Raw genomic sequence first — 195,480 nt, 5'->3', positions numbered from 1 at the left:
CTTATGTGTAAATCAGGCGCGGCGCCCTGCCCATTATCGCCGCGGCCTGATTCAACATAAGGTCGGCATTATGCGCATTAGAATAGCAGAGGGCGAAAAGCAGCCCCCCAGCGTGAATCAGTCATACAACCAGCGACCAGACCTGGCAGACGCAATGAGCATACCTATCGTGAACTCCGGCACCTGAGGAATATCGTTTTTGCGAAACGGATTAAGCAAATGCTTTAGCGGTGGTTCTGGCGGATAGTATGTTGTGATCGAGAAATTCCCTTTATCTACATTGAATGTCGTAAAAAAATCATCCATCAATGCCAGTGCTTCATCATCTTCCAACCGTAAATCTGAATCCAAATCTGTTGACGGTGTCAGTTCTTTTTTCTTAAAGAGGTAAATTCCATCATGGCTTCTTACCAGTTCATAAATCCGCTGTTCAAGAGCATCACTTACCATATTTTATCGCTTCCTCTGGCAATACGGTTGTAATCCCTGCCTGTACGATATGCAATCTGCGACACGTCAGAGGCCAGAATAATCCATCCGACTGTTCAGCAAGGCCACCAAGTAAAATAATATCACCATCTGCAAGGCTGACTTCGGTTGTTACATCACGCTTGATAAGGGTTGGCGAGTTATTAACGCCGGTTTCAGTGGTCACAAGTTAGGTTCTGGACATCTGAACTTAGCCTTGAAAAAACCGTCAGCTGCCCGCATCACTGACCGGGCTGGAGCTGAATCCCCTTCGTGAAGGATGCTTTTATTAGTACTATTAAAGGTGCTATATTTAGTCATCAACCAGGAGGTAAATTATGGCATTTCAAATTTTAACGACTACTGCAGCAAGCATTACAGAACTGAAACGTGATCCAATGGGAACTTTCAATGCCGGAGATGGCGCTCCAGTTGCCATTCTTAACCGTAATGAACCGGCTTTCTACTGTGTGCCTCCGGCACTTTATGCTCATCTTATGGATATTCTTGAGGATGAAGAACTCGGTCGTATTATCGATGAGCGTGCGAATGAACGCGTCATTGAGGTCAACATTGATGACTTATAAGCTGGCATTTAACGAATCAGCACTAAAAGAGTGGAAAAAACTGGGTCATACCATACAGGAACAGTTTAAAAAAAAGCTAAGGGAACGGCTTGAAAACCCTCGGGTTCCGGCTTCTCAATTACATGGAAGAAAGGATCAGTACAAAATTAAGCTGCGTGGTGCAGGATACAGACTGGTGTACAGCGTCGAAGATGAAATTATCACGGTAACTGTCATTGGTGTTGGAAAGCGTGAAAATGATGCCGTCTACAAAGTGACACAACACAGAAGCTAATCACTCAGGAAATGCTCTCTTTCCCCGTCAAGCGATACGACAAACAGGCTCAGTTCTTTTATGTGACTGCACCTTGACATATGTCACGTATATGAAACTATGGCCTACGTTGTGTATGGTAGGCAGTCACACAGACGGCACGCCGGAGTCTGATTTTCAAAAACAAGTGAGGCTTGCTTTTGAAAACCTGAAAGCAACACTGACTGCAGCAGGATGCACATTCGATGACATAGTGGATGTCACCACATTCCATACCGATCCAGAGCAACAACTTAACGACGTTATGGCGGTGAAACAGGAGATATTTGCCCATCCCCCTTATCCTAACTGGACCGCTGTTGGCGTTACCTGGCTGGCCGGCTTTGATTTCGAAATAAAGGTTATTGCCCGAATCCCCTGATGCTTATTCTCGGTAAAACCGGTAGCATTATGTGTACCGGTTTTATTTTATTCATCCCTGCCCTTCATCCTGTATGATTAACATGCAATCACCAAACATATCGAACTGACATGACTGGATATCTTCTGAGGCATAGGCCTTCATGAGTAGATCAACCCCAGCAAAATGACCGGTTAACACCATATGCGTCGTTTTTGGCTGATGTAAGTTCGTTAGCAGGCAGTCAACCACTTTCAGTTGATAGCCTGGATGTATATAAAGTTCAGTCCAGCCAGAACTTGCTTTGAGGCAATTGTGCTCCCTCGAATACGCGGATTCCAGGCATCGTGTAACGGTAGTTCCTACGGCAAAAATACGTCCGCCATTTTGCTTCGCAGTATTAATGATATCCGCTGTTGCTTGCGGAACCTCGTAGTATTCTTCGTTGATAGTCACTTCCTCTACACATTTTGTTTGTATTTTTCTGTTGGACAACATTTCTGTTGATGCAACATGTAAAGTGATGAAGGATATTAACCCACCTTTATCTTTGATTTTTTGGATAAGATCCCAGGTAAAATGAATGCCGGCAGAAGGTATTTCCAAAGAACCATACTTTTTAGAAAAAACGGAACGGTAAGCATCTGGATATTTATAAAACAAGCTGGAGTCCACATACTCATCAAGACGCTCACCATGACTGGCCAAATAGCAAATTAAGGCCTCATGATTTTCCACGACGGCTCGGTACTGGCTCTCTTCGCTAAACTTTTGCTCTATCTTAATGGAAATTTCAGGGTTATCAACCAAATAGAAAACATCATTCGCGTTAAGCCTTTCTTTTAAAAGTCCGGAAATAATTACTCTATTATTTGGTAAAAATCCCTCTAAAACAATTTTAATTAACCTATTCTGTCTTGTTTTACAGATAAACATATGGTTTATTATAGTACTGTCGTTAAAACAGATTACATCACCTTCTTTGATATAATCTGTTACTTTACTAAAGTCTACCTTATGAATTTCCCCTTTACTCCGGTTGAGGACAAGCATTTTACACTTTTCCCTGTATGAATCATTGGCTATCCAATGAGGTCTGAGTGGGATAGTCATCTGATCGGTAATGCGAAAATCATATTTTTCGGTAAGCATATATTTACCCTTTGAAAAACCATTGATACGGCGATTGTTATATAGCCGTATTCTGCAGTATACGTTGGCCTTTCAAAGGGTGAAAATTAACTCGATAAATGTTGTTGTTATATTTACTTTGCTGGCTATTTAATCAATGTCAGATACCGATATTAAGCTGGACGATCGGATTTGACCGCCCTTTTCTTTTGCTTATTCCGGCATTGAAGCATCGCTATCCATTGCATCGGCAAACTTTTGCATTAACCGAACAAAGACATCAAGTTCCTCCTGAGGCCAGTCTTTAAAAATAACTTTGCCCATTTGCTCTCGAGCAGCGTCTATACGCTCCGTCATCGCCTTTCCTGTCCGGGAGATAACGGCCTCGCGTATACGACGATCGATGGCATTATGCTGCCGTATTATCAACCCCAGCTTCTCCAGTTTGGCGACCTGTCGGCTTACCGTCGTATAATCACGACCGGCACGTTCGGCTAACTCAACAACGCCAATCGGCCCTAAACGTTCGATACTAATAAGGATCGAAAATAGCGCACGATCGAGTTGAATCCCCGCCTCTGCAATTAATTTCTCATCATTACGAGGCCGGTTAAGCGCGCTCACCACGCGAATCAACGCACCGTGAAGCGCCTTCATTTGCTCGGAAATATGTGTATCTTGCACATTTTTATTTTCTGACATAGCATGTCTCCTCTTATGTGCATAATACACATATTGGAGAGACGATGACAAGATACACCACTACAGATGTACTGATCTGCGGCGCTGGCGTAACCGGGCTTACTTTAGCCATCGAACTGGCGCGTCACGGGGTCTCATTTCGCCTGATTGAGAAAAGAACGACGCCTTTTATCGGCTCCCGCGGTAAAGGTATTCAGCCGCGAACGCAAGAAATCTTCGAGGATCTTGGAATACTCAATAAAGTGGTCGCCGCCGGCGGGCTCTATCCCCGATTACGAACCTACCGTCACGACGGAAGCTATGTAGATTCAGATATTGCGCATCATACAAAACCGACCCACGCCGAACCCTACCATCTGCCATTGATGGTTCCACAGAACGTGACAGAAACGATTATGCGAGAGCAATTAAAAGCGTGGGGACATCGGGTGGAGTTCGGCTGCGAGTTACGACATTTTGCGCAAACCCCACGCACGGTCACCGCGTATGTTGCCGGGCCGGCTGGAGAAGAGGTCATCATCGCTCATTATTTGATAGGCGCGGATGGCGGCGGAAGCTTTGTCAGAAAGAAATTAGGCGTCAGCTTCCCCGGCCATACGTTGGGAATCCATGCGCTTGTGGCTGACGCTTCACTTTCCGGTCTGAACCGGGATGTATGGCACCATTTTAACGATGGCGATATGGCGCGGATGATAATGATTTGCCCTCTCGCCGGCACGCAGCTCTTTCAAATCCAGGCATTGTTGGCCCCGGACGACTCGCAGAATTTCTCAGCCGACGTGCTCACGGCTTTTCTTACTGAGCGAATCGGGCGGACGGATGTTCGCATCCATTCGATTCCCTGGGTATCGAAGTACCAGATGAATGCGCGCATAGCGGAACATTACCGTGTGGGTAAGGTTTTTTTAGCCGGTGATGCCGCTCATGTGCATCCGCCGACGGGTGGGCAAGGGTTAAATACCAGCATCCAGGATGCCTATAACCTGGGATGGAAAATGGCAGCCTCGCTGCGGGGCGCAGGAGAAGAGCTTCTCGATAGCTATGAACAGGAACGCCGCCCGGTAGCCGAATCACTGCTCCACCTTTCCACCCGATTACTTGACTCTCAAAAACAGGGCGGCATCAAACGAGAACGCGACGTTCAACAACTTGACATCCAGTATACCAACTCCCCCTTAGCCCACACGTTGCCCGAACGTCAGCATGGGTTACAAGCGGGAGAAAGAGCTCCGGATGCTCCTCTTTTGGGCGCTGGCGGCCAATCATTACGATTATTTCAGTTACTACAAGGTCCGGACTGGAATCTGTTGGCCTACGAAACCCACGGTAAGGTCATCGATGCGCGGCGAAATCTGCGTATTCATCACATTGGCGAGCAGGACGAGCTCATCGATACCCTGGGGCACTTCCGGGAGTCCTATCAACTGGCGCCGGGTCAATGCGTGCTGATCCGACCCGATGGCTATGTCGGCGCATTCTTTCACGGCAAACAGAGCAACGATATTGAAAATTATCTCTCTCGTTTTGCCATAGGGATTAAAGATGAATACTAATGTCTATGAGAACACCGACAGCGAAACTATCACCCCGCTCAACAAGCGGCGTATTTTGCCTGTTTTCCTGCTTGTCGGCCTTTACGCCGCCAGTACAGCGGCAGTGATGTCGGTACTGCCTTTTTATATCCGCGAGATGGGCGGTTCGCCGCTTATCATTGGAATCATCATCGCCACTGAGGCTTTTAGCCAATTTTGTGCAGCGCCCCTGATTGGCCACCTTTCCGATCGCGTTGGCCGCAAGCGAATACTGATTGTCACGCTGGCTATTGCGGCGATAAGTTTACTATTACTCGCCAACGCGCAATGTATCCTGTTTATCCTGCTCGCCCGCACGCTTTTTGGCATTAGCGCCGGGAATTTGTCAGCCGCCGCAGCTTATATTGCCGATTGTACGCACGTCAGAAATCGGCGCCAGGCAATCGGTATCCTCACAGGCTGCATTGGTTTAGGCGGTATTGTCGGGGCAGGCGTTTCAGGGTGGCTATCGCGTATCAGTCTGAGCGCGCCGATCTACGCCGCCTTTATACTTGTCCTTGGGTCTGCCCTGGTCGCGATTTGGGGGTTAAAAGACCCGTCCACAACATCACGTACCGCAGATAAAATAGCGGCGTTCTCTGCCCGCGCTATTTTAAAGATGCCAGTCCTTCGCGTCTTAATCATCGTAATGCTTTGTCATTTCTTCGCCTATGGCATGTACTCTTCACAATTACCTGTTTTTCTTTCTGACACCTTCATCTGGAATGGGCTTCCCTTTGGGCCAAAAGCGTTAAGCTACCTGTTAATGGCGGACGGGGTTATTAATATTTTCGTTCAGCTATTTCTGTTAGGTTGGGTGAGCCAATATTTTTCGGAGCGAAAGCTAATTATTCTAATCTTCGCCCTTCTTTGTACTGGATTTCTCACTGCGGGTATCGCCACGACCATACCAGTGCTTATTTTTGCTATCGTTTGTATTAGTATCGCTGATGCGCTAGCCAAACCCACTTATCTTGCCGCCTTGTCCGTCCATGTATCGCCTGCCCGACAAGGTATCGTCATCGGAACGGCGCAGGCATTAATCGCAATCGCTGATTTTATATCCCCCGTATTGGGCGGATTTGTCCTGGGTTATGCCCTGTATGGTGTCTGGATCGGTATAGCTATCTCTGTCGCCATTATTGGTCTGGTGACGGCAATGATTTACCTTTCAAAAAGTTCAGTGCTAATAGCGAAACCAGAAACAGAATAATGTGACAACGTCACAAGCATTATTACTCCCTTCTTCCCTTATTTATCAAAAGTATTGTACTTATATTGAATGTTTAAGAGGTATTTATGGAAATTATGCTGGTTGGCATTTGCCCTTGTAAAGCGCGGGGAAAGCATGAAAAAAATATATCTCGTTGTTATCGTACTGTTTTTTATTTCTACAAAAGTTTATACACTACTTCATAACAACATCTTCTTTTGTCGAAACAGCCCGGAGTGTGATTTGTCTCATGTTCTCCCCGACTACCGGGAGAAGATTTCAGGCACACCGCTAAAATATACCTTGATTAGTACAGCTCCATTAGCACAGGTGGTAGTCAGACACTATGAATTATTATCGCAACACTGGTCGCCAGATGACATGGTAACCCCTGCGCAATGGCGACATAACGTTGATATTTATATCCCTGAAACGGCAAAAGAGCACCATGCTTTGGTGGTTGTAAACAACGGAATTAATTATGATAAAGGCGTACAAATCACTGGTAAACCCGGTGATTTCCCCCAGGAAACACTGGCAAGCATCGCCCGTGAAACGAATACCATCGTAATATCAGTGAGTGATATACCTAACCAATATTTAACCTTTCAGGATGATAAAAAACCACTGAAAGAGGACGAGAGCGTTTCCCGAAGCTGGGCATTATTTATGGAAGCGCCGGAGCAACGTGAGTTAATGCCCTTAAATATTCCTATGGTCACTGCCCTATCGCAAGCGATGAGATTAGCAAAAAAGGAGTTAACGCAATGGAATATAAATTCCTTTATCATTACAGGTATTTCAAAGCGTGGGTGGACTACCTGGTTGTCAGCTATTGCCGATCCTGATGTTGAAGCAATTGTTCCCTTCGCCATTGATCTACTTGATATTGATGCTTCACTTGAGCATATTTATCAATCATACGGTGGAAATTGGCCCATTACATTCTACCCCTACTACCAGCAAGGCATAGATGAGAAAATAAAATCCCCCACATTTACCCAGCTAAGGCAAATAATAGATCCGTTAAGATATCTCAACACTATTTATCAACCCCGCCTTGCAATACCGAAATATATTATTAATGCAAGCGGCGATGATTTTTTCGTACCAGACAATACTCGCTTTTATTATAGCAAACTTCCTGGCGTAAAATCATTACGTATAGTGCCTAATATGAACCACTACTCAATTAACCAGTTCGCTGAAGAAAGCCTCGTTCCATTTATTAATAGGTTTCAAAGTAAAAAAACATTACCACAGTTGATCGGCCTTATTCACCACCATCTTCTTACGGTCTATTTCTCAGAAGCGCCGGTAAAAGTCGTTCGCTGGACAGCCAACAATCCAAATGCGCGTGATTTCCGTTATGCCTGTGGCATCCGCTATCAGCCGCTTACAATAGATATTCCCGCCAACAATAAGATCAGTATTACGTTAAATGAACCGAAGACAGGTTGGGAAGCTACCTATATCGAAGCCACTTTTAATGATGGCTATGTCGCCACGAGTCAGGTTTATATTACGCCCGATGAAAAATACCCCCAGACAGCACCACCTTCCGTTAACGCCGCATGTCAAACGTTACCGGGGCGTGGATTAGGGGAAAACGATATCCCCGATTGAATTTTCAAGTAATTGTCTGATTTTAAATAATTTTATCCATCACGCTTGCGATGGATAAAAATCCTCTGCGATAAATTTTTGTTATATTGATCACGTTCTAACCACAAGAGAGGTGATTTGAAAATAACCTTAAAATATTGTGGTCAGGCCGCTAGACCACAATAAGAGGATTAATCATGAAAAGAAAAACAATGGGATGGCTTATCGTTTTTCTTCTATTTATAGTTTACATGCTCAACTATATGGATCGTTCAGCATTGTCGATAACTGCCCCCTTGATCGAAAAGGAGTTAGGATTTAACGCCGCGGAGATGGGAATGATCTTCAGCGCATTTTTTATCGGATACGCCCTGTTTAATTTTATTGGTGGCTGGGCCAGCGATAAAGTTGGGCCAAAAACGGTTTTTCTCATCGCAGCGTTACTATGGTCTGTATTTTGTGGCTTAACTGGTTTAGTCACCGGATTGTGGACAATGCTTATCGTGCGCGTTCTTTTCGGTATGGCTGAAGGACCGGTCAGCGCTGCCGGAAATAAAATCATCAATAACTGGATTTCCCGAAAGGAGTCTGCCACGGCGATCGGAATTTTTAGCGCCGGTTCCCCGCTCGGCGGCGCGGTGTCCGGGCCGATAGTGGGCCTGTTGGCGTTATCCTTAGGCTGGCGCCCCGCATTTGGCATTATTTTCTTATTTGGCCTGGTCTGGGTACTACTGTGGTACTTTATCGTTAGCGATAAGCCAACAATGAGTAAACGCCTGGCGCCGGAAGAACGCATTGATTTTGAAAATCATGAGGATGTTATTTTATCTGATGATGGCCGGGCTACACCTTCACTCGGCTATTACATGAAACAACCAATGGTGTGGGCGACAACTCTGGCTTTTTTCAGCTACAACTATATTCTTTTTTTCTTCCTGACCTGGTTCCCAAGTTACCTGAACCATTCGTTACATCTCGATATTAAAGAAATTAGTATCGCCACGGTAATTCCCTGGGTCATCGGCGCCATTGGTATGGTGCTCGGCGGCGTCTGTTCTGATGTAATTTATCGGATTACCGGTAATGCTCTGCTCTCACGTCGACTTATTCTGGGCGTATGCCTGGCAGGCGCGGCGGTATGTGTTGCCGTTTCCGGTACCGTTAGCACTATTGGTAGCGCAATTACGCTCATGTCAGTTTCCCTCTTCCTGCTCTATTTAACGGGCCCAATTTATTGGGCGGTTATTCAGGATGTTGTTCATAAAGATAAGGTAGGGAGCGTCGGCGGAGCCATGCATGGCCTGGCTAATATATCTGGCATTATCGGTCCGCTTGTCACCGGTTTTATCGTTCAATTTAGCGGTAAATATGACTATGCGTTCTATCTGGCTGGTGCTATCGCTATCGTTTCAAGCCTGTTGGTCTTCGTGTTTGTAAAAAGTAAAGGATTCAAAGCCAATGAAAGTCAAAGCTGTGTTCATTAATAAGCCTGGTGAAGTTGAAACCCGCTGGGTAGATTATCCCCATAAGAAAGAAAATGAAGTATTAATTAAGGTTGATGCCGCAGGCATTTGCGGATCGGATATCGGGGCTTTTCGTGGAACGAACCCACTTGTTACTTACCCAAGAATTATCGGGCATGAAGTGACCGGAATTGTTCTTCAGGAAGGCACCGGAATGCCGGACAATATTAAAAAAGGCGACCGCGTGATTGTTGACCCCTATATTTATTGTGGTCACTGCTACCCTTGCTCTGTCGGCAGAACTAACTGTTGTGAAAATTTAAACGTCATTGGCGTGCATGTCGATGGCGCAATGCAGGAGGTGGTGACTCATCCCGCACATTTAATTCATAAAATACCAGATAACGTGCCTTCTGAAATGGCGCCGCTGGCAGAACCGCTGACCATCGCTCTGCACGCGCTGCACCGGGCAAACGTTAAGGCCGGGGAATATGTTGCCATCATCGGCGCGGGGGCCATTGGTCTTATGGCGGCATTAAGCGCGCGACATTACAAGGCAACGCCTATTCTGATCGATATTGTGGAAGAAAGGCTACGCTATGCGCAAAAGCTTGGCGTTCCTTATGTGCTGAACGCCGCTGACGATCAGGTTATCGACGCTATTAAAAATATCACCCACGGCACCATGGCGCAGGTCGTGATAGAAGCTTCCGGCGCAAATAGCGCTATTCGAAATACGCTTGATTTAGCATCGTTTGCTGGTCGTATTTCGTTTACCGGATGGCCAAAACAGGAAACGTCGCTGCCGACGAACCTGATCACCTATAAAGAACTGGATTTACGCGGCTCCCGCACCAGTGCCGGTGAATTTGATGAGGCATTACGTATGCTGTCTACGCTGGAGATTAATCCGCAAGATGTTGTCAGTAAGGTCGTCAATCTTGATGAGATCCCTGATGCAGTTAAAGAACTTGATCGCTATCCGGAGCGCTACTTAAAGATTAATGCTGTTTTCCATTGATTTACGTCGAGTTCTACCGCATGGCATGACCGCCATGCGGTGTTATTCATCGACAAACTTAGCCGCCGACAATCTTTCTCACATAGCGTAAATGTTCCAGCGATCCCTCATAGGCGCTGTCAGCATCAGACTGGCGCATCGCATCCACTATCGCTTTATGTTGTTTGTTGAGATTAAGTAAAACATTTCTGTCTCCAGACTGCTCATCAAGCCCGGCATAAGGGATATTAATCCGTTGTTCCCATAACATACGGGACATATCGAACAACACCCGGTTACGGCTGGCCTCAGAGATCGCAAGGTGAAATTCTTTATCCAGCGAGTAAAAGCCGTGGACGTTATTATCGTTAATGGCTTGATCCATACGATGATAAATCGCCTCTATTTGGTTGATGACGTCAACGTTATCGTTTTGTGCGGCTAAGCGCGCACAATGGCTATCGACCAGCTCGCGAGTAGAGAGAATTTCTTCGATGGTATAGTCGCTGGCAAGGTGTTTTTTATCTGAAACGATAACCCCATTACCGGACTGAATCACGATCCATCCGGAGATCTCCAGTACAATAAGGGCTTCTCGCAAGGAGGCGCGGCTCACGCCAAGCTGTTTTGCCAGTTCGCGTTCTGGCGGTAAAAAAGTTCCCGGGGGAAAAATATTATCATTGATCAGCTTAATGATGAGGTTGGCTATCTTCTGATAGAGCCTCTCCTGCCTGACCTCAGGTATAACCATGCGCCCTCCAATCCATATCCAGGGGATTTTGAATGGATTTAGCATACCATCCTGGCGCTGGTGATCGTGATAATTAATTACCGTGCATGATAAAGAGAAGCAACCGCCGGTAGTCTCCATTACCTTCGCTGAGACTACCGGGGAACCTAAACCGAGACGAGCGATTTATCCTTTAACGTTGATTTTCTCGAACACGGGCGCAGTCGCGTTCTTAAACTGAGAAAGAGACCAGGTTTTATAGTTGATATCATTGTAGCCGCGCACCATCATCTCACCGTGCGTTAAGTCAGATAGCGTTGTCCAGACCGTATATTCTGAGACCGGTTTGCGGGTGGCGTTGCCTTCCCCTTCACTCCCCATATAATCAACCGTAATATTTTTCGGACGATCGAAACGGCTCATAATATGCGCAAGCGTATTCATTGCATCGTGGGCGGATGTCGCTTGCGGCGCATATGTGGTGTAATAAACGCCGCGTATAAAACGGGAAACCGACGTATCGGACGATGGCAAGTCTGCAATAGCAATCCCGCTATCAGGCTGCATCACTTTTATCCCGCCCAGTGTGCCTGAAGAGCGGTCCACATTGGTTAATTGCGTATAGTTATTCAGATTTGTCAGATGCCAGGGGAATGCGGGACCATTTGTCATCACGCGAGTGGGATTGTCATAGACATGGAATTTGCCATTTTCCACTTCAACGACAATGCTTCCTCCTTTCTTGTCGTAAAACGCATAATGAAATGGCGATTTCAGATCGCCAAACCGATGCAGTTCCGGTGACCAGAATTTACCCTCTTTTATTGCCTGTTTTACCTCGCCGACAGTAGCAAAACGGGCCAGCGCCCATTCTCCCAACGAGGTGACAGGAATTGCCTGTTTATATTCATTCGCGGGCAATGGCGGCAACTGCGCATTCATGATCATGTTTTCACTAAATGACAATCCCGCGCTATTCATGCCTTCAAGTATGTCTCTGCTATCGCCATCAGTGATGGTGGAAGTAATGGCCAGTATCGGATATTTCGCCTGATAGCTCACTCCCTGACTGCCATCCGGCGTTTTTTTATCAAACTGTGTTCCCGCCGGATAATACGTTAACCATGAGGGTAAATCCTGCATATATTCCAGCGTACGTCCATGAAAAACATCGCCTTGTTTATCCTGAATAGCAAGGGTTGTGCAGGCCTGTGCAGCCAGGGCGTATGAAAACAGCGCCGGAGCGATAAATAACATTGCTTTACTTTTTTTCATCATGCTCTCCTTGTTTGTAAAATGGATTGGATGAATATATTAAATTAAACCTATCAATGGTTATGCAGCACGTAATTAATTGTGATCTTATTTTACAAGCTAATAAATTTAACTGACGGGTTTAAAGGAGAGTTAAACACAGCGAACTAATATGAAACGCGTTATCCGTGTGACCATTTAAAAAAATCCCATCATGTTATAAATAAATCTTATCAACATTAAGAGATACCTTCACAACGCTATATTTACTCCACATCACCAATAACATTAAATTAATTTATGTTTTTGAGGAATGTGAGTAGCACACATGTAATCGGTTGTTACGAATTAGAAACATAATTGCTACTAAAACACGTTGAGAAAGACAAGAAATGCAACATATGATGCCCACACTAACTATAGTGGTTTGGGATAAACGTTATGCAAACACAAGATACATTTTATCAAGTTATGCGTAGATACGGCGTGACAAGGCGTAGCTTCCTCAAGTTTTGCAGCCTTACCGCAACGTCTTTAGGCCTGAGCAGTTCAATGATTCCTCAGATAGCTTATGCCCTGGAGAATAAACCGCGTACGCCTGTGATATGGCTGCATGGTCTTGAATGTACCTGTTGTACCGAATCTTTCATTCGCTCTGCGCACCCGCTGGCAAAAGATGCCATTCTGTCGCTCATTTCCCTGGATTATGACGACACCATTATGGCCGCCGCAGGGCAACAAGCCGAGCAGGCGTTGGCGGATGTGATGCGCGAGTACAAAGGAAATTATATCGTTGCCGTGGAAGGTAACGCGCCGCTGAATGAAGATGGGATGTTTTGCATACTGGCTGGCGAGCCGTTCCTGGAGAAGTTAAAACGCGTCAGCGCGGATGCTAAAGCGATTATCGCCTGGGGGTCCTGCGCATCATGGGGCTGCGTGCAGGCAGCCCGTCCCAACCCAACTAAAGCCACGCCGGTTCACAAATTAATTACCGATAAACCCATTATTAAAGTGCCAGGCTGCCCGCCTATACCTGAAGTGATGTCCGCCGTTATCACCTATATGCTGGCATTTGATCGCATCCCTCCCCTTGATCGTCTTGGACGACCAAAAATGTTTTATGGCCAGCGAATTCATGACAAATGTTACCGACGCGCGCATTTCGATGCCGGTCAGTTTGTGGAAGCGTGGGATGACGAAGGCGCCAGAAAAGGGTATTGCCTGTACAAGATGGGCTGTAAAGGCCCGACCACCTATAACGCCTGTTCAACCGTTCGCTGGAATGATGGCGTGTCTTTTCCTATCCAGTCAGGTCATGGATGCCTCGGATGTTCGGAAGATGGATTCTGGGATTACGGTTCTTTTTACAGCCGGGCAACGGGCATTCCGCAAACCGGCATTGAGGCTACCGCCGATAAAATCGGACTGGGCGTTGCTGGCGTCGCGGGCGCTGCCGCCATCGCTCACGCCACGGTGAGCGCCATAAAACATGCCCGCAATAAAAACAACACGTCATCAGAAAACGCTCCGGAAGAGAAAAAATAATTATGGCATATCCTTATCAGACTCAGGGTTTTACGCTGGACAATAGCGGACGGCGAATTGTGGTCGATCCGGTTACTCGCATCGAAGGGCATATGCGTTGCGAAGTGAATATCGACAGTAATAATGTCATTACTAACGCCGTGTCGACCGGCACCATGTGGCGCGGCCTGGAGGTTATCCTGAAAGGTCGCGATCCGCGAGACGCCTGGGCATTCGTTGAACGCATTTGCGGCGTCTGCACCGGTACACACGCTCTGACCTCAATCCGTGCCGTAGAAAATGCGCTGGGAATCGCGATTCCGGACAACGCAAACTGTATCCGTAATATGATGCAGGCTACGCTACACGTTCACGATCACCTGGTGCATTTTTATCATCTGCACGCGCTGGACTGGGTCGATGTAGTTGCCGCCCTGAAAGCCGACCCGCATCAGACCTCCGCCATCGCGCAAAGCCTTTCCGCATGGCCGCTATCCTCGCCGGGATATTTCCGCGATTTGCAAAATCGACTGAAGCGGTTTATCGAGTCCGGTCAACTTGGCCCTTTCCGTAATGGCTACTGGGGACATCCGGCGATGAAACTTCCGCCGGAAGCCAATTTGCTGGCGGTCGCCCACTATCTTGAAGCGCTCGATTTTCAAAAAGAGATCGTAAAAATTCACACCGTTTTCGGTGGTAAAAACCCGCATCCTAACTGGCTGGTGGGCGGCGTTCCTTGCGCCATCAACCTTGACGAAACGGGCGCGGTCGGCGCAGTGAATATGGAACGCCTGAACCTTGTCAGTTCCATCATCCAAAAAGCTCGCCAGTTCTGCGAACAGGTTTATCTTCCGGACGTCTTGCTGATTGCCAGTTATTACAAAGACTGGGCAAAAATCGGCGGCGGGTTATCGAGCATGAACCTGCTGGCTTATGGCGAGTTTCCGGATAACCCTAACGATTATTCCGCCAGTAATCTTCTGCTTCCGCGTGGGGCTATCATTAACGGTCGTTTCGACGAAATTCATCCTGTCGATTTAACCGCCCCCGATGAGATTCAGGAGTTTGTCACTCACTCCTGGTATACCTATGGTAACGGCAATAACGATAAGGGCCTGCATCCTTGGGATGGTCTGACCGAACCGCAACTGGTCATGGGCGAACACTATAAAGGCACAAAAACCTTTATCGAACAGGTGGATGAGTCCGCTAAATATTCATGGATTAAATCGCCGCGCTGGAAGGGACATGCGATGGAGGTAGGTCCGCTGGCGCGTTATCTGATTGGATATCATCAAAATAAACCGGAATTTAAAGAACCCGTGGATCAACTGCTTAGTGTATTAAAGCTGCCTAAAGAAGCGCTCTTTTCTACATTAGGGCGTACTGCCGCGCGTGCGCTGGAATCCGTATGGGCAGGCAATACGCTGCAATATTTCTTCGATCGTCTGATGCGTAACCTCAAGTCCGGCGATACGGCGACGGCAAACGTCACGCTCTGGGAACCCGATACCTGGCCTACATCGACAAAAGGCGTTGGTTTCAGCGAGGCGCCGCGCGGCGCGCTGGGGCACTGGATAAAAATTGAAAATCAGAAAATCGACAGCTATCAGTGTGTGGTACCGACAACCTGGAATGCCGGGCCACGTGACGATAAAGGTCAAATTGGCGCGTACGAAGCGGCGTTAATGGGGACTAAACTCGCCGTTCCCGATCAACCATTGGAGATTTTACGTACTCTGCACAGCTTCGATCCCTGCCTGGCCTGCTCCACCCATGTTATTGATAATCATGGAGGGGAGCTGGTCAGGGTTCAGGTACGATGACGACGATTCGGAGGTCTCAATGCATCTCAAAGAAATAACCAGCCAGGGGTACTATATCTATGAAGCGCCGGTCCGTTTATGGCACTGGATCACGGCGTTATCCATTGTCGTCCTGGCTGTTACAGGATATTTCATTGGCCACCCCCTGCCATCGATTCAAGGTGAAGCGACCTTTATGTTTTGGATGGGCTGGATACGACTGATCCATTTTACCACGGCGTATATTTTTACTGTCGCGCTGCTGTTTCGTATTTACTGGGCATGTGTCGGCAATGAGTACGCCAGGGAGATGTTTCTGGTTCCGTTCTGGCGCCGCGCCTGGCGCAAAGGCGTTATCAGCGAAATCCGCTGGTATTTTTTCCTCGAAAAAGAGGCCCATCGTTACTATGGACATAATCCGGTAGCGGGACTGGCGGTAATGTTCTATTTCTGGATGTCCGTACTGATGGTGTGTAGCGGCTTTGCGCTCTATGGCGAAGGACTTGGAACAGACAGTTGGGCGTATCAATGGTTTGGCTGGATGATTCGCCTGACTGGCAACGATAGCCTCGCGCTGCATTTCTGGCACCGGCTGGGCATGTGGTTCATTATCGCCTTCGTCATTGCGCATGTTTATACCGCTATCCGTGAAGACATTATGAGCCGACAAAGCGTGATTTCCGTCATGATAAGCGGCTGGCGCTGGTTCAGGTGATAACAATGGCAGAAGTAACAATCTTAGGGCTTGGCAACCTGCTTTGGGCAGATGAAGGGTTTGGCGTCAGAGCGGCGGAAAAGCTGTTTGAACAGTATGCCGATAACGAGAAAGTTGACGTTGTTGATGGCGGTACGCAGGGGCTGGCACTGCTGCCCTGGCTGCAACAGACCGAAAAACTGTTAATCATGGATGCTATCGATTTTGGTATGGCGCCAGGTTCGCTGGCGATGTTTCGTGATGAACAGGTTCCCGCCTATCTGACGGCGAAAAAACTCAGTTTACATCAGACCAGTTTTTCTGAAGTGCTGGCATTGCTGCAATTAACCGGCGGCCAGTTATCGGAGATTGTGCTGATTGGCGTGCAGCCGGAATGTCTGGATGACTATGGCGGGAGTCTTACGCCGCAGGTAAAGGCGCAACTGATGCCTGCGGTCTGTCTCGCGCAGGAAGTGCTGGCGCAATGGGGTATCACCGCCTCTTCAGCGGCCTTGCCCACTGAAAGACTCAATCATTACAGCCTGTGTATGGAACGCTACGAAGATGAACGGCCAGATGCGCAAAGCGCTTGCCGGGTCGGCGATATTCGGGTGCTACAGAGAGAGAAATCATAATGTGTATCGGCGTTCCTGTGCAGGTTATTTCACCCGGTCAGTGGTTCGCCAAATGCCGCGACCGACACGGCGAGCTTATCGACGTTGATATTCGGCTTGTGGCTCCCCCCTTAGCAGGCGCATGGCTGCTGACATTTGGCGGCGCAGCACGACGAGAAATGGACGAAGCGGAAGCCGCTGAGGTACTGGCGGCGCTGGACTCGCTGGAACAGGCCATGCTCACGCAAAGCGATCCGCTGACCGGTTTTGCCGATTTATTGTCTCGCACGCCTGAATTACCGGAGCATTTAAAAAAATGACTATCTCACCCCAAAATTCTGTTTGTCCACTGGCGGATAAAGGCTTTCTGGTTACCGATGCGCAAACGCTCCCGTCGTTGATTAATGCGCATCCGACTGTGCTGGTTTTGCTGCAAAGCGACCCCAACAAACATCCGGAAGTCGCCGACAGTTGGGTCATCATCCCGGAGATCCTCAAGCAATTTCCGGCGACGTCTTATACCGCGGCATTTGCGGATAGCGAACAGAGTGAACTGATCGCCCGGGAGTATCGCATTCTGAAATATCCGGCGCTGCTTATCTTTCGCCAGCACCGTTTTGTCGGCAGTCTGGCGGGATTATATAGCTGGCAAGAATACTCTCAGCGGGTGGCCGCATTGCTGACCACACCGGGCTATCGTCAGGATATTCCCGTTATCACGCAATAGAATGAAAGGTAACACACGTGAATCATTCCAGAACTATTCCAGTCGTTAATATTGCCGGACCAGGCTCGCAGCCAGAAGAGGAAGACTTTAACTTTCTTCCTATCCCCGCCGGCATTAATCTCCCACTAACGCCGGTTTTACCGGAACAGGCGCTGCCCGCTGAGCTTCGTGTTGCCAGACACATCCTGACTACGCTTATTCGCGATATGGATAACCCGGTGGCAACGCTCCCCTTTCCCCTGAGCTATAAGCTGAATGCCACTGAGCAACAGAATAGCGGTTTGTTGGATCAACTGCTCGGCGAAGGTGAAATATCCGCCCGGGTACTATTACCCGATGGAAAAGAACAGCGTATTCAGGAGACGGTTTTTACGGGTGTCTGGCGTGTGCGTGAATATAACGCTGACCAGCAACGGGTTGCCGATGAAATCATCATTGGCCCGATCCCGGAGAGCATCTGGCAGACGCATCCGCAGCCGACGATTACGCCAGAATTGCCGCCACAACAGGCGGGACTGATGAATGGCGCCTTTATCGCGCATGAAATAGCCGAGCGCGTAAAACAGCCGGTAAAAGAGCCGCATATCATTAACTTAACGCTGTTGCCAGTAAACGATGCCGATCGCGAGTATCTGGAGCATTTTTTAGGCGAAGGCTGTAGCGCTATTTTTTCACGCGGATATGGTAAATGCCGGATTGTAAGCACGCATTTTCCCGGCGTATGGCGGGTCAACTATTTCAATGATATGAACACATTACTGCAAGATATGATTGAGATAGCGGACATTCCTGATATCGCCGTTGCAGGCATCGACGATATCGAAGATGCCTACGCGGGGCTAAAAAATACGTTGGAATGGTTGAAAGAATACCCGGTCACAGAAAATGAGCCAGTGGTGCGCATGGAGTGCAAAGTATGTTGGTGGGTTTACGACCCTGCGCTGGGCGATGATGTATGGCAAATTCCACCCGGCGTGCCCTTCAACCAGTTACCTGATTACTGGTGCTGTCCGGTTTGCGAAACCAGTAAGTCCGGGTTTATGGTGATCGATGAAGGTAATAATTCGTGCAAAGATTGACCGTCTATTCTCACCCGCTACGGATTATCTGGCAGGAGGCGCCGATCGGTCGTTTGTTACAGGGCGCAACGCCGGTATACGCGAAGACGCTTATTTCACGTTTGTTTACGTTGTGCGCTCAGGCACACAGCGCAACGGCGGCTTTACTGTTGTTTCCTGAAGAGAAGCCAGATATGCAGGCCGCACAACAAGAGCTGGCGCGAGAAACGCTCCGTCGCGCGTTGACCGACTGGCTCCCCCTGTTTAGCCACCGACAGGCAACCGCTGAAGAATGGGCGTTGTTACGTCGCGGAGAGTTATCCCCGCTGGCAAGCACAATCTTTTTTGACGATGATCCTCAGACCTGGCTTGCCGCTGGCGTAAAGGGCTGGGAAGCCTGGTTTTTGCAAGAACGTTCTGAAACCGCCCGCTGGCTGGCGGCAGTACAGAATATCATTACACCAACACTACCGATGGCGTCGTCCCCGGACCATACGTTAATAACCCCTGGTCCCCTGGATGTCTCGCCTCTGGCTATCGAATATCCGCTACTGTCAGCCTGTTGTCTTAGCGGAAAAACGACTGCGCTACGTCTGCTGGCCCGCTGCATTACGCTCGCCCGAAGTTTGAGCGCCCTTCCTACCCTGCGCTGGAATCGTTTTGATGATGGCGAATGGAAAATAGCGGTAGTGGAAACCGCGCGAGGATGGTTAGTTCATCAGGCCAGACTGACGACGTCAGGCAATATTCTTGATTACCGTATTATCTCGCCTACCACACGTCACGCCCAATCTGACGGCGTCATTGCTCGCGAACTGGCCACTATTCCACTCTCATTGTGGTCGCAACAGTTACAGGTAATTGATCCTTGTGTCGCCGTAAATATTGTTGAATGAAGGAGCTGGCCCATGCATGAATTAGCCCTGGCGCAAAATATTATCGAATTGCTGGAGGAACAGGCAGTAAATCACCAGTTCAGCAAGGTAAAGCAAGTCTGGCTGGAGATTGGCGTTATGGCCTGTGTTGAGGTGCCGGCGCTGCATTTTGGCCTGGACGTCGCCGCTCGTCATACCCTTGCTGACAATGCGCGTTTCCATATTACTATCGCACCGGCGCAAGGTTGGTGTCTGTCCTGTAATCAACCCTTCACCTCTCAAACATCCACACTCTGTTGCCCCTTTTGTCATTCAGGTAAAGTGCAGATAGATGACAGTAGCAGAATGCGCATTCGCGAGATCGAAGTCGAATAGTCAACGAATAGTCAATAAAAAAGGACGCCAGAAGCGTCCTGAAATAATAAAAGAATAAATTAACAATAATAAAGGTTAAGCAGTGACACAGTTTTGGGAAAAGGAGGGTATCCCTAAACTGTCTTAATCAGCAAGTTTTATCAAAACTCGTAGACTAAGCCGAGCGCCACGGTGTTGTCTGTATTAGGATTCGATGGGTTGCCATCTTTTAGCAGATTGATTTTGTAGTCAACATACGCGGACATATTTTTATTGAAGTAGTAATAGGAACCCACATCAATATATTTCACAAGGTCGAACGAACCCAGTCCATCAACATCATTGGCTCTGGATTGCAGGAACGCCAGTGATGGGCGTAAGCCATTATCAAATTGATATTGCCCTACCATTTCCCAGTTATCGGTTTTATGTGCAAAGCCGCCCAATGTATCGCCCATATAGGTCATATCATAAGTACGGGTATAGTTTGCCGCCAGGTAAATATTATTGGCATCATACTTCACGCCGCCAGTCCAGGCTTCAGCACGGTCGCCATTGTCGTATTTATCTTGCGTCATCTGGTCAAGCGTGCGTTTGGAACTGGTATAGGCTGCCCCCAGGCTCACCCCCATGCCCAAATCATATGTCGCTGATGCCCCGAAACCATCGCCATTCTGGTACGCGATACTTTTTCTGGCATTATTACTTAAAGGAGCGCCTTCTTTCGACAGGCCGTCATTTTTACCCTGATACTGCAACGCAATATTCAGACCATCAACCAGACCAAAGAAATCATTATTGCGATAAGTCAGAACGCCATTCGCGCGTCCGGTCATAAAATTATCGGAAGCTTCATACGAATCATTACCAAATTCAGGCAGTACGTCAGTCCATGAACCAATGTCGTATAACACGCCATAGTTACGACCATAATCAACAGACCCCATATCGGCAAATGCCAAACCAGCAAAACCGAGACGCGTCCAGCTTTGCGGGGAACCGCTGGAGTCACCATCTTCCGGACGATTGGCGTTGACCTGATACTCCCACTGTCCAAAACCGGTTAGTTGATCGGTAATTTGAGTCTCGCCTTTAATACCCATACGGATATAAGATTGATCGCCATCCGTACTATGATTACTGGAAAAATAATGCAGGCCGTCGACCTTGCCATACAAATCCAGTTTATTGCCATCCTTGTTATAGATTTCTGCTGCGTTGGCGGCTCCAGCCATCATTACGGCTGCGGCTACCGCAGATAACACCACTACTTTTTTCATTTTATATGCCTTATTTGTCTTATTTTTGGACTTTCCGCAAAGCCTGCTCGCGGAACTGTCCAGGACAATATCACTAACAATTACCGTGCGTTAAGTTTCAAAGTGTAATATTAGCTTGCTATGTATTAGTGATGTTAAAATGCAAGTTAAGCATGGCTACATTAATGATATGCCCTGTTTTCTGCTGTAATAACAAGGAGGTTACCCGTAGAGAACTGGCTTACGGTCGGGGATGCCAGGGCGAGAATGGCACTGAACACCAGGCTGACATTCGGTAAGACGGAATCATAATCAAGTCAGTTGAGGCCACAGCCCTTCTTATTTTTGTGTATAATTTGTTACGTTTACATTTATTTTTAAATTAGCGTTATGAAAATATCAGTACTACTGAAATAGCACTTCTTCGCTTCGTGTATTTTTACTATGGTTAATTATCACATAGCATAAACAGTCATTTGTGTATCACTATTCATAAGATTAACTATTTACCAGCGGTAATAAATACAAAACAAATCAAGGGACACAACAATGCTGAAACTCTAAATATTGATATTTTGAGTCATGCCGTTACAAACAAATACGATATTCTTAATTGCACTACTCCCTTTTCGGGGTAATTTTATAGAAGGATGTTTTTTATTGTTCGTGAGCCATGCTCCTTTAGTATAAAGGTGAACGTAACAGGAAAGATAAAGCGTCTCAAAAACAGACCATATGGGTATAACTATTATGCAAAAAACGTCACTATTGTTTTCGGCCGCCGCGATAACGTTAACTCTGATGGCGTCATCGGCATCAGCGGCAACGCCAACCGCCGCAGAAAATGAAGCTACGTCGACCGTTAAACAAGAAATTACAGAAGGCATTAACCGTTACCTTTATTCAATAGATAAGGCAGACCCAACGTTAGGCAAGCAGCTCTTTTATGTTTCACCAGAAACCAGTTTTATTCATCCACGCGGTCACGAACGCGGATGGTCGCAGATCGCTGAAAATTTTTATGGCACCACTATGGGTAAAACCTTCAGCAAACGCACATTAAAACTGGACGCTCCCCCGGCTATTCATGTGTATGGCAATGCCGCCGTTGCAGAGTTCGACTGGCATTTTACCGCGGTACGCCGTGATAATGGGCAGACTCAACACACGACAGGCCGCGAAAGCCAGGTGTGGGCGAAGATACCAAACACAGGATGGCGAATCGTTCATGTCCACTACTCCGGTCCAGCCAAAACCGGCGTTGGAGAAGGCTATTAAGCTTTGCTCTTCAGGTTATGGCGCAGATGAACATTCTGCGCCAGTTAAGACGATCTCAGGTCAGTTGATAGTGCTTATCCGGTATCCGTTTTGCCGGAATATCCCTTTCATCATTCATTTGCAGTAAATCGATTTCTATCGCATTGCATATCGCATCCAGCGGTAAATCATTATTTTCAGTACCGAACGGATCTTCCAACTCTTCCGCTAACGCATCCAGCGCGATAAACGTATAAGAAATAAGCACCGAAATAAACGGCGTCATATAGTGCAGATCAACCACCAGTGCAAATGGCAACATAATGCAGAAAAGATAAACCGTACGATGCAAAATTAACGTATAGGCAAAAGGCACCGGCGTGTTGGCGATGCGTTCACAGCCGGCCAACACTGACGACATATCATTTAAACGGTTGTTGAGGCTATGAAATAAAATATCGGAAAGCTTTCCGCTGCGGCGGCGAATCGCCAGCCACTCTCCCATCAGCAATAAGATACGATTAGCGGGCGAATGGGAAGCGACAACTTTCTGTAACGCGCCCTGGTTAAGATAGTTGCCCAAAACTTGCGTCTGAAGCTGTCGACGCAATGTCATACGCAAACAGTGGGCAAAAGCGATTTGTAACCGAACAAAATCCTCGATACCGCGTTCATCAGGTAAGGTTGTTTTCACCTCACGCAGTATTGAGCGTGAAGCGATCATCAACTGCCCCCACAAATGTCGCGCTTCGACGTAACGCGCATAACAGGCATTATTGCGAAACCCAAGAAAAATGGCGATAGCGACGCCCAGTATGCTAAACGGCGCAAGGGTAAACTTAATACCCAGCATTGTGTACCAGGGCAGCATGATAATAACGGCAATAGAAAGAAGAAAGTTAAGGAGCAGTCGTGAAAAGATTTTAGATAACACGGAACCATGCCAGACAAATATCAGGCGAATCCAGTGCTGTTGTGGTCTAACGATCATGATTATCTTCAGCAGGTAAAAAAGCACTGTCATTAAACGTGATCCAGATCAAGGTTGCAAGCTTCTGGTGATACACGGATCCCCTGCCTTGTAGAACATTTTTTTGCACAGTGCTGACAGGCGTTGAAAAAAAACAACCAAATGTATGTTGTAACTAAAAAGACACTTCAGCACATGAGATATATGACGGTCAACGGCTGCTATCAGTGGTATAGGGTGTTTTATCGGGGAAAGCGTCAGCAACGACGCGCTGCCCTACCGCTGATTCATTTGTATGACCAGCCAGTAATGGATAACGCTGACAATATACTGTTGCTGCGCTTCGCTCAGCGGTTCTCCCTGAGGAATCTGGTGCCATTTCGCCAGGCACCCGCGGCAGCAGGTTGCCGTCGCATGTTGCGCGATAAATACCGGATGGCCCCGCATCGGCGTTTGCTTACCATCATTCGCCGGGTGAACTGGCGCCAGTCGCTGGGCGATAAAATCGGCGGCGTGTTTATCAATCACCTCCGCGCCTTTATCCCAGCAATATTGTCTTTCTTTTATCCCGAGACGAAAACGCGAACGAAATGTCGATCGCGCCAGGCGGGCAAAGAGCGGTTCAAGCGCATTCATCAGTATACCGAACGTCCTAACGTTTGTGTTAATTGTTCAAGCGCGGCGATGCCTGCCAGAGAGTTTCCTGCAGGATCCAGCTCCGGACTCCAGACGGCAATCGCCATTTCATGCGGCACGATGGCGACAATACCGCCGCCCACGCCGGATTTAGCGGGCAATCCCACCCGCCAGGCAAACTCTCCGGCATTCTGATACATACCGCTGGTCGCCATTAGCGCATTAATCTGCCGGGCCTGCATGGGGGTAACTACCGGCTCGTCGAGATGAAACGCCTCGCCCTGATTCGCCAGAAAGACAAACGTCCTCGCCAGTTCCATGCAGCTCATTTTCAACGCACAGTAGTGAAAGTAATTTTGCAACACGGTAGGCACATCATGATGAAAATTACCGAATGATTTCATCAGCCAGGCAATAGCGGCGTTACGGGCGGAATGCTCAAATTCAGAGCGCGCGACCGTAGCGTCATACGTAATATCCGATACGCCGCAAAGCGCGCGCACAACTTCCAGCATCCGCTGACGCGGCGCGCTAAGCCGCCCTTGCAACATGTCGCATACCACCAGCGCGCCCGCATTGATAAATGGATTACGCGGGATGCCTTGTTCCATCTCTAACTGAACCAACGAATTGAACGGCGAGCCGGAAGGATCTTTTCCGACGCGCTGCCAGATCTCCTCTTCCGGATAATGACGCATCGCCACCACCAGACTAAGCACTTTCGAAATAGACTGAATAGAGAAGCGTTCGTGCGCATCGCCCGCCTGATAATGCTGCCCGTCCACGGTACAAATCGCTATCCCCAGCTTTGAACCCTCGACGGACGCTAATGCCGGAATATAGTCAGCGACTTTGCCCTGGCCAATGAGGGGGCGAACGCGCTGTAAAATCGTCTCTAAAATTGCATTATCCATGGCCCTGGCCACAACATGCTCCTTGCTCGCAGGTCTGAAAAGGCCTGCGAGTATAGCAGAGGGCGCCACGCGACGTCAGGGCGATTAGACGCGGTTCTTCCAGACGGTCTGCACATTACAAAATTCGTGTAAACCAAAGTGCGAAAGCTCACGACCGAAGCCGCTTTTCTTCACCCCGCCGAATGCCACACGCGCATCGCTGGCGCTGTACCCATTAATGAATACCCCGCCGCACTCAAGACGCGCCGCCATCTCCGCGGCCAGCGTATCGTCGGCGGTAAAGATCGTCGCCGACAGGCCAAACTCACTGTCATTCGCCAGCGCGAGGGCGTGCGCCGCATCTTTTGCAACGGTAATGGCGGCAACAGGCCCAAAAAGTTCCTGACGAAATGCCGTCATGTCAGGTGTGACATCCGCCAGAACGGTCGCGGCATAATAGTTGCCCTCCCCGGCGATTTTCTCGCCGCCCAACAGTAGCCGTGCACCTTCGGCGACGGAAGCCTGCACCTGTTGATGGAGTTCATCACGCAGATCAAAGCGCGCCATCGGCCCCAGGTCATTCTCTTCAACCAGAGGATCACCCATCTTTAATGCTGCGGCAGCCGCCACAAAACGATCGGTAAACGCCTGCGCAATGCCCTCTTCGACAATAAAACGTTTGGCGGCGGCGCAGACTTGTCCGGTGTTTTGATAGCGTCCTGCAACCGCGGCTTTTACCGCCAGTTCGAGATCGGCATCATTGAGTACAATAAACGGATCCGAGCCACCCAGTTCCAGTACGCACTTTTTCAGCGCCGCCCCAGCCTGAGCGCCAATCGCCGCGCCGGCGCGCACGCTACCGGTCACCGTCACCGCCGCGATTCGCGGATCGTTAATCATCTGACTCACGCCCTCATTATTGGCGTTCACCCATCCATAGACGCCAGCAGGAGTACCGGCTTCCGTCAAGATTCGGGCTATCATCTGCGCGCAACCCGTGACATTGGGCGCATGTTTTAACAAGTAGCTATTCCCCGCCAACAGTATCGGCACTGCCCCGCGTAACACCTGCCATAAAGGAAAATTCCACGGCATTATCGCCAGAATGACGCCCAGCGGACGGTATTCAATCACCGCCTGCTGATTTTCTACCAGCGTAGGCTCAGGATTCAGCATTGCCGGGCCATGTTCCGCATACCAGTCGCATAACGCGGCGGATTTCGTCACTTCCGCACGCGCCTGCTTTATGGGTTTACCCATTTCACGCGTAATACATTGCGCCATCTCTTCTGCATGAGCGCGAAGCGCCTGACCAATATCGCGTAATGTTTGCGCCCGTTGCGCTACCGATGTCAATTTCCACTTTTTGAAACCGCTCGCCGCCAGACTCAGCGCATGTTCAATCTCTTGCGCGTTAGCCCAGGGCATTGCCGCCAGCGTCTGGCCGGTCGCAGGATTCACGGATAACGCCTGTGTTGCAGTCATCATGGTCATGTTCTTTCTCTCGTTATCAGGGGAGTTGTACCATCATGACGCCCTTTACCGTTTCTGAAAAATGAATAATATTAACCAGACTATTCACGAATTGAGAAAACCATGGACCTGACGCAACTGGAAATGTTTAACGCTGTCGCTCTGACGGGCAGCATTACGCAGGCGGCGGCAAAAGTACACCGCGTTCCGTCCAACCTGACCACGCGTATCCGCCAGCTTGAAGCCGACCTGGGCGTCTCTCTGTTTATTCGCGAAAACCAGCGACTCAGGCTGTCACCAGCCGGGCATAACTTTTTACGTTACAGCCAGCAGATCCTGGCGCTGGTCGATGAAGCCCGCATGGTGGTTGCCGGAGAGGAACCGCAAGGACTGTTTTCACTCGGCGCGTTAGAAAGTACTGCCGCCGTACGTATCCCCGCGCTGCTGGCGGGTTATAACCAGCGTTACCCTAAAATTCAGTTCGCGTTAACGACCGGTCCTTCCGGCGCCATGCTGGATGGCGTGCTCGAGGGAAAGCTGAACGCCGCCTTTATTGATGGCCCGCTAATGCATCCGGGGCTGGAAGGTATACCGGCTTACCAGGAAGAGATGATGATCGTCGCGCCACACGGCCATTCCGTCGTTTCGCGGGCCAGCGAGGTGAATGGTTATAACATCTATGCTTTTCGCGCCAACTGTTCTTACCGACGGCATTTCGAAAGCTGGTTTCATGCCGATGGCGCGACCCCCGGTACGATTCACGAAATGGAGTCATATCATGGAATGTTGGCGTGCGTAATTGCCGGCGCAGGTATTGCGCTGATGCCAGCAAGTATGCTCAACAGTATGCCAGGACATCATCAGGTGGAAGCCTGGCCGTTGGCGGAGAAGTGGCGCTGGCTTAACACATGGCTAATGTGGCGGCGCGGGGCGATGACGCGCCAGCTTGAGGCCTTTATCGAGTTACTTAACGCCCAACTGGCGAGCGTCGACTGAAGACGAAACGGCCTGCGAAGTAAATGAGAAGCAGGTCACAAAATGATTGTCTTTTCGCCAGTAAACGTTTTAAGATCGCGGCCTCACCTTCTCGCAACTAACCCGAAATATTTTTATGACAATCAATCCAGTTTCCCGCAAGGTCGCGTGGCTACGGGTAGTTACGCTTGCTATTGCCGCTTTTATTTTCAATACCACAGAATTTGTGCCGGTTGGTTTGCTATCAGACATTGCTGAAAGCTTTCATATGCAAACCGCGCAGGTCGGCATCATGCTAACCATTTACGCCTGGGTAGTTGCCGTCATGTCGCTGCCTTTTATGCTTCTTACCAGTCAAATGGAACGCCGTAAGCTACTCATTTGTCTGTTTGTTTTGTTTATTGCCAGCCACGTGCTCTCCTTTCTGGCATGGAACTTTACCGTGCTGGTCATTAGCCGTATTGGTATCGCTTTCGCCCACGCTATTTTCTGGTCGATAACCGCCTCGCTGGCGATCCGCCTGGCCCCTGCCGGGAAACGCGCGCAGGCATTAAGTCTGATAGCGACCGGCACCGCGTTGGCCATGGTGCTTGGGCTGCCGATAGGTCGCGTTGTTGGTCAGTATTTTGGCTGGCGCACCACCTTTTTTGCCATCGGCATGGGCGCATTAATTACGCTGCTATGTCTGATTAAGCTTCTACCGAAATTGCCGAGCGAGCATTCCGGCTCACTAAAAAGTTTACCTTTGCTATTCCGACGCCCGGCGCTGATGAGCCTCTATGTACTGACCGTCGTTGTGGTGACTGCGCATTACACCGCTTATAGCTATATTGAACCGTTCGTTCAGAATGTCGCCGGGCTCAGTGCGAATTTTGCTACCGTCCTGTTACTGATCCTCGGCGGCGCCGGGATCATCGGCAGCCTCGTGTTTGGTAAACTGGGTAATCGCCATGCCTCGTCGCTCGTCAGTATCGCTATTGCCCTGCTGGTTGTCTGTCTGCTTCTGCTGCTGCCTGCGGCGGATAGCGAAGCGCATCTGGCCATACTGAGCATTTTCTGGGGCATCGCGATTATGGTGATAGGGCTCGGTATGCAGGTGAAAGTACTGGCGCTGGCCCCGGACGCGACCGATGTCGCAATGGCGCTATTTTCAGGCATCTTTAATATTGGTATTGGCGCTGGCGCGCTGGTAGGCAATCAGGTGAGTTTGCACTGGTCAATGTCGGCCATCGGCTATATTGGCGCTATACCTGCCTGTGCCGCGCTGGTATGGGCTGTGCTCATATTCCGCAAATGGCCAGTGACGCTGGAAGAACAACCGCATTAAGACATTCGTCTGCCGGGAACAGGTTTCCGGCAGACGAAAATGCGCCTTAGTGGTACGTTTTAATAATTTCCAACACGCCGTTGATAATAAATTGCACGCCCATACACACCAGCAGGAATCCCATTAAGCGGGAGATCGCTTCAATCCCCCCTTTACCCACCAGCCGCATAATAGCGCCAGAACTGCGTAAGCATCCCCACAGGATCACCGCCACGGCAAGAAAAATAATCGGCGGCGCGACCATAATGACCCAGTCGGGAAACTCGCCGCCATGACGCACCGTGGAAGCGGAACTGATGATCATTGCGATGGTCCCCGGTCCTGCGGTGCTTGGCATAGCCAGTGGAACAAACGCAATATTGGCCGTCGGTTCGTCTGCCAGCTCCTCCGATTTGCTTTTCGCTTCCGGCGACTCATGCGCCTTCTGCTGCGGGAAAAGCATTCTGAAGCCGATAAACGCCACGATTAACCCCCCGGCGATCCGTAGCCCTGGAATCGAAATACCGAAGGTGTTCATGACTAACTGCCCGGCATAGTACGCCACCATCATAATAGCGAAGACATAAACCGAAGCCATATAGGACTGCCGGTTGCGTTCCGCACTATTCATATTGCCCGCAAGGCCAAGAAACAGCGCCACGGTGGTTAGCGGATTGGCTAACGGGAGCAGTACGACCAGCCCCAATCCAATCGCTTTAAACAAATCCATCATAATACTATCTCTTACCCATCAGCGTTTCATGAACCGGAAGTATAAAGTGAAATTGCCCAGGCGCGCCATTTCGCCAGTGTGCAAATTAATATCCTCTACAACATATAACCTGTAATTATCAATTAGTTACAAGTTATCACAACACAATACTCCGGACGCCTTTTAGCAAATCGTGGCATCGGTCAATTCATTTAGTTGACTTATACTTGCCCGGGCAATAGTATCTGACGAAATTAATTACTTGCCGGGGCAACCATTTTGAAAAGCACCAGTGATCTGTTCAATGAAATCATTCCGCTGGGTCGCTTGATCTACATGGTAAATCAAAAAAAAGATCGCCTGTTAAATAACTATTTATCCCCGCTGGATATCACCGCAACACAGTTTAAAGTGCTGTGCTCGATACGCTGCGCGGGATGTATTACCCCGGTTGAACTTAAAAAAGTGCTGTCTGTCGATCTCGGCGCATTGACGCGGATGCTCGACCGCCTGCTGTGCAAAGGCTGGATCGAAAGACTGCCGAATCCTAATGACAAACGCGGCGTACTGGTGAAGCTAACGCCGGACGGCGCGGCAATTTGTGAGCAATGTCATCAACGACCAGGGCAAGACCTGCATCAGGAATTAACAAAAAACTTAACGGCGGACGAAGTGGCAACGCTTGAGTATTTGCTCAAGAAAATTCTGCCGTAGACAAAAAAGAGGTATGACGATGTCCAGACGCAACACTGACGCTATTACTATTCATAGCATTTTGGACTGGATCGAGGATAACCTGGAGTCGCCGCTCTCACTGGAAAAAGTGTCTGAGCGTTCAGGATATTCCAAATGGCACTTGCAACGGATGTTTAAAAAAGAGACCGGTCATTCATTAGGCCAATACATCCGCAGCCGTAAAATGACGGAAATCGCGCAAAAATTAAAAGAGAGCAACGAGCCCATTCTCTATCTGGCGGAACGCTATGGCTTTGAGTCACAGCAAACATTGACCCGGACGTTCAAAAACTATTTTGATGTGCCGCCACACAAATACCGGATCACCAATATGCATGGCGAATCACGGTATATGCTGCCGCTGAACCATGGCAACTACTAGTTTGTTTATGCGCCACGCGAAGAGCACCATGAAAATGCTGTTTCCCGCCCTGCCGGGTCTGTTACTTATCGCCTCCGGATATGGCATTGCAGAACAAACTTTGTTACCTGTGGCGCAAAATAGCCGCGATGTGATGCTGCTGCCCTGTGTGGGCGATCCGCCAAATGACCTTCACCCCGTGAGCGTGAACAGCGATAAGTCAGATGAATTAGGCGTGCCCTATTATAACGACCAACACCTTTAACCTCTTTGCCCCGTTTTGCGGGGCATTTTTTTAGTACCGTCTGGCGATGACAAGTCCGCCGCTATCACCTCGCGGTATGGTCTGAAATTAGCGTTTGTCTTCTTAGTAACATAATGCCTCATCCCCTGACGCGCGCAGTACGGCGCACACGAAATCCAAACACATTGATATAGAGTCCAGCCATAATCAGTACTGCGCCCGCAAGCTGCATCCCGGTCAACGTTTCCCCGAGTAACACCGCAGCGCTCGCCAGCCCGACTACCGGCACCAGCAATGATAACGGCGCCACGCGCCAGGTCTCATAGCGCCCCAGTAACGTGCCCCAGATGCCGTAGCCAAGTATAGTGGCGACAAAAGCCAGATAAAGCAGCGACAATATCGTCGTCATATCGATGGTAATAAGGCTTTGCGTAATGTGATCCGCCCCCTCCAGTAGCAGCGATGACAGCAGGAACGGCAGGATCGGGATCAGCGCGCTCCAGACCACCAGCGACATCACCGCCGGGCGCGGACTATGTTGCATAATTTTTTTATTAAAGATATTGCCGCAGGCCCAGCTAAATGCCGCCGCCAGAGTCAGCATAAATCCCGACATCGCTATATGTTGTCCGTTGAGACTGGCTTCAATCAATACCAGTACACCTATAATCGCCAGGGCGATCCCCGCCAACTGCTTACGTTGTAACCGCTCGCTAAAAACAAACGCCCCCAATGCCATGGTAAAAAAGGCCTGCGCCTGTAATACCAACGACGCCAGTCCTGCGGGCATACCAAACTTTATCGCGCAAAAGAGAAAGGCGAACTGCCCAAAGCTTATCGTTAGCCCATAGCCCAGCAACAGCGTAAGCGGGACTTTAGGCCGGGCGACAAAGAAAATTGCCGGAAACGCCACCAGTAAAAATCGTAATCCTGCCAGCAATAATGGCGGCATATGGTGCAGGCCTACTTTGATGACAACAAAATTGAGCCCCCATACGACAACCACCAGTAACGCCAAAAAACCGTCTTTACGCGACATCATCGGCCCCTGTCATTATTAAAATTTTGTAAAAAGGTAAGTTATCGGAAATCAGTGCGCCATAACAGGACTTTTCTTTTTACCGTGAGCATGGCATTGAACAACACACGATGGGCAAAATCCTGCGTTATGGTATGTTAAGACTACGCTATAGCGTATAGACATCATGCTTTTGCGGGCACGGTAGATTAAAACGTCCCGATACGTAACCTCCATTTCAGGCAGGAAAAATGAATCCAGGATTGAGACGTTCGACGTTGGCTCTACTCGCCTCATCGCTGTTATTGACAATTGGACGCGGCGCCACGCTCCCCTTTATGACCATCTATCTTAACCGTCAGTACGGTTTAGGCGTGGATCTGATTGGCTACGCGCTGACCAGCGCGTTAACGATTGGCGTCATTTTTAGTCTTGGCTTTGGGATTCTGGCGGACAAGTTTGATAAAAAGCGCTACATGTTACTCGCGATTATCGCCTTCGCCTGCGGATTTATCGCCATCCCAATGGTGCATAATGTCGTACTGGTTGTCCTGCTTTTTGCGCTTATTAACTGCGCCTATTCGGTTTTTTCTACCGTCCTGAAGGCCTGGTTCGCCGATAATCTCACCGCGACAACAAAAACACGGATTTTTTCGCTCAACTATACCGTACTCAATATCGGCTGGACGGTTGGCCCGCCGCTCGGCACGCTGCTGGTGATGCAAAGCATCAATTTACCCTTCTGGCTTGCCGCTATCTGTTCCGCATTTCCGCTGGTCTTTATTCAGGTATGGGTGACACGTTCGGTTGCCGCCAGCGAGGGGAAAAATGCCGCTATCTGGTCTCCCTCCGTTCTGCTGCGCGACAAAGCATTATTGTGGTTTACGCTTTCGGCATTTCTGGCCTCCTTTGTGGGGGGCGCCTTTGCGTCCTGTATTTCACAGTACGTTATGGTCGTTGCCGATAGCGGCTTCGCGGAAAAAGTGGTAGCCGTCGTCCTGCCGGTTAATGCGGTTATTGTGGTCAGTTTGCAATACGCCGTGGGCCGTCGACTTACCGCCGTCAATATTCGACCAATGATGACGACCGGCACCGTCTTTTTTATCGCTGGGCTCATCGGATTTATTTTTTCAGGCGACAATCTGTTTTTTTGGGGGCTTTCAGCGGCAGTATTCACGATTGGCGAAATTATTTATGCCCCCGGCGAATATATGTTAATTGACAACATTGCGCCTGCCGGGATGAAAGCCAGCTATTTTTCAGCGCAATCGCTGGGCTGGCTGGGTGCGGCGGTAAACCCGCTGGCCAGCGGCGTCATCCTGACGACACTTCCCGCCTGGTCGCTTTTCGTTGTCCTGATAATCGCCATTGTGTTCGCCTGGGCACTGATGTTAAAAGGAATGCGGATTACCCCTACGCAACAGGCTATCACCTGTTAATTATCTGCAGCCAGTGATGTGCGCAGTTTCTGGCGCACCGGGTTAACCCTATATATTGCAGGCTAATTATCTGCTGTCACTGCGGTAATTCAGGAATATTCCTGGGCGCTGACGAAAATATTCTAATGCTTTACCCTTCCAGTAAAATAAATACGCAATTCAGACTTTGCTTAAGTATAAATTAGTACTATAGTCTGTACGAGGTTTTTTAAAAAAGAGGATGCACGCTAAAATAAGGAGAAACGAGATGTTAGGCAGTATTAACCTTTTTATCGTTGTATTAGGAATTATTTTATTTTCCGGATTTCTGGCCGCCTGGTTCAGTCACAAATGGGATGATTAATGAACGGAGATAATCCCTCGCAGAGCCGGCCCCTTGCTGCATCGTTGCGCAAGGGGCCGCTTTTGTCTGGATGGCAGGCAAAAAAAAACCGCCGGTTCACCAGCGGTAAATGCTTGCATGGATAGATTTGTGTTTTGCTTATACGCTACCGGGCAAATTCTTGCGAGGATAACGGATCGCTAACGACTGTAGCACCGTCAATATCAATGAAGCTTAAACGATACGCAACCAGACCTGAATAAGACATTATGGGATCTTTTTGTCCCCCAGGCGCTTTTACAAGACCCATGGTATCAGGCCAGCCGCGTGCCTCGTATGGCTGACCTGGAGATTGCCGGTTAGCGCGCGTTATTTTTGCAGTCGGTTCACGCGAACAAGCGGTTCCTTCGCTTTCTTGTCCAGACTACCGTTAATGTTGATCATTTGATCCGGCTGAACTTCCCGCCCATCAAATACGGCGGAAGGAATTATCACGTTAATCTCGCCGGATTTATCACGAAATACATAGCGATCGTCGCCTTTATGATCAATAAGGTTGCCGCGCAGCGAAACGGTCGCGCCATCATGCAGGGTTTTTGCCTGTTCGATGGTCATTTTTTCTGCATCATCCGTACCGCGATAACCATCCTCAATAGCATGAGGCGGCGGCGGCGCCACGTCTTTTTTTAATCCCCCTTGATCATCCGCTAGCGCGTAAGGCATTATCAGCAAACTTAAAAATGCAGCCACCGGTAGTTTCATGCTCTCTCCTTAATAACGTCTATTTGACGTATTAAGTCTGGCCGCTATTTTTAGTTTTTACAAACATGAATTTACCCGCAGGATATTAAGCAATAAAATCAACCCATCCGGATTAATATGCAACCGATATCAGCGCCGGTGAGCACGAAAGCGTAACGGCGTAATAGTTAACTCGCCACATCGCTGAAGTCATATGCATCAACGTCTTGATAGCAATTCAGAATAATCGGCTTTATTTTTTGAGGATAATGGCCTTACGCATAATCAATGACAGTCATCGCCGCAGAAAAGTAAGCAAGTTATGCAACAGCGGGTTTGTTGGTAACTGGATAAAATAATCATTCACTGACAATGTCATAAAATAAATATGCCATACTTGAGAAGAACGAACATATTTCATTTGTCTCTGTAACGGAAAAATAAACGATGAGATTAGAACAGCACGATATTGTCACCCTTGATGAAGCCGAAACCATCGATAGCCTGACAAAAAAACTTGGTCATTTACTGGTTAACCAGAAACTCCGTCTGACCACTGCAGAATCCTGCACTGGCGGGAAACTGGCTTCAGCATTGTGCGCAGCAGAAGATACGCCCTCATTTTACGGTGTGGGTTATGTCACCTTTACTGATGAAGCCAAAGCAAAAATCTTACGCGTACAACGCCACAGTCTTGCCGAACATACCGCCGTCAGCGAAGCGGTCGTTACTGAAATGGCACAGGGCGCTAAGGATCAGGCTGAGGTCAATATCAGCATAGCGATCAGCGGCTATGGCGGTCCGGAAGGCGGCGAAGATGGCACGCCGGCGGGCACCGTTTGGTTTGCCTGGAATATTAACAATACAACTTTTACAAGCCGACAACATTTCAACGGAGATTGTCAGGAAGTATTGGAAAAATGCGTACGCTTCGCCCTCGCTGAATTGCTTTTTCTGTTAACGAAGAAAGCATAAAAAATAATTTCATCTGACCGGTCAGAATAACTCCCGGTCAGAATAAAAAAATGCGAGCCTATGGCCCGCATCGTATGCGCAATATTTCAGAATATATTTACGAAATATCAGGAGTAAAATTAATTGCCGGATTTCCGTCCGCCACTGTGGCTATTCTGGCCACCTTTTTTACCCGCTTCAGATGCACGCTGTGGGTCGTTTTTAAAGTTCCCACCGCTATGCTGACCGCCTTTACGACCTGCTTCTGAGGCTTTCTCTTTATCTTCTGCAAAATTACCGGAACCGCCGCGATGTTCTGCCATAATATAATCCTCATGATGATGTTGCGTTTTAAATATGATATGTCTTCTCATATCATGTGATACAGTTCTAAATCTAGTCGCCCTGTGCGCAGTGTCAAATTCATTTCTGCATTATTTACATAACGCCGATACATGGCGGAAAATATATTTTTTGAAAACATCAACAGCGAAGCGGTAATAAATCTTTGGCAATCAATCCACCACGGAAAAATAAGTAGAAAAATCCGAATGCACGCCCTTGTTATATTCAGACAATTTAACCCCATAAATTTAACTGGCTGTCATCAGAAGTGCAGGATTCATTTTCAGGCGGTTGTTCGACAGTGCCGAACAACCGTATCAGCTTAGCGATCGAGCCCACGATATTGTAACATGGGGTCAATATGCGGTTCATGTCCACGCCAGGCTGAATAAAGCGTTTCTAAATCAGTACTATTCCCCCGGGAAAGGATAGCATCACGAAAACGCTGCCCGTTTTCACGCGTCAGGCCGCCCTGCTCTACAAACCATTGATAACCGTCATCCGCTAACATTTGCGTCCACAGGTAGGCGTAGTATCCCGCTGCGTAGCCGCCGCCGAAGATATGGGCAAAATAACTGCTGCGATAGCGGGGCGGCACTGCCGGTAAATCAAGATGCTCGGCGGCCAGCGCCTGCTGCTCGAACTCAGCGACAGACTGCTCTGCTACGCTCTCCTCCAGCATATGCCAGCGCATATCCAGCAATGCGGCGCCGAGCAATTCAGTCATATCGTAACCTTTATTAAATAAACTCGCCTTGCGCATTCTTTCCTGTAAATCAGCAGGCATTTTTTCACCGCTGTCGACATGACGCGCGTAGCGTTCGAACACACGCGGATGGCTCGCCCAATGCTCATTAATCTGGGAGGGAAACTCAACAAAGTCGCGGGGCGTATTGGTACCTGAAAGCGTGGCATAGCGTTGGACGGCAAACAAACCATGTAGCGTATGACCAAACTCATGGAAGAGCGTAATAACGTCGTCCCAAAGCAGTAATGCAGGCTGCCCATCAACCGGTTTCTGATAGTTACAAACATTGTATATAACGGGCCGGGTTTCGTTGAGTGTGGATTGCTCGACAAAATTCCCCATCCACGCGCCGCCGCTTTTCGAGTCCCGCGCGAAGAAGTCGCCATAAAATAACGCCATGCCGACACCATCGGAATCGAAAATCTCCCACACCCGAACATCAGGGTGATACACCGGAATGTCAAAACGCTCGACGAAGGTGATGCCGAATAGCTGGTTGGCGGTCCAGAAAACCCCCTCTTGCAAGACCGTATTTAAGGCAAAATAGGGCTTCAGTTGCGCTTCATCTAACGCATATTTTTCCCGCCGTACCTGTTCGGCATAGAACATCCAGTCCCAGGCCTGAACGGTGTAGCCGCCCTGCTCACCCTCAATGACGTTCTGAATTTCCGCCTGTTCATTGAGTACGCGCTGACGCGCTGGCGGCACAATGCCACGCATAAAGCTCAGTGCGGCTTGCGGCGTTTTCGCCATCTGATCGGCCATTTTCCATGCGGCATAATTGGGGAAACCCAGCAGTTTTGCCTGACAGCGACGAATCTCTACCAGACGCTGAACGATAGCGCGGGTATCGTGGGCATCTCCTTTTTCCGCCCGAGTCCATGACGCTGCGAATAAATTTTCGCGGGTCTGGCGATCGCGCAGCGTAGCAAGCGCAGGCTGTTGCGTCGTATTAAGGAGCGGAATGAACCAGCGCTCCTCCAGGCCTTTTTCACGCGCCGCTTCAGCAGCGACGGTCATTTCTTCCGGGCTTAATCCTGCCAGGCAATGCGCGTCATCTACCGCCAGCCCGCCCGCTTTACTTGCCGCCAGCAGACGCTGATTAAACTGGCTCATTAAGGTCGCGGATTCAGTATTCAATACCTTCAGCCGCGCTTTATCCTCTTCGGCAAGCTGCGCGCCTGCCAACACAAAACGCTGATGGATCACATCGACCAACCGTAGCGACTCATCATCCAGCCCCAGTGAGTGACGCTGTTGCCAGACGGCATCCACGCGAGCGAATAACGCGCTATTCAGATAAATATCGTTGGAGAGCGCCGCCAGCTCGGCAGAAAAGGCCTCATCCAACCGCTGGAGTTCATCGTTAGTGTGCGCGGCCGTCATCGCGAAAAAAACGCTGGTGACGCGTGACAGAAGCGCCCCGCTTTGCTCCAGCGCCAGAAGCGTATTCGTAAAATCAGGGGCCGCCGGATGATTGACGATGGCCTCGATTTCCACGCGTTTTTGCCGCACGCCCTCATCAAAAGCAGGACGATAATGGCAATCTTTGATCCGATCAAAACGCGGTGCCTGATAAGGCAACATACTCTGGTCTAACAAAGGATTCGTCGACATTTTTCACTCCTGAAAATAGGTTGATCATAAGAGTAAGCTTCCCCCTATGCTGACCGCAACCGTGTTAACCAGGATTACCCTTTCATAAACGCCGCGTGCTATGGTAATACAACACAAAAAGCGTTGAGGAACTGTGTGATGATCGTTTTAGTAACTGGAGCAACCGCAGGGTTTGGCGAGTGCATTGCACGCCGTTTTGTTGAGAATGGACATAAAGTCATTGCCACGGGACGTCGTCATGAACGCCTGCAAGCGTTAAAAGATGAGCTTGGCGAGAACGTATTGACCGCCCAACTGGACGTGCGCAACCGCGCGGCCATCGAAGAGATGATGGCCTCTCTGCCTGCGCAGTGGCGCGATATTGATGTGCTGGTCAATAACGCCGGTCTGGCGCTGGGTCTTGAACCGGCGCATAAAGCCAGCGTAGAAGACTGGGAAACTATGATCGATACTAATAATAAAGGCTTAATTTATATGACCCGCGCCGTGCTGCCAGGAATGGTCGAACGTAATCGCGGTCATATCATTAACATCGGTTCAACCGCCGGCAGTTGGCCTTATGCTGGTGGCAACGTCTATGGCGCGACGAAAGCCTTTGTGCGCCAGTTTAGCCTGAATTTGCGCACGGATTTACACGGCACGGCGGTTCGCGTGACCGACATTGAACCGGGTCTGGTTGGCGGTACCGAGTTTTCCAGCGTCCGTTTCAAAGGCGACGATGAGAAAGCGGGTAAAACCTACGAAAATACCACCGCGCTCACGCCAGAAGACATTACCGAAGCGGTATGGTGGGTGGCCACACTCCCCGCGCATGTGAATATTAATACCGTTGAAATGATGCCTGTTACCCAATCCTTCGCAGGGCTCAGCGTCCACCGTAGCTAAGGGGTTATACCCGGTCTGCGGGCCGGGTAATCCCTGGCAAACGTATCTGCAACCAGAAACATGATCGGTATAGACCACCACGGAAAAGTGGTAGAGTATCCGGGTCAACCGCCTAAAAAGTAAGAATGAATGACCGTCGAAACGCAGCTTAACCCTACACAGCCTGTCAACCAGCAAATTTACCGTATTCTTCGGCGTGATATCGTGCATTGTCTGATCCCGCCTGGCACGCCGCTATCAGAAAAAGAGGTCTCAACCCGTTTTAACGTTTCGCGTCAACCGGTGCGCGAGGCTTTTATAAAGCTGGCGGAAAATGGGTTGATTCAGATCCGCCCTCAGCGCGGTAGTTATGTGAATAAGATTTCGCTTTCTCAGGTACAGAATGGCTGCTTTGTTCGGCAGGCGATCGAATGCGCGGTGGTCCGCCGTGCGGCGGCGATGATCACCGACAACCAGTGCTATCAACTGGCGCAAAACCTGCACCTGCAACATATTGCCATCGAGCGCAAACAGATTGATGATTTTTTCCAGCTTGATGACGATTTCCACCAAAAGCTGGCGCAGATCGCCGATTGCCAGTTAGCGTGGGATACCATTGAAAATATCAAAGCGACAATCGACCGGGTTCGCTATATGAGTCTGGATCATGTTTCTCCGCCGGAGATGTTGTTGCGCCAGCACCATGATATTTTCTCCGCGCTGGAAAATCGTGACGGCAATGCGGTTGAGAGCGCAATGACCCAGCATTTGCAGGAAATTAGCGAATCCGTCCAGCTTATCCGTCAGGAAAACAGCGGCTGGTTTAGCGAAGACTAACCCCCTTTAACGTCGGGGTGAGACGCCTTCTCCGCTTTCTCACCCTGCACATTCCCGCCTAAAAAGCCGTGAGCTTGATCAAAAACAAAAAAAATTCGCAACGATAAGCGTATTTATATGTCGCCCGTCATGCGGGGAAACCTGCGGGCTTTGGCTGTAAGTTTGAAAGGAGAAAACACCATGATGACATACGATCGTAACCGTAACGCAATCACTACCGGTAGCCGGGTCATGATAAGCGGCACGGGTCATACCGGGATTATTAAAGCCATTGAGAGCGAAGGTCTGGATGCAGGTCAAATTCGCCGCGGCAAAACGGTGATTGTCGAAGGTTGTGAAGGTAAATTCGCGCCGGTCGAACTGATTCGTCTTGGCATGAACTGATACCACTGGCCGCTAAGAACCGCCCCGGCCTTCCCGGTAGCATAATGCTACCGGGTCTCTGTTGCGCTACTTCAACCGCTCGGCATATTTTGCCACGCTCGCTTTCGCGCCATATGTCAGTAAACTGTCATAGGCTTCTTGCACTTTTTGCGTAAACCGCGCCGCCTGCGGCAAATCGTTGCCGAAAATTTCAGCCATTCCCAGCAGCGCCTTAACACGACTTGCGCCTTCTTCACTATTTGCCACGGCGCGCTGAATAACCGGCAATAGCGGATCGCTAATGTCGATCGCCTTGCCCTGTTCATCCACGCCGCCAACGTAACGCATCCACCCCGCCACGCCCAGTGCCAGCAAATCAAAATCGCTATGATTAGCAAGATGCCAGCGAACGGAGTCCAGCATACGCTGCGGAAGTTTCTGGCTACCATCCATCGCAATCTGCCAGGTACGATGACGCAGCGCCGGATTACAGTAACGCGCAATCAACTGATCGGCATACCGCTGTAAATCTACCCCCTGGACTTTCAGCGTGGGCGCCTGCTCGCGTAACATTAACTCCTGCGCGGTCAGACGATAGTTGTCGTCAGCCATGCAGTCATTAATATGCTGATAGCCGGCAAGATACCCCAGATAAGCCAGGAATGAATGACTGCCGTTAAGCATTCGCAGTTTCATCTCTTCAAACGGAACCACGTCGGCGACCAACGTCGCGCCCGCGTTTTCCCACTGCGGACGACCCGCCACAAACGTATCTTCTATCACCCACTGACGAAACGGTTCGCAGGCGACACCCGCCGGATCGCGCACGCCGGTCAGTTGTTCGATTTTATCCAGCGTCTCCGGCGTGACCGCAGGGACAATCCGGTCAACCATCGTTGACGGAAATGTCACGTTTTGCTCGATCCATATCGCCAGTTCCGCATCCACCGCCCGGGCGTAAGCCGTCACAACCTGACGCGTCACATGCCCATTTTCCGGCATGTTATCGCAGGACATCACGGTAAATGCCGGTAAGCCTGCGGCTTTACGACGCGCTAACGCTTCGACAATAATACCCGGTGCCGTTAGCGGTTGATGCGGATTTTGCAGGTCGGCGGCAATCATGGGATGTTCCAGCAGAAGTTGGCCCGTGGCTGGCGAATGACAATACCCTTTCTCGGTAATGGTCAGAGACACAATCGCTATTTGCGGTTCGCACATCGCCGCCAGCACACGTTCCAGACCATCAACCTGGACATGCAACGCCGCCTTGACGACGCCCACCACACGCGCCGTCCAGGCTTCCGCCGACATCTCCGCCACGGTATAGAGGTTATCCTGCTGCTTTAGATCGGCAATCTGCTGTTCGCCGCCAATAAGGTTAACCTCATAATAGCCCCAGTCGCTATGCTGCTCCGCAGCCAGAATATCTGTATAAACCCCCTGATGCGCGCGATGAAACGCGCCAAAACCGAGATGGACCATCCGCGCCGCCAGCGCCGCACGATCGTAATCAGGAAGCGTCGCCTTTGCCGATAAAAGCCTGTTTTGCATTTTATAACCTCTATATTCTGAAAGCGGAACAGTCGCAGAGTAACGCCTGCCCTGGTGCATTTGGATTTACGCTAATTAAACAAAAGTGACCGGACAGCATGGCCGAAACCGCATTAGCGTTCCGGCCATACCGTCGACACGATTTAACTCGTCTGGGTTGCGGAGTGGCGTAACTTCTCTGCCGCTGTCGCTTCCGCCGCATCCTCAGGCAAACTCAGGTCGCGATCTCTGACCTCCGGCATCAACAGCGCAGAAATCAGACCAATACACGAGTAGAGCACCAGCATAATTAAGATGGGCAGCCAGGAATCGGTCATGTTACAAAAGATTCCTGCGAGGACGGGGCCAAAACCGACCGCCACCAGCCCCCCTGCCTCTTTTGAAATCGCCATCCGGGTGAAGCGATTACGCGATCCGAAAATTTCCGCCATGGTAATGTTTTCCAGCGCAAATAATCCCAGCACGGCAAAGTTATGAATAACAATGAGCGCTGCCATAATAACGCCAGGGCTATACGTTTTATCTACCACAATAGACAGCATCGGCCAGGCGAGGATAATCGCGGAGATATTCAATATTATATACGGCAGCCGACGACCGTATTTATCGGACAACCACCCTAATAGTGGGATAGTGATAAAACCAATTACGGAACTTATCATTAACGCATCGGTTGGGATAGATTTGTTAAATAATAACGTCTGAACTAAATATCCGGCAAGGAAGGTTTGAATAAGCCCCGAATTCCCAGCTTGTCCAAAACGTAAACCGGTGGCCAGCCAGAAAGATTTGCTGGTAAACATCGCGCCCAATGTATTTTCTGACGCAGGCGTTAACGCTGGCGATTTTTCGCCTTCGCTTACTTTTTCGAATACCGGGCTTTCTTTCAGATTCATTCGCAGCCAGATCGCGAATATCATGACAACGACGCTCGCCAGGAAAGGAATACGCCATCCCCAGGCGATCAGTTGTTCGCGTTCAAGCGCAAAGAACATCACCGCCCAGATCGCCGTCGCGCTCAACGTACCGCAGTTGGTGCCCATCGCGACCAGCGAGGAAATGATGCCACGCTTTCCTTTCGGCGCATACTCGGCCAGCATGGTACCCGCGCCGGAAATTTCCGCCCCGGCGCCCAGCCCCTGTATAATTCGCAATGTCACCAGTAATACTGGCGCAAAAATACCGATTTGCGCATACGTCGGCAGTACGCCAATCAGCGTGGTGCAGATCCCCATCATGGTGATGGTAATAAACAATACTTTTTTTCGTCCGATGCGGTCGCCCATTTTACCAAAAACAAAGGCGCCGATAATTCTGGCTATATAACCTGCACCATAGGTGCCCATTGCCAGAATAAGCGCCATCGCGGCAGACTGTTCCGGGAAAAATATCTCATGGAAGACCAGAGCCGCGCCTAGTGAATATAACTGAAAATCCATAAATTCAAGCGCGGTGCCTAACCAGCCAGATACGGCAGCGCGCACTAAATCCTGAGTCGATCGTTCATGCTTTATTTGTGTCATATAGGCAATCTCTAAGAGGTAAGATGCGTACCACTTACTCGCAATTATTTATATTATTTCGCAAACGTGAGTAAGACTTTGCAGCATTGACGCTGGTCTTTCTCGAAAAGCTCAATCGCGTCGGTGACATGTTGATAATCAAATGTATGCGTTATCAGCTTATCCGGATCAATAAGCCCTTTATTCAGCCAGTCAATCACGACCGGGAATTTATTGGCATTAAGACGCGATGAATAAATAGCCAGCTCTTTTCCGGTAATACCCTGCTGTACAATCTCACACGGGTCGCTGGAAAATCCCATCAGGACAATGCGTGCCGCAGGCGATGCAAGGGTAATCGCCTCTTGCAGGATAGCGGGATGACAGGCGGCATCGACAATCAAGGTCGGTTTTAGCGCCTTCTGCTGTAGAAATTCCGCCAGTGAATGTTGACCATTATTGAGGGTCCAGTCAGCGCCGCTCTGCTTCGCCATTGCTAAACGCTCTTCAATGCGATCAACGACTATGACCGTTTTAACCTGATAAACCCCCTTCAGCGCCTGTACGGTCGTCAATCCCATCGGGCCTGCGCCATAGATAAGCGCCACGTCCTGCTCGGTTGGATTCACCTGCCCCGTCACATTTGCCGCAATGGTAAACGGCTCAACCATGACGGCATGATGATCTGCGATGTTGTCCGGTATGCGATGAGCATTACGGGCCGGCGCCACCGCATACTCGCTGAAACCGCCGTCACGATGCACGCCCAGCACCACCAGCGAGGTACACACATTGGGTTTACCGACTGAACAAGGGTAACAATGCCCGCAACTGATCACCGGATCGACGGATACCCGTTCTCCTATCCGGTCGTGATTGACGTTGTCGCCTACCGCGTCGATGACACCGAAAAATTCATGGCCTATGACACGGGGATATTTTGCAAAGGGATTATGTCCCCGATAAATATGACTGTCGGAACCGCAGATACCCGCCAGTTTCACTTTAATACGAACTTCACCCGGCGCAGGCTGAGGAAGCGCGCGCGTTTCGATAGTTAATGTATTCGGTTTTTCGATTACGATGCTTTTCATTTTTCGCTCCTTACCAGTTCCACAGTGTGCCGTCTTCCAGGCGGGCCACCGGCAAATAGGCTGGATCGTACGGATATTTCGCCGCCAGTTTTTCATCAAACTCAATGCCCAGTCCTGGCTTGTCGCCCGGATGCATATAGCCGCCCTCGAACGTCCAGTTATGCGGGAAAACCTCCAGCATCTGTTCGGAGTAGCCCATAAACTCCTGCACGCCAAAGTTAGGCACCCACAGGTCGAAATGTAATGCCGCGGCCATACAAACCGGCGACAGATCGGACGGCCCATGCGAACCGGTACGCACCTGGTAGAGCGAGGCAAAATCGGCAATGCGGCGCATCCCGGTAATACCACCGGCATGGGTAAGCGTGGTGCGGATATAGTCAATCAATTGCTCTTCAATGAGCTGTTTGCAATCCCAGATACTGTTAAAGACTTCGCCTACCGCAATCGGCGTGACCGTATGCTGGCGGATGAGGCGGAAGCACGCCTGATTTTCAGCCGGCGTCGGGTCTTCCATCCAGAACAAACGATAGTCTTCAATACATTTGCCAAAGCGGGCAGCCTCAATAGGCGTCAACCGGTGATGCATATCGTGCAGAAGATGTTCATTAAAACCGAACGTATTACGCACGGCGTCAAACAGCTTTGGCGTAAAATCGAGATACCTTTCCGTTGACCACAATTGTTCTTCCGGCCACTGGCCTTTTGTCGCGGGCTCATAGGCCAGCCCCTTGCCTTTCGCCATGCCGTAGGTGGTTTTCATCCCCGGAACGCCGCACTGCACGCGGATTGCTTTGAACCCTTGCTCTTTATGACGCGCGTAGTCTTCCAGCACATCGTCGATGGTGTGGCCTGTGGTATGGCAATACACCATGACGCCTTCACGCGAAGCGCCGCCGAGTAACTGATACAACGGCATATTGGCGGCTTTGGCTTTAATATCCCATAGCGCCATATCAACCGCGGAAATGGCGGACATGGTGACAGGGCCACGGCGCCAGTACGCGCCTTTGTAGAAGAACTGCCAGATATCTTCAATGCGGCGAGCATCCCGCCCGATAAGCTGTGGGCACAGGTGATCGGTAAGGTACGAGGCCACCGGGAGCTCGCGTCCGTTCAGGGTGGCATCCCCCAGACCGGTGATCCCGTCTTCCGTGGTTATCTTTAAGGTGACGAAGTTACGCCCTGGACACGTAACAAAAACTTCAGCCCCTACAATCTTCATTTTTATTCCTTACATCGCATTATGGGATGCAGGAAATTTACCCAACTGAGCTACTACCATACAAGTATATTAATGTAAAAAGCGCTGCCAGATCACAAAATGTTCTGGTCGCGCGGCAATGTTACGTACGTCCCCATCCGACGACGATAATCAGCATTCCACACAGCGCGATCAGCGCGCCGCACCAGTCATAAACCGTGAGCCGGACGCCATCGACAACACGTAACCACAGGAGCGCAGTACAGACATATACCCCACCGTAAGCCGCATAAACCCGCCCACTCGCCGCCGGATGCAAGGTCAAAAGCCAGACGAATAACGCAAGTGACGCGGCGGCGGGCAGAAGCCACCACACGCTGGCGCCGCGCTTAAGCCATAGCCAGGGAAGAAAACATCCAATGATTTCACAGAGGGCGGTGACAAAGAAAAGCAGAGTCGTCTTTAGCATGAGATTCATTTGGTTACGAAATGATAAGTGATAATACAACAGAATATCGTTACGGTTATCCGGCCATTCTTGTGTATATGCCAGGCATAAGGATTGGTGTAGAATTTACAGGTGGTTTACCGCTTTTTCCCCTCTAATGAAAGGATGTTGTGATGAACAATACGCTGAGCAAACGCCTGTGCCTGACGGCAATGCTTACGTTGGCGGCCGTTGTATATACTACTTCCGCATTCGCTGAAACCAGTAAACTGGTGATTGAATCGGGAGATAGCGCACAAAGTCGTCAGGAAGCGGCGATGGAAAAGGAACAATGGAACGACACTCGCAGTCTGCGTCAGAAAGTGAATACCCGCGCAGAAAAAGAGTGGGACAAAGCCGATGCCGCCTTTGATAACCGCGATAAATGCGAGCAAAGCGCCAACATCAACGCCTATTGGGAGCCCAATACGCTGCGGTGTCTGGATCGTCGTACAGGTCGCGTTATTACGCCCTAATGCAGGATAACTAAAAGGAAGTGTAAGGATACAGTATGACAAGTGACTACAAGGTCAGACTGCGCCCGCTTGAGCGTGAAGATTTACGATTTGTCCACCAGCTTGATAATAATGCCAGCGTTATGCGTTACTGGTTTGAAGAGCCGTATGAGGCTTTTGTCGAACTGTCGGATCTCTACGACAAACACATCCACGACCAAAGCGAACGGCGCTTTGTCGTCGAATGCGATGGTGAAAACGCTGGGCTGGTAGAACTGGTGGAAATTAACCATGTGCATCGGCGGGCGGAATTTCAGATTATTATTTCGCCGGAGTACCAGGGAAAAGGCCTGGCGTCACGCGCGGCCAAACTGGCGATGGATTACGGATTTACCGTACTCAATCTCTATAAATTGTATTTGATCGTCGATAAAGAGAATGAAAAAGCGATTCACATCTACCGTAAACTCGGGTTTAGAGTAGAAGGCGAGCTGATTCATGAGTTCTTCATTAACGGCGAATACCGTAACACCATCCGCATGTGTATCTTCCAGCAGCAGTATCTGGATGAACATAAAACGTCCGGTTCTACGCTCCTGAAACCCACCGCGCAGTAAACGTGGCGCAGTAGTCACGGAGAGTCGCACCGCGCCCGGTTTAGTAGTAATCGATACGATTTTTAATGGTGTAATGGTGGGACACTGCCGGCTTAACGCTCTCATCGACGATAACAAGCCGGCAGTCAACAGGGTTCGCGTACGCATCATATTCGCAGCTCTGTGTGACATTGCCAACCTGTCGATCATCCACCCGGCTGACTGCCGTATAGTCCAGCTTTTTACGCGGGTCCGCGGAGGGTTTTGCCGTCACAGAGAGCGTATTCTGCGAGTTTATGGTTGTCTTACCTAGCGGATAACCTTCGCTATCATAGCGGTACTCGACTTTCATCTCTTTGCCCGTCGCCGATACCACAAAACCGTTGTCGTCCGTTTCCCAGGTCACGCCCGCCGAAGGCAACGCCGCCAGCTGGCACTTCCCCTGTAACTGCACCTTTTTTTCCAGCGTCTGAGCATCCCGGTAATAATTGGCATCCAGCACGAGCGCCAGCCCCGTATTATTCTCCAGATCGTGTAACTCAAGCGTATCAAAACAGCCTTCCTGTGAAAGCGTACCGGTGACCTGCTTCGCCACTTCGCCATTCTCACTCATCAATGTCTGGCTGAAATCCTTTACCGGACCACGTAATGGATCAAAATCAAATTCGTTCGAAAAACTGGCCATTTCCGGCGTAAAAGACTCAAGGGATTTCGGGTTATCACAACCTGCCAGTATCATGCACAATAACGTCAGTAAAAGGGGTTTCTTCACGCGTGTCACCAGGATGAAAAGATATTTATCATCATATTAGCAAATACAGTTATTTACACGAAAAATGCTAAGCTTAGAACATCGTCATTAATCACAGGAGTTCATGATGAAAATCGCAACTGCAATAGCCGCTCTGGCGTTAGTTAGCGCCCCCTCGCTGGTGATGGCGGCACCGGGATCGTGCGAGAGAGTAAAAAGCGATATTGAACAACGTATCATCAATAACGGCGTGCCGGCGGATAATTTTACGCTCACTATCGTTCCTAACGACCAGGCCGATCAGCCCGACTCACAGGTGGTGGGCCATTGCGCGAACGACACGCATAAAATTCTTTATACCCGCACCAACAGCGGCAATGCGCCTGCCAATACCTCTCCCGCTCAGGACGGTTCATCCGCCGAACCGCAATAACCTCCTCCTGCCCTCCGGGTCCGGAGGGTAACGCTCTTTGACATGGATTAATAATCCTTACTCCCAAAGGGGTAAACTCATTACATCATTAGCATGTTAATAATTTCGTTATAGTTATCAATATATAGCGAAATAATAACGACAATGGAGTGAGTGATGCCCGGAGAAAAGCAACAAACAGGCGTTAGCCGCAGGACGTTAGTGAAATCAGCGGCGCTTGGCTCACTGGCGCTGGCTGCCGGAGGCGTATCTTTACCGTTTGGGATGCGTACCGCGGCCGCGGCGGCGCAGCAGGCCATGCGCAACGAAGAAGATAAAATCGTCTGGGGCGCCTGTTCGGTCAACTGCGGCAGTCGCTGCGCCCTGCGTCTGCATGTAAAAGATAATGAAGTCTGGTGGGTTGAAACTGATAATACTGGCGACGATGTCTACGGCAATCATCAGGTTCGCGCCTGTCTGCGGGGCCGTTCAATCCGTCGGCGCATTAACCATCCGGATCGCCTTAACTATCCCATGAAACGCGTTGGCCGCCGCGGCGAAGGCAAATTTGAACGCATTAGCTGGCAGGAAGCACTGGACACCATTAGCGCCAGCCTGAAAAAGACCGTAGAGACCTACGGCAATGAAGCCGTTTATATCCACTATTCATCCGGCATCGTAGGCGGCAACATAACCCGCTCGTCGCCTGCCGCCTCGCCGGTGAAGCGTTTGATGAACTGCTACGGCGGTTCGTTGAATCAATACGGCTCATACAGTACCGCGCAAATTTCTTGCGCCATGCCCTACACCTATGGCTCCAACGACGGCAATAGCACGTCTGATATCGAAAACAGTAAACTGGTGGTCATGTTCGGCAATAATCCGGCTGAAACACGCATGAGCGGCGGCGGCATTACCTGGTTTCTGGAGCAAGCGCGTGAACGCTCAAATGCGCGCATGATCGTGATAGATCCGCGCTATACCGATACCGCTGCCGGACGTGAAGACGAGTGGATACCGATTCGCCCCGGCACCGACGCCGCGCTGGTGGCAGGGATTGCCTGGGTATTGATTAACGAAAATCTCGTTGACCAGCCTTTTCTCGACAACTATTGCATCGGCTACGATGAAAAGACCCTTCCGGCTGACGCGCCCCCCAATGGCCATTATAAGGCTTATATTTTGGGCCAGGGCGAGGACGGTATCGCCAAAACGCCGCAGTGGGCGTCACACATTACCGGCATCCCCGCCGATCGGATTATCAAACTGGCGCGCGAGATAGGCAGCGTCAAGCCGGCCTACATCTGTCAGGGTTGGGGGCCGCAGCGTCAGGCGAACGGCGAACAAACCGCTCGCGCCATCGCCATGTTACCGATTCTGACCGGCAACGTCGGCATTCATGGCGGTAATAGCGGCGCACGCGAATCCACTTACACCATTACCATTGAACGTCTGCCGGTCCTGGAGAATCCCGTTAAAACCGCCATCTCCTGCTTTAGCTGGACGGACGCCATTGCGCGCGGCCCGGAAATGACCGCCCTGCGCGACGGCGTACGCGGCAAAGATAAGCTGGATGTTCCGATCAAATTTCTATGGAACTACGCTGGCAACACCCTGATTAATCAGCATTCGGATATTAATAAAACCCATGAAATTCTTCAGGATGAAGCGAAATGCGAAATGATTGTGGTCATCGACAACTTTATGACCTCTTCCGCGAAGTACGCCGATATTTTACTGCCGGATCTCATGACCGTCGAACAGGAAGATATCATCCCCAATGATTACGCCGGCAATATGGGATATCTGATTTTTATCCAACCGGCGACGACGCCTAAGTTCGAGCGCAAGCCCATCTACTGGGTACTCAGCGAAATCGCCAGACGCCTCGGCGACGATGTGTATCAGCGGTTTACCGAAGGCCGTACCCAGGCGCAATGGCTGCAATATCTGTACGCCAAAATGCAGGCAAGAGATCCGGCATTGCCCGCGTATGACGAGCTGAAAAAAATGGGCATCTATAAACGCAAAGATCCCAACGGCCATTTTGTCGCCTATAAAAAATTTCGTGAAGATCCGCAGGCCAATCCGTTAAAAACGCCGTCCGGTAAAATCGAAATCTACTCAAGCAAACTCGCTCACATCGCCAGTACCTGGGAGCTGGCGGAAGGCGACGTGATAAGCCCACTGCCGATTTATACCCCTACTTTTGAAGGATGGGACGATCCGAAACGGAGCACCTTCCCGCTACAGCTGTTTGGCTTTCACTATAAATCCCGTACCCATTCAAGCTACGGCAATATTGATGTTCTGCAGGCCGCCTGTCGCCAGGAGGTGTGGATAAATCCGCTCGATGCGCAAAAACGCGGTATCGCGAATGGCGATAAGGTTCGCGTCTTTAACGATCGTGGAGAGGTGCGTCTACCCGCCAAAGTCACGCCGCGTATTCTGCCCGGCGTCAGCGCGATGGGTCAGGGCGCATGGCATAATGCGGATATGGCTGGCGATAAAATTGACCACGGCGCCTGCATCAATACGCTCACGACGCTGCGTCCTTCCCCCCTGGCAAAAGGGAATCCTCAACATACAAATCTGGTGGAAATCGAAAAAATCTAAGCCGCCTGCTCCGGGACGTTTTTACGCGCCCGGGGCTCCCCGTTTTGCGAACACAACAACATTTAAAACTCTTTTTTGGATGAGCATAGTGAGCTGTTATGAAAATCACCAACCCTGAGGCATTAATGGCGGCCAGTATCAGCCGACGAAGCCTGGTGAAAACCTCCGCTATCGGTAGCCTTGCGCTTGCCAGTAGCGCTTTCACCCTTCCGTTCTCCCGCATCGCCCACGCCGCAGCAGACCTCGCATCTGGCAATGTGGCAGAAAAAGCGGTCTGGAGTTCATGTACCGTTAACTGCGGCAGCCGCTGTCTGCTACGCCTGCACGTAAAAGATGACACCGTATATTGGGTTGAATCAGATACCACGGGCAACGATGAATATGGCAACCATCAGGTACGCGCCTGCCTGCGCGGTCGTTCCATTCGTCGCCGGATGAACCACCCCGATCGCCTGAAATATCCGATGAAACGCGTTGGTAAACGTGGAGAAGGCAAATTCGAACGTATCAGTTGGGATGAAGCGTTGGATACCATCGGCGATAACCTGAAACGTATCCTCAAGGACTACGGCAACGAAGCGGTACATGTGCTTTACGGTACCGGCGTGGACGGCGGCAATATCACCAATTCTAACGTACCGTATCGCCTGATGAACGCCTGCGGCGGCTATCTCAGCCGTTACGGTAGCTACAGCACCGCCCAAATCAGCGCGGCCATGAGCTATATGTTCGGCGGCAACGACGGCAACAGTCCGGATGATATCGCCAATACAAAACTGGTGGTGATGTTTGGCAATAACCCCGCGGAAACACGTATGAGCGGCGGCGGCGTGACATACTATGTCGAACAGGCGCGCGAACGCTCCAACGCCCGGATGATCGTCATTGACCCGCGTTATAACGACACTGCCGCCGGCCGCGAAGACGAGTGGCTGCCGATTCGCCCAGGTACCGATGGCGCGCTGGCGGCGGCAATCAGCTGGGTGCTGATTACCGAAGATCTTATTGATAAACCGTTTCTGGATAAATACTGCATCGGCTACGACGAAACCACTCTGCCCGCCTCGGCCCCGCGTAACGCGCACTATAAAGCCTATATTTTGGGTCAGGGCGAAGACGGTATTGCTAAAACGCCGCAATGGGCCGCGCAGATTACCAGTATTCCGGCGGAAAAAATCATTCAACTGGCGCGGGAAATCGGCTCGGCGAAACCGGCTTACATTTGCCAGGGCTGGGGACCGCAACGCCACTCTAACGGGGAGCAGACCGCACGCGCAATCGCCATGTTGTCTGTACTCACCGGTAACGTCGGCATAAATGGCGGTAATTCCGGCGTGCGCGAAGGCACCTGGGATCTGGGCGTCGAATGGTTTTCTATGCTGGAGAACCCGGTAAAAACCCAGATTTCGGTCTTTACCTGGACCGACGCTATCGATCATGGCGCGGAAATGACCGCCACACGCGACGGCGTGCGGGGAAAAGACAAGCTCGACGTGCCGATCAAATTTTTGTGGTGCTACGCCAGTAATACGCTGATCAATCAGCATGGCGATATCGCCCACACCCACGAGGTGCTTCAGGACGACAGTAAATGTGAAATGATCGTCGGCATCGAGCACTTTATGACCGCGTCGGCAAAATATTGCGACATTCTGCTGCCTGATTTAATGCCGACCGAGCAGGAAGATCTGATTTCCCACGAATCCGCAGGCAATATGGGCTATGTCATTCTTGGTCAGCCCGCCACCTCGCCGAAATTTGAAAGAAAGCCCATTTACTGGACGCTCAGTGAAGTGGCTAAACGGCTTGGTCCGGACGTATACCAGACCTTCACAGAAGGCCGCACGCAGCATGAGTGGGTCAAATACCTGCACGCAAAAACCAAAGCGCGTAACCCGGAAATGCCGGATTACGAAGAGATGAAACAGACAGGGATTTTCAAGAAAAAATGCCCGGAGGAGCACTACGTCGCTTTCCGCGCCTTCCGCGAAGACCCTGCCGCCAACCCACTGAAAACGCCGTCCGGTAAAATCGAAATCTATTCCGAGCGTCTGGCAACCCTCGCCAACACGTGGGAGCTGAAGAAAGATGAGATTATCCATCCTTTACCCGCCTATACGCCAGGCTTTGACGGTTGGGACGATCCGCTTCGTCAGCGCTACCCGCTACAGCTAACCGGCTTCCACTATAAAGCGCGTACCCACTCCAGCTACGGCAATATCGACGTCCTGCAACAGGCATGTCCGCAGGAGATCTGGATCAACCCGATTGATGCGCAAGCGCGCGGCATTCAGCACGGCGACACCGTGCGGGTCTTTAACCAGAACGGACAGATGCTCATTCCGGCAAAAGTCACGCCGCGCATATTGCCTGGCGTCACCGCTATCGGCCAGGGCGCCTGGTTAAATGCCGACATGTTTGGCGACAAAGTCGATCGCGGCGGCTCCATTAACATTCTGACGTCGCACCGGCCTTCCCCACTGGCGAAAGGTAATCCGTCACACAGTAATCTTGTTCAGGTTGAAAAGGCGTAAGGAGTAACCCATGACAACCCAGTATGGATTTTTTATTGATTCCAGCCGTTGCACCGGTTGCAAAACCTGCGAACTGGCCTGCAAGGACTACAAAGATTTGACCCCGGATGTCAGCTTCCGCCGCATTTATGAGTATGCGGGTGGCGACTGGCAGGAAGATAACGGCGTCTGGCACCAGAACGTCTTTGCCTACTATCTCTCCATCTCCTGTAACCACTGCGAAGACCCGGCCTGTACCAAAGTCTGCCCGAGCGGCGCGATGCACAAGCGCGATGACGGTTTTGTGGTGGTGAACGAAGAGGTCTGTATCGGCTGCCGCTACTGCCACATGGCCTGCCCGTACGGCGCGCCGCAGTACAACGCGGCCAAAGGTCATATGACCAAGTGCGACGGCTGTTATGATCGCGTCGCCGACGGCAAAAAGCCTATCTGCGTCGAATCCTGTCCGCTGCGGGCGCTGGACTTTGGTCCTATCGACGAACTGCGCAAAAAACACGGTGAGCTGGCTGCCGTCGCGCCGCTGCCGCGCGCGCATTTCACGAAGCCGAATATTGTGATTAAACCCAACGCCAACAGCCGCCCGACCGGGGACACTACCGGTTATCTGGCCAATCCGAAGGAGGTATAAGATGGGAAGTGGATGGCATGAATGGCCGTTGATGATCTTCACGGTCTTTGGTCAGTGCGTGGTCGGCGCGTTAATCGTTAGCGGACTGGGCTGGCTGACGGCAAAAGACGATACCATCGCCCGTCAGCGCATCGTGCGCAGCATGTTTTTTCTGTGGCTGGTGATGGGAGTGGGATTCCTCGCGTCGATTATGCATCTCGGCTCGCCGATGCGTGCGTTTAACTCGCTTAACCGCGTAGGCGCTTCCGCACTGAGTAATGAAATCGCCGCAGGATCGGTGTTCTTTGCCGTAGGCGGCATCTGGTGGCTGGTGGCGGTACTCGGTAAAATGCCCCCGGCGCTGGGTAAAGTGTGGCTGCTGGTCAGTATGGCGCTCGGCGTTGCATTCATCTGGGCAATGACGCTCGTTTATCAGATAGATACCGTGCCAACCTGGTATAATGGCTACACCACGCTGGCCTTTTTCCTCACGGCATTCCTGTGCGGCCCGGTGTTTGCGGCGCTACTGCTACGCATCGCGCGCGTCCCATTTTGCAGCGTGACGTTTGCCAGTATTAGCGGCCTGGCGTTGGTGGTGTGCGTGGCGGTCATCGTACTACAAGGGCTGTCTCTCTCAACCATTCACAGTTCCGTGCAACAGGCCAGCCATCTCGCACCGGATTACGGTATGCTACAGGTCTGGCGCATTGTCTTGCTTGCTGCCGGATTAGGCTGCTGGCTATGTCCGCTAATCCGTCGCCGCGAACCGCATACCGTTGGTTTGCTGCTCGGTGTCGTGCTGGTGCTGGCAGGCGAAATTATTGGCCGCGGACTTTTTTATGGCCTGCATATGACCGTAGGTATGGCCGTCGCAGGTTAATTTATGCGTGCGGGGCGACCCGCACCTTTCGGGATTGTTTGAATGACCACTTTTTTACAACGTGATGATTTTGCAGTAACGGCGCGTGTTCTTGGCGCGTTGTTTTATTATTCGCCGGAAAGCCACGAAACCGCTCCTCTGGTTCAGGCGCTATTAACCGACGACTGGCAGGCGCAGTGGCCGCTTGATGCCGAGGCGCTTGCGCCTGTGGCGGCTATGTTTAAGACCCACAGCGAAGAGTCGTTGCCACAGGCCTGGCAGCGTCTGTTTATCGGCCCTTACGCTCTGCCGTCTCCGCCGTGGGGTTCCGTCTGGCTGGATCGTGAGAGCGTATTATTTGGCGATTCTACATTGGCGCTACGTCAGTGGATGCGCGAAAACGGGATTCAGTTTGAAATGCAACAAAACGAGCCAGAAGATCATTTTGGGTCGCTGTTGCTGCTGGCGGCCTGGCTTGCCGAGAACGACCGTCATCATGAATGCGAACAACTCCTGGCCTGGCATCTGTTTCCGTGGTCGTCCCGCTTTCTGGACGTATTTATCGATCATGCCGGGCATCCGTTTTATCAGGCGTTGGGGCAACTGGCGCGTCTGACTCTGGCGCAATGGCAAGCTCAACTCATTATTCCCGTCGCTGTAAAACCGTTATTCCGTTAATCCCCACAAAAGGCAGGATTTTACCTGCCTTTCCTCCCATTGCGGCCTATTTTTATCTACAAAAAAGTGACAACGTCACACCCCGTTTCTATTTTTAAGATAATTCTTTATCGTGAATGTTCACCCTAAGCCGCATAAGGGCAAAACAGAATTGTTAATAGATGTTTAACAGTGTTAAACATCACGCTCCGCTGGAATCCTTCCCAACCTGTTGCTATAGCTCAAAGCACCCTGCCGGAACATGGCATAACAACACGCGACTCTTAACGTCGCCATAACACATGCAAACAGGGAGACACACCGCAATGCACACCCTCACCCTAAAACGCGTACTTGGGTTCACTATCGTCATTCTGCTGTTACTGGCGCTGTTTATCTGGGGAATCGGTCTGGAGACGCTGAAAGCGCGTCAGGTCGATCTGCTGTATCTCGGACAACGGCATTTGATGCTGGTCTTTACGTCCATGTTTTTTGCTTTACTGGTCGGTATCCCGAGCGGGATTTTACTCAGCCGACCTGCGGCAAAAGGATTTGCTGAATATGTCATGCAAATCTTTAATGTTGGTAATACCTTGCCGCCACTGGCCGTCCTGGCCTTAGCGATGGTGATTATCGGGATCGGCGATACGCCCGCCATTGTCGCGCTATTTCTGGCCTCCCTTCTGCCTATCGTCCGCAATACCTATGCGGGCCTCTGTTCCGTTCCCGCCTCACTGATTGAAGCGGCGAACGGGATTGGGATGACAAAATGGCAGCGGCTTCGCCAGGTAGAGCTACCTAATGCGTGGCCAGTGATGCTGTCCGGTATTCGCATCGCGACCGCCATCAATGTCGGCACCGCGCCGCTGGCCTTTCTGATCGGCGCCAGCAGCTACGGCGAGCTGATTTTCCCGGGAATTTATCTCAACGATTTTCCGACGTTGATCCTCGGCGCAACGGCCACGGCGTTATTCGCGCTGATTCTTGACACTCTGCTTGCCTGGTTTGGGCGACGCCTTAGCCCTCATACCGTTTGAACGCATAAATAACAATAAGGAGCGTTAAATGAGATTCAAAAAACACCTGTTAGGATGGCTTGCCGCAACGCTGTTGTTCAGTAGCCAGACGCAGGCCGCGCCGCTGGTTCTCGCCACCAAAAGCTTTACCGAGCAGCATATTCTTTCCGCTATGACCGTTCAGTATTTGCAGAAGAAAGGCTTTCAGGTTCAGCCGCAAACCAATATCGCCGCGGTGATTTCACGTAATGCGATGGTGAATAAACAAATTGATATTACCTGGGAATACACCGGTACATCGCTGATTATTTTCAACCGTATCGATAAGCGCATGAGTCCACAGGAAACCTACGACACGGTAAAACGCCTGGATGCGAAGCTGGGCCTGGTATGGCTCAAACCGGCTGACATGAACAATACTTACGCGTTCGCGATGCAGCGCAAACGCGCCGAGTCGGAAAATATCACCACCATCTCGCAAATGGTGGCAAAAATCGAACAGGTCCGGCAGAACGATCCTGACCACAACTGGATGCTCGGCCTCGATCTGGAATTTGCCGGGCGCAGCGACGGAATGAAGCCCCTTCAGCAAGCCTACCAGATGCAGCTTGATCGCCCGCAAATACGACAGATGGACCCAGGGCTGGTCTATAACGCCGTTCGGGATGGGCTGGTTGACGCCGGGCTGGTCTATACCACCGACGGACGGGTGAAAGGGTTTGATCTGAAAGTGCTGGAAGATGATAAAGGCTTCTTCCCAAGTTACGCTGTCACGCCCGTGGTGCGTAAAGAGGTGCTGGAAGCCAATCCTGGCCTTGATGACGCCTTAAACACCCTTTCCGGCCTGCTCAATAACGATGTGATATCGACCCTAAACGCCCAGGTCGATATCGAGCATCGCACGCCGCAACAGGTAGCCCATCAATTTTTGCAGGACAAAGGTCTGCTGTAAGGAGCGCCTATGGATACGATACATTATATGCTGGATAACGCAGGCTATCTCGCCAGCCTTACCTTTCAGCATCTCTGGCTGGTCGCGCTGGCCGTCGGTCTGGCGATTATCATCGGCGTACCGTTAGGCGTTTTGATTGTACGCCACAAATGGCTGGCAACGCCGATATTGGGCGCCGCCACGCTACTTCTTACCATTCCGTCTATCGCGCTGTTTGGGTTAATGATCCCGCTCTTTTCGCTGATCGGACATGGTATTGGCGTTCTGCCCGCCGTGACGGCTGTTTTTCTCTACTCTTTACTGCCGATTGTCCGTAATACCCATACTGCGCTTGATAGTTTGCCGCCCGGTCTGCGTGAAGCGGGACGCGGCATCGGTATGACTTTCTGGCAACGGCTGCGCTGGGTCGAAATCCCAATGGCCCTACCGGTTATTTTCGGGGGTATCCGCACCGCGGTAGTGATGAATATCGGCGTGATGGCGATTGCCGCGGTGATCGGCGCCGGCGGTCTGGGGCTGCTACTGTTAAACGGCATTAGCGGCAGCGATATTCGCATGTTAATTGCCGGCGCGCTGATGATCTGTCTACTGGCAATTGTACTTGACTGGCTGTTGCATCGTCTGCAAGTCGTACTGACACCTAAGGGGATACGATAATGATAAAACTGGAAAATCTCACCAAACAATTTGTACAGAAAAAGGGTCAGCCGCTAAAAGCCGTCGACAACGTCAACCTGAACGTGCCGGAAGGCGAAATGTGCGTCTTACTCGGTCCCTCCGGCTGCGGCAAAACCACCACGTTAAAGATGATCAACCGGCTGATCGCGCCCAGCAGCGGTAATATTCTTATCAACGGCGAGAATACCAACGATATGGATACGGTAACGCTACGCCGCAATATTGGGTATGTTATCCAACAAATCGGCCTGTTTCCTAATATGACGATTGAAGAAAATATTACCGTTGTGCCGCGCATGTTGGGTTGGGACAAAGCGCGCTGCAAGCAACGCGCCGAAGAGTTGATGGACATGGTGGCGCTGGATGCCAGAAAATTTCTGCATCGCTATCCAAAGGAGATGTCCGGGGGACAGCAACAGCGTATTGGCGTGATCCGCGCTCTGGCCGCCGATCCGCCGGTACTGCTGATGGATGAGCCCTTCGGCGCGGTGGACCCCATTAACCGCGAAGTGATCCAGAACCAGTTTCTGGATATGCAGCGTAAGCTAAAAAAGACCGTGATGCTGGTCAGCCATGATATCGACGAAGCGCTAAAACTCGGCGACCGTATCGCCGTGTTCCGTCAGGGGCGAATTGTACAGTGCGCCAGTCCTGATGAACTGCTGGCCAAACCGGCTAACGAGTTTGTCGGGTCGTTTGTCGGTCAGGACAGAACGTTAAAGCGTTTGCTACTGGTCTCCGCAGGCGATGTTACCGACCAACAGCCAACCATTACCGCGCGGCCTTCCACGCCGTTAAGCGAGGCGTTCGGCATTATGGATGATCACGATATTCGCGCCATTACCGTCATTGACAACGACGGTAAGCCACTGGGATTTGTGAAGCGCCGGGAGGCGCGGAACGCCAGCGGAATCTGCGCCGATATCACCCATCCTTTCCGTATTACGGGCAAAGCGGAAGATAATCTGCGTATTGTGCTGTCCAGATTGTACGAAAGTAATACCAGCTGGATGCCGATCGTTGATGAAGACGGACGCTATAACGGTGAAATCTCTCAGGATTACATCGCCGACTATCTCAGCTCAGGCCGCACGCGTCGGGCGCTAAATATTCACGAAAACAGCTAACGTTGCCGCCGGATGGCCTCTCGCTATCCGGCAGTATCATTATTGTACGCAATATTATATCGCACATAGTGCTTTTGCGTCTGACGCCATTTCCCCGCAGAATAGGCTATCCTGAAACTCCCTGTTTACCCGCTCATGCATCGTTTACACGCTTACCCGGATCTGCGCGCGATGTTTCGTCGCCTGCTGATCGCTACGCTCATCGGTATTCTCGCGGCGCTGGCTGTCGCCGCTTTCCGTCATGCGATGCAATTGCTGGAGTGGATTTTCCTGAGTAATGACACTGGCAGTCTGGTGAATGCGGCTGAGGGGCTTTCGCCCTGGCGACGGCTGATTACGCCAGCGCTTGGCGGCCTGGCCGCTGGTCTGTTGCTGTGGGGGTGGCAAAAAATGAACCAACAGCGCCCCCATGCGCCCACTGACTATATGGAAGCATTGCAAACCGACGGGCAATTTGACGTTGGCGCCAGTCTGGTGAAATCGCTGGCCTCGCTGCTGGTCGTGGTCAGCGGCAGCGCAATTGGTCGCGAAGGCGCAATGATCCTCCTCGCCTCGCTGGCGGCATCCAGCTTTGCCAGACGCTTCACGCCGCGTGAGGAATGGAAATTATGGATCGCCAGCGGCGCCGCTGCGGGCATGGCGGGCGCTTACCATGCGCCGCTGGCGGGCAGCCTGTTTATCGCGGAAATCCTGTTCGGTACCTTAATGCTGGCTTCCCTCGGCCCGGTTGTCGTTTCCGCCGTCGTCGCCCTGCTAACCACCCATGTATTAAACGGTAGCGATTCACTACTCTATACCGTACATCTGACCGTTGATCTCCACGCGCGGGAGTACGTCATGATAGTCAGTACCGGTCTGGTCGCCGGTCTGTGCGGCCCATTGCTGATGTGGCTGATGACGGCCAGCCATAATAGTTTCTTACGCTTAAAATTGTCCCCGCCCTGGCAACTGGCGCTGGGCGGGCTTATTGTCGGATTACTGTCGTTACTCACGCCCACGGTATGGGGAAACGGCTATAGCGTCGTACAATCATTTTTGCTCTCTCCGCCGCTATTCTCGCTGATTGGCGGAATTTTTGTGTGCAAAATCCTGGCGGTGCTCGCCAGCAGCGGGTCTGGCGCGCCGGGCGGCGTCTTTACGCCAACATTATTTGTCGGATTATCAATTGGAATGTTTCTGGGTCGGATATGGGGATTCTGGCTGCCAGGCTCGGATGAAATAGCAATTTTATTGGGGCTGGCGGGTATGGCGACGCTACTGGCGGCGACAACCCATGCGCCGATAATGTCCACCCTGATGATTTGTGAAATGACCGGCGAGTATCAGTTACTCCCCGGTCTGCTGATTGCCTGTGTAGTCGCGTCAGTGCTCTCGCGAACGTTACGCCATGATTCTATCTACCGCCAGCACGCTGCCGAGCATTGATAAACGAATATACTGCCCCAGCTCACGCTGCTCGGCGCGCGGCAGGTACGGTAACTCGCCAATCAGCGGCGCTGGCAGTTTTTTCCCAAGCACATCAATAATTTCAGCATAATGCGCCAGCCCAGGATTGATACGATTCGCCACCCAACCAATTAATGGCAGTCCATCGTTAGCGACAGCTTGCGCAGTCAGTAGCGCATGATTAATGCACCCCTCCTGAATCCCTACCACCATCAATACCGGTAACTGTTCCTGTACCACCCATTCGGACAATGGACGTAAATCATTCATCAAACTACGCCAGCCGCCAGTACCCTCCACAACCACGTGGTCCACTTTATCGCTCAGACTCGCCAGACCGTTGGACAGCAAGGTGTAATTTATAGGACAGCTATGCGCGACGCTGCTTTCTTCTTCGCTTAACGCGATCGGATTAATCGCCTCATACGGCAACTCCAGCGAAGAGACGCTTTGCAATACCAGCGCGTCTTTGTTGCGCATCCCTTCTGCAGTCTCTTTGCTCCCTTTAGCGACAGGTTTATACCCTGCGACGCTCTTACCACCCGACGCTAACGCTTGTAGTAATGCGCGGGAAACCACCGTCTTCCCAACAGAAGTGTCTGTACCTGTAATAAAGAAACGCTTCAGCATCACTAACTCCACCGTTATGCTTCGAAAATATAAGCCAGGAAAATAATACAGTGGAGAAAGTCTAAGATATGGCAAGGGCAATCAGCTTGAGTTAGCGCAAATTTTTGTACAACAGTTAAAAAATGTTAACCCTGTAATAGACGAATCAACAAAGAGCCGTTATACATCGCGTCTTTTACCAACGCCGCCCCGGCCATCGTGCCCTGGTTGGTAAACTGCGTGCTTTCCACTACCGTATTCCTACTGTAGGCGGGCAGCGCCTGCTGACGGATACTGTCAGCAATGGCCGGAAAAAGGATATCAGCCGCTTTACTTAGCGGCGAACCAATAAGAATTTTTTGCGGATTAAATAAATTCACCATGATAGCCAGAATGCGTCCGACATGCGCGCCAACGCCGCTAATAATATCTTTTGCTAATAGATCTCCCTGCATCGCCGCCTGACACAGTGAATCTACCGTTAACGGCTGGCCGTGCAACATTGAACTCATCGACTGATTAAGCCGAAGCTGCGTAAGTTCCAGCACGCTATCGACGCTGGCTATGGTCTCCAGACAGCCATGATTACCGCAATAACAGCGCTTACCATAAGGATCGACCTGGGTATGCCCAATCTCTACCAGACTGCTACTGCCCGCATGAAGCAAATGACCGTCGGTGATAACGCCCGCCCCCACATTATGATCAATCACCACCTGGATAACGTCGCGCGCGCCGCGTGAGGCGCCAAAAAGCGCCTCTGCCATCGTCCAGGCGCTAATATCATGCTGGATGTAAACCGGTACGCCGGTGTGCCGCTCCAGCGCATCTCCCAAAGGCATCTCTTTGACATCTTCGTAATACGGCATCCGGTGCACAACGCCGTTTTCGGTATCGATAATGCCCGGTAACGTAATGGCAATGGAGGTCAGACGCTCCAGTTTCTGCTGATGGCGGGTAAAAAACCGATCAACGTGCGTAATAATTCGCTCAAGCAACGGCGTGGCTTCGTTTAACGGCAGCGCCAGACACTCTTCTACCACCAGTTTGCTGCTAAGATCGCGCAGCGCAAGGAAAATTTCGCCACGGCTAATACGAATAGATAAATAGTGCCAGGCTTCTGTTTCCACCATCAGCCCGACGGCGGGACGTCCACGACTGCCCGCCTCTTTAATTTCAAGTTCCTGAACCAAATGCGCTTCCAGCATTTCGCGAACAATTTTCGTAATACTGGCAGGCGCCAACTGCGCCAGACGAGACAGGTCAATTCGCGATACCGGTCCGAGCTGATCAATCAGGCGATACACTGCGCCAGCATTGGTCTGCTTAATTTGATCGATATGCCCAGGCTGACTATCAGCAACCACCGCTCACTCCCTTTATTTTCGCGCTCCGAAATAATCTGTGTGCTATGGTGAAACACTTCAATACTCGCCGTCAACTTTTTGCTTAGCCGTGTGATTAACTGCACATTTTCACCCTTTTAAAGCGTAATTAATCCCGTCGGGCAGCCAGTAATAGCAGTTGGCAAAACCGCTGTACGGCATGACTCTGTTCATGATGCTTTGGCCATACCAGCCACATTTCAGATACGGCGTCCTCTTCCGCCAGGGGAACCCAGCGCATCTCGCTCATCTGTACACGCTTAAAGGATGCCGGCAGAATCGAGACACCCAGCCCCGCCGCCACCAGACCGATAATGGTCATTGCCTCGCCAACCTCCTGCGTGATGGTCGGCGACAGGTTATAGCGCCGCATCAGGCCGAGAATATCGTCGTAGAGGCCCGTCCCGACATGCGGATCGAAAAAGACGAAAGGTTCTTCCGCCAGTTCTGTCAGACTGACGACCGGCTTTTGCGCCAGCCGATGTTCGCGCGGGATCATGGCCATAAGCGGCTCATGCAAAATCACCTCGCGATTAAGTGTGTCGGGCAGCGGCGTATTCCGCAGCAAGCCAATATCCAGTACGCCTTCGTTGAGCGGCGCGATTTGCTCACGCGTATTCATTTCACGCGTTTGCATATGCACTCCCGGATAGGACTGGCGGAACAGCGAAAAGGTATGCGATACCGCCCGAATAAAAGGCGCTGAAGACGTAAAGCCAATACGGATTTCACCCGCTTCGCCCTGATGCAACCGCTCGGCGCGAGCGGCGGCGTCGTTTACCAGACTCAGGATGTGTCGGCTATCCACCAGAAACTGTCGCCCGGCGGCGGTTAACGCTACGCTGCGGTTGGTCCGCGCCAGTAATCGCGCGCCGACCTGCTGCTCCAGAATTTGTATCTGCTGACTCAGTGGCGGCTGCGAGATATTGAGGCGCGCGGCGGCGCGACCAAAATGCAGCTCTTCTGCTACCGCCACAAAGTAACGTAAATGACGTAATTCGATATTCATATGTTTAACGTCTTATTTGAGACAATTAATATATTAGACAGAATATTTTGCTTTTTCTATGCTTTACATGTCAGTTATACCCGTCTCCTGTTGACGGAGATGTAAAGCAAGGATTTAACGTGAGTCGTACAACTATTCTCGATGACGCCACGGCGAGCGATATCGATGAACAACGCCATTCTCAGCCGGTTCAATTTATAAAACGCGGTACAGCACCTTTCATGCGCGTCACGCTGGCCCTTTTTTCCGCGGGTCTGGCGACTTTCGCGCTCCTTTATTGCGTTCAGCCTATATTACCGGTACTTTCCCAGGAGTTTGGCGTCTCCCCCGCCAGCAGCAGCGTTTCACTTTCTATTTCTACCGCCATGCTGGCTATCGGCTTACTTTTTACTGGCCCGCTTTCTGATGCGATAGGCCGTAAACCGGTGATGGTCACCGCCTTGTTATTAGCCTCCTGCTGCACATTGTTATCAACCATGATGACCAGCTGGCATGGTATTCTGATTATGCGTGCGCTGATCGGTCTATCGTTAAGCGGCGTCGCCGCGGTGGGAATGACCTACCTGAGCGAAGAAATCCATCCCAGCTTTGTCGCTTTCTCCATGGGGCTCTATATTAGCGGTAATTCCATCGGCGGGATGAGCGGGCGTTTATTAAGCGGCGTCATGACCGACTTTTTTAACTGGCGCATCGCGCTGGCGGCCATCGGATGCTTTGCGCTGGCGTCCGCGCTGATGTTCTGGAAGATTTTACCCGCCTCACAACATTTCCGTCCCACGTCGCTACGGCCTAAAACGCTATTTATTAATTTCCGTCTCCACTGGCGCGATCGGGGGTTACCTCTGCTGTTTGCGGAAGGCTTTTTACTGATGGGCGCATTCGTCACCCTGTTTAACTACATTGGCTATCGCCTGATGCTCTCCCCCTGGGAATTAAGCCAGGCCGTGGTCGGACTGTTATCCGTAGCCTATCTCACCGGCACATGGAGCTCGCCGAAAGCTGGCGCAATGACCTCACGCTATGGCCGGGGGCCGGTGATGCTGTTCTCTATCGCAGTAATGCTGGGCGGGCTTTTACTGACACTTTTTACCTCGCTTTGGCTGATTTTTGCCGGAATGCTGCTTTTTTCCGCCGGCTTTTTCGCCGCGCACTCCGTGGCCAGTAGTTGGATTGGCCCGCGTGCGCGCCGGGCGAAGGGACAGGCCTCGTCACTTTATCTTTTCAGCTATTATCTGGGGTCCAGTATCGCCGGGACGCTAGGCGGCGTATTCTGGCATAGTTACGGCTGGAACGGCGTAGGCGGTTTTATCGCGCTAATGCTGGTGCTGGCCATCCTGGTCGGGACGCGGTTACATCATCGTCTTCACGCCTGAAAAGAAATAATCCGGCGATAGCAACGTGCGCTATCGCCGGGCTGGTTTCACGCCACGACTCACTGTTTACCACAGACCTGTCAAGCTTGATACGCCCATGACTTCTCTGATTGCATCCAGCGCCAGAAGCGTAAATACCACCCAGATTATCGGATTCATATACGGTGTACTTGTTATTCTGGAGAGCGAATATTACCGACTCTGCGACCAAAAATAACGGCCGGTAACGTAAAGCTACCTATTATGGTGGGGGCTGACATCGCGTTACCGGGGGATTGTACATAGCGTTACATGCCGAAACCAATCACTCACGGAAGCCTTTTGATAACAGCGATATAGTCATTTCACCGGCCCCGCAGTGGGGTTGAATGAAAACCAAATCGAGGGTATCAAAATGAAAAAAGTATTAGCTCTGGTTGTTGCCGCTGCAATGGGTCTCTCTTCCGCAGCATTCGCGGCTGAGACTGCAACGCCTGCGAAAACCGCAACGCCTGCCAAAACAACCCAGACCCCCCAGCACCACAAAAAACAGCATAAAAAAACCGTTGAGCAAAAAGCGCAGGCGGCTAAAAAACACCAGAAAAAAGGTGGTAAAGCGCCAGCCAAAACCACGTCAAAACCAACTACTCAACCGGCTGCGTAAGTCGTAACATGCTGCGGCGCGCCCCCGCGCCCGTTTTTACGGCGCTAAATTGTTCTGGTTTAGCGCCGCCTTCCGGGAGGGCAAAAAAGTGTCTCGCTACCGCTTTGAGCTCATTCTTATCGTGCTTATTTTATGCGCCGTTATTGCCACGCATTTCTATCTTTCCTGAGTGTAGTTATCTGATTTTACTCCCACTTTCTTACCGTCACGTCTATAGTAGTACTGAGGGTTTGTTGTTAATAATCATAATTACCCACCAGAGTGTGATATGCATAAAACCATTGCTGTATTACTGGGCATAGTGTGTTTTTTACCGGTTATGGCGAAAGCCAGGGGGGCTGAAACAGACGCCACGGATGCCAGCGACGTCAAAACGCTTTTTTTTAACCATGACGATCGGGTGCCCGTCGCCGATCCTACCCAATCGCCGTGGGATGCCATCGGGCAACTAGAGACCGCCAGCGGTAATTTGTGTACGGCAACGCTTATCTCCCCGCATATCGCCCTGACAGCAGGTCACTGCCTGCTAACGCCACCGAAAGGAAAACCAGACAAGGCGGTTGCGCTGCGTTTTGTGGCGCGAAAAGGTGTATGGCGCTATGAAATCCACGGCATTGAAGGCCGCGTTGAACCGTCGCTGGGCCGACGTCTGAAAGCGGATGGCGATGGCTGGATTGTGCCGCCTGCCGCGGCAAGCTGGGATTTTGGTCTGGTAATATTGCGCTACCCACCTTCCGGTATCACGCCAGTGCCTTTATTTACCGGCGATAAAGCGGCGCTCACTGCGGCGTTGAAAGCCGCAGACCGAAAAGTCACGCAGTCCGGTTATCCGGAAGATCATCTGAATGCGCTCTATTCCCATCAGGATTGCGTCGTGACCGGCTGGGCGCAGAATGCCGTACTCTCACACCAGTGCGACACCTTACCTGGCGACAGCGGCTCGCCGCTCTTATTGCACACGGATAGCGGATGGCAGCTTATTGGCGTACAAAGCTCCGCCCCTGCGGCTAAAGATCGCTGGCGCGCCGATAACCGCGCCATATCCGTCACCGGCTTTCGCGATAAGCTGAAAGCTCTGGCGCAGGATTAATGCGGGAATCGCTGCCTGAATCGACAGGCAGCGATCGTCTCAGGCAAATTTGATCATGACCATTCCGGCGAGCAGCAATATCACGCCAACCCAGCCTTTGGGGTTTAAGCGCTGACCGAAGAGCACCCAGCCCGCCGCCAACGTGGCGGCAATACCAAAACCGCCCCATAATGCATACGCCACCGACAGGTCTATCCCTTTAACCGCCTGGGAAAGCGCGCTGAAGGCGGCCAGAACAGCGGCAAGCGATAAGATGCCATAGCATTTACGGCGAAAGCCGTCCGAAAATTTCAACAGTACGTTAGCCGCGATTTCCAGCATTATTGCCAGCCCAAGCCAGGCGCCGTGTATCCATTCAAATTGTTGCACGAGTCGCCTCCTTCACTGGTTTGCCGGGTTTACGTGTCCCTGATTTGATCAATACTATGCCGGCGACCAGCGTCAGCAAGCCGGCAATCTTCATGGTTGATAATGCTTCATCAAATAGCAGCACGCTAAAAATGGTAATAAATAAAATGCCGATCCCTTCCCATAAGGCATACGCTACACCCAGGGCAATCTTTTTTACCGCAAAAGAAAGAAATATATATGACAGCGTGATCATCACCAGCATTAAAATAAAACCCGCATTGCCATTACCCACGCTAGCCCATTTCATTGAGAGCGTGCCGGTAATTTCAGTCGCGATAGCCAGAGCTAATAAAATCCAGTAAAACATGACACTTCTCCTGCATGAGAATATACTCTTTCGAGTCTGCTGCACGCAGCAAACTAAAAAATAAAATCAGTTAGCACAGCGCGTTGCGCCAGCTCAGGTAGAAGTGAGAGACTAAAGTGCGTTACGCCAGTGCTGCTCGCCAATAAGCAGGAAAAAGGAGGTAGAGTGAAGATGCGTTTGCGTGGAGAAAAAAGCGCTGAACATATTGTCCATAATATTACAATTATCCGCAGTGTTGCTTCTCGTCATCGCGGATGATAATTGTCCTCGGTAGTTGAACACGCCTGATTTGTATCATAAGCCAGGAATTAACTCAAAATATTTTCACTTCTTTACCTGAAGTGTTTGATTTTAACCAGAACAGGTCGACCGACATCACATTATTATTCGAGTCGGCATCAGAAAACAGGGACTGATATGGCAAAACCGATCATCACGCTCAATGGTCTAAAAATCGTCATTATGCTGGGAATGCTGGTGGTTATTCTGAGCGGTATCCGCTTCGCCGCAGATATCATTGTTCCCTTTATTTTGGCGTTATTTATTGCAGTCGTTCTCAATCCCGTTGTACAACGGATGACCCGATGCCGAATTCCGCGCGTTATCGCCGTATCATTGCTCATTGTGATTATTGTTATGTTAATGGTACTGCTACTGGCCTATTTGGGGACATCATTAAATGAACTGGCTCGTACCCTACCACAATATCGCTCCTCATTGGTGATACCGTTGCAACGTATTGAACCGTGGTTACAGCGAGCAGGCATTGGCGTGTCGGTTGATGAGCTGGCGAAATATATCGATCCAAACGCCGCCATGACTCTGGTAACGAACCTGCTCACCCAGCTGTCCAATGCCATGTCGTCCATCTTTTTATTGTTATTGACCGTGGTATTTATGCTGCTGGAGGTTCCACAATTGCCTGAAAAACTGCAGCAGATGATGAGCCGTCCGGTAGAGGGCATGGCGGCAATTCAACGCGCGCTTGATAGCGTTTCCCATTATCTGGTGCTAAAAACAGCGATCAGTATCGTGACGGGGCTGGTCGCATGGGGAATGCTGGCCGCGCTGGATGTCCGCTTCGCCTTTGTCTGGGGACTACTGGCCTTCGCGCTGAACTATATTCCTAATATTGGATCGGTGCTCGCTGCCCTGCCGCCCATTATTCAGGTGCTGGTATTTAACGGGTTTTATGATGCGCTGCTGGTGCTGGCAGGCTATCTGCTGATTAATCTGGTCTTCGGCAATATCCTTGAGCCACGAATTATGGGACGTGGTTTAGGCCTTTCAACCTTAGTGGTATTTTTGTCGTTAATTTTCTGGGGCTGGCTATTAGGTCCGGTGGGTATGTTGCTCTCCGTTCCGTTAACCATCATTGTCAAAATCGCCCTCGAACAGACCACCGGAGGGCAAAGTATCGCCGTTCTGCTTAGCGATTTAAACAAAAGATAAAATGCAATATATACACCAAATCATTCAAGATGCATCGCGGCGGCAAGGGAAGAAATCCCCGGGAACATAGATAACGATGTGACCGGAGTTTCTGAGCGCAGCCAACAAAGAGGCAGCTTAAAGGATGAAGTGTATAAAAACGGCCTCCGAAGAGGCCGCCGCACGTTTAAAAGATTAAAGCGCTTTCAGAATTGCATCCACGCTGGCTTTGGCATCGCCAAACAGCATTTGCGTATTCTCTTTAAAGAACAGCGGGTTCTGCACACCAGCATAACCAGTATTCATTGAACGCTTAAAGACCACGACATTCTGTGCTTTCCACACTTCGAGAACCGGCATACCGGCGATCGGGCTGCGGGGATCGTCTTGCGCCGCCGGGTTCACCGTATCGTTCGCGCCAATCACCAGCACGGTATCGGTATCGGCGAAATCATCATTGATTTCGTCCATTTCCAGCACGATGTCATAAGGCACTTTCGCCTCCGCCAACAGCACGTTCATATGCCCCGGCAAGCGCCCCGCCACCGGATGAATGCCGAAACGCACGTTGATACCGCGCGCACGCAGTTTTTCGGTGATTTCCGCCACCGGATACTGCGCCTGCGCCACCGCCATCCCGTACCCCGGCGTAATAATGACGGAGTGGGAGTTTTTCAGCATCTCAGCGGTCTCTTCCGCCGTGATTTCGCGATGTTCGCCAGCTTCCTGATCGTCGCCTGTTGAGGAGCCGTCAGTACCGAACCCACCGGCAATAACGCTGATGAAAGAGCGGTTCATCGCTTTACACATAATGTAAGACAGGATCGCGCCTGACGAACCGACCAGCGCGCCGGTCACAATCAGCAAATCGTTGCTCAACATGAAGCCAGCCGCCGCGGCAGCCCAACCGGAATAGGAGTTCAGCATTGAAACAACCACCGGCATGTCCGCCCCGCCGATAGAGGCGACCAGATGCCAACCAAACGCCAGCGCGATAATGGTCATCAGCAGCAGCGCCAGAACCTGTAGACCCACGCTTTCGGTACGAACAAAAACCAGCAGCAACAGGAAAGAAACAACCAGCGCCGCCAGGTTCATTTTGTGACGGTTAGGCAACATCAACGGCTTAGAAGAAATTTTGCCGCGCAGTTTACCAAACGCTACGATCGATCCAGTGAAAGTGACTGCGCCAATAAAGATACCGAGGAAGACTTCGGTCAAATGGATATTCACCAGCACCGGCGCCAGACTGGCGTCATGGTACAGATAGCTGTTAAAGCCAACCAGTACCGCCGCCAGGCCCACGAAACTGTGCAGAATCGCGACCAGCTCCGGCATCTCGGTCATCTCAACTTTTTTCGCCATGCGGATGCCAATCGCGCCGCCAATAATCATGGCGACCAGAATCCATGCCACGTTGCCGGTATCCGGCCCGAAAATGGTCGCCAGCAACGCGATCGCCATCCCGGCAATACCGAAGTTATTCCCCTGGCGGGACGTTTCATGCTTTGAAAGCCCGGCAAGACTGAAAATAAACAGGATCGCGGCAACAATGTATGCAGCTGTAACTAATCCTCCAGACATGTGTTACCCCTTAGTTTTTCCGGAACATTTTCAGCATACGCTGAGTCACGGTGAAGCCACCGAAAATATTAATGCTGGCGATAAGCACCGCGATAAAGCTCAGGAAGCTGACCCAGCCGCCCTGACCAATTTGCAATAATGCCCCGACAACAATAATCCCTGAAATTGCGTTGGTCACCGACATTAATGGCGTATGAAGCGCATGAGACACGTTCCACACCACGTAATAACCAACCACGCAGGCGAGCGCAAACACGGTAAAATGGCCGAGGAACTCTTTTGGCGCGACATCGGCCAGCCAGCCAAAAAGAATGATCGCCAGCGCCATTAACGCATACTTCCGCCAGGGTGAAGCGGGCTTTTCCGGCTCTTTTGGCGCAGGTGCTGCTTTAGGCGCGGCCTGTGGCTGCGCGGAAACCTGGATTGGCGGCGCAGGCCAGGTAATGTCGCCGTCGCGAATCACCGTCACGCCACGGATCACAACATCGTCAAAATCCACGTCAATATTGCCGTCTTTCTCTTTGCACAGCAGCTTCAGCAGGTTAACCAGGTTGGTGCCATAAAGCTGGGATGACTGCGTCGGCAAACGCCCCGGTAAATCGGTGTAGCCAATCACTTTCACGCCATTGTCCGTCGTCACAACCTGATTGGCGACGGTATATTCGCAGTTACCGCCATTCTGCGCGGCCAGGTCGACAATCACGCTGCCGGCTTTCATAGAATCGACCATATCGCGGGTAATCAGCTTCGGCGCTGGTTTGCCCGGAATCAACGCGGTGGTAACAATGATGTCGACCTCTTTGGCCTGGGCGGCAAAGAGCGCCATTTCCGCTTTGATAAACGCCTCGGACATCACTTTGGCGTAACCATCGCCGCTACCGGCTTCCTCTTTAAAATCCAGTTCGAGGAACTCAGCCCCCATACTCTGGACCTGCTCTTTGACTTCAGGACGAGTGTCAAACGCGCGGACAATCGCCCCCAGGCTGTTTGCCGCGCCGATAGCCGCAAGACCGGCTACGCCCGCGCCAATCACCATCACCTTCGCCGGAGGCACTTTCCCGGCGGCAGTGATTTGCCCGGTAAAGAAGCGTCCAAATTCATGCGCGGCCTCTACAATGGCGCGATAACCCGCGATATTCGCCATTGAGCTTAACGCGTCGAGCGACTGCGCGCGGGAAATACGCGGCACGGAGTCCATCGCCATCACCGTAACCTTACGTTCGGCAAGTTTCTCCATTAACCCAGGATTTTGCGCAGGCCAGATAAAACTGACCAGCGTAGTCCCGGGGTTCAGTAAAGCGATTTCCTCTTCTTCAGGCGCATTAACCTTGAGAATAATTTCCGACTGCCAGATAGCATTGCCGTCTACAATATCCGCGCCAGCCTGCGCAAACGCTTTGTCGTCAAAACTTGCCAGTTGACCCGCCCCGCTTTCGATAGCGACGCTAAACCCCAGCTTCAGTAGCTGCTCTACCGTTTTCGGCGTCGCAGCGACACGGGTTTCATTGGGTAACCGCTCTTTTGGTATGCCAATTCGCATAAATGTTCCCTTCCATCGGTATTTTTGATGATGGTTTGTCAGTAAGCGCGAGAAGCGTACGCCTGCCCGCGTTTGAGGTAAATGTTACCCCTGCAGAATAAAACCGTTACAAACTCTCTATAACCTACTGAAAATAACGCCTGTGATCTAGCGCCAAAAAACAGAATTTTTTATCAAATTTGCAAAACATGAACGATTCAGCCACTAAGCAGCCATAATGCCTTGAAAATGGCCTGCGAGGGCTGATAATTCGCTCAAATTTGACAGCAAAACATCATTAAACCCCTGGCGCGATCAAGAAATTAACATTAAATTAACTTATTAAATCCATGCGCTTCATTAGCTTAGCCGCCCGGACGCCGTTTTTTTCGACATATCGGTAAATGTTATCATCAAAGATAGGATACATGACACGATGCGTGAAAAATCCCGCAGACATCCATATGGTTTAAATGCAATAATCAGCCACGTTTCTAGTCAATAACAATACCAGTACCTGGTTTGCGCAAGGCGAAGGATTATTTTTATGAAGCTTAAGAACACTCTCCTGGCGTCGGCACTGCTTTCTGCGGCTGCTTTTTCTGTCCATGCAGCAACAGAACTGACGCCGGAGCAAGCGGCTGCACTAAAACCTTATGACCGCATCGTTATTACCGGTCGTTTTAATGCTATTGGCGATGCGGTCTCCGCCGTGTCCCGCCGCGCAGATAAAGAAGGCGCAGCCTCCTTCTATGTTGTCGACACCTCGGAGTTCGGCAACAGTGGTAACTGGCGTGTTGTGGCGGACGTGTATAAAGCCGACGCGCCGAAAGCCGACGCGCCCAAAAATCGTGTCATTAATGGCATCGTGGAATTACCGAAAGACCAGGCCGTACAATTAGAACCGTATGACACCGTCACCGTTCAGGGCTTCTACCGCAGCCAGCCGGAAGTTAACGATGCCATTACGAAAGCGGCGAAACAGAAAGACGCATACGCTTTCTATATTGTTCGTCAGGTGGATGCGAATCAGGGCGGAAACCAGCGCATCACTGCATTTATCTATAAACAAGATGCGAAAAAACGCATCGTCCAGAGCCCGGACGCTATTCCGGCAGACTCTGAAGCTGGCCGCGCCGCGCTGGCTCAGGGCGGCGAAGCTGCGAAGAAAGTCGAAATTCCAGGCGTCGCTACGTCAGCCTCGCCGAGCGCCGAAGTAGGCCGTTTCTTCGAAACGCAATCCACCAAAGGCGGGCGTTACACTGTCACACTTCCGGATGGCACAAAAGTTGAGGAGCTGAATAAAGCGACGGCTGCGATGATGGTGCCTTTCGACAGCGTTAAGTTCACCGGCAACTACGGCAATATGACAGAAATCTCCTACCAGGTCGCCAAACGCGCGGCGAAGAAAGGCGCTAAGTATTATCATATTACGCGTCAGTGGCAGGAGCGCGGCAATAACATCACCATCAGCGCCGACCTCTATAAATAAGGCGCGCGTCGCCATCAGGCTTCTCGCCGGATGGCGGCATACCTGCCTTATCAGGCCTACACGATCGTTCAACGGCAGGCCTGATAAGCCACCATCAGGCACTTTCTCGCGGGATGCCAGTTCCGTCAAATATCGCGATGAATCTCACTTTTCGCTTTTTTGGCGATAAATCTTATCCAGGCCGTTGCATGCGGTCCCTTCTCTCCGTAAAATCCCGCGCCTTAGTGGCTTTCACCATTTTTATGCGTTTTGCCATAATAATTATTCTTCCAATTTCATTTTTATAGCTGGATACCAATGGAAAAAAAACTGGGACTGAGCGCGCTGACCGCGCTGGTTTTAAGCTCAATGCTTGGCGCAGGTGTTTTCAGTCTGCCCCAGAATATGGCCGCCGTTGCCAGTCCGGCTGCGTTGTTAATTGGCTGGGCCATTACCGGCGTGGGGATACTCTTACTAGCATTCGCCATGTTAATCCTCACACGCATTCGCTCCGAGCTTGACGGCGGTATCTTTACTTACGCCCGCGAAGGCTTCGGCGAACTGATTGGCTTTTGTTCTGCCTGGGGCTATTGGCTGTGCGCGGTCATCGCCAACGTATCCTATTTGGTTATCGTCTTTTCAGCGCTGAGTTTCTTTACCGATACGCCTGCGCTGCGTCTGTTTGGCGACGGTAATACCTGGCAGGCTATTGTCGGCGCTTCAGTCCTGCTCTGGATTGTCCATTTCCTCATCCTGCGCGGCGTACAAACGGCAGCCAGCATCAATCTGGTCGCGACTCTGGCGAAACTGTTACCGCTCGGCGCGTTTATTGTGCTGGCTATCATGATGTTCAAACTGGATACCTTCACACTGGACTTCACCGGTGTTGAGCTCGGTATTCCCGTATGGGAACAGGTCAAGAACACCATGCTTATTACGCTGTGGGTGTTTATTGGCGTTGAAGGCGCCGTCGTCGTCTCGGCCCGAGCGAAAAATAAACGCGATGTAGGCCGCGCCACGCTACTGGCGGTACTCGCAGCGCTGGGAATATATCTCCTGGTCACGCTGCTTTCTCTTGGCGTTCTTGCGCGTCCGGAACTGGCGGAGATGCGTAACCCGTCGATGGCCGGACTGATGGTAAAAATGATGGGGCCGTGGGGAGAAATTATTATTGCGGCGGGACTGATTGTGTCTGTCTGCGGGGCTTATCTAAGCTGGACTATCATGGCGGCGGAGGTGCCGTTTCTGGCGGCAGCCTATAAATCCTTCCCGGGCATCTTCGCGCGACAAAATGCGCAAGGCGCGCCTTCTGCGTCGTTATGGCTCACCAATATCTGTGTGCAAATCTGTCTGGTACTGATCTGGCTTACCGGTTCAGACTACAACACGCTATTGACGATTGCGTCAGAAATGATTCTGGTGCCCTACTTTCTGGTCGGCGCATTTCTGCTGAAGATTGCAACGCGTCCCCTCCATCGGGCGGTCGGTATCGGAGCCTGTATTTATGGCTTATGGTTATTATATGCGTCGGGTCCCATGCACCTGCTGCTGTCCGTCGTACTGTACGCGCCTGGATTACTGGTTTTCCTGTATGCGCGTCGAACGCACAAGCATGACAACGTATTAAATCGTCAGGAAGTCGTGCTGATTGGTTTATTGCTGGTCGCGGCGGTTCCGGCTACGTGGATGCTGGTGGGTTAACAACCTCCCCATCGTAATATCCGTATGTATTACGATGGGGAAACCACGGTCTGTGCCAATATTAATGCCATTTAATCCAGCAAAAAATCAGCAGCCACGCGCTTAGCCCCCAGCAGACCACCGCACCGCCAAGCGCGACGTGCAGGCGCATCACACCACTGAAATACCATAGCGTTGCAAGATAAATGAAATAAGGAATGATCGACCACATGCTAAAGACGATGGTGGTACGCATCGCGTCGATGCCCCGCTCGCTGGCCACGATATAGTGCGCGATAAGCGCAAACGTTGGAAACAGAGGAATTAATCCGGCGATATAATAATTTTTCGTTTTTGACAGCAGACCAATCAATACGACGACCAGCGCCCCCAGGGCAGCTTTAATCACGAGTCCCATTACCTTGCCTTAACACGCTAATAACAACAGCGTGTAGCATAACGGAACCGCTCTCGTTTAGAAAAGATTTATGGAAGGGAAAACAGAGGCGGTGTATGTTGGCGTTTTCTATTCTCCATTTATAATATGAACCGCATTGTATTTGTTGAAGACGACGCTGAAGTGGGTTCTCTCATTGCCGCTTATCTGGCGAAACATGATATTGATGTCATTGTTGAGCCGCGTGGTGACCGGGCGGAGGATCTTATCCTCACCACTCAGCCCGATCTGGTTTTACTGGATATTATGCTTCCAGGTAAAGATGGCATGACGATATGCCGCGATTTACGCCACCGCTGGCAAGGCCCGATTGTCCTGCTCACCTCGCTGGACAGTGATATGAATCATATTCTGGCGCTGGAGATGGGCGCCTGCGACTACATCCTCAAAACCACGCCTCCGGCCGTTTTGCTGGCGCGTCTGCGCTTACACCTGCGGCAAAGCGAACAAACGCAACAGGCAAAAAGTCTTCAGGAGAGCGCGCTTACGCCGCATAAAGCGCTGCGTTTTGGCGCGTTAACCATCGATCCCCTAAACCGGGCGGTCCAGCTCAACGGCGATTTCATATCGCTCTCCACCGCCGATTTTGAATTGCTCTGGGAATTGGCGACACACGCCGGACAAATTATGGATCGCGACGCGTTGCTAAAAACGCTGCGCGGCGTCAATTATGATGGTCTGGATCGCAGCGTGGATGTGGCGATTTCCCGCCTGCGTAAGAAACTGCTGGATAGCGCTGCTGAGCCCTATCGTATAAAGACCATTCGCAATAAAGGCTATCTTTTTGCCCCTCATGCCTGGGACGAAACGACGGGATAAGTTAGCTGCAGCTTTTACCTGCCTTTATCAAGTCATAGTGGCGATGCTCATCACCGCCACTGTTCAAAAAACAGACATTGTATACATGGATGCTATTTTTATTAGTCGGAACAGCCCCTTTATTACCGTTTTCTCTGCGTTGTGGTTCATGATTACGTCTTTTTCGCTCAAGAAAATTAAATTAAAAAAACTCGAAGCCAGTTCACAAAATTGATAACAGAATGTCTGCCCGCCGCTATATTGCCATCTTTTTTCGCAAATTGTGAAATAAAACAAATCACAACCATGAATATATAATAACAAATATATTCACCATAAATATATGCGTTTCCGATAGTAACTTTTGTATTAATTAATAACATATAAGAAAAGTTAGCATTTGCTGAAATAATATTATTCAGATTAGGATGCCTTTGATTCAACGAATCTGTAGAAGTTCAATCTTTTGCAAATAAGTTAAGTTTTTAAGGATAAAAAAATGAAAAGAAAAGTATTGGCACTTGTCATCCCGGCTCTGCTGGCTGCTGGCGCAGCACACGCCGCTGAAATTTATAACAAAGACGGCAACAAACTGGACCTTTACGGGAAAGTAGACGGCCTGCACTATTTCTCTGATGACTCTTCTAAAGATGGCGATCAGACCTATATGCGTTTCGGCTTTAAAGGCGAAACACAGATTAACGACCAACTGACCGGTTACGGCCAGTGGGAATATAACGTTCAGGCTAACACTACCGAAGGCGAAGGTGCTAATTCCTGGACTCGTCTGGCATTCGCCGGGCTGAAATTCGGCGACTACGGCTCATTCGACTATGGTCGTAACTACGGCGTCCTGTACGACGTGGAAGGCTGGACCGATATGCTGCCTGAGTTCGGCGGCGACTCCTATACTTACGCTGACAACTACATGACCGGTCGTGCTAACGGCGTGGCCACCTACCGTAACACTGATTTCTTCGGTCTGGTAGACGGTCTGAACTTCGCGTTGCAATATCAGGGTAAAAATGAAAGCCAAAGCGCTGACGATGTAAATATCGGTACCAATAACCGTAATAATGGCGACGATATTCGTTACGATAACGGTGATGGCTTCGGTATTTCTACTACCTATGATATTGGCATGGGCTTCAGCGCAGGCGCTGCGTATACCACTTCCGATCGTACTAATGAGCAAGTCAATGCTGGCGGCACGATTGCTGGCGGCGACAAAGCGGATGCATGGACAGCTGGCTTGAAATATGATGCCAACAACATCTATTTAGCGACTATGTATTCTGAAACCCGTAATATGACGCCTTATGGTAAAACGGACCCGGGTTATGCTGGCGGCGTAGCAAACAAAACGCAAAACTTCGAAGTTACAGCCCAATATCAATTTGATTTCGGTCTGCGCCCGGCGGTTTCTTTCCTGATGTCTAAAGGTAATGATCTGACCTATAACAACGTTAATGGCGATGATAAAGACCTGGTTAAATATGCTGATGTAGGTGCTACCTACTATTTCAACAAAAACTTCTCCACCTATGTTGATTATAAAATCAACCTGCTGGATGATGACGACCAGTTCTATAAAGATGCCGGTATCAGCACTGATGATATCGTCGCGCTGGGTATGGTTTACCAGTTCTAATTATTCATTAATTCTTCTCAAGCCCGCCGTTTCGGCGGGCTTTTCTTTTTTTATCACCACCGTTCTAAAAACAGAACGCACTGTTCCCTGGGCACAGATTGAACAATTCTTGTTCGCTCTCTATGGTTTGCTTATCGCCCGACAAAAGGAACATGCTAATGATCAGTCTCGTCCCGTCTCTGATTTCCAGAACCACTCTTCTCTTTCTGCTCACGGCCACAGGCGCAGCCACCGCCGCCCGCCCGGCAGCGGATATTATTTTGCATAACGGTAATATCATCACTCTGAATGATGCCCAGCCGCAGGCCAGCGCGCTGGCGATTTCCGGCTCGCGGATTGTGGCGATTGGCGATGATACGGCGACAAATGAATGGCGCGGCGACCATACCCGTACCATCGATTTACAGGGTAAAACCGTGATACCCGGTCTGACCGATACCCATATCCACGCCATTCGCGGCGGACAAACCTGGACATTCGAAACCTACTGGTACGACAGCCCTTCGCTTAAAGACGCGCTGGATAAATTACGCGCCGACGCGAACCGTCGTCCCCACGATCAATGGGTAGCCGTAGTGGGATCGTGGATACCGGCGCAATTTGCAGAAAACCGGGCGCCGACGGTAGCCGAATTGAGCCACGCCCTTCCCGATCATCCGGCTTATATTCAGTATCTTTACGACTATGCGTTAGTGAATCAGCGCGGTATAGACGTACTTGGCCTTAACGACACCCCTCCTCCTGATTTAGCGGGAATCCGCGTAGAGCGCGACGCAAAAGGTAGCGCCACGGGGAAATTATTTGGTGACATCGCCGCGTTTAACCAGCTTTTTGCCAGCATAAGTAGTAACGCCGATCGCGAGGGCGGTCTGCGACAATTTTTCGCTGATATGAACGCTCGCGGCGTGACCGGCATCATTGATCCCTCTGCCGGGCCTGCCGCCGCTTATGAGCCTTTATTTGCAATGCGAAACCAGGGGGATTTACCGCTGCGCGTGGGGTATCGCATTCCGGTACAGCCAGAAGCGAAAGGTCATGAAGCGCAGTGGTTCAGCAACCTGATGGCCTTTCGCCCGGCGCGTGCCGATGACGGGCAACTGGCTTTTCTTGGTCTGGGAGAAAGCCTGGTGGCCGGAATGAATGACGGCGTGCGGATGGCCCCAGGATTTTCTTCCTCAGAGCAGGATAAAACCGCGCTTCGCCAGGTCGCGACGTTTGCGGCAAAACGGGGAATACCGCTTGAGATCCACGCCTATACCGATGACAGCGCCGACGCGATATTGACGATTTTTGAGCAGGTAGCGCAGCAGTACGATCTGCGACCTCTCCGCTGGTCTATTGCGCATCTGAATACCGGTTCGCCACAGACGCTTGAGCGAATGCGTAAGCTGGGCCTGGCATACACTGTGCAAATGGGGCCTTACTTTGAGGGGCTTGCCATCCGTGACGCCAACCCACCCGGCGCGACGGACAATTCGCCGCCGGTTCGACTGGCGCTGGATAAAGGGCTTGTCGTGGCTGGCGGTACCGATTCGACGCGTATTGGCATTGCCGGTGTCTGGCACGCTATCGAATATCATATCACCGGTATAGCGTCAGGTGATTCCGTGCGTAAACCCGCCAGCGAGCGGCTCACGCGTCTGGAAGCGCTAGCGTTATATACACGTCATGCCGCCTGGCTCGCCTTTGCCGAACAACACCGGGGCCAGCTTAGCGTCGGAAAACAGGCCGATCTGGCGGTACTCAATCAGCCATTTATGACGATGCCGGAAGACAGAATTGATACCATTCGCGCTGTTTTGACGCTTGTCGATGGACGCATTGTTCACGAAAGTCCGGACCTTAACGCCGGACAATGAGGTTGTCAGTTGACGCAAAGCCTGCTTTTATAACCCACCAGCGGCGCTGACGGGAAATCTTTTCCGTCAGCGCGCGATAGAGCTAATGTATTAAGATCCGGTGGGCGTTGATGAAAAAGCTGTTTGTGCAGTTTTACCTTTTGCTGTTCGTCTGTTTTCTGGTCATGACCTTATTGGTCGGACTGGTGTACAAATTCACCGCCGAACGCGCGGGCAGGCAATCGCTCGACGATCTGATGAAAAGTTCGCTCTATCTGATGCGCAGCGAACTGCGGGAAATCCCGCCGCGTGAATGGGGGAAAACGTTAAAAGAGATGGACCTGAACCTCTCTTTCGATTTACGCGTTGAACCGCTAAATCACTATAAGCTTGATGCCGCCACCACGCAGCGACTGCGTGAAGGCGATATTGTCGCGCTTGACGATCAATACACCTTTATTCAACGTATCCCGCGCAGCCATTACGTCCTGGCGGTTGGCCCGGTTCCCTATCTCTATTTCCTGCATCAAATGCGACTGCTGGATATCGCCTTAATGGCGCTCATTGCCTTTTCTCTCGCCTTTCCTGTGTTTATCTGGATGCGCCCGCACTGGCAAGAAATGCTCAGGCTCGAATCCGCCGCGCAGCGCTTTGGCGAGGGTCATTTGACTGAACGCCTGCACTTCGATAATGGCTCCAGTTTCGAACGTCTGGGCGTCGCGTTCAACCAGATGGCGGATAATATTAATGCTCTGATCGCCAGTAAAAAACAGCTGATTGACGGTATCGCCCACGAACTTCGCACGCCGCTGGTACGTTTACGCTATCGGCTTGAAATGAGTGAAAATCTGACACCGCCTGAATCACAGGCGCTCAATCGCGATATTGGTCAACTGGAAGCGCTGATTGAAGAACTGCTCACCTATGCGCGCCTTGACCGACCGCAAAATGAACTGATGTTGACCGAACCCGACCTCCCCGCCTGGTTGCTCGCGCATTTGCAGGATGTGCAGAGCGTGAACCCGGAACGTGCCGTAAACCTTCTCACATCTGTAATTGGCGATTATGGCGCGCTTGATATGCGGTTAATGTCGCGAGTGCTGGATAACCTGCTGAATAATGCGTTGCGCTACAGTCGTACCACCGTTCAGGTCAGTCTGTTACTCGACGGCAGTCAGGCAACGCTGATAGTCGAAGATGACGGCCCCGGCATTGAAGCGGATGCGCGAGAGCGCGTATTTGAACCTTTTGTCAGACTCGACCCCAGTAGAGACCGGGCGACAGGCGGCTGCGGGCTTGGACTCGCCATCGTACACTCTATCGCCCTGGCGATGGGCGGTAGCGTCGTCTGTGACGAGAGCGAACTGGGCGGCGCAAAATTTAGCTTTCACTGGCCGGTCTGGCACGCGATGCCCGACATGACCGCTGCCTGACGTATTTTGCACGCTGGTTGAGCGGCGGGAACTGTGCTATACAGATAGTATGTTGTAACTAAAGTGAGTAATACCATGTCCCGCTACGATCTCGTTGAACGCCTGAATGGCACTTTTCGCCAGATAGAACAACACCTGGCGGCGCTGACGGATAATCTACAGCAGCATTCGCTACTTATCGCCCGTGTCTTTTCACTGCCGCAGGTGACCAAAGAGGCGGAACATGCGCCGCTGGATACTATCGAGGTAACGCAACATCTGGGGAAAGAGGCCGAAGCGCTGGCGCTACGTCACTATCGCCATTTGTTTATTCAACAGCAGTCCGAAAACCGCAGCAGTAAAGCCGCTGTCCGCCTGCCTGGCGTCTTATGCTATCAAGTGGATAATGCGACACAGTTAGATCTGGAAAATCAGATACAGCGCATTAACCAGTTGAAAACTACCTTCGAGCAGATGGTTACGGTAGAGTCCGGTCTTCCCTCAGCGGCACGTTTTGAGTGGGTGCATCGGCATCTACCCGGCTTAATTACGCTGAACGCTTACCGCACGCTGACGCTTATCAATAACCCCGCCACCATACGTTTCGGCTGGGCAAATAAACATATTATTAAAAATTTAAGCCGGGATGAGGTTCTGAGCCAGTTGAAAAAAAGCCTCGCGTCGCCGCGCAGCGTCCCGCCGTGGACGCGCGAACAATGGCAATTCAAGCTGGAACGGGAATATCAGGATATCGCTGCCTTACCGCAGCAGGCCCGACTCAAGATTAAGCGTCCGGTTAAAGTACAGCCGATCGCCCGCATCTGGTATAAAGGCCAGCAGAAACAGGTGCAACACGCCTGCCCCACGCCGATTATCGCATTAATCAACACGGACAACGGCGCTGGCGTACCGGATATTGGCGGGCTGGAAAACTATGACGCCGATAATATTCAGCACCGTTTTAAACCACAGGCGCAACCGCTGCGACTGATTATTCCGCGACTGCACCTGTATGTGGCGGATTAACGTCCCGGCGTCATACTGCCAACCATTAACTCCGGACGTACCCAGGCGTCGAACTCCTCGTCGCTAAGGTATCCTAATGCCACGGCTGAGGCTTTGAGCGTCAGCCCTTCTTTATGCGCCTTCTTCGCAATCTCCGCCGCTTTATCGTAACCGATGTGCGTATTCAGCGCAGTGACCAGCATCAGCGACTCATTCAGCAACTGCGTAATACGCTCGCGGTTTGGCTCGATTCCTGACGCACAGTGTTGATTGAAGCTCGCCATGCCATCGGCCAGCAGGCGCACCGTTTGCAGAAAATTATGGATAACCATCGGACGATAGACGTTGAGCTCAAAGTTGCCCGATGCGCCCCCCATATTGATGGCCACATCGTTACCCATTACCTGGCAACATAGCATCGTTACCGCTTCACACTGGGTCGGGTTCACTTTACCAGGCATAATGGAACTGCCTGGCTCATTTTCCGGGATAGCAATCTCGCCAATGCCGCAGCGCGGGCCGGACGCCAGCCAGCGAACATCGTTGGCGATTTTCATCAGCGAGGCCGCCAATCCTTTTAATGCGCCATGCGCCTGAACCAACGCGTCACAGGTCGCCAGCGCTTCGAATTTATTCGGGGCGGTAACAAATGGCGCTGCGGTAATCGTTGCCAGTTCCTCGGCCACGCGCCGGGCATATTCCGGGTGGGTATTAAGCCCTGTCCCCACTGCGGTTCCGCCGAGCGCCAGTTCCGCGACGTGCGGTAAACTGTGCTCAATGTGCCTGAGGTTATGTTCCAGCATGGCTACCCAACCGGAAATCTCCTGGCCTAAGGTGAGCGGCGTCGCGTCCTGCAGGTGAGTACGGCCAATTTTGACAATATCGGCGAAAGCGTGGGATTTATCGCGAAGCGTATCCGTTAATGCGGATAATTGCGGGATGAGGTGTTCGCGTAACGCCAGTAACGCCGCCACGTGCATGGCGGTTGGGAACACATCGTTTGAGCTTTGACTCTTATTGACGTCATCATTGGGATGCACCTTGCGCTCCATACCGCGAACGCCGCCCAAAATTTCACTGGCGCGGTTCGCTAACACTTCATTCATATTCATGTTGCTTTGCGTACCGGACCCGGTCTGCCAAATCGCCAGCGGAAACTCATCAGCATGTTTTCCCGCCAGCACTTCATCAGCCGCCTGGATAATCGCGCTGGCTTTTTCCGCCGCCAACAACCCTAAGTCCTGGTTGACCTTCGCAGCGGCGCGCTTGGTCAACGCCAGAGCGTGAATGAGCGAGACGGGCATTTTCTCCGTGGAAATCCGAAAATGCTCCAGCGAACGTTGAGTCTGCGCCCCCCACAGTTTATCTGCCGGGACTTCAATCGCACCCATTGAATCTTTCTCGCGGCGTACCGTTACCATTACCTGCTCCTTACTCAAGTTGATGAGATCATGTGTCGACATTGCTCACATGTTTGCGGTCTTATGAGTATTAACGATAACAACACAACGGTGTAGACCGGATAAGGCGCTTGCGCCGTTCTCCGGCAAAATAGCGAATCATGTTACCGCCCCGCAGGGCGGCGACATTACTTAACGCAGCGCGCGCACTGCGATGACTGAATCTGCTGGAAGAAATCGTTACCTTTATCATCCACCAGAATAAAGGCCGGAAAATCCTCCACTTCAATTTTCCAGATAGCCTCCATACCCAGTTCAGGATATTCCACGCACTCCAGGCGCTTGATACTGCCCTGCGCCAGAACGGCTGCCGGGCCGCCGATACTGCCCAGGTAGAAGCCGCCATGTTTCTTACAGGCATCGGTCACCTGCTGGCTGCGGTTGCCTTTCGCCAGCATGATCATACTGCCGCCCTGCGACTGGAGCTGATCAACATAAGAGTCCATCCGTCCTGCGGTAGTCGGCCCAAGCGACCCGGAGGCGTACCCTTCCGGCGTTTTTGCCGGCCCCGCATAATAGATAGGATGATCTTTGATGTACTGCGGCAAACCTTCGCCTCTGTCCATCCGTTCTTTCAGTTTAGCGTGCGCGATGTCGCGGCCCACAATAATCGTGCCGTTCAGCGACAGGCGCGTTGATACCGGATACTGCGACAGTTGTTGCAGTATCTCGCTCATGGGACGGTTAAGATCAACGCGCACCGCCTCGCCCTCTCCCGCCTGGCGCAGCGCCTCAGGAATATATTTACCGGGATTGCGCTCCAGCTTCTCGATCCAGATCCCTTCCCGGTTGATCTTCGCTTTAATGTTTCGATCCGCGGAGCAGGACACGCCCATACCTACCGGACATGATGCCCCGTGGCGCGGCAATCGGATGACACGAATATCGTGAGCGAAATATTTGCCGCCGAACTGCGCGCCCAAGCCAAGATTTTGCGCCTCAAGCAACAATTCTTTTTCCAGCTCAATATCGCGGAAAGCCTGCCCGTGTTCATTGCCTTCGGTCGGTAGCGCATCATAGTATTTTGCCGAGGCCAGCTTAACGGTCTTCAGGTTCGCTTCCGCCGAGGTGCCGCCAATGACAAACGCAATGTGATACGGCGGACAGGCGGCGGTACCCAGCGTACGCATTTTATCAACGAGATAATTTTTGAGCTTACCCGGCGTCAGAAGCGCTTTTGTCTCCTGATAGAGGTAGGTTTTATTCGCCGATCCGCCGCCTTTAGCGATACAGAGGAATTTATATTCATCGCCATCGACGCTGTAGAGATCGATCTGCGCCGGCAGGTTAGTACCGGTATTGACCTCTTTGTACATATCCAGCGCCGCGTTTTGCGAATAGCGCAGGTTATCTTCGATATAGGTGTTATATACGCCGCGAGCCAGCGCCGCTTCATCACCTCCGCCAGTCCAGACGCGTTGGCCTTTTTTGCCGACAATAATGGCCGTACCGGTATCCTGGCAGGTGGGCAACACGCCCTTGGCCGCGATATCGGAGTTTCGCAGGAATTGCAGCGCGACATATTTGTCGTTTTCACTGGCCTGCGGATCGCGCAGAATATCCGCCACCTGCTGCTGATGCGCGGGACGTAGCATAAAAGACGCATCGTGGAAGGCCTGACGCGCCAACAGCGTTAGCGCTTCCGGCGCGACTTTCAGGATCTCTTGTCCTTCAAATTCGGCGACGGAAACATGTTCGCTGGTCAACAAATAGTACTCGGTATCGTCCTTTTTGAGGGGAAAAGGGTCTTGATAAAAGAAGGGTTTGTTTGACATTGTGCTCTCACTTACCGCTCGGTATGGTTATTCTCTGGGCAGGTGTTCCATTGCCCGACTCAAAGCGAGTAACACTATCCTACACAATTTTTTAACAAAAACTGAGACAAGTACGACTTTTTACGCCCGGAGGTTACTTCATGCGGGTTTCTTGGTTTAATACCTCCCATTAATCTCCACATTGAAACAGGGCTTGATAATGCAAAAACTCATTAACTCAGTGCAAAACTATGCCTGGGGAAGTAAAACTGCGTTAACGGAACTTTATGGCATCGCCAATCCGCAGCAGCAGCCAATGGCTGAACTCTGGATGGGCGCGCATCCCAAAAGCAGCTCGCGAATCACCACCGCCAACGGCGAAACCGTCTCCCTGCGTGACGCCATCGAAAAGAATAAAACCGCCATGCTGGGCGAAGCGGTAGCCAACCGTTTCGGCGAACTGCCGTTTCTGTTTAAAGTACTGTGCGCCGCGCAGCCGCTCTCTATTCAGGTACACCCGAATAAACGCAACTCCGAAATCGGTTTCGCGAAAGAAAATGCGGCGGGTATCCCCATGGATGCCGCAGAGCGGAACTATAAAGATCCTAACCATAAACCAGAGCTGGTTTTTGCCCTGACGCCTTTTCTGGCGATGAACGCGTTCCGCGAATTTTCTGACATTGTCTCTTTACTGCAACCTGTCGCCGGCGCGCATTCCGCTATCGCCCACTTTTTGCAGGCGCCAAACGCTGAACGTCTGAGCCAGCTTTTCGCCAGCCTGTTGAATATGCAAGGCGAAGAAAAATCCCGCGCGTTAGCCGTACTCAAAGCGGCGCTTAACAGCCAGCAAGGCGAACCGTGGCAAACGATCCGCGTGATTTCAGAGTATTATCCTGACGACAGCGGGCTTTTCTCTCCTTTGTTGCTGAATGTGGTCAAACTGAATCCCGGCGAAGCGATGTTCCTGTTTGCCGAAACGCCTCACGCTTATCTGCAGGGCGTTGCGCTGGAAGTCATGGCGAACTCCGATAACGTTCTGCGCGCTGGCCTTACGCCAAAATATATCGACATCCCTGAGCTGGTCGCGAACGTGAAGTTCGAACCTAAGCCTGCCAGCGAGTTGCTGACTGCCCCGGTAAAAAGCGGCGCGGAGCTGGACTTCCCAATTCCGGTTGACGATTTTGCTTTTTCACTGCACGACCTGGCGCTTCAGGAGACGAGCATCGGCCAACACAGCGCCGCGATTCTGTTCTGCGTTGAGGGTGAGGCGGTGTTACGTAAAGATGAACAGCGTCTGGTACTGAAGCCGGGTGAATCTGCCTTTATCGGCGCGGATGAGTCTCCGGTTAACGCCAGCGGCACAGGCCGTTTAGCGCGTGTTTATAACAAGCTGTAGCAACGTACTGAATTTTTTAACAACTCTTGCTAAGCTTATAACAGACGTAAAACTCCTCCAGGCGGTTTAATCCGCCTGGTTTCATTTTTATGGACAATTGATATGAAAAAAACACTGGTAGCTGCAGGTGTAGTAATTGCACTTGGCATCGTCTGGACAGGCGGCGCCTGGTATACGGGGAAAAAGCTGGAGAACCATCTTTCAGAAATGGTGACTCAGGCCAATGAACAGCTCAAGCGTACTGCGCCGGAGGCCGGTGTCGAATTAAGTTATCAAAACTACCAGCGTGGCGTGTTCAGTAGCCATCTGCAACTGGTTGTCAAACCGGTTGCCGGCGCAGACACTACCTGGTTGAAACCCGGGCAAAGCATTGTGCTGGACGAGTCCGTTTCACATGGTCCCTTCCCGCTCGCCCAGCTCAAAACGCTCAATCTGATCCCTTCTATGGCGTCGGTAAAAACCACCCTGGTGAATAACGATGCGGCAAAACCCCTCTTTGATATCGCGAAAGGCGACACGCCCTTTGTTATCAATACCCGCATTGGTTATGGCGGCGATACCCGCTCCGATATCTCTCTCAAGCCGTTAAACTACGAGAATGCCGGTGAAAAGGTCGCCTTTAGCGGCGGCGAGTTCCAGCTTAACGCCGATAAAGACGGTAATGTGGTTTCGCTGTCGGGCGAAGCGCAGAGCGGCCTGGTCGATGCCGTTAACGAATATAATCAGAAGGTCCAACTCACCTTTAATAATTTGAAAACAGACGGTACCAGTAAGCTGGCAAGCTTTGGCGAGCGTGTAGGCGACCAAAAGTTAACGCTGGATAAACTGTCCATCGCCATTGAGGGTAAAGAGATGGCGGTGCTGGAAGGGATGGAAATTGCCGGCAAGTCCGATCTCGTCAACGACGGAAAAACCATTAACAGCCAGTTGGATTACTCGCTTAACAGCCTGAAAGTGCAGAATCAGGATTTGGGCAGCGGTAAATTAACGCTGAAAGTCGGTCAAATCGACGGCGAAGCCTGGCACCAGTTTAGTCAGCAATATCATGCGCAAACGCAGGCGCTGTTGAATCAGCCGGACGTGGCGCAGAATCCTGAGCTTTATCAGCAAAAAGTTACTGAAGCGTTCTTTAGCGCTCTCCCCGTGCTGTTAAAAGGCGATCCGGTACTGACTCTGGCGCCGCTTAGCTGGAAAAACGCCAAAGGGGAAACCACGCTGAATCTGTCGCTGTTCCTCAAAGATCCGGCAACCACAACGGCACAACCGCAAACGCTGGCGCAGGAAGTCGACCGCTCCGTGAAATCGCTGGATGCGAAACTGGCAATTCCAATGGACATGGCGGTCGAGTTTATGACGCAGATAGCAAAGCTGGAAGGCTATCAGCAGGATGATGCGGAAAAACTGGCAAAACAACAGGTGCAGGGGCTGTCCGCAATGGGTCAGATGTTCCGACTGACAACGCTGAAGGATAATACTATCGCCTCCAGTTTGCAGTACGCCAATGGCCAGATCACGCTCAACGGACAAAAAATGCCGTTGGAAGACTTTGTCGGCCTGTTTGGAATGCCAGCGCTTTCCGTACCGGACGTTCCGGCGCTGCCTCAACAATAATCGCCTTGCCGGGTGTCGCGACGCTGCACCCGGTCTGCGCCGAACGACGCGCAGCCTCTACTTTTGCGTTACCAGGCGAGCGGCTATCGTTTGACTCCGCACATGGTGCTCGTCGTGAGCAATACGCTGCAATATTCGTTCGGCCAGGGTATAGCCTATTTCTCGCGCCGGCGTACTGGCCCAGATAATCGGCAGGTCGTCGAGGGCGTTCTCCGCCACATCAGCAAACGCCGCCAGCGACACCTGCTGCTCGAAATAACGATCGACACCACTCTCGCCACTCTGTCGTCCGGCTCTCAGCAGGCCAAACCACGCCCCCATCGCAATGGTTTCGTTGTAACAAACGACAGCGCTAATGGTCGGATTGTATCGCAACAGCGCGGTAATGCTTTCTGCTGCCTGCTTCTGACTGGAAGCGCATTCCACGACCCACTCGCTGTGAAACGGTAGACCGTATTTTAACAACGTCGCGCAATAGCCGCCCACGCGCTCCGCGCGGGTTAAAGATGCGCTTTGTCCTCCCAGCCAGGCGATGCGCTGATGGCCCTGACGAATAAGGTACTCCGTCAGGAGCTGCGCCGCCTGCATGTTGTCAGGCCGAACGGTATCCGCATCATCAAGATAGCTGGCGCGTGACGCAAACACCACCGGAATTCCTTGTGCGTCGGCCTGCGCTCTCAGCGCTTCGCTACTACCCGCCGCACCGGCGATCACCATGCCATCCACGCCCTGATTAAGCAGCATGGTAAAACGCTGATTTAGCTGTTCGCCATCTTTCCCCCCGTGCAGGAGAAAAACCATACGGCCTTGCGCTTCCAGCGCTTCCGTTAACCCGGCGGTCAATTCGGCATAAAAGGGTGCCGATAAATCACGCACGATCAAACCGATAACGCCGCTTTGCCCGCCACGCAGCGCGGACGCCTGGCGGTTACGCACAAAACCCAGTTGTTCAATTGCCGCGTTCACGCGCTCGCCGGTCGCGGCCGATATTCGCCCCTTGCCGCTCAGCACTAAGGAAACGGTGCTCACCGACACACCAGCCGCCAGCGCAACATCGTGGATAGTGATTTTTTTGGCGATAGCCATGTCAACAAATCGCTCCAGAATCTGACAGATAAAACGTTTTACCTATCCGTTATCTTTATACGCGTTATTATCGGTCAGTAATGTGATTAATGCCGCACTAAAATTTGATAAAACGTTTTATCTTTTCGCCATCATAACCTGACACCAGCCTTTATTAACAAGGAGTCGTTAGATGACGACGAAAACCACGCCAAAAATAACGCTATGGGAATTTTTCCAGCAACTGGGCAAAACGTTTATGTTGCCCGTCGCCTTGCTCTCGTTCTGCGGCATTATGCTCGGTATCGGCAGCTCGCTCAGTAGCCACGACGTTATCACCCTGCTCCCCGTGCTGGGTAATCCCTTGCTACAGGCTATCTTCACCTGGATGAGTAAAGTAGGTTCTTTTGCCTTTAGCTTCCTGCCGGTGATGTTTTGTATCGCGATTCCGCTCGGTCTGGCGCGGGAAAACAAAGGCGTCGCCGCGTTTGCCGGGTTTGTCGGTTATGCGGTCATGAACCTTGCAGTCAACTTCTGGCTCACGGCAAAAGGCATTCTGCCGACCACCGATGCGGCGGTGCTGAAAGCCAATAACGTACAAAATATTCTGGGCATCCCCTCTATCGATACCGGCATCCTCGGCGCCGTTATCGCTGGTATTATTGTCTGGATGCTGCATGAACGGTTTCATACCATTCGTTTGCCGGATGCGCTGGCTTTTTTCGGCGGTACGCGTTTTGTACCTATCGTTTCCGCCGTTGTGATGGGGCTCGTCGGCCTGGTTATCCCGCTCGTCTGGCCGGTTTTTGCGATGGGAATTAGTGGACTGGGTCATATCATCAATAGCGCCGGCGACTTTGGACCGATGATTTTCGGCACCGGCGAGCGCCTGCTGTTGCCTTTTGGTCTGCACCATATTCTGGTAGCGCTGATTCGCTTCACCGAGGCGGGGGGTACGCAAGAGGTATGCGGGCATACCGTGAGCGGCGCATTGACTATTTTCCAGGCCCAACTCAGTTGCCCAACGACGCACGGCTTCTCTGAAAGCGCCACTCGCTTCTTATCGCAAGGCAAAATGCCGGCGTTTCTCGGTGGGTTGCCGGGCGCCGCGCTGGCAATGTACCACTGTGCCCGTCCAGAAAACCGCCCTAAAATTAAAGGATTATTGATTTCCGGTTTAATCGCCTGCGTTGTCGGCGGTACAACGGAGCCGCTGGAATTCCTGTTCCTGTTCGTAGCGCCGGTGCTGTACGTTATTCATGCTCTGCTGACCGGACTGGGCTTTACCATCATGGCTATTCTCGGCGTCACTATCGGCAATACGGATGGCAATATTATTGACTTTGTGGTGTTTGGCATCCTGCATGGTCTGTCAACAAAATGGTATCTGGTACCGGTAGTGGCGGCGATTTGGTTTGCGGTTTACTACCTCATTTTCCGCTTCGCCATTACACGCTTTAACCTCAAAACACCGGGGCGCGAAGCGGAGATCGCCACCAGCATTGAAAAAGCGATCGCTGGCGCGCCAGGAAAATCCGGCTACAACGTGCCTGCTATCCTGGCGGCATTAGGCGGCACGGAAAACATCGTGAGTCTGGACAACTGCATCACCCGCCTACGTCTGTCCGTGAAAGATATGTCGCTTGTCGATGTCCAGGCATTGAAGGACAATCGTGCGATAGGCGTCGTACAGCTCAATCAGCATAATTTGCAGGTGGTTATCGGCCCGCAGGTTCAGTCGGTAAAAGATGAAATGGTTGGTCTGATGAATACCGTTCAGGCATAAGGAAGAGATATGTTCGATTTTTCACAGGAAGTTGACCGTCGCGGGACATGGTGTACGCAGTGGGATTATGTCGCCGATCGTTTTGGCGAAGCCGATCTGCTCCCCTTTACGATCTCGGATATGGATTTTGCCACCGCGCCGTGTATCCTGGAGGCGCTAAACCAGCGCCTTTCCCACGGTGTGCTGGGCTATAGCCGCTGGAAAAATGAGGCGTTTTTAGGGGCAATTACCCACTGGTTTGCGACACGCCATCAGACCACGATAGATGCCCACTCCCTCGTATACGGCCCCTCCGTTATCTATATGGCGTCCGAGCTTATCCGCCAGTGGTCCGACGAAGGCGATGGCGTGGTAGTTCATACCCCCGCTTACGATGCTTTTTATAAAGCGATTGAAGGCAACCATCGCATCGTCACTCCCGTCCCGCTGGAGAAAGAAGGCAACGCCTGGTATTGCGATATGGCCAAACTGGAGGCGGCGCTGGCGCGTCCGGAAAGCAAAATCCTGCTGCTGTGCAGTCCGCAAAATCCCACCGGTAAAGTGTGGACGCGTGACGAGCTGGAAACGATGTCAACGCTGTGCGAGCGCCATGGCGTACGGGTGATTTCCGATGAAATTCACATGGATATGGTATGGGGAAACCAGCCGCATATTCCCTGGAGCAATGTCGCGCGCGGAGACTGGGCGCTGCTCTCCTCCGGCTCGAAAAGCTTCAATATTCCGGCATTAACCGGCGCTTATGGAATCATTGAAAATAGTGAAAGCCGTGAACGCTACCTGGCCGCCTTAAAAGGGCGCGACGGCCTCTCTTCGCCAGCGGTGCTCTCGCTCACGGCGCATATTGCCGCGTATCAGCACGGCGCGCCGTGGCTGGATGCGTTACGCGCCTCGCTGGCGGCTAATATGCGCTATATTGAGCAGGCGCTGAATGGCGCCTTTCCGACGTTGAACTGGCAAGCGCCGCCATCGACCTATCTGGCCTGGATTGATCTCCGTTCACTCGGCATTGACGATCAAAAATTACAGCACACGCTCATTCATCAGGAGAAAGTCGCCATTATGCCCGGCGATACCTATGGCGCAGAAGGCCGGGGATTTGTGCGTCTGAATGCCGGATGCCCTCGCCTGAAACTTGAAAAAGGCGTCAACGGATTGATTAACGCTATCCGCACCGTTCGCTGATACCGTCTACAAGCGGGGTGTTGACCCTTTATCCTAAGATGCGATAACAGAGCCCCCCGTGAGCTAACCGGGGCGCGTTAAAGAGAATGATACAAAATTTCTCCCGCGCTCTCGCGAAGTTGCAACGTAATGACTCCGTTTTTGCAAAATTTCCAGAGGATTATCAATCTGTAGTATAATGGTGCGCACTTTTATTAAAAATTGAGTGCGCCCATGATTGATATTACGCTTCCTTTGACTGACATCCACCGCCACCTTGATGGCAACATTCGCGCCCAAACAATTCTGGATCTTGGTCGGCAGTTCAACATCGCCCTTCCCGCCCAAACGCTGGAAACGCTGATTCCGCATGTCCAGGTCACCTCAACCGAACCTGATTTAGTAAGCTTTCTCACGAAGCTCGATTGGGGGGTAAAAGTCCTGGCATCGCTTGACGCCTGCCGCCGTGTGGCCTTTGAAAATATTGAAGATGCCGCACGTAACGGCCTGCATTACGTCGAGCTTCGCTTTTCGCCCGGCTATATGGCGATGGCGCATCAGTTACCGATCGCAGGCGTGGTTGAAGCCGTTATCGACGGCGTACGCGACGGCTGTAACACGTTTGGCGTCGAGGCGCGACTCATTGGCATTATGAGCCGTACCTTCGGCGAGGCGGCATGTTTACAGGAGCTTGATGCGCTGCTGGCGCACAGAGAGAAAATCACCGCGCTGGATTTAGCCGGTGATGAGCTGGGCTTTCCCGGCAGTCTGTTTTTGTCACACTTTAATCGGGCGCGCGATGCGGGCTGGCATATTACCGTTCACGCAGGCGAAGCCGCAGGGCCGGAAAGTATCTGGCAGGCGATTCGCGAACTGGGGGCCGAACGTATCGGACATGGCGTAAAAGCTGTCGAAGATCGCGCGTTAATGGATTTTCTTGCACAGCAGCGTATCGGTATTGAATCCTGTCTGACCTCGAATATTCAGACCAGTACCGTCGCATCGCTGGCAGATCATCCGCTCAAAACCTTCCTTGAGCATGGCGTTCTCGCCAGTCTTAATACGGACGATCCGGCTGTTCAGGGCGTAGATATTATCCATGAATATCACGTCGCCGCGCCAGCGGCAGGATTGAGCCGCGAACAGATTCGCCAGGCGCAGATTAACGGTCTGGAAATCGCCTTTCTGAGCGATGGCGAAAAACGTGCGCTGCGCGAAAAAGTGGCCGCGGCGTAAAATTGCTTTATTGATGCTAACGCCCTCTCTCCGCCTGCGGTTTAATGCTATCCCAGGCGGAGAAATGCGACATCTCAGGCAAGGCACAGCGTCGCGCGATGTTTTGCCGATTCCATGCCCAGTTCAATCAACTCCATAATTTGAATCGCCTGACTTGCCGGCACGGGATTTTCACCGTTACCGTTTAACGCATCGCGGATGGCGGCATAATATGCCGGATAGTTACCCGGCAACGTAAGCCAGTTTTCTTCTTTGCGCGTCTCTCCCTCAACCAGGGTCAATACGCCGTCACGCATGTCGTATCCCCAGTCTTCCTGCGGTAAACGCTCGCCGTTTTTTAACCGTTCTTCCTGGGGATCGAGGCCATATTTTACATAGCTACCGCGCGAACCATGAACGATGTATCGCGCGGATTCCGCCGCGGCCAGCATCGTACCGTGCAAAATCACGCGGCGCTGGGGGTAGGATAAAATCGCGTGGAAATAATCTGTAGATTGCGCGCCCGGACGCAGCTGCGCTAAATCCACCGTCATGCTGACCGGCAGGCCAAAAAGTTGAATGGCCTGATCCAACAAGTGCGGCGCCAGATCGTACCAGATACCACTTCCCGGCCCGCCTTGCTCGCGCCAGCGGTCGCGCACCTGGGGACGGAAGCGATCAAAGTGGGACTCAAACAAGGACACCTCGCCGAGCACGCCATCCGCCAGCAAGGCTTTCAGCGTCAAAAAATCGCTGTCCCAGCGTCGGTTGTGGAAGACGGAAAGTACCCGGCCAGTGCTCCGCGCAAGCGCATCCAATTCTCGCGCCTGTGACAGTGTCACGGTAAAGGGTTTATCAACCACCACATGCTTACCGGCTTCCAGCGCAGCTTTCGCCAGCGGGAAATGGGTATCGTTGGGCGTCGGGATCACGATCAGGTCGATATGCGGATCGTTAAATAAGTGTCGGGGCTCAGAGACCACGGAAACCGCCGGCCAATCTGCTTTCACTTTTGTTTCATCGCTGCTGGATACCGCCGCAAGCTCTAGCCCTGGCGTTCCCATAATTAAGGGCGCATGAAAGGTTTTACTGGCGTAGCCATAACCGATTAACCCAACGCGGATTTTGTCATTCATCTCACTGCCTCCGGTTTTAGATATCGCTATTCCACACCATCGTGCGATTAGCCGCAATAGCGTCCTGACCATCAACGTAGCATCAAATGATTAACTTGTTACAGAACAGAGGCTGAAATCGTTTGCTTCCCTCTTGCCGACCGTTCGCCAGGAAAGTAACATTTACCCCCTGTGTTTATGGATAAATCAAAGCAAATGTCGTCAATAATGAATCGTCTTATTGAATTAACTGGGTGGATAGTTCTCGTTATCTCAGTCATTCTTTTAGGTATTGCCAACCATATTGACAATTACCAACCACCAGAGCCCACGGCTTCCGTTCAGAAGAAGTAAGCGTCAGATAATGTAAAGGCATTTTCGCGTGGTACGGTCAGCGGCGCCCCGGGGCGTGCAAAGAAAGTCAAAAACCGGCAAAAAAAACGAAATATGTCCTATCTGGTCTGACGTTTATTGCCTGTTGTAGGAAAGCGCGTTAACCTTTCGCCCCAGGCGCCATGTGGCGCCTGACTCTTTACCGGTAAGAATATTCCCTTTTTACCTGCACCCCTGACCTCTCACTGGTGCGGTTTTGTTTATTTTTTATCAGTGACTACTCCGTTGGCATTATATTTAATATGGATCAACTTTATATGACTGTTCAGGATTATCTATTAAAATTCCGCAAAATTAGTTCGCTCGAAAGTCTGGAAAAACTGTTCGACCACCTTAACTATACCCTTACTGATGACATGGACATTGTTAATATGTATCGCGCTGCAGATCACCGCCGTGCCGAACTGGTTTCCGGAGGACGCCTGTTCGATGTAGGTCAGGTTCCGCAATCCGTCTGGCGCTATGTGCAATAAAGAAAGTAGCGTTTAACATCAAAAACCTTATAATATTTGCCCCAAAATGAGCGGCATGACCGTTAACGCGCGTAACCCCGGAGAAGATATGACTACAACACCGCCACAACGAATTGGAGGCTGGCTTCTTGGCCCGTTAGCCTGGCTGTTAGTCGCGTTGTTGAGCGCCTCGCTGGCGTTATTACTCTACGTTATGGCGCTTGCCACACCGCAAACGTTCAAGACGCTTAGCGGACAGGAAACCGGTAATTTACTGCTATGGGGCATTTCATTTATTACCGCTATCGCCATGTGGTACTATACCCTGTGGTTGACGATCGCATTCTTCAAGCGCAGACGCTGCGTGCCGAAGCATTACATTATCTGGCTGCTGGTGTCGGTGTTACTGGCGGTTAAAGCATTTGCCTTTTCGCCCGTCTCAGATGCCTTTGCCGTGCGTCAGTTACTCTTCCCACTGTTGGCGACGGCGCTCATTGTGCCTTATCTCAAACGTTCAGCGCGCGTTAAAACAACGTTTGTTAATCCGTAATAACCCTACAGTTAACCTGTTGTCGCCTGTGGTAGTTTGACAGATAATAGGCGGCTTTTTTATTTCAGGCCGAAACATGACTGATTACCTGCTGCTCTTTGTCGGAACTGTACTGGTCAATAACTTTGTACTGGTCAAATTCCTGGGCCTTTGTCCCTTTATGGGCGTATCCAAAAAACTGGAAACCGCCATGGGGATGGGCCTCGCGACGACCTTTGTCATGACGCTGGCGTCGATATGCGCCTGGCTTATCGACACCTGGATACTTATTCCGCTGGATCTGATTTATCTGCGGACGCTGGCCTTTATCCTCGTCATTGCTGTGGTCGTGCAATTTACCGAAATGGTTGTACGGAAAACCAGCCCGGCGTTATACCGCTTGTTAGGCATCTTCTTACCACTGATTACCACTAACTGTGCGGTTCTGGGCGTAGCGTTACTGAATATTAATCTCGGTCATCACTTTCTTCAGTCGGCGCTGTACGGATTTTCCGCCGCCGTCGGTTTTTCATTAGTGATGATTCTGTTTGCCGCCATCCGCGAACGCCTTGCCGTGGCGGATGTGCCCGCCCCTTTTCGTGGTAACGCGATAGCATTGATTACCGCAGGATTAATGTCTTTGGCCTTTATGGGCTTTAGTGGTTTGGTGAAGTTGTAATGAATACTATCTGGATTGCCGTTGGCGCCCTGACCCTTCTGGGTCTGGTGTTCGGCGCCATTCTGGGTTATGCCTCCCGCCGATTCGCGGTTGAAGATGATCCGGTTGTTGAAAAAATCGATGCGATTTTGCCGCAGAGCCAGTGTGGTCAGTGCGGCTATCCCGGCTGTCGCCCCTACGCCGAAGCCGTGGGTCTCCAGGGCGAGAAAATCAATCGTTGCGCGCCCGGCGGCGAAGCCGTCATGCTGAAAATGGCAGAGCTGCTAAACGTAGAGCCGCAACCATGCGATGGTGAAGAACAGCAGGCTGCGCCAGTACGTATGCTGGCAGTTATTGATGAAAATAACTGCATTGGCTGCACAAAATGCATTCAGGCCTGCCCGGTTGACGCCATCGTTGGCGCAACGCGCGCCATGCACACGGTCATGAGCGATCTCTGTACTGGCTGTAATCTGTGCGTCGATCCGTGTCCGACGCACTGCATCGAATTACGTCCGGTGAATGAGACGCCCGACAGTTGGAAATGGGATTTGAACACCATTCCCGTTCGCATCATTCCCGTGGAACAACATGCTTAAACTATTTTCCGCTTTCAGAAAAGATAAAATCTGGGATTTCGACGGTGGTATTCATCCGCCCGAAATGAAGACCCAGTCAAACGGCACGCCGCTGCGCCAGGTGCCTTTAGCGCCGCGCTTTGTTATCCCTTTAAAACAGCACATTGGCGCTGAGGGCGAGCTGTGCGTTAGCGTCGGCGATCGCGTGCTACGCGGCCAGGCGCTTACCCGTGGACGTGGGAGAATGCTGCCGGTACACGCGCCCACCTCCGGGACGGTTATCGCTATTGCCCCCCACTCGACGGCACATCCTTCGGCGCTGGCGGAGTTAAGCGTCATCATTGATGCCGACGGCGAAGACCGCTGGATTGAACGCGAGGGCTGGTCTGATTACCGCGCCCACAGCCGTGAAGCGCTCATTGAACGCATTCATCAGTATGGCGTTGCCGGGCTTGGCGGCGCAGGGTTTCCCACCGGCGTTAAATTGCAGGGCGGCGGCGATAAAATCACTACGCTTATTATCAATGCCGCAGAGTGCGAACCTTACATTACGGCGGACGATCGTCTGATGCAGGACTGCGCCGCGCAGATTGTGGAAGGTATTCGCATCCTGGCGCATATTCTGCAACCGCGTGAGGTATTAATCGGCATTGAAGATAACAAACCGCAGGCTATTTCCATGCTGCGCGCCGTACTGGCTGACGCTCACGACATTTCGTTACGTGTTATCCCAACCAAATACCCTTCCGGCGGCGCAAAACAGCTCACCCAAATACTGACGGGAAAACAGGTTCCCCACGGCGGGCGATCCTCTGATATTGGCGTGCTGATGCAAAACGTCGGTACGGCTTATGCCGTTAAACGCGCCGTGGTTGACGGCGAACCGATCACAGAACGCGTTGTCACCTTAACGGGTGAAGCGGTAAGCCGTCCGGGTAACGTCTGGGCGCGGCTCGGCACTCCCGTTCGTCATTTGCTTAACGATGCCGGGTTCTGCCCTTCCGCTGACCAGATGGTCATCATGGGCGGCCCGTTGATGGGATTCACCCTTCCCTGGCTTGACGTACCGGTCGTAAAAATCACCAACTGCCTGCTGGCGCCATCCGTGACTGAAATGGGAGCGACTCAGGAAGAGAAAAGCTGTATTCGTTGCAGCGCTTGCGCTGACGCCTGCCCTGCCGACCTTTTACCGCAGCAGCTTTATTGGTTCAGCAAAGGGCAGCAGCATGACAAGGCTACCGCTCACCATATTGCTGATTGTATAGAATGCGGCGCCTGCGCCTGGGTCTGCCCGAGTAATATTCCGCTCGTCCAATATTTCCGTCAGGAAAAAGCGGAGATTAATGCGATCAGGCTTGAAGAAAAACGCGCCGCCGAAGCCAAAGCACGTTTTGAGGCTCGTCAGGCAAGACTGGAGCGCGAAAAAGCCGCCCGCCTTGCACGTCACAAGAGCGCAGCGGTACAACCAGCGGCAAAAGATCAGGATGCCATTGCCGCTGCGCTGGCGCGGGTAAAAGAGAAACAGGCGCAGGCCACGCAACCGGTGGTTATTCAGGCGGGTAGTCTGCCAGACAATAGCGCCGTCATCGCGGCCCGTGAAGCGCGTAAAGCGCAAGCGCGCGCTAAACAAGCCACTCATCCGATGGCTGACAGCGCGATACCCGGCGACGACCCGCGTAAAGCCGCAGTGGAGGCGGCTATCGCTCGCGCCAAAGCCCGTAAGCAGGAGCAGCAGGCCGGAAGCGAACCTGCCGAACCGGTCGATCCGCGTAAAGCCGCGGTGGAAGCGGCCATCGCCCGCGCCAAAGCCCGTAAGCAGGAGCAGCAGGCCGGAAGCGAACCTGCCGAACCGGTCGATCCGCGTAAAGCCGCAGTGGAAGCAGCCATCGCCCGCGCCAAAGCCCGCAAGCAGGAGCAGCAGGCCGGAAGCGAACCTGCCGAACCGGTCGATCCGCGTAAAGCCGCAGTGGAAGCGGCTATCGCCCGCGCCAAAGCCCGCAAGCAGGAGCAGCAGGCCGGAAGCGAACCTGCCGAACCGGTCGATCCGCGCAAAGCCGCGGTGGAGGCGGCTATCGCCCGCGCCAAAGCCCGCAAGCAGGAGCAGCAGGCCGGAAGCGAACCTGTCGTACCGGCCGACCCGCGTAAAGCCGCGGTTGCTGCGGCGATCGCCCGCGTTCAGGCAAAAAAAGCAGCACAGCAGCAGGTAGTTAACGAGGATTAAATGGTATTCAGAATCGCAAGCTCGCCTTATACCCATAACCAGCGCCAGACATCGCGAATCATGTTGCTGGTATTAATCGCCGCTCTGCCGGGGATTGCCGCGCAGACGTGGTTTTTTGGTTGGGGAACGCTTTTCCAGATCGTTCTGGCTGCCATCACGGCGCTCGTCGCGGAAGCCATTGTCCTTAGACTGCGCAAACAATCGGTCGCCAGTCACCTACAGGATTATTCCGCGTTATTGACGGGGCTTTTGCTGGCGGTCAGCATCCCTCCGCTCGCGCCCTGGTGGATGGTCGTGCTGGGAACCGGATTCGCCATTATTATCGCTAAACAGTTATATGGCGGGCTGGGACAAAACCCCTTTAATCCGGCAATGATCGGTTACGTGGTGCTCTTAATCTCCTTTCCGGTGCAAATGACAAGCTGGTTGCCGCCTTATGAAATAGCCGCAACAACGCCCGATATGCTGGACACGTTGCGGATGATTTTTACCGGGCATACCGCCAGCGGCGGCGATATGACACTGCTACGTATTGGTATTGACGGTATCAGCCAGGCGACGCCGCTGGATACGTTTAAAACGTCCTTGCGCGCCGGGCACTCCGTTGAGCAAATCATGCAGTACCCGATATACAGCGGCGCGCTGGCTGGCGTGGGCTGGCAGTGGATTAACCTCGCCTGGCTTGTCGGCGGCGTATTCCTGCTGTGGCAAAAAGCTATCCGCTGGCATATCCCGGTCAGTTTTCTACTGACGCTGGCGCTATGCGCCGCGTTAGGTTGGCTTTTCTCGCCCGCTACGCTGGCCTCGCCGCAGCTTCATCTGCTGTCAGGCGCCACCATGCTGGGCGCATTTTTTATCTTGACGGATCCGGTTACCGCCTCCACGACCAACCGTGGACGTTTAATTTTCGGCGCGCTGGCTGGGGTATTAGTGTGGCTGATTCGTAGCTTCGGCGGCTATCCGGACGGCGTTGCTTTTGCTGTCCTGTTGGCGAATATCACGGTTCCTCTGATCGACTACTACACGCGCCCCCGCGTCTATGGACATTGCAAAGGATAAACCATGCTGAAAACGATTCGTAAACACGGTATTACGCTGGCGCTTTTTGCCGCAGGTTCTACCGGATTGACTGCGGTGATTAATCAGATGACAAAATCAACCATCCACGAACAAGCGCTGCAACAACAGCATGCCCTGTTCGATCAGGTATTGCCGCCAGATCGTTACAATAATAATCTGCAAGATAGCTGTTATCTGGTCGATGCGCCCGCCCTCGGCAAAGGCACACATCGTGTTTTTATCGCTCGCAAGGATGATAAACCCGTAGCGGCCATCATTGAGGCCACCGCGCCAGATGGCTATTCCGGCGCTATCCAGCTTATTGTTGGCGCAGATTTCAACGGTACCGTCCTGGGGACGCGCGTGACGGAACATCATGAGACGCCAGGGTTAGGTGATAAAATTGAGCGCCGTTTGTCTGACTGGATTACCCACTTTAGCGGTAAAACCATCAGCGGTGAAAATGATACGCACTGGGCGGTGAAAAAGGATGGCGGTGATTTTGATCAATTTACCGGGGCGACAATAACGCCGCGCGCCGTGGTGAATGCGGTTAAACGCGCCGGGCTGTACGCCGAATCACTGCCCGCTCAGCTCCCCCATTTAACCGCCTGTGGAGAATAGCCATGAGCGAAATAAAAGACATTGTTGTTCAGGGGTTATGGAAAAATAACTCTGCTCTGGTGCAGCTACTTGGCCTGTGCCCTTTACTGGCGGTGACGTCTACGGCAACCAACGCTCTGGGGCTGGGTCTGGCCACAACGCTGGTATTAACGCTGACCAACCTTACGGTATCCGCACTACGTCGCTGGACGCCGGCAGAAATCCGTATCCCGATTTACGTTATGATCATTGCCTCGGTGGTAAGCGCAGTACAGATGCTGATCAATGCGTATGCGTTCGGTTTATATCAGTCTTTAGGGATTTTTATTCCGCTGATTGTAACGAACTGCATTGTTGTCGGTCGCGCCGAAGCGTTTGCCGCGAAAAAAGGACCGTGGCTTTCCGCGTTGGACGGTTTTTCCATCGGCATGGGCGCGACAGGCGCGATGTTCGTGCTGGGTTCGCTGCGCGAGATCCTCGGGAATGGTACGCTTTTCGATGGCGCGGATAGCCTGCTGGGAGGCTGGGCAAAAGTATTACGGGTCGAGATATTTCACACCGACTCGCCTTTCCTGCTGGCGATGCTACCGCCAGGCGCGTTTATCGGCCTGGGGCTCATGCTGGCGGTAAAATATCTTATTGATGAAAAAATGAAGAAACGCCGCGCCGAAACCGCGCCTTCCGCTGTTCCGGCAGGTGAAACAGGGAAAGTCTGATGAACAAAGCAAAAAGGCTGGAAATTCTGACGCGCCTGCGCGACAACAATCCGCACCCCACAACGGAACTCAATTTCACGTCGCCGTTTGAGTTGCTGATTGCCGTGTTGCTTTCCGCGCAGGCAACCGACGTCAGCGTGAACAAGGCTACCGCCAAACTTTACCCGGTCGCCAATACGCCAGCCGCGATGCTGGAACTGGGCGTAGAAGGCGTGAAATCCTATATCAAAACCATCGGTTTATTTAACAGTAAAGCGGAAAACGTGATTAAGACCTGCCGTATTTTACTGGACAAGCATAATGGCGAAGTGCCGGAGGATCGGGCGGCGCTGGAAGCGCTTCCCGGCGTGGGGCGTAAAACCGCTAACGTGGTGCTAAATACCGCCTTCGGCTGGCCGACCATCGCCGTTGATACGCATATATTTCGTGTATGCAACCGAACACAGTTCGCGCCGGGTAAAAATGTCGAGCAGGTAGAAGAGAAGTTACTGAAAGTGGTGCCGAATGAGTTCAAAGTGGACTGCCATCACTGGTTAATTTTGCATGGCCGCTATACCTGTATCGCCCGAAAACCCCGCTGCGGCTCCTGCCTCATTGAAGACCTTTGCGAATACAAAGAAAAAGTCGATATTTGATATGCTCGGAGCGCGTCCGTCACGCCAGCGCGCTCCCACCTTCGGCCTGGATCTATTTTAGCCATCAATCATTCCAGTCTCTGTCCTTTTTCTGATGTAATGTGCTTTCGTTTTCCCTCCACGTCAGGTTAATCATTTTTTTAATCGCAAAAATTTCTATCTATCCGTGATCAGGATCACTTTGATAACTTCATGTGAAATTTAATGACATCTAAGGTTACATTTACAACCGGATAGACTGACGCCCCGTTTTCACTACAAAATATTACTCTGCCATTTTTTCAGATAATGGCCTATATCACTGCTTTTCACCTTAAATAGCAGAAGATATCGCCTTTCACCCAAACCAATGGCCTTTTTGCAGTGTAAAAATCTGCCATTCTTCAAATGAAGAAATTTAACGCTGGATAACATTTCTGACATCGGACGATTCAACCAGAAGAGTTATATGTAACAGATTATTACAAAGCTCTTGTCTGGAGAGGAAAGATAGTGAACATTACCTGCCGTTTCCCCTCCAATATAACAATCGGACGGATGAGTCTGACTCATCACGCGCCAGACAATCCCTGTTAATACGGGGCGTAAAAAAGAGGTAAAAGTGTCTACTGCAAACAAAAAACCAACTGAGAGCGTCAGTTTGAACGCTTTCAAACAACCGAAGGCGTTCTATCTCATCTTCTCGATAGAGTTATGGGAGCGTTTTGGTTATTACGGCCTGCAAGGCATTATGGCCGTCTACCTGGTAAAACAACTGGGTATGTCAGAAGCGGATTCCATCACCCTTTTCTCTTCCTTCAGTGCGCTGGTGTACGGCCTGGTCGCCATTGGCGGTTGGTTAGGTGATAAAATTCTGGGCACCAAACGCGTTATTATGCTGGGTGCCGTGGTGCTGGCTATCGGTTATGCGCTGGTCGCATGGTCTGGTCATGACGCTGGCATCGTCTATATGGGCATGGCGGCTATCGCTGTGGGTAACGGTCTGTTTAAAGCTAACCCGTCTTCCCTGCTGTCTACCTGTTACGCGAAGGACGATCCGCGTCTCGACGGCGCATTTACGATGTATTATATGTCCGTCAACATCGGCTCCTTCTTCTCTATGCTGGCGACGCCGTGGCTGGCGGCGCGTTATGGCTGGAGCACCGCGTTTGCGCTTAGCGTCGTCGGTATGCTGATAACCGTCGTTAACTTTGCTTTCTGCCAGCGTTGGGTGAAAAGCTACGGTTCCAAACCCGACTTTGAACCGATCAACTTCCGTAATCTGCTGCTGACAATCGTGGGTATTGTCGTTCTGATTGCGGTCGCCACCTGGCTGCTGCACAACCAGGACATCGCGCGTATGGTGCTGGGCGTAATCGCTCTTGGCATCGTCATTATCTTCGGTAAAGAAGCGTTTTCCATGCACGGCGCGGCTCGCCGTAAAATGATCGTCGCCTTTATTTTGATGCTGCAGGCGATTATCTTCTTCGTACTGTACAGCCAGATGCCGACGTCGCTGAACTTCTTTGCCATTCGTAACGTCGAGCACTCTATTCTCGGTATCGCGTTCGAACCGGAACAGTATCAGGCGCTGAACCCATTCTGGATCATTATCGGCAGCCCGATTCTGGCCGCTATCTATAACAGGATGGGCGATACGCTGCCGATGCCGATGAAATTCGCCATTGGTATGGTGCTGTGTTCCGGCGCGTTCCTGATTCTGCCGCTGGGCGCCAAATTTGCGAACGATGCCGGCATCGTATCCGTAAACTGGCTGATCGCAAGCTACGGCCTGCAAAGTATCGGTGAGCTGATGATCTCCGGTCTGGGACTGGCAATGGTCGCACAGTTGGTTCCGCAGCGTCTGATGGGTTTCATCATGGGTAGCTGGTTCCTGACAACGGCAGGCGCTAACATCATCGGCGGTTATGTCGCCAACCTGATGGCTGTGCCGAGCGACGTGACTGACCCACTGATGTCCCTGGAAGTCTATGGTCGCGTATTTATGCAGATTGGCATAGCAACCGCCGTTATCGCCATCCTGATGCTGCTGACAGCGCCTAAGCTGAACCGTATGACCCAGGACGATGATAACGCTGAAAAAGGCTCTAAAGCCGCTACAGTTTAATTTTCCGGGAAACAACATTCAGGCCGCTAACTGTGCGTTAGCGGCTTTTTTTTTGCTCGTCCCCGCACTACCATACTTTAAACCTCAGCAAAAAGGAGTTACCGATGAAACTGTTCTACAAACCGGGTGCCTGCTCTCTTGCTTCCCATATTACCCTGCGCGAAATTGGCAAAGACTTTACGCTTGATGGCGTCGATCTCGCAAAAAAACGCCTGGAAAATGGTGATGATTACCTGGCAGTCAACCCTAAAGGACAGGTTCCGGCTCTGCTGCTGGATGACGGCACACTGTTGACTGAAGGCGTCGCCATTATGCAGTACCTCGCCGACAGCGTTCCCGACCGCCAGCTTCTGGCGCCGGTAAGTAGTCTTGCTCGCTATCATACGCTGGAATGGCTCAACTATATTGCAACGGAACTGCATAAAGGCTTTACCCCGCTGTTCCGCCCTGACACGCCGGAAACACTTAAACCCGCCGTTCGCGCCGGTCTGGAAAAGAAATTGCAGTATGTGGATGAGTCGCTTTCAGACGACCAGTGGATTTGCGGCCAGCGTTTTACCATTGCAGACGCTTATCTGTTTACCGTATTGCGTTGGGCCTATGGCGTAAAACTGAATATGGACGGGTTAACGCATATTGAAAGTTATATGCAGCGTGTCGCAAAAAGACCGACCGTTGCGGCAGCGCTTAAAGCGGAAGGACTGAATTAATGTCATGTTGCCGGATAGCTCGCTGTAGCGCCATCCGGCCTCTTTTTAGCAGCAATAATTACAGCCGCGTTGCGCTGAAGTAATGTTCAGGGTTAGCGATCCTGTCCTGGGCCGCCACGACCTGCAGTTCGTACTCCTGCATCGTTTTGGTGGCGATCATAATCTCATAGACTGCCGCCGTAACGTGCTCCAGCGCCTGCTGCAACGTCGCGCCCTGCAAAAGTTTGACCAGCAATAAACCACTGGTGACATCGCCAACGCCAACCGGCTGACGTGAACCGAAATCCACCAGCGGACGGCTAATATGCCAGGCTTCCTGCGCTGTCACCAGCAGCATTTCAAAGCGTTCTGAACTGTAACCGGCGCGGGCGAGATGTTTTACCAGTACAATTTCTGGCCCCTGAGCAATCAGTTCACGCGCCGCCTGCACGGCGTCATCCACACTATTCACGCTATGTTTGCTGAGAATTTCCAGTTCAATCAGGTTAGGCGCGATAATATCGCTGGCGGGTAGCGCATAACGCACATGGAACTCTGCGACGCCAGGCGCCACGATACAACCCTTTTCCGGATGCCCCATCACGGGATCGCAGAAATATTTTGCCTGCGGATTTGCCGCTTTAACCTGGCGCACAATACCGAGAATGTGTTCTCCCTGCTCGGCAGATCCCAGGTAACCGCTAAGTACGGCGTCGCAGTGCGCTAACTGGCCAATGTCCGCAATCCCCTGGACAATCTCAGTCAGATGGCTGGGCGGCATGACACAGCCGGTCCATTTACCATATTGCGTGTGGTTAGAAAACTGAACGGTATTCAGCGGCCAAACATTCGCGCCAAGACGGCGCATGGGAAATTCGGCGGCGCTGTTGCCCGCATGTCCGAAAACAACATGGGACTGGATAGCGAGGATATTCTTCATTTTTTTACCTGAACATCAAAAATAAGGGAGTGATTTCTCACTCCCTGTTACTTAATGCCTTATTTCCAGCAAATCAGACAATAGTTCTTTTTGCCGCGACGTAATAAGGTATAGCGGCCAAACAGACGGTCCTCATCGTTAAAGATGTATTCAGGATCGGATTGTTTTTCACCATTGATAGTGACAGCGTTGGAGGCGATAGTCTTACGCGCCTGACCACGTGACGGCTGGAGCTCGGCGTCTACCAGCGCCTGCATCAGGTCGGCGCCTTTTTCCATTTCAACCATCGGTACGCCGTCCTGCGCCAACTGCTCAAAGTCAGCTTCGCTCAGCGCGCTCAGTGAACCGCTGAACAGACATTCAGTGATCCGTTTCGCCGCGACCAGCCCTTCTTCACCATGAACCAGGCGCGTCACCTGCTCGGCCAGCACATACTGCGCGCGCGGCGCTTTCCCGCTGTTTTTATCTTCTTCTTCCAGGGCATTGATCTCTTCAATGTCCATAAAAGTGAAGAATTTCAGGAAGCGATAAACATCGGCATCTGCGGTGTTAATCCAGAACTGGTAGAATTTGTACGGACTGGTTTTCTTCGGATCCAGCCAGACAGCGCCGCCTTCGGTTTTACCGAATTTCGTGCCGTCAGCTTTGGTGATCAGTGGAACGGTCAAACCAAATACCTGATTCTGGTGCAGGCGACGGGTCAGGTCGATACCGGAAGTGATGTTCCCCCACTGGTCAGAACCGCCAATCTGTAAGGCAACGCCGTGCAGTTTATTCAGACAAGCGAAGTCGTACCCCTGTAGCAGGTTATAAGAGAACTCCGTGAAAGAGATACCCTGATCGTCACGGTTCAGACGCTGCTTCACCGCTTCTTTGTTGATCATCTGATTAACGGAAAAATGTTTACCGATATCGCGCAGGAAAGTCAGCACATTCATGCTGCCGAACCAGTCATAGTTATTGGCCGCGATAGCGGAGTTTTCGCCGCAATCAAAGTCCAGGAATGGGGCAACCTGTTTACGAATTTTCGCCACCCACTCCTGAACGGTCTCTTCAGTGTTCAGTTTACGCTCGGCGGCTTTGAAGCTCGGGTCGCCAATCAGACCGGTCGCGCCGCCTACCAGCGCAACAGGTTTGTGCCCTGCCTGCTGGAAGCGTTTCAGGCATAACAATGGAACCAGATGCCCCAAATGCAAGCTGTCAGCGGTAGGATCGAAGCCGCAATAGAGCGCGATCGGGCCTTGCGCCAGTCGCTCTGCCAACGCGTCTTCGTCCGTCACCTGGGCTACCAGCCCCCGCTCTTGCAATTGTTTAATCAAGTTACTGCTTGCCATCAAAATCTCCATGTATAAAACGACTGCACCTTTGCCGGTACACGACTTTTCGCCAGACGCGAAAGAGACATAGCATAAAACGGCGGATTCATCCGCACCAGTGCTTAAAACAAGATTTTTGCATCTTTAGGGCGCAAGACGGTCGATTTTCCATGCGCCGTCGTCGCGTTGGTATAAAAAGCGATCGTGCAGACGATGTTCGCCGCCCTGCCAGAACTCCATCTGTTCGATACTCACGCGAAAACCGCCCCAGAAGCTGGGTAACGGCACTTCGCCCTGTTGAAACTTCTGCTTGAGCTCCAGGAATTTGCTTTCGAGGATACCGCGCGCGGAAATGCGGCTGGATTGTTTAGAGACCCATGCGCCAATCTGGCTGTCGCGCGGACGGCTGTGGAAATACCTCACCACCTCAAGTGTGGAGAGACGCTCGGCTTTGCCTGTCACCATCACCTGGCGTTCAAGCATATGCCAGGGAAATAACAGGCTGATACGCGGATTGTGCTCAATCTGATGCGCCTTGCGGCTTCCCAGGTTGGTATAAAAGACCAGGCCTTTTTCATCATAATGCTTGAGCAATACAATACGCTGGTACGGTTGCCCCTTGTCATCTACGGTCGCCACGACCATTGCCGTCGGATCGGCCAGTCTGGCGTCGCACGCTTGCCCAAGCCAGCGCTCGAATAAGGTTAACGGTTCAGCGGGTAAATCGCGGCGACGCAAGCCGCCTTTCGTGTATTCACGGCGCAGATGCGCGATCTGCTGCAATTGGTCGTTATCAGACATGGCGTTGATCAGAAATAAACAGTGGGTGGCGCTATTGTGCGCCCCCATACTGAAAATCTCAACGCTTCGGATTTTGTAACTGACAGTTATTAAGCACAATTCTGTCTCGTTTATAGACCGTGGCGCTCTCGCCTTGCGACCAGAAAACATAAATCCCGTCGGTATAACGCGCGCCCGAGGCCGAGATTCCTTGCTTCAGGGTCAGCAGCTTATTGTCATAAACAAAACTGACCTCTTCACGCGGGTTATTGACTTTAACGGTAAGCGGCTTCTCATCACACTGGTATTCCAGCGTATCCGTTTGCATACGTTCAACAAATTGTTGATAAACGCTACAGCCGGTCAGCAGCACAGGTAAACACATTATTGCGATCTTTTTCATAGGCATATCCCGAAAGCTCTCCTGCTTCTGGAAGGGCAAACGCCCCTTCCTGACCTTGCTAGTTTACCGATATAGGGTCCGGGAAAAATTCAGTTAACTCTGAGTTATTGGGTTAGCCGGGTAAATAGCGCCTAAAACACTGGCTTCTGTAGCCCCCGTCACGGAAGGTAAATTTCCCGGCAGGCCCGCGAGCGTTCGCCAGGCAAGCCATGCAAAGGCCAGCGCTTCCATATCATCGCCGCTAATCCCCGCCTTATCGGTGGTCGAAACCTCGATACCGGGCAACAACGCCGCCAGACGGGCCATCACTAACGGATTCCGGCTTCCGCCGCCACAGACCATCAGCCGCTCGCAGCCGCCATTGAGCAGCACCTGTTGGGCGATGGAGACCGCCGTCAGCTCAGCCAGCGTGGCCTGCACATCGCGCGCGTCTGCACCAGGGAAAGCCGTAAGATGACGTTCTAACCAGCCATAGTTGAAATATTCGCGTCCTGTACTTTTGGGCGCCGACGCAGCAAAGTACGGATCGCGCAACATCTTTTGCAGCAAGGGAAGAATAACCTGACCTTCTTTCGCCCATGCCGCATCTTTGTCGTAGGGCTGCGCGCATTGTCGCCAAATCCACGCATCCATCAACATATTACCCGGCCCCGTGTCGTACCCGCGCACCGCCTGTCCGGGGAAAAGCAGAGATAAATTGGCGATGCCGCCGATATTCAGGACCATACGTTTTTCCGTCGGATGTCCCAACAGCGCGTGATGGAAAGCGGGCACCAGCGGCGCGCCTTGTCCGCCCAGCGCAATATCCCGCCGCCGAAAATCGCCGACCACTGTAATCCCCGTATGGGCGACGATGTGATTATTATCGCCAATTTGCAGCGTATGCGGGGCCTCGCCGGTCGGCTCATGCCAGACCGTTTGCCCATGACAACCAATGGCGACGATATCCCGCGGCTGCAAACGTTGTTGCGCTAACAGCGCATTAACCGCCTGTGCAAAAAGCCGGCCTAACTGGGTATCCAGCTGGCCGAGTTGCGAGAGCGTAAGCGGTTGTCCCTGGCAAATATCGAGAATGCCTTTTTTCAGATGAACGGGAATGGGCCAGGTGAGACTTGCCTGTTGCGCAACCATGGTTTCATCAATTGCCGCCAGTACAACATCCACGCCATCAAGGCTGGTCCCGGACATAACGCCAATAAAACGGCCCGATTTCATACCTCTTCCTTATTAAGCTGGGTTAAGCCTTAACACTCGGCATAACGTATTTTGCAATGCGATGCCCGCGTCACGTTTTTTGCCGTGCCGTCCACGGATATCAATGACCTATCTTTTCTTGCTTCCCACTTCGTTTAAGATTAGTTAATTAACTTCTGATTATGATTTTTACATTCTTTTGGCAGAAGATATGACCTTAACTGCATAAATGCCATATAATTTAGCTATAGGGATGCTGAAATAGCGTTTCGTGAAGAACAGGAGATGGGTAAATGATTAAACGTGTACTGGCCGTTTCACTGATGGGGTTATCCTTAGCGGGGTGTGTTAACAATGATAGCCTTTCGGGTGATGTTTATACCGCATCCGAGGCTAAACAAGTTCAGAATGTAACGTACGGTACTATCGTTAACGTTCGTCCGGTTCAAATTCAGGGCGGTGATGATTCTAACGTGATTGGCGCTATCGGCGGCGCGGTGTTGGGCGGATTCCTCGGCAACACTATCGGCGGCGGTACGGGTCGTTCACTGGCGACCGCGGCAGGCGCGGTGGCTGGCGGCGTAGCGGGCCAGGGCGTCCAGAGCGCAATGAATAAAACCCAGGGTGTGGAACTGGAAATTCGTAAAGACGATGGCAACACCATTATGGTTGTGCAGAAACAAGGAAATACGCGTTTCTCGGCAGGTCAGCGTGTCGTGCTGGCCAGCAATGGCAGCCAGGTTACTGTCTCTCCACGCTAAACCAGGCTTTACGTGTGGTCACATGGCCACACGTATGCCCCTGCACCTCAATCGTGAGAGTGCAATTCCATAATGTTGTGTTCAAGCTTGGCGATAAGTTTAATCAGAATCTCAATCTCCTCTGAAGAAATCCCAGCCAAAATTTCACCGCGCGTTTTATGAATGACCGCTTCCATCTCAGCGATCAGCGGCTCCGCTTTTTCGGTCAGTTTAATGCGCTTAGCGCGACGATCGCTGGCGCAGGTTTGCCGCGAAATTAGCCCCTTATCTTCAAGTTGATCCAACGTGCGTACCAGCGATGGCTGCTCAATGCCTATCGCTTTAGCCAATTGAATCTGCGACTGGTCAGGCGGCAATTGATGAATATTGTGCAACGTGACCCAATGTGTCTGCGTCAATTCCAGAGGCTTGAGGCGATGGTCAATCAGAGCACGCCAAATGCGCACCAACCGTGCCAGATCAGAACCTAGTGGCGATTCCAATTTCATCTCCTTATAATTAGCTTGCTAAGTTATTATGCTGATTTTAGAATAGTGTGCAGTATTTGTATTCTCAAAACAAATGTATTGCTAAATTTGCTTACCAATAGACATTTTTTCAGACATAGTGCGCACCTGGCACCTGTAGCTTCGGTTTTGGCTAAAACTAAAGCATCGATGTCTGACGCAAAGGAACATTGCTTGTGAAGTGTATACTCAACGCCACAGGATTGCCCTTACAAGATCTCATGTTGGGAGCATCTGTTTACTTTCCGCCATTCTTTAAAGCCTTTGCGCTTGGGTTCGTTATCTGGTTGTTTATTCACCGACTCCTGCGTGACCGGATATACTCTGATGAAATCTGGCATCCCCTGTTAATGGATCTCTCCCTCTTTACGCTTTGCGTATGTCTGGGCCTCGTTTTACTGATCGCGTGGTAAATATGTCGTTAAAAACAATAAAATATTTTTCTACTCTCATTGTCGCCGTCGTCGCCGTTCTGGCCGCGTGGTGGTTATGGAATTACTATATGCAGTCACCGTGGACGCGCGATGGTAAAATCCGCGCGGAACAGGTCAGCGTAACGCCACAGGTTTCTGGCAGCATTACCCAACTCAATATCAAAGATAATCAGTTCGTCAACGCCGGGGACGTTCTTTTTGTCATTGATAAAACGCCCTTCCATATTGCAGAACTTAACGCGCAGGCGCAGTTGGCCAAAGCGCAGTCCGATCTGGCAAAAGCGAATAATGAAGCCGATCGACGTCGACATTTATCGCGTAACTACATCTCTGCTGAAGATCTGGATAGTGCCAATCTGAATGTTAAAGCGATGCAGGCCAACGTAGATGTCGCACTGGCAACGTTAAAACAGGCGCAGTGGCAGCTTAGCCAGACGGAAGTAAAAGCGCCGGTATCCGGCTGGGTGACCAACCTTTCCACGCGTACCGGTGATTATGCCAGTACCGGTAAGCCGCTTTTCGCCCTGGTAGATAGCCATTCATTTTATGTAATGGGATATTTCGAAGAAACCAAACTACGCCATATCCGCGAAGGTGAGCCTGCATTAATAACACTGTATAGTGGCAATATTAAGTTACAGGGTCACGTTGGCAGTATCGGGCGCGCTATTTACGACCAAAGCGTGGAAAGCGACTCCGGTTTAGTGCCCGATATCAAACCCAACGTACCGTGGGTACGTCTGGCGCAACGCGTACCGGTACGTATCGAATTTGACGCTTTGCCGCAGGATATCACGCTCGTCTCCGGCACTACCTGCAGCGTAGCCATTGGACAGCGGTAATGAAACTCTCCCTGCCGGCCCTGCGAAATACGCCCTGGTTTAAAGCGACCTCCGGCCAGTGGCGTTACGCGTTGCGCAATACCATTGCTATGTGTCTCGCGCTGACATTCGCTTATTATCTCAATCTGGATGAGCCCTACTGGGCGATGACTTCGGCCGCAGTGGTGAGCTTTCCGACCGTAGGCGGCGTAATCAGTAAAAGTCTGGGGCGTATTGCCGGGAGTTTACTCGGCGCGACCGCCGCGCTGATTATTGCCGGCCATACGCTGAATGAACCCTGGTTGTTCTTATTTAGCATGGCCGCCTGGATCGGTTTTTGTACCTGGGCCTGCGCGCATTTTACCAATAATGCCGCTTATGCTTTCCAGTTGTCCGGCTACACGGCGGCGATCATCGCGTTCCCGATGGTTAATATTGTAGAAATCACGCAGCTGTGGGATATCGCCCAGGCACGTGTATGTGAAGTTATCGTCGGCATCCTCTGTGGCGGCATGATGATGATGATCCTGCCCAGCACATCGGATGGCACAGCCCTGCTCACCGCGTTGAAAAACATGCATGCGCGCTTGCTGGAACATGCCAGTCTACTTTGGCAGCCGGAGACTACCGACGCCATCCGCTCCGCGCATGAGGGCGTCATTGGGCAAATCCTGACCATGAACCTGCTGCGTATTCAGGCCTTCTGGAGTCACTACCGTTTTCGCCGCCAGAATGCATTGCTAAATGCATTGTTACACCAGCAATTACGGCTAACGAGCGTGATCTCCAGTCTGCGTAGAATGCTTTTAAACTGGCCGACGCCGCCGGAAAACAGCCGCGAAGTTATTGAACAACTCTTAGCTGCGCTGGCGAAATCGCGCGCGGACAGCTACACCGTGGCGCGGATTATTGCGCCGCTACGCCCGCAGGATGAACAGGATTATCGTCACCTCGCGTTCTGGCAGCGATTACGCTATTTTTGCCAGCTATATCTGCGCAGCAGCCGTCAGTTATATCTGATCGAAAGCGGCGCGCCGGTGGATCAAATCCATATCCGCCGCACTCCCGGCCTTGCGCGGCATACGGATAACGCAGAGGCCATCTGGAGCGGCGTGCGTACCTTTTGCACGCTCACGGTAATTGGCGCCTGGAGTATTGGCGCACAATGGGAATCAGGACCCGGCGCATTAACCCTGGCGGCGATCAGTTGCGTTCTCTACTCCATCGTCGCCACGCCGTTTAAGTCGCTCACCTTATTGATGCGTACTTTAGTGCTGCTGTCCTTATTCAGCTTCGTGGTGAAATTTGGCCTGATGGTGCAAATCACCGATCTGTGGCAATTCTTACTTTTCCTTTTTCCGCTGTTCGTCACGATGCAACTGCTTAAACTGCAGATGCCTAAGCTGGCGGGACTGTGGGGGCAGCTTATCGTTTTTATGGGCTCATTCATCGCCGTGACCAACCCGCCGGTGTACGACTTCGCCGACTTCCTTAACGATAATACCGCCAAGATCGTCGGCGTCGCGATTTCCTGGCTGGCGTTTGCGATTTTGCGCCCCGGTTCCGATGCCGTAAAAAGTCGCCGCCATATCCGCGCGCTACGCCGGGATTTCGTCGATCAGCTTAGCCGTCATCCTTCCCATAGCGAAAGCGAGTTTGAATCGCTGACCTATCATCACGTCAGTCAGCTCAGCAATAGCCAGGATGCGCTGGCGCGCCGGTGGTTATTACGTTGGGGAGTGGTACTGCTGAACTGCTCGCATGTGGTGTGGCAGCTGCGCGCCTGGGAGTCGCGTTCCGATCCGCTTTCCCGGGTGCGGGATATTTGTATATCCCTGCTGCGTGATGTGATGAGCGAGCGCGGCGTGCAGCAACGCCCGCTTGCCGTCACGCTACAGGAATTACAGCGTATCTGCGACACGCTCGCACATCATCATCAGCCCGCCGCGCATGAGCTGGCGGCGATTATCTGGCGTTTACACTGTTCGCTGTCGCAGCTGGAACAGGCTCCAGCGCAGGGAACACTGTCTCCGGGTTATTTAATGACGCCGCAGGCGTAACGCATTCCGCCGCCGCCGAGCGGTTTCGGCTGATCGGACATGTTATCGCCGCCCACATGGATCATGAGCGCTTTATCTTTCACTTCATCAAGAGACTTCAGACGCGGCGCAGTAACCGGTTCGGTGGCGATACCATCATTATTAACGACTAACACCGGGAGGTCGCCCAGATGCCCCTGGCCTTCCGGTCCTTCATGCTTGCCGGTATTTTGTGGGTCCAGATGACCACCAGCGGCCTCTGCGGCAACTGCTTTGCCGTCTTTAATCGCGGGCTGGCAGCTACCGTTGGCATGAATGTGAAAACCATGCTCGCCCGGCGGTAACGCTTTAAGGTGTGGGGTAAATTTTAAGCCGCCTTCGGTTTCATCGATGACGACGGTGCCGATAGACTGTCCTACGCCTTGCGCCGTCACCAGGTTCATCTCTACTTTCTCGCTGGCGGCCTGCGCACCCGCACAGGCCAGCAGCGTCACCATCGCTAAACTTAATCGCTTCATAAAACCTCCGTTACATGTGGTCGTCTGTTAAGTGTAAACCACTGGCGAAAACATGAACGGAAAGTCAACGAGTTGGCGATTACGGCACGTCATAACCCAGTGCCGCCTTGCGGATTCGGAACCACTGTTGACGCGACAATGACAGCGTTTCCGCTTCTAGTGCGGCGCGTACGCGTTCGATTTTACCCGAGCCAATAATCGGCAGCGGCTGCGACGGCAAACGTAAAATCCAGGCATAGACCACCTGTTCAATAGAACTGGCGTTGAGTTCTTGCGCGATAACGGAAAGTTCCTGGCGCAACGGCTGATAAGCCTCATCATTAAACAGCCGACCGCCGCCAAGACATGACCAGGCCATCGGACGAATACGCAGTTGCTGTAATTGATCTAATGTGCCGTCCAGCAACAAAGGCTGATGAACCGGCGAGATCTCCACCTGATTGGTCGCCAGGGTGAACGGCAGGCGCGATTGCAGCAACGTAAATTGCGCTGGCGTAAAATTAGAAACGCCAAAATGGCGCACTTTGCCGCTTTGATGTAGATGTTGAAACGCCTCGGCGACGTCATCCGCATCCATTAACGGATCGGGACGGTGAATTAACAACATATCCAGATAATCTGTCGCCAGATTTTTTAATGACTGTTCGGCGCTCAGAATAATATGGCGGCGATCGGTAATATAATGACCGAGCCTATTTTCCGCTCTGGCGGTGGTCGCAATACCGCATTTGGTAACGATTTGCAGTTTTTCCCGCAAATGCGGCGCCAGCGTTAGCGCCTCGCCAAACGCCGCTTCGCACTGATAACCGCCATAAATGTCCGCATGGTCAACGGTAGTGACGCCCAAATCCAGATGTTCTTCGATAAAACTCACTAACTGACGCGCGGACATATTCCAGTCCATCAGACGCCAGTAACCCATGACAAAACGCGAAAACTCCGGGCCTTGTGGAGCGATGGTGATACGCTGAACCATAACAGATTCCTCATAGAGAATAATGAGGTTGAGTATACGCAATTCCGCGTTTAAAAGAGTGAAGGTTGTTGAGGATCTTCCGATGGGAGAGGCTTGTTTGCGCGTATTTTACGCAAGAAACGCTGGCGACAAAGCCGCAGTACATTTTGTTTCTCGGCATCGCTCATTTTTTGCCAGTTAAATCGTTCGTCGCGGCTGCGCATACAGCCCCGACAAAAGCCACGCTCATCAGACTGACAGATACCGCGACATGGGCTTGCTACAGGAAAAAACTCCAACTGCTCGGCCACATCCCCTCCTCAACGTTTGGCGCTTATGACTATTGAAGACGCTAACTGACATTATGGCAACTCTGCTTGCAGTAGACCGACTGGTCTACTATACTGCCTGCTATGAATAAGCAAACCGAACACGATACCCGCGAACATCTGCTGGCCACCGGCGAGCAGCTTTGTATGCAGCGGGGTTTTACCGGCATGGGGCTTAGCGAGTTGCTCAAAACCGCCCAGGTGCCTAAAGGGTCGTTTTATCACTACTTTCGCTCGAAAGAAGCCTTCGGCGTCGCCATGCTTGAGCGACATTATGCCTGCTATCATCAGCGTCTTACGGCGCACTTCACCTCCGGTCCCGGTAATCATCGCGATCGTCTTCTCGCCTGGTATCAGGAAACGTTAAATCAGTTTTGCCAGCAAGGCGCCATCAGCGGTTGCCTGACGGTGAAACTGTCAGCGGAGGTCTGCGATCTGTCGGAGGATATGCGCTCTACGATGGATAAAGGGGCGCAGGAGATCATGGCACTGCTTGCACGCGCGCTGGAAGATGGCCGTAATAGCCACTGTTTACATTTCACCGGCCAGCCGTTGCCACAGGCGCAGGTACTTTATGCCCTGTGGCTGGGCGCCAATTTGCAGGCCAAAATATCCCGTAGCGCCGCGCCGCTGGAAAATGCGTTGGCGCATGTTAAGACCATCATTGCAACGCCTGAGCAGTAACAGGCGTTTTTATTTCCTTTATTACAAGACGACCGGTCTACTTATATCAGGAGCCACTATGTCATCAGCAAAATTGTTTACCCCCCTCAAGGTGGGTGCCATCACGGCGACAAATCGCGTATTTATGGCGCCTTTGACGCGTTTGCGGAGTATTGAACCGGGCGACATTCCTACGCCGTTAATGGCGGAATATTACCGTCAACGCGCCAGCGCCGGATTGATCATCAGCGAAGCCACACAAATCTCCGCACAGGCGAAAGGTTATGCCGGCGCACCGGGATTACACAGCGATGAGCAGATCGCCGCCTGGAAAAAAATCACTCAGGGAGTCCATGCCCAGGGCGGCCATATGGCGGTGCAACTGTGGCATACGGGCCGTATTTCACACGCCAGCCTGCAACCAGGCGGACAAGCGCCCGTCGCGCCATCCGCTATCAATGCGGGAACCCGCACCTCTTTGCGTGATGAAAACGGCCAGGCCATCCGCGTAGAGACTTCCACGCCGCGCGCGCTGGATACTCACGAGATTCCAGGGATCGTCAACGATTTCCGCCAGGCTATCGCCAATGCCCGAGAGGCAGGCTTCGATCTGGTGGAGCTGCACTCCGCGCACGGTTATCTGCTGCACCAGTTCCTCTCGCCGTCTTCTAATCACCGTACCGATCAGTACGGCGGCAGCGTAGAGAATCGCGCCCGTCTGGTGCTGGAGGTGGTTGATGCCGGCATTAAGGAATGGGGCGCGGACCGTATCGGCATCCGCCTTTCTCCTGTCGGCACTTTCCAGAATGTCGATAACGGCCAGAATGAAGAAGCTGACGCCCTTTATCTGATTGAAGCGTTAGGCAAACGCGGCATTGCTTATCTGCATATGTCTGAACCAGACTGGGCGGGCGGCGAACCGTACAGCGACGCGTTCCGTGAAAAAGTGCGCGCACGTTTCCACGGTCCCATCATCGGCGCTGGCGCCTATACGCCAGAAAAAGCGGAAGATCTGATCGAAAAAGGGCTGATTGACGCCGTGGCGTTTGGTCGCGATTACATCGCTAACCCGGATCTGGTAGCGCGTCTGCAATGTAAAGCGAAACTCAATCCACAGCGTCCCGAAAGTTTTTATGGCGGCGGCGCGGAAGGCTACACTGACTACCCTACTCTGTAATTTCATTGATAGCGGCCTCACATCGCCGCTATACTTTGAATATCTTGACTATTTTAAGGACAACGAAAATGCGTTTATTGCATACTATGCTGCGCGTCGGCGATTTGCAGCGTTCCATCGCTTTTTACACTAACGTTCTGGGCATGAAATTGCTGCGTACCAGTGAGAATCCGGAATACAAATACTCGCTGGCCTTTGTGGGATATGGTCCGGAAACGGAAGAAGCGGTCATCGAACTAACCTATAACTGGGGCGTTGAGAGCTACGACATGGGTAATGCGTACGGGCATATCGCGCTGAGCGTTGACAATGCTGCTGAAGCCTGTGAACGCATTCGTCAGAACGGCGGCAACGTGACCCGTGAAGCGGGGCCGGTAAAAGGCGGTTCGACCATCATCGCCTTCGTTGAAGATCCGGATGGCTATAAAATCGAATTGATTGAAGCTAAAGACGCAGGCCGCGGTCTGGGTAACTGATCCCCCGCCGGGCGCAGGTCACTGCGCCCGTTGTTTTACTGCATCCCGGCGTAAAATTTGCCATAATACGCGCTGCATTTTTTCGTATTAAGAGACTCAGATGTCCGATAACGCTCAACTTTCCGGTCTGTGCGACCGTTTTCGTGGTTTTTATCCTGTCGTCATCGACGTTGAAACTGCAGGATTTAACGCTAAAACCGATGCGCTGCTCGAAATCGCCGCCATCACGCTGAAAATGGATGAACAAGGCTGGCTGATGCCGGACACGACGCTGCATTTCCATGTGGAGCCGTTCGCTGGAGCCAACTTACAGCCGGAAGCGCTTGCGTTTAACGGTATCGATCCCTCTAACCCGCTACGCGGCGCGGTGAGTGAATATGAGGCGCTGCATGCTATTTTCAAAATGGTGCGTAAAGGTATCAAAGACAGCGGTTGTAGCCGCGCCATTATGGTCGCGCATAACGCCACTTTTGATCACAGTTTTATGATGGCCGCCGCAGAGCGCGCCTCGCTGAAACGTAACCCGTTTCATCCGTTCGTCACCTTTGATACTGCGGCATTGAGCGGACTGGCGCTGGGACAAACGGTGTTGTCAAAAGCGTGCCTGGCGGCAGGTATGGAGTTTGACGGCGAAAAGGCCCATTCCGCTTTGTATGATACCGAGCGGACAGCGGTACTGTTTTGTGAAATCGTCAATCGCTGGAAGCGCCTGGGCGGCTGGCCGTTACCTTTGCCGACGGACAAATAACGTGGCTAACGACGCCGCTTTTGCTCACGATGGCAGTAAAAAAGCGACCTTTACAGGTCGCTTTCTCCTTTCACAGATTACTCTGCGTCCGGCTCCTGAGTTTTATATTTTGCCGCAGTTTCTTTAATAAGCTGCTGCAACTCACCACGCTGATACATTTCAATCACAATATCACACCCGCCGACCAGCTCGCCGTCCACCCACAGTTGTGGGAATGTCGGCCAGTTGGCATATTTCGGTAATTCAGCGCGAATATCCGGGTTTTGCAGGATATCAACATAGGCAAAACGTTCCCCGCAGGCTGAAAGCGCCTGAACGGCCTGCGCAGAGAAACCACAGCTTGGCAGTTTCGGTGAACCTTTCATATACAGGAGAATCGGGTTTTCAGCGATCTGGCGCTGAATTTTTTCGATAGTGGTGCTCATTGTCTCGCTTCCTTAAACTACTTTTACGACTGAAGCCTGTCATTGTAACGGGTCAGGCTGGCAACGGAAAATAACATTTTCATCATGCCTTATTATTTTACCGTCTGCGGGAATAAGTTGTATACAAAATATCTTTTAAGCGGGTTGCCACGCAGTGATTTGTAGATAACGCGTTCGTGTTTAGCATTAATTGCTATTTTTTTTACATCTGTTAACGAAACACAGCTTCAGAAACCAAAAGCAATTACCAATCTGTGCTTTTGTAGATTAGAATTATCAGGTTTTGTAAATCATACGCAGGCATGAATCGCCTGCCTTTAACAGAGGATTGCTCAGTGGCGCGGATAAACAAAATCTCGATCACGCTCTGTGCTTTACTTTTTACTACTCTCCCTTTTACGCCAATGGCCCATGCTTCCAGGCAAGCCAAAGCGACGCCTGCTGTTTCTCATGTCACGAAAACGGCAGATAAAAAGAAAAGCACAACGAAAAAGATCAGTAAGACCAACAAAAAAAACGTAAAAAAAACCTCAAAAACCAGCCGTTCTTCTTCCGCTTCTACGCCAAAACGTACCACCGCCTCCACGAAATCTCGTCATACGACGCATCGTCGTAACAGAACCGCGCCCACGTCAATCGCCGCCCTCGACGTAACGGAAAAATGCACGACGCGTAAAGGCCGTAAGCCGCACTGCGTGAAGGGGAAAGGAACATTGCCGGTCTCTATTGCCGATGCGCATCGTGCAAAAGTACAAAAAGCGACGAAAACCGCGATGTCCAAACTCATGAATCAGATTGGTAAACCGTATCACTGGGGAGGCGCGTCGCCGCGCACCGGTTTTGATTGCAGCGGTCTGGTTTATTATGCCTATAAAGATTTAGTGAAGATCCGTATCCCCCGAACGGCGAATGAGATGTATCACCTGCGTGACGCGGCGCCCATTGAGCGTAGCGAGTTGAAAAACGGCGATCTGGTGTTCTTTCGTACGCAGGGGCGCGGCACCGCCGATCACGTTGGCGTCTATGTCGGCAACGGTAAGTTTATCCAGTCTCCGCGCAGCGGTCAGGAAATTAAGATCACCTCACTGAACGAAGAGTACTGGCAGCGTCATTATGTCGGCGCCCGTCGGGTGATGACGCCTAAAACAATTCGCTAATATTTTATCCTGTCGTTTAACGACAGGATAACTTCTTCTTTTGCGCCACCTCTCAATTTGCTACCCTATCCTTACGCGCACCAGGGTTATTGTGCGTGCGCAATATTAATAATAAGGAGAGAAGCAATGTCGTTCGAATTACCTGCATTACCGTATGCCAAAGATGCTCTGGCGCCGCATATTTCTGCCGAGACGCTGGAATATCACTATGGCAAACATCATCAGACTTACGTGACCAATCTTAACAATTTGATCAAAGGCACGGCGTTTGAAGGCAAATCGCTGGAAGAGATCGTGCGCGCCTCCGAAGGCGGTATCTTTAATAACGCCGCTCAGGTGTGGAACCACACCTTCTACTGGAACTGCCTGGCGCCAAACGCTGGCGGCGAACCGACCGGGAAACTGGCTGATGCTATCGCGGCATCTTTTGGCAGCTTCGCAGAATTTAAAGCGCAGTTCACCGATGCCGCTATCAAAAACTTTGGTTCCGGATGGACATGGCTGGTAAAAAGCGCTGATGGCAAACTGGCTATCGTTTCTACCTCAAATGCCGGTACGCCGCTGACTACGGATGCAACGCCGTTGCTGACGGTTGATGTGTGGGAACACGCGTATTACATCGACTACCGCAACGCCCGTCCAAACTATCTGGAGCATTTCTGGGCGCTGGTTAACTGGGAATTTGTTGCGAAAAATCTCGCCGCATAAGTCTGAGTACGCAGAAGGTACGCCTTCTGCGTTTTAGAGAGGGATAGAATAGAGGAGACGCCCACCCTCAGAAGAGAGGAAATCAGTGCAGAGCGGCCGTTAATCCACCTGCGACAATCACGCCCAGAACAATCAGCGTAGTAATCAACGAAAATTTCAGGTCGGTACTCATCAAGTTTTCTCCTTTTTATTCCCACACAAAAAGTGATATAGCGCATTTTTGCACATTCCCGCACAAAAATCTCTCATGTTTTATATTGATAACTGTTTTTAACGCTTCCCCTTTTCCTCAAGATCAGACAAAATTCCAGGCTTACTGAATTAGCGTAACGGCCATTGACCCCTTCCTGACGTTCCGTGTCGTTTTTCCGGCGTGCCGCAACCCTGATGTTGCGATTAGGGTGTGTGTAGGCAAACGTTTACCTGGCGTTTCTCAGGAGCTTAGCGAGGGTCTGGAGTGAAATGTAATGGCAACAATTAAAGATGTAGCGAAACGAGCAAACGTTTCCACTACAACTGTATCACACGTAATCAACAAAACGCGTTTTGTCGCTGAAGAAACGCGTAACGCAGTCTGGGCGGCAATTAAAGAGCTGCACTACTCTCCCAGCGCCGTCGCACGTAGCCTGAAGGTTAACCATACCAAGTCGATAGGCTTACTGGCGACCAGCAGCGAAGCGGCCTATTTTGCCGAAATTATCGAGGCAGTTGAAAAAAACTGTTTCCAGAAAGGCTATACGCTGATTTTAGGCAACGCCTGGAATAACCTGGAAAAACAGCGCGCCTACCTGTCCATGATGGCGCAAAAGCGCGTGGATGGCCTGCTGGTGATGTGTTCTGAGTATCCAGAACCTCTGCTTTCCATGCTGGAAGAGTATCGCCATATTCCGATGGTGGTGATGGACTGGGGTGAGGCGAAGGCCGATTTTACCGACACGGTGATTGATAACGCCTTTGCCGGCGGCTATATGGCGGGTCGTTATCTGGTTGAACGCGGCCACCGGGATATCGGCGTTATTCCCGGCCCGCTGGAGCGCAACACCGGCGCGGGCCGGCTGGCAGGCTTTATGAAAGCCATGGAGGAGGCGCTGATCAACGTGCCGGACAACTGGATTGTTCAGGGCGACTTCGAGCCGGAATCCGGTTACCACGCGATGCAGCAAATCTTATCGCAGTCACATCGCCCTACCGCCGTTTTCTGCGGCGGCGATATTATGGCGATGGGCGCGCTTTGCGCGGCTGACGAAATGGGGCTTCGCGTACCACAGGATGTTTCGGTGATCGGTTATGACAATGTGCGTAACGCCCGTTACTTTACCCCGGCGCTGACGACGATTCACCAGCCCAAAGACTCTTTAGGCGAAACCGCATTTAATATGCTACTGGATCGCATCGTCAATAAGCGTGAAGAGTCACAGTCTATTGAAGTTCATCCACGCCTGGTTGAGCGTCGCTCGGTCGCTGACGGCCCGTTCCGCGACTATCGGCGTTAATCCCCGCAGTCGGGAGCCTCTTCTGGCTCCCGAAGCCACTCCCGATTCAACGTTTCGCTATCGCCCAAATAGTCCAGCAGCCATGCCAGCGCGGGCGAGGCCTCGTTTTGCTGCCACGTCACGCAACAGGCCGCATCGGGAAACGGATTCTCTAACGTCAGCGCCACCCATTTTCCGCTGTCTATCCACTGTCGGGCAAAATGCGTCGGCACCATTCCCACGCATAGTCCTGCCGACAGGCAGGTTGCCGATGACTCCCAGTCCGGTACGACGACCCTTTTTTGGTTATCCAGCAACCAGGTAATCCGTTTCGGTAAGGTTCGCGAAGTGTCTTCCCTGACCAGCGACGGCCAGTTGCGCAGGGTATCGTCGCTTAACGGCCCAGGCCTCGACGCCAGCGGGTGATCGCTTGCCACTACGCAGCTCCAGCTCAGGGTCCCCATATCCCGAAAAGCGTAACGCCCCCCTACCGGAATCGCCTGCGTCGCCCCAATCGCCAGTTCGACACGCCCGTCGGAGAGCGCGTCCCAGACGCCGTTAAACACCTCCTGAAAAACCAGCAGTTCCACATCGTCAAAATGGCGATAGAAATCGACGATCATCTGCCGGGTACGTTCTGGTCTGACGATATTGTCCACCGCAATAGCTAACTGCCCGCGCCAGCCATTAGCAATTTGCTGACACTGCTGGCGAGTGATCTGCATTTTTTTGATAACAGAACGCCCTTCTTTTAAAAACCAGATGCCAGCAGGCGTCAGTTCAACATCACGGTGACGTCGTACAAAAAGCGGTACGGCCAGCCACTCCTCTAGCTGACGAACGGTGTAACTGACTGCTGAAGGCACACGGTGCAGTTCCTGCGCCGCCGCGCTAAAACTGCCATTGCGCGCCACGGCGTCAACCACTTCAAGCGAGTATTCCGACCACATAATTTGCCTACAAAAATTTTGAATTCACTGGACAAATATTAACGTTTCACAACCGTAATTTCACTCCCTACACTCTGCGACAATGTCTGTCTGATAAGAAAGAGAAACAAATATGCAACCTGGAAAAGGTTTTTTAGTCTGGTTAGCCGGCCTTAGCGTGCTGGGGTTTCTGGCTACGGACATGTACCTGCCCGCGTTTGCCGCCATACAGGCGGATTTACAAACGCCTGCCGCCGCGGTCAGCGCCAGCCTCAGCCTGTTTTTAGCTGGCTTTGCCGTCGCGCAACTCCTCTGGGGACCGCTATCGGATCGTTATGGCCGTAAACCGATTTTACTGCTGGGGTTATCTATCTTTGCACTTGGAAGTCTGGGGATGCTGTGGGTAGAAAGCGCGGCAGCACTGCTGACGCTGCGCTTTGTGCAGGCCGTCGGCGTTTGCGCGGCAACGGTAATCTGGCAAGCGCTGGTGACCGATTATTATCCTTCGCAAAAAATTAACCGTATCTTCGCCACGATCATGCCACTGGTGGGATTATCCCCGGCGCTTGCGCCCTTACTGGGAAGCTGGATACTGACGCATTTCTCATGGCAGGCGATTTTCGCCACCCTGTTCGTGATTACGTTGTTGCTGATGTTGCCGGCGCTGCGCTTAAAACCATCGGTAAAAGCGCGTACCGAAGGACAGGATAAACTCACTTTCGCGACGTTGTTACGCTCTAAAACCTATCGCGGTAATGTGCTGATTTATGCCGCCTGTTCCGCCAGCTTTTTTGCGTGGCTAACAGGGTCGCCGTTTATTCTCAGCGCGATGGGTTACAGCCCGGCAGTGATTGGCCTGAGCTATGTTCCGCAAACCATCGCTTTTCTGATTGGCGGATATGGTTGCCGCGCGGCGCTACAAAAATGGCAGGGCTACCAATTGCTTCCGTGGCTGTTAGGGCTGTACGCGCTGAGCGTTATCGCCACCTGGGGAGCGGGCCTTCTGAATAATGCCTCACTGGTGGAGATCCTGATTCCTTTCTGCGTAATGGCGATTGCTAATGGCGCCATCTACCCTATCGTCGTCGCGCAAGCGTTACGCCCTTTCCCTCAAGCCACTGGGCGCGCTGCGGCGCTACAAAATACGCTGCAGCTGGGGTTATGTTTCCTGGCAAGCCTGGTGGTTTCATGGCTCATCAGCACGCCGCTACTGACTACCACCAGCGTAATGCTCTCTACCGTTGTTCTGGCGGCGTTAGGTTACAAAATGCAGTCTCATGCAGAGTGCGCTGAGGCCGAATTTCACCATGCCAATGTCGCCCACGACAAGTCTCACTAAAAGCTTGTTAACCGCTGGTAATTAGCACGCTAACAATTTTCGGTTGAATCATCAAAAATTGCGGCCTATACTGATTCACGGTTGTTTATATTACGATAATTATTAGGCATTAACGGGAACCGGAGCGTTCCCGATTCACCATGGATGGCCTTTTCGGCAAGGGTTCCTCCCTTCCTCTGTTCTACGTCGGATAACTGGCTCACGGAATTGCCCGTGGGATTTCTCACAAAGCCAAAAAAGCGTCTACGCTGTTTTAAGGTTCTGATCACCGTCCAGTGATGGAGAAACTATGAGTTCATCGTGTATAGAAGAAGTCAGCGTACCGGATGATAACTGGTACCGAATCGCCAACGAATTGTTAAGTCGCGCGGATATTACAATTAATGGTTCCGCCCCGTCTGACATTCGTGTTAAGAATCCCGATTTTTTTAAACGCGTCCTTCAGGAAGGATCGTTGGGGTTAGGTGAGAGTTACATGGATGGCTGGTGGGAATGCGAGCGTCTGGATATTTTCTTCAGCAAAGTCTTACGTGCCGGTCTTGAAAATCAACTCCCCCACCATGTTAAAGATACGCTCCGTATCCTCGGCGCGCGTCTGATTAATCTACAAAGTAAAAAACGCGCCTGGATTGTCGGCAAGGAACATTACGATCTTGGTAATGACCTTTTTTCCCGTATGCTCGATCCCTATATGCAATATTCTTGCGCCTACTGGAAAGATGCCGATACGCTGGAAGCGGCACAGCAAGCCAAGCTGAAATTAATTTGCGAAAAGCTACAGCTACAACCCGGGATGCGTGTGCTGGATATCGGCTGCGGCTGGGGCGGCCTGTCGCAATATATGGCGACCCATTATGGCGTTAGCGTGGTGGGCGTAACGATCTCCGCTGAACAACAAAAAATGGCGCAGACGCGTTGCGAAGGTCTGGATGTCTCCATTCTCCTGGAAGATTATCGCGACCTTAACGATCAGTTTGACCGAATCGTCTCCGTCGGTATGTTCGAACATGTCGGGCCAAAAAACTACAACACCTATTTTGAGGTTGTTGACAGGAATTTAAAACCGGATGGTCTTTTCCTGCTCCATACTATTGGTTCTAAAAAAACCGATCATAATGTCGATCCGTGGATCAATAAGTATATTTTCCCCAACGGTTGTTTGCCGTCTGTTCGTCAAATCGCCGAGGCCAGCGAATCACACTTTGTAATGGAAGACTGGCATAACTTTGGCGCCGACTATGACACGACTCTGATGGCGTGGCATGAGCGCTTTATCAATGCCTGGCCAGAGATTGCGGGCAATTATAACGAGCGCTTTAAACGTATGTTCAGCTATTATCTCAACGCCTGCGCGGGTGCGTTTCGCGCGCGTGATATCCAGCTTTGGCAGGTGGTATTTACGCGCGGCGTTGAAAACGGTCTGCGCGTTCCTCGCTAATCATCTCCCCCGCATTTCATGCGGGGGAATCTTATTTTCCGTTAGCCAATGTCGGCCTGATTTCTGACCGCATTTTCTCGTGCAGCCAGTACGCGTTCTACGGTATCAACAACCGCCTGCGTTTGCGGATCGATCTCGATATTCACACGCTCACCCAGTTTTTTTCTGCCAAGCGTAGTACGTTCCAGCGTTTCCGGAATGAGATGCACGCAGAAGCGCGTTGGCGTTACCTCGCCGACGGTCAAACTGATGCCGTCGACGCCGATAAAGCCTTTATACAGGATATACTTCATCAGGGACGCATCCTGCACTTTAAACCACACCTGATGGTTATTTTCGGAGGTCAGGATTTTCGCGATCTCCGCCGTCGTAATAATATGCCCTGACATCAGATGACCACCGATTTCATCGCTGAATTTGGCGGCGCGCTCTACGTTGACCTCATCACCTACCCTCAACGCGCCCAGATTGGTGATGCGCAACGTTTCTTTCATCAGATCAAAGCTTATCTGGTTGCCGTTTATTTCAGTCACCGTCAAACAGCATCCGTTATGCGCTACCGACGCCCCCGTCTCCAGCCCCTCCAGCATGTAGTCCGGTAACGTCACCACATGGGTGCGAAAGTTGGGTTTTTCATCAATCGATACCAGTTTCGCGGTACCCTGTACGATCCCCGTAAACATATCTTCAACTCCTGAAATAAATAAAAGCAGAACTGTTCAGCACAATAGCAGGTGGAAAAACAGCTTGCCAGCAATGCGCCGTTAACAACTGTTTTTTCGCTGGAGAAATAGTAATACCCCGCTACAATAGACTGAAATTTCCCCTGCTATTTCTTTTGGCTGCCACTACGGCGGCTTTTTAGTCTTTCATATAACAACAAAATAAAAGGTGAATACGTGCAGAAGTATACCAGTGAAGCGCGTCAGTTATTAGCGTTAGCGATACCGGTGATCCTTGCGCAAGTGGCACAGACCGCAATGGGATTCGTCGATACCGTCATGGCAGGAGGCTATAGCGCTACGGACATGGCTGCCGTCGCTATCGGCACCTCTATCTGGCTTCCCGCCATTTTGTTTGGTCACGGCTTACTGCTGGCCTTGACGCCTGTGATTGCGCAACTCAATGGCTCCGGCCGTCGTGAGCGTATCGCGCATCAGGTTCGACAAGGGTTCTGGCTGGCGGGCTTTGTCTCCGTGCTGGTGATGATCGTCCTGTGGAATGCCGGATACATTATCCGCTCTATGCATAATATTGATCCGGCGCTGGCCGATAAAGCCGTGGGTTATCTTCGCGCGCTACTGTGGGGCGCGCCAGGATACCTTTTCTTTCAGGTAGCGCGAAACCAGTGCGAAGGTCTTGCCAAAACCAAACCGGGTATGGTGATGGGATTTTTGGGCCTGCTGGTGAATATTCCGGTGAACTATATTTTTATCTATGGCCATTTTGGTATGCCTGAACTCGGCGGTATCGGCTGCGGCGTTGCGACCGCGGCGGTCTATTGGGTGATGTTTATCGCCATGCTTTCTTACATTAAACACGCGCGTTCAATGCGTGATATTCGTAATGAAACAGGCTTTGGCAAACCCGATAGCGTCGTCATGAAGCGCCTGATTCAACTGGGGTTGCCGATTGCGCTGGCGCTGTTCTTTGAAGTGACGTTGTTTGCGGTCGTTGCGCTGCTGGTTTCGCCATTAGGTATTGTGGATGTCGCGGGTCATCAGATTGCGCTTAACTTTAGCTCGCTGATGTTCGTACTGCCGATGTCGCTGGCTGCGGCGGTAACGATTCGAGTGGGTTATCGTCTGGGCCAGGGCTCAACGCTGGATGCGCAAACCGCAGCGCGTACCGGTTTAGGCGTCGGCATTTGTATGGCTGTGGTTACCGCGATCTTTACCGTTACTCTGCGTAAGCATATTGCTTTGCTCTACAATGACAACCCTGAGGTCGTGGCGCTTGCCGCGCAATTAATGCTGCTCGCTGCGGTTTACCAGATTTCCGACTCTATACAGGTTATCGGCAGCGGTATTCTGCGCGGTTATAAAGATACGCGTTCCATCTTTTTTATCACCTTTACCGCCTACTGGGTGTTAGGTTTACCCAGCGGTTATATCCTGGCGTTAACGGATCTGGTGGTGGATCGTATGGGACCGGCAGGCTTCTGGATGGGGTTCATCATCGGCCTGACCTCGGCGGCGGTGTTAATGATGCTACGGATGCGCTATCTACAACGTCAGCCGTCCGCCATCATTTTGCAGCGCGCTGCGCGATAATACGACGATAGCCGTCGCATGGCGGCTATTTTCTCGACATGTTGCATATTTCCACCGCAATCAGGTGATTTCAGGAAGAAAATTGCGATTTCCCTCTTGCCTCATTGCAGTTGTGACGCTAATATTCGTCCCCGTTGTCACCTACAACGTTGCGTTCATAGCTCAGTTGGTTAGAGCACCACCTTGACATGGTGGGGGTCGTTGGTTCGAGTCCAATTGAACGCACCATCATTTTAATGCGTCTGTAGCTCAGTTGGTTAGAGCACCACCTTGACATGGTGGGGGTCGATGGTTCGAGTCCATTCAGACGCACCAATCCATTATCTTGTTTAATTTTATAATACGCTATCTGGTGCTTGTGTCAGGCTAAAAGCGATTATTTTCAGTCTCTCATCTTTATCGTCAAACAAATCAACGCGCTGCTCTATACGCTATTACCCTCTTAACCTTCGCAGTGGCCTGAAGAAGCATACCAAAGGCATTTATGGTGTTTCGGTAGAATGCGCATAATCTATCTTCATCACCATACGTAACAAGGCTGCAACGGGTTCAAATAACGTTTCAGGAATTTTATCTCCACGTTCCACTTCAAAAAATAATGAGCGGGCCAGCTCAACATTTTCAACAACGGGGATGCAGTTGCGTTCAGCGATGTTAACAATATAGTTAGCTTGAGCATCACTACCTTTTTCCAGAACGCGTGGTATTGGCATATCGGTGGGATGATAGCCAAGACAAACCGCAATATGCGTTGGATTACGCACTACCGCAACAGATTGTTTAACAGATTGAGCTAAACTCCCACTTTGTATTTCACTCTGCATTTCCCGACGCCGTGTCTTCATTTGAGGGTCTCCCTCCAGATCTTTATGCTCCTGTTTTACGTCATCTTTACTCATTTTTAGATCTTTTCTAATCTTATAATATTGAAAAGAATAGTCCAGTATGCCAACGACGATATAAAAAGCCATCACCCCTACCCATAACCATTTTATTAAAGAAGAAACTACAAGCAGGCCACAGGCTAACCCACAGTACGGTAGTGCCCGAAAAGTACTGGCATAATAATAAAAGAAAAAGGCAAAGATAAGAGATAGCATGATAACTTTTAGGCTGGATTTACATAATTCCACTACGCTATGTAAAGAGAATATCTGCTTAAAATTACTTACCGGATTTATATGCTCGCTTTTAAAACCAATGGCCTTGCTGGCAATAACCACCCCCACCTGAAGAAACACGCTACCCACAGTAGCAACTATTACCCCTGCGCCCAGAAACAGCAGTGCAGAAGTCAATGACTCTATCAAAGCATGAGTCAATTGCGTTAATGCATAAGAAAATGGCTTATTTACTAATTGTAATGTGAAAGTTATTGACGCAATCAGTATCAAAATCATCTTTTCAGTAAAGAAATGAAAATACAAATAAAGCGCAATCAGCTGAAATAATGATGTTATTTCAATACTTTTGACGACCTGCCCTTCCTTACGGCCATCACGTAATTTCTTTTCTGTAGGCTGTTCTGTTTTCTCGCTCATACAGATGGGAACCAGTCTTTCAGATAAATATAAAATTTATCGCTTTCAACCAAATAGTGATGAAGAGCATAAGGGAATGAGATCAGGAGCGTTAGTAAAACTAATATACTTTTGAGCGGCATTGAGAAGAAAAATACATTCAATTGTTGTGCCGACCGATTTAAAAGACCTAAAGCCAGATCGGCTAATACCATACATATTATGGCAGGAACAGAAAAACTGACGCATAATTGATAAAGTGTTCTCCACTCTGCCTGGATATATTTTAAAAATTGCCGATCAAATAATAAAGTACGCCCCGGTGGTAAATATTGGTATGACTCATACAGAATGTTTAATATAAACTCCATGCCGCCGCTTATAAAGAAAATAACACACAAAAACTGGCTGAAAAGCAAGCCAAAAAGTGAGGTTTCAGCTTCCATTGTAGAATTGAATATCGTACCCATTGTCGCGCCACGTAAAGTATCAAGCAGAAACCCCGCCATATCAACGGCCCAAAAGGGAACCGCCGCACAAAACCCAATTAAAAAACCAATAATCACCTCTCCGGTGACTAACCCTAACCAACTGTAATCTTTACCAATATGCATCATAATCTTCTGCTGGTAAATGATTGGTAAGATGGGAAAGGTAAGTGACATAAGCACGCCATTACGTAAAAGCGCGGACCCTAAACTGCCACTTTTTAATAGGGGAAGTAATAAAGAGAGGCTCAATGGTCGAATAAAAGCCACAGCCAATGCAATAAGCCATTCATTTACCTGTTGTGCCATTCAACCATGCTCTCCAATTCGTAACATTATCTGCCGGGTATAATTCAACAGGATACCGCTAAGCCATGGGTAGCTGACCATTAAGGTTATTGCAATTGCCAATAATTTAATCATGAACTGTAGCGTTTGGTCCTGTATTTGAGTCAAGGCCTGAACAAGGCTTACGATGACACCAACTACCGATGCCACCAACACCACCGGCATAGACGTAAACAGGACGATCCATAAAAGTTGCGTTACAAATTGCGTCAATTCAGAATCATTCATGAAAAGCTCTGTACCAATTGCGCCAGTGTCAGATCCCAACCGCCTGCCAGTAAAAATATTAGCAGCTTAAACGGCAATGAAATGGTCATCGGCGACACCATCATCATCCCCATAGCCAGCAGTATATTTGAAATAAGCAGGTCAATAGCCAGAAAGGGAAGATAAATAAGTAATCCAATCCGAAACGCCTGCGTTAACTGACTCACCGTAAATGCCGGAATTAATATGAGCAAAGAATCAGGTTTTATCTTTCTTTTTATGTCTTCAGGCCAGGTTCGTTTTATCAAATTCCGAAAATAATTGGCTTCCTTTTCTTCAGAGTTTTTTTGCAAAAACTGTCGATAAGGCGCTAATGCTTTACTGTCCCACTCCGACGTCCAGAAAGGAGCGCCAGCGACCTGAACCGGATGCCAGCGCTCTTTTACAGCTAATAGCGTCGGCCCCATAATGAATAAGGAAAGTACAAGCGCGAGGCCATACAGTGCGATATTTGGGGGAACTTGTTGAATACCCAGAGCATTTCGTAAAATCGAAAATACCACCGCCAGTTTAAGGAAAGAGGTTCCCATGACGATAATGAGAGGCAGTATTGAAAGCAGAAACAATATACCAATCAGTTGCAAAGGCGAATCGGGTAAAGACATACTGTATCTCTCATGACACGACCTGGAACGCTATTATATTGTTCGCATATTATTTTTCTTATCAGGTTTACGCTGTATTTTTGCAAAGATACCAACGTGTAATACGCACCATAAATTCATTGCCACAGGCAATCAACTCACCTTGCCCAATAATACGGTCATTTACTCTTATCGTCACCTCTGGCGCAAAACATCCACCTACAGGCAAAACGTCCCCCGTTTTAAGTTGCCGTAATTGTCCAATTTCCAGACTCGCACGTCCGATCTCAAAGAGCACCTGTTGTGGTATCTGCTCAAGTTCGACTGAAGACGTTCCGTCACTCTTTGACATTGGGCTCCCTGACGCAAGTAGCGTTTCGATATCCTGGACTAATTCGTCAAATTTCATCGTGTTATCCTCTGTCAGCAATACCCTTGCGTAGATCCCCCCTGGTAGTTGAATAGCAAAAAAACCGAGTCTGATGTCGCCAAAGCAATGAATCCGAACGCCCATGCCGATTTCGATAGACTCAAGTTCAATTAATGTAAGCTGGCACCAGCCTGAATATACAGGGACTACAATAGGAGGAGCAGGATAAATCTGTTGACGCTCAGCAGAAAGCTCTCCGACTATATTGCGCAAAAAACCCGTTGGCCATGTAAAAATAATGCTATGGAACTCATGTTCTTCAACTATCCATTTAATATGCAACGCTAGCTGATGTGGTAGATTACTGCAGGATGTTGGCGGTTCGTTCTGACAGAGGGTAGCATCACTGGCTTGCAATAACGGCGCCAGCCCCCATCCAGCTATTCCATATAGCAATTCAGGATCGATAGCCGATCGATTAGCGGTGCCAATTAACCCTTCACACCAGCGCTGCCAGCATTGTTCTGCAATCCACACCCTACCCAGCTCATTATGATAATTTATGGTAAATAATGTCCCTTGCTGTACTGGATATTGTTGCATACTCAATGTCAGCTCACCAATGGTAGCGCCTTGCGTTGGAAGCATCTCCACCCACGGACGCTCTTCATTCGCTATTCTTAACATAGAATATCTCCAGGGAAATTATATACCCCATATGCAGTAACTGAGACTCCAGCCACTGCTTTAGCGCTTTCATCGAACGGTAAATTTCATGATGAGGGACATTGATTCTTAACTGGATTAGCCCCCCTGATTCACATACTTCACACTCTACACCGTCAAGATAACCGCCACTAACACGATAACGTTGCGTGAAAACCACGTTCTTATTCAATGCTGCAGGAGGATTATTCTCACCAATGGGTAATGCCTGGTGCATGAGTTGTTCAAAGTCCATACGTTCCGCCTCCGCCTCGTTATCATCCTGATAAGACTGGCATGGCAACCCTAGACTTCCTTCAACTTTGGTAATACGCATCGCTTAATACCATAGTAATTTTTTCTTTCTTTTTCATAAGCGCATTAAAATTCTTCTGTAATTCGCTTCGCCGGGAGACAAGCTGCTGATACTGATTTTCTAACTGCTGCCGTTGCGTCAAAAAGCTCTGCGCCTGAGTGAATAGCCCGGCCATTTGTTGTTTCTTATCCAACAATAAATGACAAGATAACGTACCTTGCCAGCCCATTAATTCTTTCAGTCTGGTAGTCACTGCTAAAGCGCGCGTCTGGCAAATCTGCTGTTCAGTAATAATCGCCTGTTGCTGCTGATCAAGTACGGTAAGTTTGCCGCGTAATTGCTTTTCACGCCGCGCGATTATCTCCAGCAAAGTTTCCATGATCACTCGGTGAGTATTTGGTGTAATTTTTCTATGAGTAGCTCGGGTCCGCATACTTCATCCTTACTTTGTCGCAAAAATGTGCAAATATCCGGATAGGTATCAATGGCTTTGTCAGTATCTGTATCAACTCCTCGCTGGTATTCCCCAATGCGTATTAACAGTTCAACCTCCTGGTAAAGCGCCAGGCACCGTCGCAATATCGCCGCCAGTTGACGATGCTCATGGCTGGTAACGACTGGAAAAACGCGGCTGAGCGTTGCCAACACGTCAATGGCAGGATAATGCCCCCTCTCTGCAAGCCGTCGGGATAGCACAATATGTCCGTCAAGCAGTGAACGGACTTCATCCGCCAACGGCTCATTCATATCATCGCCTTCCACCAGTACCGTATAAAATGCGGTAATACTGCCTTTTTCTCCCATTCCTGTACGTTCTAAAAGTCGTGGCAATGCACTAAATACGCCTGGCGGATATTCTCCAGAAACTGCGGTCTCTCCGGCGGCCAGAGCGATTTCCCGCGCGGCCCTGGCATAACGCGTCAGTGAGTCGGCAAGCAAGACGACTCGCTTTCCATTATCGCGAAAAAATTCTGCTATCGTGGTGGCCACAAACAGCGCCCTCACGCGCTCTAAGGCGGGTCTGTCAGAAGTTGCGACAACAATGACACAACGTTTTCGGGTCTCTTCAGACAGTGTAAAATCGATGAATTCGCGGACTTCTCGTCCACGCTCACCAATTAACACCAGAACATTACTGTCTGCGTCTGGAGCATTACACAGCATCGCCAGAAGCGTGCTTTTCCCCACGCCAGGAGCAGAAAAAATACCCACTCGTTGCCCTTCGCCACAGGTCGCAACGCTATCAATAGCGCGAATCCCCGTCATTAATGGTTGAGTGATAGGCTGTCGAACCATTGCGGGAGGAGGCATTGCATCATAGTCTTTCCAGCAGACGTCGGGCAGTTCGCGGCCATCAAGGGGACGACCAAAGCCATCAATGACTCGCCCTAATAACGCTTCGCCCACGGGAACCTGATGGCGTCGCCTTAAGGCCGTCACTTGCTGCCCGCAGTGAAGTCCGATAGTACTCGTAAAAGGAGATAGCAAAGCTTTGCTGCCATTAATCCCCACGACTTCAGCAAGTTCTTCTCCAGGCTTTATACAGCACAACTCGCCCATAAATACCCCAGGCAACCACGCATTTAACAACGTTGCGCTGACATCCTGAATTCGGCCCCATCGACAATAACCATCAGGGGGCGGATATTTCAGCCTCAGACGTTGCATCAATTCATTCTTCATTGTCCGCCAACTCCTCTTCGCTAAGGTCAATACTTTCTACCACTTGTATAAGGCTCTCCTCTCCTAATTCCTGCCATGACAAAATCGGTACGTCGAACAAGGTGGCTTCTGTAATTTTTCGCAAGAAACGTCGGGTGTCGACAGAAGTGACAATGAATAATTTGGCTGACTGCTTCAGCGCCTGCTCGATAAGTTGCAGGATCTGCGTCTTATGACGAGACGACAGCGCAGTATAGGTCCCCATTGCCGTCTGGCGAATGGATTCACGCACGAGGTTCTCAATACCTTCGCCGATCCGCAAAATCGGCAGCGGTTTTCCTTCCGGATTAAGACGACGCAGAATATGACGGCGAAGCGCGATACGGACATATTCTGTCAACATCAGGACATCTTTTTCACGTGGTGCCCAGTCAATTAAGGTGCCGAAAATAAGACGTAAATCTCTAATAGAAACCCGCTCTGATACAAGCCGCTGCAAAGTTTCAGCGATTTTATTAATGGGTAACTGGCGCTGAAGTTCTTTCACCAGCTCAGAGTAGTTTTTTTCCATCGCATTCATTAGATAACGCGTTTCCTGAACACCAATAAACTCTCCCATATGCCGAAGCAGGACACATTTTAATAAGGCAGAGATACGTTGGCTGCCCGCGAAAACGTCCAGTCCAAAACCTTGCGCCTTATGGGCCATGTCTTTTGTAAGCCAACAGATCTGCCCCATCCCGTTCGGTAACGTCTGGCTATCACCCACCACACTGGCGTCCGCGCCTATCAATAAATAATCCGCCTGGGCGGGAATAGATAAACTAAATACGGGTTCCTGATATAGCAGTACCGTCAATTTTTCGGTGGGTTCAGGCAAAACCTCAATATTCACCTCAGGGAGAGGAACGCCGGTATCCTCAAATAAAAACCATCTCATGGCGTCAATATCACGAATCAGGTCGGCAGAATGTAACGTCGGGGTAAGACGTAAGATTAGGGGACATGCGCCGGGAACCATACTATCTTTTTCCGGCGCTTCGACGCCATTTGCGGAAACCACAGACTTTTTGCGACGAATGAGGATAATTGGCAATGCTAACAACGCTGAAAAGAAAGCGAGAGTGATAAAAGGAAAGCCGGGAATTAAGGCGAGGAGCATTAAAACCACAGCGGTTAATATTAGCGACTGAGGTTGTCTGGCAATTTGAGAACTCAACTCTGTCGCCAGGTTCTGGCGTTTCTCACCCGGAACACGGGTGACAATAATTCCCGCGCTAAGGGAAATCAGCAGCGATGGAATTTGCCCACATAAACCATCTCCGATTGACAGTACGCTATAAGTGTGAACAGCCTCACTCATCGACATATCATATTGTACGATAGCGATAATAATACCGCCGATAATGTTCACCAGAACAACAATAATACCGGCAATCGTATCGCCTTTAACAAATTTCATCGCACCGTCCATCGCACCGAGAAAGCGGCTTTCCTGCTGGACGTGCTGTCTTAATGTACGGGCATGGTCTGCATCGATAACTCCGGCACGCAAATCGCCATCGATACTCATTTGTTTGCCTGGCATCCCATCAAGCGAGAAACGTGCGCTAACTTCCGCCACCCTCTCGATACCTTTTGTAATGACAATAAACTGCACGATAGTAATGATGGTAAATACGACCAACCCAACGGTGAGATTTCCTCCTACGACAAACTTACCGAAAGCATCCACAATATTACCGGCATTATGTTGTAACAGTACCAGCCGTGATGTGCTGATTGTGAGTGACAAACGATATAATGTAGTAATAAGTAATAAAGACGGAAATACCGATAAATCGAGAGGGTCACTAAGATAAATAGCAATTAAGAGCAGGATCACTGAAAACATAAGGTTGATAGTAATCAGGATATCAACCATCCAGGTCGGTAAAGGTAACAGCATCATCACAATAGCGATTAATAACACCGTCGCCAGAACCATATCCTGCCGACCCGCGCATACACTGAGCCACTGTTGCGCCCTGATTCCCTCACCTAACCATGAACGCATTGCGACTCCAGAAATTTTATTTGTCGATGATGTAATCGTAACCAGAGCTCGGCGGAGCTGGAAAGAGGAGGAGAACAACTCATTGCAAGCCCATCGCGCAACAAAAATAATCGTTGAGGAATACCCTGGAACGCAGCAGGTTTCCAGTGAGTTAAGGCTTTAAAAAGCAGATCTTCGTCTAAGAAGGTTTGCTTGAGTATCTGACATAAGTGAATACGACCGTTATGATAGTTTAGATAGGTTTCATATTGTCCTTGCCGCCAGAACATATTGGTTGCTAAAGGCCGTTCAGCCAATCCTGCTAATTGAATAAAAAGCTGAATATTACGTTCAGTAATGAGATCCCAATCCATCCTGCCGCCTCATGATGAGCCAGAACGCCAATTTACCTAAATATTGAAAGGCAGGTATCAGAATAAAACCTGATTTACCTTTACTTCACGAAGCGTTTCGAGAATTTGTTCACGTTGATCTTCGTCGTTAAAACAGTTATCAGGTATCAGCATAAACTGCGCATCAAGTTGTTGGAGTAACCGATTGAACATCTTCGATGAAGAAACTATAGCGGTAAGTCTATCAAGCAACCAATCACTGAAAAGCCAGCGCTCACAAATAATATCGAGTAGTAGCGGCAGTAATGTATTAGGCGGCAACTGGCAAATCCACTCCTCACGCTGGCACTCTTTTTCAAGGCCAAGGAATAACAACAAACGACGCAAACGTACTAATGCTGCGGCCAAACGACTTTGCTCCGAGGGTTCGATGCATATGCTAAGTTCAAAGGCTATCGCTCTTAGCAAAATACGGACCCGTTCACAGCGATCCGGCCAGTCTGCCACGCGTCTGAACCACTGCGATAAGGGCATTTCATCGTTGTCTATCGCCTGTTGCATAAAACGCTTCAGCGAGGACAGCGTAGCGGTATCCACTTCGCCAAGTTCCAGTAAACTAAAAACGGCAAGTTCCCATCCCTCCTCCGCTGTAAGCGTATCCAGTTGCGATTGCAAATCGCGTTTTTTCTTTTTTGACAACCCGCCGGCAGTAAGCGCCATTGCAAGAGCGATAATTTGATACGCATTCTGTAAATCAGGATCACTATTCTCTTCGGTAAGCGGACGCAACGTTGCTCCATTATCCTCCTGTATTTGTTTTATCAAACGCAGCAAAGCCTGCTGTCTGCGCTCCAGTTTCTCAGCATCAGTGAATTTATAACTTTCGCGCAGTTTACCACTCAGCGCCATTCCTATTTCTTCCATCGTCTCATAGAGCGCTGCCCCCGTCGTTTCCTGTAACTCCTGGAGAGCTAACATTGAAGGCGAAATAACCTCTTGTTCCTCTATAACCTGGCCAGGGGTAAATGCTGTAGGGGGCGTCATTTTTATCTCATTAATTTTAATATTCATCGCTACCTCCTTTATCTTCACCATTACGTAACCATTTCAGTAACGCGTTGAAATGACGAGAAAGTGAAAATTCAACGGCATATCGTGTTGAGGAAAGTTCAGCCTGATCGGGAGAGAAACCAGACTCGATAATCAACGTAAACCGCTTGCCAAAAGTTTCACGCATCAATGCCTCTTTTTCAGGATGAATACGCAAATAAAGCGCTCCCTCTTCCGCCATAGCCGTAGCCTGGCGTGCCAGACGATGGCACATAACACTGTCTACCGACTGTTGGTCGAACCAGGCCAACAGAACCTGTTCTATACTATTTTTAATATGATGCTCTGCTTGATCGACCAATGAACGAAATTGATTTTCATCGTCTTGTAAATGTTTTACATGCTGTTCCAGCCATTCCACTTCCATTTTTTCCAGCGTATTTTTACGCAACCACGCTAGTTCTTGTTGCTGCTCAACTTTCTGTTCACGCTGATAACGATAGGCGTCTCGGATGATTTTTTCAGCCTTACGGTAAGCGGAGCTCACAATAGCATGTGAAACTCTCTTAGCTTGTTGCTCTTGTGCAAATAAAGTTAATTGTAATGTTATCCACTGTGACTCAATAATATTTCGAGCGGGTAGCTTATGGTTAATTTCCGTCAGTGGAAGTGAAGTGAAACTCATAGCAAATGCTCCATGAAGATAATCTCGGTAAGAGAAGTCTTCGGCCAAAGTATACGCTGCGGAGGGGGTAATAATACTAATAGCGCATGTAAAACCGCATCGTCATGCGCTTCCCGATTAAGAATGGCGGTACCGATCTGCAATGCAGTTTGTTGCATCACTTGCGGAGGAAGTAATTTGCCATCTCTTTGCCCCAACCAACCATATAGCTGCCAGATCTCATCCTCGCTAAACCACTGTAGAAGCAATTGCCGATACTCTGGTAGCATAAAATAGTCACTGCACCTGAGTTTGAATAATCCCAGCCCAAAGGCAAATGCCGATATACGCGGCGCAAGACGAACCTGCCGTTTTTGCCTGTCATTTAAACAGGCTGGAATAACAGAGCTTCCCCTTAGTCTATTTAACGCTCTGTCAAGAAGACGATCCAACTCGGGCCGATCGCCATAACGCCAGCAGTTTGAAGGATGAAAACCCAGCTTATCAAGCCATTCCGGTACAGCGTAACGAGCAGGTTGCCAGAAATAACGATAAAGTTGCAACACCTCGGGATCAGGTCGGCTCAAAAACGGCGTCTCAGGCAAAAATAGCCGATCAGGATGCCCACTCCTATTAACAGTCCTGTCAACGATAACATCAACTGATAAGGGTATTTCATCAACCACTTCTCCACCTTCCCTTTATTGGCGTTGATCACGTCCATAATCCAGAATGTTTGTTTCACGGGTACATCAGGTACCATTCTGAATTCAGCAGGCTGCATCAAGATACTAATCTTACTGTATTGCAACCCAGGAATTGACATTTCTATTAAATCTTTAATTTTTACCCGAAAGGCCTCCATATTGACCTGAGGTGAATATTTTATAAATACGGCAACTGAGCTCGGAGAAGCGTTACTCCCCTCATCATAAGTCGGTAGCGCAATGGTCACTTTTGCATTAATTACGCCCTCCATCTGACTCAGCATTCCTTCAATTCTTTGTTCTTTTAAAAAATTAATCTTCTGCTGTTCTTCCTGGGGTGATACCACTAACTGATTAGCCGGAAACATCTTATCCGCCGTTGTAAACTGACGATGCGGATAACCGTTAAGTCTAAGTAGTTCAACCGCGTTAATAAACTGCGACTGCTCGACACGTAAGGTAACACCGTCCTCTTCCTGTTTTTTTTCCGCATCGATATGATGCTGCATAAGTAATGCCAGCATTTGATTCGCCTCATCTTCTGGCAATGAGCGATAAAGATCCACATCACATGCCGTAAGAAAGAACGTAAGGACAGTAAGAAATACTATACGATGAACCTTCATGTCATGCTATCCAGCTTATTAAGCGCTTGCGATGCTGCGCCTGATATTCTGGCAAGATAATCGACGCCTACCGTTAACTGCATATAATCCATTTGTCTGGTCAACATAATCTGCGGTAATAAAGCACTGGCGTTACTGGTGGATGCATCATCTTTCAGCAATTGTTCAAAAAAATTAATTTGCTCCTGGCTCGGTTCTGCAGAGGACTTTACATAAGATTGAGTGCTTACAGGCACTATGCTCATATCAGAAATATTCAATTTTCAAACCCCTCATTTGGTGCAGGAAATAACAGACGCAGCGCCATAGCCTCTGGCAAATCAATATCCGATAAAATTTTCGCGGCTTTTAGCGGCTCATTTAAACCCGCCAACAATAATGCCAGACATACCAACTGTAATTTTTTATCCGGAACAATAACCGTTAGCGCTGGTAACATCGCATGTACCTGGGAAATCAGGCTATGGTTAACGCCCGCAAACATGATTTCCAGCAGCAACCGTCGAACATCGTCGCTAATAACTTCAGATTTTAGCAATGATTCCACTAAGCATATCCTTGATCATTTTGATCAGTGAACTTTCGTAATTAATAAATGTAGAATACTGCTGTAAGGCAAATTGCGCTTTAATCATCGATTCTGGGTTGAGCAAATCATTACCATTCATTTTGTCATTAATGGCCTGGCCTGCCTGGTGCGCCATGTGGGAGAGCATATCCACTAATTGTGCAATATCCATAATGCTTTTCCTTAAAATAAAAACATCGTAAGGATACTGGCAACATAGCAAAATTTAGAAAGCAATGAACATCCGGTATATACCTGAAAACGATTACTCCGGCGCACGTTGTTCTGGCGTTACCTGAGCCAGCAAACGATATAATGGGCTGCTGACCTGCATACCAGTCATTGCCATCCCATCCATACCGAAGCGAGTAAAACTCATTAGTCCATAGGTAATATCATTAAGACGCTCTAATAAATGAGGCTGTAGTCCCAAACTACCACTCCAGTATGAATGCGTCATTACCGTCGCGGTTAAGGCTAATCTACCGCCCAGGGAGACGGCTTTAGCAATCGCCATACTTTTGCGTTGATTGGCGAAACAATTAGCAATATAAAAAACGGCATTGCCTATACTGTCGTGAGCCATAGGCAAATGATGTTTATGATGGTAGATAAGACAGGCGACATCCGCGATGGCAATAGCAAGGCCAATCCCTGCCAGGGCTACGAGCGGCGCGCCTCCACCACTTAGCACTGTTAATGCTATTCCAGCGGAACAGCATAAAATCTGTCCGCCCAAAATAACCGTTTGCCAACTAAAAATTTCTTTTGGAAAACACTCTATCACTCGTTTCGCAAGTCCGGCCAATAACCGCTCTTTTCCTTGTTGAGGACCTATTCTACCACTCTCCATATTGGTTTCCGGATGTGGCAATGAGGGACATGGAGGTGATTCCTCAGGCGCGTTAACAGGACGTTGCCCTCCTACCTGAGCATTTGGGCTAACAGGTTTCATGGTTCTCCCCGAGATGTATGACCAGAACTGTCCATTAATGCAGGTGCAGTAGCAGATTGACAGAGCGCTGCCATTTGTTCCGCCAATAACGCACTGGGATCGGCATGAAGTTCATCAACAGAATTTTCCTGATCGTCGCCAGAGGGGCGGGCAAGGCAATAATCCAGTACCGCACCTATCGCCGTCAGGCTAACGGAGGTAATTACACTCCCCATGTCCAAAGAGGCCGCAATATTTTCAGCCGCGGGCAGTGGAAACTGTAGGGGTAAAACCAACATAGAAATAGCGATTCCTGAACGTATTAATAAAGAAAGACAATTAGCAAGGGTGTTAGCGCAGTTAAGACTTGCCCCACATTTTAAGGCCAGCGCACTGACCACAAGAGCAACGCTATCACTGGCGGTTTGTAATGGCTCCTTTTGCTGACATATCGATTGATAATTATGATACGCACAGCAAGCATCCCCAATAGCAATCACGAGCGCCGCCCCCGCAAGAATAGCAATGGGTAATCCTGCCCCGCCAGAAATTACCGCTGCAGCAACCGATAACCCAAACACGACTGTCGCACCCAGCGCACGAATAGTGTATTGCATAAAATGTATAGCATAATCCCTCTGCTGCCTTATTTGTTCAGGCGTAAGCAGCACAGGGGCTGCGGGGGTGCCAGGCGCTGGAATTTCAGGGGGAGGAAACGATACCTCCTTCGCTTGTATATCGGAAGGAGGACTATTACCATCGACTATATTACTTGCCGCTGACGGAATATGAATTTTCATATTTCGTTCTGTTATTTAAGCAATAAGAGTATCAACCATTATTTGCGCATTCTGGCGAATCTCACTCCATGAGGCATCCGCATAACTCATCTTGATTGCGGTTTGAAAAGCCTCTCTCGCCAACCCGGGTTCCCCCATCATTTTGAGACAGACGCCCGTTTGGTAAACCGGTTCTGGATGGCTGGCATCCAGCATCAAGGCATGTCCATAGAAATTAATGGCCGTCGTGTATTCTTTAAGCATCATCCAGGTGCCAGCCAATGCAATATGGGCACGCCAACTCCATGGCTGGGCCATCACCAGCCAACTAAAATCGATTACGGCGCGCGAATAATCCCCCTCCTGCCATGAGGCGTAACCACTGGCATAAACGGTTTCCGGATCAACGGATAATAGCTGTTTCAGAATGTCTTCGGGTATTTTATTTTTCTGATCTTCTTTCATCATCATACCTATTGATTGTTATTTTCACGTGATAATGATTTACGTCAGGAAGGTCATTTAAAAACGTCGCTGGATAAGATGCTCGGCGGATAAAACTGTCCAGTTATCGCCATCAAGCTGTGTAAAGGTCGCTCCCATTACTGTCAGGATGCGCAATAATTTCCTGCGTAGCATGGCTTTTTTTTCATCCAGAACGTCGGTGATTATCAACATCTTTAAACATGTTAACTGCGGGTGATGCACAAATATCCCGCGTAAAAGTCCCAGTAAGTGAAACAATTGCTGTGGTCGAGGTTGCCCGGGCGTCAGGCGCCTGAACTCACAAATAATCATTTCTTTTGCCTCAATACGATAGATCACCAGGTAAGGCGATAATATAAACTGCTGCCCAAGTAATATGGCGGTCTCCCCTAAATATGCAGGCTCAGTAAACACCTGATGCCGACGCAACCATTGCTCTATTTCTTGCACCATGTTTACCTCGTTAATGCCCGGAGTATTTCAGCAAGAACCGTGACCAGTGACGACCCCACGCCGATGATTTGCTGCATAATTTCAGTTGCTTTCTCCATAATTTCCGTCAGGGATTTATTATAAGATTGGGCCCCATTTTGTTGCAGGTCGGCAATCGCTTTATCTTGATCACTTTGACGTTGCGCTACACCAGCCCCCAGGCCCATGACGCCCCCAGCTGTGTGGCCTACGGCTTGACCCGCTATAAGACCGGTTTCCCCGCCTACGGCCCCTAATCCTATCGTCAGTACACCCGACAACATTGCGCCACCCGCAGTAATCATTGATGCTCTAAACGCTTCATCAATTGTTTTCATTTGCGTCTGTAAAACATTGACTTGCAGTTCCCAGGCCAGCCGTTGTTTTTCTACGTTATAGCTGCGCATGATATCGCGCAGCTTTTTGGCAAGCTCCATTAGCTTCATCCAGATATCATCAAATAACAGAAGCATTGATTCAGTACCCATTCCCTCCCCGGAGGGAGATGGAGTGGAAGAAGGTGTTAACAAGGAAGGCGCTGGTAATACCAGTGCTACGTTACTCGCTTCCATATTTTTATCCTCAGATTAAGCGCGATAGCCAGCTATTCTCGCCTGAACGCTACTATAGTGATCAATGGTATCTAATACATCTCTAAGCGCGGCACCGCTCCCCTTATAAAGCTCCTCTAAGCGTTTTTGTTCTATCTTTTTCTGGTTTTCTGTTTGTTGCATTATGAAATCCAGAAACCGTTGCTGAGTTATTAATTGCTCTATTTTCTTTTCGATCTTCGCTTTTTCTGTGTTAACCATGCCAGTATTCATCTGACTGGCGCCCTCGGTTGCACATCTGATAGCCTGTAAGCCTTTAAATGAACAATCCCTCAGTAAGGCATACAGGATTTTTTTGAACATATTGAAGAGAACTTTATTACGGAATTTTTTTAACAGGAACTTTCCACCTTCTTGCACACATTTTTCCAGGGCTTCTTTTGCCGCTTCTTTTGCCATGGCTTTCACCCCCTCTTTCGTAAAGCTTTTTCCCGCGCTTCGCGTCATATTATTTTCTACGTTACGAGAAAACTCGGCAGCCTCCTCTGCCATCTCATTCGCCATAGCCATTTCACGTTCAAGCGGCTCAAATTGTTTGGAAAAACTTTCGCTCACTTCTTCGCCAAACTTTTCAGCCAACTCCTCTATTTCTGCTTCCCCTGCACCTACCATACGCTCAACCACTTCCTCGCCAAAACCGGAGTCAAGCACTTTTGCAGCTGCGCCAGATAAACCTCTCGTCGCCATAAAAGCACGGCCAATCTGGAAAACATCCAGTGCCAGCGCGACGGCTTCACAACCAAATTGAATCTTACTTGTCACGTCAATAATTGCCTGACAGGTATCGTGGTCAGCACCGCACATCATTGCCGTTTCGGCTCCGGCTTTAACCATTCCTGCACAACCTGCGGCTATATAAGCTACGCCGCTAGCCATTTCTGCGGGATTACCGGACAGAAAACCCTCCACAACTTTTAAGGCGCCAATCACAGTTTCAAATATGCCGGTAATCCAGTCAAAAATAGCGCCAAAAATGCCCGCTTTACGCGCTTTATCCTCCTGCTCTATCGCTTTCTGGATCTGCTCCTGATACTCCTTTACCTGCTTATCACGTAATGCATTTTGCACCTCAGTTGCCCGCTCAAGCTGTTGGCATAACGATTGAGCGTTATTACCAAAAACGCTGAGTATTAATGTCGTCATCAACATTGATAAAACCGCGGGATTGGTCTGCAAAAAGTCAGGCAATGATGGACGCTTATGATTTCCGGGTACGGCATCAAGCAGTTGCTTCAACGCATTGCTTGCCTCCTGAAGACTAATTTTCCCTGATAACAGGCACGCGGCGTTGCCATCGCCAAAAGTAGAATTCACACGATGCTGGCGCTTTCCCAGCGAACCCGAGGAAACGCAACTGACATTGCTTAAGTGATGATGTGTTAAGGCGGTTACTCCTGCGGCGCTGTCGCTATTACTGTGAATTCGATTCATTTTTAGCTCCTGTCAGAAAGTTGCTGTAACATCTTTTCTGCACGCTGTCGGAGAATTTGATGTTCACTGACCTCGCCGCAAATACGCACCGCGGCCTTTAGCGCTTTTATTGCATAACAGACGTTATCACACGCGAGATAGCATTCCGCTGCGGCCCATGGCGCCTGCGGCGCATCAATCTTAATTTGTGCCGCGCGTCCATAGGCGTATATCGCTTCCCCCCAATGTTTTTGAGCCTGGCAGCATTCCCCTAACCGAAACCAGTAGTCAAATGACCAGGCATCATATATCGTCAGCAATTGAAAAAGTCGCGCTGCGCCGGCGAACTCTTTTACATCCATAAGCTGCATGGCATAGCGATACAGTGTATTAAGCGGCTGTGTAACATCGTCATCCAACAACATACGCAGCGAGCCGCCACGCCGGAAAAACCGCATCGTGTCATGTGCCTGTTGTAGGGTCGGGTCTTTTTTCATGAGTACGTTTTCTGCGCTATCATACTGGAAATTTCCCCCCACTTACTGATAAGCCCTGTCAGTTGGGTAAGGACAGCGTTAAGCTCCTGAGACATTTTTTGAATTGTTATCTGCCCCTGACTCATAAGATCGGTATTCCGGTTGGCGTCATTATCCAAAGCCGCTTTGACCGCCTGTAGACCACCTTTATCCAGCTTCCCATGATCGCCATATTTAGCCATATATTCATCAATGGTCAGACCATCGATGAGAATACCATTATCACGCATGTATTTAATTACATCCTCAGGTACCTCCTCTTTGGTTTTAGCATCCCCTTTGGCTGCTTTAGCAATCACCTCATCCATCTCATTTGACTTTTCCTGGGTATTTCTGGCACGTTCAGCGTTCTTCTGGACTTCAATAAATTTATCGTTTGCAATAGCCTGAATAACCATAAGGAGAATAAGCAAAACACCATACCCTTCGGCAAACGGATTTTGCTGGGATAAGTCATCCTGCCCCCCGGTATCAGTGTTGCTAACGCCGAAACTATTTTTAAACACAATAGGGTTTTGACTTCCCCATAAGATGTTTCCTGAAGACATTATGCTTTACCTTTTTGTTTTTCCTGACGGTATCTCCACCGGGGCTTGAGCATTAAGTTGTTTCAGTCGTACTTCAAGTTGTTTAAACAAACTTACTATTTTCTTTAAATCCTTCTCGGCCTCCTGGTTAACCCCGGCAACGCCTTGTGGAAATAGGTTATGAAGAATACTCTCTGTCTCTCTGCTTTTTTTGGGGCTCTCTGCCCTTTCAGCAAGCTGTTGACTCACCTTAGCCCGGATTTGGTGAAATTTTTTAAGACAGTGATTTAGCTGCATGTAACTTTGCTCTAAATCACGATATTCACTAAACGCAGCCTTTTTCTTTATCATCATTCCCCTCCATATACACGATAGATAATTAACGTGCTAACTAAGAGCCTATCCCATTAGGGCTATTTTACTTGCCATTTTGGTCCTGGGCAGTGCTCGCCAAAACGCGTTAGCGTTTTGAACGCCGCTAGCGGCGGCCCGAAGGGCGAGCGTAGCGAGTCAAACCTCACGTGCTACGTGTACGCTGCGGTTTTTGCGCGCTGTCCGTGTCCAGGCTGGCTGCGCCAATAACGCCTGGTGGGATAGGCTCTAAGATATTTTTACTTTACTCTTGCTCACTCACTACAAGTGCGCTGTTATGGTAACGATAATAAATAATGTTGATGATATTTTCGGCCTGCTCGATCGCTTCAAGCAATAAGGTGTTTTGCTGATATTGCTGCGGATCCTGTAACTTACCGTTGTTCTCTTCTAACTGTTTCCGGGCAGCCCTTAATTGTAAAATTATGCCTTTGGCCTCTTCACGCGAATGAAGCAGCAAATCTTCTAACCGGGTCAGAGTTGTCATTTTCCACTCACTTAAAATCTAATGGATAGTTAATCAAAGTATCATTATGTTTAATCGTTACCACATCGGCACTCAGATGGACAATTTCTCCCCCATTGGGTAACAATGCCCCTACACGTAAACGCTCTTTATTCGTCAGTAATAAGTAATTACCATGGCGACTCTGTACAAAGCCAGCCACTGGCGCAGGCAGATACTTGCTTTCATCATGAGAAGGCGCAATATCCTGATAAATTAAAGAAAGAGCGGGGTCCTTTTTCTTTAATGCTGCTAACGTTTCTTGCAAAATGCGTTGATGAGATTCATCCAGTACACCACTGATAACAAAAGAGCGCCGCATTGGCGTAACATTGACAAGCCCCACTAAACCGTTCTCTATTATCGCAGAAATAATATCATCCCCCTGAGACTGATGAGAATGACTAATCTGCCAGTGCAATAACCCGGGAATATCTGCAAGTAATGGTTGAACCTTACGCCATTGCTGATCCATTTGTATATCATCATGAATTAACACGCTTCCCGGCCCTTCACTGGATACTTCAGCATGCGGGTAACCCATTTTTATCAAAACATCCTGCACTTCTCGTACCAATAAGTCATCACAGATTACACCATCCCGATACATGACCCCCCATGATTCGAGAGTCGCTCTCACCTTTTGCATCTGTTCGCTTGACGAGCAATAACCGGACAACTGCAGGCTGCCATCTTCTTTCCATTGCGCCCGCACATAATGAATATTGCTTTTGTCTAATAAAAACTTAACCCGCAAAGGTAAGTCATTTACCGTTTCAGGCTGACCGCCAATACTTAACAGGACCCCCATTCCACCGATGAAAATCAAGAATACGCCAGCCAACCACCAGTACCCTGATCTGGAAACGGGTATTTGATAATCAGCAAGTTCACAATCCTGTTTACCAAACGCGATAGCCACTCCCGCAACCTGCAAAACCCCACTGGATGGTAGCGGCTTATTTGGATTAAATCTGCGGCCGTTAACTTTAACTCTGGCTTTCCCGGCATCAACAAATAAACTATCTGCCTGTTCTCTCAGAATAATTTTTTCATTTATAGTAAGCGGAATACAAATATCGCATCCTTTCTCCCCCAGTGACAGGTTACCTTCATTCAGCCATACTTCCCGGCCTTGTAAAACGTGACCTAAAAAACGTATTTTCCATGAACTCTTTGGATTAACCATGAGATATGCCATTATTTACTACTGAGGCTTTAATCAAAAAAAGCCTGATTACACTATGCACTTGAGTCGTATCATTGCGAAACAAATGACCTACGACAGGAATATCTCCCAATAAAGGGATTTTGTTTTGCGAGTGGATTTGTTTACCTTGTTTAAATCCTCCCAGCAATAGACTTTGCCCGGCCAATAATGTGGCTTGCGAAGCAATTTCAGAATTTTGCACTTCGGGCAGCGGGTCTGTTTCGCTTTGCGTATCACTTTGTTGTCCATCCTGAATATTAAGATTAAGCATTATTTTTTGCGTGCCATTGTCATTTAACAAGCGAGGTGTAACGCGCAACAAAGAACCCGTAGTGATGGATTCAAGTTTAGCCACTTTTTCTCCCTGCAGTTTGGTATAGAAAGTAATATTCTTATCCAGCACAGCCTGGATATTATTTAAAGTCACCACAGATGGCTGGGAAAGTACATAAGCCTGAGAGCTTTTTTCCAGGGCATTCAAACGCACCATAAAGTTTGAGGTATCGCTGATTACCGTTGAAAAACCGCTAGCTCCACCGTCATTCAAACCTGTATTGAACGCAATTTTCTTGCCACCCAGCGACACTGCCGTTCCCCAGTCGATGCCTAACTGGTTAATATCGCCAGCATTAACATCGATAATTTTCACCGAAATCTCTATCATCTGCTGGCGTTGATCTAATTCTGTGATGAGTTTCCGATACCCGGCCATATTGGCCGCATAATCACGAACGATCACTGCATTCTGGCGTGGGTCGGCAGCAAACATGGGCAATGCCTGTGTAGCGGGTGAACCATTGTTCGTCGATGACGCCGGGACGCTGGTTTTACTCATCTCACGCAATACACTCACGACCCCAGGAACCACGACGGACTGATCGCGATATTGGTATTGGGTATCCATCGCAGTGGCATACTTAAGCGTATATATACTTACACTCACCGCACTGTCTTTTCGTTTGATTAACGCATTATCCAGCACTGAAGCTAATTGACTAATACGGGTCAGGCAACTGGGAACACCGCTCACCTCCACAGCTCTGGTACCGGTAATTTCTTTAACCTCGCATCCCGGTGATGAAAGGATATTCTGGCTGCGTAAGTAATGAATGAACCGCCCAGTAGATAAAATATTGAAAGTGATAACCTGATGTTTTAATAACGATGCAGGATATACATATAACATGCTACCATCAAACCAGGTAAGCAAATCATATTGTGCTGCCAGGTTATTCAAAATATCGACCGGTGGTCCAGGCGGAATTTTTCCACTAAATGTAGCTGTTATCAACGGGCTAATAGTAATAGCCGTATCATAGTTCTCTGAGAGCAGATGTAAAACCTCTGCTAATGGCATTTGTCTGGCATAAAGGGTGAAGTCATTACCTTTCCATGATAACTCATCACTCTTTGCCGTATTGAGTATAAATAGTAAAATTAAAATTAAACGTTTATTTACTACCATTTTATACCCCACCCGAATAAAGTTTATGGTGATTGCGTATTACATTTTTTAAAATGCAAGTTAAAGCCAGGTGTTTTTCTATCTCAATAGCAATAAGCTCAGAGCTACTACTTGTGGTATAATAACCGTTTAACCATCCTCCATCCGCTGTGAGCTGTATAGCATAATCATGGACATCCGGGTGTGCTGCAAGCAGTAGTGTCACATAGGCAAGACAAGGCTTAGGTAAGCTTTCCAGGTCATTTAAGAACAAAGAAATAGAAAATGCTTCTGAGAAAATTTCTCCTCTGGCAGGATGCCCATCAATAGTCATTATCCAGGATCGGCTATTACCTTCGGCCTTGATATCCTGAATTAATGGAATGCCTTTTAAAACTGCCAGCATGAATCCCTCCTCAGACATAAATGAGAGTTTCTATCAAATTCGCTCACAACCACATCCGTAAAAAGCCTGATTCACATTTATTTCGACTATACTCTTCTTGTACAATATCAAGATGCTGTCTACATACACCTTGTGACAGGCGATTCTATCATTCGGATTTTCCGATAAATTCACAATTACACTTTCAGTATTGACATAAAAAATTACAATTTGAAAAATTATTTATTAAATAAACTGTTACGATGTTTTTACATCGCCGCTTTATTAAAAAGTAATTGTAGTCATCGACTGGGTTATATATGAAGAAATTTACCTTCCTAATGATAACACCATCGATTAATCTTCTGATGAAACTATATGTACTGCGATAGTGATCAAGTGCCAAAGATTTTGCAACAGGCAACTGAAGGAAAGCATTATGAATTTGCTCAATCTCAAGAATACGCTGCAAACATCTTTAGTAATCAGGCTAACTTTTTTATTTTTATTAACAATAATAATTATTTGGCTGCTATCTGTGCTTATTGCAGCTTATATATCAATGGTTCAGAAACGGCAGCATATAATAGAGGACTTATCTGTTCTATCCGAGATGAATATTGTACTAAGCAATCAACGATTTGAAGAGGCTGAGCGTGACGCTAAAAACTTAATGTATCAATGCTCATTAGCGACTGAGATTCATCATAACGATATTTTCCCTGAGGTGAGCCGGCATCTTTCTGTCGGTCCTTCAAATTGCACGCCGACGCTAAACGGAGAGAAGCACCGTATCTTTCTGCAGTCCTCTGATATCGATGAAAAAAGCTTTCGTCGCGATAGTTTTATTCTTAACCATAAAAATGAGATTTCGTTATTATCTACTGATAACCCTTCAGATTATTCAACTCTACAGCCTTTAACGCGAAAAAGCTTTCCTTTATACCCAACCCATGCCGGGTTTTACTGGAGTGAACCAGAATACATAAACGGCAAAGGATGGCACGCTTCCGTTGCGGTTGCCGATCAGCAAGGCGTATTTTTTGGGGTGACGGTTAAACTTCCTGATCTCATTACTAAGAGCCACCTGCCATTAGATGATAGTATTCGAGTATGGCTGGATCAAAACAACCACTTATTGCCGTTTTCATACATCCCGCAAAAAATACGTACACAGTTAGAAAATGTAACGCTGCATGATGGATGGCAGCAAATTCCCGGATTTCTGATATTACGCACAACCTTGCATGGCCCCGGATGGAGTCTGGTTACGCTGTACCCATACGGTAATCTACATAATCGCATCTTAAAAATTATCCTTCAACAAATCCCCTTTACATTAACAGCATTGGTGTTGATGACGTCGGCTTTTTGTTGGTTGCTACATCGCTCACTGGCCAAACCGTTATGGCGTTTTGTCGATGTCATTAATAAAACCGCAACTGCACCGCTGAGCACACGTTTACCAGCACAACGACTGGATGAATTAGATAGTATTGCCGGTGCTTTTAACCAACTGCTTGATACTCTACAAGTCCAATACGACAATCTGGAAAACAAAGTCGCAGAGCGCACCCAGGCGCTAAATGAAGCAAAAAAACGCGCTGAGCAAGCTAACAAACGTAAAAGCATTCATCTTACGGTAATAAGTCATGAGTTACGTACTCCGATGAATGGCGTACTCGGTGCGATTGAATTATTACAAACCACCCCTTTAAACATAGAGCAGCAAGGATTAGCTGATACCGCCAGGAATTGTACACTGTCTTTGTTAGCTATTATTAATAATCTGCTGGATTTTTCACGCATCGAGTCTGGTCATTTCACATTACATATGGAAGAAACAGCGTTACTGCCGTTACTGGACCAGGCAATGCAAACCATCCAGGGGCCGGCGCAAAGCAAAAAACTGTCATTACGTACTTTTGTCGGTCAACATGTCCCTCTCTATTTTCATACCGACAGTATCCGTTTACGGCAAATTTTGGTTAATTTACTCGGGAACGCGGTAAAATTTACCGAAACCGGAGGGATACGTCTGACGGTCAAGCGTCATGAGGAACAATTAATATTTCTGGTTAGCGATAGCGGTAAAGGGATTGAAATACAGCAGCAGTCTCAAATCTTTACTGCTTTTTATCAAGCAGACACAAATTCGCAAGGTACAGGAATTGGACTGACTATTGCGTCAAGCCTGGCTAAAATGATGGGCGGTAATCTGACACTAAAAAGTGTCCCCGGGGTTGGAACCTGTGTCTCGCTAGTATTACCCTTACAAGAATACCAGCCGCCTCAACCAATTAAAGGGACACTGTCAGCGCCGTTCTGCCTGCATCGCCAACTGGCTTGCTGGGGAATACGCGGCGAGCCACCCCACCAGCAAAATGCGCTTCTCAACGCAGAGCTTTTGTATTTCCCCGGAAAACTTTACGACCTGGCGCAACAGTTAATATTGTGTACACCAAATATACCAGTAATAAATAATTTGTTACCACCCTGGCAGTTGCAGATTCTTTTGGTTGATGATGCCGATATTAATCGGGATATCATCGGCAAAATGCTTGTCAGCCTGGGCCAACACGTCACTATTGCCGCCAGTAGTAACGAGGCTCTGACTTTATCACAACAGCAGCGATTCGATTTAGTACTGATTGACATTAGAATGCCAGAAATAGATGGTATTGAATGTGTACAATTATGGCACGATGAGCCGAATAATTTAGATCCTGACTGCATGTTTGTGGCGCTATCCGCTAGCGTAGCGACAGAAGATATTCATCGTTGTAAAAAAAATGGGATTCATCATTACATTACCAAACCAGTGACGTTGGCTACCTTAGCTCGCTATATCAGTATTGCCGCAGAATATCAACTTTTGCGAAATATAGAGCTACAGGAGCAGGATCCGAGTCGCTGCTCAGCGCTACTGGCGACAGATGATATGGTCATTAATAGCAAGATTTTCCAATCACTGGACCTCTTGCTGGCTGATATTGAAAATGCCGTATCGGCTGGAAAAAAAATCGATCAGTTAATTCACACATTAAAAGGCTGTTTAGGTCAAATAGGGCAGACTGAATTGGTATGCTATGTCATAGACATTGAGAATCGCGTAAAAATGGGGAAAATCATCGCGCTGGAGGAACTAACCGACTTACGCCAGAAAATACGTATAATCTTCAAAAACTACACCATTACTTAATATTATCTTAATTTTCGCGAGGGCAGCAAAATGAAAGAATATAAGATCTTATTAGTAGACGATCATGAAATCATCATTAACGGCATTATGAATGCCTTACTACCCTGGCCTCATTTTAAAATTGTAGAACATGTTAAAAATGGTCTTGAAGTTTATAATGCCTGTTGCGCATACGAGCCTGACATACTTATCCTTGATCTTAGCTTACCTGGCATCAATGGCCTGGATATCATTCCCCAATTACATCAGCGTTGGCCAGCAATGAATATTCTGGTTTACACAGCATACCAACAAGAGTATATGACCATTAAAACTTTAGCCGCAGGTGCTAATGGCTATGTTTTAAAAAGCAGTAGTCAGCAAGTTCTGTTAGCGGCATTGCAAACAGTAGCAGTAAACAAGCGTTACATTGACCCGACGTTGAATCGGGAAGCTATCCTGGCTGAATTAAACGCTGACACGACCAATCATCAACTGCTTACTTTGCGCGAGCGTCAGGTTCTTAAACTTATTGACGAGGGGTATACCAATCATGGGATCAGCGAAAAGCTACATATCAGTATAAAAACCGTCGAAACACATCGGATGAATATGATGAGAAAGCTACAGGTTCATAAAGTGACAGAGTTACTTAACTGCGCCCGAAGAATGAGGTTAATAGAGTATTAACCAGGGGCATCCGATGGTATTAAGCATTGGTCATATTTTGATGAGCCTTACGCCACGCAGTATTGCTCATCATCGACAAAATCCATACGGATGCCCTGGTATGCCGCACCATTTATCACTACCTTAGTCTTCATTTAATCATGATATAGTAGAATCCCCTTATTTAACGGGCTTTACCATGTCGTATTCTATCGGCGAATTTGCCAGACTATGCGGTATCAATGCCGCCACGCTAAGGGCATGGCAGCGACGCTATGGTTTATTGAAACCGCAGCGTACTGATGGCGGGCATCGCTTATACAGCGATGACGATATTCGACAAGCGCTTAGCATCCTCGACTGGGTGAGAAAAGGCGTACCGATAAGCCAGGTCAAACCCTTACTATCGCGTCCGGTCATTCGCCTGGGCGATAACTGGATAACGATTCAGGAGACGATGCTTCAACATCTCCACGAAGGGCGAATTGACGCGCTGCGGCAGTTGATTTATGACTGTGGCCGGGAATATCCTCGCGCAGAACTGGTGACCCATTTATTGCGTCCGTTGCGCAGCAAAGTGTCCGCGCATCTTCCCGCCGTGATGACGCTGCGCGAAATACTGGATGGCATCATTATTGCCTACACCTCTTTTTGCCTTGAAGGCGACAGAAAAGCGCCTGGCAACAATGCCTTTATTAGCGGATGGCATCTCTCGGATCACTGTGAAATCTGGCTGGAAGCGTTGACTCGTACCGGACAAGAGCTGCGGCTCAATGTGCTTCCCTCTCCACCAGCCATGCTGGCGCCCGAGCTGTTCGCCCAGAGAAAATGGTTCCTGGTGACCACCGGAAAGCTCACTACCGGGCAGAAAAAACAGCTTGCCCAGTGGCGCAACGTGGTCGCTTCGCTGGAGGTTATCACACTATAAGCGCTGAAATAGATTTCTTCCCCTCATTCTATCTTATTGATATTTAACTACGTCAAAAAAATTCCCGCGAAAACTTAGACAAAAAAACAAAGTTGTGTAAGTTTTAAATCAGCGTGAGATAACATTTTACGCCATTGGCGTCAGTCGTCGTACTTTCAATAAGGGGCAATCATGAATAACAAACCCGTAGTCGGCATTAGCGGATGTCTGACTGGCGCCGCGGTACGCTTTGATGGCGGACATAAGCGTATGGATTTTGTCATGAACTCTCTGGCACCGTGGGTGGACTACAAACCGATCTGCCCGGAGGTGGCGATCGGCCTGCCCGTGCCTCGCCCTGCGCTGCGTCTTATCCAGACGACCTGTGGCGACATTCGGATGCGTTATAGCCATGCCCCGCACGATGACGTTACCGAGCGAATGAATGCCTTTACCGATCGGTTTCTGCCAACAATAGGCGAACTGGCGGGGTTTATTGTGTGTGCAAAATCGCCCAGTTGCGGAATGGAGCGCGTTCGCCTGTATGATGAAAAGGGTAACAGGGGCCGCAAAGCTGGCACGGGGCTGTTTACCGCCGCGATGATGGACAAATATCCCTGGCTGCCGATAGAGGAAGATGGTCGCCTGCACGATCCGGTACTACGCGAGAATTTCATCGCACGTATCTTCGCGCTACATGAATTAAATGCGCTACGCGCGCAGGGCTTGAGTCGTCATAGTTTGCTCGCGTTTCATAGCCGATACAAACTTCAGCTTCTCGCCCACCACCAGGCCGGCTACCGCGAAATTGGCCCTTTCGTCGCGCGTCTGCATGAGTGGGACGATCTGGATGCCTTCTTTGTCCGATACAGAGAAAAACTGATGGCTATCCTGCGCCATCCCGCTTCACGTAAAAATCACACCAATGTGCTGATGCATATCCAGGGCTATTTTCACCGTGCGTTGAACAGCAGGCAACGCGCGGAATTACGCGAGGTGATTCTCGGCTACCGGGCGGGCCGACTACCTATCCTGGCACCGTTAACGCTGCTGAAGCACTATCTGGCGGAACATCCGGATGACTATCTACGCAGCCAGAATTATTTTGAGCCGTACCCTGATACATTAGGGCTGCGCTTAGCCATCAACTGATAACCCTGCGCATCGCTAACGGCGGGCAACCTGCCCGCCATGGTGACAATAGCGACAATTCAAAGGCGATTTCGTTATTGCCAACAGACTGTTTCCACCCTGATAGCGGCTATGACCGCGCCAGAGCGTTAATCACGGTTTCCATAGCCTGTTTTTCTAACGCGCTACGTTGGATGCGTTGATTCGCCAGCGCGGTTCTTAGCACGCCCGCAATAACAATATATTTAGGCTCCTGCCCCAGATCGCGCATTTCCAGCACGACCTTGCCCACCACCCGGCACATCTCACGGTACAGCTCGTCATCTTTTGTCGGTTTTGTCATACGTTTTACTCGTCGCCAGATCAAACCAACAGAATATAACAGTCTTCTCTATTAAACAAAATTTGATGCAAATCAAAGAAATAACATGGTTTATTATTCATGGCTCATACGTTGTTCGTATTCTGGTCTCTGGCGAGGCCATTTTTTCGAAACGCCTAATCAGTTCCGCCAGGCTACCGGCCTGCATTTTTTCCATGACTCTGGCGCGGTGCACCTCTACGGTACGCACCGCGATATTCATCGCTTCCGCAATTTCACGGTTCATAAATCCTTTTGCCACCAGGCTGGCCAGCTCACGCTCTTTCGGCGTCAACTGCTGGTAACACAGTATAATCTCACGGCGCGCCACCGCTGCCGATGAAACCGTCAGCGCACGCTCCAGCGCCGCCTGTAGCGGTTTTACCGATACCGGTTTTTGCAGAAAATCGACGGCGCCGCGTTTCATCTGCTCCACGGCCATCGGTACATCGCCATGCCCGGTAAGAAAAACAACCGCCAGGGTACTTCCGCACTGGCGCAACGCATCATGAACGCCCTGCCCATCCAGTACCGGCATTCGCATATCCAGTAATACGACCCCGGCCTGATACAGACTGGCCTGCGCCAAAAAATCCGCCCCCTGCGTCCAGCATTTTACGTCATATCCCAGACTTTCCAGTAAAAACGCGCACGCGTTAGTGACCGCCGTATCATCATCCAGTAGATGAATTGTCGCCATCCCTGCCCCCATGTTCATGTAAGAAATGTATCGTGACCACCGTTCCCGACAGACCATCCGGCGCGGTCTGGTTCCTGATGCTGATATCGCCCCGCCCATACCGCACCAGCCGCTGGCAAATCGCCAGCCCTAAGCCCATCCCCTCTTTACGGGTGGTCATAAACGGCTGAAACGCCTGACGTAATAGTGCCTCATCGATTCCCCCGGCGTTATCCTGTAAAACAATACTGATGCCGTTTTCAGTGCGTTCAGCAACGACCCATAAATGGGTGGCGCCCGCCTGAGCCGCATTAAGAATGATATTCGCCAGCACCTGTTCCAGCAGCACTGACGGCAGCGTTACGCGCAGCGCAGCGCTAACCTCGGTATGCAGAGTCACTGTCGGAAATTGTTGCGCCATACGCAACAATTGCCAGACATGATCAATCGCCTCGCGAATGGCTATGGCCTTCCACGCTTCGGTTAGCACCGGGTTGCCCTGCGCCTGGCTGACCCAGTGACGCAGGTTACGCAGAGTATCCGCACCGCGTTGCGCCTGCTGGTCAATCTGCTCCAGCGCCGGCAGCAAGGGATGCTGTTCATCTGCAACGCGCAGTCGAATCAGGCACCCCTGGGCATAATGTCGAATCGCGGAAAGCGGCTGATTAAGCTCATGGGCAAACCCGGAGGTCATTTCACCCAACACGCTCATTTGCCGGGCGGTTTCCAGCGCCCGCTCATGCTGATGAAGGACTACGCTATTACGTTCCAGTTGCTTTCCACGTCGACGCACCAGCAGCATGACCCAAATATAATTGAGCGTGAGCAACAGGAACGCCAGAATCACGCCGCCAACCATTAGCTGATGCTGGATTAACCAACTTTTGACATCCAGCCACAGTCGACGCTGCTGAGGGTGCTGACGAACATCGCGCAGCAACGCTTCCACCTGACTGGTGGACGCAGGCGCGCCCCAGTGAAATGGCGCGGCGGCGGGCGCGTTGAATAGCGCTCGCGTTACGCGATCCGCCAACGCATCGCTTACCGCAGGTAGCGCCGCGAACGACCAGTCAGGATATAACGGCGTACTGGTTAAGCAAGGTAGGGGCGTCGGTCGGGAAAGCAGCGCGATAAAGTCCTTTTTATTAATCAAGCCTTCCTGATCCATATTTTCTAACAGGCACACTGGCACAATTGCCGCCTGCACCGCTTTTTCGCGCAGCATATAGACTAAGGCATCGCCAGGGAATCCGGTAAAACGGAGATGAAAGTCGCGCTCCGGGCGTAAGCCCGCGTCGCTGAGCGCTTTATAGCCTAATAAATAGCCGCCAAATGCCTGAGCATCAATCGCGCCGACTGTCTTACCGATGAGAGCATGCGCCGTGGTGATGCCGTTATCGCGCCGGGTCAAAATCACGCTGCCAATAACATTACTCACCGCTTTCCCATCGCGCGTGGAGCGCAGGGAAGCTAACCAGCGCAGCGGCGCATGGCTGTTCAGTTGGACAAATTGCGCCGGGTTGGTTATCACAAACTGCACGGTTCCCTGGTTAACGGCCTCCTGCATTTGATGCAGATCCAGCGGCTGGATGTGAAAGGTTTCGCCTGGAAGCTGTTGGCTTAATGTCTTTGCCAACGGTTGCCAGTGGCTACGCGTAGACGCCTCGCCGCGCATGGCCAAAATACCGATATTCCACGTCCCTGCCCACGCGCCATGACAAAGTAGCCCTACTGCCGCCAACACCGCCAGGCGCCTTACGGTTTTACCTCTCACCCCAATATCCCTGTCAATTATGTTGTTTTAGATCAACAACAAGCCGGGTATGTGGTTAACCACAATAGAGTGCACCCCGTCTCGATTTTTACACTGTAAATCATCAACATTTTTTATTCATTACACATGAACCAACATCGTGACAAATGTTTCATTGTTGGCAATGTGGACGGGAGTCAATATGGACAGCAGTAAACGGCAATTTCTCCAGCAGCTCGGCGTCCTGACCGCTGGCGCCTCGCTGGTTCCGCTGGCTGAAGCGAAATTTCCTTTTTCGCCGGAGCGGCATGAAGGCTCTCCCCGACACCGTTACGCCATGCTTATCGACCTGCGGCGTTGTATCGGCTGTCAGTCCTGTACCGTAAGTTGCACTATTGAAAACCAAACGCCGCAGGGCGCATTTCGTACGACGGTGAACCAATACCAGGTCCAGCGTGAAGGTAGTCAGGAAGTCACGAATGTGCTATTGCCGCGTCTGTGCAACCATTGCGATAACCCCCCCTGTGTGCCGGTCTGCCCGGTACAAGCCACCTTTCAGCGGGAAGACGGCATTGTGGTGGTGGATAACAAACGCTGCGTCGGCTGCGCCTATTGTGTCCAGGCGTGTCCTTACGACGCCCGATTTATCAATCATGAAACGCAAACTGCCGATAAATGCACGTTTTGCGTCCATCGTCTGGAAGCCGGACTGTTACCCGCTTGCGTAGAGTCCTGCGTCGGCGGCGCGCGTATTATTGGCGATATCAAAGATCCCCATAGCCGCATCGCCACCATGCTTCATCAACATCGCGACGCTATCAAGGTATTAAAGCCGGAAAACGGCACGTCGCCCCATGTTTTCTACCTGGGTCTGGACGACGCCTTTGTCACCCCATTAATGGGCCGTGCGCAGCCCGCGCTTTGGCAGGAGGTCTGAATGACGCATTCACTCATCATTGAAGAAGTGCTGGCTCACCCGCAGGACATTAGCTGGCTGCCGTGGGCGGTACAATATTTCTTTTTTATTGGCATTGCCGCCTGCGCCGCACTGTTTGCCTGTTATCTTCACTGGCGGAAAAAAGACGCCGCAACAGAAGAAAATCGGGCATTACTGATTGCCATTACCTGTGCGATTACCGCACCGCTGGCGCTGACGGCGGATCTGCACCAGACCGCCCGCGTCTGGCATTTCTATGCCTGGCCGACGCCCTGGTCGTGGATGCCCTGGGGAGCGTTGTTCCTGCCGCTGTTTACCGGATTTCTCGCTCTGTGGTTCCTGGCGCAGCAGATAAAACGATTATTCAATAAAAGTTACAACGTCACTAAATGGTTGGCGTTAGCCAGCGCGCTTTGCGCGGTGGGCCTGTTGATTTATACCGGCCGCGAAGTCTCCGTTGTGCTGGCGCGCCCAATCTGGTTTAGCTACGCCTTCCCCGTGGCGATGTTTCTTAGCGCCTTACAGGCGTTCTTCGCGCTGATGATTGTCGCCGCCCGACGCGACTCGGTAAGGCTGCCAAAAATATTGTGGGGACAAATCTGGACGCTGGCGGCGCTGGGGCTGGTCGTGGCCATGTGGGTCAGCGGCGATACGCTTTCCGGCACGGCAATCCGTCAGTGGATTTCCGTCGCCCTGTCAGCCAAATATTACGCTGTCGGCTGGCTAGCGCTGTGGGTATTCACGCTGCTGTTCTGTAGCCTGGCGCTACGTCATCCATTATCGCAGCTAAGACGCGTCCTGCTGGTTCTGAGCGCGCTGGCGCTATGTTGGCTGATGCGCTGGACATTGTTGATTCAGGTACAAACCGTACCCAAGTTCAACGCGCAATTTAACCCTTACTCGTTACCAGGCGGAACGGATGGCTGGCTGGCTATTCTCGGCACCTTCGGCCTGTGGATAGCGCTACTGATTATTATTCGTGAAACGCTGAACGGACTCACCAGGAGATTACAACATGGCTAATTTAACCCGTCGTCAGTGGCTAAAAGTCGGTCTCGCCGTCGGTGGGATGGTCACTTTTGGTCTGAGCTACCGTGATGTGGCGAAACGCGCAATTGATGGCCTGTTAAACGGGACGTCCGGCAAGGTAACGCGCGACCGCATCTTTGGCAATGCGTTAATTCCGGAGGCGCAGGCGCAAACGCACTGGCAGCAAAATCCACAACAAACCATCGCCATGACGCAATGCTTCGGCTGTTGGACACAGTGCGGTATCCGCGCCCGGGTTAATGCCGATGGCAAAGTGATACGCATCGCCGGCAATCCCTATCACCCCTTGTCGCAGGAACACCCGATTGACTCGTCCGTCCCTTTTAGCGAAGCCATGGAGCAACTGGCGGGAGAAAGCGGTCTTGACGCCCGCTCAACCGCCTGCGCGCGCGGCGCCACGCTGCTGGAAAGCCTGTACAGTCCGCTGCGACTGCTTGAACCGATGAAACGCGTGGGTAAACGCGGCGAAGGGAAATGGCAGCGCATCAGCTTTGAGCAGCTTATTGAAGAAGTCGTGGAAGGCGGCGATCTGTTTGGCGAGGGTCATGTGGACGGACTGCGCGCGATTCATGCGCCGGATACGCCAATTGACGCAAAGCACCCCAGTTTCGGGCCCAAAACCAATCAGTTACTGGTCACGAATACCAGCGACGAAGGCCGCGATGCGTTTCTGCGTCGTTTTGCGCTAAATAGCTTCGGCAGCAAAAATTTCGGCGCGCATGGCGCCTACTGTGGACTGGCTTACCGGGCCGGCTCCGGGGCGCTGATGGGCGATCTGGATAAAAACCCGCATGTCAAACCCGACTGGGAAAACGTGGAGTTTGCGCTCTTTATGGGCACCTCCCCGGCACAGTCCGGCAATCCGTTTAAACGCCAGGCGCGTCAGTTGGCGAGCGCCCGGCTGCGTGAGAATTTTCAATACGTCGTGGTCGCCCCTGCCCTGCCCTTATCAACGGTGCTCGCCGATCCTCGCGGTCGCTGGCAACCGGTCATGCCCGGCAGCGATTCGGCGCTGGCAATGGGGATGATCCGCTGGATCATGGATAATCAACGTTATAATGCTGATTATCTGGCGATTCCCGGCGTACAAGCGATGCAGCAGGCCGGCGAGCAAAGTTGGACCAACGCCACGCACCTGGTCATTGCGGATGAACTGCCGACGCTTGCCGGACAACACCTGACGCTGCGCCATCTTACGCCCGATGGCGAAGAGACCCCCGTCGTGCTGAATACCGACGGCGAGTTGGTCGATGCGTCCACTTGCCGACAGGCACGGCTTTTCGTGACGCAGTACGTTACGCTCGCCGACGGCCAACGGGTCACGGTGAAGAGCGGGTTGCAACGCCTGAAAGAGGCGGCAGAAAAGCTCTCGTTGGCGCAATACAGCGAACAGTGCGGCGTGCCGGAAGCGCAAATTATCGCGCTGGCGGAAACCTTTACCGGTCACGGACGTAAAGCCGCGGTCATCAGTCACGGCGGCATGATGGCCGGCAATGGGTTTTATAACGCCTGGTCGGTCATGATGCTTAACGCGCTGATCGGCAACCTCAGCTTGTCCGGCGGCGTCTTTGTCGGCGGCGGCAAATTCAACGGCGTTAGCGACGGCCCCCGCTACAACATGAACAGTTTTGCCGGAAAAGTGAAACCGTCCGGGTTAAGTATTGCCCGTAGCAAAACCGCTTATGAAGCATCGGAAGAATACCGCGACAAAATTGCCGGCGGGCAATCCCCTTATCCAGCCAAAGCGCCGTGGTATCCCTTTGTGGCAGGCCAGCTTACCGAACTGTTGACCTCCGCGCTCGAAGGCTATCCTTATCCGCTTAAAGCCTGGATTTCCAATATGAGCAACCCGTTTTACGGTGTTCCCGGTCTACGCGCCGTGGCGGAAGAAAAACTAAAAGACCCTCGCCGACTGCCGCTCTTTATCGCGATTGACGCCTTTATGAATGAAACGACGGCGCTGGCGGATTACATTGTGCCGGATACGCACAATTTTGAGAGCTGGGGATTTACGGTGCCCTGGGGCGGCGTAGCCAGTAAAGCCACTACCGCCCGCTGGCCGGTTGTCACCCCCGCCACCCGCCGAACGGCGGACGGGCAACCAGTCTCAATGGAAGCATTTTGTATCGCGGTAGCAAAACGGCTCCGTCTGCCCGGTTTCGGCGACCAGGCGATAACCGATCCGCAGGGCAATACTTTTCCACTGAACCGGGCGGAAGACTTCTATCTGCGCGTAGCCGCTAATATCGCCTTTATGGGCAAGACGCCGGTCGCGCCGGCAAATCAGGAAGATATTACACTTACCGGCGTCAGCCGCATTCTGCCAGCAATTCAGCACACGCTTAAAGCTGATGAGGTCGGTCGCGTGGCGTTTATCTACTCGCGTGGCGGCCGGTTTGCGCCCGAGGATAGCGGCTATACGGAGCAACGGTTAGGTAACGCGTGGAAAAAACCCTTACAGATCTGGAATGCAGATGTCGCCGCCCACCGTCACGCCATCACCGGGGAGCGTTTCAGCGGTTGCCCGGTCTGGTATCCGGCGCGTTTGTCAGATGGTCGTGCGATTGACGACCAGTTTCCCATTGGGCAATGGCCGCTGAAACTGATTTCATTTAAATCAAATACCATGTCCAGCTCAACAGCCGTCATCCCGCGCTTACACCATGTGAAGCCAGCAAACCTGGTGGCGCTGAATCCGCAAGACGGCGAGCGTTATGGGCTGCAACATGGCGATCGGGTACGGATCATTACGCCGGGCGGTCAGGTCGTGGCGCAAATCAGTTTGTTAAATGGCGTGATGCCAGGCGTCATCGCCATCGAACACGGATATGGTCACCGCGAGATGGGCGCAACGCAGCACTCTCTGGATGGCGTGCCTATGCCGTATGATCCACAAATCAGGGCAGGCATAAATCTTAACGATCTGGGCTTTGCCGATCCGACAAGAACCATTACCAACACCTGGCTCGACTGGGTTTCTGGCGCGGCGGTACGTCAGGGGCTACCGGCAAAAATCGAGCGTATATAACCCCAGGGCCGGAGAGCGATATCGTCTTATTTCGTCGAGGGTAGCGACTGATAAGCGAACGCTGTCCGGCTGCATATACTCACTGAATCGTGCAAGCCCAACTATTTTACGTTCACCCCGTCATATTACATAGAAAATATATGACAACACTCACAAAACTATTTTTCCCTTCTGTAAGCAATTAATATTTAACACATTGGCTGCGCTTCTGATTATTGACATTCATTTGGGGTTACTTCCGGTTGACCGCATAATCTGTGATTGAATTCACCGCATGACAACATTGCCATAAATACAATTCAACTCACTACCCGGAGGCAATATGTTTAAAGAAGAAAGACGTCATGCCATCATTAATTTACTGATAAAGGATAATAGTGTTAGCGTCAGTAAACTTTCAGACCTTTATAAGGTTAGCCAGGAGACTATTCGTTCCGATCTACGCTATTTCCAGAAATCAGGTATGCTTCAGCGTTGCTATGGCGGAGGGATTTTAAACCGTGACGCGCTGAGTAAGCTTATCACTGAAAATAAGATTGATATCTCCAGCACTATCGCCACGCCAATCCATCAGGATGCAAAACTGCGCCGGGAAAACACAAAAAAAGCAGGCAAGGTGTGTGTTTTAGGCTCATTCAATATTGATGTTTCAGCAACCGTGCCGTGGTTTCCACAAAGCGGAGAATCCATTCTGGCCAGTCAATTTGGATTCTATCCTGGCGGTAAAGGAGCCAACCAGGCTTTAGCGGCAAACAATGCCGGCGCTGCGGCGCATTTTATTTTTAAAGTGGGCAAAGATCAGTTCAGCGCATTTGCTATGAATCATATTATTCAATCAGGCATCACCTCATACAGCGCGTATCAAACAGATAAAGCGCCCACCGGTAGCGCATTGATCTATGTCTCCGCCGTGGATGGCGATAATATTATCGCCATCTACCCTGGCGCCAATATGATGCTCACCACGCAAGAGATTAACGAGCAACACCGTTATATCGCCGAGTCTGACGTTATGCTAATGCAGCTCGAAACGAACATTGAAGCGTTGACTGAATTTATTCGCCTGGGAAAACAAGAAAATAAAATGATCATGCTGAATCCTGCCCCCTATACGAAACAGGTGACGCATTTATTATCTGATATTGACATCATCACGCCGAATGAAACTGAAGCCTCTTTTTTATCCGGCGTAACCATTACTGATATTAATGATGCGAAAAAAGCCGGAAATATTATTCTGCAATCCGGGGTGAAAAAAGTCATCATTACCCTTGGCGCCCGTGGTTCTCTGCTCTGTGAGCACGCCCGCACGTTGTATATTCCTGCGTGGAGCGCCGTGGTAAAAGATGCCGCCGGGGCCGGTGACGCTTTTAATGGCGCCTTAGCCGCCGCGCTGGCGCGACAAGCAGACATGGTCGCAGCCATTCAATATGCCTCCGCTTTCGCTTCTCTGGCGGTGGAACAAGTCGGTGCGTCGAGTATGCCTCAGCACTTGCAGGTTTTACATCGAATGCGTACCCAATCTAATAAAGTCATTAACATTAATTAACAGGTGACATAATGAAAATTTTATTTATTGGCGAATCCTGGCACATTCATATGATTCACTCTAAAGGTTTTGATAGCTTTACATCGAGCAAATATGAAGAAGGCGCAGACTATTTATTATCCTGCTTACGCCAGGGTAATATCGATGTGGACTACATGCCTGCCCATATTGTGCAAACTCGTTTTCCACAAACCGCCGAAGCATTAGCCTGCTATGATGCGATCGTCATCAGTGATATCGGTAGCAATACGTTCCTGCTACAAAACAGAACGTTTTATAATATGGATATTATTCCTGATGCATTACAACTTATCGCGGATTATGTTGCTGAGGGCGGCGGTCTGTTGATGATCGGCGGGTATTTATCCTTTACGGGAATAGAAGCAAAAGCCAATTATAAAAATACGGTTCTGGCGGAGGTATTGCCGGTTGATATGCTGGATGTAGATGACCGCGTAGAACTACCGCAAGGATGTAAAGCAGTAAATACTGCGGTAGAGCATGTTATTACCCAGCCATTTAGCGAATGGCCGCCGCTATTGGGCTATAACAAGCTTATCGCCAAAGAAAATAGTCAGGTCCTTGCTGAAATTAATGGCGATCCACTGTTAGTTATGGGTACTTACCATAAAGGGAAAGTATGTTGCTTTGCCAGTGATTGTTCACCGCACTGGGGAAGCCCGCAGTTTCTGCAATGGGAACAGTACGCCACCTTCTGGTGTAATGTTTTACACACAATAAAAAAATAATATTACCCAAGCGAATATAAATTTCGCCTGCCCTGCCACACACTGAGTCATTAAGAATATGAATGATACTTATCTCTATGGCGAAATGTTTTCTGAAAACATATTGACAAGCTATCGGATTTATGGAGACAGAAAATCATTACTCACGCCGCTCATTATCCTTCACGGCGGCCCTTCTGGCGGCTTTGATTATTTATTAAATTATCGCCATCTGGCTGATGACGGGCGCATGGTAATATTTTACGATCAATATGGCTGCGGTCGTTCAACGCATTTTCCTCATGCCGACGCGTCTTTCTGGACTATTGCGCGTTATCTCCGTCAATTAACCCAATTAATTAATCACCTGGGTATTGGACACGGGTATTCGATACTGGGACATTCCTGGGGCGGAATGCTTGCCGCAGAGCACGCCTGCTTACAGCCTGCCGGGCTTCGCGGGACGATACTGGCCAGTTCGCCGGCCAGTATCGCCCTGTGGCAACAGGAAGGCATACGGCTCTTTAACGCTCTGACGCCAATGTCCGATGACGATATCAAAAACGTCATTATGCCCGCCGTCATTTATCAAAACCCACCGGAACAGCTGGTCGCTTATTATGCCAGGCACGTTTATACCCTCGCGGAAGAAGCCGTTCATGTTCAGCGATCTAATGCGCAGTTCGCCGCCGACCCTACGGGTTATCACATTTTATGGGGAACCAATGAACTGGCGGCAAATGGCAAACTTGCCGACTGGGATATTACGCCCCATTTGTGCCAGATACGCTGTCCTGTTCTGGTATTACGCGGCGAAAACGATCAGGCAACCGAGCGCGTCGTCTCTCCGCTGCTCTCTCACATTTCAGACTGCCGCGCGGTCACTATTCCCGGCAGCAGCCATAACCCACATGAAGAAAATATCGCGCCCTGCCTCGCAGCGGTAAGCGCGTTTTTACGCGATCTGGCATAAAAAGCCATTAAGGTATTTATCATGAAAAAAGTCAAAAAATTGTCTCTTACCGATTTAGTGCTTTATGGTCTGGTGTTTATGGTGCCTATCGCGCCAGTCTCTCTTTATGGCGTCGTTTATAATCTTTCGCACGGTATGGTTGCGCTGGTTTATATTATTGGCGCGATCGCGATGTTTTTTACCGCGTACAGCTACTCTACCTTATCGCAACATATCTCCTCGTCGGGTTCGGCCTATGCGTATGCTGGCGTATGCATTAATCCCGCCGTAGGGTTTCTGACCGGATGGATATTACTGTTGGATTATCTTTTGTTCCCTACGCTCGTGGCAGTGCTGGGCGGCGTCGCGGTCCACGCTATTTTACCGCAAATCCCGGTCTGGGTCTGGCCGTTGATTTATGTGGCTATTGGCACCGGAGTCAACTATCTCGGGATACAGCAAACGGCGAAATTTGATAAGTTACTGGTCTTCATTCAACTCGGTATTCTGGCGATTTTCGTTCTGCTCATTGTCCGTCTGTTGATGCTGGACAGTAGTCAGATAACGCTTTCCTTCCGGCCTTTTTTCGATTCACAGTGGTTCACCCCAGGGCTCATCGCGACGGCGATTTCGGTGGCTGCGCTGAACTTTCTCGGCTTTGACGCTATCAGTACATTAAGTGAAGAAAGCGAAGGCGGGGGACGCGCCGTCAGTAAAGCAACGCTGTTGGCGTTAGTTTTGGCGACGGTACTGTTTATTATCGTTGTGGCGTTTGCGGCGTTCGCCACCGGTAATGTCGACCGCTTCGCGGAAGGTAATGCGACGAATGAAGCATTTTTCACCATTGCCGGCAACGTTGGCGGTATCTGGCTCAAAGTGGCGTTTTCCATCATTGTGGCGTTTGTGTGCGCCGTCGGCAACATTATTACCGCGCAAACGGCGGTGTCCAGAGTGCTATTTTCAATGGGGCGCGACCGAATGTTGCCCGCCTTCCTCGCTCACGTCCATACCACGCGTAAAACGCCGGATTATGCCATTCTGTTTACCGGCGGCGTCACCCTGCTGCTCAGCTACCTGTTTTCCGGCAAGATTGAATCTATCTCCACGCTGGTGAACTTTGGCGCGCTTTTCGCTTTTTTTGTCGTGAACCTGTGTGTGTTTATTCTGTTCAATTTCCGGATGAAAGCCCAGCGGCGCATTTTCGCCCATGTCATTTCGCCGATCATGGGGATGATCGTCATCGGCTACGTCTGTTTAAACATGAACATTCACGCTCTGATACTCGGAATTAGCTGGGCGGCGATCGGGATAGCGATTCTGTGCTATCGAAAAGCACACAACCAAAACATCGCCATCGACCTGGAAGGCAAAAAGTTGCTCGATTGACATTATGCGCAACAACACCCATTGTTGCGCAACGCCGCCCCTGTTCGGGCGGCGTCATCGCCAGCGACATCGTAAACAGCGTAATAACAAACCGTTGTGGATCTGCACAGATGTCTTTTGAAACAGGGTTTTCATTTTCCTTTTTTGTAAATTTCAGCGTATAATGCGCGCCAATTGTCTCTTGAATGGTTTCAGCGCATTGGACTGTAAAACTCAACGACTAAAATTATCCCCTTCCCGTTGGGCTGAAACGCGAGCACACATTCCTCTGCACGCTCTTTCGATGTCACCTATCCTTAGAGCGAGGCATCATCACTTTAGCAACACAGGCTTAGCTTCCGGGCCGTGCGCGCCCGAAGCCAGATTTCCATATCCTCCTCAACTTAAAGACTAAGACTGTCATGAAAAAGACGAAAATTGTTTGTACTATCGGTCCGAAAACCGAATCCGAAGAGATGTTAAGCAAAATGCTGGACGCGGGCATGAACGTGATGCGTCTGAACTTCTCTCATGGCGATTATGCAGAACACGGTCAGCGTATCCAGAACTTGCGCAACGTGATGAGCAAAACTGGTAAAAAAGCCGCTATTCTGCTTGATACTAAAGGACCAGAAATCCGCACCATTAAACTGGAAGGCGGTAACGACGTTTCGCTGAAAGCGGGTCAAACCTTCACTTTTACCACCGACAAATCCGTGGTCGGTAATAATGAAATCGTTGCCGTCACCTATGAAGGCTTCACCAGCGACCTGAGCGTTGGCAACACCGTCCTGGTTGACGATGGTCTGATCGGTATGGAAGTGACCGCCATCGAAGGCAATAAAGTCATTTGTAAGGTGCTGAACAACGGCGATCTGGGCGAGAACAAAGGCGTTAACCTGCCGGGCGTTTCTATTGCTCTGCCGGCGCTGGCTGAAAAAGACAAACAGGACCTGATCTTCGGTTGCGAACAGGGCGTTGACTTTGTTGCGGCGTCCTTTATCCGTAAACGTTCTGACGTTGTCGAAATTCGCGAGCATCTGAAAGCCCACGGCGGCGAAAACATCCAGATTATCTCTAAGATCGAAAACCAGGAAGGCCTGAACAACTTCGATGAAATTCTCGAAGCTTCCGACGGCATCATGGTTGCGCGTGGCGACCTGGGCGTAGAAATCCCGGTTGAAGAAGTGATTTTTGCGCAGAAAATGATGATCGAAAAATGTATCCGCGCACGTAAAGTCGTGATCACCGCGACTCAGATGCTGGATTCTATGATCAAAAACCCGCGTCCGACCCGTGCAGAAGCAGGCGACGTTGCGAACGCCATCCTCGACGGTACGGATGCGGTTATGCTGTCCGGCGAATCCGCAAAAGGGAAATACCCGCTGGAAGCCGTTTCTATCATGGCGACCATCTGCGAACGTACCGACCGTGTCATGAACAGCCGTCTGGACTACAACAACGACAGCCGTAAACTGCGCATTACGGAAGCGGTATGCCGCGGTGCGGTAGAAACCGCCGAAAAACTGGAAGCGCCGCTGATCGTGGTAGCGACCCAGGGCGGTAAATCCGCTCGCGCCGTGCGTAAATACTTCCCGGACGCCACCATCCTGGCATTGACCACCAATGAAGTGACCGCCCGTCAGTTAGTACTGAGCAAAGGCGTGGTATCGCAGCTGGTGAAAGAAATCAATTCTACTGATGATTTCTACCGTCTGGGCAAAGATGTCGCCCTGCAAAGCGGCCTCGCCCAGAAAGGCGACGTCGTAGTGATGGTCTCCGGCGCGCTGGTTCCAAGCGGCACCACTAACACCGCCTCTGTTCACGTACTGTAATAATTGTTGTGTGAATTAATTTGTTTAAAAAAGCGCCCTTCCGGCGCTTTTTTTATTTAATCGATAGCCACTATTAATAAAAAAATCAAATCGGATTTTACTATCTAATTGCGGATTATCTAAGAAGAATCCGATGGAAGCCCCCTGTTTTCTTTCGGTTTTTTAGGGACTTTCATGCATTTCGATGCTTCTTTGAGCGAACGATCAAAAATAAGTGCATTCCCATCAAAAAAATATTCTCAACATAAAAAAGTTTGTGTAATACTTGTAACGCTACATGGAGATTAACTCAATCTAGAGGGTATTAATAATGAATCGTACTAAACTGGTACTGGGCGCGGTAATCCTGGGTTCTACTCTGCTGGCTGGTTGCTCCAGCAACGCTAAAATCGATCAGCTGTCTTCTGACGTTCAGACTCTGAACGCTAAAGTTGACCAGCTGAGCAACGACGTGAACGCAATGCGTTCCGACGTTCAGGCTGCTAAAGACGACGCAGCTCGCGCTAACCAGCGTCTGGACAACCAGGCTACTAAATACCGTAAGTAATAGTACCTGCGTAATAAAAATGGCGCACGATGTGCGCCATTTTTTTTACATATATAACCACACAAAATATAAGGTTATTATTATGAACCGTACTAACAGGCTGATCTTAGGTGCAGTAGTTCTGGGTTCCACGTTACTGGCAGGTTGTGCCAGCAACGCTAAAATCGATCAGTTGTCTTCCGATGTACAGACGCTAAGCGCTAAAGTTGAGCAACTGAGTAATGACGTAAATGCAATGCGTTCCGACGTTCAGGCTGCTAAAGACGACGCGGCTCGCGCTAACCAGCGTCTGGACAACAAAGTAGTATCCCACGTCCGTAAGTAATTTGACGCACGATATAAAATGGCGCACATCGTGCGCCATTTCTTTATACATATAACCACTCATAATATAAGGATATTATTATGAACCGTACTAACAGGCTGATCTTAGGTGCAGTAGTTCTGGGTTCCACGTTACTGGCAGGTTGTTCAAGCAACGCTAAAATCGATCAGTTGTCTTCCGATGTACAGACGCTGAGCGCTAAAGTTGAGCAACTGAGTAATGACGTAAATGCAATGCGTTCCGACGTTCAGGCTGCTAAAGACGATGCTGCTCGCGCGAACCAGCGTCTGGACAACAAAGTATTCCGCATCTGTAAATAATTTGACGCACAATATAAAATGGCGCACATCGTGCGCCATTTTTTTGTCCGTCGTTTGCTGCGAAGGCTACTGCGTCGCGCGCGTTTGCCCCTCTTCCCCGACAAAACCGTTCTGAGCGGATTCGACTGCGGTCGTATTTACCGCTGGCGTCTGCCCGGCGCTCACACTGACAGGATACCCGGCTCGCCGGTATAGCGCCTTATCGACCAGGCGACTATCCACCCCTTGCGCGTTTCTGAACGCGGTAAATTCCGCAGGCAACACGTAGGGCATCGTCTGCACGTTTTGCTCTTCTTCCGGCGATAGCGGCCTGTGTACCTCTACATAACGAATGCCATTCGGCTCGACAGAGAATTTCACCGGCTGGTTAATCACTTTTACCGGCGTCCCCGTTCTGACCTGCGCAAATAACGCTTTGATGTCCGGCGCGTTCATGCGAATGCAACCGGAACTCACGCGCAGACCCACGCTATCCGGCGCGCTGGTACCATGAATGAGATATTCCCCATTACCGTGCGCCAGACGCAGCGCATAGCGTCCCAGCGGGTTATTTGGCCCGGCAGGGATCACCGGTGGCAGCGTGATCCCCCGCTCAAGCGAACGTTGGCGTATGCCCGCCGTCGGCGTCCACGTCGGGTTGGGGATCTTTTGCCCTATCCGGGTGTCCATGATGGGAGTTTCCAGCCCCTGCAAACCGATGCCGATGGGATACACCTGAACACGGTTTTCTCCCGGCGGGTAATAATACAACCGTAGCTCCGCGAGGTTGACGATAACGCCTTCCCTGGGCGCATCCGGCAATAGCATCTGCGAGGGAATGGTAATTAGCGTACCGGGCTTAGGCACCGGCGCAATCGTATTGTTCGCTTCAAGAATGAGCATCGCCGCCGTATCAAAACGCCGGGCGATAGCCTGCAGGTTTTTATCACCTTCCTGTACGGTATAGGTTTGATTCTGACCAATAAGACGGCTGCCTTCGGGCGGTAATGGATAATCAACCGCCCAGGCTGCCTGTAGCGCGCTATACGCGCCGATAATAGCTAGAGTAATGAAAGACGCCCGTTTCATACCAAACCTCCTGTATTCCTGGTGATGTCCTCTGCGACGGCTGATAGCGCTTCGCTTATCAGAACAACAAAATATACGCTCTATCCACTCTGGATAAAGCGACGTCGCCGTCCGACAAAGGATTTGACATCAGGTAGAACGCTGTCTGTACAGTTTAGCTAAGAGTGGCGGCCTTAGCGCGAATTGCGCGAATCATTGCTTCCAGCCCCTGAGAACGAGAAGGCGTGAGGTGCTGCGTAAGCGCCATTTTTTCGAACCATGGCCGGACATCAAAATGCACAATATCCTGCGCCGTCATTTGGTGGTACAAAATAAATACCACCGCCATAAGGCCTTTAACGATCGCCGCGTCGCTGTCGCCCTGCAATTCGATAATGCCGTTGGCGTTTCGCCGCATCACTATCCACACCTGGCTCTGACAGCCATGAATCGTATTTTGCGGATTGCGATCCTGCGGATTTAACTCCGCCAGGCGCTGCCCCAACTCAATAATATATAAATATTTCTCTTCCCAATTAGCGCAACGCGTAAAGTTACGCAGCAATTTTTCTTTATCCGGTAGCGCAGCCATAAAACCTCACTGTTATCCCAATAAGCGGTGGATACGCGTTAATCCTGCCACCAGTCGGTCCACTTCTTCATGGGTGTTATACATCGCCAGCGAAGCCCGGCACATTGCCGGCACGCCATACCAGGCCATGAGCGGCATCGCGCAGTGATGCCCCGTTCGTACCGCGATACCGTAATTATCAAGAAAGCTGCCGACGTCGTAAGCATGGTGTTTACCCAGATTAAACGCGATGACGCCCAACCGCTGTGCCGGACCATACAGCGTGATATCAGGCACCTGCGCCAGTTGCTCCAGCGCATAGCGCATCAGCATCTGCTCATAATCGCCAATCTTATCCAGTCCCAGCGACGTCACATAGTCAATTGCCGCGCCCAGACCGATGATGCCGCCAGTATTCGGCGTTCCCGCCTCAAAACGCCAGGGCGCTTTCGCCCATGTCGTTCCCTGCGTCAGGCTGACGGTCGAGATCATCGACCCGCCCCCTTCCCACGGCGGCATTTCTTGCAGCAACGCCTCTTTAACATACAGAATGCCGATGCCGGTCGGCCCGTAAAGTTTATGGCCGGAGAAAACGTAAAAATCGCAGTCCAGCGCCTGGACGTCAACTGCATGGTGCATCACGGCCTGGGCGCCATCCACCAGCACTTTCGCCCCATGCTGGCGCGCCAGCGCAATCATGTCCGGCAGCGGGTTTTCCGTCCCCAGCACATTGGAAACGTGGGTAATGGCCAGCAGTCGGGTCCGGTCATCGAACAGCGCAGCTAAGGTCTCCAGCCGCAGCGTACCGTCAGGATGCAATGGGATCACGCGCAGTTCAGCGCCTTTGCGCTCACACAGCATCTGCCAGGGAACGATGTTAGCGTGATGCTCCATCTCGCTGATGATAATGTTATCCCCGGCGCGAATATTTTCCGTTCCCCAACTGTTGGCGACAAGGTTAATGCCCTCCGTCGTACCGCGCACGAACACCAGTTCTTCTGCGGAGCGGGCGTTAATAAACCGCGACGCCTGCTTACGCACATTCTCCATGCTTTCGGTCGCCTGTGCGCTTAACGTATGGATACCTCGATGTACCGCAGCATAGCCGTGACGGTAGAAGGCAGATTCAGCGTCAATCACCTGATTGGGTTTTTGAGCGCTGGCTGCGCTGTCCAGGTAAGCCAGCGGCAGGCCGTTAACTTCACGCTGCAGTATGGGAAAATCCGCCCGTACTTTTTCTACAGGAAATGTCATACCAGGCCTCCGGGCAGTCGCTGGCCGATTCGCGCCAGCACCTGCTGTTTAAGGGCGCTATCATGGATAGCTTCCGTTAACTCTGCGGCAAACGCGTAAAGAATCATGTGCCGCGCCTCCTGCTGCCTGATGCCGCGTGATTGCAGATAAAACATCTGCTCATCGTCAATACGCCCGATCGTCGCGCCGTGGCTGCACTTCACGTCATCGGCATAGATCTCCAATTGCGGTTTGGTATCGACTTCAGCCAGTTTCCCCAACAACAGGTTATTATTGGTCATCTGGCCGTCGGTTTTAATGGCGTGTTGCGCCACGTTAATCAGGCCATTAAAGACCGCGCGTCCTTTGTCGCTGACGATGGTCTTGTGCAACTGGCGGCTGTTACAGTAACCTTTGTTATGTTCCAGCCATGTCCGCGTATCGCAGACTTCATTTTTCACCGGCATCGCCAGACTATTCAGTCGAAGCGTCGCGTTTTCGCCATTCAGTTGTGAGCTGCTGTGGTGACGTAGTACTGCGGCGCCCAGCAGAAAACTGTGGCTAAACGCCGAGGCGTCTGTCGCCAGCAGAAGATCGTTATGCGCAAAGTGATAGCTGGACGCATTTTCAAACGCCAGTTTGATATGACGCAGTTGCGCATTGTCTGCAACGTTCATCGTCAGACGCGCGCCGGTAAAATGTTTTGCCGCTGTAAGGCTGACATAATGCTCAATAACCGTCGCTTCCGCGCCTTCCGCCAGCGCCAGATGGTGGCGATAATGCGCGGTATTCAGCTCGTCGCTATCCACGCCCTGCGTGATATGCATTAACAGTAGCGGCCTGGTCGGACGCTGATTTCGCCGTACCTGTATATACGTGACACATTGCGCCAGGCTTTCCGTCAGATGCAGAAAAACCTCGGGATGTACCGGCGCGGCAAGCGTCTGGCGCTCATCCCTGACGCTAACATCAAATCCGCTGTTTTGCGTGCTATCACTGAGCTCTGGCATAAACCGACCATCGACAAACACCAGCCGCACGGCATCGATTTGCAGCGCCAGCGCATCACGCTGTGCGGCGCTGATAGTCGCACACTGCTGGATAAACTGGCTATGGGTTAAGCCCTCCAGCGGCGTGTATTTCCAGTCTTCATGTTTACGCGTCGGCAATCCCAGACGTAACATCTGTTGTAAATGTTGTCTTGCCTGCTCAGTTCGACTTACTCCTTTTTCTTCAAAGAGATGCTGCCATTGCTGTAGCGCTTTACTGCTGTTCGGTAAGCCAGCCATAACCCTGCTCCTCCAGTTGTTTGACCAGAGTAAAATCGCCGGATCGGACAATTCGCCCCTGATAGAGGACATGGACGTAATCGGGTTTGATATAGTCCAGTATGCGCTGATAGTGGGTCACGATAATAAAAGCGCGTTTATCGTCGCGTAACGCGTTGACGCCTTCCGCCACAATTTTTAACGCATCGATATCCAGTCCGGAGTCAGACTCATCAAGGATGCACAGTTCCGGCTCCAGCACCGCCATTTGCAAAATATCATTGCGCTTTTTCTCCCCGCCGGAAAAACCGACGTTTACCGAACGGGTCAGCAAATCTTCCGGCATTTTCAGCAATGCGATCTTTTCTTCCATCAGATCCTGAAAATCAAAGCGATCCAACGACGTCTGCCCGCGGTAGGCGCGCACGGCATTCAGCGCGGTTTGCAGGAAAAACTGGTTACTGACGCCGGGGATTTCTACCGGGTACTGGAAGGCCATAAAAATCCCTTCGCCCGCCCGTTCCTCCGGCGACAGTTCAAGCAGATCTTTACCTTTGAACGTAACCGAGCCGCCGGTGACCTCGTAATCTTCACGTCCCGCCAGGGTGGCGGAGAGCGTGCTTTTCCCGGAACCGTTCGGCCCCATAATGGCGTGAACTTCGCCGGGGCGAATCTCCAGATTCAGGCCACGCAAAATCGCTTTTTCTTCCACACTGACCTGTAAATCTTTAATGCTTAACATGGGTTTTCCTTCATCATTAACCGACGCTGTGCTCAAGGCTAATCGCCAGCAGTTTTTGCGCTTCAACGGCAAACTCCAGCGGCAGTTCCGAGAAAACGTCTTTGCAGAAACCGTTGACGATCATCGAAATAGCGTCTTCTTCGCTGATGCCGCGTTGCAGACAATAGAAAAGCTGATCTTCACCGATGCGTGATGTTGTCGCTTCGTGCTCCAGCTGCGCGCTGTTATTGCGGCATTCAACATACGGGAACGTATGCGCGCCGCAGTCCGCGCCAATCAACATGGAGTCGCATTGGGTGAAATTTCGGGCGTTGGTCGCCGTCGGCATAATTTTTACCAGCCCACGGTAGCTGTTCTGGCTGTGGCCGGCGGAAATGCCTTTTGAGATAATGGTTGAGCGCGTGTTTTTACCGATATGGATCATTTTGGTGCCGGTGTCAGCCTGCTGATGTCCACTGGTCAGCGCAACGGAATAGAACTCGCCGATAGAATTATCACCGCGCAGGATACAGCTCGGGTATTTCCAGGTAATCGCCGAACCGGTTTCCGACTGGGTCCACGACATCTTGCTGTTTTCCCCTTCGCACAACGCCCGCTTGGTCACAAAGTTCAGAATGCCGCCCATGTTGTTGTCGCCCGGGAACCAGTTTTGTACGGTGGAATATTTTACTTCAGCATCTTTATGGATGATGACTTCCACTACCGCGGCGTGGAGCTGATAACTGTCGCGTACGGGCGCGGAGCAGCCTTCGATATAACTCACATAGCTGCCTTCATCCGCCACCAGAATCGTGCGCTCAAACTGACCGGTTTTCTCGGCGTTAATGCGAAAATAGGTGGATAACTCCATCGGGCAACGCACACCTTTGGGAACATAGATAAATGTCCCATCGGAAGCGACTGCCGCATTCAGCGCGGCAAAAAAGTTATCGTTCCCCGGCACGACGGTGCCAAGATATTTCCTGACCAGGTCAGGGTGATCGTGTATCGCTTCGCCAAAAGAACAGAAAATAATGCCCTGTTCCGCCAGTTTTTCACGGTATGTGGTCGCTACGGAGACCGAGTCAAAAATCGCATCGACGGCGACCTCTTTCCCTTCGCGAACCGGAACGCCAAGCTGCTCGAAGGCGTCTTCAACCTCTTTACTCAAAAAGGTATTCGCGCCCGTTTGCTGTACGGCTCCCGGCTGGGAAACGCAGTTATCGTCGCAGTTTCCGCATGATGGCGCAGAGTAATAGCTGTAGTCCTGATAGTTCAGTTTATCGTAGTGCGCCTTCAGCCAGTGCGGTTCATCCATGTCCAGCCAGGCTCTATAGGCATTGAGACGAAATTCCAGCATCCACTCAGGTTCGTTACGCTTTGCGGAAATCGCGCGCACCACCTCTTCGCTGATGCCTTTTGCCAGTTCATCAGTGGGTAGTTGCGTGAAAAATCCTTCTTTGTAATTAAGGCGTCCGCCTGTCCAGATGCCGACCTCTTCCGTTGCTTCAGTATTACGAGACATAGTACCGCCTATACCCCAAAACTTTCGCCGCAGCCGCATTCATTCTGGGCTTTGGGGTTATGAAATTTAAATAACTGGTTCAGCCCTTCCTGTACGTAATCCACTTCTGTTCCGTCAATAAAAGGCATCGCCTGTAACGGTGCGAAAAGCTTTGCGCCTTCGGCTTCAAAAACCAGATCGTCTTTATCCGGCTCCCGAACGGTATCCAGAACATAGCCGAATCCGGCACATCCCGTCTGTTTTACGCTTAACCGCACGCCCAACATGCCCGGCTGCTTTGCTGCCAGTTCACGTATGTGCGCTGCCGCCGCTGGCGTTAACGTCAGCCCTTGCCAGGGGAAGTCCTCCGGGTTAAACGTGTCTGAATGCAATTCCATAGAGTTACCTCGCGTTCTAAATCACCAGGATATAACAGCATGTTAGTGATAATGATTATCACTTCAACCCCTTAACCGCAGGGGCTTTCCAACAAATGGTCATATTGAGCGCCTTTTATTAAGCATAGACCCTGTCCGCCAGGTCATACGATAGACAAAAAATCACTTAACCTTTTGATAATTAACGATTTATAAGATGTTAACCGTTCTGGCAGGTCAAAAACGAAAAGATGTATAGAAAATGACTATTTAATTAATAGGCTGTCGACATTGCCGGGTGGCGAGGTCAGAACCCCATTTTTTGTATGGATACCTGGCGTTGCGCTCTTTATAATCCGCTGCGGTTCTATAACTCAGTTTGAGCTATAGGTTTATGTAAACTCTTTCCGGCATTTCAGGTGCTGAATGAGGCAAGAGGCTTAAAATATGGTTGTTACGCTCGCGTATATCGCACTTTTTTTGGTTTTCTCGTGGGTCATCTTGAGAATTAATCAAAAAAGCGATTCCCTGTCGAAAAGCGTTTTTATCGCTATCTTTTTAGGGGCTGTTATTGGTTTATCCCTGCATTTTATTTCAGCAAATCACACTAAAACTATTATCGAATGGTACAGCATCGTCGGCAATGGTTACGTCCACCTGTTAAAACTGGTCGCTATACCGCTAATTTTTATTTCTATTCTTTCCGCCATCAATAAACTGGAAAATAGCGCCGGCATCGGAAAAATGTCGCTGACGATCGTCGGATGCATGTTATGCCTGGTGATGGCTGCCGGTTTTATCGGATTACAGACCGCTCATGTGCTGGGGCTTGATGCCAGCGCTTTTGTGCACATGCCGTCAATGTTAACTACGGAAGAAGTCAATAAGACTGCCGCGGTGTCGATTCCCCAGTTAGTGACATCGCTGATCCCGACTAATATTTTTCTTGATCTTACGGGAGCCAGAAGTGTTTCCGTTATCGGCATCGTTATCTTCACGCTAATAGCGGGGATCGCTCTGTTAAAGGTCAAAAAAGAGGCGCCGGAAGAAGGTCAGAAATTAAGCGCAGGCATTAACGCTATTCAGATCTGGGTCATGAAGATGGTACGTATCGTTATTGCATTAACGCCCTATGGCGTCATGGCATTAATGACTACCGTATTTTCATCATACCGCCTTGAACAATTCGCCAGTTTACTTGGTTTTATCGGTGCCTGTTACATCGCGATTTTCATGATGTTTATCGTGCACGCCATTTTGCTGATCCTCAGCGGTAATAATCCAGCGCGTTATTTCAGAATGGTCTGGCCCGTCTTAACCTTTGCGTTTGTTTCCCGCAGCAGCGCAGCCTCTATCCCGCTGGCCATTTCCGCCCAGGAAAAATTTGGCGTACAAAGCACCATTGCCAATATTTCCGCCTCGTTTGGCTCCAGTATGGGGCAAAATGGCTGCGCCGGGATTTATCCGGCTATTATGGTAGCGATGATTGCGCCCACCATCGGCATTGATCCGCTCTCGCTGCATTTTCTGGCCGCGATGTTGCCTGCCATTGCGCTAGGGTCTATTGGCGTAGCCGGCGTCGGCGGCGGTGGTACGTTCGCGGCGCTGATTGTCCTGTCGACGTTGAATTTTCCCGTTGCGCTGGTCGGTATTTTTATTGCCATCGAACCTATCGTTGATATGGCCCGCACGGCTCTGAACGTTAACGGATCGATGATGTCAGGTGTGCTGGCTAACCGTATTTTGAATAATCATACGGCTGACGACATGCCAGCGGTTATTGACAGACCTTAGTTTTTTACGCGCCCGGAAAAGAAAAACCCTTAAGTCTGTTCAATACAGGCTTAAGGGTTCCGGCCCCATCCGGCGCTTATCTCCGGCACTCTTAATGGCTTAGCTCTTGAAGGGGCATAAGAATAATCTCATAAAGAGAGCGCGCCTTTTTAGCACAAATGGCGATCTGTATTTTTTTTAAACAAAATCAAGAGGATTATCTATTACCTGGGGACAGGGTCTGGTGAGATTGCCTGGTAACATAGCCGGATGGCGGCTAACGCCTTATCCGGCCTACACCGACTTTATTAATGCACGCCCAACCGCCAGGCGAAATAGATCTCTTCTTTCAGTTCGGTTGCAGAGAGGGTGAGGAGATCGGCAAACTCTAACTCCAGCTGTTTTAAACGCTTCAAATACTGCGCGGGAGAAAGTTCGGTTTTATCACGGCGTAAAAATTCAATCGCCAGTTGGGTTGGGTCTAAATCAGTAGACATATCATCCTCGCTTATGTGTAAACGTGCACAGTATATCACCTTTTTCTGCGCACATTTTGACCAAAAGCAATATGCATCACACTTTTATGGTGACAACGTCACACAATCGCCGTAGTAAGGCGCGAAGAACAGCACAGACGTCCCTGTTCATCAAAGATCTCTATCTGCCAGACCTGATGGCGAGCCCCGGTATGCAACGCTTTACAGACGCCTCGTACGCGCCCCTGACGCGCCGACCGTACATGGTTGGCATTCACCTCCAGCCCCACCACCTTTTGCTCCCCCTGCGTACACAGATAGCCTGCGACCGAGCCGATACTTTCCGCCAGCACCACAGACGCTCCGCCATGCAGCAAGCCGAACGGCTGTTTGGTGCGATGATCGACGGGCATTGTCGCTTCCAGCGTATCGTCCCCAATATGCTCAAAGCGGATATCAAGCAGGCCAACCATATTCCCTTCCCCCATCGCATTAAGCGCATCGAGGGTCACTTCACGTTTCCAGATCAACCTATAATCTCCAGTAATGCCTGCAACGGGTGACGCACGCCCGTACCTTCAATGCGTTTAACCTGGCTTCGGCAGGAATAGCCGGTTGCCAGGCAACGGTTTCGCGGTAGACGTTGCATCGCCTGATGCCAGGATAGCTCATAAATTCCCAGCGAATTTTTATGATTGGTGAGTTCATGTCCATAAGTGCCCGCCATACCGCAGCAGCCTACGCTGACATTTTCCAGCTTCGCGCCAAAATGGGCAAAGATGGCGGCCCACTGCGCAGGCGCGCCGGGTAACGCCGTGACTTCCGTACAATGACCAAAAAAGTACCACGGTTCGCCGCTCACCTCGACGGACAGTCTTGCATTTATTTCCTGCGCCAGCCATTCATTCACCAGCAACACATGAAAATCGCCGCGCTGTTCGCCCAGCGCCAGTTTGTATTCGTCGCGATAACACAGTACCAGCGCCGGATCGACGCCCACCATCGGCATCCCCAACGCGGCGATCCGATTAAGGAACTCAGAGGTTCTTTTCGCCGTTTTCGCAAAGCGATTAAGAAAACCTTTAATATGCTGCGCCTTGCCATTCGGCGAGAACGGTAACAATACCGGCCTCCTGCCCAGTTTTTCCGCCAGGCGGATAAAGTCCGCCACGACCCGGGCGTCGTAGTAGCTGGTAAACGGGTCCTGAACCACCAGTACCGTTTTCGCTTTTTGCTCGGCGCTCATGCGCTCCAGTTGCTCAAGCGTCATATTAGCGGACGGATGGCCCACCAGTTGCTGTTGCAATGAAGGGGCAGAAAGCAGAGGTAAATCCACCATACCGATATGTTTTTTCGCCAGATTACGAACCACCGGTTGGTTAATAAAAAAGTTAAAGGTCTTTGGCGCACGCGCCATCAGCGGCGCGTAGGTCTCGACCGTCGCCACCAGATGATCGCGTACCGGACGCAGATAACGCGTATGGTAAAGCTGTAAGAAACGTGAACGAAACTCCGGAACATCGATTTTAATCGGACACTGGGTCGTACAGGCTTTACATGCCAGACAGCCGGACATGGCCTCTTTAACTTCATGGGAAAAGTCATACTCGCCTTTGCGTTTGTGCCAACTATTCCGGGTGCGGGCAATCAGCGTGCGTAAGCTGGCGCGTTTTTCCGGCAGCTCCTTTTCCAGCTTCAACGGATCGATGCCGCGATCGGCCAATAGTCGGAGCCATTCCCGCACCAGCGTCGCCCGCCCTTTCGGCGAGTGGATCCGGTTAAGGCTAATTTTCATCGACGGGCACATTGGGCTTTTCGCATCGAAATTAAAGCACAGGCCGTTACCATTACACTCCATAGCGCCGCGCCAGGTCTGCCGCACCGCCAGCGGGATTTGCCGATCCCAGGTGCCGCGTTTTACCGCATCCACCTTCATCATCGGCGCCTCTATCCCCTGCGGCGGACAGATTTTACCCGGGTTAAGTCGATTATGCGGATCAAAAGCCGCTTTTATTTTGCGCAGCTCGCCATACAGGACTTCGCCGAAAAAGGCCGGGCTGTATTCCGCACGAAAACCTTTTCCATGCTCGCCCCACAACAGCCCGCCGTATCTGGCAGTCAGTGCGACGACCTCATCGGAGATCTGTTTCATCAGCAGTTCCTGCTGCGGATCGCACATATCCAGCGCCGGACGCACATGCAGCACCCCGGCATCCACGTGGCCGAACATGCCGTAACTTAAGCCATGGCCATCCAGCAGGGCGCGAAATTCGGCGATGTAATCGGCCAGATGTTCAGGCGGCACGCAGGTATCTTCCGCAAAAGGAATCGGTTTGGCAGCGCCTTTCGCATTACCCAGCAGCCCTACCGCTTTTTTACGCATCGCGTAAATACGCTCAATACCCGTCAAATCGGTACAAAGTTGCCAGCCGATCACGCCCGCTTCCGCACGCGCCATCAGGCCATCCAGCCGGTGGCACAGCGCCTCGACCTGCCCGTCAATAAGCGCTTCATCGTCACCCGCGAATTCCACGATATTCAGGCCAAGCATCTCTTTATCCGGCACATCGGTAATCAATTCGCTAACGGAGTGCCAGACAATATCTTCCCGCGCGAGGTTAAGGACTTTGGAATCGACCGTCTCGACGGATAAGGCGCGCGCATCAACCATAAAAGGGGCGTTACGCAGCGCGGAATCAAAGGAGTCGTATTTTACATTCACCAGACGGCGGACTTTGGGTATCGGGGTAATATCCAGCCGGGCTTCAGTAATAAACGCCAGCGTCCCTTCCGACCCCGTTAAGATGCGGGTAAGATCGAAGCGGGTCATGTCATCGTTAAAGACGTGGCGTAAATCGTAGCCTGTCAGGAAGCGATTGAGCTTTGGAAAGCTATCGAGGATAAGTTGACGGTTTTCCAGGCAGGACTGATAGACGGTCTGATAGATGCGGCCTGGCGTCGTCGTGTTTTCACCCAACGTCCGGGCAAGCTCTACGGGCATCGATTGTGTGTCAAGGATATCACCCCCCAACAATACGGCCCGTATGCCTAAGACGTGATCTGACGTTTTTCCATAGACCAGCGAACCCTGACCAGAGGCATCGGTATTAATCATACCGCCAAGCGTGGCGCGATTACTGGTGGAAAGTTCCGGCGCAAAAAAATAGCCATACGGCTTTAACGCCTCATTAAGCTGATCTTTTATCACCCCCGCCTCTACCCGCACCCATCCCTCTTCAGGATTAATTTCAATAATGCGGTTCATATAGCGGGACATATCAACAATAATGCCCTGGTTTAGCGCCTGGCCATTCGTGCCAGTACCGCCGCCTCGCGGGGTAAATATCAGCGACGTAAAGCGCGGCTCCGCCGCCAGACGGGCAAGAAGCGCGACATCCGCCGTAGAGCGGGGAAACACAACAGCATCGGGAAGAAGCTGGTAGATACTGTTATCAGTCGACATTGTCAGACGGTCGGCATAGCTGGTTGCCGTATCGCCCGTAAACCCTTGCTGCTCCAGCGCCTGCAAAAAATTGAGCACCAGCTGAACGACGCCGGGTGCCTGAGAAATTTGTGGAATCATTATATTGACCTTTTCCTGCGGTCTATGTTGTGAACGGTGGCGCCCAACCCGGCGAGCGCGAGCGGTCTACGCACAGGAAGGGATGCTTAATCGTTTGCGTGTTGCGTTATTTGTTGTATCACATTTTTTTCCTGTGCGCCCAACAGAATTACATGCAGAATCGGCCTGTTAAAAACCGCTGAAATTGCTCATCATTATAGGGTGTGGTTTGCATGTTCACGTCGCGCCAACGTTCTGGCGCAAAGACAAAGGTGAAAAGTATTTATGGTAAATGTTCGTCAGCCCAGGGATATTGCGCAAGTGCTGCTATCGGTGCTGTTTTTAGCCATCATGATTGTGGCCTGTTTGTGGATAGTACAGCCTTTTATTTTGGGGTTTGCATGGGCAGGTACGATTGTTATCGCGACCTGGCCCGTTTTGCTGAAATTACAAAAAATATTGTGGGGCCGCCGCTCGCTTGCCGTACTGGTCATGACGCTGCTGTTAGTGCTGCTCTTCGTTATTCCCGTCGCCTTGCTGGTGAACAGCATTGTCGACGGTAGCGGCCCGCTCATCCATGCAGTGACCGGCGGCGATATGACGCTACCCGATCTGGCATGGTTAAATAATATTCCGTTGGTTGGCACCAAACTGTATGCCGGATGGCATAGCCTGCTGGATATGGGCGGTAGCGCTATTATGGCGAAAGTGCGGCCTTATATCGGCACAACCACGACCTGGTTTGTCGGTCAGGCGGCGCATATCGGACGCTTTATGATGCACTGCGCCCTGATGCTGTTGTTTAGCGCCCTGCTTTACTGGCGCGGCGAACAAGTGGCGATGGGTATACGCCATTTTGCCTGTCGTCTCGCGGCTAAACGCGGCGATGCGGCGGTTCTGCTGGCTGCCCAGGCGATCCGCGCCGTGGCGCTTGGCGTGGTGGTCACCGCGCTGGTACAGGCGGTACTTGGCGGCGTCGGGCTGGCGATTTCCGGCGTGCCTTACGCTACCCTGTTGACGGTAGTGATGATCCTTTCGTGTCTGGTTCAGTTGGGGCCGTTGCCGGTATTGATTCCAGCCATTATCTGGCTTTACTGGACAGGCGACACCACCTGGGGCACCGTGCTGCTGGTTTGGAGCGCCGTCGTCGGCACGCTGGATAACGTGATTCGCCCGGTGCTCATCCGCATGGGCGCCGATTTACCGCTGCTTCTGATCCTTTCCGGGGTAATCGGCGGACTGATTGCATTCGGTATGATTGGTCTGTTTATTGGACCGGTGCTTCTGGCCGTGACCTGGCGTTTGTTCTCCGCATGGGTACATGAAGTTCCGGCGCCGACGAATGAACCAGAGGAGATCCTTGAAGAGCTGGATGACATCGAGGAAGCCAACAAGCAGTCATAATCCCGTCGGGCGGCATTGCCGCCCGATGCTTTAGCGACGTTTATCAATTCAACGCACACCCCATTTTGATTCGCCCGTCTGTTCCCCGCCGCATCTCATTTCTGTCGCAAATCCGTTACAGTTTTTAAACTATTGAGACGAATCTGATCGACGCAAAAAGTGCTCATGCCTACTATTAGCACACGGTTATAAATCAACACATTGATTTATAAGCATGGAAATCCCCTGAGTGAAACAACGAATTGCTGTGTGTAGTCTTTGCCCGTCTCCTACGATGGGCTTTTTTTTTAACTTTTTTCGCTGCATTGTTACATAAGCCAGCTCCCGTTTCCCTTCAACACCGCGATATCTGCAACGAACAAATAATATTGCACAAAATAGTGTGATTCTGTTCAAGTCGAAACGGTGTCGGTGGTGCTATTTATAGCATCACTTTTTTCATATAAAAGCCTAAAAAATGATGAACGCGTTAGAACTACAAGCACTACGGCGTATTTTTGATATGACGATTGAAGAATGCACAATCTATATCACCCAGGATAATAATTCGGCAACCTGGCAACGATGGGAAGCTGGCGACACTCCCATCTCTCCAGAAATCATTGCCAGGTTAAAGGAAATGAAAGCCAAGAGACAGCGACGAATTAACGCCATTGTTGACAAAATAAATAACCGGATCGGCAATAATACAATGCGTTACTTCCCTGATTTATCTTCTTTTCAGTCCATTTATACAGAGGGTGATTTTATCGAGTGGAAAATTTATCAATCTGTTGCTGCCGAACTTTTCGCACATGATCTGGAGCGGCTGTGTTAGACGTAAACTTTATCGCCGCATCGTATTGATACCGGATAGAAAACCACACAATCACGACATTGACTTGTCACCCTATCCAATATGCTTCCTGCCTGTGTATACCACTGTAACGTTCAGGCGGCATCTCTGAGTCAGATAATATGAAAAATCGTTATTTCCCTACCGCTGTAGGGTTGTATTTTAATTACTTTGTACATGGCATGGGGGTTATCCTGATGAGCCTGAACATGTCATCGCTTGAACAGCAATGGCATACCAGTGCCGCAGGCGTATCTATTGTGATCTCTTCGCTTGGTATTGGCCGGCTAAGCGTTTTGTTAATCGCCGGTATGCTTTCCGATCGCTTTGGTCGCCGTCCTTTTATCATTCTGGGGACCGCCTGTTACCTGATTTTTTTCATTGGCATTCTTTATGCTCAGACGATTTTTGTCGCTTATGCCTGTGGCTTTTTAGCGGGTATGGCCAACAGTTTTTTAGATGCAGGTACCTATCCCAGTTTGATGGAAGCCTTCCCTCGCTCCCCCAGTACGGCAAATATTCTGATCAAAGCATTTGTCTCTGGCGGGCAATTCTTGTTGCCCATTATTATCAGTTTATTAGTCTGGGCTAATATGTGGTTTGGCTGGTCCTTCCTGCTTGCCGGGGCAATCATGCTTATTAATGCTCTGTTTTTATTACGCTGCCCTTTTCCACCCTATCCAGGTCGGATATTGAAACCCAAAATCTCGCAAGCGCCTGTCGCAGGCGTACATCATTGCTCCCTCATCGATCTTATCAGCTACACCCTTTATGGCTATATCTCGATGGCAACCTTTTACCTTATCAGCCAGTGGCTGGCGCAGTATGGACAGTTCGTCGCAGGAATATCGTATACCCAATCCATCAAACTGTTAAGTATTTATACCTGCGGCTCGCTACTCTGCGTTTTTATAACCGCCCCGCTGGTCAGAAAAACAATTCGCTCTACCACATTATTGATGTTTTATACCTTTATCTCTTTTATTGCGCTTCTGACGGTCTGCCTGCATCCTCAGGCCTATGTTGTTATGATCTTCGCATTCGTCATTGGATTCTCTTCCGCCGGTGGCGTAGTACAAATCGGCCTGACGCTGATGGCGGCCCGTTTTCCACAGGAGAAAGGTAAAGCGACCGGCATTTATTACAGCGCCGGCAGTATCGCGACGTTCACTATTCCGTTGATCACAGCGCGGATTTCAGAAATGAGCATTGCACATATTATGTGGTTTGATACCGGTATCGCCGCAGCGGGATTTCTCCTCGCACTGTTCATCGGTTACCGAAGTCGGGCTGAATCACAACATCACGCTGAAGCAGCGTCAACTGCGCAATAAATGTTAGCGTGCCAACTGCAATATTATTGCCTTGCTATGCAAAATAAAACGTTAGCCATTATCACCGGGAAACAAAAAATGTAATTTTCGTGTTAATTATTATTCATTATCTTCACACTTATCAGAAAAATTGCGATGAGCATCACGAGTTATATGTATTAAACAACAAATTCGCAGCAATTTTTATATTTCCTGGCTAACAAATGAAATGCTATCAATGCAATAAACCTGGCATTTTAAACGCCATGTTATGTACATATAACGACAGTACCGAATTATAGTGTTACTGAACAATCGCTGCATGTAGTAAAGCAGTAATAAGCAGGACATTGAATCAAACCATCAGCAAGGAGCTGTGAACAAATGTCTCAGAACAAGGCTCGCAACATGCCATATTTGCTGGCTGTTATCTGCATTTATTTTAGTTACTTTCTCCACGGCATGAGTGTTATTACACTAGCCCAGAACATGACCTCCCTTGCACAGAAATTCTCCACGGATAGTGCCGGTATCGCCTATTTAATCTCTGGCATTGGTCTTGGCCGTCTGGTCAGTATTTTATTCTTTGGCGTACTGTCCGATAAATTTGGCCGTCGGGCAATAATACTGCTTGGCGCCGTACTATATATGCTGTTTTTCTTCGGTATTCCCGCCAGTCCTAACCTGATGATCGCTTTCATATTAGCGGTGTGTGTCGGCGTGGCGAACTCCGCGCTGGATACCGGCGGATACCCTGCATTAATGGAGTGTTTTCCCAAAGCATCGGGCTCGGCAGTTATTCTGGTTAAAGCGATGGTCTCTTTTGGGCAAATGATTTATCCCCTTATCGTCAGCGCCTTGTTAGTCAACCATATCTGGTACGGCTACGCGGTGGTAATCCCCGGTATCCTTTTCGTCCTCATCACGTTGATGCTGTTGAAAAGCCGTTTTCCCAGCCAACTTGTCGATGCCAGTATTGCGAAAGAATTACCCCAGATGAACAGTACTCCCCTCGTCTGGCTGGAAGGCGTAGCTTCCGTTTTATTTGGCGTCGCCGCGTTCTCAACCTTCTATGTGATTGTGGTCTGGATGCCTAAATATGCGATGGCCTTCGCCGGAATGGCGGAATCCGACGCGCTGAAAACCATCTCTTATTACAGTATGGGATCGTTGGTTTGCGTGTTTATTTTTGCCGCATTGCTGAAAAAAATGGTTCGCCCCATCTGGGCCAATGTTTTCAATGCCGGGCTGGCGACACTCACCGCTGCGGCAATTTACCTGTATCCCTCTCCACTGATCTGTAATGCTGGCGCCTTCGTGATTGGTTTTTCCGCTGCTGGAGGTATTTTACAATTAGGTGTATCGGTAATGTCGGAATTTTTCCCTAAGAGTAAAGCTAAAGTCACCAGTATATATATGATGATGGGGGGCGTAGCTAACTTTATTATTCCACTGATCACCGGTTATCTCTCTACTATTGGCCTGCAATATATCATTTTGTTAGATTTTGCCTTTGCACTACTGACATTTATCACCGCCATTATTGTATTTATTCGCTATTATCGCGTATTTAAGATCCCGCAAAACGATGTCCGATTTGGCGAGCGTTATTTCCAGTAAAAATGTTAACGATGCGCAACAGGCATGCGCCCTGCTCTGCACTGTCCACTTATTAAGGAGTATAAAATGGATGTTACCGCAAAATATGAATTAATTGGTCTTATGGCGTATCCTATCCGTCATAGCTTATCGCCCGAAATGCAAAACAAAGCGTTAGAAAAAGCGGGGCTACCGTATACCTATATGGCTTTCGAAGTGGATAACACGACGTTTGCCAGCGCTATTGAAGGACTGAAAGCATTAAAAATGCGCGGTACGGGCGTCTCCATGCCAAACAAACAGCTCGCGTGTGAGTATGTCGATGAATTAACGCCAGCAGCAAAACTGGTTGGCGCTATCAACACCATTGTTAACGATGACGGCTATCTACGCGGCTACAACACGGATGGTACGGGCCATATTCGGGCAATTAAAGAAAGCGGTTTCGATATTCGGGGAAAAACCATGGTGCTGCTCGGCGCGGGAGGCGCGGCTACCGCCATTGGCGCCCAGGCAGCCATTGAAGGCATTAAGGAAATTAAACTGTTTAACCGTAAAGATGACTTTTTCGAAAAAGCGGTTGCCTTTGCGAAGCGGGTGAATGAAAACACTGATTGTGTCGTTACCGTCACCGATCTTGCCGATCAGCACGCTTTTACTGAAGCGCTTGCCAGCGCAGATATTCTGACGAACGGCACCAAAGTTGGCATGAAACCATTGGAGAACGAATCCCTGATCGGCGATGTTTCCCTGCTCCGGCCTGAATTGCTGGTCACCGAATGTGTTTATAATCCGCATATGACAAAGTTATTGCAGCAGGCGCAACAAGCTGGTTGCAAAACAATTGATGGTTACGGCATGTTGTTATGGCAAGGAGCCGAACAGTTTGAACTGTGGACAGGAAAAGCATTTCCATTGGACTATGTGAAGCAGGTGATGGGATTCACAGCCTGACCGGTAAAATTATAATTGCGACGAATGACAATGAAGGGTACCAAATGAAAACCGTAACTGTAAGAGATCTCGTGGTTGGCGAAGGCGCGCCAAAGATCATTGTGTCGCTAATGGGAAAAACCATTACCGATGTGAAATCGGAAGCACTCGCCTACCGTGAAGCGGATTTCGATATTCTGGAGTGGCGCGTTGACTATTTTGCCAACGTGACGACGACGGAAAGCGTACTTGAGGCCGCCGGCGCCATCCGGGAGATTATTACTGATAAACCCTTGCTATTTACCTTCCGCAGCGCGAAAGAAGGCGGCGAGCAGGCGCTAACCACCGGACAGTATATCGCTCTGAATCGTGCAGCGGTTGATAGCGGTCTGGTCGATATGATCGATCTTGAGCTTTTTACCGGCGACGATGAGGTGAAAGCCACCGTCGGCTATGCTCATCAACACAATGTTGCGGTGATCATGTCTAACCATGATTTTCATAAAACGCCCGCAGCGGAAGAGATTGTTCAGCGTCTGCGTAAAATGCAGGAACTGGGCGCCGATATTCCGAAGATCGCCGTCATGCCACAGACTAAAGCCGATGTCCTGACCTTACTTACCGCCACTGTAGAAATGCAGGAGCGCTATGCGGATCGTCCGATTATTACCATGTCGATGTCGAAAACCGGGGTAATATCTCGTCTTGCCGGCGAAGTGTTCGGTTCTGCAGCAACGTTTGGCGCGGTGAAAAAAGCATCTGCGCCGGGACAAATATCGGTAGCCGATCTGCGTACCGTATTAACTATATTGCACCAAGCGTAATACTTTATCGTGTGGCGGAATATTCTCTTTCTGCCACAATAAAATAAATAGTTATCTGATATGAATATGTTCCATATTCATTGAAAGCCGCTGTCTTTATTACCTTAACACGGTTATATCGATATTGCTTTCAGGGATAATAGTGGAGTAAATATGAAAATCAATAAGCCATCACGCATTAATGGCCGCGTTCCCGTGCTCTCTGCACAAGAAGCAGTAAATTATATTCCAGATGAGGCCACTTTATGTATTCTGGGCGCTGGCGGCGGTATTCTCGAAGCGACAACATTAATTACCGCACTGGCAGATAAATATCAAACAACCCAGTCACCACGAGATTTATCTATTATTAGCCCTACCGGATTAGGTGACCGCGCCGATCGCGGCATCAGCCCGCTGGCGCAGGAGGGATTGGTAAAATGGGCGCTATGCGGACATTGGGGGCAATCTCCCCGTATTTCTGAACTGGCTGAACAAAATAAAATCGCCGCCTATAACTACCCACAAGGCGTATTAACCCAGACGCTGCGCGCCAGCGCCGCACACCAGCCGGGTATTCTGAGCGATATCGGTATTGGTACCTTTGTCGACCCTCGCCAACAGGGCGGAAAATTAAACGACGTGACTAAAGAAGATCTCATTAAGCTGGTAGAGATCGATAATAAAGAATATCTCTATTATAAAGCGATAGCGCCTAATGTGGCTTTTATCCGCGCCACCACCTGCGACAGCGAAGGCTATGCATCATTTGAAGATGAGGTGATGTATCTTGATGCGCTGGTGATCGCCCAGGCCGTTCACAATAATGGCGGTATTGTAATGATGCAGGTGCAGAAAATGGTAAAAAAAGCCACGCTGCATCCAAAATCCGTGCGTATTCCCGGCTATCTGGTGGATATTGTGGTTGTCGATGCCGACCAGACGCAACTCTATGGCGGCGCGCCGGTAAACCGATTTATCTCCGGGGATTTCACTCTTGATGATAGTACCCAGCTTACCCTGCCCCTTAATCAGCGCAAGCTGGTAGCCCGACGCGCGCTGTTTGAAATGCGTAAAGGCGCGGTAGGCAATGTGGGCGTAGGCATTGCCGACGGTATTGGTCTGGTCGCTCGCGAGGAAGGCTGCGCCGATGACTTCGTGCTGACCGTAGAAACCGGCCCGGTGGGCGGTATTACCTCTCAGGGCGTGGCCTTCGGCGCCAATGTCAATACCCGCGCGATCCTCGATATGACCTCACAATTTGATTTTTATCACGGCGGTGGGCTCGATGTCTGCTATTTAAGTTTTGCCGAAGTGGATCAACACGGTAATGTCGGTGTACATAAATTCAACGGAAAAATTATGGGCACCGGCGGGTTTATCGATATTAGCGCAACGTCGCAAAAAATTATCTTCTGCGGAACTCTGACGGCCGGAAGTTTAAAAACTGAAATTACCGATGGCAAATTAAATATTCTCCAGGAAGGTCGCGTGAAAAAATTCGTCAGCGAACTGCCGGAAATTACGTTCAGTGGAAAAATTGCGCTTGAGCGCGGGTTAGACGTGCGTTACATCACTGAACGTGCGGTTTTCACTCTCAAACAAGATGGCCTGCATTTAATTGAAATTGCGCCTGGCGTCGATCTGCAGCGGGATATTCTTGACAAGATGGATTTTTCACCGGTTATCTCACCAGATTTAAAACTGATGGACACAAGATTATTTGCCGATAGCACTATGGGATTCACGCTTCCTGACGCAACACATTAAAAGGAGTACAAATATGGATTTTTCATTAACTGAAGAACAAGAACTATTACTGGCCAGTATTCGCGAGTTAATCACCAGCAATTTTCCGGAAGAGTATTTCCGTACCTGCGATCAAACGGGCACCTATCCCAGAGAATTTATGCAGGCGCTGGCGGAAAACGGTATTTCGATGCTGGGCGTCCCGGAAGAATTTGGCGGCATTCCGGCTGACTATGTAACGCAAATGCTGGCGCTGATGGAAATCTCAAAATGCGGCGCTCCGGCCTTTTTGATTACCAACGGCCAATGCATTCACAGTATGCGCCGTTTTGGTTCCGCAGAACAACTGCGTAAAACAGCAGAAAGCACTCTGGCCACCGGCGATCCAGCATATGCGCTCGCCTTAACAGAACCTGGCGCGGGATCTGATAATAATAGCGCCACAACAACCTGGACGCGTAAAAACGGTAAGGTTTATCTTAACGGCCAAAAAACGTTTATCACCGGTGCAAAAGAATATCCTTACATGCTGGTTCTGGCGCGCGATACGGAGCCAAAAGATCCTAAAAAAGCGTTCACGCTTTGGTGGGTGGACTCAAATAAACCGGGCATAAAGATTAATCCGCTGCATAAAATTGGCTGGCACATGTTGAGTACATGCGAAGTTTATCTCGATAATGTCGAGGTTGACGAAAGCGACCGGGTCGGTGAAGAAGGCATGGGTTTCCTCAATGTCATGTACAATTTTGAGATGGAGCGTTTGATTAATGCGGCGCGCAGTACAGGTTTCGCCGAATGCGCATTTGAAGATGCCGCCCGTTACGCCAACCAGCGTATCGCCTTTGGTAAACCCATCGGCCATAACCAGATGATCCAGGAAAAGCTGGCGTTAATGGCCATCAAAATCGAAAACATGCGCAATATGGTGTTGAAAGTCGCCTGGCAGGCCGATCGGGAAGAGTCACTGCGTACCAGCGCCGCGCTGGCTAAGCTGTACTGCGCACGCACAGCGATGGAAGTGATTGACGATGCGATTCAGATTATGGGTGGGCTTGGTTATACTGACGAAGCCCGTGTCTCCCGCTTCTGGCGCGATGTTCGCTGCGAACGTATCGGTGGCGGCACGGATGAAATTATGATCTATGTGGCAGGACGCCAGATTCTGAAAGACTATCAGAACAAGTAAGGATCGTACCGGAACGTCTTATTCGGCCTGGCTGCTTTACGGCATCAGGCCGAATAAATCAGATAAATTTCGCCGTCAGGTATTTGGCAGCAAATACGCCTGCTCAACCAGACTATTTTTAAATTGCTTACGATAATCGTTGGGAGAACATCCTACATGCCGCATAAACAATTTGGCAAAATGGTCCACATTTTCATATCCTACCCGCCATGAAATTTCTGCCAGTGGCGACTCAGTGTTTGTCAGCGCAAACTTGGCCTCGGTCATACGTCGTTGAATAACATAGTTGATAGGGGATATATGATATTCTTTGGCAAATTCATGGCATATATAACTGACGCTGGCACGAAATTTTTTCGATAGCTGGTCAAGCGTGATTTTTTCACGATAATTATTATTGAGATAAACAAGCACATCCTTAATTAATACATCTTTTTTAATGTAGCCTTGTTCAGAACGATAGGCATTTTTAAAATTTTCATAGTAAAGTGCGGTCAGAGTGTAAGCAAATGCATCGTATACAGAGGAAGCCAATACGTTTTTCCCCTGCGGAAG

198 protein-coding genes, 2 tRNA genes, 1 other RNA gene and 3 pseudogenes (1 of these 204 cut by a window edge) are annotated in these 195,480 nt (G+C 50.5%); 111 read left to right on the top strand and 93 right to left on the bottom strand.

Annotated features, from left to right (window positions below; genetic code table 11):
* Positions 1-117: 117 nt before the first annotated feature.
* The 3 genes and pseudogenes from ACLJRH_RS13295 to ACLJRH_RS13285 form a co-directional block, all read right to left on the bottom strand.
* Positions 118-450 carry a DUF1493 family protein gene (locus ACLJRH_RS13295; protein ID WP_000253078.1) on the bottom strand — a complete coding sequence of 111 codons (333 nt, stop codon included), beginning with the start codon at positions 448-450 and terminating at the stop codon, positions 118-120.
* Positions 444-542 (bottom strand): annotated as a pseudogene (locus ACLJRH_RS13290) (STM2901 family protein); the annotation flags it as partial. The gene ACLJRH_RS13295 and the pseudogene ACLJRH_RS13290, both read right to left, overlap by 7 nt.
* Positions 536-655 (bottom strand): annotated as a pseudogene (locus ACLJRH_RS13285) (type II and III secretion system); the annotation flags it as partial. The pseudogenes ACLJRH_RS13285 and ACLJRH_RS13290, both read right to left, overlap by 7 nt.
* Before the next feature lie 151 nt (positions 656-806).
* On the opposite strand from ACLJRH_RS13285, the gene ACLJRH_RS13280 reads away from it, so the two are divergent.
* From ACLJRH_RS13280 to ACLJRH_RS13270, 3 genes and pseudogenes are all read left to right on the top strand, one after another.
* Positions 807-1,055: a type II toxin-antitoxin system Phd/YefM family antitoxin gene (locus ACLJRH_RS13280; protein WP_000885424.1), complete on the top strand. Its 249-nt coding sequence runs from the start codon at positions 807-809 to the stop codon at positions 1,053-1,055.
* Positions 1,045-1,329 (top strand): type II toxin-antitoxin system RelE family toxin, encoded by a 285-nt coding sequence (locus ACLJRH_RS13275; RefSeq protein WP_000221344.1) that lies wholly within the window; start codon positions 1,045-1,047, stop codon positions 1,327-1,329. The genes ACLJRH_RS13280 and ACLJRH_RS13275 overlap by 11 nt, the downstream gene beginning before the upstream one ends.
* A 118-nt stretch (positions 1,330-1,447) precedes the next feature.
* Positions 1,448-1,729, top strand: a pseudogene (locus ACLJRH_RS13270) (RidA family protein); the annotation flags it as partial.
* 51 nt (positions 1,730-1,780) lie between these two features.
* Here ACLJRH_RS13270 and ACLJRH_RS13265 read toward each other — a convergent pair.
* Positions 1,781-2,860 carry an S-adenosylmethionine:tRNA ribosyltransferase-isomerase gene (locus tag ACLJRH_RS13265; RefSeq protein WP_023137022.1) on the bottom strand — a complete coding sequence of 360 codons (1,080 nt, stop codon included), beginning with the start codon at positions 2,858-2,860 and terminating at the stop codon, positions 1,781-1,783.
* A gap of 192 nt (positions 2,861-3,052) precedes the next feature.
* Entirely contained in the window at positions 3,053-3,541 is a 489-nt protein-coding gene (locus ACLJRH_RS13260; RefSeq protein ID WP_023137021.1) for a MarR family winged helix-turn-helix transcriptional regulator, read from the bottom strand.
* A gap of 44 nt (positions 3,542-3,585) precedes the next feature.
* Here ACLJRH_RS13260 and ACLJRH_RS13255 point away from each other — a divergent pair, with 44 nt between their 5' ends.
* From ACLJRH_RS13255 to ACLJRH_RS13235, 5 genes are all read left to right on the top strand, one after another.
* The gene (locus ACLJRH_RS13255) at positions 3,586-5,094 is read left to right on the top strand and encodes an FAD-dependent oxidoreductase (protein ID WP_023223293.1); all 1,509 of its coding nucleotides are present in this window, start codon (positions 3,586-3,588) and stop codon (positions 5,092-5,094) included.
* Positions 5,084-6,325, top strand: a complete 1,242-nt coding sequence (locus tag ACLJRH_RS13250; protein ID WP_001095734.1) for an MFS transporter — start codon at positions 5,084-5,086, stop codon at positions 6,323-6,325. The genes ACLJRH_RS13255 and ACLJRH_RS13250 overlap by 11 nt, the downstream gene beginning before the upstream one ends.
* Positions 6,326-6,394: 69 nt before the next feature.
* Positions 6,395-7,951 (top strand): PhoPQ-activated pathogenicity-related family protein, encoded by a 1,557-nt coding sequence (locus tag ACLJRH_RS13245; RefSeq protein WP_072105300.1) that lies wholly within the window; start codon positions 6,395-6,397, stop codon positions 7,949-7,951.
* Between the two features lie 176 nt (positions 7,952-8,127).
* Positions 8,128-9,414, top strand: a complete 1,287-nt coding sequence (locus ACLJRH_RS13240) for an MFS transporter (protein WP_000824240.1) — start codon at positions 8,128-8,130, stop codon at positions 9,412-9,414.
* Positions 9,389-10,414, top strand: a complete 1,026-nt coding sequence (locus tag ACLJRH_RS13235; protein WP_000864935.1) for a zinc-binding alcohol dehydrogenase family protein — start codon at positions 9,389-9,391, stop codon at positions 10,412-10,414. Before ACLJRH_RS13240 ends, ACLJRH_RS13235 begins: the two co-directional genes overlap by 26 nt.
* A gap of 58 nt (positions 10,415-10,472) precedes the next feature.
* On the opposite strand, the gene ACLJRH_RS13230 is transcribed toward ACLJRH_RS13235, so the two are convergent.
* Positions 10,473-11,264: a FadR/GntR family transcriptional regulator gene (locus ACLJRH_RS13230; RefSeq protein WP_001518759.1), complete on the bottom strand. Its 792-nt coding sequence runs from the start codon at positions 11,262-11,264 to the stop codon at positions 10,473-10,475.
* Between the two features lie 45 nt (positions 11,265-11,309).
* On the bottom strand, positions 11,310-12,401 hold the full coding sequence (locus tag ACLJRH_RS13225) for a choloylglycine hydrolase family protein (protein WP_000976504.1): 1,092 nt from the start codon (positions 12,399-12,401) through the stop codon (positions 11,310-11,312).
* A gap of 417 nt (positions 12,402-12,818) precedes the next feature.
* On the opposite strand from ACLJRH_RS13225, the gene ACLJRH_RS13220 reads away from it, so the two are divergent.
* From ACLJRH_RS13220 to hypA, 9 genes are read left to right on the top strand one after another with little or no spacing between them, the layout of a single operon-like run.
* Positions 12,819-13,922, top strand: a complete 1,104-nt coding sequence (locus ACLJRH_RS13220; protein ID WP_023223294.1) for a hydrogenase small subunit — start codon at positions 12,819-12,821, stop codon at positions 13,920-13,922.
* 2 nt (positions 13,923-13,924) lie between these two features.
* A complete protein-coding gene (locus ACLJRH_RS13215; RefSeq protein WP_000331201.1) occupies positions 13,925-15,727 on the top strand; it encodes a nickel-dependent hydrogenase large subunit in 1,803 nt (600 codons plus the stop codon).
* Entirely contained in the window at positions 15,678-16,421 is a 744-nt protein-coding gene (gene cybH, locus ACLJRH_RS13210) for a Ni/Fe-hydrogenase, b-type cytochrome subunit (protein ID WP_000924455.1), read from the top strand. The genes ACLJRH_RS13215 and cybH overlap by 50 nt, the downstream gene beginning before the upstream one ends.
* Before the next feature lie 5 nt (positions 16,422-16,426).
* The gene (hybD, locus tag ACLJRH_RS13205) at positions 16,427-17,035 is read left to right on the top strand and encodes a HyaD/HybD family hydrogenase maturation endopeptidase (RefSeq protein WP_000852663.1); all 609 of its coding nucleotides are present in this window, start codon (positions 16,427-16,429) and stop codon (positions 17,033-17,035) included.
* Positions 17,035-17,334, top strand: a complete 300-nt coding sequence (hypC, locus tag ACLJRH_RS13200; RefSeq protein ID WP_000334904.1) for a HypC/HybG/HupF family hydrogenase formation chaperone — start codon at positions 17,035-17,037, stop codon at positions 17,332-17,334. The genes hybD and hypC overlap by 1 nt, the downstream gene beginning before the upstream one ends.
* On the top strand, positions 17,331-17,741 hold the full coding sequence (locus tag ACLJRH_RS13195; protein ID WP_001527800.1) for a hydrogenase: 411 nt from the start codon (positions 17,331-17,333) through the stop codon (positions 17,739-17,741). Before hypC ends, ACLJRH_RS13195 begins: the two co-directional genes overlap by 4 nt.
* A 17-nt stretch (positions 17,742-17,758) precedes the next feature.
* Complete coding sequence (locus ACLJRH_RS13190) at positions 17,759-18,820, top strand: hydrogenase expression/formation C-terminal domain-containing protein (RefSeq protein WP_001634161.1); 1,062 nt, start codon at positions 17,759-17,761, stop codon at positions 18,818-18,820.
* Complete coding sequence (locus ACLJRH_RS13185) at positions 18,808-19,695, top strand: dehydrogenase (RefSeq protein WP_023137116.1); 888 nt, start codon at positions 18,808-18,810, stop codon at positions 19,693-19,695. Before ACLJRH_RS13190 ends, ACLJRH_RS13185 begins: the two co-directional genes overlap by 13 nt.
* A gap of 12 nt (positions 19,696-19,707) precedes the next feature.
* Positions 19,708-20,049 carry a hydrogenase maturation nickel metallochaperone HypA gene (gene hypA / locus ACLJRH_RS13180; RefSeq protein ID WP_000544772.1) on the top strand — a complete coding sequence of 114 codons (342 nt, stop codon included), beginning with the start codon at positions 19,708-19,710 and terminating at the stop codon, positions 20,047-20,049.
* Between the two features lie 140 nt (positions 20,050-20,189).
* Here the strand turns inward: hypA and ompC are convergent, their stop codons facing one another.
* Entirely contained in the window at positions 20,190-21,308 is a 1,119-nt protein-coding gene (ompC, locus tag ACLJRH_RS13175) for a porin OmpC (protein WP_023137024.1), read from the bottom strand.
* Positions 21,309-22,022: 714 nt separating this feature from the next.
* Here ompC and ACLJRH_RS13170 point away from each other — a divergent pair.
* Complete coding sequence (locus tag ACLJRH_RS13170) at positions 22,023-22,565, top strand: YybH family protein (RefSeq protein ID WP_023137025.1); 543 nt, start codon at positions 22,023-22,025, stop codon at positions 22,563-22,565.
* A gap of 55 nt (positions 22,566-22,620) precedes the next feature.
* Here ACLJRH_RS13170 and ACLJRH_RS13165 read toward each other — a convergent pair whose 3' ends face one another.
* The 4 genes from ACLJRH_RS13165 to sad all read right to left on the bottom strand — a co-directional run bounded on the left by ACLJRH_RS13165 (position 22,621) and on the right by sad (position 26,537).
* On the bottom strand, positions 22,621-23,535 hold the full coding sequence (locus ACLJRH_RS13165; protein WP_023137026.1) for a bestrophin family protein: 915 nt from the start codon (positions 23,533-23,535) through the stop codon (positions 22,621-22,623).
* A 255-nt stretch (positions 23,536-23,790) separates the two neighbouring features.
* Entirely contained in the window at positions 23,791-24,150 is a 360-nt protein-coding gene (locus tag ACLJRH_RS13160) for a DUF4186 domain-containing protein (protein WP_000992454.1), read from the bottom strand.
* The gene (gene glsB / locus ACLJRH_RS13155; RefSeq protein WP_000090081.1) at positions 24,150-25,076 is read right to left on the bottom strand and encodes a glutaminase B; all 927 of its coding nucleotides are present in this window, start codon (positions 25,074-25,076) and stop codon (positions 24,150-24,152) included. The genes ACLJRH_RS13160 and glsB overlap by 1 nt, the downstream gene beginning before the upstream one ends.
* A gap of 72 nt (positions 25,077-25,148) precedes the next feature.
* Positions 25,149-26,537: a succinate-semialdehyde dehydrogenase gene (gene sad, locus ACLJRH_RS13150; RefSeq protein WP_001522569.1), complete on the bottom strand. Its 1,389-nt coding sequence runs from the start codon at positions 26,535-26,537 to the stop codon at positions 25,149-25,151.
* A 102-nt stretch (positions 26,538-26,639) separates the two neighbouring features.
* Between sad and ptrR the strand changes: the two genes are divergently transcribed.
* Positions 26,640-27,512: a putrescine utilization regulator PtrR gene (gene ptrR, locus ACLJRH_RS13145; RefSeq protein WP_000366539.1), complete on the top strand. Its 873-nt coding sequence runs from the start codon at positions 26,640-26,642 to the stop codon at positions 27,510-27,512.
* Between the two features lie 115 nt (positions 27,513-27,627).
* On the top strand, positions 27,628-28,818 hold the full coding sequence (locus tag ACLJRH_RS13140; protein ID WP_000154617.1) for a sugar transporter: 1,191 nt from the start codon (positions 27,628-27,630) through the stop codon (positions 28,816-28,818).
* A gap of 46 nt (positions 28,819-28,864) precedes the next feature.
* Here ACLJRH_RS13140 and ACLJRH_RS13135 read toward each other — a convergent pair whose 3' ends face one another.
* Positions 28,865-29,530, bottom strand: coding sequence for a MarC family NAAT transporter (locus ACLJRH_RS13135; RefSeq protein WP_000968968.1), 666 nt, complete (start codon positions 29,528-29,530; stop codon positions 28,865-28,867).
* Between the two features lie 258 nt (positions 29,531-29,788).
* Here ACLJRH_RS13135 and marR point away from each other — a divergent pair, with 258 nt between their 5' ends.
* Genes marR through marB form a run of 3 tightly spaced genes read left to right on the top strand, consistent with a single transcriptional unit; the run spans position 29,789 to position 30,870 of the window.
* The gene (gene marR, locus ACLJRH_RS13130; RefSeq protein WP_000843434.1) at positions 29,789-30,223 is read left to right on the top strand and encodes a multiple antibiotic resistance transcriptional regulator MarR; all 435 of its coding nucleotides are present in this window, start codon (positions 29,789-29,791) and stop codon (positions 30,221-30,223) included.
* Between the two features lie 19 nt (positions 30,224-30,242).
* Positions 30,243-30,626: an MDR efflux pump AcrAB transcriptional activator MarA gene (gene marA, locus ACLJRH_RS13125; protein WP_000091194.1), complete on the top strand. Its 384-nt coding sequence runs from the start codon at positions 30,243-30,245 to the stop codon at positions 30,624-30,626.
* A 28-nt stretch (positions 30,627-30,654) separates the two neighbouring features.
* Positions 30,655-30,870 (top strand): multiple antibiotic resistance protein MarB, encoded by a 216-nt coding sequence (marB, locus tag ACLJRH_RS13120; protein WP_000783049.1) that lies wholly within the window; start codon positions 30,655-30,657, stop codon positions 30,868-30,870.
* Between the two features lie 118 nt (positions 30,871-30,988).
* Here marB and eamA read toward each other — a convergent pair whose 3' ends face one another.
* A complete protein-coding gene (eamA, locus tag ACLJRH_RS13115) occupies positions 30,989-31,891 on the bottom strand; it encodes an O-acetylserine/cysteine exporter (protein WP_000987753.1) in 903 nt (300 codons plus the stop codon).
* 227 nt (positions 31,892-32,118) lie between these two features.
* On the opposite strand from eamA, the gene ydeE reads away from it, so the two are divergent.
* Together ydeE and mgtS are read left to right on the top strand one after the other, a co-directional pair.
* Positions 32,119-33,306, top strand: a complete 1,188-nt coding sequence (gene ydeE, locus ACLJRH_RS13110) for an efflux MFS transporter YdeE (protein WP_001068050.1) — start codon at positions 32,119-32,121, stop codon at positions 33,304-33,306.
* Positions 33,307-33,553: 247 nt separating this feature from the next.
* Positions 33,554-33,649 (top strand): protein MgtS, encoded by a 96-nt coding sequence (gene mgtS / locus ACLJRH_RS13105; RefSeq protein WP_000901531.1) that lies wholly within the window; start codon positions 33,554-33,556, stop codon positions 33,647-33,649.
* Positions 33,650-33,997: 348 nt separating this feature from the next.
* Here mgtS and ACLJRH_RS13100 read toward each other — a convergent pair whose 3' ends face one another.
* A complete protein-coding gene (locus ACLJRH_RS13100) occupies positions 33,998-34,390 on the bottom strand; it encodes a YdeI family stress tolerance OB fold protein (RefSeq protein WP_000775494.1) in 393 nt (130 codons plus the stop codon).
* A gap of 426 nt (positions 34,391-34,816) precedes the next feature.
* Between ACLJRH_RS13100 and ACLJRH_RS13095 the strand changes: the two genes are divergently transcribed.
* Positions 34,817-35,344, top strand: a complete 528-nt coding sequence (locus ACLJRH_RS13095; protein ID WP_001235359.1) for a 2-oxo-tetronate isomerase — start codon at positions 34,817-34,819, stop codon at positions 35,342-35,344.
* A 119-nt stretch (positions 35,345-35,463) separates the two neighbouring features.
* Here ACLJRH_RS13095 and ACLJRH_RS13090 read toward each other — a convergent pair whose 3' ends face one another.
* Positions 35,464-35,646, bottom strand: a complete 183-nt coding sequence (locus ACLJRH_RS13090) for a general stress protein (RefSeq protein WP_000807642.1) — start codon at positions 35,644-35,646, stop codon at positions 35,464-35,466.
* Positions 35,647-35,990: 344 nt separating this feature from the next.
* A complete protein-coding gene (gene dcp, locus ACLJRH_RS13085; protein WP_000106269.1) occupies positions 35,991-38,033 on the bottom strand; it encodes a peptidyl-dipeptidase Dcp in 2,043 nt (680 codons plus the stop codon).
* Positions 38,034-38,171: 138 nt separating this feature from the next.
* On the opposite strand from dcp, the gene ydfG reads away from it, so the two are divergent.
* The 3 genes from ydfG to ydfZ all read left to right on the top strand — a co-directional run bounded on the left by ydfG (position 38,172) and on the right by ydfZ (position 40,118).
* Positions 38,172-38,918 carry a bifunctional NADP-dependent 3-hydroxy acid dehydrogenase/3-hydroxypropionate dehydrogenase YdfG gene (gene ydfG, locus ACLJRH_RS13080; protein ID WP_000636564.1) on the top strand — a complete coding sequence of 249 codons (747 nt, stop codon included), beginning with the start codon at positions 38,172-38,174 and terminating at the stop codon, positions 38,916-38,918.
* A gap of 129 nt (positions 38,919-39,047) precedes the next feature.
* Entirely contained in the window at positions 39,048-39,734 is a 687-nt protein-coding gene (locus ACLJRH_RS13075) for a GntR family transcriptional regulator (protein ID WP_000215562.1), read from the top strand.
* Between the two features lie 180 nt (positions 39,735-39,914).
* The gene (ydfZ, locus tag ACLJRH_RS13070; RefSeq protein ID WP_000989267.1) at positions 39,915-40,118 is read left to right on the top strand and encodes a putative selenium delivery protein YdfZ; all 204 of its coding nucleotides are present in this window, start codon (positions 39,915-39,917) and stop codon (positions 40,116-40,118) included.
* A gap of 66 nt (positions 40,119-40,184) precedes the next feature.
* On the opposite strand, the gene ACLJRH_RS13065 is transcribed toward ydfZ, so the two are convergent.
* The 5 genes from ACLJRH_RS13065 to ACLJRH_RS13045 form a co-directional block, all read right to left on the bottom strand.
* Positions 40,185-41,651, bottom strand: coding sequence for a mannitol dehydrogenase family protein (locus ACLJRH_RS13065; protein ID WP_023137052.1), 1,467 nt, complete (start codon positions 41,649-41,651; stop codon positions 40,185-40,187).
* A 143-nt stretch (positions 41,652-41,794) separates the two neighbouring features.
* Entirely contained in the window at positions 41,795-43,174 is a 1,380-nt protein-coding gene (locus ACLJRH_RS13060) for an MFS transporter (RefSeq protein WP_000192118.1), read from the bottom strand.
* A gap of 53 nt (positions 43,175-43,227) precedes the next feature.
* On the bottom strand, positions 43,228-44,247 hold the full coding sequence (locus tag ACLJRH_RS13055) for a Zn-dependent oxidoreductase (RefSeq protein ID WP_000836487.1): 1,020 nt from the start codon (positions 44,245-44,247) through the stop codon (positions 43,228-43,230).
* Between the two features lie 10 nt (positions 44,248-44,257).
* Complete coding sequence (rspA, locus tag ACLJRH_RS13050) at positions 44,258-45,472, bottom strand: starvation-sensing protein RspA (protein WP_001644449.1); 1,215 nt, start codon at positions 45,470-45,472, stop codon at positions 44,258-44,260.
* A 121-nt stretch (positions 45,473-45,593) separates the two neighbouring features.
* Entirely contained in the window at positions 45,594-45,920 is a 327-nt protein-coding gene (locus tag ACLJRH_RS13045; protein WP_000921389.1) for a YnfA family protein, read from the bottom strand.
* Positions 45,921-46,072: 152 nt separating this feature from the next.
* On the opposite strand from ACLJRH_RS13045, the gene ACLJRH_RS13040 reads away from it, so the two are divergent.
* Together ACLJRH_RS13040 and speG are read left to right on the top strand one after the other, a co-directional pair.
* Complete coding sequence (locus ACLJRH_RS13040; protein ID WP_001066440.1) at positions 46,073-46,414, top strand: DUF1283 family protein; 342 nt, start codon at positions 46,073-46,075, stop codon at positions 46,412-46,414.
* A 35-nt stretch (positions 46,415-46,449) separates the two neighbouring features.
* Positions 46,450-47,010 (top strand): spermidine N1-acetyltransferase, encoded by a 561-nt coding sequence (speG, locus tag ACLJRH_RS13035; RefSeq protein WP_000199997.1) that lies wholly within the window; start codon positions 46,450-46,452, stop codon positions 47,008-47,010.
* Between the two features lie 40 nt (positions 47,011-47,050).
* On the opposite strand, the gene ACLJRH_RS13030 is transcribed toward speG, so the two are convergent.
* On the bottom strand, positions 47,051-47,761 hold the full coding sequence (locus tag ACLJRH_RS13030; RefSeq protein WP_000743122.1) for a YnfC family lipoprotein: 711 nt from the start codon (positions 47,759-47,761) through the stop codon (positions 47,051-47,053).
* 103 nt (positions 47,762-47,864) lie between these two features.
* Here ACLJRH_RS13030 and ACLJRH_RS13025 point away from each other — a divergent pair, with 103 nt between their 5' ends.
* The 11 genes from ACLJRH_RS13025 to clcB all read left to right on the top strand — a co-directional run bounded on the left by ACLJRH_RS13025 (position 47,865) and on the right by clcB (position 60,623).
* Positions 47,865-48,173, top strand: coding sequence for a DUF1161 domain-containing protein (locus ACLJRH_RS13025; RefSeq protein ID WP_000975514.1), 309 nt, complete (start codon positions 47,865-47,867; stop codon positions 48,171-48,173).
* A 156-nt stretch (positions 48,174-48,329) separates the two neighbouring features.
* The gene (gene ynfE / locus ACLJRH_RS13020) at positions 48,330-50,768 is read left to right on the top strand and encodes a selenate/tellurate reductase subunit YnfE (protein WP_023223295.1); all 2,439 of its coding nucleotides are present in this window, start codon (positions 48,330-48,332) and stop codon (positions 50,766-50,768) included.
* A gap of 98 nt (positions 50,769-50,866) precedes the next feature.
* Entirely contained in the window at positions 50,867-53,302 is a 2,436-nt protein-coding gene (ynfF, locus tag ACLJRH_RS13015; RefSeq protein ID WP_023223296.1) for a selenate/tellurate reductase subunit YnfF, read from the top strand.
* Between the two features lie 10 nt (positions 53,303-53,312).
* Complete coding sequence (gene dmsB, locus ACLJRH_RS13010) at positions 53,313-53,930, top strand: dimethylsulfoxide reductase iron-sulfur subunit DmsB (protein ID WP_000213064.1); 618 nt, start codon at positions 53,313-53,315, stop codon at positions 53,928-53,930.
* Position 53,931: 1 nt separating this feature from the next.
* A complete protein-coding gene (locus ACLJRH_RS13005; RefSeq protein ID WP_000534706.1) occupies positions 53,932-54,789 on the top strand; it encodes a dimethyl sulfoxide reductase anchor subunit family protein in 858 nt (285 codons plus the stop codon).
* A 42-nt stretch (positions 54,790-54,831) separates the two neighbouring features.
* On the top strand, positions 54,832-55,446 hold the full coding sequence (gene dmsD, locus ACLJRH_RS13000) for a Tat proofreading chaperone DmsD (protein WP_000206565.1): 615 nt from the start codon (positions 54,832-54,834) through the stop codon (positions 55,444-55,446).
* A 305-nt stretch (positions 55,447-55,751) separates the two neighbouring features.
* On the top strand, positions 55,752-56,462 hold the full coding sequence (osmY, locus tag ACLJRH_RS12995) for an osmoprotectant ABC transporter permease OsmY (protein WP_000557304.1): 711 nt from the start codon (positions 55,752-55,754) through the stop codon (positions 56,460-56,462).
* Positions 56,463-56,490: 28 nt separating this feature from the next.
* Positions 56,491-57,393: an osmoprotectant ABC transporter substrate-binding protein OsmX gene (osmX, locus tag ACLJRH_RS12990; RefSeq protein ID WP_001211193.1), complete on the top strand. Its 903-nt coding sequence runs from the start codon at positions 56,491-56,493 to the stop codon at positions 57,391-57,393.
* Between the two features lie 9 nt (positions 57,394-57,402).
* Positions 57,403-58,050: an osmoprotectant ABC transporter permease OsmW gene (gene osmW / locus ACLJRH_RS12985; protein ID WP_000379674.1), complete on the top strand. Its 648-nt coding sequence runs from the start codon at positions 57,403-57,405 to the stop codon at positions 58,048-58,050.
* Positions 58,050-59,198 carry an osmoprotectant ABC transporter ATP-binding protein OsmV gene (gene osmV, locus ACLJRH_RS12980; RefSeq protein WP_000593092.1) on the top strand — a complete coding sequence of 383 codons (1,149 nt, stop codon included), beginning with the start codon at positions 58,050-58,052 and terminating at the stop codon, positions 59,196-59,198. Before osmW ends, osmV begins: the two co-directional genes overlap by 1 nt.
* Before the next feature lie 135 nt (positions 59,199-59,333).
* Positions 59,334-60,623 carry a voltage-gated ClC-type chloride channel ClcB gene (gene clcB, locus ACLJRH_RS12975; protein ID WP_000554918.1) on the top strand — a complete coding sequence of 430 codons (1,290 nt, stop codon included), beginning with the start codon at positions 59,334-59,336 and terminating at the stop codon, positions 60,621-60,623.
* Here clcB and bioD read toward each other — a convergent pair.
* The 3 genes from bioD to ACLJRH_RS12960 form a co-directional block, all read right to left on the bottom strand.
* The gene (bioD, locus tag ACLJRH_RS12970) at positions 60,579-61,274 is read right to left on the bottom strand and encodes a dethiobiotin synthase (RefSeq protein WP_000919206.1); all 696 of its coding nucleotides are present in this window, start codon (positions 61,272-61,274) and stop codon (positions 60,579-60,581) included. The two genes, clcB and bioD, sit on opposite strands and share 45 nt — an antisense overlap.
* A 125-nt stretch (positions 61,275-61,399) precedes the next feature.
* The gene (mlc, locus tag ACLJRH_RS12965) at positions 61,400-62,620 is read right to left on the bottom strand and encodes a sugar metabolism global transcriptional regulator Mlc (RefSeq protein WP_000225087.1); all 1,221 of its coding nucleotides are present in this window, start codon (positions 62,618-62,620) and stop codon (positions 61,400-61,402) included.
* Between the two features lie 127 nt (positions 62,621-62,747).
* Positions 62,748-63,647 carry a LysR family transcriptional regulator gene (locus tag ACLJRH_RS12960; RefSeq protein ID WP_001019577.1) on the bottom strand — a complete coding sequence of 300 codons (900 nt, stop codon included), beginning with the start codon at positions 63,645-63,647 and terminating at the stop codon, positions 62,748-62,750.
* A gap of 119 nt (positions 63,648-63,766) precedes the next feature.
* Between ACLJRH_RS12960 and ACLJRH_RS12955 the strand changes: the two genes are divergently transcribed.
* Positions 63,767-65,020: an MFS transporter gene (locus tag ACLJRH_RS12955; RefSeq protein WP_000091792.1), complete on the top strand. Its 1,254-nt coding sequence runs from the start codon at positions 63,767-63,769 to the stop codon at positions 65,018-65,020.
* A 66-nt stretch (positions 65,021-65,086) separates the two neighbouring features.
* Here the strand turns inward: ACLJRH_RS12955 and ACLJRH_RS12950 are convergent, their stop codons facing one another.
* Positions 65,087-65,179, bottom strand: coding sequence for a KPN_01571 family protein (locus ACLJRH_RS12950; protein WP_001068154.1), 93 nt, complete (start codon positions 65,177-65,179; stop codon positions 65,087-65,089).
* Positions 65,180-65,414: 235 nt separating this feature from the next.
* On the opposite strand from ACLJRH_RS12950, the gene asr reads away from it, so the two are divergent.
* Positions 65,415-65,663 (top strand): acid resistance repetitive basic protein Asr, encoded by a 249-nt coding sequence (gene asr, locus ACLJRH_RS12945; protein WP_000756316.1) that lies wholly within the window; start codon positions 65,415-65,417, stop codon positions 65,661-65,663.
* Between the two features lie 268 nt (positions 65,664-65,931).
* Entirely contained in the window at positions 65,932-66,753 is an 822-nt protein-coding gene (locus ACLJRH_RS12940; RefSeq protein WP_000549649.1) for a trypsin-like serine peptidase, read from the top strand.
* Between the two features lie 39 nt (positions 66,754-66,792).
* On the opposite strand, the gene mdtI is transcribed toward ACLJRH_RS12940, so the two are convergent.
* A complete protein-coding gene (mdtI, locus tag ACLJRH_RS12935; protein WP_001183821.1) occupies positions 66,793-67,122 on the bottom strand; it encodes a multidrug/spermidine efflux SMR transporter subunit MdtI in 330 nt (109 codons plus the stop codon).
* Positions 67,109-67,471 carry a multidrug/spermidine efflux SMR transporter subunit MdtJ gene (gene mdtJ / locus ACLJRH_RS12930; protein ID WP_000500278.1) on the bottom strand — a complete coding sequence of 121 codons (363 nt, stop codon included), beginning with the start codon at positions 67,469-67,471 and terminating at the stop codon, positions 67,109-67,111. The genes mdtI and mdtJ overlap by 14 nt, the downstream gene beginning before the upstream one ends.
* A gap of 417 nt (positions 67,472-67,888) precedes the next feature.
* On the opposite strand from mdtJ, the gene ACLJRH_RS12925 reads away from it, so the two are divergent.
* Complete coding sequence (locus tag ACLJRH_RS12925) at positions 67,889-68,923, top strand: AI-2E family transporter (RefSeq protein ID WP_001118268.1); 1,035 nt, start codon at positions 67,889-67,891, stop codon at positions 68,921-68,923.
* A gap of 174 nt (positions 68,924-69,097) precedes the next feature.
* Here the strand turns inward: ACLJRH_RS12925 and pntB are convergent, their stop codons facing one another.
* Together pntB and pntA are read right to left on the bottom strand one after the other, a co-directional pair.
* Positions 69,098-70,486 carry a Re/Si-specific NAD(P)(+) transhydrogenase subunit beta gene (pntB, locus tag ACLJRH_RS12920; RefSeq protein ID WP_000014056.1) on the bottom strand — a complete coding sequence of 463 codons (1,389 nt, stop codon included), beginning with the start codon at positions 70,484-70,486 and terminating at the stop codon, positions 69,098-69,100.
* 10 nt (positions 70,487-70,496) lie between these two features.
* On the bottom strand, positions 70,497-72,026 hold the full coding sequence (gene pntA, locus ACLJRH_RS12915) for a Re/Si-specific NAD(P)(+) transhydrogenase subunit alpha (RefSeq protein ID WP_001219360.1): 1,530 nt from the start codon (positions 72,024-72,026) through the stop codon (positions 70,497-70,499).
* A 526-nt stretch (positions 72,027-72,552) separates the two neighbouring features.
* Here pntA and ydgH point away from each other — a divergent pair.
* Entirely contained in the window at positions 72,553-73,497 is a 945-nt protein-coding gene (ydgH, locus tag ACLJRH_RS12910; protein ID WP_000769292.1) for a DUF1471 family protein YdgH, read from the top strand.
* Between the two features lie 297 nt (positions 73,498-73,794).
* Positions 73,795-75,177, top strand: coding sequence for an amino acid permease (locus ACLJRH_RS12905; protein ID WP_000412353.1), 1,383 nt, complete (start codon positions 73,795-73,797; stop codon positions 75,175-75,177).
* A gap of 61 nt (positions 75,178-75,238) precedes the next feature.
* Here the strand turns inward: ACLJRH_RS12905 and ACLJRH_RS12900 are convergent, their stop codons facing one another.
* Positions 75,239-75,574, bottom strand: a complete 336-nt coding sequence (locus ACLJRH_RS12900; protein ID WP_023137429.1) for a GlpM family protein — start codon at positions 75,572-75,574, stop codon at positions 75,239-75,241.
* 126 nt (positions 75,575-75,700) lie between these two features.
* On the opposite strand from ACLJRH_RS12900, the gene rstA reads away from it, so the two are divergent.
* From rstA to tus, 5 genes are all read left to right on the top strand, one after another.
* Complete coding sequence (rstA, locus tag ACLJRH_RS12895; RefSeq protein ID WP_001080048.1) at positions 75,701-76,432, top strand: two-component system response regulator RstA; 732 nt, start codon at positions 75,701-75,703, stop codon at positions 76,430-76,432.
* A 478-nt stretch (positions 76,433-76,910) separates the two neighbouring features.
* On the top strand, positions 76,911-78,062 hold the full coding sequence (gene ompS2 / locus ACLJRH_RS12890; RefSeq protein WP_023137427.1) for a porin OmpS2: 1,152 nt from the start codon (positions 76,911-76,913) through the stop codon (positions 78,060-78,062).
* 152 nt (positions 78,063-78,214) lie between these two features.
* Positions 78,215-79,921 carry an amidohydrolase gene (locus ACLJRH_RS12885; RefSeq protein WP_072105312.1) on the top strand — a complete coding sequence of 569 codons (1,707 nt, stop codon included), beginning with the start codon at positions 78,215-78,217 and terminating at the stop codon, positions 79,919-79,921.
* Between the two features lie 110 nt (positions 79,922-80,031).
* On the top strand, positions 80,032-81,333 hold the full coding sequence (rstB, locus tag ACLJRH_RS12880; RefSeq protein ID WP_023137425.1) for a two-component system sensor histidine kinase RstB: 1,302 nt from the start codon (positions 80,032-80,034) through the stop codon (positions 81,331-81,333).
* Between the two features lie 75 nt (positions 81,334-81,408).
* The gene (gene tus, locus ACLJRH_RS12875) at positions 81,409-82,338 is read left to right on the top strand and encodes a DNA replication terminus site-binding protein (protein WP_000092489.1); all 930 of its coding nucleotides are present in this window, start codon (positions 81,409-81,411) and stop codon (positions 82,336-82,338) included.
* On the opposite strand, the gene fumC is transcribed toward tus, so the two are convergent.
* A complete protein-coding gene (gene fumC / locus ACLJRH_RS12870; RefSeq protein WP_000259117.1) occupies positions 82,335-83,738 on the bottom strand; it encodes a class II fumarate hydratase in 1,404 nt (467 codons plus the stop codon). The genes tus and fumC overlap by 4 nt on opposite strands.
* Before the next feature lie 167 nt (positions 83,739-83,905).
* A complete protein-coding gene (gene fumB, locus ACLJRH_RS12865) occupies positions 83,906-85,552 on the bottom strand; it encodes a class I fumarate hydratase (RefSeq protein WP_000066609.1) in 1,647 nt (548 codons plus the stop codon).
* Between the two features lie 199 nt (positions 85,553-85,751).
* Here fumB and manA point away from each other — a divergent pair, with 199 nt between their 5' ends.
* Complete coding sequence (gene manA / locus ACLJRH_RS12860) at positions 85,752-86,927, top strand: mannose-6-phosphate isomerase (protein ID WP_001170625.1); 1,176 nt, start codon at positions 85,752-85,754, stop codon at positions 86,925-86,927.
* A 102-nt stretch (positions 86,928-87,029) separates the two neighbouring features.
* Complete coding sequence (locus tag ACLJRH_RS12855) at positions 87,030-88,538, top strand: YdgA family protein (protein WP_000753341.1); 1,509 nt, start codon at positions 87,030-87,032, stop codon at positions 88,536-88,538.
* A gap of 57 nt (positions 88,539-88,595) precedes the next feature.
* Here the strand turns inward: ACLJRH_RS12855 and ACLJRH_RS12850 are convergent, their stop codons facing one another.
* The gene (locus ACLJRH_RS12850; RefSeq protein ID WP_000951918.1) at positions 88,596-89,624 is read right to left on the bottom strand and encodes a Mal regulon transcriptional regulator MalI; all 1,029 of its coding nucleotides are present in this window, start codon (positions 89,622-89,624) and stop codon (positions 88,596-88,598) included.
* Between the two features lie 172 nt (positions 89,625-89,796).
* Here ACLJRH_RS12850 and malX point away from each other — a divergent pair, with 172 nt between their 5' ends.
* From malX to add, 3 genes are all read left to right on the top strand, one after another.
* The gene (gene malX, locus ACLJRH_RS12845; RefSeq protein WP_000208903.1) at positions 89,797-91,389 is read left to right on the top strand and encodes a maltose/glucose-specific PTS transporter subunit IIBC; all 1,593 of its coding nucleotides are present in this window, start codon (positions 89,797-89,799) and stop codon (positions 91,387-91,389) included.
* A 9-nt stretch (positions 91,390-91,398) separates the two neighbouring features.
* Entirely contained in the window at positions 91,399-92,571 is a 1,173-nt protein-coding gene (locus ACLJRH_RS12840) for a MalY/PatB family protein (RefSeq protein ID WP_023223277.1), read from the top strand.
* A 213-nt stretch (positions 92,572-92,784) separates the two neighbouring features.
* Positions 92,785-93,786 carry an adenosine deaminase gene (gene add, locus ACLJRH_RS12835; protein ID WP_000565565.1) on the top strand — a complete coding sequence of 334 codons (1,002 nt, stop codon included), beginning with the start codon at positions 92,785-92,787 and terminating at the stop codon, positions 93,784-93,786.
* 74 nt (positions 93,787-93,860) lie between these two features.
* Here add and ACLJRH_RS12830 read toward each other — a convergent pair whose 3' ends face one another.
* Positions 93,861-94,901 carry an oxidoreductase gene (locus ACLJRH_RS12830; RefSeq protein ID WP_000998242.1) on the bottom strand — a complete coding sequence of 347 codons (1,041 nt, stop codon included), beginning with the start codon at positions 94,899-94,901 and terminating at the stop codon, positions 93,861-93,863.
* 207 nt (positions 94,902-95,108) lie between these two features.
* Between ACLJRH_RS12830 and blr the strand changes: the two genes are divergently transcribed.
* From blr to gstA, 12 genes are all read left to right on the top strand, one after another.
* Positions 95,109-95,234 (top strand): division septum protein Blr, encoded by a 126-nt coding sequence (gene blr / locus ACLJRH_RS12825; protein ID WP_001708800.1) that lies wholly within the window; start codon positions 95,109-95,111, stop codon positions 95,232-95,234.
* 296 nt (positions 95,235-95,530) lie between these two features.
* Entirely contained in the window at positions 95,531-95,746 is a 216-nt protein-coding gene (gene ydgT, locus ACLJRH_RS12820; protein WP_000217946.1) for a transcription modulator YdgT, read from the top strand.
* 88 nt (positions 95,747-95,834) lie between these two features.
* Entirely contained in the window at positions 95,835-96,275 is a 441-nt protein-coding gene (locus ACLJRH_RS12815; protein ID WP_000214061.1) for a DUF2569 domain-containing protein, read from the top strand.
* A 76-nt stretch (positions 96,276-96,351) separates the two neighbouring features.
* Positions 96,352-96,933, top strand: a complete 582-nt coding sequence (gene rsxA, locus ACLJRH_RS12810) for an electron transport complex subunit RsxA (protein ID WP_023137221.1) — start codon at positions 96,352-96,354, stop codon at positions 96,931-96,933.
* Positions 96,933-97,511 (top strand): electron transport complex subunit RsxB, encoded by a 579-nt coding sequence (gene rsxB / locus ACLJRH_RS12805; protein ID WP_001092600.1) that lies wholly within the window; start codon positions 96,933-96,935, stop codon positions 97,509-97,511. The genes rsxA and rsxB overlap by 1 nt, the downstream gene beginning before the upstream one ends.
* Positions 97,504-99,711: an electron transport complex subunit RsxC gene (rsxC, locus tag ACLJRH_RS12800; RefSeq protein ID WP_023891938.1), complete on the top strand. Its 2,208-nt coding sequence runs from the start codon at positions 97,504-97,506 to the stop codon at positions 99,709-99,711. Before rsxB ends, rsxC begins: the two co-directional genes overlap by 8 nt.
* Positions 99,712-100,770: an electron transport complex subunit RsxD gene (rsxD, locus tag ACLJRH_RS12795; RefSeq protein ID WP_023137442.1), complete on the top strand. Its 1,059-nt coding sequence runs from the start codon at positions 99,712-99,714 to the stop codon at positions 100,768-100,770. It begins immediately after the preceding gene.
* A gap of 3 nt (positions 100,771-100,773) precedes the next feature.
* Positions 100,774-101,394, top strand: coding sequence for an electron transport complex subunit RsxG (rsxG, locus tag ACLJRH_RS12790; protein WP_000920817.1), 621 nt, complete (start codon positions 100,774-100,776; stop codon positions 101,392-101,394).
* 2 nt (positions 101,395-101,396) lie between these two features.
* Positions 101,397-102,089: an electron transport complex subunit E gene (locus ACLJRH_RS12785; protein WP_001289628.1), complete on the top strand. Its 693-nt coding sequence runs from the start codon at positions 101,397-101,399 to the stop codon at positions 102,087-102,089.
* Positions 102,089-102,724, top strand: coding sequence for an endonuclease III (gene nth, locus ACLJRH_RS12780; protein ID WP_001030318.1), 636 nt, complete (start codon positions 102,089-102,091; stop codon positions 102,722-102,724). The genes ACLJRH_RS12785 and nth overlap by 1 nt, the downstream gene beginning before the upstream one ends.
* A gap of 601 nt (positions 102,725-103,325) precedes the next feature.
* Positions 103,326-104,831: a dipeptide/tripeptide permease DtpA gene (gene dtpA, locus ACLJRH_RS12775; RefSeq protein ID WP_000100909.1), complete on the top strand. Its 1,506-nt coding sequence runs from the start codon at positions 103,326-103,328 to the stop codon at positions 104,829-104,831.
* A 104-nt stretch (positions 104,832-104,935) separates the two neighbouring features.
* Positions 104,936-105,541 (top strand): glutathione transferase GstA, encoded by a 606-nt coding sequence (gstA, locus tag ACLJRH_RS12770; RefSeq protein WP_000765727.1) that lies wholly within the window; start codon positions 104,936-104,938, stop codon positions 105,539-105,541.
* Between the two features lie 58 nt (positions 105,542-105,599).
* Here gstA and pdxY read toward each other — a convergent pair whose 3' ends face one another.
* From pdxY to anmK, 5 genes are all read right to left on the bottom strand, one after another.
* Positions 105,600-106,460 carry a pyridoxal kinase PdxY gene (gene pdxY, locus ACLJRH_RS12765; RefSeq protein WP_000789740.1) on the bottom strand — a complete coding sequence of 287 codons (861 nt, stop codon included), beginning with the start codon at positions 106,458-106,460 and terminating at the stop codon, positions 105,600-105,602.
* A 59-nt stretch (positions 106,461-106,519) separates the two neighbouring features.
* Positions 106,520-107,794, bottom strand: coding sequence for a tyrosine--tRNA ligase (gene tyrS / locus ACLJRH_RS12760; protein WP_000168626.1), 1,275 nt, complete (start codon positions 107,792-107,794; stop codon positions 106,520-106,522).
* Positions 107,795-107,920: 126 nt separating this feature from the next.
* Positions 107,921-108,577 carry a pyridoxamine 5'-phosphate oxidase gene (gene pdxH, locus ACLJRH_RS12755; protein ID WP_001282334.1) on the bottom strand — a complete coding sequence of 219 codons (657 nt, stop codon included), beginning with the start codon at positions 108,575-108,577 and terminating at the stop codon, positions 107,921-107,923.
* A 58-nt stretch (positions 108,578-108,635) separates the two neighbouring features.
* Positions 108,636-108,965: a C-type lysozyme inhibitor gene (gene mliC, locus ACLJRH_RS12750; RefSeq protein WP_001132086.1), complete on the bottom strand. Its 330-nt coding sequence runs from the start codon at positions 108,963-108,965 to the stop codon at positions 108,636-108,638.
* 87 nt (positions 108,966-109,052) lie between these two features.
* Positions 109,053-110,174 (bottom strand): anhydro-N-acetylmuramic acid kinase, encoded by a 1,122-nt coding sequence (gene anmK, locus ACLJRH_RS12745; protein WP_000835021.1) that lies wholly within the window; start codon positions 110,172-110,174, stop codon positions 109,053-109,055.
* A 272-nt stretch (positions 110,175-110,446) separates the two neighbouring features.
* On the opposite strand from anmK, the gene slyB reads away from it, so the two are divergent.
* On the top strand, positions 110,447-110,914 hold the full coding sequence (gene slyB / locus ACLJRH_RS12740) for an outer membrane lipoprotein SlyB (protein WP_000597179.1): 468 nt from the start codon (positions 110,447-110,449) through the stop codon (positions 110,912-110,914).
* Between the two features lie 47 nt (positions 110,915-110,961).
* On the opposite strand, the gene slyA is transcribed toward slyB, so the two are convergent.
* Positions 110,962-111,402, bottom strand: a complete 441-nt coding sequence (slyA, locus tag ACLJRH_RS12735) for a transcriptional regulator SlyA (protein ID WP_000764550.1) — start codon at positions 111,400-111,402, stop codon at positions 110,962-110,964.
* Positions 111,403-111,596: 194 nt separating this feature from the next.
* Between slyA and ACLJRH_RS12730 the strand changes: the two genes are divergently transcribed.
* Genes ACLJRH_RS12730 through ACLJRH_RS12720 form a run of 3 tightly spaced genes read left to right on the top strand, consistent with a single transcriptional unit; the run spans position 111,597 to position 114,735 of the window.
* A complete protein-coding gene (locus ACLJRH_RS12730) occupies positions 111,597-111,833 on the top strand; it encodes a DUF1656 domain-containing protein (protein WP_000649755.1) in 237 nt (78 codons plus the stop codon).
* 2 nt (positions 111,834-111,835) lie between these two features.
* Entirely contained in the window at positions 111,836-112,696 is an 861-nt protein-coding gene (locus tag ACLJRH_RS12725) for an HlyD family secretion protein (protein WP_001527784.1), read from the top strand.
* The gene (locus tag ACLJRH_RS12720; protein ID WP_023137443.1) at positions 112,696-114,735 is read left to right on the top strand and encodes an FUSC family protein; all 2,040 of its coding nucleotides are present in this window, start codon (positions 112,696-112,698) and stop codon (positions 114,733-114,735) included. The genes ACLJRH_RS12725 and ACLJRH_RS12720 overlap by 1 nt, the downstream gene beginning before the upstream one ends.
* On the opposite strand, the gene sodC2 is transcribed toward ACLJRH_RS12720, so the two are convergent.
* From sodC2 to ACLJRH_RS12705, 3 genes are all read right to left on the bottom strand, one after another.
* Positions 114,711-115,232: a superoxide dismutase [Cu-Zn] SodC2 gene (gene sodC2 / locus ACLJRH_RS12715; RefSeq protein WP_000826820.1), complete on the bottom strand. Its 522-nt coding sequence runs from the start codon at positions 115,230-115,232 to the stop codon at positions 114,711-114,713. The two genes, ACLJRH_RS12720 and sodC2, sit on opposite strands and share 25 nt — an antisense overlap.
* 79 nt (positions 115,233-115,311) lie before the next feature.
* On the bottom strand, positions 115,312-116,208 hold the full coding sequence (locus ACLJRH_RS12710; protein ID WP_023137444.1) for an aldo/keto reductase family oxidoreductase: 897 nt from the start codon (positions 116,206-116,208) through the stop codon (positions 115,312-115,314).
* Positions 116,209-116,258: 50 nt separating this feature from the next.
* Positions 116,259-116,498 (bottom strand): DUF1289 domain-containing protein, encoded by a 240-nt coding sequence (locus ACLJRH_RS12705; RefSeq protein ID WP_001538148.1) that lies wholly within the window; start codon positions 116,496-116,498, stop codon positions 116,259-116,261.
* Positions 116,499-116,600: 102 nt separating this feature from the next.
* Here ACLJRH_RS12705 and ACLJRH_RS12700 point away from each other — a divergent pair, with 102 nt between their 5' ends.
* From ACLJRH_RS12700 to rnt, 4 genes are all read left to right on the top strand, one after another.
* A complete protein-coding gene (locus tag ACLJRH_RS12700; RefSeq protein ID WP_001041828.1) occupies positions 116,601-117,200 on the top strand; it encodes a TetR/AcrR family transcriptional regulator in 600 nt (199 codons plus the stop codon).
* 58 nt (positions 117,201-117,258) lie between these two features.
* Positions 117,259-118,356, top strand: a complete 1,098-nt coding sequence (locus ACLJRH_RS12695; protein ID WP_023137445.1) for an alkene reductase — start codon at positions 117,259-117,261, stop codon at positions 118,354-118,356.
* A gap of 68 nt (positions 118,357-118,424) precedes the next feature.
* Positions 118,425-118,832: a lactoylglutathione lyase gene (gene gloA, locus ACLJRH_RS12690; RefSeq protein ID WP_001237787.1), complete on the top strand. Its 408-nt coding sequence runs from the start codon at positions 118,425-118,427 to the stop codon at positions 118,830-118,832.
* 100 nt (positions 118,833-118,932) lie between these two features.
* Entirely contained in the window at positions 118,933-119,580 is a 648-nt protein-coding gene (gene rnt, locus ACLJRH_RS12685; RefSeq protein ID WP_001282272.1) for a ribonuclease T, read from the top strand.
* 77 nt (positions 119,581-119,657) lie between these two features.
* On the opposite strand, the gene grxD is transcribed toward rnt, so the two are convergent.
* Positions 119,658-120,005 carry a monothiol glutaredoxin 4 gene (gene grxD / locus ACLJRH_RS12680; RefSeq protein WP_000108176.1) on the bottom strand — a complete coding sequence of 116 codons (348 nt, stop codon included), beginning with the start codon at positions 120,003-120,005 and terminating at the stop codon, positions 119,658-119,660.
* A 335-nt stretch (positions 120,006-120,340) separates the two neighbouring features.
* On the opposite strand from grxD, the gene ACLJRH_RS12675 reads away from it, so the two are divergent.
* Complete coding sequence (locus tag ACLJRH_RS12675) at positions 120,341-121,162, top strand: C40 family peptidase (RefSeq protein ID WP_023223549.1); 822 nt, start codon at positions 120,341-120,343, stop codon at positions 121,160-121,162.
* A 126-nt stretch (positions 121,163-121,288) separates the two neighbouring features.
* Complete coding sequence (gene sodB, locus ACLJRH_RS12670; RefSeq protein WP_000007294.1) at positions 121,289-121,870, top strand: superoxide dismutase [Fe]; 582 nt, start codon at positions 121,289-121,291, stop codon at positions 121,868-121,870.
* Between the two features lie 82 nt (positions 121,871-121,952).
* Here sodB and ACLJRH_RS12665 read toward each other — a convergent pair whose 3' ends face one another.
* Positions 121,953-122,042 carry a YnhF family membrane protein gene (locus tag ACLJRH_RS12665; protein ID WP_000102277.1) on the bottom strand — a complete coding sequence of 30 codons (90 nt, stop codon included), beginning with the start codon at positions 122,040-122,042 and terminating at the stop codon, positions 121,953-121,955.
* A 295-nt stretch (positions 122,043-122,337) separates the two neighbouring features.
* Between ACLJRH_RS12665 and purR the strand changes: the two genes are divergently transcribed.
* The gene (gene purR, locus ACLJRH_RS12660) at positions 122,338-123,363 is read left to right on the top strand and encodes an HTH-type transcriptional repressor PurR (RefSeq protein WP_000190993.1); all 1,026 of its coding nucleotides are present in this window, start codon (positions 122,338-122,340) and stop codon (positions 123,361-123,363) included.
* Here purR and punR read toward each other — a convergent pair.
* On the bottom strand, positions 123,360-124,292 hold the full coding sequence (gene punR, locus ACLJRH_RS12655; RefSeq protein WP_023223189.1) for a DNA-binding transcriptional activator PunR: 933 nt from the start codon (positions 124,290-124,292) through the stop codon (positions 123,360-123,362). The genes purR and punR overlap by 4 nt on opposite strands.
* Positions 124,293-124,404: 112 nt before the next feature.
* Between punR and punC the strand changes: the two genes are divergently transcribed.
* Positions 124,405-125,610 (top strand): purine nucleoside transporter PunC, encoded by a 1,206-nt coding sequence (gene punC / locus ACLJRH_RS12650; protein ID WP_001182317.1) that lies wholly within the window; start codon positions 124,405-124,407, stop codon positions 125,608-125,610.
* 289 nt (positions 125,611-125,899) lie between these two features.
* Positions 125,900-127,048, top strand: a complete 1,149-nt coding sequence (gene cfa / locus ACLJRH_RS12645) for a cyclopropane fatty acyl phospholipid synthase (RefSeq protein ID WP_000098879.1) — start codon at positions 125,900-125,902, stop codon at positions 127,046-127,048.
* 41 nt (positions 127,049-127,089) lie between these two features.
* Here cfa and ACLJRH_RS12640 read toward each other — a convergent pair whose 3' ends face one another.
* Positions 127,090-127,731 (bottom strand): riboflavin synthase, encoded by a 642-nt coding sequence (locus ACLJRH_RS12640; RefSeq protein WP_000493971.1) that lies wholly within the window; start codon positions 127,729-127,731, stop codon positions 127,090-127,092.
* Between the two features lie 216 nt (positions 127,732-127,947).
* Here ACLJRH_RS12640 and mdtK point away from each other — a divergent pair, with 216 nt between their 5' ends.
* From mdtK to ACLJRH_RS12625, 3 genes are all read left to right on the top strand, one after another.
* Positions 127,948-129,321 (top strand): multidrug efflux MATE transporter MdtK, encoded by a 1,374-nt coding sequence (gene mdtK / locus ACLJRH_RS12635; protein WP_001175081.1) that lies wholly within the window; start codon positions 127,948-127,950, stop codon positions 129,319-129,321.
* 151 nt (positions 129,322-129,472) lie between these two features.
* A tRNA-Val gene (locus ACLJRH_RS12630) sits at positions 129,473-129,549 on the top strand.
* 10 nt (positions 129,550-129,559) lie between these two features.
* Positions 129,560-129,636, top strand: a tRNA-Val gene (locus ACLJRH_RS12625).
* Between the two features lie 167 nt (positions 129,637-129,803).
* On the opposite strand, the gene ssaU is transcribed toward ACLJRH_RS12625, so the two are convergent.
* The 30 genes from ssaU to spiC all read right to left on the bottom strand — a co-directional run bounded on the left by ssaU (position 129,804) and on the right by spiC (position 151,293).
* Positions 129,804-130,862 carry an SPI-2 type III secretion system apparatus protein SsaU gene (gene ssaU, locus ACLJRH_RS12620; protein ID WP_001291707.1) on the bottom strand — a complete coding sequence of 353 codons (1,059 nt, stop codon included), beginning with the start codon at positions 130,860-130,862 and terminating at the stop codon, positions 129,804-129,806.
* On the bottom strand, positions 130,859-131,638 hold the full coding sequence (ssaT, locus tag ACLJRH_RS12615; protein ID WP_023136729.1) for an SPI-2 type III secretion system apparatus protein SsaT: 780 nt from the start codon (positions 131,636-131,638) through the stop codon (positions 130,859-130,861). The genes ssaU and ssaT overlap by 4 nt, the downstream gene beginning before the upstream one ends.
* Positions 131,639-131,905, bottom strand: a complete 267-nt coding sequence (gene ssas / locus ACLJRH_RS12610) for an SPI-2 type III secretion system apparatus protein SsaS (RefSeq protein ID WP_000999982.1) — start codon at positions 131,903-131,905, stop codon at positions 131,639-131,641.
* Positions 131,902-132,549, bottom strand: a complete 648-nt coding sequence (gene ssaR / locus ACLJRH_RS12605; RefSeq protein WP_000056367.1) for an SPI-2 type III secretion system export apparatus protein SsaR — start codon at positions 132,547-132,549, stop codon at positions 131,902-131,904. The genes ssas and ssaR overlap by 4 nt, the downstream gene beginning before the upstream one ends.
* 67 nt (positions 132,550-132,616) lie before the next feature.
* Positions 132,617-133,585: an SPI-2 type III secretion system cytoplasmic ring protein SsaQ gene (gene ssaQ, locus ACLJRH_RS12600; protein WP_023136728.1), complete on the bottom strand. Its 969-nt coding sequence runs from the start codon at positions 133,583-133,585 to the stop codon at positions 132,617-132,619.
* Entirely contained in the window at positions 133,566-133,940 is a 375-nt protein-coding gene (gene ssaP / locus ACLJRH_RS12595; protein WP_001223304.1) for an SPI-2 type III secretion system apparatus protein SsaP, read from the bottom strand. The genes ssaQ and ssaP overlap by 20 nt, the downstream gene beginning before the upstream one ends.
* Entirely contained in the window at positions 133,921-134,298 is a 378-nt protein-coding gene (gene ssaO, locus ACLJRH_RS12590; protein WP_000449092.1) for an SPI-2 type III secretion system apparatus protein SsaO, read from the bottom strand. Before ssaO ends, ssaP begins: the two co-directional genes overlap by 20 nt.
* A 2-nt stretch (positions 134,299-134,300) precedes the next feature.
* Complete coding sequence (ssaN, locus tag ACLJRH_RS12585) at positions 134,301-135,602, bottom strand: SctN family type III secretion system ATPase SsaN (protein WP_000787223.1); 1,302 nt, start codon at positions 135,600-135,602, stop codon at positions 134,301-134,303.
* Positions 135,592-137,637, bottom strand: a complete 2,046-nt coding sequence (gene ssaV, locus ACLJRH_RS12580; protein WP_001258221.1) for an SPI-2 type III secretion system apparatus protein SsaV — start codon at positions 137,635-137,637, stop codon at positions 135,592-135,594. The genes ssaN and ssaV overlap by 11 nt, the downstream gene beginning before the upstream one ends.
* Positions 137,622-137,990 (bottom strand): SPI-2 type III secretion system apparatus protein SsaM, encoded by a 369-nt coding sequence (gene ssaM / locus ACLJRH_RS12575; protein ID WP_000383700.1) that lies wholly within the window; start codon positions 137,988-137,990, stop codon positions 137,622-137,624. Before ssaM ends, ssaV begins: the two co-directional genes overlap by 16 nt.
* 57 nt (positions 137,991-138,047) lie before the next feature.
* Positions 138,048-139,064: an SPI-2 type III secretion system apparatus protein SsaL gene (gene ssaL / locus ACLJRH_RS12570; RefSeq protein ID WP_000238886.1), complete on the bottom strand. Its 1,017-nt coding sequence runs from the start codon at positions 139,062-139,064 to the stop codon at positions 138,048-138,050.
* Positions 139,030-139,704 carry an SPI-2 type III secretion system apparatus protein SsaK gene (gene ssaK / locus ACLJRH_RS12565; protein ID WP_000011206.1) on the bottom strand — a complete coding sequence of 225 codons (675 nt, stop codon included), beginning with the start codon at positions 139,702-139,704 and terminating at the stop codon, positions 139,030-139,032. Before ssaK ends, ssaL begins: the two co-directional genes overlap by 35 nt.
* Positions 139,701-140,249, bottom strand: coding sequence for a type III secretion system domain-containing protein (locus tag ACLJRH_RS12560; RefSeq protein WP_001531605.1), 549 nt, complete (start codon positions 140,247-140,249; stop codon positions 139,701-139,703). Before ACLJRH_RS12560 ends, ssaK begins: the two co-directional genes overlap by 4 nt.
* Before the next feature lie 17 nt (positions 140,250-140,266).
* A complete protein-coding gene (gene ssaJ, locus ACLJRH_RS12555) occupies positions 140,267-141,016 on the bottom strand; it encodes an SPI-2 type III secretion system apparatus lipoprotein SsaJ (RefSeq protein WP_000862881.1) in 750 nt (249 codons plus the stop codon).
* On the bottom strand, positions 141,013-141,261 hold the full coding sequence (ssaI, locus tag ACLJRH_RS12550; protein ID WP_023136727.1) for a SctI family type III secretion system inner rod subunit SsaI: 249 nt from the start codon (positions 141,259-141,261) through the stop codon (positions 141,013-141,015). Before ssaI ends, ssaJ begins: the two co-directional genes overlap by 4 nt.
* 11 nt (positions 141,262-141,272) lie before the next feature.
* Positions 141,273-141,563, bottom strand: coding sequence for an EscG/YscG/SsaH family type III secretion system needle protein co-chaperone (locus ACLJRH_RS12545; RefSeq protein WP_000444713.1), 291 nt, complete (start codon positions 141,561-141,563; stop codon positions 141,273-141,275).
* Positions 141,541-141,756 carry a type III secretion system needle filament protein SsaG gene (ssaG, locus tag ACLJRH_RS12540; RefSeq protein WP_000350226.1) on the bottom strand — a complete coding sequence of 72 codons (216 nt, stop codon included), beginning with the start codon at positions 141,754-141,756 and terminating at the stop codon, positions 141,541-141,543. Before ssaG ends, ACLJRH_RS12545 begins: the two co-directional genes overlap by 23 nt.
* Positions 141,757-141,849: 93 nt before the next feature.
* Positions 141,850-142,539, bottom strand: coding sequence for a pathogenicity island 2 effector protein SseG (gene sseG, locus ACLJRH_RS12535; RefSeq protein WP_000805846.1), 690 nt, complete (start codon positions 142,537-142,539; stop codon positions 141,850-141,852).
* Positions 142,536-143,318 carry a type III secretion systems effector SseF gene (gene sseF, locus ACLJRH_RS12530; protein WP_000690717.1) on the bottom strand — a complete coding sequence of 261 codons (783 nt, stop codon included), beginning with the start codon at positions 143,316-143,318 and terminating at the stop codon, positions 142,536-142,538. The genes sseG and sseF overlap by 4 nt, the downstream gene beginning before the upstream one ends.
* A gap of 15 nt (positions 143,319-143,333) precedes the next feature.
* Positions 143,334-143,768, bottom strand: a complete 435-nt coding sequence (sscB, locus tag ACLJRH_RS12525) for a SycD/LcrH family type III secretion system chaperone SscB (protein ID WP_000979963.1) — start codon at positions 143,766-143,768, stop codon at positions 143,334-143,336.
* 51 nt (positions 143,769-143,819) lie between these two features.
* Positions 143,820-144,236 carry an LcrR family type III secretion system chaperone SseE gene (gene sseE, locus ACLJRH_RS12520; protein ID WP_000249606.1) on the bottom strand — a complete coding sequence of 139 codons (417 nt, stop codon included), beginning with the start codon at positions 144,234-144,236 and terminating at the stop codon, positions 143,820-143,822.
* Positions 144,237-144,238: 2 nt separating this feature from the next.
* Positions 144,239-144,826 carry an SPI-2 type III secretion system translocon protein SseD gene (gene sseD / locus ACLJRH_RS12515; protein WP_000388323.1) on the bottom strand — a complete coding sequence of 196 codons (588 nt, stop codon included), beginning with the start codon at positions 144,824-144,826 and terminating at the stop codon, positions 144,239-144,241.
* A 15-nt stretch (positions 144,827-144,841) separates the two neighbouring features.
* Positions 144,842-146,296: an SPI-2 type III secretion system translocon protein SseC gene (gene sseC, locus ACLJRH_RS12510; RefSeq protein WP_001079746.1), complete on the bottom strand. Its 1,455-nt coding sequence runs from the start codon at positions 146,294-146,296 to the stop codon at positions 144,842-144,844.
* Positions 146,297-146,298: 2 nt separating this feature from the next.
* Positions 146,299-146,772, bottom strand: a complete 474-nt coding sequence (gene sscA, locus ACLJRH_RS12505; protein ID WP_023136726.1) for a SycD/LcrH family type III secretion system chaperone SscA — start codon at positions 146,770-146,772, stop codon at positions 146,299-146,301.
* Positions 146,769-147,359, bottom strand: a complete 591-nt coding sequence (gene sseB / locus ACLJRH_RS12500) for an SPI-2 type III secretion system translocon protein SseB (protein ID WP_023136725.1) — start codon at positions 147,357-147,359, stop codon at positions 146,769-146,771. The genes sscA and sseB overlap by 4 nt, the downstream gene beginning before the upstream one ends.
* Positions 147,360-147,365: 6 nt before the next feature.
* On the bottom strand, positions 147,366-147,692 hold the full coding sequence (gene sseA / locus ACLJRH_RS12495; RefSeq protein WP_000972855.1) for an SPI-2 type III secretion system chaperone SseA: 327 nt from the start codon (positions 147,690-147,692) through the stop codon (positions 147,366-147,368).
* Between the two features lie 262 nt (positions 147,693-147,954).
* On the bottom strand, positions 147,955-148,197 hold the full coding sequence (ssaE, locus tag ACLJRH_RS12490) for a YscE family type III secretion system co-chaperone SsaE (protein WP_000210202.1): 243 nt from the start codon (positions 148,195-148,197) through the stop codon (positions 147,955-147,957).
* A 7-nt stretch (positions 148,198-148,204) separates the two neighbouring features.
* Complete coding sequence (gene ssaD / locus ACLJRH_RS12485; protein ID WP_000323795.1) at positions 148,205-149,416, bottom strand: SctD family type III secretion system inner membrane ring subunit SsaD; 1,212 nt, start codon at positions 149,414-149,416, stop codon at positions 148,205-148,207.
* Positions 149,397-150,890 (bottom strand): SPI-2 type III secretion system protein SpiA, encoded by a 1,494-nt coding sequence (spiA, locus tag ACLJRH_RS12480; protein ID WP_000261286.1) that lies wholly within the window; start codon positions 150,888-150,890, stop codon positions 149,397-149,399. Before spiA ends, ssaD begins: the two co-directional genes overlap by 20 nt.
* Position 150,891: 1 nt before the next feature.
* The gene (spiC, locus tag ACLJRH_RS12475; RefSeq protein WP_001562740.1) at positions 150,892-151,293 is read right to left on the bottom strand and encodes an SPI-2 type III secretion system protein SpiC; all 402 of its coding nucleotides are present in this window, start codon (positions 151,291-151,293) and stop codon (positions 150,892-150,894) included.
* 400 nt (positions 151,294-151,693) lie between these two features.
* Between spiC and ACLJRH_RS12470 the strand changes: the two genes are divergently transcribed.
* From ACLJRH_RS12470 to mlrB, 4 genes are all read left to right on the top strand, one after another.
* Positions 151,694-154,456: a two component system sensor kinase gene (locus tag ACLJRH_RS12470; RefSeq protein ID WP_001050750.1), complete on the top strand. Its 2,763-nt coding sequence runs from the start codon at positions 151,694-151,696 to the stop codon at positions 154,454-154,456.
* A 30-nt stretch (positions 154,457-154,486) separates the two neighbouring features.
* Positions 154,487-155,125 (top strand): two component system response regulator, encoded by a 639-nt coding sequence (locus ACLJRH_RS12465; RefSeq protein ID WP_000666335.1) that lies wholly within the window; start codon positions 154,487-154,489, stop codon positions 155,123-155,125.
* A 178-nt stretch (positions 155,126-155,303) separates the two neighbouring features.
* Positions 155,304-156,032, top strand: a complete 729-nt coding sequence (locus tag ACLJRH_RS12460; RefSeq protein ID WP_000122319.1) for a MerR family transcriptional regulator — start codon at positions 155,304-155,306, stop codon at positions 156,030-156,032.
* Positions 156,033-156,203: 171 nt separating this feature from the next.
* Positions 156,204-157,163, top strand: a complete 960-nt coding sequence (gene mlrB, locus ACLJRH_RS12455; protein WP_001060725.1) for a transcriptional regulator MlrB — start codon at positions 156,204-156,206, stop codon at positions 157,161-157,163.
* 109 nt (positions 157,164-157,272) lie between these two features.
* Here the strand turns inward: mlrB and fumD are convergent, their stop codons facing one another.
* The 3 genes from fumD to ttrS form a co-directional block, all read right to left on the bottom strand.
* Complete coding sequence (gene fumD, locus ACLJRH_RS12450) at positions 157,273-157,485, bottom strand: fumarate hydratase FumD (protein WP_000165779.1); 213 nt, start codon at positions 157,483-157,485, stop codon at positions 157,273-157,275.
* A gap of 97 nt (positions 157,486-157,582) precedes the next feature.
* Positions 157,583-158,203, bottom strand: coding sequence for a tetrathionate respiration response regulator TtrR (gene ttrR / locus ACLJRH_RS12445; protein ID WP_000190927.1), 621 nt, complete (start codon positions 158,201-158,203; stop codon positions 157,583-157,585).
* Positions 158,178-159,956 (bottom strand): tetrathionate respiration histidine kinase TtrS, encoded by a 1,779-nt coding sequence (ttrS, locus tag ACLJRH_RS12440; RefSeq protein ID WP_023136724.1) that lies wholly within the window; start codon positions 159,954-159,956, stop codon positions 158,178-158,180. The genes ttrR and ttrS overlap by 26 nt, the downstream gene beginning before the upstream one ends.
* Before the next feature lie 181 nt (positions 159,957-160,137).
* Here ttrS and ttrB point away from each other — a divergent pair, with 181 nt between their 5' ends.
* The 11 genes from ttrB (at position 160,138) to ACLJRH_RS12385 (ending at position 172,571) form a co-directional block, all read left to right on the top strand.
* Positions 160,138-160,872 carry a tetrathionate reductase subunit TtrB gene (gene ttrB, locus ACLJRH_RS12435; RefSeq protein ID WP_001523928.1) on the top strand — a complete coding sequence of 245 codons (735 nt, stop codon included), beginning with the start codon at positions 160,138-160,140 and terminating at the stop codon, positions 160,870-160,872.
* Complete coding sequence (gene ttrC / locus ACLJRH_RS12430) at positions 160,873-161,895, top strand: tetrathionate reductase subunit TtrC (protein WP_023136723.1); 1,023 nt, start codon at positions 160,873-160,875, stop codon at positions 161,893-161,895.
* On the top strand, positions 161,888-164,950 hold the full coding sequence (gene ttrA, locus ACLJRH_RS12425; protein ID WP_023136722.1) for a tetrathionate reductase subunit TtrA: 3,063 nt from the start codon (positions 161,888-161,890) through the stop codon (positions 164,948-164,950). The genes ttrC and ttrA overlap by 8 nt, the downstream gene beginning before the upstream one ends.
* 322 nt (positions 164,951-165,272) lie before the next feature.
* Positions 165,273-166,499 carry a PfkB family carbohydrate kinase gene (locus tag ACLJRH_RS12420; protein ID WP_000471823.1) on the top strand — a complete coding sequence of 409 codons (1,227 nt, stop codon included), beginning with the start codon at positions 165,273-165,275 and terminating at the stop codon, positions 166,497-166,499.
* Between the two features lie 11 nt (positions 166,500-166,510).
* Positions 166,511-167,248, top strand: coding sequence for a glutamine amidotransferase (locus tag ACLJRH_RS12415; protein ID WP_000697189.1), 738 nt, complete (start codon positions 166,511-166,513; stop codon positions 167,246-167,248).
* A 58-nt stretch (positions 167,249-167,306) separates the two neighbouring features.
* Positions 167,307-168,200, top strand: a complete 894-nt coding sequence (locus ACLJRH_RS12410) for a proline iminopeptidase-family hydrolase (RefSeq protein WP_001000504.1) — start codon at positions 167,307-167,309, stop codon at positions 168,198-168,200.
* Between the two features lie 21 nt (positions 168,201-168,221).
* Positions 168,222-169,565: an APC family permease gene (locus ACLJRH_RS12405; RefSeq protein ID WP_000756083.1), complete on the top strand. Its 1,344-nt coding sequence runs from the start codon at positions 168,222-168,224 to the stop codon at positions 169,563-169,565.
* 401 nt (positions 169,566-169,966) lie between these two features.
* On the top strand, positions 169,967-171,379 hold the full coding sequence (pykF, locus tag ACLJRH_RS12400) for a pyruvate kinase PykF (protein WP_000751447.1): 1,413 nt from the start codon (positions 169,967-169,969) through the stop codon (positions 171,377-171,379).
* Between the two features lie 310 nt (positions 171,380-171,689).
* Entirely contained in the window at positions 171,690-171,926 is a 237-nt protein-coding gene (lpp, locus tag ACLJRH_RS12395) for a murein lipoprotein Lpp (protein ID WP_001082307.1), read from the top strand.
* A gap of 82 nt (positions 171,927-172,008) precedes the next feature.
* Positions 172,009-172,251 (top strand): major outer membrane lipoprotein, encoded by a 243-nt coding sequence (locus ACLJRH_RS12390; protein WP_001527893.1) that lies wholly within the window; start codon positions 172,009-172,011, stop codon positions 172,249-172,251.
* An 80-nt stretch (positions 172,252-172,331) separates the two neighbouring features.
* Positions 172,332-172,571 (top strand): major outer membrane lipoprotein, encoded by a 240-nt coding sequence (locus ACLJRH_RS12385; protein WP_023136894.1) that lies wholly within the window; start codon positions 172,332-172,334, stop codon positions 172,569-172,571.
* 66 nt (positions 172,572-172,637) lie between these two features.
* On the opposite strand, the gene ACLJRH_RS12380 is transcribed toward ACLJRH_RS12385, so the two are convergent.
* From ACLJRH_RS12380 to sufA, 7 genes are all read right to left on the bottom strand, one after another.
* Positions 172,638-173,639 carry a L,D-transpeptidase family protein gene (locus tag ACLJRH_RS12380; protein WP_001629581.1) on the bottom strand — a complete coding sequence of 334 codons (1,002 nt, stop codon included), beginning with the start codon at positions 173,637-173,639 and terminating at the stop codon, positions 172,638-172,640.
* Between the two features lie 154 nt (positions 173,640-173,793).
* Entirely contained in the window at positions 173,794-174,210 is a 417-nt protein-coding gene (gene sufE, locus ACLJRH_RS12375) for a cysteine desulfuration protein SufE (RefSeq protein WP_000729470.1), read from the bottom strand.
* 12 nt (positions 174,211-174,222) lie between these two features.
* Positions 174,223-175,443: a cysteine desulfurase SufS gene (gene sufS / locus ACLJRH_RS12370; RefSeq protein WP_000143859.1), complete on the bottom strand. Its 1,221-nt coding sequence runs from the start codon at positions 175,441-175,443 to the stop codon at positions 174,223-174,225.
* Positions 175,440-176,711, bottom strand: a complete 1,272-nt coding sequence (gene sufD, locus ACLJRH_RS12365; RefSeq protein WP_001527739.1) for a Fe-S cluster assembly protein SufD — start codon at positions 176,709-176,711, stop codon at positions 175,440-175,442. The genes sufS and sufD overlap by 4 nt, the downstream gene beginning before the upstream one ends.
* Positions 176,686-177,432: a Fe-S cluster assembly ATPase SufC gene (gene sufC / locus ACLJRH_RS12360; RefSeq protein WP_000948904.1), complete on the bottom strand. Its 747-nt coding sequence runs from the start codon at positions 177,430-177,432 to the stop codon at positions 176,686-176,688. The genes sufD and sufC overlap by 26 nt, the downstream gene beginning before the upstream one ends.
* A gap of 16 nt (positions 177,433-177,448) precedes the next feature.
* A complete protein-coding gene (gene sufB, locus ACLJRH_RS12355) occupies positions 177,449-178,936 on the bottom strand; it encodes a Fe-S cluster assembly protein SufB (RefSeq protein WP_023136893.1) in 1,488 nt (495 codons plus the stop codon).
* A gap of 8 nt (positions 178,937-178,944) precedes the next feature.
* Positions 178,945-179,313 carry a Fe-S cluster assembly scaffold SufA gene (sufA, locus tag ACLJRH_RS12350; protein WP_000418969.1) on the bottom strand — a complete coding sequence of 123 codons (369 nt, stop codon included), beginning with the start codon at positions 179,311-179,313 and terminating at the stop codon, positions 178,945-178,947.
* Positions 179,314-179,739: 426 nt separating this feature from the next.
* On the opposite strand from sufA, the gene ACLJRH_RS12345 reads away from it, so the two are divergent.
* The gene (locus tag ACLJRH_RS12345) at positions 179,740-181,086 is read left to right on the top strand and encodes an L-cystine transporter (RefSeq protein WP_023223192.1); all 1,347 of its coding nucleotides are present in this window, start codon (positions 179,740-179,742) and stop codon (positions 181,084-181,086) included.
* Positions 181,087-181,373: 287 nt separating this feature from the next.
* On the opposite strand, the gene ACLJRH_RS12340 is transcribed toward ACLJRH_RS12345, so the two are convergent.
* The 3 genes from ACLJRH_RS12340 to ACLJRH_RS12330 all read right to left on the bottom strand — a co-directional run bounded on the left by ACLJRH_RS12340 (position 181,374) and on the right by ACLJRH_RS12330 (position 185,124).
* On the bottom strand, positions 181,374-181,562 hold the full coding sequence (locus tag ACLJRH_RS12340; RefSeq protein WP_001537749.1) for a YdiH family protein: 189 nt from the start codon (positions 181,560-181,562) through the stop codon (positions 181,374-181,376).
* Positions 181,563-181,660: 98 nt separating this feature from the next.
* Positions 181,661-182,071, bottom strand: coding sequence for a 1,4-dihydroxy-2-naphthoyl-CoA hydrolase (gene menI, locus ACLJRH_RS12335; protein ID WP_000637926.1), 411 nt, complete (start codon positions 182,069-182,071; stop codon positions 181,661-181,663).
* Entirely contained in the window at positions 182,068-185,124 is a 3,057-nt protein-coding gene (locus ACLJRH_RS12330; protein WP_023136891.1) for an FAD-binding and (Fe-S)-binding domain-containing protein, read from the bottom strand. The genes menI and ACLJRH_RS12330 overlap by 4 nt, the downstream gene beginning before the upstream one ends.
* Positions 185,125-185,388: 264 nt before the next feature.
* Between ACLJRH_RS12330 and ydiK the strand changes: the two genes are divergently transcribed.
* From ydiK to ACLJRH_RS12285, 9 genes are all read left to right on the top strand, one after another.
* Positions 185,389-186,507: an AI-2E family transporter YdiK gene (gene ydiK / locus ACLJRH_RS12325; protein WP_023136890.1), complete on the top strand. Its 1,119-nt coding sequence runs from the start codon at positions 185,389-185,391 to the stop codon at positions 186,505-186,507.
* Positions 186,508-186,689: 182 nt separating this feature from the next.
* An RNA gene (gene rprA, locus ACLJRH_RS12320) (antisense sRNA RprA) lies at positions 186,690-186,797 on the top strand.
* 167 nt (positions 186,798-186,964) lie between these two features.
* On the top strand, positions 186,965-187,324 hold the full coding sequence (locus ACLJRH_RS12315) for a YdiL family protein (protein WP_000980454.1): 360 nt from the start codon (positions 186,965-186,967) through the stop codon (positions 187,322-187,324).
* Positions 187,325-187,464: 140 nt separating this feature from the next.
* Positions 187,465-188,676 carry an MFS transporter gene (locus ACLJRH_RS12310; protein WP_023136889.1) on the top strand — a complete coding sequence of 404 codons (1,212 nt, stop codon included), beginning with the start codon at positions 187,465-187,467 and terminating at the stop codon, positions 188,674-188,676.
* A 363-nt stretch (positions 188,677-189,039) separates the two neighbouring features.
* A complete protein-coding gene (locus tag ACLJRH_RS12305; protein WP_000081209.1) occupies positions 189,040-190,275 on the top strand; it encodes an MFS transporter in 1,236 nt (411 codons plus the stop codon).
* Positions 190,276-190,341: 66 nt separating this feature from the next.
* Positions 190,342-191,208: a quinate/shikimate dehydrogenase gene (ydiB, locus tag ACLJRH_RS12300; protein WP_000383488.1), complete on the top strand. Its 867-nt coding sequence runs from the start codon at positions 190,342-190,344 to the stop codon at positions 191,206-191,208.
* Between the two features lie 44 nt (positions 191,209-191,252).
* Positions 191,253-192,011 (top strand): type I 3-dehydroquinate dehydratase, encoded by a 759-nt coding sequence (aroD, locus tag ACLJRH_RS12295; protein ID WP_001527848.1) that lies wholly within the window; start codon positions 191,253-191,255, stop codon positions 192,009-192,011.
* Between the two features lie 153 nt (positions 192,012-192,164).
* Entirely contained in the window at positions 192,165-193,760 is a 1,596-nt protein-coding gene (locus ACLJRH_RS12290; RefSeq protein ID WP_001527696.1) for an acyl CoA:acetate/3-ketoacid CoA transferase, read from the top strand.
* Between the two features lie 13 nt (positions 193,761-193,773).
* Positions 193,774-194,925, top strand: a complete 1,152-nt coding sequence (locus ACLJRH_RS12285; protein ID WP_000347824.1) for an acyl-CoA dehydrogenase — start codon at positions 193,774-193,776, stop codon at positions 194,923-194,925.
* Between the two features lie 75 nt (positions 194,926-195,000).
* Here ACLJRH_RS12285 and ACLJRH_RS12280 read toward each other — a convergent pair whose 3' ends face one another.
* A protein-coding gene (locus tag ACLJRH_RS12280) for an AraC family transcriptional regulator (RefSeq protein WP_000284832.1) crosses the window boundary here: on the bottom strand, positions 195,001-195,480 show its 3' portion. 411 nt of this gene lie beyond the right edge of the window; 480 of the gene's 891 nt are visible here — the last part of the coding sequence; its start codon lies beyond the right edge, outside the window; it ends in the stop codon at positions 195,001-195,003.

This window comes from Salmonella sp. SAL04162, from assembly GCF_046551535.1.
GTDB lineage: Bacteria > Pseudomonadota > Gammaproteobacteria > Enterobacterales > Enterobacteriaceae > Salmonella > Salmonella enterica.
This window is presented reverse-complemented; position numbering and strand designations above follow the sequence as displayed.

Excerpts from the sequence above, each read along its gene's own strand:
- ACLJRH_RS13295 (WP_000253078.1), bottom strand. The coding sequence starts at position 450 with ATGGTAAGTGATGCTCTTGAACAGCGGATTTATGAACTGGTAAGAAGC.
- ACLJRH_RS13280 (WP_000885424.1), top strand. The coding sequence starts at position 807 with ATGGCATTTCAAATTTTAACGACTACTGCAGCAAGCATTACAGAACTG.
- ACLJRH_RS13275 (WP_000221344.1), top strand. The coding sequence starts at position 1,045 with ATGACTTATAAGCTGGCATTTAACGAATCAGCACTAAAAGAGTGGAAA.
- ACLJRH_RS13265 (WP_023137022.1), bottom strand. The coding sequence starts at position 2,860 with ATGCTTACCGAAAAATATGATTTTCGCATTACCGATCAGATGACTATC.
- ACLJRH_RS13260 (WP_023137021.1), bottom strand. The coding sequence starts at position 3,541 with ATGTCAGAAAATAAAAATGTGCAAGATACACATATTTCCGAGCAAATG.
- ACLJRH_RS13255 (WP_023223293.1), top strand. The coding sequence starts at position 3,586 with ATGACAAGATACACCACTACAGATGTACTGATCTGCGGCGCTGGCGTA.
- ACLJRH_RS13250 (WP_001095734.1), top strand. The coding sequence starts at position 5,084 with ATGAATACTAATGTCTATGAGAACACCGACAGCGAAACTATCACCCCG.
- ACLJRH_RS13245 (WP_072105300.1), top strand. The coding sequence starts at position 6,395 with ATGTTTAAGAGGTATTTATGGAAATTATGCTGGTTGGCATTTGCCCTT.
- ACLJRH_RS13240 (WP_000824240.1), top strand. The coding sequence starts at position 8,128 with ATGAAAAGAAAAACAATGGGATGGCTTATCGTTTTTCTTCTATTTATA.
- ACLJRH_RS13235 (WP_000864935.1), top strand. The coding sequence starts at position 9,389 with ATGAAAGTCAAAGCTGTGTTCATTAATAAGCCTGGTGAAGTTGAAACC.
- ACLJRH_RS13230 (WP_001518759.1), bottom strand. The coding sequence starts at position 11,264 with ATGGAGACTACCGGCGGTTGCTTCTCTTTATCATGCACGGTAATTAAT.
- ACLJRH_RS13225 (WP_000976504.1), bottom strand. The coding sequence starts at position 12,401 with ATGATGAAAAAAAGTAAAGCAATGTTATTTATCGCTCCGGCGCTGTTT.
- ACLJRH_RS13220 (WP_023223294.1), top strand. The coding sequence starts at position 12,819 with ATGCAAACACAAGATACATTTTATCAAGTTATGCGTAGATACGGCGTG.
- ACLJRH_RS13215 (WP_000331201.1), top strand. The coding sequence starts at position 13,925 with ATGGCATATCCTTATCAGACTCAGGGTTTTACGCTGGACAATAGCGGA.
- cybH (WP_000924455.1), top strand. The coding sequence starts at position 15,678 with ATGTTATTGATAATCATGGAGGGGAGCTGGTCAGGGTTCAGGTACGAT.
- hybD (WP_000852663.1), top strand. The coding sequence starts at position 16,427 with ATGGCAGAAGTAACAATCTTAGGGCTTGGCAACCTGCTTTGGGCAGAT.
- hypC (WP_000334904.1), top strand. The coding sequence starts at position 17,035 with ATGTGTATCGGCGTTCCTGTGCAGGTTATTTCACCCGGTCAGTGGTTC.
- ACLJRH_RS13195 (WP_001527800.1), top strand. The coding sequence starts at position 17,331 with ATGACTATCTCACCCCAAAATTCTGTTTGTCCACTGGCGGATAAAGGC.
- hypA (WP_000544772.1), top strand. The coding sequence starts at position 19,708 with ATGCATGAATTAGCCCTGGCGCAAAATATTATCGAATTGCTGGAGGAA.
- ompC (WP_023137024.1), bottom strand. The coding sequence starts at position 21,308 with ATGAAAAAAGTAGTGGTGTTATCTGCGGTAGCCGCAGCCGTAATGATG.
- ACLJRH_RS13170 (WP_023137025.1), top strand. The coding sequence starts at position 22,023 with ATGGGTATAACTATTATGCAAAAAACGTCACTATTGTTTTCGGCCGCC.
- ACLJRH_RS13165 (WP_023137026.1), bottom strand. The coding sequence starts at position 23,535 with ATGATCGTTAGACCACAACAGCACTGGATTCGCCTGATATTTGTCTGG.
- ACLJRH_RS13160 (WP_000992454.1), bottom strand. The coding sequence starts at position 24,150 with ATGAATGCGCTTGAACCGCTCTTTGCCCGCCTGGCGCGATCGACATTT.
- sad (WP_001522569.1), bottom strand. The coding sequence starts at position 26,537 with ATGACCATGATGACTGCAACACAGGCGTTATCCGTGAATCCTGCGACC.
- ptrR (WP_000366539.1), top strand. The coding sequence starts at position 26,640 with ATGGACCTGACGCAACTGGAAATGTTTAACGCTGTCGCTCTGACGGGC.
- ACLJRH_RS13140 (WP_000154617.1), top strand. The coding sequence starts at position 27,628 with ATGACAATCAATCCAGTTTCCCGCAAGGTCGCGTGGCTACGGGTAGTT.
- ACLJRH_RS13135 (WP_000968968.1), bottom strand. The coding sequence starts at position 29,530 with ATGATGGATTTGTTTAAAGCGATTGGATTGGGGCTGGTCGTACTGCTC.
- marA (WP_000091194.1), top strand. The coding sequence starts at position 30,243 with ATGTCCAGACGCAACACTGACGCTATTACTATTCATAGCATTTTGGAC.
- marB (WP_000783049.1), top strand. The coding sequence starts at position 30,655 with ATGAAAATGCTGTTTCCCGCCCTGCCGGGTCTGTTACTTATCGCCTCC.
- eamA (WP_000987753.1), bottom strand. The coding sequence starts at position 31,891 with ATGATGTCGCGTAAAGACGGTTTTTTGGCGTTACTGGTGGTTGTCGTA.
- ydeE (WP_001068050.1), top strand. The coding sequence starts at position 32,119 with ATGAATCCAGGATTGAGACGTTCGACGTTGGCTCTACTCGCCTCATCG.
- mgtS (WP_000901531.1), top strand. The coding sequence starts at position 33,554 with ATGTTAGGCAGTATTAACCTTTTTATCGTTGTATTAGGAATTATTTTA.
- ACLJRH_RS13100 (WP_000775494.1), bottom strand. The coding sequence starts at position 34,390 with ATGAAACTACCGGTGGCTGCATTTTTAAGTTTGCTGATAATGCCTTAC.
- ACLJRH_RS13095 (WP_001235359.1), top strand. The coding sequence starts at position 34,817 with ATGAGATTAGAACAGCACGATATTGTCACCCTTGATGAAGCCGAAACC.
- ACLJRH_RS13090 (WP_000807642.1), bottom strand. The coding sequence starts at position 35,646 with ATGGCAGAACATCGCGGCGGTTCCGGTAATTTTGCAGAAGATAAAGAG.
- dcp (WP_000106269.1), bottom strand. The coding sequence starts at position 38,033 with ATGTCGACGAATCCTTTGTTAGACCAGAGTATGTTGCCTTATCAGGCA.
- ydfG (WP_000636564.1), top strand. The coding sequence starts at position 38,172 with ATGATCGTTTTAGTAACTGGAGCAACCGCAGGGTTTGGCGAGTGCATT.
- ACLJRH_RS13075 (WP_000215562.1), top strand. The coding sequence starts at position 39,048 with ATGACCGTCGAAACGCAGCTTAACCCTACACAGCCTGTCAACCAGCAA.
- ydfZ (WP_000989267.1), top strand. The coding sequence starts at position 39,915 with ATGATGACATACGATCGTAACCGTAACGCAATCACTACCGGTAGCCGG.
- ACLJRH_RS13065 (WP_023137052.1), bottom strand. The coding sequence starts at position 41,651 with ATGCAAAACAGGCTTTTATCGGCAAAGGCGACGCTTCCTGATTACGAT.
- ACLJRH_RS13060 (WP_000192118.1), bottom strand. The coding sequence starts at position 43,174 with ATGACACAAATAAAGCATGAACGATCGACTCAGGATTTAGTGCGCGCT.
- ACLJRH_RS13055 (WP_000836487.1), bottom strand. The coding sequence starts at position 44,247 with ATGAAAAGCATCGTAATCGAAAAACCGAATACATTAACTATCGAAACG.
- rspA (WP_001644449.1), bottom strand. The coding sequence starts at position 45,472 with ATGAAGATTGTAGGGGCTGAAGTTTTTGTTACGTGTCCAGGGCGTAAC.
- ACLJRH_RS13045 (WP_000921389.1), bottom strand. The coding sequence starts at position 45,920 with ATGCTAAAGACGACTCTGCTTTTCTTTGTCACCGCCCTCTGTGAAATC.
- ACLJRH_RS13040 (WP_001066440.1), top strand. The coding sequence starts at position 46,073 with ATGAACAATACGCTGAGCAAACGCCTGTGCCTGACGGCAATGCTTACG.
- speG (WP_000199997.1), top strand. The coding sequence starts at position 46,450 with ATGACAAGTGACTACAAGGTCAGACTGCGCCCGCTTGAGCGTGAAGAT.
- ACLJRH_RS13025 (WP_000975514.1), top strand. The coding sequence starts at position 47,865 with ATGATGAAAATCGCAACTGCAATAGCCGCTCTGGCGTTAGTTAGCGCC.
- ynfE (WP_023223295.1), top strand. The coding sequence starts at position 48,330 with ATGCCCGGAGAAAAGCAACAAACAGGCGTTAGCCGCAGGACGTTAGTG.
- ynfF (WP_023223296.1), top strand. The coding sequence starts at position 50,867 with ATGAAAATCACCAACCCTGAGGCATTAATGGCGGCCAGTATCAGCCGA.
- dmsB (WP_000213064.1), top strand. The coding sequence starts at position 53,313 with ATGACAACCCAGTATGGATTTTTTATTGATTCCAGCCGTTGCACCGGT.
- ACLJRH_RS13005 (WP_000534706.1), top strand. The coding sequence starts at position 53,932 with ATGGGAAGTGGATGGCATGAATGGCCGTTGATGATCTTCACGGTCTTT.
- dmsD (WP_000206565.1), top strand. The coding sequence starts at position 54,832 with ATGACCACTTTTTTACAACGTGATGATTTTGCAGTAACGGCGCGTGTT.
- osmY (WP_000557304.1), top strand. The coding sequence starts at position 55,752 with ATGCACACCCTCACCCTAAAACGCGTACTTGGGTTCACTATCGTCATT.
- osmX (WP_001211193.1), top strand. The coding sequence starts at position 56,491 with ATGAGATTCAAAAAACACCTGTTAGGATGGCTTGCCGCAACGCTGTTG.
- osmW (WP_000379674.1), top strand. The coding sequence starts at position 57,403 with ATGGATACGATACATTATATGCTGGATAACGCAGGCTATCTCGCCAGC.
- osmV (WP_000593092.1), top strand. The coding sequence starts at position 58,050 with ATGATAAAACTGGAAAATCTCACCAAACAATTTGTACAGAAAAAGGGT.
- clcB (WP_000554918.1), top strand. The coding sequence starts at position 59,334 with ATGCATCGTTTACACGCTTACCCGGATCTGCGCGCGATGTTTCGTCGC.
- bioD (WP_000919206.1), bottom strand. The coding sequence starts at position 61,274 with ATGCTGAAGCGTTTCTTTATTACAGGTACAGACACTTCTGTTGGGAAG.
- ACLJRH_RS12960 (WP_001019577.1), bottom strand. The coding sequence starts at position 63,647 with ATGAATATCGAATTACGTCATTTACGTTACTTTGTGGCGGTAGCAGAA.
- ACLJRH_RS12950 (WP_001068154.1), bottom strand. The coding sequence starts at position 65,179 with ATGAATCCGATAATCTGGGTGGTATTTACGCTTCTGGCGCTGGATGCA.
- asr (WP_000756316.1), top strand. The coding sequence starts at position 65,415 with ATGAAAAAAGTATTAGCTCTGGTTGTTGCCGCTGCAATGGGTCTCTCT.
- ACLJRH_RS12940 (WP_000549649.1), top strand. The coding sequence starts at position 65,932 with ATGCATAAAACCATTGCTGTATTACTGGGCATAGTGTGTTTTTTACCG.
- mdtJ (WP_000500278.1), bottom strand. The coding sequence starts at position 67,471 with ATGTTTTACTGGATTTTATTAGCTCTGGCTATCGCGACTGAAATTACC.
- ACLJRH_RS12925 (WP_001118268.1), top strand. The coding sequence starts at position 67,889 with ATGGCAAAACCGATCATCACGCTCAATGGTCTAAAAATCGTCATTATG.
- pntB (WP_000014056.1), bottom strand. The coding sequence starts at position 70,486 with ATGTCTGGAGGATTAGTTACAGCTGCATACATTGTTGCCGCGATCCTG.
- pntA (WP_001219360.1), bottom strand. The coding sequence starts at position 72,026 with ATGCGAATTGGCATACCAAAAGAGCGGTTACCCAATGAAACCCGTGTC.
- ydgH (WP_000769292.1), top strand. The coding sequence starts at position 72,553 with ATGAAGCTTAAGAACACTCTCCTGGCGTCGGCACTGCTTTCTGCGGCT.
- ACLJRH_RS12905 (WP_000412353.1), top strand. The coding sequence starts at position 73,795 with ATGGAAAAAAAACTGGGACTGAGCGCGCTGACCGCGCTGGTTTTAAGC.
- ACLJRH_RS12900 (WP_023137429.1), bottom strand. The coding sequence starts at position 75,574 with ATGGGACTCGTGATTAAAGCTGCCCTGGGGGCGCTGGTCGTCGTATTG.
- rstA (WP_001080048.1), top strand. The coding sequence starts at position 75,701 with ATGAACCGCATTGTATTTGTTGAAGACGACGCTGAAGTGGGTTCTCTC.
- ompS2 (WP_023137427.1), top strand. The coding sequence starts at position 76,911 with ATGAAAAGAAAAGTATTGGCACTTGTCATCCCGGCTCTGCTGGCTGCT.
- ACLJRH_RS12885 (WP_072105312.1), top strand. The coding sequence starts at position 78,215 with ATGCTAATGATCAGTCTCGTCCCGTCTCTGATTTCCAGAACCACTCTT.
- rstB (WP_023137425.1), top strand. The coding sequence starts at position 80,032 with ATGAAAAAGCTGTTTGTGCAGTTTTACCTTTTGCTGTTCGTCTGTTTT.
- tus (WP_000092489.1), top strand. The coding sequence starts at position 81,409 with ATGTCCCGCTACGATCTCGTTGAACGCCTGAATGGCACTTTTCGCCAG.
- fumC (WP_000259117.1), bottom strand. The coding sequence starts at position 83,738 with ATGGTAACGGTACGCCGCGAGAAAGATTCAATGGGTGCGATTGAAGTC.
- fumB (WP_000066609.1), bottom strand. The coding sequence starts at position 85,552 with ATGTCAAACAAACCCTTCTTTTATCAAGACCCTTTTCCCCTCAAAAAG.
- manA (WP_001170625.1), top strand. The coding sequence starts at position 85,752 with ATGCAAAAACTCATTAACTCAGTGCAAAACTATGCCTGGGGAAGTAAA.
- ACLJRH_RS12855 (WP_000753341.1), top strand. The coding sequence starts at position 87,030 with ATGAAAAAAACACTGGTAGCTGCAGGTGTAGTAATTGCACTTGGCATC.
- ACLJRH_RS12850 (WP_000951918.1), bottom strand. The coding sequence starts at position 89,624 with ATGGCTATCGCCAAAAAAATCACTATCCACGATGTTGCGCTGGCGGCT.
- malX (WP_000208903.1), top strand. The coding sequence starts at position 89,797 with ATGACGACGAAAACCACGCCAAAAATAACGCTATGGGAATTTTTCCAG.
- ACLJRH_RS12840 (WP_023223277.1), top strand. The coding sequence starts at position 91,399 with ATGTTCGATTTTTCACAGGAAGTTGACCGTCGCGGGACATGGTGTACG.
- add (WP_000565565.1), top strand. The coding sequence starts at position 92,785 with ATGATTGATATTACGCTTCCTTTGACTGACATCCACCGCCACCTTGAT.
- ACLJRH_RS12830 (WP_000998242.1), bottom strand. The coding sequence starts at position 94,901 with ATGAATGACAAAATCCGCGTTGGGTTAATCGGTTATGGCTACGCCAGT.
- blr (WP_001708800.1), top strand. The coding sequence starts at position 95,109 with ATGAATCGTCTTATTGAATTAACTGGGTGGATAGTTCTCGTTATCTCA.
- ydgT (WP_000217946.1), top strand. The coding sequence starts at position 95,531 with ATGACTGTTCAGGATTATCTATTAAAATTCCGCAAAATTAGTTCGCTC.
- ACLJRH_RS12815 (WP_000214061.1), top strand. The coding sequence starts at position 95,835 with ATGACTACAACACCGCCACAACGAATTGGAGGCTGGCTTCTTGGCCCG.
- rsxA (WP_023137221.1), top strand. The coding sequence starts at position 96,352 with ATGACTGATTACCTGCTGCTCTTTGTCGGAACTGTACTGGTCAATAAC.
- rsxB (WP_001092600.1), top strand. The coding sequence starts at position 96,933 with ATGAATACTATCTGGATTGCCGTTGGCGCCCTGACCCTTCTGGGTCTG.
- rsxC (WP_023891938.1), top strand. The coding sequence starts at position 97,504 with ATGCTTAAACTATTTTCCGCTTTCAGAAAAGATAAAATCTGGGATTTC.
- rsxD (WP_023137442.1), top strand. The coding sequence starts at position 99,712 with ATGGTATTCAGAATCGCAAGCTCGCCTTATACCCATAACCAGCGCCAG.
- rsxG (WP_000920817.1), top strand. The coding sequence starts at position 100,774 with ATGCTGAAAACGATTCGTAAACACGGTATTACGCTGGCGCTTTTTGCC.
- ACLJRH_RS12785 (WP_001289628.1), top strand. The coding sequence starts at position 101,397 with ATGAGCGAAATAAAAGACATTGTTGTTCAGGGGTTATGGAAAAATAAC.
- nth (WP_001030318.1), top strand. The coding sequence starts at position 102,089 with ATGAACAAAGCAAAAAGGCTGGAAATTCTGACGCGCCTGCGCGACAAC.
- gstA (WP_000765727.1), top strand. The coding sequence starts at position 104,936 with ATGAAACTGTTCTACAAACCGGGTGCCTGCTCTCTTGCTTCCCATATT.
- pdxY (WP_000789740.1), bottom strand. The coding sequence starts at position 106,460 with ATGAAGAATATCCTCGCTATCCAGTCCCATGTTGTTTTCGGACATGCG.
- tyrS (WP_000168626.1), bottom strand. The coding sequence starts at position 107,794 with ATGGCAAGCAGTAACTTGATTAAACAATTGCAAGAGCGGGGGCTGGTA.
- pdxH (WP_001282334.1), bottom strand. The coding sequence starts at position 108,577 with ATGTCTGATAACGACCAATTGCAGCAGATCGCGCATCTGCGCCGTGAA.
- mliC (WP_001132086.1), bottom strand. The coding sequence starts at position 108,965 with ATGCCTATGAAAAAGATCGCAATAATGTGTTTACCTGTGCTGCTGACC.
- anmK (WP_000835021.1), bottom strand. The coding sequence starts at position 110,174 with ATGAAATCGGGCCGTTTTATTGGCGTTATGTCCGGGACCAGCCTTGAT.
- slyB (WP_000597179.1), top strand. The coding sequence starts at position 110,447 with ATGATTAAACGTGTACTGGCCGTTTCACTGATGGGGTTATCCTTAGCG.
- slyA (WP_000764550.1), bottom strand. The coding sequence starts at position 111,402 with ATGAAATTGGAATCGCCACTAGGTTCTGATCTGGCACGGTTGGTGCGC.
- ACLJRH_RS12725 (WP_001527784.1), top strand. The coding sequence starts at position 111,836 with ATGTCGTTAAAAACAATAAAATATTTTTCTACTCTCATTGTCGCCGTC.
- ACLJRH_RS12720 (WP_023137443.1), top strand. The coding sequence starts at position 112,696 with ATGAAACTCTCCCTGCCGGCCCTGCGAAATACGCCCTGGTTTAAAGCG.
- sodC2 (WP_000826820.1), bottom strand. The coding sequence starts at position 115,232 with ATGAAGCGATTAAGTTTAGCGATGGTGACGCTGCTGGCCTGTGCGGGT.
- ACLJRH_RS12710 (WP_023137444.1), bottom strand. The coding sequence starts at position 116,208 with ATGGTTCAGCGTATCACCATCGCTCCACAAGGCCCGGAGTTTTCGCGT.
- ACLJRH_RS12700 (WP_001041828.1), top strand. The coding sequence starts at position 116,601 with ATGAATAAGCAAACCGAACACGATACCCGCGAACATCTGCTGGCCACC.
- ACLJRH_RS12695 (WP_023137445.1), top strand. The coding sequence starts at position 117,259 with ATGTCATCAGCAAAATTGTTTACCCCCCTCAAGGTGGGTGCCATCACG.
- gloA (WP_001237787.1), top strand. The coding sequence starts at position 118,425 with ATGCGTTTATTGCATACTATGCTGCGCGTCGGCGATTTGCAGCGTTCC.
- rnt (WP_001282272.1), top strand. The coding sequence starts at position 118,933 with ATGTCCGATAACGCTCAACTTTCCGGTCTGTGCGACCGTTTTCGTGGT.
- grxD (WP_000108176.1), bottom strand. The coding sequence starts at position 120,005 with ATGAGCACCACTATCGAAAAAATTCAGCGCCAGATCGCTGAAAACCCG.
- sodB (WP_000007294.1), top strand. The coding sequence starts at position 121,289 with ATGTCGTTCGAATTACCTGCATTACCGTATGCCAAAGATGCTCTGGCG.
- ACLJRH_RS12665 (WP_000102277.1), bottom strand. The coding sequence starts at position 122,042 with ATGAGTACCGACCTGAAATTTTCGTTGATTACTACGCTGATTGTTCTG.
- purR (WP_000190993.1), top strand. The coding sequence starts at position 122,338 with ATGGCAACAATTAAAGATGTAGCGAAACGAGCAAACGTTTCCACTACA.
- punR (WP_023223189.1), bottom strand. The coding sequence starts at position 124,292 with ATGTGGTCGGAATACTCGCTTGAAGTGGTTGACGCCGTGGCGCGCAAT.
- punC (WP_001182317.1), top strand. The coding sequence starts at position 124,405 with ATGCAACCTGGAAAAGGTTTTTTAGTCTGGTTAGCCGGCCTTAGCGTG.
- cfa (WP_000098879.1), top strand. The coding sequence starts at position 125,900 with ATGAGTTCATCGTGTATAGAAGAAGTCAGCGTACCGGATGATAACTGG.
- ACLJRH_RS12640 (WP_000493971.1), bottom strand. The coding sequence starts at position 127,731 with ATGTTTACGGGGATCGTACAGGGTACCGCGAAACTGGTATCGATTGAT.
- ssaU (WP_001291707.1), bottom strand. The coding sequence starts at position 130,862 with ATGAGCGAGAAAACAGAACAGCCTACAGAAAAGAAATTACGTGATGGC.
- ssaT (WP_023136729.1), bottom strand. The coding sequence starts at position 131,638 with ATGGCACAACAGGTAAATGAATGGCTTATTGCATTGGCTGTGGCTTTT.
- ssas (WP_000999982.1), bottom strand. The coding sequence starts at position 131,905 with ATGAATGATTCTGAATTGACGCAATTTGTAACGCAACTTTTATGGATC.
- ssaR (WP_000056367.1), bottom strand. The coding sequence starts at position 132,549 with ATGTCTTTACCCGATTCGCCTTTGCAACTGATTGGTATATTGTTTCTG.
- ssaQ (WP_023136728.1), bottom strand. The coding sequence starts at position 133,585 with ATGTTAAGAATAGCGAATGAAGAGCGTCCGTGGGTGGAGATGCTTCCA.
- ssaP (WP_001223304.1), bottom strand. The coding sequence starts at position 133,940 with ATGCGTATTACCAAAGTTGAAGGAAGTCTAGGGTTGCCATGCCAGTCT.
- ssaO (WP_000449092.1), bottom strand. The coding sequence starts at position 134,298 with ATGGAAACTTTGCTGGAGATAATCGCGCGGCGTGAAAAGCAATTACGC.
- ssaN (WP_000787223.1), bottom strand. The coding sequence starts at position 135,602 with ATGAAGAATGAATTGATGCAACGTCTGAGGCTGAAATATCCGCCCCCT.
- ssaV (WP_001258221.1), bottom strand. The coding sequence starts at position 137,637 with ATGCGTTCATGGTTAGGTGAGGGAATCAGGGCGCAACAGTGGCTCAGT.
- ssaM (WP_000383700.1), bottom strand. The coding sequence starts at position 137,990 with ATGGATTGGGATCTCATTACTGAACGTAATATTCAGCTTTTTATTCAA.
- ssaL (WP_000238886.1), bottom strand. The coding sequence starts at position 139,064 with ATGGTGAAGATAAAGGAGGTAGCGATGAATATTAAAATTAATGAGATA.
- ssaK (WP_000011206.1), bottom strand. The coding sequence starts at position 139,704 with ATGAGTTTCACTTCACTTCCACTGACGGAAATTAACCATAAGCTACCC.
- ssaJ (WP_000862881.1), bottom strand. The coding sequence starts at position 141,016 with ATGAAGGTTCATCGTATAGTATTTCTTACTGTCCTTACGTTCTTTCTT.
- ssaI (WP_023136727.1), bottom strand. The coding sequence starts at position 141,261 with ATGAGCATAGTGCCTGTAAGCACTCAATCTTATGTAAAGTCCTCTGCA.
- ssaG (WP_000350226.1), bottom strand. The coding sequence starts at position 141,756 with ATGGATATTGCACAATTAGTGGATATGCTCTCCCACATGGCGCACCAG.
- sseG (WP_000805846.1), bottom strand. The coding sequence starts at position 142,539 with ATGAAACCTGTTAGCCCAAATGCTCAGGTAGGAGGGCAACGTCCTGTT.
- sseF (WP_000690717.1), bottom strand. The coding sequence starts at position 143,318 with ATGAAAATTCATATTCCGTCAGCGGCAAGTAATATAGTCGATGGTAAT.
- sscB (WP_000979963.1), bottom strand. The coding sequence starts at position 143,768 with ATGATGATGAAAGAAGATCAGAAAAATAAAATACCCGAAGACATTCTG.
- sseE (WP_000249606.1), bottom strand. The coding sequence starts at position 144,236 with ATGGTGCAAGAAATAGAGCAATGGTTGCGTCGGCATCAGGTGTTTACT.
- sseD (WP_000388323.1), bottom strand. The coding sequence starts at position 144,826 with ATGGAAGCGAGTAACGTAGCACTGGTATTACCAGCGCCTTCCTTGTTA.
- sseC (WP_001079746.1), bottom strand. The coding sequence starts at position 146,296 with ATGAATCGAATTCACAGTAATAGCGACAGCGCCGCAGGAGTAACCGCC.
- sscA (WP_023136726.1), bottom strand. The coding sequence starts at position 146,772 with ATGAAAAAAGACCCGACCCTACAACAGGCACATGACACGATGCGGTTT.
- sseB (WP_023136725.1), bottom strand. The coding sequence starts at position 147,359 with ATGTCTTCAGGAAACATCTTATGGGGAAGTCAAAACCCTATTGTGTTT.
- sseA (WP_000972855.1), bottom strand. The coding sequence starts at position 147,692 with ATGATGATAAAGAAAAAGGCTGCGTTTAGTGAATATCGTGATTTAGAG.
- ssaE (WP_000210202.1), bottom strand. The coding sequence starts at position 148,197 with ATGACAACTCTGACCCGGTTAGAAGATTTGCTGCTTCATTCGCGTGAA.
- ssaD (WP_000323795.1), bottom strand. The coding sequence starts at position 149,416 with ATGGCATATCTCATGGTTAATCCAAAGAGTTCATGGAAAATACGTTTT.
- spiA (WP_000261286.1), bottom strand. The coding sequence starts at position 150,890 with ATGGTAGTAAATAAACGTTTAATTTTAATTTTACTATTTATACTCAAT.
- spiC (WP_001562740.1), bottom strand. The coding sequence starts at position 151,293 with ATGTCTGAGGAGGGATTCATGCTGGCAGTTTTAAAAGGCATTCCATTA.
- ACLJRH_RS12470 (WP_001050750.1), top strand. The coding sequence starts at position 151,694 with ATGAATTTGCTCAATCTCAAGAATACGCTGCAAACATCTTTAGTAATC.
- ACLJRH_RS12465 (WP_000666335.1), top strand. The coding sequence starts at position 154,487 with ATGAAAGAATATAAGATCTTATTAGTAGACGATCATGAAATCATCATT.
- ACLJRH_RS12460 (WP_000122319.1), top strand. The coding sequence starts at position 155,304 with ATGTCGTATTCTATCGGCGAATTTGCCAGACTATGCGGTATCAATGCC.
- mlrB (WP_001060725.1), top strand. The coding sequence starts at position 156,204 with ATGAATAACAAACCCGTAGTCGGCATTAGCGGATGTCTGACTGGCGCC.
- fumD (WP_000165779.1), bottom strand. The coding sequence starts at position 157,485 with ATGACAAAACCGACAAAAGATGACGAGCTGTACCGTGAGATGTGCCGG.
- ttrR (WP_000190927.1), bottom strand. The coding sequence starts at position 158,203 with ATGGCGACAATTCATCTACTGGATGATGATACGGCGGTCACTAACGCG.
- ttrB (WP_001523928.1), top strand. The coding sequence starts at position 160,138 with ATGGACAGCAGTAAACGGCAATTTCTCCAGCAGCTCGGCGTCCTGACC.
- ttrC (WP_023136723.1), top strand. The coding sequence starts at position 160,873 with ATGACGCATTCACTCATCATTGAAGAAGTGCTGGCTCACCCGCAGGAC.
- ttrA (WP_023136722.1), top strand. The coding sequence starts at position 161,888 with ATGGCTAATTTAACCCGTCGTCAGTGGCTAAAAGTCGGTCTCGCCGTC.
- ACLJRH_RS12420 (WP_000471823.1), top strand. The coding sequence starts at position 165,273 with ATGTTTAAAGAAGAAAGACGTCATGCCATCATTAATTTACTGATAAAG.
- ACLJRH_RS12415 (WP_000697189.1), top strand. The coding sequence starts at position 166,511 with ATGAAAATTTTATTTATTGGCGAATCCTGGCACATTCATATGATTCAC.
- ACLJRH_RS12410 (WP_001000504.1), top strand. The coding sequence starts at position 167,307 with ATGAATGATACTTATCTCTATGGCGAAATGTTTTCTGAAAACATATTG.
- ACLJRH_RS12405 (WP_000756083.1), top strand. The coding sequence starts at position 168,222 with ATGAAAAAAGTCAAAAAATTGTCTCTTACCGATTTAGTGCTTTATGGT.
- pykF (WP_000751447.1), top strand. The coding sequence starts at position 169,967 with ATGAAAAAGACGAAAATTGTTTGTACTATCGGTCCGAAAACCGAATCC.
- lpp (WP_001082307.1), top strand. The coding sequence starts at position 171,690 with ATGAATCGTACTAAACTGGTACTGGGCGCGGTAATCCTGGGTTCTACT.
- ACLJRH_RS12390 (WP_001527893.1), top strand. The coding sequence starts at position 172,009 with ATGAACCGTACTAACAGGCTGATCTTAGGTGCAGTAGTTCTGGGTTCC.
- ACLJRH_RS12385 (WP_023136894.1), top strand. The coding sequence starts at position 172,332 with ATGAACCGTACTAACAGGCTGATCTTAGGTGCAGTAGTTCTGGGTTCC.
- ACLJRH_RS12380 (WP_001629581.1), bottom strand. The coding sequence starts at position 173,639 with ATGAAACGGGCGTCTTTCATTACTCTAGCTATTATCGGCGCGTATAGC.
- sufE (WP_000729470.1), bottom strand. The coding sequence starts at position 174,210 with ATGGCTGCGCTACCGGATAAAGAAAAATTGCTGCGTAACTTTACGCGT.
- sufS (WP_000143859.1), bottom strand. The coding sequence starts at position 175,443 with ATGACATTTCCTGTAGAAAAAGTACGGGCGGATTTTCCCATACTGCAG.
- sufD (WP_001527739.1), bottom strand. The coding sequence starts at position 176,711 with ATGGCTGGCTTACCGAACAGCAGTAAAGCGCTACAGCAATGGCAGCAT.
- sufC (WP_000948904.1), bottom strand. The coding sequence starts at position 177,432 with ATGTTAAGCATTAAAGATTTACAGGTCAGTGTGGAAGAAAAAGCGATT.
- sufB (WP_023136893.1), bottom strand. The coding sequence starts at position 178,936 with ATGTCTCGTAATACTGAAGCAACGGAAGAGGTCGGCATCTGGACAGGC.
- sufA (WP_000418969.1), bottom strand. The coding sequence starts at position 179,313 with ATGGAATTGCATTCAGACACGTTTAACCCGGAGGACTTCCCCTGGCAA.
- ACLJRH_RS12345 (WP_023223192.1), top strand. The coding sequence starts at position 179,740 with ATGGTTGTTACGCTCGCGTATATCGCACTTTTTTTGGTTTTCTCGTGG.
- ACLJRH_RS12340 (WP_001537749.1), bottom strand. The coding sequence starts at position 181,562 with ATGTCTACTGATTTAGACCCAACCCAACTGGCGATTGAATTTTTACGC.
- ACLJRH_RS12330 (WP_023136891.1), bottom strand. The coding sequence starts at position 185,124 with ATGATTCCACAAATTTCTCAGGCACCCGGCGTCGTTCAGCTGGTGCTC.
- ydiK (WP_023136890.1), top strand. The coding sequence starts at position 185,389 with ATGGTAAATGTTCGTCAGCCCAGGGATATTGCGCAAGTGCTGCTATCG.
- ACLJRH_RS12315 (WP_000980454.1), top strand. The coding sequence starts at position 186,965 with ATGATGAACGCGTTAGAACTACAAGCACTACGGCGTATTTTTGATATG.
- ACLJRH_RS12310 (WP_023136889.1), top strand. The coding sequence starts at position 187,465 with ATGAAAAATCGTTATTTCCCTACCGCTGTAGGGTTGTATTTTAATTAC.
- ACLJRH_RS12305 (WP_000081209.1), top strand. The coding sequence starts at position 189,040 with ATGTCTCAGAACAAGGCTCGCAACATGCCATATTTGCTGGCTGTTATC.
- ydiB (WP_000383488.1), top strand. The coding sequence starts at position 190,342 with ATGGATGTTACCGCAAAATATGAATTAATTGGTCTTATGGCGTATCCT.
- aroD (WP_001527848.1), top strand. The coding sequence starts at position 191,253 with ATGAAAACCGTAACTGTAAGAGATCTCGTGGTTGGCGAAGGCGCGCCA.
- ACLJRH_RS12290 (WP_001527696.1), top strand. The coding sequence starts at position 192,165 with ATGAAAATCAATAAGCCATCACGCATTAATGGCCGCGTTCCCGTGCTC.
- ACLJRH_RS12285 (WP_000347824.1), top strand. The coding sequence starts at position 193,774 with ATGGATTTTTCATTAACTGAAGAACAAGAACTATTACTGGCCAGTATT.